We start from the raw sequence: 230,686 nt of genomic DNA, 5'->3' as shown, positions 1-230,686 counted from the left end.
CCTATTCTTAGATAGTGATGTTTTATTGGATATGTTTTTAAAAAGGGAGTCGTTTTTCTTTTACACTCAAATTTTGTTAATTGAGAGTGAAAAAAGAAAACTCGAATTGAAAACATCGTCGTTGGTAATTGCAAACATAAATTATATATTAAGAAAGCAGATAGGCATATCTACAACTAAAGAAAGCATAAAGAAATTAGCCGGATCAATCGATATATTGCCATTTGAAAAAGATGCTATAGATTTTGCTTTAGCAAGTAACATTGTCGATTTTGAAGACGCGATTCAATGTTTTATTGCTAAGAAGAGTAACTGTGATTTAATTATCACCCGTAATATAAAAGACTATAAGAACTCCTTGATCCCGGTTTTAACAGCCGACCAATTTTTAAGAACACTATAATGCAAAATAAAATAGACCAATACGCCGCCGAAATTAAAGCCTTTGCTTCTGCCAAGGCCGATGAACTGGAGGCGTTCCGCATAAAATTTTTAGGTACCAAGGGAATTATCAAAGATCTTTTTGAAGAATTTAAAACCGTTGGCCCCGAAGAGAAACGCACTTTTGGTAAAGTACTTAACCAGTTTAAGCAACTGGCCGAATCAAAATACGCGGAGTTAAAAGAGAGTATTGAAGCAGGGCCACAAGCTAAAGATTCAGATATCGATTTAACGTTGCCTGGCGATGGCTTTACCGTCGGCTCACGTCATCCGTTGTCGTTAGTACGTAACGAGATCATTGATATTTTTAAACGCCTTGGCTTTGTTGTTGCCGAGGGACCCGAGATTGAAGATGACTGGCATAACTTTTCAGCGTTAAACTTTCCCGAAGAACACCCGGCCCGCGATATGCAGGACACCTTTTTTATTAAAAAGAACAGTGGCAAAGATGATATCGCTTTGCGTACCCATACATCATCGGTACAGGTTAGGATGATGGAGCACGGCAAGCCGCCGTTCCGCGCTATAATGCCGGGTCGCGTTTACCGTAACGAAGCAATATCTGCCCGTGCGCATTGCTTTTTTCACCAGGTAGAGGGGTTATATGTTGATGAAAACGTATCATTTGCCGATTTAAAGCAAACACTTTATCACTTTGTACAGGAGCTTTACGGCGAGGGTACCCAGGTAAGGTTCCGGCCATCATACTTCCCGTTCACCGAGCCATCTGCCGAAATGGATATATCCTGTACCATATGCAAAGGATCTGGCTGTAATATGTGTAAATACAGTGGTTGGGTAGAGATTTTGGGCTGCGGTATGGTTGACCCTAATGTTTTGGAAAATTGCGGTATTGATAGTAAGAAATTTACCGGTTTTGCGTTTGGTATGGGCATGGAACGAATTGCCAACCTCAAATATGTTATCCGCGATCTGCGTTTATTTTCTGAAAATGATGTGCGCTTTCTGAAACAGTTCACTACCGAGATGCTATGAGGAAACTGCTGGCGATAATGCTTATTGGTTTGTGCTGTTTTTCATGTGGCAAAGCAACAGACAATATACCCAGTGTACCGGTAAACTTTTCGGCACCCATAAATGATCCGCGCCTGGCGCCGCTTACCAGTGGCGGCGGTGTGGTTTTTATAAATGGTTATGGTGTTGCCGGGCTTATCATATACCGTACCGGGACTGGCCAATATGTAGCTTATGACCGTTGCAGCAGCTATCAGCCCGAAAAAAAATGCGCGGTTACTTTGGATGCTTCGGGCTTTTCGGTAACCGATCCCTGTAGTGGTTCCAAGTTTTCTTTGGCCGATGGTACGCCGGTAAAAGCGCCTGCCACCAAATCATTAAGAGCATATAGTGTGAGTGTCTATAATTTTCAGATATTTGTATCCAATTGATACATGGAAGCCGATAAAATTAAAGACAGCATAAAGCGGGCAGCGCAAGATTTATTCCGCAAATTCGGTTACCATAAAACCAGCGTTAACGAAATAGCCAAAAAAGCAAGGATCGCAAAAGCCACTATCTACAAGTATTTTGATAGTAAGGAGGCGGTATTGCATATTTTGCTGATGGACTATATTAAAGCCAGCGTTGATGACCTGGTACAGAGCAATACCCCTGATATGGACGAGGAGGCCCACCTCAATAACCTTATCATGAAAACCTGCCGCCTGTCATACACCGTTTGCAACGAATTTATCGGCTGGGATTTTATCCGCGAATCAACCAACTCCCAGGACTTTTTAAAAAACCTGAGCAACGAGCTGGAAGAAATGCTGATGGCATCATTTATTCAACTGCCCGGCATCCGCAAACACGAAACCTATCACCAGCGTTTACGCTTCCTGATCAAATGCAGCAAAAGCATCGTGTTCAGTTTTGCGTTTACCTCGGTAAGCGATTCGGATGTGCGCAAAAACTTTGTTTCTTTTCAAAAAGAGATATTACCTTATTTGGTAAAGGCCGCTATTACGGTGTAGGTTAGCCTATTTCAAATTGAACGTTATCGATCCGCTTTCTTCAACATCCCAGATGGTTGATTCATCAACGTTGATGGCATTTAAATTTAAAAAACTATCTGCTTGCTGTAAATAATCTTCGTCAGTATCGCCAAGCCGGGGTATTGCTATGATCTGTGGATCAATGTTAATCCTGCGGATTCTGTCGGTCAGCAGTACCAACGTGGCTTCCGAATAGGTTGATGATGCATCCTTGTTTAATTCACCATTCCCGTCAAAAAGAAAGTAGTCTGTCATTAAAATCGAAAAGAATTGCTTGTCGCGTTTATCATAATAAAACACTTCTGAGAATTTTACCGGTGATTGCTGCAGACCGGTTATTAGCCAATTATATATTTGTTCCTGGGTGGTCATCGCTTAAAGATACGGACTTAAAAATAATTGAAGTATTTTAATAATATACTTTGAAATACAAAGTTCTTTTATTTAATTTGCTTGCAGAAATAAAGGCCGTGGAAAAGGCCTATCTTTTTACGCTTTTACTTTGAAATACAAAGTGCTTCCATTAAATAAAATGATACAACAAGAACCAAAAACGCGCGGAATAATGGACTGGCTCAAGGAGTCGGTTACAGTTAAATTACTTTTTATCGGAGTGCTGATTATAGTATTGCTCATCCCCTCATCGCTGATTAATAACCTGATAAGCGAGCGCGCGCAGCGGCAGGACGAGATGATAAATGATGTATCAGACAAATGGTCGGGAGGGCAGTTGGTAGCGGGGCCGGTATTGGTGATTCCTTACAGAAAACATATCCAGAAAACAGATACAGCCAACAAAGTAACCAGGCAGGACGCTATGGAAAACCTTTATATCCTGCCCGATAATTTAAATATTAAGGCAGGCCTTAATACACAGATATTGCATAGGGGTATTTTTGATGTAGCGGTTTACAACTCGCTGGTTAAAGTATCCGGAAACTTTTCAAAGGCCAGCCTTGCCGGTCTTTCTTTAACCGCCGATCAGCTTGTATTGGATAAGGCGCGCCTGATTTTTAGTATTACCGATTTAAAAGGTTTAAAAAACAATCCGGTGATAAAAGCAGCCGGCCAAACCTTAACTGCCGAGCCTGTATTTAATAGCACATTGTTACCGGGCGATGGACTACAGGCGGCCATCGATTTATCAGGAACAAAGGATGGCGAATTTACCTTTGATTATAACCTGGATATGAAGGGCAGCCAGGAACTTAGCTTTTTACACCTGGGCAAAACTACTGATGTACAAGCCGGCGGCAGTTGGGCCAGCCCAAGTTTTGACGGCCGTTATTTGCCAGACGAACGCACGGTAGATAGCGGTGGTTTTAAATCGCACTGGAAAATATTGTATTATAACCGGCCCTTCCCGCAGCAATGGGTTGACGATAACGGCTTGCTAAACAACGAGAAAAAGCAAGCCGACGCTACGTTTGGAATTAAACTTCGTTTACCGGTTGATCAGTATCAAAAAACAACGCGCACCAGCAAGTATGCCATTTTAATTGTGCTGCTTACTTTTATCTCCCTGTTTTTAACCGAGGTTATCCGCAAGCAAAGCATCCACATTTTCAATTATGTTCTGATAGCCGCTGCCATGATCATTTACTACCTGCTATTGCTATCCTTCTCTGAACAAATTGGTTTTAACTTTGCTTACCTTGTGGCCTCCGTTGCAACCATTGGCCTCATAGCAACCTTCATAGCCTCCATATTAAAAAACAGGATGGCGGCGGTGTTATTTGCTTTTATCCTATCGGTATTTTACACATTTATTTTCGTGATCATCCAACTGGAAGACCTGGCGTTGATGGTAGGGAGTATAGCCCTGTTCATTATTGTAGGTGTGCTGATGTATTTCTCGCGGAAGATTAACTGGGATAAGCAGGAAACAATAAAAGCGGATGCGGCCCATAGCTAAACATCTTATTTCATAACAACCTAAACCTTATATTTATATACCATATACCGTTTTGGTATATGGTATAATATTTATTATGTTTGCATAGTAAATTTAAATACTATGAGCCGTGAACTAACAGATTTTTCAAAACAGGTAGACGAGCAGTTCGATATTGAGTTTAATCCATTAACAGATATTGTAAGCTATTTAATGGGTTTATTCCTCTAAGGCTGCTATGGCTTTTTTCGTCTTTTATTCTTGATTCTAACTTCTTGATTCTGATTGTTACCTTTGCAGCCTGATGAATAAAGTTGCAAAACAGAAGTTTTTTGAAGACGTTCGGATAATAGATATTGCCGAAGAAGGAAAAGGCGTGGGCAAAACCGACGACTTTGTGCTTTTTGTTGATAAAGCCATACCCGGCGATGTTGTAGATGTACAGGTTTACAAAAGCAAAAAGAATTTTGGCGAAGGCAAAATTTTTAACCTGAAACAAGCATCGGAATACCGTACCACACCATTCTGTGAGCACTTTGGTACCTGCGGCGGCTGCAAATGGCAGCACATGACCTATGAGGCGCAGCTTAAATTCAAACAAAAATCTGTTGCCGATGCCCTTGGCCGGATAGCCAAAATTGACGTAGATGGCATCATGGACATCATCCCATCACCGGCCGACCGTTACTACCGCAACAAGCTGGAATATACCTTTAGCGATAAACGCTGGTTATATGATGGCGAGAACAAAGAAGATGAAGCGCTGAACATGAACGCCCTTGGCTTTCATATCCCCGGCCGCTTTGATAAAATTTTGGATGTAAAGCACTGCTACCTGCAGGCCGAACCCTCAAATGATCTGCGAAATAGTATCCGCGATTTTGTGATTGAGCAGGGGTATTCATTTTATAACCTGCGTAACCACGAAGGAGCATTACGAAACCTGATTGTGCGTACATCGTCAACCGGCGAGATCATGGTTATAGTAGTGTTTGCCTATGTTGAGCAGGAGGATATTGATAAGCTGATGAACTTTATTGATGCCGGTTTCCCCGAAATAACGTCATTGTTATATATCATCAACCAAAAAAAGAACGACACCATTTTTGACCAGGATGTAATAGCCTTTAAAGGCCCAGAATACATTCATGAGGAAATGAACGGCATTAAATTCCGCATCGGCCCAAAATCGTTTTACCAAACTAACAGCATCCAGGCCCTACGCCTTTACGAGATAACCCGCGATTTTGCAGGCTTTAGCGGTAACGAGCTGGTTTATGACTTGTATACCGGCGCCGGTACCATAGCCAATTTTATAGCGGGCAGCGTAAAAGAAGTGGTAGGGGTAGAATATGTGCCCACTGCCATTGAGGATGCCAAAGTAAACTCAGCAATTAATGATATCACCAACACTAAATTTTATGCGGGTGATATGAAGGATGTACTGGTGGCTGATTTTGTGGCCGAACATGGCAAACCTGACGTGATCATCACCGACCCGCCGCGTGCAGGTATGCACCCCGATGTGGTTGCCCGTTTGATGGAAATTGAGGCACCTAAAATTGTTTATGTAAGCTGTAATGCCGCTACCCAGGCCCGCGATTTGCTGGTATTAAAAGAAAAGTACGATACCGTAAAGATACAACCTGTAGATATGTTTCCTCATACCCAGCACGTAGAAAATGTGGTGTTATTGGTGTTAAAAAGTTCATAGTTGATGGATCATGGCAGAACAACGAAACATTATTGAAATTAACGAAACGAAAACAGCAATTCAGAAAATATGCAACCCGAAGATCTGCTAAATCCGGATAATGAAAACCAGCCACAGCCGGCCAAAAATAGTCCGTTGCTGAGTTTGGAGCGCGATCTTAAATTTTTTAAAGATTCGATACATGAGGTAGCCATCGAAATTATGGTGGAGGGGCTATCATCATATCCAATTTTTATAGCTCATCAACACGAGCTAAAATTGGGCGAATTGATACTGGACAGGCACGATTTGAATTCGGACTGGAGCATTCACGCTTCAACCCTTGAAGAATTTACTGAACGCGGCGTAATTAAACCGGAATTGAAAGAGCGCTTTATCGGCAGCTACAAAAATCCCAATGAATATATGTGCGTGTTTGTAGTAGTACCCGAAGGAGCGAACTTTGTTTATGTGCCGTATAAAAAATAGATTGTGCGGCGTTTAAACTTGAAACCTTAAAACGGACTTGTATATTTACCGCGTATAAAACCAACATTATAACGGTTCTCCGTTAAAACTTACAAAGCTTTCTTCCCATGCCCGAAAAGAAACTCCTGATATTAAACCGGCAGCAGATACAGCAAAAGCTGGACCGTATGGCTTACCAGATACTGGAAGATAATTTTGACGAGGAAGAGATACTGATAGCCGGCATACTGCCCCGTGGCAACCACATAGCCGGGCGCCTGAAAGCCATTTTGGATAACATCGCTCCATTTAGCAGCAAACTATTATCTATTGAATTGGATAAGCAAAGCAGCAGCCTGCAGGCTAATATCGATTTTGACGTAAATGCCTGTAGCAACAAAGTAGTGATACTGGTTGATGATGTATTAAACAGCGGCAAAACCCTTGCTTATGGCTTCGGGGTTTTCCTTGATGTACCCTTGAAAAAACTACGCACGGCTGTTTTAATAGATCGTAACCACAAAAGCTTCCCGATAACTACTGATTTTGCCGGCATGGCTTTGTCAACTGTTATAAAAGAACATGTAGATGTTGTGATGGACGAAGAGGGTGAAGAGGACGCGGTTTATTTGAGATAGGAAGGCAAAATTAAGTTAGTGCCTCGCTGCCCGTTTATTAGTTGCTGCTCAGTTCTTCCTGGGGCACTACAACCTCGCCGCGATCTGAAATATGGAGACCTCCCCCTGCAAAGTCGCTGTCGCTCAATATCCTGATCCTGGTGGCTGCGCTATTTAGGGTATCGCGTTTAAGGCCGCCGTCATGCGTCTGCCTGAATGAAATGATATTACCTTTTAAAAACTCGCCCTTTTTATTAACGTATACTTTCAATAGCGGAGCAAAGCCGCAAACACCGGCAACGCTCACGCTGCGGTAAGTGCAAAAATTGCCCAGGCTGTAAGCGATAAGCCTGTTTTTATACAACTCCATGGCGCGGTTAACATGCGGGCCGTTCCCAAAAATGAGGTCGGCGCCGGCATCAATAGCATTATGGGCAAAGGCATATACATCGCCACGCTTTTCATTAATATAGCTTTCCATTTTACGGGGCACATGCTCATAATCAACACCCTCGCCGCCACCATGAAAAGATACAATCACCACATCACATCGTTGCTTTAATTCGCTGATGATGCTGGCAGCGCCCTTCAAATCAAGTATAGGAACTGTGTTGGCGTTGGGTGCAAATGAGCAAAAGCCATATTTGATGCCATTTACTTCAAAAACGGTTGATGGCTTTATCAGCAGCCCTGCATAATGAATACCGAGGCTATCCAATGTTTGTGTGGTGCTGTTGCGACCTTTAATATCAAAATCGCCGATATGGTTATTGGCAAGGCTAAGCACGTTAAATCCGGCACTCTTTAAAACTGAAGCATATTTTGTAGGCATCCTGAACAGGAAGGCTTTGCTTTTTTGATGCAATTTGTAATGCGCCGGATCGCCGGAATCTAACAGAGATCCTTCAAGGTTACCGAATATCACGTTTGCACCTTTCAGATCGGGCTTTACTGCATTAAAACTGTTTATGGCGCTATCTGGCGGCAGGGTAGCATTATTAGGATAGGAAGTGCCCAGCATAATATCGCCCATGGCGGCAATGCAAAGCGAATCGGGTACAATGGGTTGGGTTTTTGGAGGTGTCCGTTTGGGAACTGCAGCCTTTTGTTGTTTTACCACAACGTGTTTTGGCGGCGGTGTTTGGCAAGCCTGCAAAAGTATAACCAGGCACGTTACAACAGGCAGCAGGTAAGGTTTGGTATAAAAAAAAAGTCCCTTCATGTTTATGATGGGACTAAATTAAGTATTTTGTTGAATTTCTTTAGTTGCTATTATCGTCGTCGGTATTTGTTGCAACGTTGCTGTTGGTTAGCTGATCTTTAAATGAGGCTAACAAGCGGCCGCCTTTATAAAAGTAACGACTGTAATAATTATCGTCGAGGCTGCTGATAGCTACGCCTCTTGATGAGGCATGGGCAAACTTTCCATCGCCCAGGTAAATGCCTACATGGGAAATGCGGCGGCTGTGAATTTTAAAGAAAACAAGATCGCCCTCTTTTAATTCATCTTTACCAACAGGGTTAACCATGCTGAAAATATCGCGTGAGCTTCTTTTAATATCCAAGTTAAAAACCTCGCTATATAACTCTTTGGTGAATGCCGAGCAATCGATGCCTTTTCTTGATTCTCCGCCAAAATGGTAAGGGGTACCAATCCAATCATAAACAAAGTGAAAAAGTTTCATGTTTGAGGTTGCGGATAAGGCAACACCCATAATTTGGGATAAGTACGTTTTCGCTAAACCTTCCTGCTCGTCGGTTTTATCCTCAGTTACAGTTGGAGTGGTTTTTGTTTGAGCTTGCGAAGCTAAAACAGTGAACATTAGGGCAATAGCCAGGGCAAATTTCTTCATTTAATCCGTTAAAATTGTTGTTAGGGCCAACAAATTGTTTATTAAATCAGACACTTTGTCTATCGTTGAATACAAAACTATCCATATTTTTTAAATTTGCAAATAAAACGTGCTTTTTTTTCAAAAAATATAAATATAAGGGCCTTACTAAAAATGTTATTAATATAAAGCTAATCCTATTACGAAGGATGAATATTTATGGTTACCCTTTTTGACCATGAATCATAATTTATTTCAAAACTGAGCAAAAAAAGAATCTAAAAAACAGGACAATTGCTGTTTTTTAACAGTTCAAAAACAGAAAGTTAGCAGAAATCCTTTGGCGAAAATTAAAATCGGCCTTATAAAGTTTGGCAAATCAAACAAAATGCTGCTGGAATTGCCTACCAAACGCACAGAGTGAGAAATAAAAAATAAAACTGCATAACATTTGGCTCCGGTTTCGGTAATTTAAAGGATATAATTAGATTTGCGCTTTACTCCAAGAAATTGACTGTTTAAATACATGAGTTCAATCGAAATAACTAAGGACACTTACCTGATGTGGTACGAACAAATGCTGTTGATGCGTAAGTTCGAAGAAAAGACAGGACAACTATACGGACAACAAAAAATCAGGGGCTTTTGTCACCTGTACATTGGGCAGGAGGCCGTATTGGCCGGTGCCATGTCTGTAATGAAACAGGAAGACAGCATGATAACCGCTTACCGCGATCACGCCCATGCTTTGGCCAAAGGCGTTGAGCCTAAAGCTATCATGGCCGAAATGTATGGTAAAGCAACCGGATGCTCAAAAGGTAAAGGGGGATCAATGCACATGTTTGATAAAAGCAAGCACTTTTACGGCGGTCACGGTATAGTAGGCGGCCAGGTACCTCTTGGTGCCGGCGTTGCTTTTGCCGAAAAATATAAAGGTACCGAGTTTGTGAACATCACCTACATGGGCGACGGTGCTGTACGCCAGGGCGCACTTACCGAAACCTTTAATATGGCCGCGCTTTGGAAGTTACCTGTAATTTTTATTTGCGAAAATAACGGTTACGCCATGGGTACTTCTGTTGAGCGTACAACTATCCAAACTGATATTTATAAATTAGGCTTACCTTATGGTATCCCTTCATCGGCTGTTGATGGTATGGACCCTGCCGCAGTACACGTTGCTATGGACGAAGCTATTTCGCGTGCCCGTGCAGGTGAAGGCCCAACCTTTTTAGAGATGCGTACTTACCGCTTTAAAGGTCACTCCATGTCAGATCCGCAGAAATATCGTACCAAAGAAGAATTGGAAAGCTACAAGGCAAAAGATCCGATTGAAATGACTAAACAAACGATTGTTGAAAAGCAGTATGCCGACGATAAATGGTTTGAGGAAATTGACGCAAAAATTAAAGCTATTGTTGATGAAGCGGTTCAATTTGCCGAAGAATCGCCATGGCCAGAGGCTTCTGAACTATATACCGACGTATACGTTCAGGAAGATTATCCATACATTAGAGATTAATTAAGTCGAAAGTCTTAAGCTCTAAGTCTTAAGTTTTTTGACTTAGAACTTAAGACTCCAGACTTAGGACCTAAAAAGTTATTACTAAAATTATAACACATATAAAAAGTATATGGCCGAAGTAGTTAAGATGCCTAAAATGAGCGATACCATGACCGAAGGGGTATTGGCTAAATGGCATAAAAAAGTTGGCGATAAAGTAAAATCAGGCGATGTATTGGCCGAGGTTGAAACTGATAAAGCTACCATGGATTTTGAATCGTACCAGGATGGCACCTTGTTATTTATAGGTGTTGAAGAAGGTGCAGCTGTTCCGGTTGATGCGGTTATTGCCGTAATTGGTAAGGAAGGCGAAGATTACAAAACCGCGCTGGCAGATAGTGGTAGCGAGCCTGCCGCGAAGAAAGAAGAAAAAGCGGCTGAACCAGCACCTGTTGCTGATAAAAAACCTGTAGCTACAGCTGCACCAAAGGTTGATTTATCAAGCATACCGGCTACGGTTATACGCATGCCGCTTTTAAGCGATACCATGACCGAGGGTACCATTGAAAAATGGAACTTTAAAGTAGGTGATAAGGTAAAGGCCGATGATTCATTGGCCGATGTGGCAACTGATAAGGCTACTATGGAAGTTGTTGGTTACGAAGCCGGCACTTTATTGTACATTGGTGTAAAAGAAGGCGAATCGGTACCAGTTAACGGCATTATTGCCATTGTGGGTAAAGAGGGAACCGATATTACGCCTTTGTTACAAGACGCTGGTTCGGAATCTGCCGCGCCTGCTGCTGAACAAGCCGCTCCGGAAGCAAAAACCGAAAGTGCTGATGCAGCTCCTGCCGCTTCATCAGCTGCTGATGACAGCCGCGTTAAAGCATCGCCGCTTGCACGTAAAATAGCAAAAGATAAAGGCATCAACCTTAATGATGTAAAAGGCAGTGCCGAAGGCGGCCGCATTATTAAAAAAGATGTTGAAGAATATACACCAGCTGCCAAACCGGCTGCTGAGCCAACACCAGCTGCTGCTCCTGCATCGGCACCTGCCGCTCCTGCGAAAGCGCCTGTTGTATTGCCAACCTATACCGGCGAAGAGAAATTTACCGAAAGGGCAGTTACGCAAATGCGTAAGGCTATTAGCCGTCGCTTAAGCGAAAGCTTATTTACCGCTCCGCATTTCTACGTAACCATGAGCATTGATATGGATCAGGCTATTGCAGCCCGTACCCGCATTAATGATGTGGCCCCGGTTAAAATATCGTTTAATGATTTTGTGTTAAAAGCCTGCGCGGTTGCCTTAAAACAACACCCTGCTATTAATTCATCATTCCTGGGCGATAAAATACGCACTAACGAGCATATTCATATTGGTGTTGCCGTTGCTGTTGATGAAGGCCTGCTGGTACCGGTAATTAAATTTGCCGATGGTAAATCGTTAAGCCATATCTCGGTTGAGGTAAAAGAGTTTGCCGGTAAAGCAAAATCTAAAAAATTACAACCTGCCGAAATGGAAGGCTCAACCTTCACCATATCAAACCTTGGTATGTTTGGTGTTGATGAATTTACCGCTATTATTAACACACCAAACGCGTGCATACTTGCAGTAAGCGGCATCCAGGCTGTTCCGGTTGTTAAAAACGGCGCTGTGGTGCCAGGTAATATCATGAAAGTTACCCTGAGCGCAGATCACCGCGTGGTTGACGGCGCTACTGCCGCAGCCTTCCTGCAAACGCTAAAATCGTTACTGGAAGAACCGGTTAGATTGTTGATATAATTTCGATTTCGGATTTCGGAATTTCGATTTCGGATTTTTAAATATAAAAGAGCGATGGGGATACCTCGTCGCTCTTTTATATTTAAAAATAACGCTGTTGCGGGCTATAGCTGCCGCGGGCTTACAGCCCGTTGCAACTATGGTGTCAGCTTCCAGCTAACGTCGTAAAGTCTTGTACAAGGGCATTCAGCTTATGCACATGCCTGTAAGCATGGTAAATAGCAACGGCTGCCCATTCCAACCGGGTAAGTAAGCCTATTCCGGTAAATTCGGGTGCAAGGCAAGTCCCTGTCAGGTCCTGGTTTAGTACAATTTCTTTAAGCTTCTCAGAAACGGACGAAAGTTCATCGTTCAGCAGGGTTTTATCATAATCCTTATCATCGGGTATTAATGTAGGGGCTGCAGGGTATTTGGCATCAAAATCTAAAAATATGCCTTTTATTACATCAACATATTGATCGGGGCTGCGTGGCGTAACTTTTACCGGGCCGTTTAAAGTTGAAACTGCGCCCTGCAATGAAAGTCGCAGATGCTCCAGGTGCTGCGCCGGTGTCCATGATCCTGGTTGTGGTAAACGATTGAAATCGGCGGGTTTAATTGATGCTATAACCTGCAGCAATTCATTAATAGTCGAATCAAGCGAAATAGTTAAAGGCTCTGGTAAATTGTTGCCGGGTGCGTTTATTGTCTGCTTCTCCATAATACTTTGTTGATTGATAATCAAATATCGGCAGGCATAATGTTATTTGGCCGGGGTAATATGGACATTTAAAGGGCGATTTGCGACATGTTTTACTCCTTACTGTCGGCAGAAACAGAGTCGTTCCTTACAATTCTTTTCGCATCACATAATCGTTCATCCAGTAAGGGCCTATGGCGATGTCTTCTTCATAAGCAATTACAAAGCCCATTTTTTCATAAAATGATTTGGCCTGGTTATACCGGTTTACGTTAAGTTCGAGAACTTTTTTTCCTGCCTCCCCGGTCTTTTCCGCTACTTCGTTTATCAATATTTTGCCGTAGCCTTTACCTTGCGTTTGGGGCAGGCAGTATAATTTATGCAGCTTGTAGATGTCGGGGTTTTCATCGCGCGGCGAGTATGCAGCAAAAGCTACAGGTGTGCCCTCTTCTTCCAGTAGCAAGTAGGTTTGCAGGTTATCGCTTACCTGCTTTTCTATTTTTTCTGCCGAATAAATCTCGGCCAGCATAAATTCAATTTGCTCTCGCTCCAATATAGCCGAGTAGGTTGCCCACCAGGTGGTATCAGCTATTTGCAGTATGGTATCAATATCGTTAACTGTTGCCTTTCTTATAATATACATAATCTGTAGTCGGTTTTCTGTTGTCTGTGGACGGTTTTCTGTAGTCGGTTTTCTGCGGTCTGTCCTCAGGCCACCGGCCTCCGTCTCCGGTTCACGCTTTTTCTTCCCATATCATACAAAGGTGCAAAATGGTTTCTACCGCCTTTTGCATATCCTGTACAGATACCCACTCCTGCTTGCTGTGAAACGCGTGTTCGCCGGCAAAAATATTGGGGCAGGGCAGGCCCATGAACGATAGCCTGGAACCATCGGTGCCGCCCCGTATACTGCATAATTTGGCGGTTAAGCCCGTACGGTTTATGGCTTCCATGGCGTTGGCAACAATTTCGGGATGCTGCTCCAGCACATTTTTCATATTACGGTACTGCTGGCTGATGGTTAAGGTATAGGCAGAATTTGGGTATCGCTTTAAAACTTTATCGGCCGTTTTTCGAATTACCTCCGCATGGCTTTTCAAATTATCCTCGTCAAAATCGCGGATAATGAAATCAATGCCGGCTGTTTCTACATGGCCTTCTATGCTTACGGGGTGCACAAAGCCCTGCATGGCTTCCGTATGCTCGGGCGATAGTTCATCCGGCAAAGCCGCTATAATTTCGCCGGCTATCTTTATAGCGCTTTCCATTTTACCCTTCGCAAAGCCGGGGTGGGCGCTTACACCTTGTATGATCAGCCGGGCGCCATCGGCGCTAAAGGTTTCATTTTCCATATTGCCGGCACTTTCGCCATCAATGGTATAGGCGGCATAAGCGCCAAGTTTGGCAATGTCAACATGTTCTACCCCATGTCCAACTTCTTCGTCGGGGGTAAATAGTATCCTGATATCGCCGTGCTTTATTTCGGGATGATTGATTAGCTGATAACAGGCATCCATAATTTCGGCAACACCGGCCTTGTTATCAGCGCCCAACAGGGTTGTGCCGCTGGCCGTTATTACATCATGTCCAAATTGATTTTTAAGATCGGGATGCTCTGCCAGTTTAATAACTTGTGTGTTATCGTCAGGAAGTATAATATCCTGGCCCTTGTAGTTTTTATGTACAATGGGTTTTACATTGGCGCCGCTGCAATCGGGCGCTGTATCCACGTGCGAGCAAAAGCAAATTACAGGCACCCGTTTACTGGTATTTGATGGAATAGTGGCGTATACATAACCAAATTCGTCGAGGTGGGCATCCAGAACACCCATAGTCAGCAGCTCATCAACCAATAGTCGGCTTAAGTTTTTTTGCTTTTCTGTTGATGGAAACGTAACCGAAGTGGGGTCTGATTGCGTATCAATGGCAACGTACCGTAAAAAGCGGTCAGTCACTGTAAAACTTAGCGGGGAATTAAAACTCATAAGCTATATTAGTAAAATTTTAAAGCCGTTTGTAAAAAACGGCATGTGCTTTTGTAAATATTGATAAAAATTAACATTGAAAAAATATATTCTGTTTTTTGTTTTAGGCTTCACGGTTGCAACAGTTAAAGCGCAAAGTGGGTTTAACTATTACGAGTTTGGTGCAGGTTTTAGCGCAAGCTACGGCAAAGCCGAAGCAGATTTAAAAAAGCAGGACTACCACCCGGCATTTAGTTTAAATTTTGTTTACAATTTTAGCCCCTATTTTCCCATTACGGCCGAATTGCAAAAAGGCACTTTCTCTGGCGGAGGTACAACTCCCGCTGTAGATGCCTCTGGCCGGTATTTTACGAATTCATACCTTTCTTTTAATATCCATGGCGACGTGCAGGCAGGCGAGATAATGGATTATGATGGTAGCTGGATTTTAGACCGTATTAAGGGCTTCTATTTAGGGACCGGTTTGGGTGTTATTCATAACAACATGACCAGGATTCAACGTTATAACCAATATCCGCTAAACGCGGCCATAGGCGATACTGAAGGTTTTAGGGGCGCTGATAACAGCGTGAATATTATTATTCCGATCAGGTTTGGTTACGAATTTAAAATTTATGATGATTATGATCAGCCGCGGTACGGCATTGATTTAGGGATTCAACATTATTTTGCTCCCGGAGAAGGACTTGATGGCTATAATGACCCAACGGCGAAATACAAAAATAACGCCACGGATCAGTACACTTTTGTAACCATTGGTTTTAAATATAACTTTGGTAATACTACTTCTTACACCAAACTTGTTAGAAAATTCCAGTAAATTGAACGTAGAGGAATTGCGCGATTATTGCCTGCAAAAGCCAGGTACCACCGAAGGCCTGCCCTTTGGCGAGGAAACCCTTGTGTTTAAAGTTGCCGAAAAGATATTCCTGTTGATTGGCCTTACAGAAGGCAACCGCTTTAACGTGAAATGCGACCCCGAACTTGCCATTGAACTGCGCGAGCGTTATCCGGAGGTAATCCCCGGCTATCATATGAATAAAAAATTATGGAACACGGTTTATATGGATGGCTCTTTAACCCGCAGGCAGCTTTGCGAAATGATTGACCACTCTTATGAGCAGGTGGTAAAAAGTTTATCAAAAAAACTGCAGGCAGAGCTCTCGGATTTAACATAGCAGCGAATGTTTTGCAGCTGTCTTTGAATCTCGATTCTTTTCTTCCCCATTTGTAACGGAATTATTCCACATCTTAAACCTTGAATCTTCACGCTTGATTCTATCTTTGGCCAAAAGTAATTTCATGAGATCATTTTTATCGGCTATACTTCTTTTTTTTGTTTGTATCAGTGCTAATGCCCAGTTAACGCCGTTTGAGCTCAGCAAGGATAAAAACTATACGGCTACCTATGCCGAGGTAATTAGTTACTATCAAAAGGTAAATAAACTGTATCCGCAGCAAATGAAAATGATTAATTACGGTACAACCGATGTGGGTAAACCGTTAACATTGATTGTGCTATCAAAAAATGGTGTTTTCGATCCCGCGCTGATAAAAAAACAGGATAAACGCGTATTGCTTATCAACAACGGTATTCACCCCGGCGAGCCGGAAGGAATTGATGCCAGCATGATGTTGGTGCGCGATCTGCTTAAAAAGAACCAGTTGCCAATGGATGTTGTGATTTGTTTAATTGCGCTTTATAACATCGATGGCAACCTTAACCGCGGCCAAAGTCGTGTAAGCCAAAACGGACCGGTAGCCTATGGCTTCCGTGGCAACTACCGCAACCTTGATTTAAACCGTGACTTTATTAAAGCTGATAGCCGCAACGCGCTTGCTTTTACACAGATATTAATCGCCTGGAAACCGGAAGTGTTTTTAGATAACCACACCAGCGATGGGGCCGACTATCAGTATGTGATGACACTGATAGAAACCCAGAAAGACAAGCAAAACCCGATACTGGCCGATTATACCTCGAAAACATTAACACCCTACCTTTATAGCCACATGAAAAAAAGCGGCTATGAGATGATTCCTTATGGCGCAGGTGAAGAAGGCCTGCCAGACTCGGGTATCGTGAGCTTTTTGGAAACGCCCCGGTTTGCAACCGGCTTTACTGCCCAGCATAACATCATCAGCTATATTACCGAAACCCATATGTTAAAAGCCTTTGACAAACGGGTTTATGCAACGTATGATTTTATGCAGCATTTGATTGACATAAATCAGCGTGATGCTAAACTGATTGGCGACCTGAAGAAAAAAGCCGATGCGGCCGTTATCAGCCAAAAAACATTCCCCTTAAAATGGGAGGTGGATATGAAAACTGTGGATACCATCACCTTTAAAGGGTACGGAGCCGGCTACAAAACCAGCGATGTAAGCGGGCTAAAACGCTTGTATTATGACAGGAGTAAGCCTTACACCAAAGTTATTAAATTTTACAATACCTATAAAACAACCGCGACAGCTGATAAGCCCCTGGCTTACATAATACCACAGGCATGGGGTAAAGTGATAGACCTTTTTAAGCTGAATGGTGTAAAAATGCAGCAACTGGCACATGATACCACGTTAAACTTGCAGATGTATTACTTTGGCGATATTAAAACACCAACACGCCCGTTTGAAGGCCATTACCTGCATAGCAGTGTGCAATTAAACCCCGTTGATATGGCCGTGAAATTTTATGCAGGCGATTACGTTGTATATACCAACCAGGCCATTAACCGGTATATTGTAGAAACATTGGAACCACAGGGTGTTGATTCATTTTTTGCCTGGAACTTTTTTGATTCGATGTTGGGCGAAAAGGAATACTTTTCGGACTATGTTTTTGAAGATAAAGCCGCCGACCTGCTAAAGAAAGATCCCGCCCTGAAACAAAAGCTGGATGATGCCAAAACAAAAGACCCGCAACTGGCCAACAGCGCGCAGGCGCAGCTGTTTTTTGTATATAAAAATTCGCCTTACTTTGAAAAAACATACATGCGCTACCCGGTAGGCCGCATTTTAAACGATACTAAACTCGACCTTAAATAAATGGAATACCTTATCGCAACACCTGTAGCATCTTTAATATTTGCAATAACGCTTATTGTTTCCGTAATGGCGTTTTACAATCAAAGCCTGTATGGTAAACTGATGTTGCATCCGTATAATGTATCGCGCGGACATTATGTTTATACCATTATTACCAGTGGTTTTATCCATAAGGATATAATGCACCTGGCATTTAATATGATATCGTTTTATTATTTTGCTTTCGCACTTGAAGCACAAATAGGACATTGGCAATTTGCGCTCCTATATATGGTAAGCCTTATTTTAAGCGATATGCCATCGGTACTAAAACACCGGGAAAATTATAGCTACTATAGTCTTGGGGCATCCGGCGCAATCAGCGCTGTAGTATTTGGAGCAATACTGTACTACCCCACAGCCAGGATGGGAATAATATTATTACCGGTTCAAATCCCCGCATATATATTTGGCATTTTATACCTGGTTTATTGCAGCTATGCGTCCAAATACAGTAGGGATAATATCAATCATGATGCACACCTTTATGGTGCATTAAGTGGTTTGCTGATTACAATTTTGCTAAACCCGCCTGTTCTTCCGTCGTTTATTCAACAAATCAGCGCGGCAATTCAATCAATTGGGCATTAACAAAATCGCCATTGGCATCAAACAAAAAGCTCATGGGGGCATTGGGGTTTTTGATGATCTCTAACAATAAAAAGCCCCAGTTTTTCCAGAAGTTTTCCAGCACCTGGCCGTAGGTTTTGTTCATCCAATCATCAAACAAGGGTTTGCTGCTGGTGCCGCGTAAGGGGGCGGCTTCTATGTAAATGGTATCGCCAACGGGCATTACCTCATACTCTGGCAGGCGGTTAAACAGGTAGGCCGAGTAAAAGAAACGCGCGTTTACCTCCTCAAACTGAATGGGGTGTAAGGGCTGATCGGCAATTTTATCCAGCCTTTCCTGGTGATAGCGGCCATTTGAGCCATTATCCTGCAGGCATATTACCAGGCCAAAATCATTTATCCGTAGCGAGAATGTAAGCGTATTGATCTCATCGCGATAGCCAAAAACGCTGTCGGCATTGTCAACCTTAAACAAAGCGATGCTGTAAGGTTTAAAGCCATCCAACTCGATAGGCAGGTTAAGGGTTTGCAGCATCAGGTGCAGGTTGCTAAACCGGTGAATAATGGCCTGCGAAATATTAAACTCCTCCCCCTGCGCATGCTGCTGGCGGATACCGGCCTGTATTTCGTTAAAAATTATACCGTATAATAATTTGCCGGCCCATTGAAATAGCTTCAACTCATCAAGTTCTTTTACAGCTTCATAGCCCGTTTCAAACGCGGCGGCTATTTCGGCCTCCAGCGGTTCCAGATATTGTTCGTTTACGGCTGCGCTACAAGGTAGTTTCAGGTCCTTATACGTGGCCATACTTTCGTCGAGCAATTTAAAGGGTTGGTCTTCCAGGTTATAACGGCTCATGAGCCATTGCGGAAAAACCTGTATCTTTTCTTCTTCAGAATTTAAAGTCTCGCCCGTAAGGAAACATTTGCTGTTGCTGAAATTAAAACGCTGAAACGGTGAATAAATTTGTGCCGGCATGGCCGCAAAGATAAGCACGAAATTCATTCTAAACTTTTAGCTTTGGTTTTTAACATGGAACTGACATATCAACCTTTCGAATTACAACTTAAACACACTTTTACCATAGCCAAATTTTCGCGCACCACCACGCCGGTTATGCTGGTGCAGGTAAAACATGAGGGCTTTACCGGTTACGGGGAAGCATCAATGGTGCCTTACATGGGCGAAAGCCACCAAAGCGCCACCGAGTTTTTAAGTAAAGTTGATATAGGCCGGTTTAGTTATCCATTTGATTTTGGGTCGATAATAGGTTATTTAGATAGTATAGCGCCTGGTAATCCTGCAGTAAAGGCGGCCATTGACATCGCCCTGCATGACCTGGATGGCAAAATTAAAGGGCAGCCCTGCTGGCAGCTTTTTGGCAGCAACCCGGCCCTAATGCCCGTAACCAGTTTCACTATCGGCATTGATACGCCCGAGATGATCATCAAAAAGGTAAAAGAGGCCGAAGGTTTTAAAGTGATTAAGGTAAAGCTTGGCCGCGATACCGATAAAGAACTCATAAGCACCATTCGTTCGGTTACAAACGTGCCATTATACGTAGATGCCAATCAGGGCTGGACAGATTTGCAGCAAAGCCTGGATATGACTTACTGGCTGCAGGAGCAGGGTGTACAACTGATAGAGCAACCCATGCTTAAAACCGACCCGGATAGCAATGCCTGGCTCACAGAGCGCAGCCCTATTCCCATTATTGGTGATGAGGCCGTGCAACGCTTTGAGGACGTAGAGAAAGCCAAAGGCGTATACACGGGCATCAACATCAAACTCATGAAATCGGCCGGGATGTATGAAGCCAAACGAATGATGAACAAAGCACGCGAACTGGGCCTACAAATTATGATTGGTTGCATGACCGAAACCAGTTGCGCCGCATTGGCCGGTTTAGCCCTCGCCCCCCAATGCGATTGGGTTGACCTGGACGGCCCCTTCCTGGTAAGCAACAACCCCTACCAGATGCCCGGTTTTGCCGATGGCAAGTATATCTTAAATAACGACCCCGGATTGGGGATTCACACCAATTTTAATTAACACGAATTTCACGAAGTAAAGCGAATTTTCTCAAATCTGCCTGGTAAGATAAATTCAAATAATTTGCCCGATATATAACATTCGTGGAATTCGATTCAATTGGTGAAATTCGTGTCTGTTTAAGATTCGTGTAATTCGCCTAAATTCGTGACATTCGTGTGAAATGAAAGCATTAATCATCGGTTCGGGCATAGCGGGCATCGCGACAGCGATAAGGCTTGCGGTGCAAGGGCACCAGGTTGAGGTTTTTGAGGCGAACAGCTATCCTGGCGGTAAACTATCTGAATTTGAACAGGATGGTTTTCGCTTTGATGCCGGGCCAAGCCTGTTTACCATGCCGCAGTACGTGGATGAGCTTTTTACCCTTGCAGGTAAAAACCCTAAAGATTTTTTTTGCTACCAGAAGCTGGATAAAGTTTGCCGGTACTTTTATGAAGACGGCACCCAATTAAACGCTTATGCTGATACTGAGCAATTTGCCGCCGAGGTAAGTAATGTTACCGGCGAACCTGTTGCATCAGTAAAAAAATACCTGGCCAACAGTGCAACTATCTACAATATAACCAATCACGTTTTCCTGGAACAATCGCTGCACAGGCTTAAAACATTTTTGAGACGGGATACTGCAAAGTCGGTTTTGGGGCTACCGGGAATAGATGCCTTCCGGACAATGCACAAGGCCAACGCGGGCTATTTTAAAGATGACCGCCTGGTGCAGTTTTATGACAGGTATGCCACTTACAATGGATCAAACCCGTATGCAGCCCCGGCTACCCTGAACGTGATACCGCATTTAGAGCAGCACTATGGGGCTTATTTCCCCGTCGGGGGTATGTATAGTATCACGGGCAGTTTAGTTAAGCTGGCCGGATTATTAGGGGTTGTATTCCACTACAACTCAAAGGTTGATGAGATTGTGTTAGATGACCGCAAAGCTATCGGCCTTAAGGTAGGAGGTAACATCATCAACGGAGATGTCATCATATCCAACATGGATGTTTGGTTCACCTATCAAAGGCTGCTTAAGTCGTATCCCGGGTTGTTTCCTAAGAGAATCCTTGGCCAGGAGCGTAGCAGCTCGGCGCTGATATTTTACTGGGGTATCAGCAGGCGGTTTCCAGAACTTGATTTGCATAACATCTTTTTCAGCACCGATTACAAAGCCGAGTTTGACCATATCTGGAAGGATAAAAACATCTTTCATGATCCTACTATCTATCTCAATATCAGCTGTAAATACAAGCCGGATGATGCCCCCGGCCGCTGCGAAAACTGGTTTACCATGATCAACGTACCGGCCAATGTGGGGCAGGAATGGGATACACTGATTGCCACCGCCCGCGAAAACATCCTCAAGAAACTCACCCGTATTTTGGGCGACGATATCGAAAGCCTCATTGTTTCCGAAACCATGCTCGACCCGCGGCGTATCCAAACCAAAACTTCATCGTACCAGGGCTCGTTGTATGGCGCCAGCAGCAACAGCCGGTTTGCGGCATTTTTGCGGCATGCCAATAAATCGTCCAAAATTGAAAACCTGTATTTTTGCGGCGGGAGTGTCCATCCGGGCGGCGGGATTCCGCTCTGTTTACTCTCGGCAAAAATCGTAAGCGGGTGGATTGCCGATGATTTTTCTCCAACTTCTTAAAGTACGTTTTTGAGCAAAAAAGCATCAATTTTATAGCTGAAAACAGCAAAAAATACATACAAACCTGCTATTATTCCGATAAAAAAACTACAAAAATCAACACTTTTTATCACTTTAAAAAGTACGCCTACTTTTGTTAAAAATTTTCCCGCCAAAGTTCCCCCTTCAGGGGGTTAGGGGGCTTATATTTGCGGCATGGATCTTCAACTATTCGATAAGCAGGTTTATGCCGATAGGCGGCAAGTGTTAACCCAAAGCATGGTCAACGATGGCCTTATTGTGCTGCTGGGCAACGAGGAAAGCAGCATGAACTATAAGGATAACCATTTTAGCTATCGCCAGGATAGCAGTTTCCTGTATTACTTCGGGCTGGACCTTGCGGGGCTGGCCGCAGTGATTGATACCGACACCGGAGAAGCCGTAATCTTCGGCAACGAGCTGAGCATCGACGACATTATCTGGACAGGCGTACTGCCCACCGTGAGCGAAATGGCCGCCCTGGTTGGCGTTACCCAAACCCGCCCGTACAACGATATTACCCACTACATCCACAAAGCGCAAACCACCGGGCGCAAGGTGCATATACTGCCGCCTTACCGCCCCGAAAATAAAATTAAACTGGCCGCATGGCTCAACGTGAGCCTGCAGGATGTGGCCGATCATGTATCGGTAAAACTCATCAAAGCCGTAATTGCCCAGCGGGTGATTAAAACCCCGCTGGAGATTGCCGAAATGGAAAAAGCGGTATCCATTAGCGTAGATATGCAGCTGGCCGTTATCAAAAACACCCGCCCCGGCATTAAGGGCTACGAGTTGGTGGCCAAAGCCAACGAGGTAGCCATAGCGGCCAACTCGCGCCTGGGTTACCCCGCCATTATTACCCCCCGCGGCGAAACCCTGCACACCCATTACTACGGCCATACCCTACAGGACGGCCAGATGCTGCTATGCGACATCGGCGCCGAAAATGCCATGCACTACGGCGGCGACCTTACCCGCACCGTGCCCGTGGGCCAGAAGTTTACCACCCGCCAGGCCGAACTATACGAGGTGGTGCTTAACTCCATGGACCACGCCATCAGCATGCTGAAACCGGGCGTACGATACAAAGATATTCACCTGGCCGCCTGCCAGAAACTGGTAGAGGGACTTAGCCAGGCCGGCATCATGAAAGGCGACCCTGCTGAAGCCGTTGCCGCCGGTGCGCATACCATGTTTTTTCAATGCGGACTGGGCCACATGCTTGGCATGGATACCCACGATATGGAAGACCTGGGCGAACCTTACGTTGGCTACACCGACACCCTTAAAAAAGAAACTACCGTGTTCGGCCTCAAATCCCTGCGCCTGGGCCGCGAGCTGGAAGCCGGCTACGTGCTCACCATCGAACCCGGCATCTACATCATCCCCGAACTCATCGACCGCTGGCAGGCCGAACACAAATACGTCGATTTTATCAACTACGACGTGCTAAACACCTACCGAGATTTCGGCGGGATAAGGATCGAGGATAATTTTCTGATAACCGACACCGGCAGCCACCTGCTGGGTAAGTACTTGCCAAAGAGCTTGAAGGAGATTGAGGGGTTGAAGGGGTAGATGTGCAGATTTCAGATGTGCAGATGGTTTTTTGATTTAGCAATATAAAAACTACCGTCATTGAGAGGCACGAAGCAATTGCCGGTAGTGCAAACGCCTCCTGAAGCTCTGAGCCCCGGCCCATGTGCGATTCCCCTCTCGAGAGGGGCGGAGGGGTGTGTTATATGCGCGCGACTTAACGCTGAAAACACACCCCGGCTAATGCGCTTCCCATCGCGCCCCCTCTCTAGAGGGGAACAAAAAGTAAGGGGTTTTAAAAAGACAAAAGCTCCCCTATGCAATTCCCTTTTGAGAGTGGACGTAGAACGACGCTCCCCCTTTTTTAATTTCACTCCCCAACATATTCCTAAATTATTACCTTTAAACAAATTGACTGTTTATGAATAAAGTGTTTTACCTGTGTGTAGCGTTAGTTGTTTTGGGTGCCTGGAAATACCAGGACGATCACAAAAAAGGGTTTGTTGATGTTGCCGGCATCGACTCCCTGACAAAACCAGGCGATAATTTTTTTCGCTTTGTTAACGGGCGCTGGTACGATACCGCCAAAATTGCCGCCGATCAATCAGGCGTGGGTTCGTACAGCTTCATGAACATTCCGCAAAAGCTGCTGCTGCAAAACATCCTGGATAGTGTTTCAAAAGCCCGGAACCCCATGGGCAGCATCGACCAAAAGGTGGGCGATTTTTACGCCTCGGGCATGGATATCGCCACCATTAACCAACGCGGGTACCAGCCTATTAAACCCATACTGGCACAAATTGATGCTATTACGGGTGTGCCGTCACTCATGCAATTTGTAGCGGCGCAGCTCAAAACCGGGAACGGACTCATTATTGGCTTCGATATTTACCCCGATAACAAAAACAGCAGCATCAATATTGCCCATGTATCGCAAACCGGTATTGGCTTGCCAGAGAGGGATTATTATTTTAAAACAGATTCAGCCACGCTTGGCATTCAGCAGGCCTATAAAAAATACCTGGCCACCCTGTTCCAATTAACCGGGAGCAGCCCTGCCACCGCCGCAAAAAACGCGGCCATTGCCTACGGCATCGAGCAGCAAAACGCGGCAGCGCATAAAACCAATATCCAATTAAGGGATGTTAATGCCAATTACCATAAGGTAGCGGTTGCCGCCATCAGCAAAACACAAACTAATATAGGCTGGCCAACATTGCTTGCCGAACTGGGTGCAACAACCGACTCGCTTGATATGGGCCAGCCCGCTTATTACGATAAGTTGAACGGCATGTTGAAATCGGTACCCATAGCCGACTGGAAAATTTATTTAAAAGCCGCTACCCTCCAAAACTACGCCGAAATATTGAGCAAACCTTTTGCAGATGCCACGTTTGAATTTAACAAAGTATTAAACGGGCAAGCCGTACAAAAAACCCGCAGGCAGATCATGACGCAAAACGTCGACGGCTATTTGGGGCAGGCTTTGGGGCAGTTGTATGTAAAACGGTATTTTAACGAGGACGCCAAAAAACGGGTGCTGGTATTGGTAAACAACCTGCAAAAATCCTTCGAAAACAGGATCAATCACCTGGATTGGATGAGCGACAGCACCAAACAAAAAGCCAAAGAAAAATTATACGCCATCACCAAAAAATTAGGCTACCCCGATAAATGGCGCAATTACGATAAGGTGCAGATCAACCGGACCAAATACTTTGAAAACATCCTGTGGCTTAAACAAAACGATTATCAGTTTCAATTAGCCAAACTGAACAAGCCGGTTGATAAAACAGAATGGGGCACCACGCCATCTACAGTTACCGCTTATTACAACCCCTCGTTTAACGAGGTTGTTTTCCCGGCGGGCATCCTGCAATTTCCGTATTTCGATTTTTCGGCAGACGACGCCATCAACTACGGCGGCATCGGCATGGTAATTGGCCACGAAATGACCCACGCCTTTGACGACCAGGGTGCGCAGTTTGATAAAGACGGCAACGTAAAAAACTGGTGGACAAAAGAAGATTATGAAAAGTTTAGGGCCAAAACAAAACAGCTGGCCAATTTATATGGCTCGTTTACCGTGTTAGATACCGTACACATCAAAGGCGCACTCACCCTGGGCGAAAACACCGCCGACAATGGCGGCATAGCCATAGCCTACGACGCCTTTAAAATGACCGAACAAGGCAAAGGCAACACCAAAATTGACGGCTTCACGCCCGACCAGCGCTTCTTCCTGTCCATAGCCCGCATCTGGAGGGTAAAAACCAGGGACGAGTTTCTGCGCACCTACGTAAACACCAACCCCCACTCGCCCGCCATGTGGCGTGTAAATGGGCCATTAATGAATTTCGCCCCGTTTTACAAAGCATTCAACGTGCAGCCTGGTGATAAAAATTACAAAGCGGAAGGGGAGAGGGTTAAGATTTGGTAGGGAGGGCAGCCCCAACGGATGCAATTAGACTTATATATTCAATACCAAGCAAGAGGCCCATAGGGCATAGCCTTGTGGTAGCTGAATTTATTTCATATGTAATACAATAGAACTCCCCTAAATAAAAAAGACCGGCAAAACCAGTCTTTTTTATTTAGGGGAGAGTTTGGGTTTTTATTTGATGACGATCGTAATGCTTCGTCTGAGGGTGTCACCCCGAGCGCCGAGGACTTTGGCTTCGGCTTTGAAGGCGCCCCTGGCGATGAAGGGGTTGCTGATGACGAATGTGCCCTGGTGTGAGGCTGAATTTACGAAGGCTGGGTAGACCAGGGAATTGCTGCCGAGGTCGGGTTTGACGCTGAGCCAGATCCTGACGGGGTCGCTGGGGAGGCCATGACCGGGGTTCCGGAACAGGTTTACGGTGAGGGTTACGGTTTGGGAGGTATCGGGTTTGTAGTTGTCAGCCGTTACCAGGAGGTCTTCAGGCGGCGCGGCCACAAAGTTGATAATTGTGTTGATGCTGGCGGCCTTTACTTTGGCTGTCACCGTGGCGCTGCCGGGAGTGGAGGAACGTAATTTAGCCAGGGCCTTTCCGCCAGCATCGGCAGTTAGGGTGATGGTGCTGGTGCCGCCTATGAATGTGCCAAGGCTGCTGCTGAGGGTTACGATGCGGTTTGCGGAGTCACTTGCGGGATTGATGCTGACTTCAATGAGACTGATGTCGGTGGTGTCGGCGAGCGGCGTGGCGTTACTAACTTTACTGATCGATATAACTTCGGAAATCTTTACGGATTTGTCGCTGCCGAGAGTGTATACGTCGTCGTCTTTTTTTCCGCAGGCACTTGCCAGCAGGCAAAGGCAGAGGATCCATGTGTGTCTTTTCATACGGTGTCTTTTTAAGAATAAATGAAAGTGAAGGGCGCGTCGTCTGTACTGTTGTCGTTGGCTTTGGCATGCAGGTTACCGGCGGTGATCTTGGGTGCCGGCGGGGCTACTTTGACTTCTATATTGATGGTTTTGCTGAATGAGGACGATGTTGTTTTGAAGGTTGCTGTCCAGGAAGGGGAACTTCCTGCGGCAACTTTGACGTCAGGGTTTGTCGGGTCCAGGGTGATGCTGAGGTCTACGTCGTTATCACTCAGGGCGGTTACAAAGCCGTCAAAGGTAAAGGTTACGGCGGTAATGCCTTTTTTTAATGATTTGGGACTTACTTTTAAGTTATTGATTACTACGCTCATGATATGTCGGGTTTGAGTTTATTTGAAAATAGAGTCGCCTATGCCTGAGAACAGGGTTTTTGCATCAAGGTCAATGGAAAAGGATACGAAGGGGCTCAGCGAGGTATGGTAGTGATTGGTGCCGAGGGACGGATTTTCACCGTACCTGTAATGTACGAGCACGCCGCCGTTGAGTTTGAAGAAGGGCACGAGTTTAAACCCGGCTCCTACAACAAGGGCTTTATCCCCGATGAGGCCTTTGCGCACATTATCCTGGGCGATGGAGTTTAGGGTGATGCCGATCAAAAGGGATGTCCTTACCGCAAACCAGTCACCGATGGTGGAATATTGGCTGAGTGGTATGGATTTGTCGACCGGTCTGAAATAGAGGTTGAAGCCTGAATAGGCTAAGCCGCGGTCGATGCGGAATACCTGGGCGTAACCGAGATCGAGGGTGACGTAGAGTTTGGAGGCTTTCAGAAAATCGTCAACGTAAGTGTCGTCAAGGGTTTCAAAAACGGTTATGTTTGGTATAATCACGACGTCGATGATCTGTTTGACCAAGGCATCTTTTAAGGGCTCCACCTGGTTGAGGTATTTTTTGGTGTCGGTTATTCCACTGCTTACAACGGCATGTACGCCTGCATTTTTTACTATCGCGGTGTCTTTATCGATTCCGTCAAGAACAGCCAGAAAGGCGGTATGGTCAAGTCCATTTGTACTGAAGATTCCCCAGTCGGTGGTGTTGAGCATAGTTTGTTCGAGGTTCGCGATGGCCTGTGTTTTGGAACTGAACTTGTTATCAGATTTTAGTTTTTGAGTAACTTTGGCTAATGATGCGCGGATGTTCCTGTAGTTATCGAGCATGCCTTGGAAAGCTTCGAGTGCTTTGATGGGTTCAAGTTTGGATACATGGTATTTTGGATCGATGTCGGTTACGGCTGTTGTCAGGGATTGCTGAAGGTCTGTATTTTCCTGGTTGATGATAGCGTCTGCAGGCAGAAGTGTTCCGAGGGATGTCCGGGCTAATTTGTTTACAGCTTCTGAAACAGCGCGGCTTACAGCAAGGCCAGTCTTAAGCTGTGTTTGCTGTGTAGCGTTTAAGGGGACTTCGCCGGAAGTTTCGATCCTGATGGAATAAGATGCGTTTGGAGCAAGGCCTTTTGCGCAATGTGCATAGCCTATCGTTGCGGCGGCGGCTTCGGAGCCTGATCCGCGTTGCCAGCCATCGAGGACAATGACTTCCTCGGGGGGGGCCGAACTGTGTTTTCCACCACTCGCCTGCCCTTTCCTGTTGGGATACTCCCTGGTAATGGTTACCTTAATGGAGCTGACGGAAGTTGGGATACCGGTGAACCGGATGCTGAATGTCTTGTCAAAGGGCAAGACGCGGTTAAACCGGAGGTAATATGGGTCGGTTGGGATGAAGCTGTAAACGATGGGTTGTTTGTCGTTGGCAAAGTCATCAGTTGCCGGGGCCGGGGCCGTTGTTGCGGCGGGAGTTGTGGCGGCAGCGGTTCCGGCTGCTGCGTTGGGTGTCTGCGCTAAGGCGCGGGTCGCGCCGGATAGCAGGAGACACCAGAGTAGGTACTTTATTTTCATATGATCAGGGTTTTAGAAACACGGTTTGACTGGCAAGGCTGTCCTTGGCTGTTTTATAGATGGCGGTGAGGTAATAATGCTTATCGTCGAGCTTGATTGACCTGGCCAGGGAGTAGTGGAGGTCGTACCTGGGATGGCTAAGTACGTGGCTGAAGGTGTCGAGCATACTGGAGGTTGTAAAGGTGCTGCCGGCAGAGAGTCTGAATTTGATGGTGCTGCTGTCCGGTGAATAGCCTGATATGTCCAGCGCGGAGATTTGCTTTGTTCCTTTTAGCGTTGTTGTCAGGTATTGGGCGCTGAGCTTTGGTGCCAGGTCGGGTTTGTCCTGCGGTTTTTGAAAGGCAAGGACGATGGCGAGCGGGAGGATGCCCATGCCGGTGACCATGGCTATGGAAGAGGTGACGATGAGCCACCTGGAGGTGAGGTTGGATTTGCTGAAGGTATCCCTGATAGATGCAGAGCTGTCGGGGTTGGGCATGCTGCGGGATACGAGGGTTATAGCAAGGCTTGATACTGCATAGGCGATGAGTAACAGGAACAATCCTGCTCCAAAGATCCATAGGCTTAATGATCCGGGTTTGGGGTCTTTAACGATGACGCCAAAGATGGTTGTTCCTGTTCCGACGGTAAAGAACCATTTGATGGTATTCTGGATGTTATCGACCTGGTTTTTGAAGCGTTCTTCTGTTCCGTTTACCCAGGTTCTGGATAATTTGAACCAGTCCCATTTGTTGATGGGTTGTGAATCGAGGGGAATGTTGGTTCCGGCGATGGTACCGATGACCGGCTGCTGAGGTGTTGCTGGGGTATTGGCCATTTGGTTCGGGATTTAGTTGTTATAATCGCAGCAGATGCCGCATACACTGCAGCATAGGGTAATGGATTGCTGGGCTGCGAGGTTGAGGGACCTTTTTGGTACGCCGATTTCTATGTGTCCAATGTTGAATCCTCCGAGAGAGCCTGAAATTTTTTGATCGGAGCTGATGGTGATGCTTTTGTGCTTTTCGGGATTATCGAATAAGTTGTTGATAGCTTCGAGTGTGGATTTCGCAAGAAATCCGTCTTCCAAAAAAAGTACCGGGTGTTCGATGGCGCTGGTTTGATGATTGACAAGGGCCACTATTGGTCCTTGTGGTGTGAGGATGTTTCCGCAATTGGGGTTACAACATTGATAAGTTTGCATATTCGATAAGGTTATTCGGGTTCAACAAGACGAATATAATAATAACGAAATGAATATCAATGCGTTAATTACGCATATTGATACCGTATTTTTACGGTAAAAAGTTCCCTTTTCATTAATTTTTACGAAATACCGGGCTGTTATTGTCTTATTTCAGGAAAAACTTTCCAATGTGTTAAAAAGGTTTCTTTTTTTACTTTTTTTTATTTGTTTAACAACGCATAGAGATGCGTTTGCCGTGTGATAAATGGTGGCGATTATGTATAAATTCGTGCAGGAATTTTCTGATGAGGGTAGGTACAACAAGGAAACAACTGGTGATCAGGCCATCGTGATCTTTTCTTGCCCCTTTTAGCGCAGTGTTGTGCGGCTCTGCCCTTGTTGGTGTTCCCCGCCGCACTTTGTTGTCTCCAACAAACTCGTTACCCGTTATAATGTCGTAATAGTCAAAGCCATCTGCCCTCGCTCCCGCAAGAACTTTTTGCGCTGCCGCAAGCCCGATGTCATTAAGTTAAGGTATTAAATTACTGACTATCAATTAATTAACTTGTTTTATTGCGCTATTATTTGTGCATTTAATTCATAATCAATTAGTTAAAGTGCAAAAAAAACCTCATTTTTAATCGTAGAAAAATTGAGGGAGACAATTTTCAGTAAGGAACTTGTTCTGAAGTTTAAGATGAATAAGCAAGACTTTACCAGGAATAGAAAGCAACCATTTAGCGCCACTTTATTATTTATGTTCAATTTGTTAAGGCGAAGCCTTACAATTGAAATAGATGGTTTTGTACGTTATTTGAACGAACGTTTTTCTTCGGGCACCCGTCATTTTACAACGAGTGCATTTATTCAAAACCGGAAAAAGATCGATCCGGCCGTTTTTAGTCATCTTTCAGGAGTGATTATTGATAACTTTTATACTCCTGAAAATGATACGTTAAACTATTTGAACGGCATTAGAGTGCTGGCTGTTGACAGCTCCAAGCTTACTCTGCCCCCGCTCCCGCAAGAACTTTTTGTGCCGCCGCTTCCAGGCTTGTGTGCCCGCTGACAGGTAAACGCCATGCTAAGTATACGCCACGCAAATCCCGGATGTTGTTTTATATTCGGGATTTGTATTTTAAGCGGGGCGAAAGGGTAATATTAAAAGATTGAGGTTAACAAGTTGTGTAGTTGATTGTCCTAAAGGCGTGGCGTATATTTAGCATGCGGGCGCACAAGCCAGGAGGCTTGCGGCAGCGAAAGGGCTTAAAAATTCAGGTAGTCCATAACATTTGATTATTGGCCGGCAGTTTTAGTATAATCCAGTTCCCTTACCTTAACAAAATCATTACCATGCATTTCATAGAACTCTTCTTTATAGTGATTAGCATCTATGATGGTTAAAACCCGGCGGTTTTTTTGAGCCTGTCCAGGAATCAGTTCGTCCTCCCAATCGTAAGTAAAGGCCTGCTTAGCCGCATCAAAAGTTCCCGTTTGCATTTGAATGTCGCTGCCGATATGGTTGTTGATAGAGGTGGTGATATATTTCTTTTTTGGATTATCAAAACCTTCAATTTGCATGCTTTGATAAAAATCTTCCTTCATTTTGCCATCTGCAACTGGTAGCGGCAATTTTCCGCCCGTCATTTCAACGCTGTAAAATCGGCCGTAGTAAATAACTTTGCGCACAAGGGTACCTTTTACAAAAGCCAGCTTGGCGTCCTGGAACAACCAGGTGCCTGCCAGTTTTTCTAATTGCGCATGGGCATTTCCCGGCCGCGAATAATCAAGCAATTGGGTCATGGTGTCCGGCTGTTTCGGCGCCTGGGCATAAGTCGCGAAATTAACAGTTGTATAAATAAGAGTGGCCAGGCATATCCTGATGGCGGCGCTTAGCCGAATTGTTTTTTTCATAGGATTTTATATGTTTATAAGTACACCCCAAAAAAGGCAATTATTAACCGGTTTGCCTTACGCATGCGTTGCAAATACTTTAGTATTTGTTGCATTAGCAAACCTGAAGCCGGATGTTGAACCAGCCCCTGGCGCAAATGCTGTGCGGCTGGCCGCGGGAAGATCACTTGTGATTTTTGTAAACAGATCACATCTTAAGCACAGGTAGGCTACCGCTCCTGTCCTGGCATATATGCGCTAAAAACGGGTTTTACTCCGCCGGTTAAATGCAGCATGTGCGCCGGGCGGAGTAATCATATTTATTAGTCTTTTATGCACCTAACCGAGTAGCCGTAATATTTAAGGTTTTCGTGACGTTCAAAGTAGCCTTTTACATACAGGGCCATATATACCGCGTTGGCGGTGGTAGTGGGGGTTGTGCTCCACCATTTTCCGTAGTAGCCTATACTTGTAAAAACACCCTGAAATGCATCAAAATCACGGGCGCCACCGGGCAGGCCGGTAAACAGGGTGCTGTTGGTGGCGCCGGTATTGGCTATCCAGTGGGTTGTGCCTTGTTCCTGTATTTTGCTGCCATCTTCGCGGGTTCCGCCAATATAAGTGTATAGGGTGTTCCACTCCGCATCGGTAGGGATGTGCCAGCCGGCAGGGGCAAGCTTATGCAGGTTGGTTACGGCATGCCAGTTATATAGCTTACCGTAAATTTTACCGATGGCTGCGTCGTTTTTATAATTGCAATATGCCCCGGTTGATAGTCCTTTCCAGGTGTTGTCGTCGGTTACATTTGGTATCGGGGTACCATCGCTGTAATGTGTTACTTTAAGGTTTTCTATCATCCAGGTTTGTGTGCCAATTTTTATGGTGCTATAAACGTTGCCGTCAACATCGGTAACGGTACCCGTAGCGGGGCGGTCGGTAACGGTTAATACTGCGCTGATGCTTCCTGCCGTGTAATTACCATTGGCTGCCTGCATGGCGGTTATGGTAGTTTGCCCTTTAGCCTTAATAGTAACCGTATTGCCCGATACGGTAGCTACGGCTGTATTACTGCTGGTATAAGTAAATGTACCGGCACTGTTGCTATTGGGCTTTATTAGCGTAAAAGCTGCTTCGCCAAGGTACTTACCCGGCACAGTAAAGTTTGAAAGTGTTGGAGCCATTGCTTTGGCAAGCACAATCAGCGTTGCCTGTACCGAATCGGCTTTGTAAGTGCCCGTTGCCGCCTGCACGGCAGTTATATAGCTGTATCCTGCTCCTTTTATAGTTACCGTATTACCCGAGATTGTTGCTACCGCCGGATTGCTGCTTTTATAAGTAAACGCTCCCGTACTGTTGCTTGTGGGTTTAACAAGAGTGAAAGCCGGATCGCCCATTTTTTTGTTTGGTACTGTAAAGCCGGTGATAGTTGGCTTAATTAAGCCGGTTACCGTAAAAGTTGTTTGTATCGAGTCGGCCCTGAAGTTGGCGGTTGCAGCTTGTATAGCTACAATGGTACAGGTGCCCGGCCCCTTAAGCACTATTTTATAGCTACTTATGGTAATAGCCACATTGGGGTTAAGGCTTTTGAAAGTGAATGCCCCCGTACTGTTGCTTTTTGGATAAGGAGGTAAAAAAGGTACGTCGGTTTCTTTTTTATTGGGAATAGTGAACGTTGTTAAAGTTGGCGCGGCAAGGCCTACCGTAAAATTGGCTTTCACCGAATCGGCGGTAAAGTTTTTGGTGGCGGCCTGTTTGGCTGTAATTACCGATAATCCGGTGCCCGTAATGGTAATAGTTTGACCGCTTATGGTAGCTACTTTTTTATTACTGCTGGTATAGGTTATAGCGCCATCGCTGGTGCTTTTTGGGGCGGTTATAGTAAAAGGCTTATCGGTAAACTCCTTTGCCGGCAGGGTAAAATTGCCAAAGGTTGGTGCTACCGGTTGGGTAATGTTTGCATTTTGGGCGCTTTTGGAGCAGCCGGCCAGTACAGCAATTAATAAGATAAGGCAGGTTTTTAATAAAAGTTTCATTAACAATATTTTGCACGAAGATAAAGATATTGCTTGTGTATGTAATTTTTTTCTTTGAACTATTGTTAGCCCCCGCCGCAAGAACTTTTTGTGCTGCTGCAAGCCTCCAGGCTTGTGTGCCCGCTGGCAGGTAAACGCTATGCTAAGTATACGCCACGCAAATCCCGGATGTTATAATATATCCGTGATTTTTATTTTAAAGCGGGGCGAAAGAGTAATATTAAAAGATTGAGGTTGACAAGTTGTGTAGTTGATTGTCCTAAAGGCATGGCGTATACTTAGCAGGCGGGCGCACAAGCCAGGAGGCTTGCAACAGCGAAGGCTTTAATTTATAGTGTTGGGATTGATATACTTCAACGCGGTAACCTTTAAAAAATCTTTATCATTATCGGCTATCAAGGTTAAATCACGGGTAATTGCGGTGGCGGCTATGATAGCATCGGGCAATTTAAGTTGATGGTACTTTCTAATCCGTATGGCTTCGGCAATTATCTCGGCATCAATACCTACAATATCGGCCTGGGTAACAAAAAGGCTATAAATTTCCAGATCTTCCTCATTGGACGGATTCCAAACCTGTAGCTCAATTTCAGAAATGAAGGATAATTGTGATTCGTCGTCAATAACCTCATCTATAAATTTTAAACCGCCGGCAGGCAATGATTCGTTAAGGTATTTGATTACAGCCGATGTGTCAATCAGATAGGTCTTTGCCGTTCGTCGCGCAGATTATGGAGTTGCTTATCAATATCCTCATTGCTCATTTTGGTTTGTATTTTTTGACGCAAGGACGATAGCCGGGCAGGCTTCTTTATTACCTTGATAAGGTTAAGCTCTTCCAGGTCTTTCAGAATTTTGTAAGCCTTTTGATTCGTAAGTTCTATAGTAACCGTTTCCATATACACGTTTTAGGTAACAGTAAAATTCTATCTGCATTATAAAGTTAGTGATAATTATTTTGTTGAAGGGCATTAATTTGAGGAAAACCGCTCATTGTAAGTATAGCCCTTTCAATACACCCCGGTATTCGCAGTTATTTGAAAACACACCAGGGGCAAAGAACGAGTGTGTAAAAACCTTAAATTTTAGTCGGCATAACGTTTTGTGAATAAATACAATATGTTAATATTTGTATATTAAATTGAGCACCTTCAGTTAAATAAACCAATTATGAAATTAAGGCTAATTTTATCATTCCTGCTTTTAACCATTTCTTTTACCGTGTTTAGCCAGGAAAAGCAGAACGTAACTATTGTTGAAAAAGGCTTAATTAAAGTATCTGTGATGTACCCTTATGCCGAAGGTAAAACCTTTAATATGGAGTACTATGAAACTAAGCACATGCCAATGGTAGCGCGGTTTTTAGGATCGAATTTGGTTAAATACACTATCGAAAAAGGGATGGCCAGTGGTATCCCAAACCAACCGCTGCCCTTTATGGCTATTGGCACATTTTATATAAAAAGCCTGAGCGACTATCAAGCCGCTGTCGCGCCAAACAGAGATGCCATTCGTGCTGATTTTCCAAATTATACCAATATCACTCCCGTTATTTTGGTAAGTGAGGTGATAAAGTAAACATAACATTTAGCTTCCGGCCGGTGTTATCACCACAACAGCCAAAGCTTGAGTTTTACATATGCTTTATTTGCAAATTTATATAATACCCGGCTTCCGCGAGGGCCAACCGGAGGGCGTGCGGTGATAATGCCGGCCCGGCTCAATCCGAAATTTTGCCCGGGTTAAAAAAATTAGCCATGGGTAGTGTACCACCCTGTACCAGGGTGTTTCAGGGTGTACCAGGGTGTTTCACCCCGTTTCATGGTGTGTCAGGGTGTTTCATTGCCAGGTGGTACACACAGTTTGTTGGTTATACATACTACCTAAATATCAAGTACAACAACGTCAACCAGCAACGCCTTACCGATATGCAAACAAACGTTCAAAAGGTACTTGATAAATTACAAAGTAGTTTTAAAGTCAATTCAGGTGCTTTTGCGCTGCTGTTATTGGTCCCTATTTAAATATTACTGCTAATTTTGTTTTTGGTAACCAGGAGCAACCCTGTTTTACATCTATCCAAATCAAAACAACAATGGCTACACTCATTGATTTAATAGGCAATACGCCTATGGTTGAAATTAAAAAGCTAAACCCAAACCCCAACGTACAGATATTTGCCAAGCTGGAAGGTAACAATCCCGGCGGGAGCGTTAAAGACCGCGCATCGCTCAACATGATCCGTAGTGCCATTGAGCGGGGCGATATTAAACCCGGCACTAAACTAATTGAGGCAACAAGCGGCAATACAGGTATAGCACTGGCTATGATTGCGCGGTTATTTGATTTGGAAATTGAATTGGTAATGCCCTCAAACTCCACCCGCGAACGTACCCTTACCATGGAAGCTTTCGGGGCCAAAGTAACTTTATTAGAAGGCATTGAACTTTGTCGCGATTATGCCGAAGAAAAGGCCGCCACCGGTGAGTTTTACCTGGTAAACCAGTTTGCCAACCCGGATAATTTTGGCGCACATATTAAAACCACCGGCCCCGAAATCTGGCGCGATACGGAAGGCAAAATAACCCATTTTGTAAGCGCCATGGGCACAACCGGCACTATAATGGGTTGCTCCATGTACCTTAAGCAGCAAAATAATGATATCCAGATAGTGGGCTGCCAGCCTACCGAAGGTTCATCCATCCCCGGCATCCGCAGGTGGCCAGCCGCTTATCTGCCTAAAATATTCGACGCATCAAGGGTAGATAGGGTGATGGATATTTCAGAAGAAGAAGCTACCCAAAGGGCACGCGAACTGGCCAAAGTTGAAGGCGTATTTGCGGGCATGAGCAGTGGCGGCGCATTATCGGCAGCTATAAAATTAGCCTCCGAATTAAAAGAAGGCGTAATCGTATTTATTTGCTGCGATCGTGGCGACAGGTATTTAAGCAGCGAATTGTTTGGGTAGCTTTTGATTTTTTACTGCCCCAACTGATAGCTAATAACCACCGTTGGCAATAAGGTAGCGTTATCAAGCGGAATTTGATTGTCTGTAATTATCGGCTTACGCTGAGCATAAAAATCAAACATGTGCTTCTCTAAACTCTTACCCGGTACAGCCGGCGGAATGAAGCCGACAGAGAAAGGCAGCACAAAATCATGAACCTTTTCATGATCGGGGATAATCCATTTATGGTTTGATTTTTTTAACGCTTCAATAATAGGCACCGTTAAAACATAGTCATCAGCGTAATAAATCACTATTCGTGTTATTGTTCCCTTTGTATCAGCAGTAAATTTAAAAACGGCTGTTCCTGCAGCCCTTTTCTTAATTATCTCGGGCGATACAACAACACTATCTTTAAAAAAGGAACTCATTACCGGGGCGCCTCCCTGGAAAGGGAAAGCAAGTTGTGTTTGTGCCGTAGCGCAAACTGATGATAAAACTACTATGGCTAATAATATGGTCTTTTTCATTAATTGTATTCTTATGTTAACTGCTTACTTTGGCTGGGGGCGTTCACTTGGGTCGCGTTTGCTGCCGTCATATAACTCATACTCAAATAAACGGCAATCCAGCTTGCCATTATAAAACTCTATTCTGCGCGATGGGCGTAAGCCAATCTTTTTTGCCAGGTCGGGGTTTCCTGTAAAAACATATCCCCTGTATCCAAGGCATTTCTTTTTCAAAAAGTCGCCCATTCTTTTATAGGTAATCTCCAGTTTGCTGTGTACACCTAAGCGTTCACCATATTCCGGGTTAAACATCACCACACCCGGTTCTTCAGGTACTTCGGTATCTTCAAAGTCACAAACAGCAAAATCAATTAAATGTTCTACTCCCGCGGTTTTCGCATTTTTTTGAGCGATATCGATAGCGTCTTCAGATATATCAGTAGCTATAATTTTAAAGCCGGTTTCTTTCTTAGCTTTATCTTTCAACTTACGGCGCTCTACAAAAAATACATTTTCATCGTACCCCATGATGTGCATAAAGCCATAATTCATCCTGAATAATCCGGGATGCTTATCAGTAGCCAACAGAGCTGCCTCAATAGCCAAAGTACCCGATCCGCACATCGGGTTAATAAATGTGCTCTTCCTGTCCCAGTTGGTAGCCATAATGGTTGATGTGGCCAAAGCTTCCAGCATGGGCGCTTTACCGGGTATTTTGCGATAGCTATGTTTGGCCAATGTCTCGCCCGAAGTATCCATAAATATATCGGCCTCATCATCCTGCCAGTACAAGTGCACCAGGGTTTTATTTGCGTCGGCACCTGAGTTAGGGCGAATGCCTTTAACTTCCTTGATTCTGTCAACAATAGCATCTTTCACCTTTACATTGGCAAACAACGGTGTAAGTATATGTTCGTTGTTAACGTTCGAGGTTACAGAAAAGTACCCGCTAAAGTCTATAAGTTTCTCCCATTCAATGGTAACTAATTCGTCGTACAGCTCTTTCGGGTCGGCGGCTTTAAAACTCTTTATTAAATAAAGCACCTGGCTTGCGCAGCGCAGGTTTAAGTTTAACGCTATGGTATCTGTAACTGTGCCTTTAAGCTCCACCCCGGTTTGAAAAACGCGGACCGGTGTGTAGCCCAAAGCCTCTACCTCCTGTTGAAGATAGCCTGACAATCTTTTATTGCAGGTAATTATTATTTTACTTTCGTTGTGGAAAACTTGCATGATATTTTGCGAAATTAAGCATTAAAAACGCCCTATTTTAATTTCTTATCTATTAACTTTACATTTTAAATTATTTGAAGATTATGGAAGTTAAAGGTAAAGTACATGAAGTGTCGCCAACACAACAGGTAACCGACTCACTAAAGAAGCGCGAATTGATATTAGAATATATTGAAAACCCTCAATATCCTGAATATTTGAAGTTCGAAGCTATACAAGATCGCTGTGCTTTGATTGATAATGTAAAGATAGGCGATGACGTTGAAGTTTTCTTTAACCTGCGTGGCCGTCCATGGACTGATAAAACAGGCAAAAAAAGCTATTTCAACTCGTTACAGCTATGGAAAATTAACGTTCTTGCAGGTGCAGGCTCCGCATCTGCGCCAGAATATGCAGCACCGGCCGCAGACATCAGCTCATCAAGCGATGACGACGATTTGCCATTTTAATTGGTATGTCATTTGCATAAAATATAAGAAAAGGCCTCAAATGGGGCCTTTTTTTATTACCTGTCCATACCTCGTTTAAACGCCGGCAATAGGTTATATTTCAAAGCGTTATTATTAATTGACAATTGTTAAATTTTGTTAAATAGCCCCTTTGTTGGGTTATTTAAAATATTTTTGTTTGTTAACAAATGAAGAAACGTAGTATCGGTTTGATTATTGGCTTAATGGGGCTTGCACTTTTGGGTGTAATGGGTATGCAATTGTATTTTTTAAGACAATCGTACCAAATGCAATCCGAACTTTTTGACCGCTCTGTTAACGAGGCACTTAACAACGTGGTATCAAAAGTAACCAAACAGGATGCCAACAACTTTTTAAATTCGAAAGCCCAGGTTAGAGCGGCCGAAATAGATGATGCGGGAATAAAAGTGGTAAAAAGCACCGATAATAAACCCTTTATTCCTAAAACAGGCAAGCGGCAAACCCTGAGGCAAAAAAAAGTAGCCCTGCTGCGTGATAGCCTGGAACGTATGATCAAACATCAAAAACTTGATGATGAACTAAGCGATTTACTACAGCAGGAGGGTACCGTGGATATTAAAGTTACCATGGCACAATATACCGACGATGCGGGTATTGTGCATGCCAGCTACAAACAACAGGTAATTGGTACACACATTACCCACACTGTAAAAACACCTCATAAACTGCGCAAATATGATACGCTACGTTACGAATACCCCGACCCGCAGTTTGGCAAGCAATTAATTCTGATACCGCGCATTAACCCCCTTTGGCAGCGCGAACAAGTGCGCAAGCAAAAGGAAAGGCAGGTTGCACAGATCAAAAGAATGCTTGAAACCGATTCGATTCAAAACGTAAGCGTAAACACAAACCCTGGCAAGGCAAATGTTATAGCCAACCTGGCCGAAGAATACAGCAGATCGGACCAGCCGCTCACTAAACGATTAAACCTACTTTGGATAGATACACTTTTGCGTTTTGAACTGCATAACAAGGGCATATCGTTGCCATTTAGCTACGAAGTAAGTACAGCCAACAGTGATTCACTCATATTTTCGAATGCCAGTGACCTGGAGGGTAACAAGCCGGTGTTTATCCCGGCCAATACCTATCAAACTGCTATTTTTAGCCGCGATGTGATCAACGATCCGGGTAAGATCAAACTATCTTTTCCGCAAAAAAACTCACTCATCTTAAGTAAGATGACTGCCACCATGGGTACTACCGGCGGTTTGCTTATCGTTTTGATATTTTGTTTTGGATATACCATTTTCTCTATTCTGAAGCAAAAAAAGGTATCGGAAATGAAAATAGACTTCATCAACAACATGACCCACGAGTTTAAAACCCCAGTATCAACTATCATGATAGCAAGCGAGGCTTTAAAGGACAGGGAAATTACTAACGACCAAAACAGGGTATCGCGACTGGCCAATATAATTTTTGAGGAAAACGAACGTTTAGGTAGCCATATAGAGCGGGTATTAAATATTGCCCGCATTGAAAAAAATGACTTTAAGCTTGATAAAAAACCGCTTGATGTAAACGACATGATAACGGTTGTTTTAGATAGCATGGCGCTTAAGCTGCATAAATGCAATGCTAAAACCACTCTTGAACTGGGCGCGGAAAACGCGGTAATTGTGGCCGACGAGCTTCATTTTTCAAATGTGTTGTATAACCTTATCGATAACGCAATAAAGTACAGTAATGAAAACCCCGAGATAACGATCAGCACTTTTAACAAAAACGGGCAGGTGGTTATTAAGGTGGCCGATAAAGGCATAGGCATGAGCCGCGATCAGCAAACAAAAATATTTGAACAGTTTTACCGTATCCCTACAGGTAACCTGCATGATGTTAAAGGTTTTGGACTGGGATTAAGCTATGTAAATACTATTGTAAAACGATTGAACGGCAGCATTAGCGTAAAATCTGAAAAAGAAAAAGGATCGGAGTTTGAGCTGAAATTCGCGGTGGCGTAGTTAGTCGGGGAGTCCGGAAGTCCGGAAGATGTTGTGTTGTGAACGATGCTAACTATTTAAATAAAAAAACTGTCGGACTTGCTGACATCCAAACTTAAAAATAAAATCTTCCGGACTTTCGGACTTTTCCGACTTCCGGACTAAAAAACAAAAAAACTTTCGGACTTATCGGACTTTCCGACTTCCGAACTAAACATAACATGAAGAAAATACTACTGGTTGAGGATGATGCCAATTTGGGTTTATTGCTACAGGATTATCTGCAGCTGAAAGGAAAATTTGATGTTATTTTATGTAAAGATGGCGAAGAAGGACTGCGTACCTTTACCAAACATGTATTTGACTTGCTGATACTGGATGTAATGATGCCCAAAAAAGACGGCTTTACCCTGGGCAAAGACATCAGGAAAATAAACCCCAACGTGCCCATCATTTTTGCCACCGCCAAGGGCATGATCGAAGATAAAACACAAGCCTTTAACCTCGGCGGTGATGATTATATTACCAAGCCCTTCCGGATAGAAGAGTTGCTGCTGCGCATAAACGCCTTGCTAAAACGATCCAGTGGCACCGAAAAAACCGAAGAGGAAAAGCAAACCAGCTTTAAAATTGGCCGCTATACCTTTGACTATACCTCGCAAATCATCACCATAGGTGAGGCTCTTCAAAAGCTATCTACCAAAGAGGCCGAACTTTTACGCCTGCTATGTATGCGCAAAAACGAAGTACTTACCCGCGAAGAAGCACTGCTGAATATTTGGCACGATGACAATTACTTTAACGGCCGCAGCATGGATGTATTTTTAAGCAAAATCCGTAAGTATTTAAAAGATGACCCCAATGTCGAGATAATTAATGTACATGGCCGGGGGTACAAATTACTAATCAATTAACGGGGTTTTGGGTGTGTTTATTAAGATGCTATAAAATCTCAGTAACATCGCCGCCGCTCTGTCTGTATTTTTAATTAAAATTTTAATTCGCAAAGAAAATTTTATTCTGCCTTATTATCAACCGATTAGCAGAAGCATTATTAATTGGACATAACATTATAGCTCCGCGCTCCGTTAAATCCTCTTATCAAACAAACAAGGCTGGTATTTCTACATTTTAGGGTATTGATTAACTGGACTTTATAATTATATTTGTTTACTGATTAATTTATTAAACTCAGACAAAAGACTCAATGAGATATCTTTTACTAATTATCTTATGCTCTGTAAGTATATCCGCATCGGCACAATGGTGGGTAAAACCGGCTAAAAGCATTGGTAATGTATTTAAAAAACACGAACGCTTTCCGCTGATTGCTGATGTAAAAGATCACTCCATTGGCAGGTTGCCCGCAGCCCAGTTAGCTAAACATAAAATTACGGCTGTTAGCCTGGAGCTTGCATCTTATTCCCTTTATCTGCATGAAATGGCGGTAATGAAAACGGCCCAGCATAACATGAGGTTCAGGGTTTACAATGCTGCAAGCTACAATTTTAGCGATCTGGCGCAAATGTACCTGAAGCAAAATCGCTTATCGGAAGCTAAATGGTATTGGCTGCAAAGTCTGCAGATATCGCGCCAGCAAAACGACGACAAGCATACCATTACCAGCTTAATGGGATTGGCAACCTGTAAAGCTGGCTATGGCGATTTTACGCAGGCTATGCAGGATTTGAGCGAGGCCCGCGATATGGCCAATAGCCATGGGTTTACAGCCGATGTTGCCAACATTAACAAACAGATGCGCTACCTGCAAGACAATAAAGATAACCCGAAAGCCGAGATCCGTTATGCGGAAACCGCAGAACAAGAGCCTAAAAAGGTAATTAAATAATTTTTTTATGTAACAATAGCGTAAAATGCTATTGCGTGTATACTACAAGTAAAACATTATCGTATAATTGTTATTGTTATTAGGAGACAGCATTTTGACTGTCTCTTTTTTTTACATTAGCAATAATTTATTATTAGGCACAAGTATTGATGTTTTACACCACTCCCGATTTAACTACAGTAAAAAATATGTTTAAGAAAGTATATTTATTAGTATTACTGGCTGCTGCACTTGCATGTAAGGCATCGCCATCAAAACCAATTAAAGTTGCAGCATCAGACCTGGAGCCAGATGAGCAACAGAGTATTGTCTGCAAAAAAATTGCCGAACTGATTACCAATTACAACTATAAAAAAGTTGAACTAAACGATTCAATATCAGCAATTGTATACGATCGGTATATCAAATCATTAGATGAAAACCATAGTTACTTTTTAGCCTCGGATATTAAGGACTTTGAAAAGTACAAAACAGTGCTTGATGATGACATTAAAGCAGGTAACCTTAATGATGCTTTTTATATTTTCAACGTGTTTCAGAAAAGATACATCGAGCATGTAAACTACTCGTTAGCCAGATTAAACAAAAGCTTTGATTTTGATAAAAAAGAATCGTTTGTGTATGATCGGGATAAACTGCCATGGCCTGCCAATCAAACCGAAATGGATGACATGTGGGGGCAGCGCGTTAAATACGACCTGCTGAACCTGAAAATAGCCAACCCGGACATGGCAAAAAATAAAGAAGTACTGAAAAAACGTTACGAAAACTTATTGTCGCAAGCAAATAAGCTATCCAACCAGGACGTTTTTCAATATTTCATGGATGCCTTTACCGAGGCTATCGATCCGCATACTAACTATTTTAACCCTTCAAACGCAGCTAATTTCAATATCGAAATGTCTCGCCAGTTAGAAGGTATCGGTGCCTCACTGTTAGTTGAAAACGAATACGTAACCATCAAATCGATAGTACCGGGTGGTCCTGCTGATAAAAGCAAGCAGATATCCATCGACGATCGCATTGTTGGTGTTGCACAAGGCAAAGAAGGCGAATTTCAGAACGTAGTTGGCTGGAGGGTTGAAAATGCTATCGCCATAATTCGTGGAACCAAAGGTACTACGGTAAAGCTTGAGATTTTACCTGCAGGGGCAAGCGCAGGCAGCAAGCCCAAAGTTGTAGAAATGGTACGCGAAAAAATCATTTTAAAAGACCAATCGGCCAAAAAAGAGATCCGTAATTATAACAGTAATGGTAAAGCTGTTAAAATAGGCGTAATATCTATTCCCGCATTTTACATCGATTATAACGATTACAAGGCAGGTAATCCAAACTATAAGAGTACTACCCACGATGTTAAATTATTGCTCGATAGCCTGAAACAGGAAAATGTTGATGGCGTAGTTATCGACTTACGCGAAAATGGAGGCGGCTCGTTAATGGAGGCTATTGAACTTACTGGCTTATTCATCAAATCGGGCCCGGTAGTACAGGTTCGTGATACTAAAGATCAGGTGGATGTAGAGAAAGATGAAGACCCATCGGTTACTTATTCAGGTCCGTTGGGAGTACTTGTTGATCGTTTTAGCGCTTCAGCATCAGAAATTTTCTCCGGTGCTATACAGGACTATGGCCGCGGATTAATTTTGGGCACACAAACCTATGGTAAAGGCTCGGTACAAAACGCCATTGACCTCGATAGGATACTGGGTTCGCCAATACGTGATAAGATAAAAGATTTAGCTGGAAATGTTGCCGGAACAAAAAAGATGAAAGTATCAACCGGCAGCCAGAGTACTTATGGCCAGTTAAATTTAACTATAGCTAAATTTTACCGTATTAGTGGCAATTCAACCCAGCATAAAGGTGTTATGCCCGATATCCAGTTTCCATCATTAATTCCTTTGGATAAATATGGCGAGGATACCGAGCCATCGGCTATGCCTTTTGATGTGATAGAAAAAAGCGATTTTACCAAAGCAGGCGATTTTACGGCGGTATTGCCACAGCTTAAAAAAATGCATGAGCAACGTATGGCAACAAGCGATAGCTACAAGTATATGCTTGAAGATATCGCCGACTTTAAAAAACACAATACCGAAGGCAGTGTAACCTTAAATGAAGCCGACCTTAAGAAAGAACGTGATGCCGACGAGCAAAAAGCGTTGGAACGTAATAACCTACGCCGCGTAGCCTTGGGCCTGCCTGCGCTTAAAAAGGGGGATAAAAGGCCTAAAGATGAAGACCTTGACTTTGTAAAACGTGAAGTAGGCCAGATCATGACTGATTACATCAGTTTAGGGTCGAAGTTCACAAGCGTGAAACCTTAGTCAGATGTGCAAATTTCAGATATGCAAATGTGCAGATGATGAAAAAGAAAATGGCCTTTCAACAATTGAGAGGCTATTTTTTTATGCTTTATCCGAATCAAATAATCTGAAGTATACACATCCAAAATTTTCCATCTGCACATCTAAAATTTGCACACCTGCACATCTGGGGTTCCTACCCCAATATCTCCTTTATATCATCCGCAGTAAGCGATTTAATAAAACTTTCCTCGGTGGTAATTAAAGCGCGGCTGAGGCTTAATTTGCGCTGCTGCAGGGCAAGTATCTTCTCTTCAACAGAATCCTTGGTGATGAATTTATAGATGAACACATTTTTGGTTTGCCCGATGCGGTGGGTACGATCAATGGCCTGTTGTTCAACAGCAGGGTTCCACCAGGGGTCAAGAATAAACACATAGTCGGCCTCCGTTAGGTTAAGGCCTACCCCGCCTGCCTTTATCGAGATCAGGAAAACCCTTGTCTTTTTATCCTCCTGGAATTGTTTAACCACATCACCGCGGTTTTGAGTACCGCCATCAAGGTAAACATATGATATTCCTTCGCGTTCCAGGTGTTCGCGATAAATGGCAAGCTGCTTTACAAACTGCGAGAATATCAACACCTTGTGCCCGCCATCCAACACGCTGGCCAGGGTGTGTACTACGTTTTCAAATTTTCCGCTATCGCCCTCGTAATCCTTATCAATCATGATGGGGTGGTTGGCTATCTGCCTCAGCTTAATCAGCCCCTGCAATACCTGTATCTGGGTTTTGGCAAAGGTGCCATCCTCCAGGCTTTTCAGCAATTCGTTGCGGTATTCTGATTTTATTTTTTCATATACCGATCCCTGCTCCTCGCTCATCTCGCAGTAAAGCAAGGTTTCCGTTTTGGGTGGAAGCTCGGTTGCTACCTGTTCTTTGGTACGGCGCAACACAAAAGGTTTAATAAGCGCCTGCAGCTTGCGCGCCTTATCCTCATCCTTTTTCTTTTCTATAGGCGTTACAAACTCATTTTGGAAAAACTGCTGGCTGCCCAACAAGCCGGGGTTTATAAACGACATCTGCGTCCATAAGTCATTTACCGAATTTTCAACCGGGGTACCGCTTAATATCAGTTTAAATCGCGATTTGAGTTGCTTAACTGCCTGGAATGACTTTGACGACGGATTTTTGATGTTCTGGCTTTCATCAAGTATCACATAATCAAAAAAGTAATCCTTAAACATTTCAATATCTATCCGGCTGATGCCATAGGTGGTGATAACCACATCATAGTTGGCAAACACATCTGCCGACCGATACCTTAATGTACCTGTATGTACCATCAACCTCAATTGCGGTGTAAATTTTTTCGCCTCGTTAAGCCAGTTGTATATCAACGATGTTGGCATAATAACCAGCGATGTGCTCTTGCTGCCTTCTGCTTCGGTAAACTCTTTATGTTTTTGCAGCAGGGCCAGGGTTTGTATTGTTTTACCAAGGCCCATATCATCGGCAAGGCAGCCGCCAAAATGGTATTGCTTTAAAAAGTGAAACCAGTTATAACCTGCCTGTTGGTAAGGCCGCAGGTTACCTTGAAAGTTTACAGGCATATTTATTTCTTCCAATTCTTCAAAATTGGTCAACTTCTGTAGCTTGCGGGTCATGGTAACGTTGGCCATCTCGCCTTCGGCCAGGTCATTAACCAGGCCTATATGGTGGCGGCGCAGCCTCAAGTCATTGCCTCCTTCGGTAAAATGCAACAGGTTACCATATTGCGAAAACCATTTTTCGGGGATAACAGCAATCTCGCCCGATGGCAAAATAAATTCCTTTTTATGGTTGAGGATATGATTCCTTAGCTGGATAAACGGAATGCGGTATGGCCCAAACCAAACAATGGCGTTAATATCAAACCAATCGTTATTTTCAGATACTTCAAGGTCTATTTTACTGTTTCCAAAAACGTACCGCTTTTGACCGTCAGGTTGCTCTATTTCAAAACCCTGCTCTATTAGCTGGTTATGATGCTGATTAAGCCATTCAAATACCGAGAAGGAATGATCGGCATCCTCATCATGCTTATTATCAACCTCGAGGTTTTGAAACAGGCTGGATACCGTTTTAAGGCCTAATTGCTCCAACTGAGCCATTTTACCCTTTTCCCAGGTAGCCGAGCGCTTAATACGATGAAACAGGTAATCGTCGCCATTTTTCTCCATCCTTACAGATACCGTACGTCCATCGCCGTAAGGAAAAATATAGCCCGCATATTTAAAATACAATTGCAGCTGCGATGTGCCCCCCTCTACATAAATAGGTTTTATAATTGGCTGCGCATCATATTTTTCGGTATTTATCGTAAACCCTTCGGCATATACATTGTGCTTCTCAATCAGCGGAGCAACAAATTTTTCAAAGTAGGATTGCTCTGACGACCTTGGGATTGCGATAAAGCGCTTATTCAGGAACGGCACCAGTTTTTTACCTTCTATCTCTTTATCAAAATAATACAGGGTATCGTCAAGCAGCATCCAGGCCGGGTGGTTACAAATGATTTCGGCATTTTTAAACATGAATTCGATTCGCATTCCCTGGTATTTAATCGTAGGGAAATATCGTATCTCCTCCTCATTTCGCCTGAAATGGAACAGTACGCTGGCCGGCTCAGTTGCTATCTGCAGCTTTCGTTCTCCGGGATAGCCCTCTTTACTCATCTGGTAAACCTTTTTGCCGGTTTGCATCAGCAGGTTCAGCGCTTCGGCCATCCGCTTCTCCAGCTTGGGGCGAATGGTATCATACAAGGTTTCGTTAAATATTTTGGCAAAAAACTCAAACGGGCGGATGGGCTTTTTATAAAAGCGCTTTATTACATTGCCCTGCTCCATCTCCTCCAAAATCTTGATAAGCTTAATATCAACCTCATCAATATATTGCATAAACTCCTTTGCCGTATTGGAAAACAAGCGCTGGTAGGTTAATGAAAATTCGCCGTTGGGGTTAAGCTGAACGATATGTGGCTCAATTACATAGCCAAGGTAATCATGCTTTGCAATGGCATAAATAATCTGGCATGGTTTTGTACTGTCGACTCGTAGCATTAACTTTTGATAAAAAATTAATAGAAGCTACATCAACAAAAAATTCAAACGTAATCAGAATTTGGGGGAATTGAAAGGATTTTTTGTTTTTTAATTCAGAAAACGAATTTGGGGGCCAATGCTGTGTCGTTGTTAACGGCCTGCGTAGCGATAAAAACTCAGGCACGAATATCTGCTGGCAGAATTACAATTTAATGGAATCTCACGAATTTTAGGATTGATCGGCCAGGGCAAACGCAAGTAAAGAGGGTTAACATAACTTAACACATTTCAGCCGCATAAGCCAATAAACAATTGATTATAAGTGTTTTAAATTTCAAGATGGTTAACACCAACTTAATACTTTCCACCTATTAAACGCAGCGCAATGTCTCCGAACCAAAAATAAAGAGTACGACCAGGGCTACGAGTAGCCCTCAATCCCCGTCGCCTGACGAACTCCCGCTGCTTTTTTCTTATTACAATTTGTAAGGAATGCATTATGCAGTGCCTGCATTTATGCTTAGCTTCGGCTTATTATAATCCTGCTATTTAAACCGCAATATCCTTTGTGATGAAGACTAAACTTTTACTCCTGCTTTGCCTATGCCTTCCTGTTAGCACACTACTTGCCCAATCGGCAAAAAGCTACCATATAAAATCGCCGAATGGAAAAATCGATTTAGCTATAACCACCGGCACCACTGTCAGCTGGTCGGTAAAACATGAGGATACCGAAGTTATTAGCCCTTCAACTATATCGATGACTTTAGCCGGCGGCGAGGTATTGGGCAAAAACGCGGTTGTAAAATCGGCCAAAACATCATCGGCAGATACCTGGTTTAACACGCCTATTTATAAAAAGGACAAGGTTCATGACCAATACAACCAACTAATCATCAATTTTAAAGGCGATTACGCGGTTGTATTCCGTGCCTATGACGATGGGGTGGCCTACCGCTTCACCACGCAAAAAAAGGGTGAAATTACCGTTGTTGACGAGGAAGCCAACTTCAATTTTAAGGATGATGATAAAGCTTATCTGCCTTTTGTGAATGATTTTAGGAACAAGGATAAATGGACAACCTCTTTTGAGGCACTTTATGATAACATCAACATCTCTGCCGTAAAAAAAGATACACTGGCATTTTTGCCCGTGTTGGTTGATGTTGGCACTCCGAAAAAAGCAGCCATTTTAGAGGCAGACCTCAACAACTACCCCGGCATGTACTTAACCGGCGATGGCTCGGGAAGCAAAAACCTGAAAGGGGCATTTGCCCAATATCCTACAGTGGAACATACCGGCGGCTATGCCAATATGAACTACGTGGTGAACGGCCGGGCTGATTATATTGCCAAAACTACGGGTGCCCGCAGCTTCCCGTGGCGGGTGGTGATTATCAGCACCGATGACAAGCAGCTGGCCAATAGCGACATGGTGCAAAAGCTTGCAGAGCCATCAAGGCTAACCGATCTTTCCTGGATAAAACCGGGCAAAGTAGCCTGGGATTGGTGGAACGACTGGAACATCAGCCACGTTGATTTTAAGGCCGGCATTAATAACCCAACCTATAAATACTATATCGATTTTGCATCGGCCAATAAAATAGAATATGTGGTGCTGGATGAGGGCTGGTCGAGCATTGTAGACCTCACCCAGATCTCGCCCGAGATTAACCTGCAGGAACTGCTTGATTATGCTAAACAAAAAAACGTGGGCCTCATTTTGTGGACCAGCTGGTATGCCCTTACCCGCCAAACCGATTTAGCTTTTGACAAATTCACCAAAATGGGCGTTAAAGGCTTCAAGATAGATTTTATTGACCGCGACGACCAGAAGATGGTATCATCGCTATATGACATAGCCCAAAAGGCTGCCGACCATCACCTGATTGTTGATTACCACGGCATGTACAAACCCGGCGGCATCCAGCGCACTTTTCCTAATATTGTGAATTTTGAGGGGGTAAAAGGGCTGGAGAATGTAAAATGGGGTGTAACCAATCACCCGGGTTATGATGTAAGTATCCCGTTCATCCGCATGCTATCCGGCCCGATGGATTATACCCCAGGGGCTATGCGCAATGCCACAAAAGCAAACTTTCGCCCGGTAAACGGCAACCCCATGAGCCAGGGAACACGCTGCCACCAACTGGCCATGTATACCATATTTGAAGCCCCGCTGCAAATGATGGCTGATAACCCAACCATTTATACCAAAGAGCAGGAAAGTACCGATTTTATAGCTGCGGTGCCTACCACCTTTAACGAAACCGTTGCCCTTGATGGCAAGGTGGGCGAATATGTAGCTATTGCACGCCGCAAAGGCACCACCTGGTATGCCGGCGCCATGAGCAACTGGGATGCGAGGGATTTAAATATCGATTTAGCATTTTTGGGCGATGGCAACTATAAGGCCATTGTATTTGAGGATGGCGTAAATGCCGATAAGGACGCTACCGATTATAAACACACCGTTATTAACGTAACCGCGAAAGACAAGCTATCTGTAAAACTGGCACCTGGCGGTGGCTGGGCTGCGCGGTTTGAGCGGGTAAATTAATATAACCACGTGCTTTTAGATATGGCCTCCGGATTAAAAGCCTGGGGCTTTTTAATTTTCAGTAAATATTTTATCTCCTCGGTTGCTGATTTTAATTTATCCATTGCGCCATAATTTAAAGTGCCTATTTTTGTCCCGACCAATTATTATGATCAGAAGGATACATCGCCACGCTCGCACCGCCCGTTACATTGTTTATAAAGAGACGCTGGTTGATTATAAAGAGCATTTCTGGACGTTTATAGGCTCGTTCCTGGGCATAGGCTTAATTGGGTTTTTTAGCAACCGATACTTTAGCCCCTCAGATAATTTATTCCTTATTGGTTCTTTTGGTGCTTCATCGGTATTAATTTATGGCATCGTAAACAGCCCTCTCGCCCAGCCCCGAAACTTAATTGGCGGCCATGTAATCTGCGCTATCGTAGGGGTAACAATGCATAAGCTTATCCCGCACGAGGTTTGGCTGTCATCTGCCCTGGCTGTATCAGTTGCCATTGTATTGATGCAAATTACCAAAACGCTGCATCCGCCGGGTGGAGCCACAGCGCTGATTGCTAACATTGGCTCGGCCAAAATACAGGCATTGGGATATTTATACGTATTAAGCCCGGTATTATCCGGCGCAATAGTATTGCTGCTGGTAGCTTTGCTGGTAAACAATGTAAGCGGCCATCGCAAATATCCCAACAATAAAAAGTGGTTTATGGTATGGCGCAGGTATCAGCGTTAAGTTACCGCCTACACGCCTGTTTCTTCTGTCAGTTTAAGCAATAAGCCCTCGTTTTTAATAAATATGCTTTTGCCGGCTATTTCAATGATCTTTTCCTCAACCAGATCATTAATGGTGCGAAACAGTGATTCGTATGCGGCACCGGTAAATGCGGCCAGGTCCTGCCGACTCAGGTCGATGTCAATAAACCCATCGGCATTGATACCGAATTTATTTTTGAGGGAGATGAGCGCCTGCGCAACCCGCCCTTTAACGGGCATATGCGCAAGGTTCCGCATTCGCTTTTCAGATTCCTGCAACTCATTAGCAAAAAAGCGCATAAGCTTTATTACAAAGCTATTGTTAACGTTCAGCGTCGATTCCAGGAAATCCATGCTGATATAACAAATTATGCCGGCCTCAATAGCCGTAGCCGATACAGGATAATAACCTGTATCGCCAAGCCCCAGGTGGCCAACAATATCGCCTTTTTTGGCAAAACGCAATATCAACTCTTTTTCGGCATCCCATTTCTTGTGCACTTTTACTTTGCCCTCGTAAACAAAATAAATTCCTGTAACCGGGTCGCCTTCTTTAAATATTGCTTCGCCTTTTTTTACAACATAGTTTTTTCGCTGGGCCGCAATAGCCGGAATCCAATCTTTTAAGCAGTGCATGCACAAAAAGCAGCTTTTTAAATCACAAACGTTTTTACTTTTTGCCATGTATGAATGCCCCTTTTATATTGGCAAATTGCCTGTGCGAAATTATTAAAAGTACCGGCCTTTTGGCTGCTCCCAGGTAGCCATGTTAAAAATAATTCCTAATATGGCAATTACCGAGCCGCCAAACACAGGCCATGGGAATGATTTTGCGCCATTAATGTAAATTGTCCAGTTGTGTGAATCAACCGCGTTAACTGTTTTTAAATTGGTAAAGGTTAAAAAACCAATAATAATGATGATAACCCCTATCGCCATTAATGCATAACTGAATTTTTTCATGTTACTATCCTTGTAATGTTTTTAATAAATTCCGCCACAAACTTTACAATAAAACATTGCATGTGCAATGTTTTATTGTAAAGTTTTTTCATAAAAAATCTATTTTATATTACTTTTGCAATAAAATAGACGCCCATTTATAATTATGCGGGCTGTAATATTCATTATGAAACAGAAAGAAACAGGCATTCCCATCTCGCCTTCCTTAAACGCCATTAATAGCCATCAGGATAAATTAACCTTAAGCCGTACTACAAAAAACAGGCTCTTATATATTTCGGCATTATCTGTTACGGTGGCAATAGCCATCAGCATTATAGCCAAGGGCCTTATATACCTCATTAATATTGTAACCAACATATCTTTTTACGGTTTGCTGGATGTGCATTTCCACAGCCCTGCCGCTAACCACCTGGGCTTGTGGGTTATTACTGTGCCGGCCATTGGCGGGATAATTGTGGGGCTAATGGCCTTATATGGTTCAAAAGCCATCAGGGGGCATGGTATCCCCGAAGCCATGGAACAAATACTAACTAACCAAAGCAAAATAAAACCTTCTATTACTTTTCTAAAGCCCATATCATCGGCAATTGCCATTGGTACCGGTGGGCCCTTCGGTGCCGAAGGGCCAATAATTGCAACCGGTGGGGCATTAGGATCAACCCTTGGCCAGCTATTAAAAATTACCGCCAATGAGCGTAAAGTTATCCTTGCTGCCGGTGCAACCGCAGGCATGTCGGCCATATTCGGCACCCCTATAGCGGCGGTGTTATTGGCTATCGAGTTGCTTTTATTTGAGTTTTCGCCCAAATCTATTTTACCGGTCGCCCTGGCTTGTATAACGGGGGCTGCAGGTCACCACCTGTTATTTGAACCGGGCCCGGTTTTTCCTATGCCCAATTTAGCGGTGCCATCTAATGGGGCATTAGCCATTTATAGTGGTATCGGCCTGTTTACCGGATTTTTATCATTAGGGATTACCAAAATCGTTTATTTAATTGAAGATTGGTTTGATAAACTCCCCATACACTGGATGTGGTGGCCTGCCTTAGGCGGCCTTGGTGTTGGTTTAATTGGATATTTTGCCCCTCATACATTGGGTGTGGGTTATGATAATATCATTAGCATTTTATCGGGCACCATTCCGTTACTGCTTATTTTGCGTTTATGCTTTTTTAAATTTCTGTCGTGGGCAATTGCACTGGGTAGCGGCACATCCGGCGGCACGCTTGCTCCCTTGTTAACCATTGGCGGCGCGGCGGGGGCTATCACCGGCGCGGTTATTTTAATGTTTTTTCCCAATTCGGGCATAACCATACCAATGGCTGCGTTGCTGGGCATGTCATCTATGTTTGCCGGTGCCTCACGGGCATATTTAACCAGCATTACCTTCGCGCTCGAATCTACCATGCAGTCAAACGCCTTACTCCCTTTGCTTGGCGCTTGCACAGCATCGTACCTGGTATCGTTCTTTTTAATGGAGAATACCATTATGACCGAAAAAATTGCCCGCAGAGGGGTAGTCACTCCTGTTTCATTTGAGCCCGATGTGCTGAGTAAATTATCTGTAGTTGATGTTATGAACAAAAGCTTTGTTATACTAAACGCCCAAAACACGGTTAGTGAAGTAAAAGCCACGCTGCTGGCCGACAGCACAAACACCCATGATTTTATTGTGGTTGATAAAAAAGGCAATTACACAGGTACAGCCAATTTAGCCGATATTTATAATGATACACTGGCCGACAAACTAACCCTCGCTAATATAGTTCATCCATCAACATTAACGATAAACAGCAACACATCATTACGCCAGGCGGCCGAATTAATGGCAAAGCATAGCGCAGAACTGGTAGCAGTTACATCGGCAGAAAACACAATCATCGGCAGCCTATCCTGCAAAGAAATCATAGCTGCATATGGACTCCATAATAATGAGGCCGATGAAACAGCACAGCCGATATCCCTAAAAAGGCAACGGTTAAAAGTGTTGAGCAAAGGGCGAAAGCTGATGAACAGCAAGACAAAAGAGCCGGGCAATTAAATTAATGGGATTTTGGCGGGGTGCGAGTGTGCCCCCCTTGCTAACCCTTACATTAACTCCTTGATGTCTTAAATCCATCCCGCGAAATAGACCAATCAACAAACCTCGCCCTGTTATTAAGCGGGTTGGTATTAAGAGCGCCGCGCACCTTTGCCGCTGCGGCCACATCCTTTGCAAATATTAGCATGTATCCACCGCCACCCGCGCCCAGTAATTTACAGCTAATGATATAATCGCTGATACGATCAATAATAGCCTGAGTTTCCGGAGTATTGGTACCGCCATCCAACCGCTGGTTAAGCTCCCAGCTAATGCCCGTAGCCTCGGCCACTTGCTGCAGGTTGCCGTATTGGAAAGCTTCGTAGGTTTTAAGGGCGTGCTGGTTCATTTCTTCAAGAATGCTTAAATAGCCATTGCCGTTAAGGAACATCCCTTTCACAATTTCGGCCAGGATATTTTTAGCTACCCGGGTAATTCCGGTATAATATAACAACACAGATGCTGCAGAAGCATCGGTAAAAATAAACTCGGGCGCCCACCGTACTGTGGGCTTTTGAAAAATACCCGGGTTGCTTTCCAATAACTTAATTCCACCAAAAACACCGCCATACTGATCCTGCCAGCCGCCGCCGGTTGTTAACATTTGCTCCAAAACCAGTGTTCGCGAGCAGATGGCATATTTATCCCATTTCAAATCGCAAAAATCGCTTAAGGTGCCCAATACCGTACTTGCCAGGATTGAACTTGTGCCTAAGCCCGATCCCTTGGGTATAGCAGCCAACAACGTTACCTCGATACCCATACCAAAGTCTTTCAATTGCTCTATCAGCGAACCGTACCTGTTTGCCGAAAATTCCGGAACAAAACCAGCCAGGCAAAGCGCCGCTTTGGGAATACAAAATGCCGAACCGACTGAATTATTATAATCATTTAATTGCTGATAAGTGGTTATATCCTCCCTTACACCCAAATCAATAGATCGCAGCGTGATAACATATTCGGCAGACGGTTTTATGAATACCTGCAGCGGGGGCTGGCCATTAAGCTCAACAGCCAGGTTTAGTACCTTACCGCCGTTTATGAGGCAGTTTGGAGGCGTGTCTGTCCAACCACCAGCCAGGTCGAGCCTGATTGGGCTGCGGCCCCAAACTATCTGGTCGGACATTACATCCAACCGCGGCGCCGCAAGTTCAGCTTTGGCCGTATCAACAATAGTTTCGGCAAGCAATCCAAATGCTTTTGCCTCGTAGGCGGCAGCGGATGGATCGTTTGAACCTAACACCTCGCTCCTGAACATCTGGTCGTGCAGGCGCGTTAACAGCGGGGCGTCATCCGGTAAAGCAGGCGGTAATGTTAGCTTTGCATTTTTAAATATCCCGGCAGCATTCTTCAAATCAAGCTGATAAAAAACAGATTGTTTCCAGTTAGCTGCCATACTTTGCAGGTTACTTTCTAAAAAAGTTTCACGCTGGGCGTACTGGCGGTAAAGGTTTATTTCATCGGCAACATCAGCGGCGGCAATTAACCGTTTTCCCTTTGCCTGGTAATTACATGGGTTATCAATCAGGTCCTGTATCACCTCACTGTTCAAATCTGCCGCATCAAATACAGGGTAAACAGGCTCGTTAAACCAGTCGGCAGCCGAATAACCGTTATTTGCATTTATTCCCCGTTTGGGTAATTGGGGGTTGTAAAAACCATAAACCCTTACACACAATTCATCGTTATTACCAATGGGTATAAAATCAAGACATGTTTCTTCGGGCAGGTTAAGCGTCCAATCATTTGCAGGTGCTCCTGTAATAACATGTTTACTACTCAATTTCCAGGTGCGGGCAATATCACTATTCTCAATCCAAATAGAATTGTTTGCGCGGGTAAAGTCAATCCCGGTGATCGCGTTTTGAGTAAACAGGTCGGCACTGGGTTTTATTTTATTATGCCATATCTCTTCCTGGTTTTTCACCAGGTTTTGCAGCTTATCGGTCGATTCTATCAGCTCGGCGCTGGTTCCAAAATGGTAAAATTCGCCTTTAGGGAGCGGCACAATTGCTACTTTTAACTGATTGATGGCATCGTCCTTCAACGTTGGTTTTTTGCCCAGGGCCTGCCCAAACTCTGTGTACATATCATAAAACGAGGGAATGCCGCCAGCAAACGAGTTACTATCTTTATCCCACCCGCTACGCTCAAACATCAATTCCATGGCTTTAGGGCTAAACAGCCAAACGCCGATATCGATAAAAAACAGGTAGTTAGGTTGCAACTCCTGCAATTTTTGAGCTGTGGGTTTTTGCAACGCAAAGGCCAACTCTTTGGGCGAGCTTTTATGTGCAAAAAAAACACCAAAATTAGATGCTTTCTCGGGCCGCTCCCACAGGCCGAAGCAAACAATATCCGCATCCGGAATTTCGGGCAATACGCCCCCTGCACGAATAAGCACATCGCCACTGGCTACCAGGTGATTGAGGCTTTTGGGGGCTTTGTTCAATATTTCTTCATACAGCGGTAATTGCAGGTCAATCAGCGTTTGGCCTATGCGCTGTCCTCTTTTCCAGCGAAAGATGGGCATGGGTGTAAACACTTTGCCTACGGCCGCATAGGCCGGCAAACGCCGGCTTTGGCCCCCTGCATGGATAATCAGCCGCTTCTCTTTGCGTAACCAATTATTTATCGGGCCTATAGCATTCTCCTCTTTACTGGCTTCATACAATAAATTAACTGTTCCGCCACCCGAGCCAACTTTGCCCTCTTTAGGGTCCGAGCTGAAGTAATAGTTTTCTTTGGCAAAATGGTGGTCGCCAAATTGTTTAAAGGCCGGAGGAATGCTTATCAGTTTTCTCATTTATGCTGGTTGAAGTCGGGGCGTATGAAGATACACCTAATCAGTAAAAATCGTAACTAATAGCTTAAATGGATTCAACTATTTGAGCATATTATTCATTGTTTATTGCTTCAATATCCCTGAATCCTTAAGCCACAAGTATTTGTTTTAAAAGTAAAAACCCTATCTCAACAACCTAAAAAAATAGCATTTAAATACCTAACCATCAATACCATACACAGCAATCATCTACCATATAAAGCAACACAATTGCTCATGCATTTTTTTTGAAAACCGGAGTAAAGCTGTTATTTTTCACTAAACACAAAAAGCCCCTGATCTTCCGACCCGGAGCTTCCTGTATATGGTTGATTGGTTTGTTTACTTAGTTAAACCTTACGCTTACGTTACCGCTCGACGCTTCGGCTGTCACCGGCGCACCTCCTCCGTTCACCGTGCCTTTAATATGTTCATTGTCCCACTGCCCGGTAAAGCCACTTATTTTTGATGGGTGCTGGTTAATACCGTCGCCACGAATATCGAGGTTTAGGCCCTGGTTTGCCGGCAGCTGTAAATCAATATTACCCGAGCTTACGTCCAGTTTCAGGAACTTACCCACTTTAACCATTTGCGCACGCAGGCTTCCGGCGCTTGTTGATGCGTCGAGGCTGCAGTTCATGCCTTTAAGGTCGATGCCACCACCGGAGGTGCTGGTAACCAGTTCGCCTTCAATACTGCTGCCCTCAACACCGCCCCCGCTGGTATGGGCGTTAACGGTGCCTTTTAAATTTTCAAGGCGTAACCCACCACCCGATGTTTCCAGGCTGATTTTACCTGTCAGATTTTTGGCCTCGATACCACCGCCGCTGGTTTGCAGGTTAATGTTATCGCCGCTGTTGGTAACCCTGATACCACCACCCGATGTGATACCTTTAATTGTGCCGTAAAGCCTGTCGACTTCCAATCCTCCGCCGCTGGTAGTAAATGTTTCATTACCTTTTAAGTTATCTAAACGGATACCTCCGCCACTGGTTTTCAGATTGGTAGCAACCTGTTGCGGAACAAATATTTTAAACGAGATACTGATTGATTTTTTCCAGTTGAAGCTTTGGTTTTCGTGCTTGTTTTTGGCAATGGCCCGTACTTCGTGGCCGGTTACGGTTACGCTCAGGTCGTAATCCTTATCAAGGCGTTTTTTGATTTCCTCTTTCGACAGATCACGGCCGTTATTGCCCCTGATGTATACCTCAACCCTTGGCGCCTGCCCTGCGCGCCCGCTTACTTCAATGCCACCGGCCGATGTATTTACCACAACGCTGCTGATGGCATCGCTTGCCAGCGATTTAGTTAGATATGGCGTTTTGCCATCGTTATCCTGCGCTATAGCCGCTATGGTTTGGCAGGCTAGCAAGGCCGATAAAATATATGCTTTCATGTTGTTTTGATTTGGTTTGCATGGATAAGACAGCGGCTGGGCGGGAATCGTTGCAGGGAAAGATAATTATTTTGTGGACGCCGCCTTGACACCGACCTGTTTTTACTCAGTCTCACTTTATCTCGAAAACAGCCTGCACCTGGAAGCTTACTTTTATCTTTTTATAGTTGATGTCAGACTCTGCCGGTGCCGCTTTGTTAAACATGATGGTGTTGGAGTACTGCGGGACTGATAAACCGAAATAGCTGACTGCAGGGTCGGCTTCATTAATGGTGATGGGGCGGCCTAATTTTTCGCCCAGGGCATCAAGCATATAAGTTGCTTTATCGCGGGCAGCAAGAAGGGCCTTAATCTTAAGCTCCCGCTTTAGTTCGATTATTTTAGAGTATTCGGAGCTTTGTACCTCGGTAGCAGAAATGCCTTTGGGGTTTATAGCGGCCAATATCTTGTTGTATTTATCAAGGTTGTGCACCAGGATATGATATTGCTTGCCGGCCATAAAATCGGGAGCTCTTTTCTTTTGATAATAATTGTTCCAGGCCGAAACATCATCGATAGTGAAATCCTCTTTAGGGATACCGGCATCTTTAACCGCTTTTTCAAGCTGAGCCTCCAACTCATAAATAGGCACACGTTTTTTGCCATCCATAAATTCCTGTAGTGCGATAGACACGGTGATATTATCGGGTGTAACTTCGGCTTCAGCTGTACCGGTAACAACAATAGTGCGGCGCGAATCGGTTGATTGTGCAAATACGGGAGCAACAAGCGCGAACAGGATGACAAGGGTAAGTAGTTTTTTCATGTTGTGTAAAGTTTGATGGTTAGTTTTAATTACTACGATAACGTAAGGTAGGAACATTTTGTGCAGAGACGGAGAAATATTTTGCTTTCGATGATAAAGCAGCGGAAGACTTAAAAAAATTTTAAACAGTGTAGCCATCAACAATTTGTTGAAAAAAAACAGCATTAATTAAACTTCTCAAATCTGGAATTATTAAACCAGGAAAGCCCCGGACTATCACATCCAGGGCTTCCGTTATTAGTTATAATATGCTTGTTACTTTGCACCAACGGCCGCCGTCGCCTTAAACAATGGGTCAACTTTAAAGTAGGTGCCATCAGCAAAACTGATCACGTAATCTGATTTAAAATGAGTGCTTTTTTTGTAGTAGTCGGTACTGATAATTTGAGCTCCCGATTTTTGCGCGGCGGCAAATGAGCTTTTGTCATTATTGCGGGCTTCTTCGGTGTCCGAATCAGCACGGGTACGGATGATATATCCTTTTTTTACCAGTGCTTTTATTGCAACAAGGTCTTTTTTTGCGTTGTTCATGATATGGATGGCAGCTTCGGGCGTGCCGGGCATAGCATCGGCAAACAACACCCTGCCTTTTAACGATGGGTGGCCGGCTATATAAGCGGCCCTTTTTTTGCCTTTTTCATCAAGGATAAATATAAACTTCCCTTTAGCTGCTTTTAGCGTTGGCCAGTTGTTATGTAATACTGCTGTTTCAAGGGTTTTATATTTGCCCCGTACATCGTCGGGGGTTATTACGTATTGTTTGCCCAGGTTATCCAAAATCTCTTTATCCAAAGCGTTAAATGTGGCCGAAGTAAATTTTTCGGGGATGGTAAAGCCCGGCTTCTTCATCGGCTCGTCCTTGGCATTCATAGTAATAAAAACAGGGTTATGGCCTGGATGCGCGTCGCTCCATTTTTTTAGCTCCTGCAGGCAAAGTTTAAAGGTTTGACAATTGCTGCGGTAGTCGATATCCTGTATATGAAAAACCTTAAAGCCGGGCGCTTTCATTACGCCATCGGTATCAAAAGCGGGTTGGCCGGGTGCCCAGTCCAATCCTTTTGGGTGGGCATATTTACCGCCTTTGGCATCAGCGTAAACATCTATTTCCAGGGCGCCCAAACCTAAATTAAGCTGATCTGACAGATCGACGTGTTCGTAATCAATTTTGCTCATGCCCACAGAATCGCGCTGCTGCAAAAATTTAAACAATTTGGGGTCGATGGCCCGCTTATAGCTATTGTGCGATCCGATTACCTGGATCTTGTTGATGGTAATATCATCGGTATCGTTTTTTAAAACCGTGAGTGGGAATAAAAGGCTGATGAGTAAGCCGCTAATGAGTTTCATGGTATTATATTATTTAGCTATCAAATTAAAACGAAATAAGCGCAAGAGACGTGTCCTTTGCGCTTATTATCTGTCAAAAAAATATTAATAACCAGGGTTTTGCACCAGGTTAGGATTTGTTTTTAATTCGGTTGATGGAATTGGATATAACCTACGGGTAGGATCGGTATTCATTTTCAAATCGTCTGTTTTACCACCGGCAACGGGCAGCGGATACTCTTTTTCAAACAACCCATAACGGATCAAATCGTTACGGCGCCATGCTTCCCATGACAGTTCACGTGCACGCTCATCCAGCAAGCCATCCAAATCAATGGATGAGGCCAGTTGCGCGTGAGCGCGGGTACGAAGTTTGTTTACCAATATAAGCGGGATTTGCACTTCGCCGTTTATGGCTGTTGGTGTTGCCCCGCGCAATATAGCTTCTGCTTTCATCAGGTACACATCGGCCAAACGGAATACCGGTACATCATTACTGTTTAACCGGGTTGCCTGGATGATGTTAACATCCGGATAGTATTTTAGTGAACGCACGCCTTCTGATTGTGAAGTAAGCACATCGTTGCCCAAATCCATTGGCTTTAACCCGGTTAAGGTTAACGTAGGAATAATGTTTATTTGTGTGTTTGGCGGAACACCTGCGGCTCCCACAGGATAGTAAACCGGCTGATTAGTAAAGCCGCCATTCCCATCTGGATAATATTGCGGTCCAGCCAGCCATGTTTTGGTACGGTCGTCGCCCGGAATATTAAAACGGTTGTAAAACTCGGGCGTAGTACTCATAGCAATACTTAAACCCACGTTAAAGCCGTATGCATTAGCCAGGTAGTAAAAGAAACCGAAACGGGTAAACTGGTTGCCCGGTATTTGCTGATCGTAAGGTACTGCAAAAATGGTTTCATTAATTGCCGGGCCATTGGTTGGCAAAAATATGTCCCTGTATCTGGCATCCAGGAAGTAGTTGGCGTTGGCCTGTACGCTATCGCACATGGTAACGGTTTCCTGGTAACGGGTGGTACCGGTATACACGCCGGAGTTGAGGTACATTTTTGCAAGCAAGGCAAACACCATACCTTTTGTTGGGCGGCCATACTGCGATACGTTTGTTGCTGCATTGGCGCTTTTAGCGGGCAATAAAGGTAAAACGGCTTTAAGCTCGCTTTCAATAAACGCGTATACCTTGGCACGCGGCTGGTTGGCGGGTTGTACAGTTACCGGAAAATCGGTAATGATAGGTACGTTGCCGTACAAATCCATCATGAAATAAAGGTACAGGGCGCGCATTGCTTTAACTTCGGCAATAGAGGCTGCCTTTTTTGTGGCCGATGATGATGAAGCGTTAATTACGCTGATGATACGGTTACAGGTGTTGATACCCCCAAAACCCCATTGCCAAACACCTATTACGTTAGGGTGGTCAAACGTCCAGGTGTGGTAGTGTAATTGCCTGTACTGGCCGCCGTCGTCAAAGTTGCCATCACGGGCGGGCAATATGGCCTCATCTGTAGACATGTCCTGCATGCGCCAGTAAGGCACCGCGTAGCTTGCCGATAGGTTTGAATAAATAGTGCCCAGCAATGCGGTATAATCGGCATCGGTAACCGGGAAATTTGTTTTTACGTATTGTGATTCAACAGGTACATCTAATTTTGTACATGAATATGTGCTCATGATCACGGCAATTGCGGCACATATTATAATTATCTTTTTCATCTTTTTATCTCCTTCTGATTTTTTAGAATTGTGCCGTTATGCCTAAGCTAAACGTGCGTGTTTTAGGATAGAAATCCTTATTATCGATACCCGGTGTCAGGCCGCCGATATTAATTTCGGGATCAACACCACGGTATTTGGTGATGATAAAAATGTTATTTCCGGATGCATAAAAACGAAGGCTTTTAAAGGCCTGGATATGTGGCTTGATGGTGTAACCCAGTGTAGCGTTATCTAAACGCAGGTATGAACCACTTTCAAGGAAACGATCAGATACGAGGTAAGCATTGATATCTTTAAATGATTCGCCTAAGGTAAACGTTGGGATATTCTGCAGCTTTGAATCGGCAGGGTTGTTCAGCGAGGCGAGGGTTGCGTTCAGTACTTTGTTGCCGTATACACCGCGTACCAGGAAATTAAGGTCGAAGTTTTTATAGAAGAAACTGTTGCTCCAGCCGTAAATCAGTTTCGGTTGGGCATCGTATTTAATAAACTGATCGGAGGTAAGCGGTTGGGTAGCCGTTGTTGATCCGTCGGCCTTTTGATAGGTACTTACGCCGTTGGCATTTTTACCTAAGTAATGCCACAGGTCAAACGTGCCGATAGCATAGCCTGGCTGAATGATCTGGCTGTAGTTGCCTGATTGACCTTTACCACCCAACTGTGCTGTTTGAATAAAGTTAAGGCCAAACTGGCTGTTTGACAGGCTTTGTACAACGTTTTTATTATGCGAAACATTGAATGAAGTACGCCAGGTAAAATCGCGTGTTTTTACAGGTACCGCGTTGATAACAACCTCGATACCGCTGTTTTTAATTTTACCTACGTTAGCAGTATAAAATGGATAAAAATACAATGTTGTTGACACCGGGTAAGTGTATATCAGATCGGACGTTTTCTTGATATAGTAATCTACCGAGCCGGTTAAACGGTTATTAAACAAACCAAAATCCAAACCAACGTTGGTGGTTGCGGTACTCTCCCATTTCAAATCGGGGTTATCGTTACGTACAGGGCCAATAGGGTTAACAATGTTGCCATTGCTTAAAAATTTACCGCCGCCCGGAGGAACGCCGTAAATTAACCTTGCGGTAAAGGCATCGAAGCCCAAACTGTTACCTGATACACCATAGCCTGCCCTTAATTTCAGGTCGCTGATAACCGGAATGGATTTCATAAACTCTTCGTTAGTGATCTTCCATCCTGCAGAAACAGCCGGGAAATAACCATGGCGCTGGTTAATACCAAATGCCGAAGAGCCGTCTTCCCTCAATGAAGCCTGTAATAGGTATTTGTCTGAAAACTCATACTGAGCACGTGCATAAAACGATACAAACCTTAATGTTGAAATATAGGCCGGGTTAAATACTATTTGCGAAAGCTGGGTAGGGTTTGAAAGGGCCAGGTAGTTGTAAGTTAAGGCATCGTTTGAGAAGTTTTGTGTTTGCACACCAAAACCGTCATTGTTACGATCCTGCTGATAAGAGTATCCACCCAATAATTTCAACGAGTGCTTTCCAAAAACACGGTCATAATTAAAATAAGCTTCAACAACATTGCTGGTATTAGTATAGGCACTGCGTACAGCAACGCCGTTTTGGTTAACATAGATACCCGACTGGCTTGTAGAGTATGTGTTTACGTTGTTCTGCTCTTTTTGGGTTGACCCAGATATAGTAAACTTTAAACCTTTTAATATGTCGACAGAAGCAAAACCATTGATGAGCGTTTTGTTATTTTCTGTTTTGGTGAAGTTGTTGTTAATTAAACTTAACGGGTTTAATGGGCCGCTACCTGTACGGGAGTAGTTTTCTTTATAGGTACCATCAGGGTTAAAGGGGCTAACCGTTGGCAGGTAGAATAAAATACCCGATAACACCTGGCTTTGAAATATATCGTTGTTTTTGGTAACGCTGTTGGTAAGGGTGATACCCAATTTTAAACGATCATTGAAAAACCGCTGGTTGATATAGCCTTTGTAAATGGTACGCTCAAGGCTGGTATTTCTTAGTATACCATTATTTTTCATATAGTTTACACTTGCACCATACTCCGAATTGGTACCGGCGCCGCCGTATGAAAGGTTATGGTTTTGAGAATAACCGGTTCTTTCGGCAAGCTTTTGCCAATTGGTATTGGAGCCGTCATCATCAGTTGGTTGGGCCAATGCTTTTACACCGTTGTCGGCCAGGTATTGGCGCAGCTGATCGCCGGTAAGTACGTCGATGTTTTTTGATACCTTCTCAACAGCACCATAAGCGCTGTAAGTTAGCCTTGTTTGCCCGGCTTTGGCCTTGCGGGTAGTAACTATAATTACACCGTTTGCAGCACGCGAACCGTAAATAGCTGTAGACGATGCATCTTTTAACACATCAATGCTTTCAATGTCAGCTGGCGCAAGCAGGTCGATAGAAGCGCCTGGAACACCGTCAATCACATAAAACGGCTGTTGTGCAGCACCCTCGCGCAGGGTTGATGGTCCCCTTAAAATAGTTGCAGGCTGTTTGTTAGGGTCGCCGCTTTTGGTAATGTTTAAGCCGGCTACCTTACCTTGTAAAAGTTCGGCGGGAGTGGTTAAAACACCTGCGTTAAAGTCTTCGGCCTTTACCGAGGTAATGGCTCCGGTTACATCCTTACGGCTTGCTGTACCATAACCAATAACCACAACATCCTTAAGCTGTTTGGTATCGGTTACCAAAGTAATATTTACAACGGTTTTGCCGCCTACGGTTACTTCTTTAGGTACCGAACCTAAAAATGTAAATTTCAAAACATCAGCAGCACCGCTAACCGTAACCTGGTAAACACCGTTACTGTTGGTTGTGGTAGCTTTGCCTGTGCTTTTAACCGTTACCACAACACCCGGCAGAGGGGAATTGGTTTCGTCGGTAACGGTACCGCGTATGGTGGTGCTTTGTTGCGCCTGTACACTTGCCGAGGCTATCAGCATAAAAAGCAGCAGCATGGCTGCTTGCCTTGCGTGGTAAAATAGCCTTAAAATGAATCTGTAGTTTTTTTTCATAGTTCTTGATTTAATTTATACCCTTTTTGATGTAAGATGATTGCCGACCCAAAGAATATTGGCCGACGATATTTTTGTGCAAAAAAACGCTAATGTTGTTAGCATGAGATAAAATAGATGTTAACTTATCGGCAAATGGGAGCCGGGCAGATAATTGGTTGTACAAACAAAATAAATCAATTTAGCGCTGATTTTTATATAAATCCAAAAAAATACAAGCATTTTGCAAATACCAGATATTAACTAATGATTAACAGTGCTTTAAGAGATTTTTAACAAGTGTAAATGTTACACTAAATTGAGCCGGGGAAGGCGGTGGGGAGAGTAATATAACGGGGCGGTAACTTCAAAGCCGGTCAGGCAACGTCGTTCGTCACATTTTTTGGATGGTTCATCACATTTTAATAATTCGGCAAAAATAGCTTTTGTACCATTGTACCGGAAAACACATACACCTTAAATCACAAACGCAATGTTTAAGCAAATAACCTTTAAGTTTAAAAACGACGTAACCCGGATTGAGTTTTGGGTAGTAACAGGCTGCATTATAGCGGCGTTGATACTTTCGATATTTGATATTGTACGCAATAATCAGATAGCAGCCAATAACATGATCCAGGCGGGCCAGCAAGCGGTTACCCCCGCACTATTGAGCGCAACGCTGATGCCCATTCTGTTTAGTTATCTGGTAACATTTATCATCTATCTTTTGCTTTGCTTTTACCTGACACCTGCTTTTGAAGGTGATGGCGGTACGGCATTAAACGGCTCGCTGCTAATATTTATTTTCATCGCACTCAGTTATTTAGTGGGCATTATCAGCATCTATTTCGCGGCATTGCTGGCGCTAAAAATTCTGTTCATTTACTTTAACCGTAACCGCCAAAACGGCGAAAGCGCTCTGTATTATGAAGCTTCTTTGCTTACTGCATCGTGGATACTAATTACCATTGGGTTGCTTTATGTATCCACCCCGGTTATGCTGCATTTTTATATTTTGTATGATGTAGCCGCAGCAATGGTTTTATACCTATACGCCGTACATGTGCTATTGCCAAACGAGAAATTAAAAAACAAGAATATCATTTATTATTTCTTCCGGATGTTCCTGCTTGCGGCACTATCGTCTCTTGCGGTGTATCTCATCTGCTTATCCTTTAAAGGCGGAAGCGGATTAAGCAGGCCTGCCGCCATATTTGTGCTGGTTATTGATATTGGCGACGCAGAAAACATCGCATGGTTGGTTTTTCTCAACTTTTTAACGCAATTGTTTATTGTAATGCCGCTGGCCCGCACTACCTACAAAAGGCGCAACGCTAAAAAAGACGAAGAAATTAAAACCCTTAAAACCGAGTTGGGCCAATCGGATGCTAACCTTAACTTTTTAAAATCGCAAATTAACCCGCACTTTTTATTCAACGCGCTAAATACGCTGTATGGCACCGCCCTGCAGGAAAATGCCGAGCGCACCGGCGAGGGCATTCAAAAACTGGGCGATATGATGCGTTTTATGCTGGAAGAAAACGTGCGCGACAGGATCCTGCTATCGCGGGATATTGATTATCTTAAAAATTATATCCTGTTGCAAAAGCTGCGTACATCCGCTTCATCATCTATCATTATTGAAACCCAGATTGAAGATTACCAGGGCGCGCTCATGATAACACCGATGCTGCTGATCCCTTTTGTAGAGAATGCCTTTAAACATGGCATAAGCCTGCAAAACCCATCGCATATAAAGGTTACCCTGCAAACCGATGGCAACACGCTTTACTTTGACGTGCACAACAGCATCCACATTCGCCATGATAACGACCCCGAAAAAGGGCAAAGCGGCATTGGGCTTGATAACGTAAAACAAAGGTTGGCATTACTTTACCCCAACCGGCACGATTTGGTTATCCGCGAAAACGCCAAAGAGTTTTTTATACACCTAACGGTGCAGCTGGATATTATATAGAATTTACTAATTAATCTTACTTTAATCCTTTTATCAAACAGAAAATCAATATGTTAGCTTTAGGCTTTGTGCATTCTGCTTTTAGCTTCCATATAATGATTTAATCCTTTTATCAAACAGAAAATCAATATGTTAGCTTTGTGCTTTGTGCATTCTGCTTTTAGCTTCCATATAATAATTAATTTTAAAGGATGATAGCCATTGCCATTGATGATGAACCCATAGCGCTCGACGTAGTAAAATCGCATGCAGCCAAAGTGCCGTTTATTGAGTTGGCAGAAACGTTTACCAACGCATTTGACGCGCTGACCTACCTGCAAAAAAATAAAACAGATTTAATATTCCTTGATATTAAAATGCCCGACATCAGCGGAATTGATTTTTTAAGCAGCATTGCCAACCCGCCGATGGTTATTTTCACAACAGCGTACTCTGAACATGCCGTAAAAAGCTTTGAACTGGATGCCATTGATTACCTGCTAAAACCTTTTTCGCTGCCGCGCTTTTTAAAGGCCTGCAATAAAGCCCATGAGCTGTATGTGTTACGCAACAAGCCCGGCAGCACCGACGAGGTGACGTCTGTATTTATAAAAGACGGTTATGAGCAAATTAAAGTTAAGCTGAATGAAATCCTGTTTATAGAGGCTGCCGGCAACTATACCAAAATATACCTGCAGGGCGATAGCACATTAAGCACCCGGATAACCATTACCGATATGTTGCTGATGCTCCCGGCCAAAAAGTTTATCCGCACGCATCGGGCTTTTATAGTTGCCCGCGATAAAATCAGCCGGTTTGACAGGGCCCAAATTAATATCAATGAGCACAGCATTCCCATTGGGGCTACTTACGCACAGTGCATGCAGGAGTTTTATTAACACGGGCACCTACCGAAATCCTGCCTTAAATTTTAATGAATATTTTTTTACGATACATCCAAAACAGGATAAGCCATTGTATTGCCAGCACAAGCGCGCCTTTAATGAGTGTACTGTAAGCATCGCCAAAAATCATATCATAGTTACGGCCCAGGTGGATGTATAAACTCTCGCGGATAAAGGAGCCAAAACCATCGGCCAGCACGTAGGCTGCTATGGAGTTTGTGCCTATCATTACCAGCAACAGCGGCCATTTTTTATGCCCCGCCGCATCAATAACACCGTAAAAAAAGGATAGCAATAAAAAGCAGCATCCGCCGCTAAACAATACCCAGCCGGGTGTCCAGATGCGCTTTACAATGGGCGCGATACCTGTAAAATGTAATAAGGTCGCAATGGCTATAAAACCAATCCCGGTTAACACAAAGCGGCGCACCAAAACAAACGGAGCGGTTCCTTTACGCAGTTGGTTGCCGGCCAGCAAGCCAATAATCATGGTGCCAAGGGTTGGTATAAAGCTTAGGGTGGCATAGCCCCCATTATTGTGAGTAAAGACGGACTCGCGAGGGAACAGGTTTAAAAACCAGCGATCAAAGGCCCAGGCTAGGTTGGTGTTTTTGTTCCAGTGGGCGGCAAAGCCTGTAAAATTATGTTCCCAGTTTGGGGGTACACCTGCCGCCGCGTAATCAAAACCACCGCCCGGCAAAGGGTATGCTGCAAAAGCCGCCCAATACCCTACAAGAATTACAACGAGCGCAATAATTTGTATCCGCTGCCTGCAAAATCCCAGTAAAAAAAGGAAGGTGTATCCCAGGCCTATCTGGGTCAGGGTATCTTCGAAAGTAAAATACGTTTGTTTAGACCACATGGAACGCAAAAAAATGCCCAGGGCAATAAGTATAACCGAGCGCAGCAAAGCATGCTTTAACAATTCGGAGAACTTATCGCCTTTAGCCATGCGGCCGGCTATTGAAAAAGGCAAAGCAAGGCCAACCAAAAATGAAAACGACGGCTGGATCATATCATGCAGCGAACAACCGGCCCAGGCAACGTGATCCTGGTTAAAGGCCAGAACACTCCAAAACGTACTTCCGGGCAGCTTGCTATAAACTTCCTTAAATGATAGCGCCTCGCCCATCATCAGCAACATCACAAAGCCACGGTAGGCATCAACCGAAATTAGCCGGCTGCCGCCGATTTTCGCAGTTTCTGTTGCCGCAGGAGAGTTTTTCATTTGCCCAGGGGTTTTATTTACATGCAATATCGATAATTGCTTGATTTTTAAGCGCCCGGCGCAAAAAAAATAATACCCCGAACGGGTTGTCTGCCCTAACAGGGTATGTATCAACAATAGTGTACCCTGTTAAGCCTCTTTGATGAGTGTTTTTATCTGCTCGGCCATTTCGGGTGTAACCTCGGTACCGTGAACAGTGCGGGCATGCTCGGCAGCAATGGTTAATACTTCTTCTTCCGTGTTTGCGGTTACAACAGCATCGCAGGTAAAGCCGGCATCGGCACAGTGTAGCGTTTTCATAATTTTGATTGTTTTAAAGAGTGATTATTTATTATAAACCAAAACTACAAGCGCCCGGCCCCTCAAAACGGTATCAAAAGATACACAGGCAAAAATTTATTTTTAAAGCATATCTATTCGGCCACGGTACAGTTTTATTTTTTGCTGCCGTTCAAACTCCTTTAATATCCGCGATATTACCACCCTGGTTGTACCCAGTTCATCAGCCAGTTGCCGGTGCGAAAAATGAACCGAATTGCTGCCTTCATTTCGCGCCCGGTTTTTTAAGTATTCCATCACCCGCACATCAATATGCTCAAACACGGTCACCTCAAAATTGCTGATCAATTCATCATACCGCTTCCTGAAAATATTCATCACGTACCTGTTCCATGACGGATATTTAAGCTGCCACTGATCTATCAAACCGGCCGGGAATATGAGCACCTCCGTTGGTTCGGTAACTACTCCGTGCGATGTGCTTTTGTTATTAAAATAGGCTGCGGCAAGCGACATGGTACAGGTTTCTTCGGCCTTCACATAATAAAGTAGAAATTCCCTATCCTCCTTTTGCTGAAATACCCTGATTGCGCCTTTAATAACAATAGGCAAAAACTTTACATACTGCCCGTCGCGCACAATAACATCGCCCTTATTAAAGCTTACCACTTTGGCATGCTCCATCAACTCCGCCTTAAATTCAGGCTCGTAAAAAAATGGGATTTTGGCAAGGAAATCGCTGGTGTTACTCATAAAAGTTTTAGGTTAAAACATGCCATCTAATTTACAATTATCGGCCTGTTTTACAGCCACATCACTTTTAAATTTCTACCACTATTTTTCCTTTAGCCTGGTTACTTTCCATATAGGTATGCGCTTCGGCAACCTGGTTAAGGTTAAACACCTTATCAATGTTGAGCTTAATTGTTCCGTCGGCCACGGCATCAATAAATTGCTGCAAATGGTCTTTATGCAGGTTGGCGGCATCGCCCATGTAAACCGTGAGGTGGCCCAATGACGGAATATCGCCCATGGGAGTAAATTCGTTCATCGTCCAGCTGCCGCCCAATATGCCGGTCATGCAAACTATACCCTTGGGCCTGATGCATTTAAGCGAGTCTTTAAGGCTTGCGACACCCACCAGTTCCAACACTTTATCAACACCCTGCGGGATTATTTGCCGAAGTTTTGAATTAACATCGCCATCGTCGATGATCATATAATCGGCGCCATTTTTTTTAAGGTGGACAACTTTAGCTTCATCCCTGGTAGTTGAAACCACCGTCAGTCCCATGCTTTTCGCCAGCTGGCAGGCCAGCATGCCAATTGAGGACGTGCCTCCCCGAATAAGCAGTGTTTCGCCTGTTTTTATTTCCAATGCTTCATTCAACGAACCCGATACGGTCTGGAACATTTCGGGGATTGCTCCAAGCACTGCCCAGGGCATATCGCTTTCAAACGGAAAAACGATGGTTTGGGGAACAAGGGTGTATTCGGCATATCCTCCATCAAATTCGCGGCCCATGCCGCCCATGATGGCTGCTACTTTCTGGCCTTTCTGGTATGTACCCGATGGATCATGCTCCACCTCGCCCACACATTCAATACCCTGTACGCGCGGGAACATAACACCCGGCGAGTGGCCCTGCCGTGTAAACAACTCCGACCGGTTTAAGCCGAAAGCTTTTATTTTAATTAATACCCAGCCTTCTTTTGCCGCCGGTATAGGTAAGTCCTGTATCTGGATAACTCCGGGCATGCCGGGTTGTGGGGTTACTGCTGCTTTCATGTTGCTGTTAGTTTTTAGGGGCGTTTAAATGCCAATACTTGTCCTGGTAACTTCGTTGCTTTTGTTGCACAAAGGTGGCGGTATACACGGTTAATTACCTATAAGGTAGCTTAAGAAACACCCTTAATGTAGTTTAAGCATGCCGTTATTTTTTGGCGATATCTTTACGCACCTTGCTCAAAAACTCGGGGGTAATGCCCAGGTACGATGCTATCTGCGTGCCTGGCAGGCGCTGGTATAAATGGGGGTATTGTTTAATGAACGACAGGTAGCGCTCTTCGGCTGTTGAGCTGATGGTTTGCAGGATGCGGTTTTCCTGCTCAACAAAACGATTCTCCATAATTACCCTGAAATTTCTGTCGAATTTGGGGTTGTTGGTGAACAGGTAAAACAGGTTGGCCTTGTTTAACTGGTAAATAACAGCCGGCTCAATGGCCTCAATATAAACGCGGCTTGGTTTTTCAAAATAAAAACTATCAATCTCCATTAGCCAATCGCCTTCAGCAGCAAACTGCAGGTTATGCTCAGTCCCTTTTTTATCAACCTGGAATTTTTTAAAACAGCCTTCGGCAACAAAGGTGTAATGTCTGCAAATGTCGTTTTCCTGCAGAATGAATTGGCGACGTTTAATTTTCCGTTCGGTTACCCGTTGGGCAAGGTCGGCCTTTTCTTCCGCATTAAGGGGCAGGTATTTATCGAAACAGGAAAGAAGTTTGTTGATAGACACTATATTGTATTACGAGGCACTAATATACAGAATGATATTAACAAGAAGCCATTCCGGGTGGTGAAGCGTATCATGATGTTTCCCCAGAATATCGAATATTTTCGGGCAAACACATGTGATGCGTGTCTACAAAAAACGGGGCTTCTGTTCCCCGGAATGCCCCGGGCTGCCTCCTTAAATCCCAGCCGATAAAATTACTTTGGGTACTCTTCTTCGGTAGTTAACACCACCCGGGTAGGCATATCTGATGATGTTGGGAAAAAACAGGCCGTTTCAACAACGTCCTTATCGCCCGGGTTTAATACCAAATCGGCTTCGCCTTTTGATTTGGCTACTACATGCCCCATGGCATTATAATAGGTAGCACATACATAAACATTTCTAAATACTTGTTTACCAGTTGTTTTTATAGTGGCGTGCACATAATACAGGCCCTCGGTAACATCATATTTATCACTGGTTTCTACAATTTCAACTCCGTTTAACCCGCCGGTTGTTTCAATATCTACAGGTGGGTTCCCGCTTTCGTTTTGGCAACCGCTTAACAGGGCGCTCAATGATATCATGGTTAAAAGAATTTTCATTTTGCTTATTATTAAGTATTCATAATATATGACACAAGCGTCGTGCCGAAAAAAATATAATTATATAATGCCGATTTTAGCTGTACATCATATATGTTTCTGAATATTAATCAGCGCGTATGTAGCGGGCTTATATGTTAATAAAAAGTTCCGGTTTCATTAATTTGAAAGTATTTAATTGGTTTGTCAGCATTAACACTAATTTTGTTATGTATAAAAATGTTGTGTTGAATTTATTATAGATCAGGGGCAATTAATGGAATTTGAGGGTATCAATAAACGGTTTGAAGAGTTGCGGGTATGTGTCATCATCCCTACGTATAATAACCACCTTACCCTGGCCAGTGTAATTACCGATGTGGCCGCCTACAGCAACCACATCGTCGTAGTTAACGATGGCTCTACAGATAATACCGAAGATATTGTAAAATCATTCCCGCAGGTTCAGCTCATCAGCTATCCACAAAATGTGGGTAAAGGCTGGGCATTACGCCAGGCATTTGCTTACGCGATGGAAAAGGGTTACCAATATGCCCTAACCATCGACTCGGACGGGCAGCACTTTGCCAAAGATATCCCCACCTTTTTAAATAAACTGGAAGATGTACGCGATGCCATTATCATAGGCTCCCGCAATATGGACCAGGCGGCCGTGCCGGGTAAAAGCAGCTTCGGCCACAAGTTCTCCAACTTTTGGTTTTGGGTAGAAACCGGCATTCATTGCCCCGATACGCAATCGGGTTTCAGGCTGTACCCCTTATATCTGCTGGAAGGCATGAAGTTTTACACCGTTAAATACGAGTTTGAGATAGAAGTGATTGTTCGGGCCGTTTGGCGGGGCGTTCATATGGATTCGGTACCGGTTACGGTTTACTATGCCCCTAAAGAAACCCGGGTATCACACTTCCGTCCCTTTACCGATTTTTCGCGGGTGGGCGTGTTGAATGCCTTTTTGGTAGTCATAGCCTTTGCCTGGATTAAGCCGCGCAACTTCTTCCGCGATTTATTTAAAAAAAAAGGCCGTAAAAAAATATTAGCCACCCTGTACAATCCCAACGATTCGGACGAAACCAAAGCCCTCTCTATCGGCTTTGGCATTTTTATGGGGATAGTGCCCATCTGGGGCTTTCAACTTGCAGTGGCCATATTCCTTTCTATTATATTTAAACTAAACAAGGCGCTGGTAGTGTTCTCGGCACATATCAGTATCCCGCCCATGATCCCGGTCGTCCTGTTTTTAAGCTATAAAGCGGGCGAGTATTGGATGGGCGACAAGGTTGCCAATATCGCCTTCAGTTCGGATATCTCTTTTAAATCTATCAGCGCGCATTTAGAGCAGTATATTTATGGCAGTTTAACGCTTGCCGTAGTAGCTTCGCTTACAGTGGGGCTGGTAACTTATGCCCTGTTAAAACTGCTAAAAAAATCACCTGCTGCATTATAGTCGCCCATTTAAATGGAAAAAGGCCTGATCCTGATATATCATTACTTTGCCAAACACAAGCTTGTTTTTTATACAGTATTTGCTGCCTGCTTTTTGGTGATGGGATATTTTGCGTCGCGGGTAAGGTTTGAAGAAGATATCAGTAAGGTTATCCCAAAAGATAAAAAGATTGCCAAGCTCAACGAGGTTTTTCAAAACTCCAAGTTCCTGGATAAGCTGGTGATCATGGTATCGCTTAAAGATAGCACTGCCACAGCCAACCCCGATAGCCTGGTTGCTTACGCCGATGAATTTGCCGCCGCAGTGGGGCCAAAATTTAAAGATTATATAGGCAAGGCCAATTTTAAGGTAGATGATGATGTGGTGATGAAATTGTTTGGTACCATCAGCCAGCGTTTACCTGTTTATTTAACGGAAAAGGACTATAAAACCATTGATACACTCATCACCCCGGCAAAAATTAAGCAAACACTGGCTTATGATTACCGCACGCTTACATCACCGGCGGGCATAGCGCTCAAAAGCATTATTAGTAACGACCCGGTAGGCATCTCCTTTATCGGCCTTAAAAAACTGCAGCAGCTACAGTACGATAAGAATTTTGAACTGTACGATAATTACGTGGTAACCAAGGATCATAAAAATCTGTTGATGTTTATCACCCCGGCTTACCCGCCAAATAATACAGCCAAAAACTCGGTACTGATAAAGGGCTTAGATAAACTAATTGACAGCCTGGGCAACAGGCCAAAACGCATCGCGACTGCAACCTACTTTGGATCGGCGGCGGTGTATTATGGTAACGCACAGCAGCTAAGGCGGGACACCGCGCTTACGCAAGGCGCTACCGTTGTTGTACTCATTTTGTTTTTAGGCTTGTACTTTCGCAAAAAAAGGGCGCCCATCATTATCCTCATCCCGGTACTATTTGGCTCGCTATTCTCCCTCACCGCTATTTACTTTTTAAAGGGAAGTATCTCTGTTATTGCATTGGGCACGGGTTCGGTGGTGCTGGGTATCGCCATCAATTATTCGCTACATGTGTTTAACCACTACCGCCATACCAAAAGTGTGGAGCAGGTAATTAAAGACCTGGTGATGCCGCTTACCGTTGGCAGTTTTACCACCATCGGCGGTTTCCTGTGCCTGGAGTTTGTAGAGTCGGAAATGTTGAAGGACCTGGGTTTATTCGCAGCCTTTAGTTTAATAGGCGCATCCATTTGTTCGCTGGTATTTTTGCCGCAATTTATATCCACAAAAAAAGAGCAGGAAAACCACACTTTTACTCAGCTATCGTGGATTGATAAGCTGGCCTCGTTTAATCCCGAGTATAACAAGTACATTGTTATCGGCATCATCCTGCTTACAGGCGTGTTTTTTTACAAAGCCAACGATGTAACCTTTGAGTTTGATGTAGCCAAAATGAACTACATGCCGCCCGCGTTGCAGCAATCGCAAAACAAGCTCAATAAAATTAACCAGTACGCGCTGCAATCGGTTTACCTGGTATCTGAAGGAAAAACATTGGATAGGGCGCTTATCAATAACGAAAAGCTGGCCGGGCAGATTGAAAAACTGAAGGCGCAGGGCATCGTCAAAAAATCGTCAGATGTATCCTCCTTCATCATTTCCGATTCGCTACAGAAAGAACGCGTTAACCGCTGGAATACTTACTGGACAACTGAAAAGAAACAACAACTCTTTGCTACCCTCGAAAGCGAAGGCAAGCTAAAAGGGTTTAGCGTATCGGCGTTTGAAAAGTTTAAAGCCTTGTTGAACAAAAATTTTTCGCATACTAACGATGAGGATGTAGCCGAGATCAGGAAAAGCTTCCTGGATAATTTCATCAATGAATATCCAAGCCACTCCACAGTAGTAACACTAATACAAACATCGCCCGATAAAAAAGCAGCCATATACAAAGCTTTTGAAAACGACCCGAATGTTACCGTTATTGATAAACAATACCTTACCAATAAACTGGTAGAGATCATCAATGCCGATTTTACCAAAATAGCGGTCATGTCGTCACTATTGGTATTTGTGGTGTTGCTGCTTACCTATGGCCGCATGGAGCTGGCGCTGGTTTCCTTTATCCCCATGGCTATCTCCTGGATCTGGATTTTGGGCTTGATGGGCATCTTCGGTATCGGATTTAATATCGTGAACATTATTATTTCGGCACTGATATTCGGTTTGGGCGATGACTATAGCCTGTACATTATGGATGGCTTGCTCCAGGAGTATAAAACCGGTAAAAAGGTATTATCATCCTACAAATCGTCTATCTTTTTATCGGCTATAACCACTATAACCGGGCTTGGGGTTTTGATTTTTGCCAGGCACCCGGCATTACGGTCAATAGCGGCCATATCTATTATCGGGATTGTTTGCGTGGTGATCATGTCGCAGATATTGATTCCCTTCCTGTTCAATATCCTCATTAAAAACCGTGCCGCTAAGAAACGTTTTCCCTGGACTATCAGCGGGTTCGTGATCAGTATTTTTGCATTCACCTATTTTGTTACCGGCTGTTTAATCTTATCAGCATTGGGCTTTATATTCCGGCTGAATCCATTTAGCAAAGAAAAAGGCAAATTAGTTTATCATGCTATACTGGCGAGGTTTTCCTGGTCGATGATTTACATTATGGGGAATGTAAAAAAGGAGATCATCAATAAGCAACTTGCCGATTTTAAAAACCCAGCGGTTATTATCGCCAACCACCAGTCGTTTTTAGATATTTTGATTTTGGTGATGCTGAACCCAAGGCTCATTTTATTTACCAATAACTGGGTATGGAACTCGCCGGTATTTGGCGCCGTGGTGCGTATGGCCGATTACTTCCCGGTAGCGCAAGGTACCGAAGAAAGTATTGATGTATTGGCCGACAGGGTTAAAAAAGGCTATTCCATCGTAATATTTCCCGAAGGCACCCGGTCGGTAGATGGCGAGATCAAGCGATTCCACAAAGGGGCTTTTTACCTGGCCGAAGCTTTAAAAATGGACATTCAGCCCATCCTTATCCACGGCACCGGCTACTGCATGACCAAAGGCGATTTCCTGTTGAAAAACGGCAAGATCACCCTGAAATACCTGCCCCGCATAAAACCCGCCGACACTAATTTTGGCACCGGATACGCCGAACGGACCAAAGCCATCAGTAAATATTTTAAGGCTGAGTTTAAGCAACTCGGCGCAGAGATACAACAGCCACGATACTATCGAGAGCAATTGATTTACAACTACCTGTACAAAGGGCCGGTACTGGAATGGTACATGCGGATAAAAATACGTTTAGAGAAAAACTACCAGCAGTTTCATGACCTGTTGCCGGCTAAAGGGAAAATGCTTGATATTGGGTGTGGTTATGGTTTTATGCCTTATATGCTGCACTTTGCCGCCCCGCAGCGCGAGTTTACCGGAATTGATTATGACGAGGATAAAATAGAAGCAGCCAACAACAACTTTAGTAAGGATACACAGATTAAATTTGAGCATGCCGACGTACTAAGCTTTGAATTTGAAAAATACGATGCCATTATTATAGCCGACATGTTGCATTACATGCAGCCTGACGAGCAAAAGCTGATCATTGAACGATGCATACACAGTTTAAATGAAGGGGGCAAACTGATCATCCGCGATGGCAATAAAGATTTGAAGGAAAAGCACCGTGGCACGGAGCTTACGGAGTTTTTCTCGACCAGGTTCATCAAATTTAATAAAGCCAGCCGGGGCTTGTCGTTTTTATCGGCGCAACTGGTAGAGGATATTGCAGCGGCTAACAGCATGAGTTGCAAAATAATAGATGAGACAAAGTTCACATCAAATATTATTTTTGTAATTGAATATAAAAACAGGGATTAGATAAATGGAGATTTTTGATGCCGTAATTATCGGCAGCGGTATGGGGGGATTAGTGAGCGCCGATTTATTAGGCAGAGAAGGATTTAAAGTTTGCGTCATCGAAAAAAACCAGCAGATAGGAGGTTCGTTGCAAACTTATGTGCGCGATAAAGTGATCTTCGACTCTGGCGTGCACTACCTTGGCGGGTTGGATGAGGGGCAAAACCTGTACCAGATATTCAAATACATCGACATTATAGATAAGCTTAAACTTCAAAAGCAGGATGTTGTTTTTGATAAGATAGGCATCCACGGCGAAAACATTGAGTATGAATACGCCCAGGGCTACGATAATTTCATCGCCCATATATTGAAACATTTCCCCGGCGAAGAGGCTGCGCTAAACGCCTACTGCGATAAGATCAAAGAAGTTTGCAGCAAATTTTCGTTGTACAACCTGAAAAGCGGTGATGATTTTAACGAGAAATCTGCCGTGCTTGAAATAGATACCAAAGGTTTTATTGAATCGATAACCGACAACCCACGTTTACAGGCGGTACTTGCAGGCAATAACGCCCTTTACGCCGGCCAGGCCGATAAAACCCCGTTTTACGTACACGCGCTCATCCTGAACAGCTACATTGAAAGCTCTTATAAATGCATAGATGGCGGTTCGCAGATTGCCAAGTACATAGCCAAAAATATCCGTGCGCGCGGTGGCGTCATTAAACGCAATTGCGAGGTGAAACGCATTATAGTAGAAGATGGCAGGATATCGCACGTGGAGATAGCCGGTGGTGGTAAAATTTACGGCAAGCAGTTTATAAGTAACATACACCCGGTGCAAACGCTGGAGATGACCGATAGTGATATCATCAAGCTGGCTTACCGTAACCGGCTGAAAGGGCTTGAAAACTCCGTATCGTCGTTTACCTTAAATGTGGTTTTTAAAAAGGATAGCTTCCCATATTTTAACACCAACTATTACGTGGGCAAAGAAGGCCACGTTTGGGATATTGCGGAGTATACCGAGGAGAACTGGCCCCTGGGTTTTGCTTACTTCATGGCACCATCATCTAAATCACCAGAATATGCCGATGGCGCATCTATCCTTACTTATATGCGCTTTGAGGAGATGAAGCCATGGGAGGATACATTTAACACGGTATCAAACGTTAATGAACGGGGTGAAACATATGAGGAGTTTAAGATCCGCAAAAGCGAGAAACTGCTGGATATGGTGGAAGAGAAATTCCCCGGTTTCAGGAGCCATGTTAAATCTTACTACTCGGCAACGCCGCTTAGCTACCGCGATTATATTGGTAATGGCGATGGTTCGCTTTACGGCATTGTAAAAGATTATAAGCACACCTTAAAAACATTTATATCGCCGCGCACCAAAATACCAAACCTGTACTTTACCGGGCAAAACCTTAACCTGCATGGTATTTTAGGCACGGCTATGAGCGCTATTGTTACCTGCACCACATTACTTGGCGACGATGCCATTATAGGAAAAATACGGAATGCGTAAAAAATTTAGCTGGAAAAAGTTTGGGAAAAGGACGTTATATGCATTCCTTGGCTTTGTGGGGCTTATTATTATCGGCATGGTGTACCTGTACATTGTTGCCATTGATTACCCGCCCGAGCCTAAAGACCAAAGCAGCCTTAACCTCAAACGGGAGCAGCCATCAAAAGGGTTTTATACCATTAATAACAGCTGGTTCCGCAAAAGTAAAAGCGGCCTGTTCGAGATGTATGTGGAAGGAAAACCCTTTGAGCGCGGCGTTATTAACGGCAAACTGAGCCAGGAATTAGTTGTAGCTCAAGAAGATCATTTTGTGGAGCAGATAAGCCGCATTGTACCATCCAACTTTTACCGTCACTTTTTGAAATACTTTATAGCCTGGTTTAACCGCAACCTGGATAAAAATGTTACCGAAGAATATAAAGAAGAGATTTATGGTATCTCAAAATCCGCGTCGGATAAATACCAACACATCGGCTCTAATTATCAGCGCATTTTAAACTATCACGCAGCCCATGATATTGGCCACGCCTTGCAAAGTATGGCTTTGGTGGGCTGCACCTCTTTTGGTACCTGGGGTGTAAAAAGCGAGGACAGCACCATGATCATCGGTCGTAATTTTGATTTTTACGTGGGCGATAAATTTGCGCAGGATAAAATAGTGGCCTTCTTCGCTCCATCCGATGGTTATAAATTCATGACGGTTACCTGGGGTGGTTTTATTGGTGCGGTAAGCGGTATGAATGAGAAAGGCGTAAGCGTTACCATTAATGCCGATAAAACCAATATCCCAACCAGCGCGGCAACCCCGGTATCGTTGGTAGCCCGCGAAATTTTGCAATATGCCAAAAATACGCAGGAGGCTTATGCCATTGCCAAAAAACGCAAAATGTTTGTATCCGAGGCTTTCCTGGTAGCATCGGCTGCCGATAACAAAGCCGTAGTGATTGAGAAAACACCAGATACGCTGGATATATACGACCCGCACCAGGATTACATTGTATGCGCCAACCACTTTCAAAGCAAAGGCCTAAGTCAATCTAAAGAAAATAAAGTTCAGATGGCCGAGAGCGCCTCGCCGTACCGTTATAACCGTTTGATGGAATTGTTAAATACCAATGGCAAAAATACTGTACAAAAAACCATAGCCATCCTGCGCGATCAGAAAGGCTTGCACGGCGAAAATATCGGCATGGGCAACGAGAAGGCCATTAACCAGCTGATGAGCCACCACAGCATTGTATTTGAGCCTAAAAAGCTATTGGTGTGGGTAAGTACCTCGCCATGGCAGCTTGGCGAGTATGTGTGCTACGACCTAAAAAAAGTATTCGGCCTGCGGGGCATGAAGCAGGACCAGGAAATAAACGAGCAAAACCTTACTGTACCCGCGGACACCTTCCTGTCTACCTCTCAATACAAAGATTTTGTGAATTTCCGCAGAATGCGCCAGCGCGTGCTTGATGGCGAATCCATCAATACTGACAGCCTTGTTGCCACCAATCCACAATACTATTTTGCTTACGTAATAGCCGGCGATTATACTTTTAAACTGAAGAATTATAAAAAAGCTCTGGGGTATTATCAAACCGCGCTAAGCAAAGTAATAGCTACAAAAAAGGAAGAGGAGCATATTAGGATACAGATTAAGAAGTGTAACGAGAAACTAAAAAACAGCTAACAGAATAATCGATCTGGTTTTACAAGATGGTGCCCAAAACAAAAACAGCGATGAGTATTCCCCCATCGCTGTCTTTGTTTTGAAAATTTTTACTACTTATTCGTTTTCAATAGCCGAAAAAACTTCAAGTAAAATATTCCACTTTTTGTTTTGGTCTATTTCCCAAATCCGTACATAGTTATAATTACCCACAACATTGCCTTTGGTTATCCTTGCATGGCCATAGCTATAAGCTAAATCGTTACTTACAGACCTGCCTGCGTCGGTGGTTTCGGCGGTTATGCTTATCGCTTCGTTGTTGATAAACTTCATGATAACATCAGGCCCTGTCATTGGCTCAAAGCCCGGGAAATAATAGCGGCCTTCGGAGCTTAAAAACTCCTTATAACTGGCCATGGTTGATATGGTAAGCGAGTGGTTAAATATTTTATCGGTATTTACAATAACGCTTTTGGCAGTAAAGGGGTCCTTGCTTGGGGCCGATTTTGTGCTGGCATCCGGTTCTTTAAAATCGGTAACTATTTCTCCTTCGGGTTCGGGGTGTTGTATGCCCAAATCTATCAGTAGTTTTAATTTATTGTTATCGTCAGCATCAGCACGCCAGATGGATACATAGTCACCAAAAACTTTGTCGTCATCAGTTTTGCCATTTTGGTAAACGTAGGGGCCGGCGGTGAAGGCAAGATCGCCATTGGCAGATATCCGTGCAAATTTTGGCTGCCAGCTTAATTTACCGGCCTGTTTATCAATATTGCTATAAAAATCAACAATTTTAACGGCATCAGGTTTAAACACAATGCCGTCGGGCGCTGCAACAGCCAAAAAGCCATCTTTTATTCCTTTACGTTCAACTAATTTATTAAATGCTTCTTCGGCACTTACAACTTTATTTACTTTAACCGGTGCTGACTGTGCTAAGGCCAAAATGCTATAGCCCATAAATGTGGCGGCTAATAATACTTTCTTCATGTTTTTGATGGAATGTTGGGTAGGCAATTTAGTAATAAATTTTAAGTCGGTTATGCAATTACAAATTGCTTTAAATAACCATAGCTGTATACTTTTTGCAATTTATCTGCCTAAAGTGAAACGAAAACCGCTATATTTAATTGTGGCCGAGACCTGTTTATATATATAAAAATTTATTACGGTCATATTAATTATTGTATCAGTTAACAAGCTTTAAAAATCAGCGCTATTGCATAAGCACAAAAACAAACAACCCAATAATATGCATAATGTTTCGTTAAAAAGCCATATTACGTCTTTAGCTTATAAATTTACGCAATTATGAAAATACGTTTTTTCACCTTGATTGTGGCCGGTTTGATGTGTTGCGGAACAATATGCAGCGCACAAAATCAAATCCTGAACGACAACCAGGGCAAGCCCGTTATGGAACAAAGCTACATAGATGTGGAGGGCAGCCCCTACCTGGCGGCAAACTGGTTGCCGGGCACCGTGGCTTTTGCAAATGGTAAAACAATAGCTGCAAAGTTGAAATATGATGTTGTAAAAGACGAGCCAATATTTCAAAGCCCGAGGGATTCTATGGCCCTTGCCTTTGTTGCACCAGTTAAAAGCTTCCGGTTTGATATTGGCTCAATAGATGAAAGTTCTCTCGCCCCACTCATCTTCAGCAATGGTTACCCGGCTATTGACGAACAATCAGAAAACTCCTTTTACCAGGTAATTGCCGATGGAAAAGCAAAGCTGCTAAAACGTTATAAAAAAGTGATTCATTCCAACCAGGCCTTCAATTCGGCAACCACTACCAAAACATTTGCTATGCGCGATGCTGTTTATTACTTGTTTGCAGATAATAAAATAAGCCGGGTTAAACTAAATCCAAAAACAATCGCAGTCGCCCTGGCCGATAAAGCAGACCAGGTACAAGCCTTCATAAAAATCAATAAAACTGATTTTAAAAGCGACCGCGACCTGGCCAAACTGTTCACGTATTATAACTCGCTTTAAGGATTGTATAGGAACAGGGACAAATGGAGGTTTTTGTTCCTGTTCCCCCGTTCCAAAGTCTTGATACCTGATACTAACTACTTGATACTCCCTCTTTAACTTTTACTCCAGAGCGTGCCTTCTTTGCTATCCTTTAGCTGAAACCCTACTTTTGACAGGCCTTCACGTATTTTATCACTGGTGGCATAATCTTTATTTGCCTTGGCTTCGTTGCGGAGTTCAACTATCAGGTTCAGTATTTTAGGCAAATCGTCGTTGTCCGCCTGTTCATCTTTAAGCCCTAAAACATCCTGCACAAATGTTTTCATGAGGTTTTTAAGCAAGCCAAGGTTAACTTCGTTAATCTTCATTTTGCCGTCATGTACCGAGTTGATGATACGCGATGCTTCAAACAGTTCGGCAATCAATACCGGGCTGTTAAAATCATCATTCATTGCAGCATAGCAGCGCTCCAGCAGGGGCTCTATTTCAATTTCGGTACTGCCTGATACCTTTAAACCATCCAGTAAGGCATAGGCGTTCATCAATCGCTTAAATCCTTTTTCAGAGGCCTCCATAGCATCATTGCCAAAATCAAGCGTACTACGGTAATGTGCCTGCAGCATAAAAAAACGTACAGTCATGGGGCTGTAACCCTTATTCAGGATAGAGTTTTCGCCGCTGAAAAGTTCATGGGGCAAAAAGCTGTTCCCTAATGATTTCGACATTTTTTGGCCGTTCACGGTAAGCATATTGGTATGCACCCAGTAATTGGCCGGGTTTTTACCGCAGCAGGCAACATGCTGGGCTATCTCATTGGTATGGTGGGTTGGCACAAGATCCAGTCCGCCTCCATGAATATCAAACTGGTCGCCCAAATATTTCTGACTCATGGCCGAGCATTCCAGGTGCCAGCCCGGGAAGCCCACACCCCAGGGAGATGGCCATTTCATCAGGTGCTCGGGCTTGGCTTTTATCCACAGGGCAAAATCAAGCTTGCCGTGTTTTTCCTGCTGACCGCCCAGCGTGCGGGTGTTATTCAGTAAATCTTCCAGGTTGCGGCCGCTCAGCACGCCGTAATCTTTGGTTTTGTTATATTTTTCAACATCAAAATAAACCGATCCGTCTACTTCGTAAGCATATCCTTTTTCAAGAATAACTTTTACCATTTCTATCTGCTCAATAATATGGCCGGTAGCCGTTGGTTCAATACTTGGCGGCAGCGTGTTCAGTATCTGCATTACATCATGAAAACCTACGGTATACTTTTGTACAATTTCCATGGGCTCCAGTTGGGCCAGTTTTGCTTTTTTTGAAATTTTATCTTCGCCTTCGTCGCCGGCATCGCCTTCCAGGTGGCCGGCATCAGTTACGTTACGTACATAGCGCACCTTGTACCCTAAATGGTTAAGGTAACGAAACATCAGATCGAAAGATATATAGGTACGGCAGTTACCCAAATGCACATCGCTGTAAACAGTTGGGCCACACACGTACATGCCCACATGCGGGGCATTAAGGGCCTTAAATTCTTCTTTTTTGCGGGATAAAGTATTGTAAACAAACAATTTTTGTTTCATGAGGGCAAACTTACGATTTTTTCAATTTTTAGCTAATGCAGGCAGCCCGATTATTAAAGCTTACACCCAAGTGATACTATCTTTATTGATGCAGTAAATATTCGAAATCAAATTGAGGCTGATAGCCCAAAATCTGTTTTGCTTTATTGCAAACATAAACACGATCAATACTTTCTGGGAAAAACCAGTTTTTACGCCGATAGATATCTTTGGCTTCCGGGAAAAATTTAAGGATAACTCCTTCAGGGTTGTATTTAAGCTGCACCAGATCATCCTTACCAAATGGCGACCCACTTGAAATATTGAAAATTTCAAAATCAGCAAATGTTATACCCAATGCCAACCGTAATGCTTCGGCGCCGTCACGCTCATCCAGCCCCCTATAAATCCGGTGGTTTATTTTTAGGTTATCCTCCTCGGGCAAAAAACGCCCAACCCGGTATACTGATGTTTGCAGGCCTTCTTTATAAAAAAAATCTTTGCAAAGCTGCTCGGTAGTTTGCTTGGTAATATCATAAATATCGCGTGGTTTTTCGGGCAGGTTTTCATCCACCCAAACTGCCTTTTCATGGTCAATTAAGGCGCTGCCATAAATGGATGTTGTGCTGGTATACAAAAACCTGTTTACACCATGTTTAACACAGGCATTAAGTAAATTAAGCGTACCTATAATATTTGTTTGTATAAAAGCTTCCCTTGGGTAATTAAGCTCATAGTGCTTGCCATGTACGGCTGCAGTATGAATAATGGCATCAAACCCACGGCAAAGGTTTTCGGTCTCGCTTTTGTTTTTTATGTCGATGATATCATCCGTGGTAGCTGCGGGTATTACATCGACGCCGGTAATATGGTGGCCAAACGCCTTTAAATGTTTTACGGTGGCCGAACCTAACTGACCGGATGAACCTGTGACCAGAATTTTCATGCCCGATATTTAATTCAACATCAAATCGCTCCGCAGCGGAAAGTGATCAGAAAGCTTTTTTTCGATGATTAGGTACGATGCCACATCAAACTGCGGGCTCACCATAATGTAATCTATCTGGTAATTGGGGAAGTCGCCATTATAGGTGCGCCCAAAACCGGCCCCTTTTTCGCGGAATGCATTTTTAAGCCCTTTTGCCATTTGGTTAACTGCAAAGGATGTAGGTGTATCGTTAAAATCGCCGGATATGACATAGGGGTATGGACATTGCGCGGCATGTGCCTTTATTTTGAAAACCTGTTCGCTCCGCTTTATAAATGCTGTTTTTAGTTTGCCGCCAAGTCTTTTAGTTGCTTGCATATCCGTTTTCCCTTTTTTTGATACGCTATCCAGGTATTTATAATCCTCGGGGTTAAATCTTATCGATTGCAAATGAAGACTGTAAACCCTGAATGTTTTTTCGCCTTTTTTTACATCGATGTACAAACACTGGTTTGCCGATGACCTGTCGGCAGCCAGCTGGATTAAGCCCTTGGCTACAATGGGATACTTGGAGAAAATGGCCATCCCTATTGCTTCTGAGCTATTGAAGTTAAGCGGCTCGAAATAATAGTTTTTGGCTCCCATTATTTTTACGATGGAGTCGCGCATATCATACTCGCCTTTGTAGCGGGTATAAAACTCCTGGAAACCGATAATATCGGGCTTTTGATCATTAATAAGTTCCAGGATCTCGTGCTTGGTGGATACATCGTTTTTTGACCCAAAGCGTTTAAAGTTATGTACGTTGTAGGTAATCAACCGTATCGAATTTATACCCGGTGCCGGCGAAAATGTTGATGCCGCGCGCAACCCAATATTGTTATTGAGCACTCCCCAGCCAATCAAAATAGTGATCATTGAAAGCGCCGCCGGCCAGCGCCAGCGCAATAGCCAAACCAGCATCATGATTACATTTAGCAATAGTATTGGCGGGTAGGCCAGGCCAAAAAAGGCAATCAGCCAAAAAGTTTTGGGGTTAACCGAGGGGGCAAGATAACTAAGCAATAAAGCAACGCAAAGCAGCAGGTTTATCCATAAAAATACTTTATCAATAAAACCTAATCCACTTTTTTTATTTTTCATTCTTGCTTGCGCGGGCTAATGTCTCTTTCTCCTGTCTGCTCAGGCTATCAACACCCGTTTGTGATATTTTATCTAATATACGATCAATTTCGTCCTGGCGCGGATACTCCGTGCTGTTTTTACCGGTATTGCTGTATACAACCTTCAATTTTGACTTTGATTTGAAGATGTTGGCGATGCCTGTTATCCAATCATGACCACGCTGTAGCTGTTTAATATATATAAAGCCAAACAGCGCACCTCCCAAATGTGCTATTTCGCCACCGGCGTTGGGGCCAACGATACTCAAAAAGTCAATTACCAGGATCACAAAAACAAGCCATTTTAGCTTAACCGGGCCAATCAATATTAATGAAATAGTATAATTTGGCAGTAGCGTAGCGGTAGCAACAACAATAGCCATAACACTTGCCGATGCTCCGACAACCGGCACAGCCAACAGGGCCGGATTTTGAGAAAAGGCCGGGAAAAGATTAAAACAAGCTATAAACAACAAAGCGCCGGAAAGCCCCCCCATAATGTAAAGGCCAATGGTACGTTTGTTGCCCAGGTACTCCTCAAATATCTGGCCCATCCAGTACAGCCAAAGCATGTTGAACAGGATATGAAATATGCCGTCATGCATAAACATGTAGGTGAATGGGGTCCAAAAACGGGTAAGTAATTTGGGCAGGTGAGCAGTAGTTGCTAAATAATCAAACGCGTAAAACTCAATTGTACTTGGCCTGCTAAAACTTGTAATCATATGTTCAAGCACAGCCGGGACGTTTATCGCCAAAAAAACAATCACATTAATACCAATAAGCAGGTTGAGCTTATTGCCCGACCGCAGCATTTTGTATTGGATATTTTGCCAAAGGGTGCTCATAATAAAACCGTTATTAATTTGATAACTCCTGTTTATTGTTAAAAATTGTTAGTTATGCTGCAATCGCCAAATTTTTACCATCAGATAACCAATTAATGCACCGCCAAGATGGGCAAAGTGTGCTACCGGATCCCATGAAAATTTTTCATATCCCATAAATAGCTCTATAACAATATATATTGGTATAATATATTTTGCCTTGATGGGCACGGGTATAAACATGATCATTAATTCAAGGTTCGGATACAACATGCCAAAGGCTACCAGCAAGCCAAATATTGCACCGGATGCTCCTACCGTTGGTACATAGTAAATTGCAGCAAGCTTTTCGCCTCCTCCAAGATATTGATCAAATGTTGACTGAAGCTCTGGATGCGATAAGGTAAATGCGCCGGTAATGGCATGTACTTCATAGGCCTGAACTGCAAAATTACAAAGAACTCCACCTATTCCGCATAAAAAATACAGATTGAAAAACTTTTTTGATCCCATGGCATATTCCAGGATAGGACCAAAAGAAAACAGCGCGAACATATTGAAAAAGATGTGCGTAAAACCGCCGTGCATAAACATGTAGGTGATTATTTCCCAAGGCCTAAAAAATGGAGAATTAAAATAATAAACAGGTAAAACCTGCATTATCTTAGGAATATATTTCCCGATGGTAAGATCTCCTATAAAAAACAAAACATTTATAATCAGCAGGTTTTTTACTACCGGTGTGATATTGGCAAAAGGCGATTGATTGTATCCGTTCATAGTATAATTAAAGCCCCGGGGCTATTTTTCAAAGCGTTCCATTAATTCGGCCAGCGTAAATGTACTGATTACGGGCTTACCGTTCAATGCCTGGTTAGGCGATTGGCAGGCAAAAAGCTGGTCGATAAGCTGGTTCATTTCTTCCAATGATAATTTGGTGCCGGTTTTAAGCGCAGCATTACGGGCTAATGACCGTGCCAGGTTATCCCGCTTATCTACTTTTAAAATGGCCATATTGTTTTTAAACCCTTCCAATAAATGTTCTAAAAGTTCGTGTTCGTCAACATTGCTCAAATCGGCCGGTATGCCGTCAACAACCACGGTGTTTTTACCAAACTCACGGATATCAAAGCCGAGGGCCTTAATATCGGGCAAAAGCTCCCTCAATAACTCAAAATCGCTGCCGTTTAGTGTTACCGATTGTGGAAATAAACTTTGCTGGCTTACGCCCGAGTGATGCTGCAGTTGTTGTAAAAAGCGTTCGTACAAAATGCGCTCATGCGCGGCCTGCTGCCCTATCAGCATAAAGCCCGATTTAATTTGCGATAAAATAAACCGGTTATGAATCTGGAACAATTGCCGCTCGCTGGGTTTGCTTACCTCCTGCTCATCAACAGCAATGCTTTTTTCGTTGTGCATCTGCTGCTGCAGGTTGGTTTCTTTTTTGCTTATCTCGTACAGCGTATCCCAGTTATTGGGTATAGGGGTGTTGCGGTAATCGTTGTTATCCCTCAAAAAAGGATGCTGCTCGCGTGTTCCTGATGATTTTTTCTCGGCAGCAAAGGGGTTAAAGTCAGGGTTAAAGGAAATTGTCGGGGCAATAATCTCCTCAAAAGGTTTTGGGGTTATCAGGTGTTCGATGCTGTTTTCCTGGTCAAAATCCAAACTTGGAGTAATGTTATACCTGCCTAAAGACCGTTTTACCGCCGACCGGATAATGGCATAAATCGCCTTCTCATCCTGGTACTTAATCTCGGTTTTGGTAGGATGCACGTTAATATCAATTTTTGACGGATCGATATCTATAAACAGCACATAAAACGGGTAGCAATCATCGGGCAACAATTCCTCAAAGGCTGTAAGTACAGCGTGGTTCAAATAGGCATCGCGGATAAAGCGGTAGTTTACAAAAAAGAATTGCTCGCCCCGTGTTTTACGGGCAAACTCGGGTTTGCCAACAAAACCACGCAGGTTAATAATGGTAGTATCTTCCTCAACCGGCACCAGGCGCTGATTATAGTTATTGCCAAACAGGTGCACTATGCGTTGCTTTAAGGCAGCGCCGGGCAAATGGTAAACTTCCTGACCATCATGGTGCAGGGTAAAAAATATTTGTGGGTTGGCCAGCGCTACCCGTTGAAATTCGTCGATAATATGGCGCATTTCTACCGGGTTACTTTTTAAAAAGTTACGCCGGGCGGGTGTGTTATAAAACAGGTTTTTGATGGATATAGAGGTACCGGTATTGGCCGAACACGCCTCCTGGCTAATCACTTCCGATCCTTCAATAAAAATACAGGTACCCAGCTCATCTTCATGTCGGCGGGTTTTTAATTCCACCTGCGCAATAGCGGCTATCGATGCCATGGCCTCGCCCCTGAAGCCCATGGTGCGGATGGCGAACAGATCTTCGGCCTTGCGAATTTTGGAGGTAGCATGCCGCTCAAAGCACATACGGGCATCGGTAAGGCTCATGCCGCAGCCATCGTCAATAACCTGTATCAATGATTTTCCGGCATCTTTAATAATGAGCTGTATTTTACCCGCCCCGGCATCAATCGCGTTCTCCACCAATTCTTTTACCGCCGATGCCGGTCGTTGTACCACCTCGCCTGCAGCAATCTGGTTGGCAACGGCATCTGGTAAAAGCTGAATTATATCTGACATTTAAAAAAATTCCCTTCAATTTCGTTTTCGATGCTAAATTAAATATTTGAAGGCATAACTTTATGATTTTGTAGTATCAAGTAGTAAGTAGCAAGTATCCAGATTTGACTGAGAATACATTAGTTTTGTAATTGATCAGTATCTACAAGTAATTTGCAAACTATTCAACATTGCGAGCGTTCTTGATACTTACTACTTGATACTTTTAAAAGCTTATGAAGAAATTATTGCCGGCGCTGCTGCTCCTGGCTGCAGCCTGCAAACAAAAAGAGTATAATGCCGATTTGCTAATAAAAAACGCGGTTGTTTATACCGTTGATAGCGCTTTTACTACAGCCAACGCATTTGTGGTAAGCAAAGGTAAAATTGTAGCTGTTGGCAACGCCGATACGTTAGAGCAAAAATACCTGGCCCATGAAGTAGTTGATGCCAAAGGCGCTGCCGTTTATCCAGGTTTTATTGACGCCCACGCCCATTTTTATGAATATGGATTAGGCCTGCAGGAAGTAAACCTGGATGGAACCAAAAGCTGGGGCGAGGTGGTTGATTCAGTTCAGGCTTACTCGACACGCAACCCCGATGGCTGGATTATTGGCCGGGGTTGGGACCAAAACGACTGGGCTAAAAAACAGTTTCCGGACAAGGCCAAACTGGATAGCCTGTTCCCGGTACGCCCGGTAATATTGAGCCGGGTTGACGGGCATGCTATTATTGCCAACCAGGCTGCTTTAAACATTGCAGGCGTAAAACCCGGGCAAACTATAACCGGTGGTGAGATAGAAACCATTAGCGGGAAGCTCACCGGCATCATGGTTGATAACGCCGTAGGCATTGTTACCCGCAAAGTGCCCGAGCCAACGGCTCCTGTTGTGGAGAATGCCCTGCTATCGGCACAAAGAAACTGTTTCGCCGTTGGCTTAACTACGGTTGATGATTGCGGGCTGCCTTATACCATGATTAATACCATTGCCGATTTGCAGCATAAAGGATCATTAAAAATGCGCATGTATGTCATGCTATCAGACAGGCCTGAGAATTACGATTACCTGTTTAAACGTGGCGCGTTTAAAACGCCGGGCCTAAATGTTCGCGCGTTTAAGGTTTATGCCGATGGTGCTTTGGGCTCCCGCGGGGCCTGTTTACTAAAGCCTTATGCCGACCAGCCGAAATGGAGTGGCTTCTTATTGAGCAGCCAGGCCCATTTTGAGGAGGTAGCAAAGAAAATTGCAGCCAAAGGCTTCCAGATGTGCACCCATGCCATCGGCGATTCGGCCAACCGGGTAATGTTAAAAATATATGCATCTGTTTTAAAAGGTAAAAACGATCTCCGCTGGAGGATAGAGCATTCACAAATTGTGGCGCCCGAAGATGTTGCCCTTTTTGGCGATAACAGCATCATCCCATCGGTACAGCCTACACATGCTACATCAGATATGTACTGGGCGGGCAAGCGCCTGGGTGATAAAAGACTGAAATCATCAGCATACATTTATAAAACGCTGTTAAATCAAAACGGATGGATTCCGTTGGGAACAGATTTCCCGGTAGAAAACATTAACCCGATGTATACGTTTTATGCAGCGGTAGAGCGGCAGGACCTGAAGGGTTTTCCTGAACACGGTTTCCAAAAGGAAAATGCTTTAAGCCGTACCGAAGCGTTAAGAGGAATAACCATATGGGCCGCAAAAGCCAACTTTGAAGAAAAAGAAAAAGGCAGTATTGAACCGGGCAAGTATGCCGATTTTGTAATACTGGATAAGGATATCATGAAAGTAAAAGGCGCCGAATTACCAACTACCAAAGTAACCCAAACCTATATAAACGGAGTTAAAGTATATGATAAAAAATAAATGGGGCTGTGTCTCTGTAGTATTGTTAGGGTTTGCATTATTTAATACCGCCTGCGCTCAAAATCCACCTTTTACCGGGCGCGCCTATGTTGCCGAAGAACGATTGGTTCAAAACTCAACCGTTTTGCTCAACAACGCTCAATATACTATCCCGCTGCAAAAGCTGGAAGATTTAAAAATTGCCAGCGTACATTTTACCAGCCAGTACGCCAGCGTTTTTGATAGCCTGCTTAATAAATACTGCAAAGTGCAGGTGTTTGATGGCAATGGTAAAAATCTGAATACGCTTGCTGCCGATTTAAAGTGGTACAACACTATTATTTTACAGGTAAATGACGCCGATCTGGGTAACCCGCTGTTGACAGATTTTATTACCACCAATCAAAAAATAAAGCGGGTTATCATCGCCGCCTTTGGAAATGGCGCGCTGTTAAACAAGCTAAATAATACAACAGTGCCGGTAATCTGGTCCGAAAGGGTGTCGCCGGTATCGGCTTCGTATGCGGCCCAGGCCATATTTGGCGGGGTGGCCATTACGCAAAAATTAGCCAAAACCTACTCGGCTCTTTATAGCAGCGGAATGGGGTTTGTTACCCAGCAAAGCAGGCTACAATACAGCGTGCCCGAAGATGTAGGTATTAACTCCAACAACCTGCAGGAGATTGACCAGATAGCCCGCGAGGCCATTACCCAACATGCCACTCCGGGCTGCGTGGTACTGGTTGCCAAAGATGGCAAGGTGATATTTAATAAAGCCTATGGCTACCACACCTACGATAATGTAATGCCCGATAAACTGACTGATATCTTCGACCTTGCATCCATGACCAAAATATCGGCTACCACGGTAGAGGCCATGCAACTGGTTGACCAGGGCAAGCTAAGTGTTGAAAACACCTTAGGCGATTATCTGCCCCTGGCCCGCACCAGCAATAAAAACGATGTAAAGCTGCGCGAGGTATTGTTGCACCAGGCCGGATTTATTCCTGATATCCAATCATTTGAAAAGGTAAAACCATCAGATCATAGTACCGATTCCTCGGCGACCTACCCAACCAGGGTATCTGACCATTATTTTTTGCGGAAGGATTATTTTAAAGATGTGATGCTGCCTGATATGCTCAATTCACCACTGAAAACCCGGGGGCAGTACGTTTACAGCGACGTAAGCATGCTGTTTATGCAGGAGGTAGTAGAAAGCATTACCTCTATCCCCGAGAATGTGTATGTACAGCAGCAGTTTTATACTCCGCTGGGTATGCAAACAGCTGGTTTTTTACCCTTGCACAGGTTTAGCCCGGCACAGATCATCCCGACCGAAAATGACCAGGAATACCGCATGAGTTTATTGGATGGCTACGTGCATGATCCTACTGCCGCGCTTAAAGGCGGAGTTGCGGGCCATGCCGGCCTGTTTGCCAGCGCCAATGATGTTGCCATACTATACCAGATGCTGCTGAACAAGGGCACCTACGGCGGCGTACAATTCTTTAAGCCCGAGGTGGTAGACCTGTTTACCTCCAAACAATCGCCTGTAAGCAGGCGAGGCTTAGGTTTTGACCGCTGGGACCCAATTACCGACAGGCACTACCCATCCAAACTGGCTTCCGACCAAACTTTTGGCCACACCGGTTTTACAGGCACCTGCGTATGGGTTGATCCTAAATACAACCTGGTATACATCTTCCTATCCAACCGGGTAAACCCCAATGTGGGCAGTAAGCTGGGCAGCCTTAACATCAGGCCGAGGATACAGGATGTGGTGTATGAAGCCATCAACAAAGGTATGTAGTAACCACATGTTCGGTTTTGACACCCCTTTAGTGTTTATTGAAATACCATAACGCTTAATTGATTGATATTCAGAATGTTAAATATTAGGCTTGGTTTTGAATCTAAATAAACACCTGTTGATAATCAGCCACTTAGTTATTTAAAGGTGTACGGGCCATAGGTTACCCGAACAGCATTTTTTTTGAAAAATCCGAACATTGCCATGCCCATTTTTAGGTCCTTTAGCGCGGGTGAAATAAGCCCATTTTTATCGGCGATGAAAACACCAACAAAGTGATGGAATAAAACTTTTTTTACTTCTTAAGGGAATATTTGCTACATTGGTACAACTTAAAACTCTTATCGTTATGGCATCCAACTACATTCCTAAAGAGATTGATATCACGATAGCTATTGATTCCAATTATTACCTGCACGTATTGATAGGTAACGGGCAGGCAGGCGCAACAACATTTAAAAATTTTGAAGGCCAGATTTATAAACCCGAGGTATTTAACGCTGTTATCGGCAAAGGCAGCGATATTAAAGATAAAAGCGTCGATGTCATTTCAAACGTACTGGAAATTAACCCCGATACCGATTCTGTGATAATCACCTATTATGTTACCGATAAAACACTTGGTACAACGGATGACCTTACAGACGATATGAAAGCAGGCGATTCTGTAGCTGTGCCGGGTGCCAATGAAAGCCTGATTTTTGATACAACCCTTACATTTTCAGAAGCATGAAACGAAAAATTTTAGTACTTTTTGTTTTAATATTTGTCTTCGGCCGGTTGTTTGCCCAGGAGCAGGATGTTTCGTCTATAGTACCCTCGTCGGCACCGGCATTTACCATTTTGGGTACAAACCCCACCGAAATTTCAAAACCTAATACCTGGAGCGCGCTCCAGGCTGCTGCCTACCAAAGTTTAAGTTCTGGTGATGGCTCCACTGGTTTGCTCAAAAATTTTGCATTGGAATTTAAGCCATACTGGCTTTCCAATCACCCTAAATTTACCTATAAAGATTATCTTAATCAGAGCGGATTCAGCCTTCGTAACCTTTCGGTGTCCTTCGCCTCGGCAAAAGCGCCTTACGGTAAGGATTCGGCACAAAGCATGGGGTTTGGTTTTCGGATACCCATACTCACAGGACTAAAAAAGAGGAATAAGGTACAGGCAGAATTGAAAGCTTACCTTTCTGCCATTCAAAATAACTTGCTGGCATTTCAAAATGATTTCACTTTCTATATCCTTACAAATAAGGCCGCAACGGTTGATGACCTGCTGAACAACATCCTGGACAGCTTAAAAACACCACCGCCGGGAATATGGAAAACCCAAGCGCCGCAAATACTGAAAATCATGTCAGACACTTTGCAACAATCACTCAAGGGCATGAGCGGCCAAAGCCTGGCATCAAAAAAAGCGGATATTGGTAAAGTACTGGCAGCTTATTTTACCATAGTGAACAAACCCATAGGCAAAGCAGCTACAGACTCCATAACATCTGCCCTGCGGCAATCCAGCAACTGGGAGGTAAGCGGCGCTTTGTCAATTGCATTCCCTACCAATAAATTCAATTATTCAAGATACTCAAACGTGGCTATATGGTCAGATTATTCTTTCGATATTGTTAAAAGCTGGCACCTTGACGGTACGGCAGCCTTGCGTTACGTCCGCACGTTTAAAACCGATTCTGTAAGTGCAGCCAATAATTTCGATGGGATTTTCAGGGTCAACTATGCGACAGATGCCCTGCAAAAATTTACCGTCTCATTATGGGGAGTGTTGCGGCGAAGTTCAAACAACCTGCCCCAACTGGTGGTGAATGGGGTAACGTATACCGCGGCCAAAAAAGCATGGGACAATAAATATGGGTTTGAACTTACCTACAAAATCACAGATCAAATTGCAGCATCTTATTCGGTAGGTAAAAACTTTAAAAACGACCAATTGTTCAACATAAAAAACGGCAATCAACTTATTAACGTTTTGAGTTTGTTTTATTCATTGAATACCAAGCAGGATGCCAAAACCAATAGTTTTAAAACGTTTTAGGCGCTTGTACCTTTAAGGCGCAAAGTATTTCTACAATGATCTATATGAAATACAGAAGTAACATCGGCCCGGCAATATCAATATCCCGAACACCTGCTTTACAAAACGCGGGTGCTCCCCCATCAACTATGAGTATACCTGCTCTTTAATATAACTTATTAGCTTATTAGGTATAAAATATCGCGACTTCTCGGAGTTTTTAATCACCATTTTTAAATAGTCTGCTGTGTAATGCTTTGAAATCAGCTGATACAATTCAGGGAAGTAGCCTGTATCTTTTTCGCTCTTTTTGCCCCAGCCAGAATCGTCATGTTTACGGATTATAGCCTCCATGAGCCGGTTTTTGTCGGTAAGCGCCATTGGTTCAAAGTATTCTAATATGAAGTTGTATGGCGTGTCGTGCTCAATATAGTCAATCATTTTACGGTATGCTTTATCGGCATCAGCCAGCTTAAAATAAAATACCATCGCGTTTTTTTTATAGGGAGCCGATATGCTCCGCGCCCTGGTTAACATTTTGGTGCGCCATTTTTTTCGTTCTTCTTCGGGCAGCCTTTTCGAAATGAACAAATAATCATCAAAGTTGAACGAAAAAGGGAAAAGCAATGCCAATATTTTAGCCAAATTTTCCTCGTCATTTTCAATTAAATACAACTCTCTTAAAAAAGTCCAGTATAGTACGTTGTATTCGTCCCTGAAATTGTATTTAATTTGTTCAAGGCAGTATTCTTTTGCCAGTGTTAACTCCTTGTGTTCAATTAACAACTCCAGAAGCTCCCGGTTATATTCATTATCAAAACGGATTGGTTTAAACATACGGCCATACCTGGCAAACAGGTCATGCTCATTTACCATCGCAAAAATAAACTTGCTATACAAGGTGCCATTCATCAGTGTATCCGGGGTGCATTTTTCAAATTGCCGGGCCAGCCAATCAATTATCTTTAATTGCCGCTCCCGGCTGCTTAGTTTCATGATATTTTGCAGGTGCACCAGGTAATGCATCCTGACCCTATTTACGCCATCCGGGACGTGATTTATGAAAAAGCCAACCGCTTTATCCCAGGTTTCTTCAACCTGTAGCATGGTAACAGGCTCCACAGACCTTAGTAAACATTCCTCAATAAATTTGGAGATTTTATTACTGCCCGACTCAACCTTAAACCCGAAATCGATACAGCCCTCCAATAAGGCGTGAAAGTTCAGGAACGATTTTTCATCAGTAACGTTGTCCTGGTAGTGCTCCACTACCGGGGTTAGCATGTCAGCCCAAAGCTCAACAAGCTTTTTTAATTGTGTCGCATCTATCGTTCTTTTGCCACCGACAACAGCCTTCACCGCGTCGTTAACTATTTTCTGTACCTCGGCTTGCGTTGGCTGCTCTTTAACCGAAAAATAATGCACAAACGAAAGTTCCAGGTCCTTGTTTTTGGCAATAACACTCCTTACCCAGTCTTTCAGCCTATCGGGTTCGGCGTTAATCAGCAGCTCTTCTGCCTTGCTTTGCTTTTTACCAACCTTAACAACAACCTCTTTTGCTTTTTTTCCGTTGGCAATGTGCGTTATTAAAGCCGCCTTGTGCCTGCAAAAACCCGCCGTGCTTTTGCATTCGCAGGTGTGCCGGGTAATTTCGTTGCCTGCCTTTAATGTTACCGAAACATCAAAACTGTCGCCCCCGTCATCCACATAGGCTACAAAGTGACCTTTTTCTGTTTCATCACATTCGCGTACTGTATTTTTCTTCGCCTGCTGTAGTAGCTCTGCCGGTACCGTGGTTGCGTAGTTTTTAAGCGTTAATGCCATGTGTTGTTATTAGTGCAATAAAATTAACAGGTATTATTTAAACATACGGCAAAAAATATGCAGGAGAGGGAATCGCTTTTGAAATTCCCCGGCCCGCCCAGGCGTTTTTCTGCTGCCCCAATAATTTTCGCCGTCATCGACATGCAAAGTAATATATGTGCGAGCCTCCTGTGCTTACCAAAATTTTAATGAAAGTTGGTTGCACTATTTCATAATCTTTGTTAAACTTGAAACACATTATACGAAAAAAAACATCTACTCATGTAAAAATCATTCTAAGAATATATAACTGAGTTTAAAAACCTGCCCGAATTAACTGATATAATTCCCCCTTTCGCTGCCGCAAGGCTCCAGCCTTGTGGCCCGCTGATAGGTAAATGCCATGCTAAGTAATGAATATGCAAATCCCGGAAGAAACGAGCATCCGGGATTTTGTATTTTTAAACAGAGCAAAAGAGTAATATAAGAACTTAAGGTTAACAACAAACATTGTTGATTTTCCTAAAGGCATGGCGTAAACTTAGCATGTGGGCCACAAGGCTGAAGTCTTGCGGCAGCGGGCATTCCCACATTGCCCATCGAGTATGACCAGATCCAGACGAACCGACAAGCTATTTTTGAGTGTCCTCAAATTCCTCATCCACACTCTCGCGAAGATCATAAAGCAGCCATTGTTTGTTAGCAATGGCACGACTTTTTAATTGCAGCAACTTTATAAAATCATTTACCCCGGTTGGTTCATTGCCGTTACCATGTATAAGTACAATACTGCCGGCCTGCGGTTGCTGTCCTTTGGCCAGCCAGGCATCCGTACCAACAGGAATCAACCCAAAACCGGTTATTTTGTATACCAATTGCTGATCAGACACCAGGCCAGGGAACCGGAAAAACGCTGATGGCAGCAGTCCATTTTTGAGCATGTCCTTTTCTGTTTCCAGCACTTCGTAGCTGATATCGGTGCCGGGTTCCAATAAAAAATTTTCTTTAAGGGGCGCTTTCAGGCTTACACGATGGTTAAAGGAGTGGTTTATCCAGGTGATATAAATTTCATGTTTGGCCTGCATTTGCTTAAGCCATTCCAAATCCTGCGGATGCTGGCGCATCCAGATACCGGTTATTGATAAAGCAACCGGTACCGGCCGCTCCACCTTGTTGAACCCGTTAAAAATATCTGTAAAAATGCGCTTATCCAATGCCCGGTGAGAGGGGCAAAGATCAGCCGTTAAACTAATTCCTTTCTCTTTGGGAATGCCGCTTTCAATTCCTGCGTCCTGAATGGTTACCGATTGTTTTTCGGCCTTGCGCAAAGCCTTTATATATGGCGTGTTATTAAAAAATGAGCGCGCGTCATGTATGCTCATTGGCTTTACCTGGTAAAAATTGGGTTCTTCAATTTTAGTCTCCAACGTTTGTGGATTTACCAACAGGTAATAGTTTTTTCCCTCGTTTTCAAATGACCGGATAATCATCCAATCCTGTGGAAAGCGGTGCGCCCAGCCGTAAAAAACTTTATAGTTTGCTATGGTGCGATAATTGGCCTGCGCAAATAAGGTTAATGGTACCGTTACTGATAATAAAACAAACAGCAGTGACCGGATAAATAGTTTCATAATTATTGCAAATAAATCAATCCCAAAATTGTTTCGGATGTTTTAAGTAATGATAGTATTTTGGTTGTAAAAATGTAAACAGAGCCAATGGCAGTTTTATCTATCAATATAGCCTTTGTAAGTTGTCGTGCCTTAGCCTATCTCTGCGGGCGTCGCATTTACAGATAATAACGGGCGAAGTTATCAATAAGAAAGTTTTATTATTCAAAGCGCGGATAAACCAATAGATTAATCTTTTTTACACCTTGCTTTAACGCCTTAATGTATATCAAAATAAACTGTTGCTAAAATTCAATTAATCACCTATTTTTGTGGGGTTATATCAAAGCAAATATGAAACACCAAGAAGAAGTTAAAGACAATCTGGATTATATATACTACCTGGTAGCGCTGGTATCGGGCGCGTTTGTTGGGGCAATAATTGAAAAAGGTTTTACCTGGATTGTTGTAGGTGGGGTATTGGGTTTATTAACTGCTGCTTTCTTCCTGAATGTTTTGGTTAGGGGCCGTGGCGAAAAAATCTGATCCGGATTTACCATCGTTTATAAGTAATTGGAACCAGTTTTACGGCATCGTAGCCGCATGGCTGGTTTTTTTAGTTTTTGTATTTTGGCTCATTACAAAATATTTTGAATGAGCTTACCCGACTGGATTGTTTTAGCCCTTACTCTTTTTGGCATAGTTGCCTACGGCATCTGGAAAAGCGGTAATAATAAAAATATCGACCAGTTTTTAATGGGCAACCGCTCGTTGCCCTGGTATCATGTTGGTTTTTCGGTTATGGCCACGCAGGCCAGCGCCATCACCTTTCTTTCGGCTCCCGGCCAGGCCTACTCTGATGGAATGCGCTTTGTACAGTTCTATTTTGGGCTACCGCTGGCCATGATCGTGCTCTGCGTTACGTTTGTGCCCATGTTTAGCCGGCTGAAGGTTTATACGGCTTATGAATTCCTGGAACAGCGTTTTGATTTGAAGACAAGGGCGCTAACATCGTTCTTGTTTTTGGTATTGAGGAGTTTATCAACCGGGGTGGCTATTTACGCGCCGGCTATTATATTATCAACCATATTAAACATCAATACCGTTTATACCACACTGTTTATAGGTGGCCTGGTGATATTTTACACGGTTTACGGCGGCAGTAAAGCGGTATCATATACCCAGCTACTGCAGATGAGTATCATTTTCGCGGGCATGTTTTTAGCCGGAATCTTGGTAGTTAGCCTGCTGCCACAAGGCGTTGGCTTTACGCACGCCCTGAAAATGGCGGGCAAACTTGGCCGCATGAACGTTATTGACTGGAAGTTTGATTGGGATAACCGCTACAACGTTTGGAGCGGACTTATAGGGGGCTTCTTTTTACAACTATCATACTTTGGTACCGACCAAAGCCAGGTTGGCCGCTACCTTACAGGTAGTTCTATTGGGCAAAGCCGCCTGGGGTTGATTATGAACGGGTTGATCAAAATCCCGATGCAGTTTTTGATCCTGCTGATTGGCGTGCTGGTTTTTGCTTTTTACCAGTTTAACCGGCCGCCCATGTTTTTTAACAATTACGAGGTGGATAATGTGCGTAAAGGCAGCTACGCGGCGGCATACAACCAGCTCGATCAGCAATATACCGAGGCCTTTGAACAGCGAAAAGCCAAAACCAACGACCTGATTAAGGCTTTTGACAGTAAAGATGCCAACCGGGTAAACCAGGCCCAGGCGGCCCTTAAAAATGCCGACAAACAAGCCAAAGACATCAGGAAGCAAGCCATTGACGTGATGAAGAAAAGCAACGCCGGCGCCGACGATAATGATACCAACTACGTGTTTCTTACCTTTGTAAAGCAATACCTGCCGCGCGGATTGGTGGGTTTGTTAATAGCCATTATATTCCTGGCTTCTATGGGCTCTACCGCCAGCGCATTAAACTCGCTGGCATCTACCACGGTGGTTGACATTTATAAACGCACAATAAACAAGGACGCATCTGACCGAAACTACCTGAACGCTTCGCGCCTGGCAACGGTATTTTGGGGCGTAGTTTGTGTAATTATGGCTTTATATGCCAGCAAGCTGGGCAACCTGCTCGAAGCGGTAAACCAGTTGGGATCATACATATATGGTACCGTGCTGGGCGTATTTGTTGTAGCCTTTTATATGAAACGCATAAACGGCAATGCTGTATTTATTGCCGCTATCATCAGCGAAGCTACCATTATATATTTAGGCCTAACCAAAACTGTGGCTTACCTGTGGCTTAACCCGATTGGTTGTTTCCTGGTAATGATTTTAGGACTTGTGTTGAATAGGGCGGTTGGGGAAAAAAGGGTTGTTGCTGAGACTACCTAAATCTGCTACCTGGAACGCGGAACACACCCCTGCAGCCGCACAATTCCGGCGCGCCCCCTCTCGAGAGGGGAATAGAAAAAGGCTCTTTGCATCAAGCAAAAAGCCTTTTATATGTGCTATTTAAAGCCGTCCTTTGGAGAGGGTTGGGTGAGGCTCTTAATCCTTCGCGTGATCCAGAGCTTCTTTATTTAAACGTTCGTATTCATCATCTTTACTGGCTTTAGATAGGGCTATACCCGCTTCGGCGGCGGCAATAGCGCCTGCTTTATCGCCTTTGCGTAATAGCAATCGCGATTCCCATAGTTTATACCAGGGGCCTTTAGGCTCAATTTTTTCGGCCTCGTAAACCCAGCCTAAAGCTTTATCAACATCTTTGTTGTTTTCGTAGTAATATTGGATGGCGTTAAAATAGTAAGGCTTCCGGTCGCCTTTCATCAGCTCGTCAATATTGGCGGTTATTTTGGCGTCATCATCTGTTTGTAAATGAATCATAACCGAAGTGTGGTCCCAAACCAGGTACAGGTCAGATGATTTGGTGGTCGAATTGGCAAAGGCCATAGTAAAGGTTTCGCGTTTTTCGCTTACCCGCATGGGTTTCACGGTAAAGCGTAAAAAATCTTCTGATTGTTTATAGCTATAAGCGCCCCACTGTTTAACCACCTTGTTTAATATAATAGTCCACTCATTTTTTTCGGGGATACTGAAAAGCGAATAACTGCCTGCGGGCACACTATTGCCCTCAATCAAAACCTTTTCAGAAAAAGTAATTACAGTGGCGGCATTGGCACCGGTTCGCCAAACTTCGCCCCAGGGGATGATGCCACCAAAAATTTTACGGTCTTTAACATTTGGGCGCGAGTAGGTAATAGTTATTTTGCCCAGGCCAAAATCCTGGATAATGGTTTGCGTAGAACTGGCCTCAGGAATGCGGGGCACCTGGGCATAGCTTTTATAACTACAACATGCCAATAGCACGGTAGCTACCAATAGGTAAATTTTTCTCATGTTTATGTTTCGGATACTAAGATACCAAATGTTTTTAATTGGAAAATATTGTATTGGAGTAATAAAAAAGGGAATGGTTTAATGGAGTGAGTGGTTGATTGAGTTTGATTAGGTTGGATTAAGTTGATTGGGTTGGATTGAGTTGGATTGAGTTGATTAGGTTAGCTTGAATTGATTGGGTTGGATAGATAGGCAGGAGGTTTATTTTTGGAGAACCGATAGACCTGGCAACTACTTCTCTTACTCAACTTAATCCAACCTAATCAACCACTCACTAATTTACTACCTTTGCACCCATGATTGACGTTGTTTTAAGTAAAGGCAAAGAGAAAGCTGTTGTGCAAAGGCATCCCTGGGTATTTTCGGGGGCTATTGATAAAGTAAAGGGTAAGCCGGCCAACGGCGATGTTGTACGCCTGCTTAATGCCAAAGGCGAATTTATGGCCTATGGTTTTTATAACGATCAATCGCGCGTTGCGCTGCGCCTGTTGGAATGGGACGAGGCAGCGGAAATTAATGACGACTGGTTTCGCAACAAATTGTCAATGGCTGTTAAAAGCCGCGCCAACGTATTGGAAAATGGCACCAATACCTGCCGCCTGGTTTTTAGCGAATCGGATTACCTGCCGGGCCTTATAGTTGATAAATACGCCGGGCATTTGGCAGTGCAGGTGCTTACATCAGGTATGGAACGTATGATGCCGGTAATTATTGACCAATTGCAAAAGCTGCTGAACCCCGAAAGCATCTCGGATAAAAGCGATGCAGCATCCCGGGCGCATGAGGGCATGGGCGAAACCGAGAATAAAGTTTTAGCAGGCAACCCGCCACCCGAAATTGTGGAGGTGCTGGAAAACAATGTGGTTTACGGCATCAATATCACCGAAGGGCAGAAATCCGGGTTTTATTGCGATCAGCGGGATAACCGCCACGTAGTTGCCACTTATGCCAAAGACAAAAAAGTGTTGGATTGTTTTTGCTATACCGGTGGCTTTACCCTAAACAGCCTTAAAAATGGCGCTGCATCCGTAACCAGCGTAGATAGCTCGGCCCTGGCCATTGAAACCTTAAAAGAAAACATCCTGCTTAACAAGCTGGATGCAGAAAAACATAACGCCATCAAATCAGATGTAAACACCCAATTGCGCAAATTCCGGGATGATGGCGAAAAGTTTGACCTTATCGTGCTCGATCCGCCTAAATACGCGCCATCCCGCTCGGCGCTAACCAGAGCTTCACGCGCTTACAAAGACCTGAACCGATTGGGCATGCTGTTACTGAACGAAGGCGGCCTGCTGGCCACTTATTCCTGCTCGGGGGCTATGGATATGGAAACGTTTAAACAGGTAATAGCCTGGGCCGCCTTAGATGCCGGCAAACAGGTGCAATTCATTTACCAGTTCCATCAGCCGGAAGATCATCCGGTAAGAGCTTCTTTCCCTGAAGGCGAGTATTTGAAAGGGCTGCTTTGCCGGGTATTTTGAGAGAGAATCAAGAGTTAAGAGTCTGGCATCAAGACAGAAGAAAAACTTGTTTTGTATGCCTGAAGATGAACCCTGTCTATTTCTTGATTCTTGACTCTTGGTTTTTGACTCTATTCCCCTTCATTTTTAAATTCAATAACTCCACCAAAACTGAGAACGCCATCGCGAAGTAAATGTACCCTTTGGGGATATGCTGCTCGAAGGCTTCGGCTAACAGCGATACGCCTATCAGCAGTAAAAAAGATAGTGCCAGCATTTTAACCGTAGGGTGTTTGTTTACAAAGCCCGATACACTGTTTGATGCCCACATCATGATGCCTACGGCTATGATAACCGCCAGGATCATGATCTCGACGTGGCTGGCCATACCTACGGCGGTTATTACAGAATCTAAAGAGAAAACGATATCAAGCAACATGATCTGGATAATGGTAGCCACAAAGCCCTGGGGTTTTACTGTCTCGCTGTTTTCTTCTTCACCTTCAATTTTATGGTGAATTTCGGCAGTACTTTTATATATCAGGAACAGGCCGCCTATGATCAAGATCAGATCGCGGCCGGATATGGCCAGTTTTTCGGCCCAATCAGGGTCGGTAATATTAAACAAATGGCTCAGGTTAAACAGGGGCGCGGTAAGCGTCATCACCCAGCTAATAGATAGCAACAACAAAACCCGGGTAATCATGGCCATGCCTAAACCAACCCGGCGGCCTTTGCTTTGCTGTTTTGCAGGCAGTTTATCTGATAATATCGAGATGAAAACAATGTTATCTATACCTAAAACAATCTCTAAAACGGTAAGTGTAAGCAGGGAGATCCAGGTTTCGGCCTGGGCAAATATTGATAAATCCATAGGTGCGCGATGTGGTTAAGCCCAAAAATAACAAAACCCCTGCTTTTTAGGGCAAGGGCTTGCGTAAAAGGATGAATTTATCGCTTAATCAAAGTTTACACTTCCAAAGGTTGAATTAATGGTGATGGTTTTATCCGAGCCGCCTTTTCCAAAATGACCTTTATAGTTTTTGGTGGGGTTAAAGCCGCGCTCACCATCGGCAGGGCTTTTGCTGGTAAGGCTTACATCGTGGTTGCCATAGTTAAAGCTGCCGTAACGTACGGTTACATCAAAATCGGCGCTTTGGCTGTCGCCCAGGCCAAGTTTTATGCTGGAGTATGACGACCGTACCGAAAGATCTTTCAGATTTTTGTCTACATCTTCAATACTGATACCGCCGCCAAACTTAACATTGATGTTACCAGATGTTTTGATGCGGCCAATTTTTGCCGAACTGTAGCTTAGGTTGGCATTAAGCTTATCGCAATCGCCCAGGCTTAAGCTGCCGTAAGCAACGTCGAGGTCGCTGCCGGTTAAGTTGCCAATGGTGGCGTTGCCGTATTTTACCCTTATTTGGTTACCGTTGTTGCTTAATGCCTTAGCCACCAGGCTGCCATATGAGTTGCTGATGATGAGTTTGCCGCCAAGATCGGGCAAATCGGTAGCGCCGTACTTATTACTGATGGTGAGTGGGTTTTTGGCAGGCATGTAAACCGTATAGTTTATTTCCATTGACCGTACCGAATTACCACTTCTGAATATGCCACCCCACGAGCTGTTGTTATCGTTATTGGAGTTTATCGAGGTTTTAAAGTAAACCCCGTTGCCATCCTTACTATCCTGTATATTTACGTTATCCAGCATTTTTTGCGCTTTTTCGGCATCATTGGTGGTCACTTTTATCTGTACGTCAACCTTTACCTCGTTTTTTGCCCAGGTGTTTACGGTTATTTTGCCAAATTTATTGTCGATGTTAATTATATCGTTGGCATCAACACTGTAGCTTTTGCTGTAGCTTTTTGTTTTTACAACTTCGTCGCCGGTCTGTACTTTGATATCATCGTCAGCATCTATGTTGTAGTTAAAATTGAAGTTTTTATCAAAATCCTTAAAGCCATAGGCTATCATGGGGGCTATATGCGTATCAAATTTATAAGCAAAGTTTAGCATGCTGTCGTTAAACTTATAGGCAAAACCTTTTAAGCTGTCAAACTTGAAAGTTTTATCATACCCCTTAAAGCTTTTGCTAAAATGCTTCATGTTCTGCTTCATGGTTTTGTTGAACTTTTGCCTGCTAAGCGCGTTCATTTTTGCCTGCAGATCATGCATTTTTGCCTGCAGGTCTTTCATTTTTTGCTGATAATCCTTCGAATCCATATCCGAATCGTCGTCGTCATCATCAGCCGTTTGGGCTGGCTTGGTTGCCGCGGCCGGTTTGGCAGGCTTAGCGGGTTTAGCTGGCTTTTGTTGCGCAAAACCGATGTTGCCTATGGTCAATAAAACCATCAGCATAAACAGGAAAGGTTTAAATATTTTTGATTTCATCTTTTTGATCTTTATTAGTCTCGTTATACTGCTCTATTACATTTAATTGCTGACTAAGCACATCGGTTTGTATTTGCAAGTTCCGGATCATTGCACGTAAAACACGTTCCTGGTTAGGGCTTGTGGCTAAGTCGCTATTTAGTTTTTTATAGGTCGAATCCATTTTGGCAATCTCAGCAGTAAACTCTTTAAACAACTGCGGGTCGCCTTTTGATGCTGTTTTAAGCTGGCTAAGTTGTGTTTTAACCAATGATGCATAATGCACCTGTTGTTTGGCATATTCGGGGTTAATAGCAGCCAGGTCAACGCTTTTTGCGCCTTTCTGGCTTTGGAGATATGCCCCGAAACCTATACCCATCACCACGATGATGGATGCGGCCATTTTTAGCACGAACGTGAGCGAGAAAGTTTTGGCTTCGCGCTTTTTTGGCGCATCCAGCGTATCTAAACGTGCCTCTATTTTACTCCACAGATCTGCCGATGGCTCAATCTCGTCAAATTCATCGTGATTATTTTTCATGAAATCTTCAAATCGCTTGCTCATGACACTTTTCCTCTTCCTTTTAAAATTTCCATTAATTTTCTTTTAGCTCTCAAAAACTGCGTTCTTGATGTGTTTTCAGATATATTCAATATTTGTCCTATTTCTTCGTGATCGTAACCTTCCAGCAGGTAAAGGGATAACACAAGCCGGTAACCATCCGGTAATTGTTTCATAGTCTCTTTAACCAGTGCTACCTGGTATTGTACGTCGTCTTCATCCTCAGGCTCTTCATCGGGGATGTTTTCCAGATGATCTCCCTCTATTTCAATAAGCTCCAGCTTTCGTTTGCGGAGCAAATTTATAGACCGGTTTACCACTATTTGTTTGAGCCAAAGCCCAAAGGTGGTTTCCTGCCTAAAATCCTTCAGCTTGTTAAAAGCATCCAGGAAGGCTTCCTGCAAAACATCCTCGGCCTCGCCAATATTGCCCACTATCCTAAAGGCGACGTTCAACATCGCTTTGGCATACAGGCGATAGAGCTCATAGGAAGCTTTTTTGCTTCCCTGCTTGCACTCCAGTACCAGGCTGTAATGTTTATCTACAAATATTGCTTCCAATTGCGTTAAGCTTCAGGTTAATAGACGCAGGCCATTTTACAACGTTGCACCGGGGCACAAAATAATTTATTGATGTGCAAATTGGTAACATTAATTGTCTTGAAATAAAAAACGAAGGACAATTCACAAATGGCGGGCAGCTGAGGATATATTTGTTCATATGCTTTTGCCGTAAAAGACATTAATAGCTATGATTATTCGGATTAGTATGTTGGTAAAAATCAATGTATAATCTCAAAGCCGGTTCCTTACCCTCCTTGTTGAAAAAGTACCAACCTTAACGGTGCACATTGAAAGATGGAAGCATTAACGGTCTTATAATGTATGACCGGCTATTTAGTCATAAATAGATAAATACCGGAATCTGATGTGTTTCCTTTCGAATCCCTGGTAATTATCTTCCAGTAATATGTTTTTCCGGCAGAAACGGAAACGTCCTTTAACGTATTTTCCGAAACATTGCTTTGTAATAAGGCCGGTGATGCCGAATCGCTTAGGTAAACATCGTAAGTAACTATATCGTTGTCTACATCGCTGCCGTTCCATGATAATGTAATTTTTCCGTTTAACGCTTCTATTGTTTGTCCCATTGCCGGGGCCACAATTTGGGCGGGGAACGGCGCATAATTAACGATAGCGGGACCCGAATTATAAAATTTCCAGGTATCGCTTTGGGTTGTTGTTGCACTATTGGTTGCTTTTGCCGTAACAGACCAGGAATATGGAGTATTCCTTTTTAAGGTGACATCAAGCTGTATGCTACTTGTTGTTTGAGTTATAATTGTACCATCCTCAAGGTTCTTTACATTTACCTCATAATTTACAGCATTCGCAGCAGCAGTCCACTTTAGGGTAACAGTGCTTTGAGTAGATGAAACAACCGTTCCTTGTGTACAAACCTGGTCCTGGGCGGGAGCCAACAGAACCGTTTTGCCAGGGGCGGGTGCCGGCGTATTATCTTTATGGCTACCACATCCGGTTAAAAAAACGATACCTAATAAAATGAATATAGCATGCCTCATTGTTTTATAATTTTATAAACCGACTCTTTACCGTCGATAGTTAAGTTAAGAGAATAAACGCCCCTGGTTAAAATGGAAACATCCAGGCTAATCACTCCCGATTGATTGGTAAAATCCTTTGATAATTTAAACACTCCTGTATTTAAGCTGTAGATTTTAACAGTAGCTTTTTTAACCACATCCTCTCCTATATTAATATTTAATACATTCTGAAAAGGGTTAGGATACGGAATTGTAATGCCCGAAATATCGATGATCTGTTGCACCATTCCCTGGCAAAGCTTATCTGTACTTACCGTTAAACGGTTACTCCCCTTGCTTAACGGCAGTGTAATTGTATTATCGCTTGTTTTATAACTTACTCCGTTGAGCTTAATTTCATAAGATAAACCACCATCTAAGGTTACGTTTACCATATTGGTAGTTTTGTTTACCGTGGTATATACCGCAAGATCTTTTGGCTCAGTAATAACGAGATCAAAACACTGCTTGTTGTTTATTAGCGCCGCATCGGTAACGCATACATTATAGGTACCCGGACTTAAGTTATCGATACTTGTATTGTTGCTGAAGTTATAGCTTTTGTTTAAACTATTGCCTGTAACTACAGCGGTATAGCTTGCAGGTTGCGCGGCAGTAATGCTTATTGAACCGTTATTTTGTCCTTTGCAGGTTACACTGTTGGCAGCTAATTTTAAATTGGTTATAGCCGGAGTTATGGTTAGCTTGCCATTAATATAAGTGAAGGCATAATTATCAGAAGTGGCCCCCGCAACCGTAATGTCATAAATACCGGCGGGCGATTGCTTGGTGGCCAGCGTATTAATTACAGGTAATGTTGTAAGTGAGCTTTTATTCTCGCCATCTATAAAGCCGTCATAATCAATTGTCAAAGTAGGGTTAGATGTTCCGAATATGCGGCTTTGATCAACGGCTTTTACTTGTAATGGTTTTTTATTGATGATCAGTTGCCGTTTAACATCAACAGCGGCATTATTGAGTGCATCGCCGGCTTGTGAGGCTGTAATAGTAACTGTGCCGGCTTTAAGAATATGCAATTTGCCATTTGTTATAGTAACAACATCGGGCTTATCCACACCAAAAGTAACAGGAATTGTATTGTTATTACTCACGGCAGATAAAAGGAAGTCTGCATCGCCGTAAATATGGTTTGCAGGCATTGGAAAATTGATGTTCAGGTTTGTTTTAATAGTTACCGCAGCCAGCGTTGCAACACCCCCGGGTGTAGTTATGGTTAGGTCGCCACTGATGCCCGGAAAAGTGGCTGTAATTTTAGTAGCGGAATTTACGGTGAAAGACGAAGCAGGAATACCTGCAATGGTTACGTTTGTAGCGTTTGTAAAATAGCTTCCGTTAATTATTAGTGTGCCACTACCATCGGTAGCAGCTACGGCCGAGGTTATTGTGGGCGCCGCCACAAAAACAAATCCGGGAAACGAAGCGGTACCATTTGGGGTTTGAATAGAAATAGCACCGGTTTCGCCTTCGCCAACTATTGCAATAATACTTTCAGATGAATCGACTGTAAATGATTTTGCCGCCTTGCCGCCAAAATTCACTACGGTTGTTCCATCAAAATGCTTTCCCGTAATGGTTATTTTTGTACCAGCCTTTGCCGTTAACGGAGTAACTGCTGTAATTTGTGGCACCACAGCAGGGCCATTGTGATATATAGAAAGGGTGCTGTTTTCAATGTTAACCAACATTATATCCATTCTACCGTCCCCATCCATGTCATTTATTTTGACGTTATTCACTGAGTTATTTGATGTGCCAGCTATAAGCGGCACAGGGCCCGCCAAAGATATATTGCCCGTTACAGATTGGTTCTTTTCGTAATAAACTCCTATGTTTGATGAGCCTAACAGGTCAATTTTTCCATCGCCATTCATGTCGGCAACATTCAGGTTATAGGTCATGGATGAATTGGAAAACGCTTTAGGTTCAGCAAGCGACGAAGCATTTATTATCCCCTTTGTAGCGGTATTCCTGGAAATAAGGAGTTGGTTACCAGAAAAGTCGTCCTCAACGATATCGGGTTTACTATCGCCGTCAAAATCAGCAGTGATCATATTCCATGCTGTGTAATAATATCCCTGGTGTAAAAAATAAGTGGTCGGGAAATCTGAAGTTGAAAGATCACCAGGGACAGAATTATTTTCAAATATTGTTATACCTGTGTAAGAGCTTCCTCCAATAGGATCGGGCTTATTATCGCCGTCAATGTCTGCAAGCGCTGTAGAGATGGTACCGCTCGAATAAACATTTGGAAGCCCCATCATGGGGCCAAATGAAATATTTAATCCGGTGGTAGTATTGGCGTAGCAATAACTGGCATACGGGCCGTAAAGCACCAGGTCAGGCCGCCCGTCATTATTCATATCCCTAAGCACCATGCTACCGGTTGTGCCTTCTAAATTCTCCAATGCTTTTTCCTCAAAAGAAACATTTCCGTTTGACGATGTATTATGCAAAAGAATTATACTGGGCGTGGTACTGTATAAAATATCAATTTTACCGTCTCCGTCTACATCACCAATGGCAACAGATAGGGCCTGCCTTTCACTTTGAAGCACAATTTTTTGTAAAAAAGACGACTTGGATAGCATGGGATCAGAACCGTGTTTAAGTATATATATAGAATCTGCCTTTGTTATTAATAAATCAGGGTTACCATCTCCATCAAAATCATTACAGGCTAAAACCGAGAAACCCGAGTTAAACTTGAGATCGAGCCTATTTGAAAAGCTGGTTGCCCCCAGGCTGCTTGTAACTACAAAAGGCAAATTTGAACTTGCAGATAATCTTTTATCAGTATTAACTACCGTTATTAAGTCATTTGCCCCTGCTGGTACAGTAACCTCCAGGTGCGTTTTAGTGGCGCTTTTAACCTTTGCTTTAACCGGCCCGAAGAACACGATGTTTTTTTCGGGTGTTGTGTTAAAATTATCACCTTCGATAGCCAATGTTGTTCCGATAGGGCCAAAAGCCGGTGCAAAAGATGATATTGAAGGCGGGCTATCATATAAATAGCCAAGTTTGGTGCCGCTTCCGCCAGCTGCTTTTATGGTGATTGCTCCTGTAGCTCCCGAACCAGGTTTAGCCGAAATGCTGGTTGATGACAGTACGGTGAACGATGCCGCGGAAATTCCACCGAATTTAACTTCAGTAACGCCGGTAAAATTACTGCCCGTGATTGTTACAACAGCATTTGCTCCCTCGCCGCTTTTTGTAAACGAATCAATTACCGGCGCCGGAATAAAGGTAAAGCCAGGTAATACCGCCGTACCGCCAGGGCCTGTAAGCGTAATATCGCCCGATTCGCCGTTAGATGGCTGCGCAGTAATTTGAGTTGGCGAAACTATCGTAAAATTGGTATACATGGAGCCAAATTTAAGCTCCGTTATATCTGTAAAATTTGTACCATTGATAGTAACTGTTGTTTGTGCATTGGCTTTTAGTGGACTGGCCGATGTGATAGTTGGCGCCGGGTACCAGGTAAAGCCATCAGACTCCACTGTGCCCGCTATAGTTTTTAGCCAAACTTTACCCGTAGCGCCGGCACCTACTTTTGCGGTAACAACATTATTATCAACCTTAATAATGGTTGCCGGTATTTCGCCAACTTTTATTTCAGATGTGCTGGTCAGGTTTGCACCATTGATAGTTATAACTGTACCAGCACCGCCCATTGTTGGTGTAAACGAGTAAATAACGGGAGGCCCCAGGTAAGTAAAGCCATCAATTGAAGCTGCTCCGGCTGTGCCCGAAACACTTATAGTTCCGCTTGCCCCGGAGCCTACTACTGCATCAATTTCTTTGGAAGAAACAATAGTAAAAGATGCCGCGTTGGTATATCCGAATTTTACAGATTGCACGCCATCCAAATTTGTACCCGTTATAACAACCGTTTGCCCGGCTGCCGCAATTACCGGTGCTATGGATGTAATTACAGGCGAAGTATAAGTAAAACCGGGTTTAGTAACTGTGCCACCTGCGGTAGCAACAAAAATATCGCCACTTGCACCGCTATTAACAGTTGCTATTATAGTTGTAGGCGAAGATGCATAATAATAAGAGGGTACACCGCCAAATTTAACGGAGGTTACGCCGGTAAAATTTGTTCCGGTAATAGTTACCGTACCACCGCTTTTTTGTGAAGAAGGCGAAAACGAGGTAATGGCAGGCGCTTGCACCCATGTAAAACCTGCTGCTTTGTCGGTACCTAACGGAGTTGTTACCATTACATTGCCCGATGTTGTGGCCGCGGGCGTTGCAGTAATAGTTGTTGCCGAAACAACAGTAAAGGATGCCGCCGGTAGCCCTCCAAAACTAACGGCTGTAGCGCCCGTAAAATTGCTGCCGGTTATTGTTATAGGCGATGTAGTAAGCGCTCCGGCATAGGTAGGATTAAAGTATGAAATAGATGGGCCCGGGTGGCTGAAACCGGCAAGAAATGCACTGCCCAATGGTGTTATCACCGTTACATTACCCGATCTTCCGTTCCCTACAACCGCGCTTATTTGTGTAGGCGAAATAACTGTAAAAGAAGTTGCCTTTACACCGCCAAAATCAACTTCGGTGGTATTTGTAAAGTTACTTCCGGTTATAGTTACGGTTTCGCCAACTCCGGCATGAGCGGGCGAAAAGGATGTAATTACCGGACCTGTATGAGTGAAGCCCGCTATGCTTGCAAAACCGCCTTCGGATCTGACAGCTACAGCACCTGATGCTCCATACCCCACTTTTGCTTCGATAGTGGTAGGAGATATAACGGTGAATGTGCAGTTTATATCGCCAAATGTTACATTGTCCACTTCTGTCAAATCGGTTCCTGTGATGGTAACCTTATCGCCCATACCTGCTGTCTGTGGCGAAAATGAAGTAATATGCGGAGCTGGTACCCAAACAAAACCCGGATATGTGGCGTTGCCGCCGGTAGTTGCAACGGTAATATCACCAGATGAAGCCCCGGCGCCTACATTAGCAGTTAGCATATAACCGTAATTATAAGCAACTGAAGCCGGCACACCGCCTATAGTTACCTGTGCCCCGCTAAGGTTAGAACCATAAATTGTTATGGAAGAGTTATTGCCCCCTTTTATAGGAGATACTTGTGTTATAGCAGGTGGAAGAATAAAGGTAAAGTTATAGTAATTTGAATAACCCGCGGGCGTATTTACAGTAATTCCATCTGATGATCCGGATGCAACAACAGCGGTAATTTTTGTTGGCGAAACAACAGTATATGAAGCAGCAGCAGCGCTGCCAAACTTTACCGAAGTTGCATTGCTAAAGTCACTTCCGTTAATAGTTACAGTAGTGCCTGCACCTGCACTGGAAGGTGATATTGAAGCAATAACCGGCGCATTAATATAAGTAAAACCCGAAAATCTGGCATCGCCGCTGGGGGCGGATACGTAAACGTCGCCGGATGCTCCGTCGGTTAGCACTGCTTCTATTTGCGTAGGCGAAATAACCTTGAATAATGAATAATAACCGCCGAATGTAACCTGGCTGGCATCTGAAAAGCCAGTTCCTGTAATGGTTATTTTATTGCCTTTCCAGCCAGATGTTGGCGAAACAGCTGTTATTACAGGCGGGGGGATAAGGGTAAATCCGGTAAGGTGTGCCGTCCCCCTTGGGGTGGTAACACTAATCTCGCCCGAAGAGGCGCCTGTAGGCACATAAGCGGTAATACTGGTAGGCGACACTTCGTAAAAATCGGCTGGCTTACCACCAATTGTAACGCCAGTTGTGCCGGTAAAAAAATTACCTGTAATACTTATGACCGTGCCCGGATAACCCGTGGCGGGGCTAAACGAATTAACGACCGGCGGATCTGATGATAATATTACAGCCAGGCTTATAACCGTGGAGGCCATTCCGGTTGCGTTGGAAGCTGTAATTTTATATTTACCGGTGGTATAAAGTGCAGTTGGTGTGCCGCTGATGGTTCCGTCGCCGCCTAACACCAGGCCGGCAGGTAAAATCGGCGAAACATTATAGCCTGTTGTGCTTACCTTGTAAAAGCCATTTCCACTAAAACCATTGCCCGAGTAAATTATAATATTATCGTTTTCATCAATTGCAACTTTATTAAAAAATGTTTGATAAGAAACCTGGCCATTATCTTCATAGTAAGGCGCGGGAATTGAGTTAACCTCGCCTGCCGGGCTTATTTTACGCAGCAAACCGTCAAGGTCTCCAACAATAATATAGCCTTTGGAGTCGATTTTTATTGATTCGGGATAGTTAAATGTGGCGGCGGCGCCAATCCCATCATCGCTGCCATTTTTTGTTGAGCCGGCAATAGTTGTAACAAGCCCCGCCGGCGTAACCTTCCTGATCATATTGTTGGCATAATCGGCCACGTATAAATTGCCTGCTTTGTCCATATCAATTCCGGCAGGATTGTTGAACGACGCAGCGGAGCCTAAACCATCTTTTGCGCCGTTGCCAATAGCCCCGGCCAATAATGATAGCGTGCCATCTTTGGCCACTTTCATGATCCTTCCGGCACTTTCGGCTACGTAAATTATCCCATTGGCATCAATTACTATTCCGCGCGGAGCCCGGAGCCCCTGTGCATAAGTGGTAACCAAACCATCCGGAGTTATTTTCCTGACCCTGGAGTTTAGCCCGTCGCGATAATTATCTTCAGTTACAAATATATTTCCGGCTGCATCGTGGGTAATACCGCCAATTTCTCCAAAAGCTGCCGCAGCACCCATTCCGTCGGCATAGCCATAAGTGCCACTTCCGGCAAGCGTTGAAAATGTACCATCTGGTTTTACATGAACAACAGAGCCATATAGTACACCGTATATATCCCCCGTTGGTAATCTTACAAAGTTTGTAACCGTGGCAGATGATTGGAGAATACTGCTCACCTTGGGAAATATGGCGTTGGGAACAGCGCCACCGGTATTACTCACCTTAATAGGAGTTATACTTTTACCAAGGTAAACCGATGGAATAACCGGATAAGTAATGTTGGGTTTCTGGGCACTAAGTTTCGCAGAAAAAAACAACGCAACAATAAATGCAGGTAAAAAAAATTTATACATGGAATTGTGAAAAAGTTAAGGCGTGGAATTAAGGTATATCTATTTTATAGAAAACACAGGTTTGGGTATTATAGCTTAAATGGTGATAAGAATTAAATTAATTAAAGTAAATATACATTTAACTTATGAAAAAATAAAACAAAAGTAGGTGGTTACCGTCAACGGCTATTAATAAAGCGATATTTAGTATTAGGGAGGTTTACCATTGATATTCCCCCTAAAATAAAAGTCCCCTTGCACTCGCTGCTTGGGGACTTTAAACCTAAACCTTATCACTATTTGCAGGCAAGAACGCCCGCAAAGTAGATTAACGTTTAAATTATCAAAAATCGTATGCAGGCAGTAGCCTAATTGACATAAAAATGATAATTTTCATTAATTTATTTTACAATAAATTAAATATCAGTTATTTACGTTTCGCTGTTTTTTGAAGCCAATTTTGGGGATGATTATAGCCACCAGGCAGGAGTTTTGCGCAGCGGGAAGATCAAAGCTCCTGTAAAATATTCAATAATGGCTTATATTATCCTTGTGTAAAGTATAGGCGATTCGCATAGGCAATTAATGCAATTTTTTACAGATAAAATGTGCCATTTTAAATGCTATTTATTCATTGTATATTGGTACTTGTTTCTGTTGTTTTGCATGCCAGTTATAACACCATGAAAATAAAAATAGCTATCGTTTTCGCCGGCTTGATATGTCTTACCTTATCCTCATTTGCGTTTCCGGCCGGGCAAAAGGGCGACGATGACGAAATCATTTATCACATTTTTGAGCGCAGTTTTTTCGACAGCAATGGCGATAATCATGGCGACCTGAATGGCATTCGTCAAAAACTGGATTATTTGCAGGAGTTGGGTGTAACATCCATTTTATGTACGCCGCTTTATGAATCCATTTATTATCACAATTACTTCGCTATCGATTTTAAAAAGATCGACCCCAGGTACGGTACACTACAGGACTACCTGGCCCTGATAAGGGAGTTGCACAAACGGGGCATGAAATTTTATATGGATATGGAAACCCAGTATGTTACCGAAGATTCTGAGTGGTGGAAAGGCGCTTTTGGCAACCCCAAATCGCCGTTTTCTGATTATATTTTGTGGGATGATAAGGAAAATAAAAAACCATCAACCATAGTGTACAGCCTTACCGAACTAAAGGGCTATGATGGCGTAACCCATAAAATTACCACGGCCAATTTAAACAGCCCAAAATCAAAGGAGTATAATTACCAGCTGTTTAGCTACTGGCTTGATCCGGATAAGGATGGCAAGTTTGATGATGGTGTTGATGGTTTCCGGTTAGATCATATGATGGATAACCTGGATAATAAAGGAACCTTGCCCCACTTGTTCGATACTTTTTGGAACCCGCTGTTAACCAAACTGCGGGCTATTAACCCTAAAATAAAAATTGTGGCCGAGCAGGCCAACTGGTTTAGCTTAGGATTGGAATACCTGCAAAAAGGAGGGGTTGACCGCCTGTTTGGCTTACGGCTGGCTTTTGCCATCCGCCTGTTCAGGAAAGATTTACTGATGGCCAACGCCGATTCGACACTGGCCATGCTGCCACCGGGCAAAGAACAGGTAGTTTTTGTAGAGAACCACGATGTGCCGCGCTTTGCATCCGAAGTAAAAGGCAACCTGGCCAAGCTAAAAGTGGGCTGCGCCCTTAACCTGCTGATGGGCGGCGTACCGGCCATCTATTACGGGCAGGAGTTGGGCATGACCGGCACCAGCGCCAAATTTGGCGCCACCGATGCCAACGAAATTCCCGAGCGGCAGGCCTTTGAATGGTATGCATCCGGCCAGGGTAAAGGGATGGCCTATTGGTACAAACAAACCGGCCCTTATAAAGACGAGTTTAATGATGATAAACCTAACGATGGCATCTCGCTGGAAGAAGAACGGAAAGATCCCAACTCATTGTTCAACTACTACAAAGCGATGATCCGCTTGCGTAAATCAAACAGGGCAATTACCAGGGGCAGCTATAAAACATTAATAAACAATAACGACCAGGTATTTTCATTTATCAGGCAGGATGGCGATAAGGCGGCAATTGTGGTGGTCAACTTGTCTGATAAAAATCAGGCGGCAACAGTAGATGTGCCTTACGCCCAGGGTAAAAAGATAGGCCAATTTATAGGGAAAGACGTTCCGAGAGTTGATGAGGGAAAGATGCCGGTAAGTCTCCCGGCATATGGTATCGCTGCCTGGACAATAGAATAGCATGAGCCGTACGCCGGCAGCCATTCATCAAGCTTGCCGGTGACAAACTTATTTTGGCCACAACGGTTTACTATGTACCATGGCGAAAAAGCAACTCCTTGAATTTACAGATAGCGGCATTTACTGCACACAGGGCCGTTTTTATATTGACCCATGGAAACCGGTTGACGATGCTGTAATAACCCACGCCCATGCCGACCATGCTTACGTGGGCCATAAGCATTACCTGGCCCACCATTTATCCCGCGAGGTGTTGTTTTACAGGCTTGGCGAAATTCAACTACAAACGGTGGAGTATGGCGAAACGGTTATGAAAAACGGTGTTGCCATATCGCTATACCCGGCCGGACACGTCATCGGTTCGGCGCAGATCAGGGTAGAGTATAAAGGCGAGGTCTGGGTGGTTTCGGGCGATTACAAGGTTGAAGACGATTGCATCTCTACACCCTTTGAGCCGGTGCAGTGCCACCACTTTATATCCGAATGCACATTTGGCATGCCTGTATACACCTGGAAACCGCAGGCGCAGATTTTTGACGACATTAACAATTGGTGGCGAGGCAACCTGCATAATGGCGTGGCTACAGTTTTGGTAGGATACTCCCTTGGCAAAGCTCAGCGCATACTGCAAAACCTCGATTTATTTAACGGCCCGGTTTATACCCACGGCGTAATTGAAAACACCAACGAAGCCCTTCGGCGTAATGGTGTAATTTTAAACCCCACAGAACGCATCACCGCCGATTCGGTGAAAGAGGAGGTACGCAAAGGTATCATCATCGCCCCGCCATCATCGGTAGGTACGCCGTGGATGCGTAAGTTCCAGCCTTATAGTTTTGGGTATTGCTCGGGATGGATGGCCATCCGCGGTGCCAAACGCCGCCGCGCTGCCGACCGCGGATTTGTTCTGTCGGACCATGCCGATTGGAATGGCCTCATCAGTGCCATCGATGCCACAGGCTGCGAAAGCGTTTATTTAACCCACGGCTACACCGCCACCTTTGCAAGGTATTTAAACGGGATAGGATTTGATGCGCATGAGGTACATACCTTATATGGAGGGGAAGAAGAAGCCTCAGCCCAGCCCTCGCTAAAGGAGAGGGAGCTTGAAAATCAAGACGAGGGAAATAATATTGAACCTGCAAATAAAGTCCTCTCCTTTGGAGAGGATTTAGGTGAGGCTTTTGGGGGGCTTAACCCATGAAAGCATTTGCCCAACTCTTCCTCTCGTTGGATGAAACCAATAAAACCGGCGAAAAGGTTAAGGTTTTAAAAGAATATTTTACTGCTGTGCCCGATACCGATAAAATGCACATGCTGGCGCTTTTTACAGGCCGGAAACCTAAACGGCAAATTAACTCCACCCTGGTGCGCAACTGGGCTATTGAAGCCTCAAACATCCCGGCCTGGTTATTTGAAGAAAGCTACCACGTAGTAGGCGACCTTGCGGAAACCATGGCCCTGTTGATGCCCCAAAGTAACGAGAGCAGCAACAAGACGCTTACAGAATGGATAGCCGAGATAAACGCGCTTGGCAATAAAACCGAAGAACAGAAAAAGGAGTGGCTGCTAAATTCCTGGGCTATGCTGGATAGCCAGGAGCGTTTTGTGTTTAACAAGTTGCTAACCGGCAGTTTTAGGGTTGGCGTATCGCAAAATTTGGTTATCAAAGCACTGGCCGATATCTCGGGGCTGGAAGCCCCCGTACTTACCCACCGTATTATGGGTAGCTGGATGCCCGAAACCTTACAGTTTGCCCAGTTGATGGAAGAACAGGACGCAGCGGCCAACATTTCCAGGCCGTACCCTTTTTTCCTGGCCTACCCCATACAGGAGACCTCCGAAAAGCAAAAAACGCCTGATGAGGTGGGTGCCTCGCTTGGCCAGGCCGATGACTGGCAGGCCGAGTGGAAATGGGATGGCATACGTGCACAAATGATAAAACGGGGCGGCGAAATTTTTATCTGGAGCCGCGGCGAAGACCTGGCGACCGAAAAATTTCCCGAGCTGCATCCCTTTTTAAATGCTCTGCCCGATGGCACGGTGATAGACGGCGAAATCCTGAGCTTTCAGAACGGTTTGCCCATGCCATTTAACGTGTTGCAAACCCGCATAGGCCGAAAAAACCTGAGCAAAAAAATATTAGAAGAGAGCCCGGTGGCGGTTATAGCTTATGACTGCCTGGAATATAACGGTGAGGACATCCGCCCGAAAACGCAAAGCGAAAGGCGGGCGATATTGGAAACATTGCAGGCTGCAACGCCCTTTGCCGAATTGTTCCGGATTTCGGAGTTGATCAAATTTGATAGCTGGGAGCAGCTGGGAGCTATAAGACAACAGTCGCGCGCCATGATAGCCGAGGGTGTAATGCTGAAACGCAAAAGCGCCGCTTACCAGGTTGGGCGTCGCCGCGGCGATTGGTGGAAATGGAAAATTGATCCGCTGTCGGTAGATGCCGTGATGATTTATGCCCAAAAAGGACATGGCAGGCGGGCCGATTTATATACCGATTATACCTTCGCCGTTTGGGATGGCGATAAGCTGGTACCCTTTGCCAAAGCCTATTCGGGCCTTACCGATGCCGAGATTAATAAGGTAGATTATTTTATCAAACGCAACACCATTGAAAAATTTGGCCCTGTGCGTACGGTAAAGCCCGAGCTGGTTTTCGAAATAGGATTTGAAGGGATCAACAAATCAACCCGTCATAAATCAGGGATCGCACTGCGTTTTCCGCGGATACTGCGCTGGCGGCATGATAAGCCGAAAGAAGAAGCCGATACGCTGGAAAGTTTGAAAGCATTGCTGGGCGACTGAGGCCCCTGTGACGCGCTTACACCCGGAACAAACGCATCTAAATAGCTATGGAATGGACAATATAAGCACCAAGCAACATCTTGTTTTTATTGGCTGATCGTGGTTAAATGATCCGGCTACCGAAGGGACTTTTTATTGGCCAACAACAGGCACAACTATTTGGATGCACCTATATTGCGCGATAAGTTCAGTGTTAACCATGATAAAATATAAAATATTGATTGTCAAATGTTTGCAAATATTTTATCTGAAATGTGTTAAGTTATGTTAACCCAATTAGATGCATTTGTCCTGTTTTACTCCCGAGATATAGAAATCGAGATTGTTAAATTTTTGTAACTTCGCCAACTTTTAATCAATAAACTGATCATCAATGTTAACCATCAATAACTTCGCTGAATTTGAAGCGCAAATAGGGAACGAGCTTGGCGTTTCGTCATGGTACAAAATTACCCAGGAACAGATCAACAAATTTGCCGATGCCACATTAGACCACCAATGGATCCACACCGATCCGGAACGGGCTAAAACCGAAAGCCAGTTTGGTGCAACTATTGCGCATGGCTACCTTACCCTATCGCTTGTGCCTTATTTATGGAAAGAGATTGTGAAAGTTGAGAACCTGAAGATGGAGATTAACTACGGCATTGAAAACTTCCGTTTTGGACAGGCTGTACTGGTTGATTCGGAAGTGCGCTTAAAAGTAAAGCTTGGCGGCCTGGTAAACCTGCGCGGACCAATTAAAGCCACCATGATAACCACCCTGGAAATTAAAGATCAAAAGAAACCGGCCTTTACCGGCGAGATAGTTTTTGTGTACCACTTTAACGCGTAAATCAAGTTGATTTGTATAGGCACGTTTAGGCTATCCAAATAAATGAATTGTTACCCTGAGTGGTAAAATTTGGAATGTTTCTAAAGGCCGGAGTGACGTTCAAAAATCAAACACTGTCATCATGAATGCCATGAAGAATCTATTTGCAAACTTTTCAGTAGGTAATGTGTGCCGGTTGATAGAATTTTTCACTTCGTTCAAGAATGACTAAGAGAGGCCGGTGTGTAATTTATTGCTGCAAATTTCTAAATTCGGGTTCTTGCCGATTCCAGATAATATATGAAAAAAATCCTTTCCTTAACCTTACTGTTATTTATCACTGCCATTGCCTTTGCAAAACCTCCCAAAAACCAGTACGTACGCATCAGTACTACCTACGGGAACGTGATCATCAGACTATATAACGAGACCCCTTTACACCGCGATAATTTTATCAAGCTGGCCAAAAAAGGTTTTTACAACGGCGTGTTGTTTCACCGGGTGATACAGAATTTTATGATCCAGGGAGGTGACCCGGATTCTAAAAACCCGGCCAAAGCCAAACCCGGTGCCGAATTGGGTAATGGCGATGTGGGCTACACTATCCCGGCCGAATTCAGGGATAGCCTGTTTCACAAACGCGGGGTACTGGCTGCCGCCCGCGATGATAACCCCCAAAAAGCATCAAGCGGGTGCCAGTTTTATATTGTGGAGGGCAAACGCCTTAGCGATGCCAAAATGGATTCGCTGGAAAACGGACGGCTAAAAGGTCATAAAATACCTGCCTGGCAACGCGAATATTATAAAACAGTTGGCGGTACAGCCCAACTTGATCATAGTTACACCGTTTACGGCGAGGTTGTGACCGGCTTTGATATGGTTGACCATATTGCCGCAGTAAAAAAAGACGACAGGGACCGGCCGCTTACCGATATCCCGATGAAGGTAGACGTACTAAGTAAAAAAGAGTGTAAGCAACTGGATAAGTTACTGAGCCAAGGGTCTTGATTTCGGATTTGGAATGTTCGATTTCGGATTTTTATTTTTTGAATTATCATTTGATGTGAACGATTGATAAAATAAAAAATCTAAAATTGTACACTTTACTAATCTTAATTTTAAATCCGAAATCGAACATCACAAATCCGACATGAAAATAATCACTTATAACGTTAACGGTATCCGGTCGGCAATAAGCAAAAACTGGCTGGCCTGGCTACAGGCTACTGATGCCGATGTAGTTTGCCTTCAGGAAATTAAGGCTACGCCTGATGTACTTACAGACTTGGGGCTGGTTGACCAGATGGGCTACCAGCACTACTGGTTTCCGGCCGAAAAAAAAGGATACAGTGGTACCGCTATATTTACAAAACAACTGCCAAAGCATGTTGAATACGGATGTGGCATCCCCGATTTTGACCGCGAGGGGCGCTGTATCCGCGTTGATTTTGACGAGGTATCGGTCATGAGCGCTTACTTCCCATCCGGCTCAAGCGGCGATGAACGGCAGGTTTTTAAATACCGTTTCCTGGATGAATTTGGCCGGTATTTAACGCTCTTAAAATCAGAGATCCCTAACCTGGTGGTTTGCGGCGATTATAACATTTGCCATCGACCTATTGATATCCACAATCCAAAATCAAATGCCAACTCATCAGGCTTTTTGCCCGAAGAGCGCGAATGGATGGAGAAATTTATCGAAGGTGGTTTTATAGATACCTTCCGCCACGTGAATAAAGAGCCCCATAACTATACCTGGTGGAGTTTCAGAGCAGGGGCACGCGGCAAAAACTTGGGCTGGCGCATTGACTACGCCATGGCCAGTACAGAACTGGAAGCCAATATCAAACGGGCCGCCATTTTACCCGAAGCCAAACACTCCGATCATTGCCCGGTTTTGTTGGAGCTGGAGTTTTAGGATCTGTGCTTTCATCCTTTTGTTAAGTTGTAAAGTCCGCTGATTCGGAATAGGGAATATGCTTCGTTCATCATAAATACAGGCTTATGAACGACAGCGTTTTCGCCAATTTATATCATTTTCCGCTTCAAATTGCCGTAATACTTTAATAGTTGAGCTTTCTCCGCAATGCGCTCTTACATGGTATGCTTACCCATTTTTTCCTTTCGCCCAATAACCGTATTTTTGCAGCCTATGCCATCCCGTAATAAACTTTATTTTGCTTCCGATTTCCATCTGGGTGCCGGGGCTCTTGGCAGCAGCCGCGCTCGTGAAGACAGGATAATACGCTGGCTGGATAGTATTAAAGCCGATGCGGCCGAACTTTTTTTAATGGGCGATGTGTTTGACTTTTGGTTTGAATACAAAACCGTTGTCCCTAAAGGATATATCCGCTTTATGGGCAAACTGGCCGAACTTGCCGATGCAGGTGTAAAGCTTTACCTGTTTAAAGGCAACCACGATATGTGGATGTTTGATTACTTTGAAAAGGAACTTGGAGCCACCATCGTTAGCAATGAATTGAAAATAGAGCGCGGCGGCAAAAAATTCTTCCTGCATCATGGCGATGGACTTGGGCCTGGCGATAGGTTTTATAAGCTGCTAAAAAACTTTTTCCGCAGCGGGTTTTGCCAGTGGCTGTTTGCCCGCTTGCACCCCAACTTTGGTGTTGGCATAGCCAATTATTGGTCGACTAAAAGCCGCATCAGCAACGACAAAAAGGACAGTAAACCCGGTGAGCAGGAATGGCTGGTTGTATTTTGTCGTGAAGAATTGAAAACCAACTTTTACGATTATCTTATTTTTGGCCACCGCCATAAACCCTTAGATATACAGATAACACCCGACAGCCGCTACATTAACCTTGGCGAGTGGGTTAACTACAATACGTACGCTGTATTTGACGGATTGGAGCTTAAGCTGGAGTATTTTGAGAAGCTGTGATGGGAAACCGATGATTAAACTGTCAAATCCTGAGTGGTAAAATCCGCAGATTCTGAAGAGGAAATGACATTCAAATTAAAGACTGTCATGCTGAGTGGGAATATCCGTGGATTCTGAAGGGGGGATGACACTCAAAAATACAAGACTGTCATCCTGAGTAAGTTTTATTTGCGCACAAATAATGTCATTGCAGATGACAAGCTATTCCCGAATTTTGTAAAAAAGCAACTTATGGCAGTGTAGCAGTTTAGCTCCTGGTGTTTTTTACCCGCCCCTGAGTTTTGCTTCAGGAAATAGCGTAAGCATTTTGGTGATACTGTTAGCAGCAGCATTCCCGTATGGCAGCGTGCCTTTTTTATCTATCGCTCTCCTGAGCCATAAGTTGCTTAATTATTAGATCTTAAAAGCAAAGTTATGGCAAAAGAAACAACTTTTGAAACAGTTCATGAAAACGTTGCGGGTATTGATATCGGCGCGGAACAAATTTTTGTATCCCCGGACGGACAAGAAGTGGTCACCTTTGAAACCTTTACATCGAGCTATTATGCCTGTGCAATATATCTGCGGGAAAAGGGGATAAAAAAGGTTGCGATGGAAGCGACAGGGGTATACTGGATCGCTTTGTACTTTCTATTAGAAGAACTTGGCATGCTGGTATGCCTGGTCAACCCTAAAGAAACAAAACAAGCAAAAGGGAGAAAAACAGACGTAAGGGACTGTCAGTGGATCCAAAAGCTATTTGCAGCCGGCATCCTGCGTCATAGTTTCATTCCACAAGGCAAATTCATGGAACTTCGTCACTTAGTCCGTGAGCGGCTGGATATCATAAGCATGGGCAGTACCTATGTTAATAAAATGCAAAAATGCCTGGAACTGATGAACATCAAGCTTCCGGAAGTCCTTAGCCAGATCCATGGCACCAGCGGGATCAATATGATCAAGGCCATATTATCGGGTAGCCGTGATGCTGCTTATTTGCTTAGTCTTTGTGATGACCGTATCCAAAAGTATAAAGGCGAAAAAGTAATAAAAGCTTTGGAGGGGCGATATAATGATACTTACTTGTTTATGCTTGAGCAGAACCTAAAGCTTTGGGAAATTCATCAGCAACAAATAAAAATGATCGATAAGGAAATAGCTCACTTGCTGGATGAACTAAGTGAAGACAAAGAAGAAGTGGCAGCAGGCAAAGCTAAACCAATACGTCACCATGCACCCAAAATAAAAGGGCTTCATGCTACCATGGCCCGTTTATACGGCGTAGATCTTACCAGTATTCCGGGAATAAATGACTACACAGCATTGCGTTTAATTGGCGAAACAGGAACGGATATGAGTCGTTTTGCTACCGCTAAAAACTTTGTAAACTGGGCGAGCCTATCGCCAAAAAGTCACCGGAGCGGAAAAATGAAAAAAAACGTGAGAGGTATGCCTTGCAATGTTGCCGGACAAATCTTTAAACAGTGTGCTCAATCACTATTGAAAAGTAAAGATAGTGCCATCGGAAGTTTTATGAGAAAGCTTCGCGGCCGGAAAGACTCGGGAATAGCCATAAAAGCAGGTGCCAGAAAGCTGGCTATAGCCTACTACAATACATTAACCAAAGGAACCGCGTACGTAGAAGAGGGAACTAGGCGTTATGAAGAGCAACTAAAGAAGAGAGAAATGGCATCATTGAAAAGATTAGCTAAAAAACACAATTTACAACTGATTGAAAATCAAAATGCTGCCTAATGTGTCAATGGCAGGAACGAAGTATCTATTCGCGGACTTTTCTATCGGTCTGCACAACTGGTAGATCCTTCGTACCTAAGAATGACAGGAAAATTGGATATGTAATGGTACAAGGCATATGCTCGCAAACCTTGCAAGCTGTCATACATAGCGTAGAATAGATTTTGAACGTAACCGACCGGTTGTGCACCATGTCCGTTGCAGACCTTGCAGGTAAATGAAGCAATTACTTCACCTTCTCCACCCGTATCCCAACATCGCTCACCTCATGCAGGGGGTTATCGCGCATGTTTTGCTCAATCTCAAAATGGTATGTGCCCTTAACCGGGAATTTGAACCCGCTTTGAAAAGGAACCTGGTAGCTATATAAATTACCCGATCCTTTGCCCAGCCACTGGCCATCTTTACTGGCCAGCTTCAACTCGTAACGGGTGGTTTTGATGTAGCCGTTTGGATTTTTTTGATGGATAAGTACAAACAGGTTGGAGTATTTGTAGGCATCGGTTACCCGCAGGTTAAAGTACAGGTTGTAGGCCGCTTTTTCGTCATCTATCTTACAATCAAACTTAGCCCGGTTTACGTACGACCAGTTATGATCGGCAATTTGTGTGTTGGTGTCAACAATTGCCCCGGGATCTGTACAGCTACCTAACAGCATGGTGATTAGTACACATGCTGCCGGGTAAAGTATTTTGATAAACCGTTTCATTTTATTGGGGCGTATTATCCTGTGGCGGGTTATTGTTATTCCGGTTTTGATTATTAGGGCGGTTTGGCCTGTGGCGCCTGTTGTTGCCGCCACCTTCGGGCCTGCTGCCGCCTTCCTGCGGCGGGCGGTTACCTTGTTGCTGTGGCTTTGGGCCTTGCTGCGGACCGTGTTGCTGCTGTGGCCTGGGGCCTTGTTGCGGGCCATGCTGTTGTTGGGGTTTTTGCCCCTGTTGCTGTGGTGTACGGTTGCCCTGGTTTTGAGGCGGTTTGTTGCCTTGCTGCAGAGGCCGGTTGCCCTTTGGCGGGCGGTTACCTTCAGGAGCGCCGGCCGGGCGCTCGGCTACCGGGGCTGCGCCTTGCGGGCGGGGCTGGTTTGCGGGCCGGCCTTCGACGCCAGGTTTTTGCTGCTGGTTACGGTTTTTATTGTTGTTGTTTTTCTTTTGGTTTTTAGCGCGGTTACGGTCGTCTAAACGGGTAAGGCTGTCTTGCCCAACTACGTTTTCGTAGTCAAGGGCTTTTATTACCTCCGTTTCTTCCATCTCCAGCTCGCCCAGGTCGGCAGGAATAATACCTTCACGGTTTTGTTGCTGAATTTCTTTAACCTTGGCTATGGGCATCGGTATCCACGCCTCTTCGCGCGGGTAGCTAAACCACATGATCTTTTTAAATATGTCGGTTTTTTGCAAACGGGCATCGCCTTTTTCGGTTTTAAGCACGTTTACATTATCGGGGATGTGCTTTAGCGCATCCATATAGGTATCCAGCTCGTAATTTAAACAGCACTTAAGCTTACCGCACTGGCCTGCCAGTTTCAGGGTATTTAACGACAGGTTTTGGTAACGGGCTGCCGAGGTTGATACCGTTTTAAAATCGGTTAACCAGGTTGAGCAGCAAAGTTCGCGGCCGCAGGAGCCAATACCGCCTAAACGGCTTGCTTCCTGGCGCATACCTATCTGGCGCATCTCGATACGGATGCGAAAGGTTTCGGCCATTTTCTTGATCAGCTCCCTGAAATCCACACGACCTTCGGCAGTGTAATAAAAAGTAGCTTTGGTTTTATCGCCCTGGTAATCCACGTCGCTCAGCTTCATGTTCAGGTTTAAATCAAGGGCCAGCTTGCGCGATTTGTGCATGGTTTCCCACTCCAGGTCCTTGGCCATTTTCCATTTATCCACATCCGCAACGGTAGCACGGCGATAGATTTTTTTAACCACATCAGCCTCTTTTACATGGCGCTTGGTCATTTGCATGCGCACCAGTTCGCCGGTGATAGATACGTGGCCAATATCATAGCCGCCGGTGGTAGCTTCCACGGCAACCAAATCACCTGCTTCCAGGTAAATATTATCGTTATTGAGGTAAAATTCCTTGCGCGAACCTTTAAATTTTACTTCGATAACAGGAAAAGGTTTATAATTTGTTGGCATATCCATGTGGGATAGCCAATCGTAAACATCTAATTTGCTGCAACCGTTGGTAAGGCATGAGCCATTACTTTTGCAGCCCGCAGGTGAGCATCCGCCCCCTGTTGAGCAACTTCCACATCCCATAATTAACTTGGTATATATTGACTCCCCGAGGGGATGGTTTTTAAATTTAATATTTTTATAATCTGTAAAGATACATCTAAAAATAAAATTTTAGGGTTTGCATTTCTCTCTACGTGGTAGTGTGCTTTTTCAAGCTCGGTACTTATATATTGAGCCTTGTTAATATCAAGGACGTTGGTCATTTTTTGGGCGGTTTCCAGCTCTTTTGCCGGCAGGTGCACCAGGTTGCCGGCACCGGCCATCAACAGGCAGCACTCGCGGATAAAACTTATGCCGTAGCGTAAAAAATTCTTCTGGTTTTCGCGCCCCATCTTGGCAAAGCTATCTACAAAAGTTAAAACCTCCAGCCCCTTGTTGCTGAAACACAGGCGCAGCCATTGTACAAAAAGTTCGTGATAGCTCTTGGTATCCTGCTGCAGCATGGTAAGCGCCTCGGTTAAGTTGCCATTAGTTAGGTATGCAATTTCGCCGGCGGCATCTTCGGTTTGGTGGTGCTCGGCTATAAGGTATTCTTTTACTTCTGCCGAATGCAGGCAGGGTATTTTGATGAGCTGCGTGCGGCTCAGGATGGTATTCAATATCTGGTCCTGGTTTTGGGCCACCAATATAAACAGCGTATTGGGCTGCGGCTCTTCGATGATTTTAAGCAAGGCGTTGCCCTCTTTATCCAGATATTCGGGCAGCCAAAGAATCAGAATCTTATAGGCCGACTCAAAAGGTTTAAAACTGAGTTTTTTAATAATCTGGTGGCACTCGGCTATATTAATATTAGCCTGTTTGTTTTCGGCATCCAGGTAGCCGCGCCAGGCATCCAGGTTTAAATAGGGGTTAGCACCAAAAGCCTCACGCCACTGCTCAATAAACGTAAGGGCAGTATCGTCTTTATGTTTAGCGAAGAATGGGTACGAAAAATGGAGGTCGGGGTGCATCAGTTTATTGTACTTGCGGCATGACGAGCATATGCCGCAGGAATCGTCGGGCTGCTTATCTTCGCAACTCAGGTACTGGGCATAGGCCACGGCAAGCGCCAGGCTGCCCGAGCCTTCGGGGCCTAAAAACAATTGTGCATGACTTACCCGGTTCTCTGCCACCGAGTTAAGCAACCTTTGCTTTGTTGCCGCTTGTCCAACTATTTCCTTAAACTGCATTTGGTGCAAAATAGTAAATAGATTTGAGATGTGAGATGTGAGATTTTGAGACAGGTTCGTTTTTTGACAATGTGAGGGCAGAGTCAAGAATCAAGAGTCAGGAATCAAAGACCGAATGAACCCCAATATTTCACAATAACCCATATATTTACATCCAATGCATATCTCATATCTCACATCTCATATCTCACATCTATAATGAGAGTAATGGCTTTCGATTATGGTACCAAGCGCATTGGTATAGCGGTTACTGATCCTTTGCAGATTATAGCCACCGGGCTGGATACCGTGCACCCGATGTATATTGTTGATTACCTGAAAACGTATTTAAAAACCGAGCAGGTGGAGCGTTTTATTGTGGGTGAGCCCAAGCAGATGGATAATACACCATCGCAGTCGGCCATACATGTTAAAGGTTTTGTGGGGTTGCTTAAAAAAACTTTTCCCGACATCCCTATCGAAATGCTGGATGAGCGTTTTACCTCCAAAATGGCATCGGCTACCATCGCCCAAAGCGGTATGAATAAAAAAGGCCGCCAAAATAAGGAGCTGGTAGATACCATATCGGCCGTAATATTATTACAAAGCTGGATGTCAAAGGCTTATTAGAAACAGTATCAAGTAGTAAGTATTTAGTATCAAGACCGCTGCACCTTTTTTGGCAAACATAGTGTTACAGACACATTGTTAGTAAGCGTAAGTTTTTTCGCCACGGGCAATCAGGCTTAAAACATCATCCTCGGTGCCGGTAAACGGACCGGATGATTCAATTTTAAAACTTGCCATTGCTGCGGCAAACTCACCGGCTTGTTGAAAAGATGCGCCTTTTATGCGCTGGTATAGGTAACCGGCCATATAGGTATCACCACAGCCTGTAGCATCTACAACGGCAGATGGTTTGTAGGCAGGGATATTGTAAAAAACGCCACCCGTGTAAATTACAGATCCCATACTGCCCAGGGTAAGTACAACTTCTTTAACACCCCAGTCGGCCAAAATGCGGGCACCCTCGTGAATGTCTTTACTCCCGGTGAGCACTTCAGTCTCGTGTTCGTTGGCTTTCAGTATATCGATGTATTGCAAGGCTTCGCGCTTATCGGCCCAATCTATTGGCACAACGTTTTTATCTTCAACCTTACGCAGGTAGCCCTGCACATCCAGCGATACTTTGCCGCGGCTATTTAGCTCCTTAATCAGCTCAACCGGCATGTCATCGGCAAGCAGCGGACCTAAATGGAAAATTTGAGCATCAATTTCCTGTAATTGCTCAACAGTAAAAGGATTGGCTTTTTGCAATACACGCTGGGTACGGTGGTCCTGGTTTTCGGAGTATATATTTTCAAAATAAACAGAGAGGCCACAGGCGCAGGCATTTACGTTAATACCCTTGGCGCGCAGTTTTTCAACAACAACCATTTCGCTTTCGGCAAGTGTTGTTACCAAGGTGTAGCTAACATCCATATTGCGGATGGCATTTGAAAAGTAAAAAGAAGTGCCACCGGCCATGTGGGCGGTTACACGCGGTGTTACCACCTTATCCAACGTTATATGCCCAACGCAACAAATATCGTACATGCTGTTAATTTATTATTGTCAATACCCCACCAGTCAGGATCGAGCCGCAAAGGTATGTAATATCAATGTTTAATTAATGTAAGGTTTTCATTACCCTTGGATATAAAGCCTGTAATTGTCCATTTGTTTGTGTGCTATGAATGGTTTTGACAGAAATAACTACATTATATTAGTCAGGTAATGACGGATAGTCGTTAGTCAGAGGTCTAAGTCAAAATGAATTCAACTTTTGACTCAAGACTTAGAACTTTCGACTTAATACGGCATCAGCGGTTCCCAACTGGCCATGTTAATCTTTAAACGATATGATAAAGGTAGCCCCTTCGTTAGGTTTGCTTTCGATGGTAATTTGTCCGCCAAGGCTGGTAATATGGTTATAAACCAAATATAGCCCTATACCCTTGCTATCATGATGGTGATGAAACGTTTGGTGAAATCCAAATATTTTATCCTTAACGCGATCCATGTCGAATCCTAAACCATTATCGGCAAATATTATTTGCTTTAAACCCTTATAAATTCTAAAGCTGATATCGATAACCGGGGCAACTTCAGGGCGCGCGTATTTAATGGAATTGGTAATCAGGTTTAAAAAAACACTTTCGAGGTAAGCCTTGTTGAAATTGATAGTACAATCGCCGGCAATGCTATAGTTGATGGTAACGCCTGAATCTTGTATCAACGAACTAACCGAACGCAGAACGGTATTTAACGAGTTGTTAACATTGATATTCTCCAGGTGAACATTCAGGCTGTCTTTCTGGCTCAAAACGTCTACATAATTATTAAGCGTCTCTTTCAGGCTTTCTGAAGCCGATCTGAGCATGCCAATAAGCTCAACGGTCTCTGCATCCTGTATTTTTGAAATATCAATAAAATTAAAAACGGATAACAGGTTACTTACCGGTGACCGGAGATCATGCGATGTAGTGTAGGTAAGCTGTTTAAGGTCATCGTTTATTTGAGTCAGGCTGGTTATCAAATTGTTGCGTTCAGCCTCCTGCCTTTTTTTTTCGGTAATGTTTTTGGCTATAGCAAAAACAAGTTGTTCGCGGTCAACAGGCATCGACGTCCAGGCGAGCCAGACAACCTCTCCGCTTTTGGTTATGTAGCGGTTTTCGAAATTTAAAAGCGGGATCTCATGCCTGATGTTATCGCGCTTTTTTTCAGTTATAGTTTGATCGTCAGGATGAACAAAAAAGTTTATAGGTCTTGAAAAAAGCTCCTCATTGGTATACCCCAATGTTTTTGAAACCGCCGCATTAATTCTTTTAAAGTAGCCATCATAACCGGCAATGCAGAAAAGATCAGCCGACAACTCGAAAAAACGTTCAAAATTAAAATCGGCCCCGGTATTTATCTCAAAACGATTTATCATGTAGTATACAATTGGCATAGCTGTCAAGGGGGGCAGCTATTATTGTGTTTTGGTTATACGGTAAGGAGAATGAAATAGTTTGTTTTGGAATATGAAGAATTTTCAGTTGGTTTTCAGGCTGATATTTCAAGATTGAGAAATCTCTTAAAAAAATAAAAGCCGCCCAGACCTTGCGTCGGGCGACTTTCAACCTAAACCTTATCACAATTAAACCGGTAAGGATTACCAGTTCATATATACCTGTACAATTACTATACCAAAAATTAAAACTTCGTAAATTTTTTTAGCAAGTTGGCATTATATGCCTATACGAGTTAAAAACGGTGGTTAAAAAATAAATATCAATTAAAAAAAAGCTGGTATTAGTTAATTGTAAACTTTTGCGTACTACATGGTAAACACTTTAGGCCTGTTTTGTCGGTTTTTTTCTACGCAAATAACTGTCTGATAAAAATAAGGCCAATACAACGTCAAACATGATAAACCATTTAAATACCGGGCTGGTAAAAATATTGGCGGCATTTGGCAGTTTTATAGCAGCCGGCAGTTTAACTTTAACATCAAAAGCCGAAAGCTGCGAATGAGTGTTGGCAAAAGCGAACACCAGCAAAGCCAATATGGTAAAAATAAAGAAAACAGCTATGCCTATAATAATACGTTTATCAATAGCCGCTTTAAGTGGCTGGCGCGCGTTTTCGGTACGGATGGTTTCCATCACGTTATACGTAAATGCCATTGATGGTTCGTCAAGCTCCATGGCTGCAAATTCCAGGTTTAGCTGCATCAGTTCCTGGTATTTTTTGTTATAGGCCTCATCCTGCTCAATAAGGCGGGCAATGGCATCCTGCCCGGCCGGCGTGCAGTTGCCGTCAATGTAGTTCCAGAGTTCTTCTTCTATGGTATTCATATCAGTTCTTTAACCTCATGTTTTAAATTACGCTCCAGCTTATCTTTCAAACGCTGGCGCGCCCTGAATAGTTTTACCTTAACCGTATTGGCCTCCATCCCCAAAGTTTGGGCAATTTCTTCCAGTGATTGCTCGCCTTTATAAAACAAGGTTATAATGGTAGCATCATCGGGCAGTAACTGCGCTATGGCCTGATTAAGGTAAAACGATCTCGATTTATTCTCTACGTTGTATACATCATAAGCCGACTCGTTGTTTTCAACCTGTATAAAGGTAGCTTCGTCATCTATCGAATCGGTTGCTACTCTTTTCTTTCGTAAAAATGTCATAGCTGTATTATACACAATAGTGTACAGCCATGTACTGAATTTTGATTGCCCGCCGTATGTTGCCAGCGCGCGGTACGCCTTTATAAAACAGTCCTGCGCAATCTCTTCAGCATCCTCGCGGTTTTTTGAAAAACGCAAAGCAAGTGTAAAAACAAACCGCTGGTGCCGCTTCACCAGGTCGGCATATGCCGATTGGTTACCCGCCAGTGTTTGTTCAATAAGATCGATATCTGAAAGCTTGCTTTGCATGTGTTACAACCTCTCTGACAACAAGACTTTTACTTAGGTTACAGTAAGGTAGGAAAAAATGTGCAGATTCCAGATGTGCAGATTTCAGATTCGCTAAAAAGGGCGCCAAGCAAAAGGCCCTCCATGTATGGAAGGCCTCTTTTGCTTTCATCATCTGCATATCTGAAATCTGCATATCTGCACATCAAGGCCCTTCGGGCCTTTAATTCCGCCTGTTAAACAAAAACGAAGCGTAATAAAGCAATGTTGCCAGCGAGCTAAGCGCGGCTACAACGTAGGTCATGGCCGCCCACCAAAGGGCGTCTTTAGCCTGTTCATGCTCCTCTGTAGTTTGTACAATACTATAGTTATTGTTAAGCCAGGCCAGTGCGCGGCGGCTGGCATCAAACTCTACCGGCAGGGTTATAAAGCTAAAAAAAGTAACCAATGCCAGTGCGGCCACACCTATGGCCAATACAAATGGATTGTGCGAAAAAATGAGCAGCATTACACCAATAAGCAGTGTCCATTGTGTTAGCGTTGATGCAATGTTAATAACCGGTACCATAGCCGACCGGAAACTAAGCCACGCATAAGCCTGGGCATGTTGTACGGCGTGGCCACACTCGTGGGCGGCAACGGCAGCCGCGGCAACGCTGCGGCTGTAAAAAACATCCTGGCTCAGGTTAACGGTTTTGGTTTCGGGGTTATAATGATCGGTAAGCTGGCCTTCAACACATATTACCTGTACATCAAATATGCCGTGGGCGCGCAGCATTTTAACCGCTACCTCCTGGCCCGACAGGCCGGATAGCAAACCAACTTCTGAGTAGTGTTTGAATTTACTCTTAAAACGCCACTGTACTATAAAGCTAACAATGGCAACCAGGATCATCAGGAACCAGGCAGAGTTATATCCAATATAGGCTGTTATAAACGATAAGTGATTCATTTGTTAAGTCAAAATTAAAAAGTCAAAATTCAAAAATGATTGGCATGCGGTAGGCCGCTTAAGCTTAGTGTGTATACGTACTTTCACATGCATTTATAACTTATCACATTCAAAAACCATTCCGTACCAAATACGCATGTTAAAAAGTAATGCCTACAGAGATAGGTTTTGATTTTTGAATTTTTCACAATGTGTTTATTTTTTTTATGGTGTTCAAGAGTGCTGCGCAATTTTTACTTTTGAATTAAAAAAAATGTTTTCCTACTGGGAGCGAACTTCTTTTATTGATAACGCCGATATAATTATTATCGGCAGCGGCCTGGTGGGTTTAAGTGCCGCCCTGCATTTAAAAAAGCAACAGCCATTGCTTAAAGTACTGGTGCTTGAGCGCGGCTTTTTACCAAGCGGGGCCAGTACTAAAAACGCTGGCTTTGCCTGTTTTGGTACAGTTAGCGAGCAAATTGAGGTAATAAACCGCTCGTCAGAAGCAGAAGCTATGCATTTGGTTGATTACAAATGGCGAGGCCTGCAGCGCCTGCGGCAAAACCTTGGCGATAAGAATATCGACTACCATCAACACGGCGGGCACGAGCTGTTTATGGTTGATGAACCCCAGGCCGCAAACATAGCTTTGGATAAGGTTGATCATCTCAATAAATTATTGCAGCCAATTATCGGAACAACTGACATTTATGCAGTTGCGAATGAAAAAATTGCAGATTTTGGCTTCAATAATGTGGCCAACATAATTTATAACCACTTTGAAGGCCAGATTGACACCGGTAAAATGATGCGGACTTTATTGTATAAAGTGTATGAGTTGGGAGTGCTGGTTTTAAATAACGTACAGGTATTGGCAATTGAGCACGAGGCCGCTTGCGTTAGGCTGCAAACTACACAGGGTAGCTTTAAAGCAGGCAAGGTAATACTGGCAACAAATGCATTTGCCGGCCAGCTGTACCCGGAATTGGATGTAGTGCCCGGCAGGGGCCAGGTATTGGTTACAAAACCTGTAGATGGTTTAAAACTGAAGGGTACCTATCATTTTAATGAAGGGTACTATTATTTCAGGAACATTGATAACCGTGTGCTGTTTGGCGGCGGCCGCAACCTGAATTATAAGGCCGAAGAAACCTGGGAGTTTGGGCATACAGATGAGGTTAAGGAAAAACTCTTTTCCTATTTGGCCGAAGTTATCCTCCCCGATCAAAAAACCGAGGTTGATTACTGGTGGAGCGGCATCATGGGCTTCGGCGAACAACTAAGCCCGATAGTGAAAGCTATACAGCCCAATGTTTTTTGCGCGGTACGCTGTAACGGCATGGGCGTAGCCATGGGAAGTCTGGTTGGCGAAGAGGTAGCCGAACTGGTATTTCGCGATATTTAACAATAGTAAATGCAAATCCAATTACATTGGGAGCGGCACACCAATGACGCGCAGCAAATGACCACGCAGCGAATGACTAACTAATTAGCCAGAAAAGCGTACCTGTCATCGGCAAACGTGTTGCCTTGTTTTACATCGCCGGTTTCATAGCCTTTTTTAAACCAGTATACGCGTTGCGCGCTGGTACCGTGGGTAAAGCTGTCTGGTTCCACATGTCCCTGGCTTTGTTTTTGCAAACGGTCGTCGCCAATGGCGTTAGCGGCGTTCAGGGCATCTTCTATATCTTTTTCGTTAATTACTTTGTTGATGCTTTGCTCATAATGGGCCCAAACACCCGCATAAAAATCGGCCTGCAGCTCCAGCTTTACCGACAGTTTATTGTATTCGCGTTCGCTCATCCGGCTGCGGGCCTGGTCCATTTTTGCACTTACACCCAGCAGGTTTTGCACATGGTGCCCCACTTCGTGCGCTATCACGTAGGCATTGGCAAAGTCGCCACCCGCGTCAAAACGCGTTTTAAGCTCGTCGTAAAAACTCAAATCTATATAAACTTTGGCATCGCCGGGACAATAAAACGGCCCGGTGGCCGAGCTGGCATTCCCACAAGCCGATTGTACATAATCGGTAAATAAAACCAATTTAGGGTCCCGGTACTGCCGGCCCATATCTGCAAAGAGTTTGCCCCAGATATCTTCAGTATCCTTAAGTACCACGCGTACAAATTTTTTACCGTTGTCTTCAGGTGCATTTGGGTTTTGCGATTGTTCGGTTTGCTGTTGCTGGTCGCCGCCGCTCTGGTTAAGCAGCTGCGATGGGTTAATCCCGGTAAACATATAAATTACAGCCCCTATCAGGCCCAGGATCCCGCCGCCAATTGCTATACCGCGACCACCGCCGCTGCCACGCTGATCTTCTACATTATCGCTTTCGCCCCTGCCAAACCATTGCATAATTTTGTGATTTTTTTTAGGGGTAACATTTTATTGCGGGATAATGTTTGCGTGCGTTGTATTTACAACAAATCATTAATCTTCTGACCCCATCCCTTTAATGGCTTCATTTTCGTGAAACCAGTTTCAAAATAAAAGGCCATCCTTAAAACTTAGGACGACCTTTTTATTTGTTCAAAAAACTCCCTTTCAGGGGCACCGGGGGCTTACTTTATCTCAAACACCGCATTTATCTGCAGGCTGATCTTGATCTTTTTAAAGTCGATGTCGGATTGGGGGGCATCGGCAACGGCAGCTTTATACATCATAGTGTTGTATTGGCGTGGCTGAGGGAAACTGCTGTTATCGGTTTCGATAATATTGAGCACGTCGCCCAGTTTGTTGCCGAGTCCGCTGAGTAAAAAGGACGCCTTATCCCGGGCGGAGAGCAGGGCTTTAAGCTTCAGCTCGTTTTTCAGCTCGTTTATTTTTGAATAATCGTAGCTATCGATGTTGGTTGATTGAATTCCTTTGGGATCTATTTTAGATACAATCTGGTTAAACTTGTTCAGGTCTTTTATCCGCAGTCCATATTGTTTGCCGGCTAAAAAATCTGGCTGTCTCTTTTTTTGGACGGCGTTATTCCAGGCCGAAACATTGTTGACAGTAAAATCGGCCGCCGGTATGCCCGCATCCTTAACCGCTTTTTCAAGCTGATCTTCAAGGTCCGAGATCTGGATGTGTTTTTTACCATCCATATATTCCTGCAGCGATATCGTAACGTTGATAATATCAGGGGTAACTTCCTGCTCGGCCAGGCCGGTAACTTCAATTTTTCGGCGCAAATCAACAGCCTGCGCAAAGGCTCCGTAAGTAAATGTTAGCAGGGTAGCAATGATGAATAGCTTCTTCATGGTGTAATGTGTATATGGTTATTTTTGTTTGTATGACTGTAATGACGGGCAAATAGTTTAATATGTAACAGCCCGGGCTATTTAAATGTTGGCACGCCCGGTTAAAAAACAACAAAGCCCGGTCTTTCGATGCGGGCTTTGTTGTTAAAAATATATTTTATAATAAGATACAAAATAGAAAGATCCCATTCATGGGACGGGTGGGCTACGCTTTCACGCGCTCCACATACGTTCCGGTAGCGGTATCAACTTTTACCTTATCGCCAATGTTAATGAAAAGAGGCACACGAATCTCGGCACCGGTTTCTACCGTGGCATTCTTTTGGGCACCACTCGAGGTATCACCTTTAACGGCAGGCTCGGTATAGGTAATTTCCAACTCGGCTGATCCCGGGATTGAACCCATGATTGGCTCATCGCTTTCAAAGGCAACAATAACGTTCATTCCCTCTTTTAAGAACTTAACCGCCGGGCCAAATAAAGCTTTGGGCACGTTATGCTGATCGTAAGTGGCGTTATCCATTACTACTAATGAATCGCCATCCTCATATAAATATTGATAATCGTTGGTTTCAACACGGGCTATATCAACCTCCTCGTCGGTACGAAAACGGTATTCAACTAATTTTCCGGATTTTACGTTACGCATACGGGCCTGGTAAAATGCGCGCAAGTTACCTGGTGTACGGTGCAAAAACTCTTCTACCTGCACTAACTCGCCGTTAAAGCGAAGCACATTTCCATTTTTAACATCTGATGCTTTGGCCATAAAATAATATTGAGGAGCAAAATTAGAAATTTGATTTGAGATGTGGAAAAGTAGATTTGAGATATTAGACGTGAGATTTGAGATTTTTGGAGCATGCGAAAAATTTAGGCACTTTTTGGACGAAGGTCCCACCTTGCAATCCTAAAAAATGAGATTTGAAATAACTGCCAAACCCGCAGCTGTCTCAAATCTCACATCTAATAGCTCAAATCTTACAACGTAGCTATATCAATCACGAAACGATACCTCACATCACCCTTTTCCATGCGGGCGTACGCAGTATCAATATCTTTGATGTCTATCATTTCAATATCTGAAACAATTCCGTGTTCGGCACAAAAATCAAGCATTTCCTGGGTTTCGGCAATTCCGCCAATGCCCGATCCGGCAAGGCTTTTACGGCCACCCAACAGGCTAAACGCCTGCACACTGGCAGGCTCTGGTGGTACACCTACGCAAATATGTACGCCATTGGTGCGCAGCAACGACAGGTACATGTTAAAATCATGCGGTGCCGATACGGTATCCAAAATAAAATCAAAAGAGTTTTTGGCAGCTTCAATTTGTTTTGGGTCGCTGGTTACCACAAAATGATGCGCACCTAATGCTTTTGCATCAGCCTCTTTGCCTGGTGATGTGCTCAAAACAGTAACTTCGGCACCAAAAGCAACACCAAATTTAACGCCCATATGGCCCAAGCCGCCCAAACCTAAAACAGCAAGTTTATGGCCTTTACCAACTTTCCAATGCCTTAACGGCGAGTAAGTAGTTATGCCGGCGCACAGTAGCGGCGCTGTGGCGGCAAGGTCAAGTTTGTCAGAAATATGCAGTACAAAATCTTCGTTAACCACAATACTGTTGGAGTAACCGCCGTACGTTGGTGTTTTATGGTCCTGCTCCAGACCGTTATATGTTTGCGAGCTGCCGTTTAAGCAGTATTGCTCCAAATCCTGTTTACAGTTTTCGCAAACCCGGCATGAGTCAACCATGCAACCTGTTCCGGCTAAATCGCCAACTTTGAATTTTTTTACATGGTCGCCAACTTTGACAACCCTGCCAACAATTTCATGACCTGGTACCATCGGGAAAATACCCGGGAACCAATCGTTCTTAATCTGGTGCAGGTCGCTGTGGCAAACACCGCAAAATAAAATATCAAATTGCACATCATGAGGCCCAACTTCCCGGCGCTCAAAATCCCATGGGGCAAGATTGGTAGTTGGCGATTGCGCCGCGTATCCTTTAACTGGTATCATAAGTAGTTGTTATTTTTGATTACCTAAAGGTACGGGAATAGAATTGAGATGTTTGATATGAGATTTGAGATTTATTAAAGTAGTTATAGCATTATGACAAAAATATGTTTAGGGCTATCCCCTTTCCCCCTGAATAACCCGTGCAATAAATTGACCGTCATTGCGAGGAACGAAGCAATCCCCTACATGCCAAGCGGCCTTGCAAGTTCTCCACTAACATGGTTCGGGATTGCTTCGTTCCTCGCAATGACGCTACTTTTGGGTATTGGGTTTATCTAATTTTTATAATCCGATATACTCAGCCTATGCTTGCAAAAGCCATACTCGTGCTCCTGGTTGGAGCAAATGATGGTGAGCCGGCCAGTTGCAAAACGCTCAACCAGGCTTAAATACCAGTCAACGCCCTGGGCATCCAGATTTGATGTGGGTTCATCAAGCATCAGCATGGGCGTATCGGAGCAAAAGGCAAGGATCAGTTTAAGGCGTTGTTTCATGCCCGATGAAAAGTAACGAATAAGCTTATGCTCGCTTTTGGGGAGATTTAATAGTTCGATTAGTTGCTTTTTATCAAGCCCCAGTTTGTAGTTTTTAAATTTGAAATGAAAATCGACCATTTCGCTTAGCGTAAATTCTTCAATCACTTCCAGGTATGGCGCAGCAAGGCTCAGGTAGTTAAACACCTGCGAAATCTCGATAGGTTTATCCTGGAGGGCATAATTTATTGTGCCGATAGATGGCGACAGGCTCCCGTTTAAAACCTGTAGCAAGGTAGATTTGCCCGACCCATTAGGACCAAGAATAGCGTATGATTCGCCGGGAGTGAACGTATGATCAACCCCCCTGAAAATCCAGTCGCGGTTAAAGCGGCGGCCGATGTTGTTGAGGGTGATGGTCATTTGGAAGATTTAGTCCATAGACCATAGTCGATGGTCGATAGTTGAATTATGATATGTAAAAAAAGAAAAAAGAACCATGGACTATCGACTATAGACCATGGACTTTCTTAAGAATTCCCAAACCCCTTCATGATACCTCTTTGCGAGTTTTGCAGGAAGTTGATGATCTCGTCGCGTTCAACACTTGGTGTAAACTCTGCTTCAATGATGTCAAGGGCTTTGCTGACGTTATATTTTTTAAGGAACAGGATACGATAAATCTCCTGGATTTCGGCTATGGTAGCAGCCGAAAATCCCCTGCGGCGTAAGCCTACGGAGTTAATACCCACATAAGATAATGGCTCGCGGCCGGCCTTGGTGAATGGGGGTACATCCTTACGTACCAACGATCCGCCCGAGATCATACTATGTGCGCCAATTTCTACAAACTGGTGTACGGCCGATGACCCGCCGATGAAAGCATAATCGTACACATTAATGTGGCCTGCCAACTGTACTGCGTTGGCAATAATTACGTTATCGCCAATAACACAATCATGCGCTACGTGTACATAAGCCATCAGCAGGCAATTGCTGCCTATGGTGGTGGTGTTTTTATCTAAAGCGGTACCACGATTAAGGGTTACGCATTCGCGGATAGTGGTATTATCACCAATAGATACCGTACTTTGCTCGCCCTTGTACTTTAAATCCTGTGGCGGTGCAGAGACTACGGCACCGGGAAAAATACGGCAGTTTTTGCCTATCCGGGCTCCATCCATGATTACGGAGTTGGAACCGATCCAGGTACCCTCGCCAATTTCAACATCCTTGTGAATGGTAACAAAAGGTTCAATCACCACGTTATCGGCAATTTTTGCCTGTGGGTGTATATATGCTAAAGGCTGGATCATGCTTCGTTTCCTTTTACTTTTACAATTTGTGCCATTAACTCGGCCTCAACAACAACCCGGTTACCTACCATACCAACACCCTTCATGGTTGCAATACCACGGCGGATTGGCGCCAGCAGATCGCAAATGTAAATAATGGTATCGCCCGGCACTACTTTACTTTTAAAGCGCGCGTTCTCGATCTTTAAAAACAGGGTCAGGTAATTTTCCGGGTCGGGTACGGTGTTTAACACCAATATACCGCCCGTTTGTACCATACCTTCAATTTGCAATACGCCTGGAAATATTGGTGCGCCCGGGAAGTGACCTTTAAAAAACTCCTCGTTAATGGTTACGTTTTTAGCCCCTACCACATGGTTTTTGGTCAGTTCCAATATTTTATCAATCATTAAAAAAGGCTGCCTATGCGGCAACAAGCCCATAATCTCAACGGTATCATACACCGGTTTAGCATTGGCATCGTAAACTTTAACCTGTTTACGGCTTTTTTCTTTTTTAATCAGGGTCTTAATTTTTTTAGCAAAGGCTACGTTAGCAGCATGACCGGGGCGGGCAGCCATAATATGGCCTTTAAGCGGCACGCCAACCAAGGCCAAATCGCCAATCATATCCAGCAGTTTGTGCCTGGCGGGCTCGTTTTGGTGGCGTAGTTCGGCATTGTTTAAAATACCTTGCGGCGCAACACTAATGTCCTTGCGGTTAAACAACTTGGCCAGGTGGGCAAGCTCTTCTTCGTCAACTTCTTTATCAACAACCACGATAGCGTTGTTTAAATCGCCGCCTTTTATCAGGTCGTGCTTTAACAGCATTTCAAGCTCGTGCAAAAAGCAAAAGGTACGGCACGATGCAATTTCTTTTTTAAACTCGGTAATGCTCGAGATACTGGCATGCTGGCTACCCAATACCTGTGAGTTGTAATCAACCATACAGGTAAAGCGGTAATCGTCTAAAGGCATGGCAACCATTTCTACCTTACGATCAGGCTCGGAGTAATGGATATTGTAAGGTATGTGGTAATATTCGCGGTCTGCTTCCTGCTCGGTAAAACCTGTTTCGGTTATGATGTCGACAAACTGGATAGAACTGCCATCCATTATAGGCGTTTCCGGGCCATCCATATCAATCAGCACATTATCTATCTCCATACCTACCAAAGCAGCCAATACGTGCTCGACAGTATTCACGGTAGCCCCATTTTGAGAAATGGTAGTGCCACGCGATGTGTCAGTTACATTATCAACGTCGGCATCAATTATTGGCGAGCCTGGTATATCAATCCTCCTGAATTTATAGCCGTGGTTCTCTGGTGCCGGGTTAAAGGTCATGGTTACCCTTTGACCGGTATGCAGGCCGGTACCCGAAACCGATACAGGTGATTTAATGGTTCTTTGTTTTACATTCATATTATTGGTCATTGGGCATTAGTCATTGGTGAACAGTTCAGATAGTCATCAAGCAAAAACCCAATGACTAATGACCAATGACTAATGACTGTCCCTCTTTAATTCTGCTATTATTTTTTCTAATTCGTTTATTCTTTTCTCCAATTCGGGAAGGCGGCTTATGACCACGTTTGAACGCATGTTTGCGCTGTATAGCGTAGCCGGCGTACCGGCCCATTTTTTTCCTTCCTCGGCAATAGTTCTGCTAACACCCGACTGTGCCTGGAACTGCGAACGGTTTGCAATGCTGATGTGACCAACCAAACCAACCTGGCCGCCCATAATCACATTCTCGCCAATTTTAGTGCTTCCCGAAATGCCCGCTTGCGCGGCAATTACGGTATTTGCACCTATCTCTACATTATGGGCTATCTGTATCAGGTTATCCAATTTTACGCCTTTGCGTATCACTGTCGATCCCATGGTTGCTCTGTCGATAGTGGTATTTGAACCAACCTCAACATCGTCTTCCAGGATAACGTTACCTATCTGGGCTACTTTAGTGTAAGTGCCATCAGGATTAGGGGCAAAACCAAAACCATCGCTTCCAATAACGGCACCGGAGTGTACAATAACATTATCGCCTATCACACAATCAAAATAAACCGTAACGCCCGAAAATAAGGTAACGTTGTTACCAATGGTTACATTATCAGATATGTTAACATTGGGATAAATTTTGCAGTTATCGCCAATTTTTGCGTTAAGGCCGATGTAGGCAAATGCCCCTATGTAAGGCTCGGCGCCAATCTGGGCTGTTGGATGTATAAAGCAAGGTTGCTCGATACCTTTTTTGTTAAGCTTAAACGTGTTGTACTTCTCCAACAATACCGAAAACGCGCTGTAGGCATTCTCAACCCGGATAAGCGTGGCCGTTACCGGGCCGGTAAGTTGTAAATCATTATTGACAATAACTACAGAAGCATTGGTAGTATATAAATACTGCTCATATTTGGGGTTGGCCAAAAAAGAAAGGCTGCCGGCGGCCCCTTCTTCTATTTTAGCTAACTGACTAACGGTAACCGAAGGGTCACCTTCCACCGTTCCGTTAAGCAGAAAACTTATATCCTGGGCAGTAAATTGCATCGACAAATTTAAATGTTATAATTAAAGCAGCAAATATTAATTGTGAGTGGTGAGCGGTGAGTAGTGAATGGTTAGGAAAATCATTGTCAACCATTCACTACTCACCGCTCTCCACTCACTAAATCAGTTCCTTACTATAGCAAAGTATGTATTTTTTTACGGTTTTTGCTAATGCCTCTAAATTAGAGTTGTCGCTGGCCGTTGTAATGTCATGTACATGGCCATCTTTCATCAATATGCCTATGTTGCCATCGCCGGCGGTATAGGCATTATTACGTATAGATGTAGTAAAAACAAAGTATCCGGCATCCTGCTCGCTTATGCTGTATTTTTTCATCGCCTTTTTTATAAGGGAGTTTACAAACTCCTTATCGGGGCGCTTATTGCTGATATCTACATGATACAACTTACGCTGCACCAGGTTTTGCGCCAGGGTTGATAGTATAAAATCGTTATGCCCCGCCCAAACTTTTACGGCTGCCATAATATCGGTATCATCCAAACTGGCAAAAGTTTCCAGGTGATGGTCCTGGTTCATAAAGGCTTCTTTGCTGATGCCTCCTTTTATAAAATGCTTTAACGCAGGTGTAGCAAAAAGGTCTTCGCCTTTCAGGGTAAGCTCGCGGCAGCGTTTAAATATCTTCACCAACAACTCTTCGCCGGCAATTACGGTTTTGTGCAGGTAAACCTGCCAGTACATGAGCCTGCGGGCAATTAAAAATTTTTCTATCGAGTAAATGCCCTTCGCATCAACTACAATATGATCGTCCTTAACATTCAACATTTTGATGATCCGTTCGGAGCTGATCACCCCTTCGGATACACCGGTAAAAAAGCTATCGCGGTTAAGATAATCCAACCTGTCCATATCCAACTGGCTTGATACCAGCTGATGCAGAAATTTACGGGGGAAAGTATTGTTAAATATACTTATAGCCATGGTTAAACGGCCATTAAACTGCTGGTTGAGTTTGTTCATCAGCATAGATGAGATATCCTCATGATCAATCCCCTCAATAATGGTACGCTCCAGGGCGTGCGAGAATGGACCATGGCCAATATCGTGCAGCAATATAGCAATGGTAACCGCCTCTTCTTCTTCGTCGCTTATGTTGTGGCCTTTGTTGCGCAGGGTTTCTATAGCGGTGTCCATTAGGTACATAGCACCTATGGCATGATGAAAACGGGTGTGCAGCGCGCCGGGATAAACCAGGTGCGTCATCCCCAATTGCTTAATGTACCTTAACCGCTGAAAGTAAGGGTGTTCAATCAGGTCGAATATCAGTTCGGTTGGAATGCTGATAAAACCGTAAACCGGATCGTTTATTATTTTCTTTTTGTTCAATGGATTAAGTAAAGTGCAAAAATGTAAAACAAAGGTAAAATAAGCCGGTGATGTTTGTTAAATTTTGTTAATACCTTTACTAATCAACAACAAAAGCGTCTCTTTGGGGTTTACTGTCTGAATCAGAATTGCCAGAATTTAAGAATTAACAGAATATAACTGATTAAAAACAGGATATTTGACTTAACTTAATCTTATTCGCCAAATTCAATAATTCTGAAAATTCTCAAATCCTGAAAATTCTGATTCAGAATATTTTTAATCCAGATACTATGCAAGATACCACCATTTTATGGGCTGATGACGAAATTGACCTGTTACGACCACACATATTGTTCTTAAGCGAAAAAGGCTATAAAGTTACCACCGTAACCAATGGCAACGATGCTGTTGATACTTTCAAAAGCGGCTATTTCGACCTTGTTTTTTTAGACGAGAATATGCCGGGCCTTACCGGGCTGGAAACACTGCAGCAAATAAAAAACATCAATAATGATGTGCCTATTGTGCTGATAACCAAAAACGAAGAAGAATATTTGATGGAAGATGCCATCGGCTCAAAAATAGATGATTACTTGATTAAGCCGGTTCACCCCAAACAAATACTGCTTACCATTAAAAAGCTAACGGAAAATAAACGCCTGGTAACCGAAAAAACTACTATGGCCTATCAAATGGACTTCCGCACGCTGGGCATGACGCTGAACGATAACCTGAGCCATCAGGAATGGGTTGACGTTTATAAAAAACTCATTTATTGGGAGCTGGAACTGGAAAAACTGGAAGATGCAGGCATGCACGAGATTTTGACCATGCAAAAGGCCGAAGCCAACATGCAGTTTTGCAAATTTATTGAGCGCAATTATTTAAACTGGATAAAAAATCCCGATTCGGCGCCTACAAGCTCCCCGCAGTTGTTTAAAAAGAAGGTGTTCCCTAAAATGGATGGCAAAGGGCCGCTGTTTTTTATATTGATAGATAACCTTCGTTACGATCAGTTTAAGATCATCAACCCTATCATCTCCGAATATTTCAGGATGGAGGAGGAGGATACTTACTACAGTATTTTACCTACAGCAACGCAATACGCCCGTAATTCTATTTTTAGCGGCCTTATGCCTTTAGATATGGAAAAACGCTACCCGCAAATGTGGCAAAATGATGAGGATGAAGGTGGTAAAAACCTTTACGAATCGGAATTTGTTGCCGATCATTTAAAGCGCGTTTTACGCCGCGACTGCAAGTACTCGTATCACAAAATTCTAAATATCGATGAAGGCCGTGCGCTGAATGAGTCGGTTAGCAACCTGATGAACAATGAGCTGAATGTAGTTGTTTACAACTTTGTTGATATGCTATCGCACGCCCGTACCGATATGCAGATGATACGCGAGCTGGCAAGTGATGATGCGGCTTACCGGTCATTAACACTCTCGTGGTTTGAGCATTCGCCCCTGTTTGATCTGTTGAAGTTTTTGGCCCAGAAACAGGTGCGTGTAATTATTACAACCGACCATGGCACCATCCGCGTAAAAAACCCAAGCAAAATTGTTGGCGACAGGAATACCAATACCAATTTACGTTACAAACAAGGCAAAAACCTGAACTATAACGCTAAAGAAGTGTTCCACATCCGCAATCCGCACGATGCTATGTTGCCCAAGCTGCACTTAAGCTCGAGCTTTGTATTTGCCAAGGAGGATAGTTATTTTGTGTACCCGAACAACTACAATCATTTTGTTAACTTTTATAACGAAACCTTCCAGCACGGGGGAATTTCGTTGGAAGAGATGATCATTCCGATAGTAACTTACGGGCCGAAGTAGGAAGTCAGCTACTCCCCCCAGTGCCTTTGGTTAACCCTTGCATTGGAGGTATTCACCCTATAGTTTGCGCCCGTGCCGGGCGTACAAAAAAAGAAAAACCTGGTCGCAAAGGCCAGGTTTTTCTTTTTAAATCTATCTTAACTATTATATTATTGAGCCGATTGTTTAGCTTGGTTTTTCATTGTTGAGTTGGCAACAATTACAATTTCCACCCTGCGGTTTTTTGAACGTCCATCAACTGTTGTGTTATCGGCAATTGGCTCTGTTTCACCTTTGCCCGAAGTTTGCAGGCGTGATGCAGGAACATTTTGGGCCGCGATGTACGATTTTACAGCTTGAGCCCTTTGAATGGATAAATCCATATTATGCGCGTCGCTTCCTGTATTATCTGTATGGCCAACAATTAAAATATTAGTTTCGGGGTTATTTTGAAGCGATACAGCCAGTTTTTGCAAATTGCTTTGCGCTTCGGCTTTTAAAGCCGATTTGTCGGTATCAAATAAAATGCCCGAGTCAAATTTCACCAGGATACCTTCGCCTTCGCGGGTTACCGTAGCACCGGGAACTGTTTGTTTAATTTCCGCAGCCTGCCTGTCCATATTTCGGCCAATAAATGCGCCTGCGGTACCACCAACGGCGCCACCAATAATAGCACCTAAAGCAGTGTTACCCGCAGCCTTACCAATAAAAGCGCCTACAGTACCACCGGCACCAGCGCCAATAGCAGCCCCTTTTTGTGTTTTGGTTAATGAATTACAGCCCGAGCCTAATATTCCAACCGTAGCTAATGCCAAACTGAAAGTTGCTACCTTAATTTTTAGAGATTTCATAATAATAATATGTATATATATACTTCCGTTTGCAAAGCAGGTGCCAAACGCAAAACTGGCATAAATTGACTGCCAATAAAGACAAATACACACTTCTGCTTTATTTTATTAACAATTACGAAAGTGGCGATTTGAAAAATGATTATTGTTTAGCCTTAATCTAATAGGCTGACTAATTTTTAGTACATAAATGTAAAATTCCCGATACAACAAGAGGAATACGAAGGGTTGATCAACTAACAATTATCAATGTAGCCGGAAAAATGAGCTTAAAAGTACTACCTACATCTTTTTCGGATACTACATCAACTTCGATATTGTGGAAGCCGGCTATAGATTTTACTATAGGCAGCCCCAGGCCGAAGCTATCCTGTTGCAGCGACTGGCGGAATTTTTTAAAGCGGTTAAATATCAAAGGCAGCGCTTCGGCATCTATTCCTATCCCGGTATCGGTTATGCTTATTATAAATTTATCATGTACGGCCACTGCCGCAACCCTGATGCTGCCATCCTCGCGGTTATATTTTATAGCATTGTTAATCAGGTTAAAAAACAGGTTAAAAAGCAGGAACTTATTAATGTTTACCATATACCAGTTATCGGGCACCGAAACTTCATAGCTTATGTTTTTATCCTGAAGGCGAATGGAGATTTCGTCATAAACATCCTGCAACAACTCACTTACCGAAACTTTATCTTCTTTTAAAAATTGCTCATTCTCAATTTGCGATATCAGGAGCAGGGTTTTAGTGATGCTTTTGAGCCGGTTAAGAATTTTTTGCATCTCCAGCAAACGTACTTTTAACTCGTCATTTATATCTTCCTCCTCAAACATGTTTTCAATTTTCGACTGAAGGATAGATATCGGGGTCATCAGCTCATGCGATGCGTTGGAGATAAATTCGCGTTCCTTATGAAATTTATCGGCAATAGTCTCAATCATATTGTGGATGCTCAGGTCAAGATGCTCAAAATCTGATGTAGTGGTGCGCACCTTTCGGTATGACTGGAAATTTGGGAACCTTTGGCCTACAAGCTTGGTTTTAATAATGATGCGTAATGGTTTAAGCACATAATTGGAGTAAACCTGGTCGGCAAGTACGGTGAGCAATATCATGCCTAATAATACCTGGAAAGCCAGGTTTTGCAGGGGGATGCTGGTTTCATCAAGGGTATCAACGCTTTTGCCAATTTCCAGGAGGTAATTTTTGTTTTTTACCTTAAAAGTATGGCTCAATATCCGGTACTCAAGCGTGTCGCCCTCGCTAAAAAGACGTTTACCACGTTGAATGGTATCTAAAAAATACTTTGGGTCAACCTCATCAAGGCTTATGTATTCATCTTTAAGCGGGAGGTAACTTCCATAGCCTTCGCCGTTTACTATATAAGTTTCAATGCCCTGGCTTTTAACAATTTGCAGCAGTTTGTTTTTTTGTTTTATCAGCTTACTATCAACGTAACTGCTACTTATGTTTTTAATCAATACAGGTACAAGCAATACAAAAAGTATCACAATCACCAGTTTTGATATGGCGTTAAACAGTGTAAGTTTTGTTCTTAATTTCAAATAATTAAGCGTTTATCTTTATTTTATATCCAAGCCCCCGCACTGTTTCCAACCAGTCGGGCGATGCAAATGCATTTAATTTTTTCCTGATGTTTTTAATGTGTGCATCTATATAATTGGAGTCGTAATCGTTGTTAACCACACTGCCCCAAATATGTTCACTTAACTGCATCCTGGTAAGCGTGCGGTTTTTATGCAGGATGAGGTAAGCAATCAGGTCGAATTCTTTTTTGGTGATGGTATTAACCATGCTTGTACCGTATGATATGGTGCGGTTGGTTAAATCAATCAGGAAACCATCCAGGTCTATAATATTATTTTTAACCCCAAACTTGCGGCGAATAATAGCTTGCATCCGGCTTTGCAGCTCAAGCAATGAAAATGGTTTGGGCAGGTAATCATCGGCACCCAGGTCAAGCCCTTTAATGCGGTCGTTGATTTCGGCGCGGGCGGTTAATATGATACAGGCCGCATCCAAACCCTGTTTTTTTACCTCTTTTAACAAATCGAGCCCATCGTAATCAGGCAAACCCAAATCTATCAGTATAAAATCATATAAATTGGTGGCAATTTTTTCTGACGCCGAAGCTCCATTATAACAAACCTCGCAGATGTAGTTATAATTGGTCAGAAATATCTCCAGTTCCTGTGCAAGCGCTTTTTCGTCTTCAATAATTAAAACATTCATGCGCTGGTATTAATAAAACAAGTAGAAGAATGTAAAGTTAAAAAACGATTCTTTATGGTTTTCGAGCATCCCCTCTACGTTAACCGGAATAGAATAACGCCATGAAGCCTCAAGGGTGTAATGGGGCCTGTTATAAGCAATGGGCACCTTAAAGCTGTAGTTAAGCATTTTAAACTTGCGGTTATACCGTGCGGAGTTTGCATCATCGTACACATATATGTTGTCAATATCCTGTTTAAAACGATGGTCTACAGAGTATCGCTGCACAAAATTTTGGGTTCCCGTTATAAAATTGAATGATGGATTAAATGAAAGGTAATCCTGATCATCAAAAATGCTCCAACTTGTTTCAATGTATTTGGAGTTTGTAACGGTAACAAAAAAATCGTTTGATTTGCCAAAAAGGTAGTCCGCAATAACGCTGGTTTTCAAAAACTTCCAATCATATGAGTTTTTCAGGTTAATATCATTTGACGAAGCCGATTTGATTACGTTGGCTTGCTTATTAAAAATAAACCGGGTATAGCTTACCGTGCCCGAAAACTTTTTAGACAGTTTGTAAAAGTATCCGCCGCCAACATCAACTTCATCAACCGGCGCATACCCCAAAACCTTTAATACCGAACCATACGCAAAAAAACCTTGTTTGCTGTTATAAATAACATCGCCGGTAACAAAGGGATATTTAACAGGGCTGGTACGTCCGAAAAAGAGGGCGTCGCTGCCATAATTCACCCCCACCGAAACAGATTTTTTCCTGATGATGGTATCTGTATCGGCCACAATATGGATGTTGCCACCGGTCAAAAACCGGGTGTTAATACCTGTGGCATATAAGGCATTACTGCCGGCAATAAAAAAAAATAAGCAAAGGTACTTCATCAAAAATTGGTAAATTGTTTGTTAACCACCTGTTTAATCGCCATTTCGTCGAGGTATTTCCGGCGGACGCTCCAGCCCTTCGGGCCGGCGCTGTCTTTTCGGCTTAGGTTTGGGCGCCACAGGTAGAGTGTTTTCATTCACCTTTGCGGGCTTGGCCTGCCGTTTTGCTTTAGCTACCTCTTTAATTTTATTTTTTTCTTCCTGCTCTTTTTTACTTTTTGATAACGTAGTATCGGCCGGTAAATTATGATGCTGCAACGTAACCGTATGATGGTATTCAACAGGATTTGATGGGCTGTTTGTAGTACCGGCATCAGATAAATGTGGCGTAAATATCAATAACAGTACAATATACGCAAACCACTTTACCATTGAGAGGAAGAAAAACTTAAAATTATATTCAAATATCGGTCAATATAAACAGTAATACCCAAATTGGGGGTACTGTTGATAACAATTATCACCTGTTTATTTAAGCAAGGGAAAATGCTTATACAAACAAGTGATTACACGCTTGCCGGAATAATTATGATTGGTTTAAAATAAATAAGATTAAAGGTTTTATATGCTGATGCCTTTTGACATATAAACGCGGTCCTGGTCGTCAATAATAACACAGGCAATTTGATTTAGCTGGTTAATTAAATACATGCCGGCGTTAATGCCAATGCTAATCATAGGAGATGCCATGGCATCGGCCAATTCGGCGGTTGGGCTAAGCACGCTTACGCTTTTAATTTCGCTTACCGGGAAACCTTTATTGGCACTGGCAATACTTTGAAATTTTTTCTTGCTGATGCTTGCATATTTTTCGGCATTTACCGATGTGGCAAACGCCATATTGCTAATGTTAAGGTGGGCAAATGGTTGTTTCCGCTGTTCCGGATCAGCAGTGCCTACCGTCCATGGTTTGTTATTAGGCTGTGTGCCCCAGGTTAGCAAATCGCCACCTGAATTAATAACGCCGCTGCTTACGCCATTCATTTGCAAAATAAATTTTGCCCTGTCGGCGGCGTATCCCTTACTGTTGGCTCCAAAGCCAATGCGCATACCTTTTTCCTTTAAAAAAATAGTTTGTTTGCCGGCATCAAGTACAACATTTTGATAGTTGGTTTGCATTACCGAGTATGGGGCCGTTTTAACAGTCACGTTTTCAACCGAAGTTGTATCGTTGCCGGTATTACCGGTGAAATAGGTAATATCAAAAGCACCGTGTGTAAGTTCAGATATCTGTAAAGCACGGCTAATTAACCTGAAAATTTCGCCATTGGCTTTTACCGGGGCCACACCGGCTTCGCGGTTAATTTGTTTAATATTGCTGTGGTCGCCAAAAGCCGAAAGCAGTTTTTCGACCCGGTTGATCTCGTCGATAGCGATTTCTATTTGTTCATTGGCCAATAAAGGATCACTTCCAACCACACTAATCTCAAATTTATCACCCATAGCGTGTACATTACGTTTGTAGGTGGTTAAATTGTTACCTAAAGTTTTTACTGCCAGCATAAAATAAATTTTTTATCGTCAAAAATCAAACTACTCTAATCCCGCTGTAGGATGATTTTGTTTATAACAAAAATGTTACCTCTCACCTCTACAACAACTAAGGTAGATTGCTTATATGAAAATAAGATGAAAACAAGATTGCGAATAACGTAAATCAGGGATTTGGCTATAAATTGGAGCAAATAGCAAGGAATAAAGACAAAAAAATGACACTTTTTTCAAATAGTCAGAAGGGCTATTTATTTCGCGCAAATACGCAAAGAAGTCAAGGCGCAAAGTATTTGTTTGTCTTTCTTTGCTCCTTAGGGCCTTCGCTTGAAAAAAATCCGCCTCTCAATCAATCAAAATATTCTCGCCAAATTTTTGCGACACGGTAGTGTTTTCCTTACCATTGATACTGATTACCAGCGAGTCGTCAAAAGGTATTTTTTCAATTAGCAGGATGTGGGTACCTATACCAATATTAAGCTTGATAAGGTATTGCAAAAACGAATTGCTGGTATCGCGCACGGCAGCCACGCGACATGCCGCACCAGGTTTAAGATCGGTTAACGTTACCGAAAATGATTTAGGCACCTTTCCGTTGGCTTTTGGAATGGGATCGCCGTGAGGATCATATTCAGGGAAGCCCAGGAACTTGTCAAGCCTATCGGCCAAAGTTGCATCGCTTATGTGCTCAAGTTCTTCGGCAATATCGTGGATCTCGTCCCAATGATAGCCCAGTTTTTCTAACAGAAACACCTCCCAAAGGCGGTGCCTGCGCACAATTAGTATGGCATCTTTTAAACCCTGCGGGGTAAGTTTTACGCCAACTTTTTTATCATAGGCAATCAGCTCCTTTTCGGTAAGCTTCCTGATCATATCAACTACCGAGGCGGGGTTATTACCCAGCGCTTCGGCTATAGCAGTTGGCGTTATTTTAACATCCTTTTGCTGTGCGATACGGTAAATGGCCTTTAGATAATTTTCTTCTGATAATGTATACATCCGTTATTGAACTGGGAACGTACAAACATAAATAAAAACCAGCCGGTTTGTAATAGTTAGGGATGCCTAAATATTGCCAACCCGTTTTAAACAAAACAGGCCTCCATGTTACCGGAGGCCTGTTTTGCTGTTTTTATTTGGTTATTAGTGATGACCATGACCACCGCCATGTTCTCCACCTCCACCATGATTGCCACGACCACCGCCGCCACCATGGTTGCCATGATCGCCACCAAAATGACCGCCGCCGTTGCCATGAAACTGTGGCCCGCGGCCACCATGGTTTCCATTATCGAAGTGGCCATTACCACGGGTGTACGCTACCCTACGGTCATGATTGCCTCTCCAGTAATTGGCATACCTGACATCGCGGCTGTTGCGTATAACAACCTGGTCATGACGGCCCCTGTAGCTGGCATACCTTGTTCTGTAAACATCGTTTCTTACCCATGGGGAGCGCTCATTAATTACCACTTTATAGCTGTGGTATAAGTCATAGTTACGATAACGTACCGGTAAATAGGCGCGGTGTACCCACACATTATTATCAAAGTATACATATTGATGTGTTGGCACATCATAGTAAGTATCAATATCGGGCATGTAATAATAATTGGCGTAATCATATCCAACAGGCCCCCAGGCCGGTTGGCTGCCTATGTTTACCCCTAAACTTACGCTTACCTGGGCACTGGCTGTTTTAATAACGAAGCAGCTTAATAATATAGCTGCCGACAGGATGATCTTTTTCATTTGTTTTGCTTTTTAAGTAGTGCCCCTTGTTAACCATCAATAGATTGCCAACAGGTAGCATTGTTTGGATGTATGACAATATTAAATCAAAAAAGTTTAATATAAATCAAACCTCCATGCGAGACGCATGGTCAATACACAAAAAACAGGCCCCCATTTTATCGGAAGCCTGTTTTGATTAAAAAAATTAGCAATCAAAAATTAATCTTTGTGGCCATGCCCTTTATTGCCATGGCTGGTTTTGCGTACTTCTTTATGTATAATTACCTTGCGCGAGTTGCCCCGGCCATTACCTGTCCAATGGTTTTTGTATTTAACCTCGCGGCTGTCGCGGATAATAGTTTGGTCATGTCTACCCCTATAGTTTGCGTATTTGGTACGGTAAACCGTGTTATGTACCCATGGCGTACGCTCATTAACTACCATTTTGTAGCTATGGTAAACATCGTAATTGCTGTAACGGGGCGGTAACGCAACCGAGTGCACCCATACATTATTGTTAAAATAAACATACTGATGCGCGTTTACATCATAATATGAATCAATGTCGGGCATATAGTAATAATCGGCCCTGTCATAACCGGTTGGCCCCCATTCGGGTTGGCTGCCAATATTAATATTTAAACTAATCTGGGCGCTTGCGGGCTTTATTGCTAAACAGCCTAAAAATATCGCGGCTGTTAAAATTATCTTTTTCATAGTGCTATCGTTTTTGTTTGGATGTATGACAATAGCCAACAGAAAAAGTTTAGTTTAAAGCATAGGCCGGGGGAGTAACTAATCAGTTACAATAATTTCAGAGGGGCTGAGTGTCAGTTGCGGAGTTTAGTTATTGTCGTCGTCGGTGTCTTTCTCGGCCGCAACCTTTTTACCTGCCATGGCCAGCATCGGTTTACCAATTACTTTGTAATTGCCTTCGCCTTTAAGGATGGATGCCAGCTGGGTTTTGTCCTGCATGGTTTTTACGGCCTGGGCCAGTTCTTTATCGTATTTAAAGTTTACTTCGTAGCGGCCCTTTTCGTAGTAATAGCGGGAGGCTATTTCGTTTTCAAGTATCTGCTTAATCTCGTCCTTATGTAGCTGAAGGTCGTTCTTTTTAGTAGCCATCAGCTTGGCTTTCAACACATCGTACTCCGCCTGTATGTCGGTAAACTGTTTTTCTTTGGTGGCTTCGGTCTTCAGGCTGTTCAGTACCTTTTCTGATGAGGTGGTGTAGTTGTAGTTTTTATCGGCCAGGTATTTCACAAAATCACCGTATTCGCCATCAGATAACACGAACGATTTTGTATCGGCTATTTTAGCATGCTTATCGCGGTAAACGGTGGCGTAATCAAATATCAGCAGCTTACCCACCAGCGCCTGGGTTACATTGGCAAATTTTTCCTGTTTAATAAAAATATCCGGGTAAATGGCGCTGCCGTCATAAACCGAGCGCCCATTTTTAGTTTTAAACTCGTGGATTAATGAATCGGCAACTTTAACCACGCTGCCATCGTCCTTACGATGTGTATAGTCCAGCTCCTGGATGCAACGGCCCGATGGGATATAATATTTGGCAATGGTAATTTTAACCAGGCTGTTATACGGCAGGTTAAAAGTTTGCTGTACCAGGCCTTTGCCATAGCTGCGTTGCCCAATAATAATAGCCCGGTCAAGGTCTTGTAACGAGCCGGCAACAATTTCTGACGCTGATGCCGAATGGCTGTTAACCAATACTACTAACGGCAGGTTTGGCTCAAGCGGCGTGCTTACGGTGCTGTAAGTAAAATTCTTTTCTTTTATTTTTCCTTTTTGCGATACCACTTCTACATCCTTCTGTACAAAAAGGTTTACGATTTTTACAGCCTCCTGCAAAATACCGCCACCGTTTGAACGCAGATCGAGGATGATGCCATTAGGGTTATTCTTTTTTAGGGTTACCAGGGCGTTGGTTACTTCTGCTGCCGAGTTTTCTAAAAACTTATCCAGCTTAATATAGCCCATATTACCCTGCACCATACCAAAGTAGGATACGTTTGGCTGTTTTATTTCATCGCGCAGCAGGTTTTTTTCAAAAGGCTGAGGAACATTATCGCGTTTAATAAAGAGCTTGATGGCCGCCCCTTTTGATCCTTTGAGCAAAAGGCTTACCTGGTCGTTGTTTTTTCCGTTAAGATCAATGTCGTTTATTTTTAGCACCTGGTCACCAGGGTGTATATCGCCCTTTTGCGCCGGGAAACCTTCAAATACATCAGATACGTATACTTTGCCGTTGCGGGTAAAAATGCTTGCGCCAATGCCGCCGTATTGGGTACTTACATAGTGCAGCTTATAATCTTCAATTTCCGACTCGGGTACAAATTCGGTATAGGGATCCAAACCATCCAGCATAGCATCTACGCCGGTTTTTACCAGTTTGGCCGAGTTAACGTTATCAACGTAGTTAATATTAACTTCTTTATAAACTGATGCAAAAACATCCAGGTTTTTCGAGATCTGGAAAAGGTCATCGTCAAAAGCCGCAACACCAACAGCCAGCGTTACAATGCCGGCAAACAAGCCTATCTTTTTGTATTTTTTTGAGATCACCATACCCGGTACAACATTAAAGCATATAAAAATACGAAAAGCTTATCGATTTTTACAATTGAACGCTTATTTACAGCCTGTTATTGTCAATATTCACCAAAGCTTTTTTCAGGGTGAACACCACATATTCCCTGTTACGGTTTACAAGCTCCATAAGTTTGGTTATCAGGGCTTCTTCCTGTCCTTCGGTATATTTTAATTGCTCATCGCTCAGGTTGTTGTATTTGCGTTGAACTTTAATTTTTACACGTTCCCAATCTTTATTGGAGATACTGATTTCGGCCATTGTTAAATTATTTTAAGCAAAAATATAAAAAATACACGTTGGCTGAATTAAAAATGAGGTTGCACGCCCTTTTTAACATTAAATTACAGCAAGATGAGGTGGCACTGGCAATCCCTCACTCAGTTTATCGGGAATGGGCGTCAGTCGTTTGGTTTGCAGGGGGATAAGGCCCGACCAAATGGGCAGTTCCAGGTCGTCGTCGTCATCAACCGGCATGCCTGTGCGCAACTTAGCCGAAGCCTCGTCAATTTTAAATGCAAGGGCGGTGGTTTTAAGCACTTCCCTGTCGGTTATTGGGCGCAGATAATCCCAGCTGCCGGGTACAATTTTTTCGGTAAGCCATTTAAAAGCATCGGTTTTATCGGCTAAGCTTTCAATTTTTTCTGCCTGCGCAAATATCACTACCGACCGGTAATTTACCGAGTGGTGAAATGCCGATTTGGCTACCACCAATTCATCCATCAGGGTAACGGTAATGCAAACCGGGATGCCTTTTTCCAGTTCGCGCATCAAATGGCTACCTACCGAGCCATGTACATAAATGCGGTTGCCGTACCGCACAAACGCGGTGGGGATAGCGTAAGGTTTGTTATCTGCCGAATAGCTGATGGTGCAATATAACGCTTCATCCAGGATACTGTTGATAGTTTCGGGCTCGTAATTTGCCCTTTTTGCTGCCCTGCTGGGGATAAGATGTGCCGGTGTATTTGCCATGATTTTGTTTTTTAGTAAAATTATGCGTTTATTGGATGGCGATAATGATCCAGATACTACAAAATGAGTAGTCCAATTTCATGCAAATATATTCATCAAGCTTAATAATTGATAAAAAGGTACCGTTGCCGGTTTATATTCAGCTGGCCAACCAACTTATGGCGATGGTAAAAGGGGGTACGTTACAGCCCGGCCACCGGTTGCCCAGTACCCGGCAGCTGGCCACTTTACTAAACCTGCACCGTAAAACAGTGATAAGGGCTTATGACGAATTGCTGGCCCAGGGCTGGCTGCAAAGCCATGCGGGCAGCGGAACTTTTGTGGCCGGCCATTTACCTGTAACAAAGCCCCGGCAGTTGTTAAATAATAGTCCCGATGTAGCTAAAGTAGCCGGCTTTAGCATAAAGGAAGCGCCGCACCTGCAGCGCGGGATCGTCGATTTAAACATTGATCTGCACCTTGACGATGGTTTCCCAGACACCCGCATGGCACCGGTAACCGAACTTTCAAGAGCTTACCGCACACAGCTTTTAACAGGCAACCCTTATACCCGTTTGGGTTACGCCGACCCGAAAGGGTCAGCGTGGTTGCGTACGGAGTTGGCTACTTATTTAAATATTACCCGCGGCCTGCGGGTTACGCCGGCCAATATCCTGATAGTACGGGGCACTGTTATGGGGCTTTATTTAGCCTGCACCGGACTGCTGCAAGCCGGCGACACCGTAGTTACCGCCGAACCGGGCTGGGCGGGTGCCGAAGCCAATTTTTTACAGGCCGGGGCAAACCTGTTAAAAGTGCCGGTTGATGAATACGGGTTGGATGTAGATAGGCTTGATGAACTTTGCAGCAGGCAAACCGTGCGCATGGTGTACGTAACGTCGCACCATCATTACCCCACAACGGTAGCCTTGCGGCCCGATAGGAGGGTGCGCTTGCTTGAGTTGGCCCGAAAGCATGGCTTTATTATTTTTGAGGACGATTATGATTACGATTTTCATTACCAAAACAAACCGCTGATGCCATTGGCCAGCGCCGATGATGCGGGGATGGTGCTGTATTGTGGCGCTTTTTCCAAAAGTATTTCGCCGGCCATAAGGGTGGGGTATTTGGTTGGTCCCGAAAACGTGATTGAACATTTGGCCAAATTACGGCGCACTATTGACCGCCAGGGCGATACTATGCTGGAGAATGCCATGGCCGAGCTATTGCAAAATGGTGTAATACAACGCCATCTCCGTAAATCATTACGGGTATATCAGCAGCGCCGTGATTTTTTTTGCGGATTATTGAATGATCGCCTAAAAAATCACGTACAATTTAAAGTGCCCGAAGGGGGGATGGCCGTGTGGACTTATTTTGATTCGGCGATAGATTTGAACAGGCTTGCCCAACATGCCTTAAAAAAAGGACTATATTTCCAGGGCGGGAATAGCCTGCTGACACCAAATTTTACCAGGCTGGGCTTTGCCTCCTCGACCCCGGCAGAGCTGGAGCAATGTATAGATATACTGGAAAAATTACTGGCAAAATAGCCTCGAGCGTTAGCCCTGTTAAAATTATTTTGGCCGGATTATAAAAAACGGGCGAAAGCAACGTTTAAAACTTTGGCGCGTCAATTGATAGGCAATAAAACAGGCTATCAACACAGCCAGTTTGTAAACTAACTATGTAAACAAGGGGTTTGGTTATAATTATTCGAAAAAATTATAGCTTCGCCCCGCTAAAAATTAAAATTTATGAAAAAGTATTTATTAAGTGCCGCATTACTGATAGCAGTGAGCATCAGCGCGCAGGCACAGTTTTCTTTGGGTGTTAAAGGTGGTGTCAATTTTTCTAAAATAAACGCCGACAATGTAAAAGAGTCGACCTTAACTGGATATCAAGCAGGTTTATTTGCCCGCATAGGCAGCGGCCTTTATTTACAGCCCGAATTGTATTTAAGCGGAACAGGTGGAAAATTTGATTCAGGCGACAATTCTCAATCATTTAGCGGAAAAGTAAGGTTCACCAATTTGAACGTTCCATTATTGCTTGGTAAATCATTTGGAGGAAAAGATTTAAATTTTCGTGTAATGGCCGGGCCAATTTATACCTACCAGCTGGATAAAAGCGAAAGTCTGACAGCTAACGGATCGGGCGCAATTGCAGATTTTGGTAACTACAACAAAAGCACATTAGGTTTTCAGGCTGGTGCCGGCGTTGATATCGGCGCAATAACTGCCGATCTGCGTTATGAGGGTGGCTTATCCAAAGTAAACTCTAACTATGGTCAGCGCCAAAACCTTTGGGCTTTAAGCGTTGGTTTTAAGATTTTATAGGCCGACAGCCAGCCAACAATAACAAATAATAAACAAACCCCGATATGCTGAACCAATGGCATATCGGGGTTTGTTATGTTATAGCGGTTACAAGTTAGCAAATGCCTCTTGATTCTAATCCACATGTTTTTACCTTTGCCACTATGGAAACCATTACCTGGCAAAATTTTGAACAAGTAGAACTGCGGGCAGGAACCATATTAGAGACCCTTGATTTCCCGGAGGCACGCAAGCCAGCCTATAAGGTGAAGGTTGATTTTGGCGAATTTGGCATCAAATGGTCGAGCGCACAAATTACTAAACACTATACAAAAGACACCCTTATTGGCAGACAGATTTTGGGGGTGATCAATTTCCCTAAAAAGCAAATTGGCAAATTCATGTCGGAGTTTTTGGTGACCGGTTTTGCCGATGAAAATGGCGACATTGTGCTGGCAGCCGTTGATAAACCCGTGCCCAACGGCAGTAAACTGATTTAAATGAGGTATATAAATTTCGAAGACGAACCCGCCATATCTCCCGACGATTTTTTTATGGGCGAGGCTTTAAAAGAGGCACGCTACGCACTTGAGGAAGATGAGATACCGATTGGCGCTATAGTAACATATGGCGGCAAAATTATTGGCCGCGGCCATAACCTTACCGAACGCCTTAACGATGTATCGGCCCATGCCGAAATGCAGGCGCTTACCGCAGCTGCAAATTCTATGGGGGGTAAATATTTACAAGGATGCACCTTGTATGTTACTATGGAGCCTTGTGTAATGTGTGCCGGGGCATCATACTGGTTCCAGGTGGCGCGGATAGTTTTTGGGGCCTACGATGTTAAACTGGGTTTTGGCAGGCTTAACCAAAAAATAACGCACCCTAAAACCGTAATCACCGGCGGCATCCGCGAAAACGAATGCTCGGAGCTGGTGAAGAATTTTTTCAAGGGGAAGAGGAAGTAGGATTTGTTCATAGACGATGGATCATGGTTCATAGATCATGGCCTGCTGCGATTAGCAGACAGTGAAGCTACCATGAACTATGATCTATGAACCATGAACTTTCTTACGACACAACCTTGACAATATTTTTAGAACAAAAAGTAAAATCTACTCTTATATTTGTTACACAACAATCATTAAACTTTAAAATTGTAATTATGGCATTTACACTACCGGCGTTATCCTACGCTACCGATGCATTGGAACCGCACATTGATAAACTTACTATGGAAATTCACCATGGTAAACATCACCAGGCTTACGTTACTAATTTAAATAAAGCCCTTGAAGGTAAGCCAGAAGCTGATAGCAGCATTGAGGATATCATCAAAAACATTTCAAAATTCGCGCCTGCTGTACGCAACAATGGTGGTGGTCATTACAACCACACCCTGTTCTGGACTTTGCTTTCACCAAATGGTGGCGGCGAACCTACAGGTGCTTTAGCTGCCGCAATTACCAGCACTTTTGGTTCAATTGCCGATTTAAAAACTAAAGTTAACGAAGCCGGTGCAACCCGTTTTGGCTCGGGCTGGGCATGGTTAATTGTTACTGCTGATAAAAAACTGGCCGTTTGCTCAACTCCAAATCAAGATAACCCTTTAATGGATATTGCCGAAGTACAAGGCACCCCGATTTTAGGTATCGATGTTTGGGAACATGCTTATTACCTTAAATATCAAAATCGCCGTCCTGATTATCTGGCGGGCATCTGGAGCGTAATCAACTGGGCACATGTTGCCGAGCTTTATGCAAAAGCAATAGCTTAATTTTAAGCAGGTATTTAAAAACAGAAACGGCCCCGTACAACGCAACGGGGCCGTTTTTTTAACATATGACCATCGATATACTAAAACTTAAAGTTGAGCAAATTAAGTGGGAAACTCCGGATACGGCCACCTTTTACCTGTCCAATTCGTCGGGCCCGCCTTTGCGTTATAAAGCCGGGCAATTTCTGACACTGATATTTAACCACCGGAGCGAGGAAATCCGCAGGTCGTATTCCCTAAGTTCATCGCCAGACGAGCCACTGCTTTCCATCACCGTAAAGCGTATCAGCAACGGCGAAATTTCGCGCTTTATGCTTACTAAAATAAAGGTTGGCGATATGCTCAATGCCCTGGCGCCGGCGGGCAGGTTTATAGTGAGTGGTTATGAACAAGATAAATCTATATTATTTTTTGCAGGCGGCAGTGGCATTGCCCCTATATTTTCGCAGGTAAAATATATCCTGAACCGGGCAGGCAAAAGCCGGCTTACAATTATTTACAGCAGTCAGGATGCCAGCGCCATACTGTTTAAAAACGAGCTTAATCAACTGGCCATACAGCATGCCAATAGGTTTGCTGTTATCCACCTTCTAAGCAGCGAAGCCAATCGGCTAAATGCCGATAGGGTTGAAACCTTAACCCGGCAAATAGTACCCGCAAAACTTAAAAATACCGAATTTTACCTCTGCGGCCCATTCCCGTACATGCGGATGATCCGCTTTGCGTTGATATATATGGGGATTGAACCCAGCCAGATCCGGAAGGAAAATTTTGTTTTAGAGACTGTAGCGGTAACCGGCTCCACCACCAATTTCCCTCCCCGTAACATCAGGATCAGATTCAAAGGCGAGTTGCACGATTTGCCCGTGGGCGAAAACCAATCTATTTTACAGGCCGCCCTGCAAAACAATTTGCCCCTGCCCTATAGCTGCCGCAATGGTGTATGCTCTACTTGCCTCGCCAAACGTGTTAGCGGCGAGGTGGAGATGGCCAAAAACGATGTGCTCACCGATACCGATATAGCCGCTGGCCTGGTACTCACCTGCACTGGCCACCCGGTAAGCAACAATGTGGAGATATCCTTTGATGGGTAGTTTATTGAAGGCCAAACAAAAGAGTGGAGATAATAAAGCTCATTCTCCGGATTGACCTCCCAGGCCTGTCTTTCTTTTAATATTTCCTGTACACATTATATAATACATTCAAATCAAGCTGACTCATAACCGGGCTGTCCTCTACCTGTACAAAGTGGCGTTTAAAGGCGGTTATGGCAGCCGGCAGGTTACTGATATCGTAACCAATCAGGCGCAGCGCGGTAGCATAGTCAAAGTTGTCGGGCGGAAGCTCCAGCAGCTCATCGCTCCAAAATCCGAAGCCTTTGGTGGCCAGCAACTTCCAGGGGAACAGCGGCCCAGGATCGGGCTTGCGGGCCGGGGCAATATCCTGGTGCCCGATAAAGTTGGCTGTTGGAATATTATAAGCTTTTTTAAGCTGTGCCAGCAGCGCCAGCAGACTTTTTACCTGTACTTCATTAAAAGGCTCGTGCCCGTTGTTATCAATTTCGATACCTATAGAGCAGCTGTTCATATCGGTAATGCTGCCCCACTTGCTGATGCCGGCCTGCCAGGCGCGCAGGTAATCATTTAGCATGTGGTATACCTTGCCATCCTTGGCTACCACGTAATGGGCGCTCACCTGCGGCTTTACCAGTGTAAAAGTTTTGAGCGTTTGTTTGGCCGAATCCTGGGCCGTAAAATGGATGATCACATAGTTAGGCTTCCTGGCGTTAAAGTTCACGGTACCAACCCATTCGCTGGGTATCTGAACGCCCAGGCTATCCTGTAGCATGGCCGGCTGTTCACGGGATATCACTTCAAGTACTGAGTCTGTTTGGTGTTTGTACACTTTGTTGGTAAGGGCGTAGGGACCCTTAGGCGAGCAGGATGCCAGGCTGGCTGCTATAGCCAGGGCCAGTAAAAAGTATGCGGTATTTTTCATGTACGGTAAGCTTAATGCTAAAGTAAGCAAATAACGCTTAAACCCCTAAGATGTTCAGTTGTGGCCCACAACGGCCAATCATGTTTCAACAATGTTTCTTATGTGGAGCGCCATATAGCTATTAAAGTACCTGGTTAAACTCCAGCCGCTCGCCGTCTGGCCCGGTAATATTAAAATATTTACACCCATTTTTCCAAAACTGAAGAAACACCGGTTCGGGCTCTATCACATTAAACCTGGCTTCAGATATTACGTTGAAAGCTTCATCGATATCGGACACGTCAAAGGCCACATGGTCGATATGGCCGTTACCTCTTGCCCGGATTTCTGACAAGCCTGCCCCGGGTAGCTGGTACAGTTCCATTATCATATTGCCTCGTTGCATCATTACGCAGGTACCGGTGCCGCCATTGTCGGTAAAAGGTGCCTCCATTACCTTGTTAAACCCAAGCCGGCTATAAAATAATTGGGAGGCAGTTACATCGGTAACAGGAATACCAATGTGTTGTATAGCGTTGATTGTTATATTGATGGCGTTGTTCATAGCAATAAGTATTTTGCTTTCAGGGTTTATAACGGTGCTAAGCTAAATTAAAAAGATTTAACCGGTAAATAACTCTAACCAGTGCAATTCAAATTGCCGGGGGCATTAAACCAAAATATTGCCAGGTATTAGTCGATGATAGTGTTTTTTGAATAGTATAACCTGCGCGTATAATGCAACCATCAGCATACTTGAAACTTGCACATTCATAACCATCCACACCTATTTCTTGGTTTTTACCACCACAACGCCATTTTTTCCCTTGTCGCCCCAGAGGGTTATCGCGCTTTTGTCTTTCAAAACGGTTATTGATTCTATTTTATCAACGTCAAGCAGGTTAACTGCTGTTGCAGAGGATATTTCTCCATTCAGTACATAAAGCGGTTGATATTTATAATCGGCCTTCCCGGTTAAGCGTAATTGGTGCGATGCATTATCTTTAATTGTATCGCCTGGAGTTTCAACGCCTGTGTAAAACGGCGTGTTATCGTTTACTGATATTACTTTGCCTGTTTTAGTTCCGATAGATTTAATAGGGTGCTTATCATCGTTCAGTTTAAAGCTGATAGGTATGCTATATTGTACGCGCACCGTTTTACCGGCTTGCTTGCCTGGTATCCAATTGGGCGATAGTTTAAGTACCCTCATTGCTTCCTCATCCACATCAGGACTAACGCTTCTGGAAACCTTGATGTTTGATAATGTACCATCGGTTTCTATCACAAACGTACATATTACCCGCCCTTCTATTCCTTTTTCCCGGGCATCTTTTGGATACTTTATATTGGTGGCCAAAAATTTGCTTAATGCCTCAAAGCCGCCCGGAAAAGCAGGCAAATCAGATACCGTATTGTAAACGTCGGCAGGGGCGGCTACTGGTTGATCTTCTGCTTTATTAACTTGGTTATCAAGTTCCAGTGCAAAACTTATGGGAACGGAGTATTGAGTTCGTACAGGTTTTCCGTTTTGCATCCCCGGCTTCCACCTGGGCGAGAGTGTAAGCACCCGGATAGACTCGGCATCTAACGAAGGATCAATTCCACGTAACGTTTTTATGTGCGATAGTGATCCATCTTCTTCGATAATAAATGAACAAAACTCTCTGCCCTGTATTTTTTTCTCCCTTGCATCTTGCGGATACCTGATATTCATACTTATGAATTTCATAAATCCGGGAACGCCGCCCGGAAACTCGGGCAATTGCTCAACCGACGAAAATACTTTACTTGTATCCTTTTTACTTGTATTTGCTTCGGTGCTTTTTCGGGCGTTTGCAAACGGCTGCCTGTCATCAGGCATCATGGAGGCCAGCCCTACCTGCGATGCCGGCATTATAAATATTTCCCTGGCCTTATTGTTGATAGCAGTAACTGTTTTGCTGTTATTAATGGTGGCCGAAGATAAAACCAGCATTAATATAAACAGGGGCGCCGAAAGGCCATATTTTATGAGCGAAATGCGTTGCGATTTGTTTTTTTGCAGCATCATAATGCGTTGTTTCAACAAACTATGATTAAAAAAAGGATTTACCAGCCGGTGTACCGGGCTGTTAAATGTTTGGCTCAACAGTAGCAATGCATAGTCGGCTTTGCTGGCGCCGGCTTGTACGGCCTGCCTGTCGGCAATATACTCGTGAATATGTTTAATAGCAATACGGTACAGGTAAACTACCGGGTTAAACCAGTTAATGATCATCACCATTTCTACCAGCAGCACATCGGCCGAATGCCATTGCTGCGCATGCACTTGCTCATGCGCTTCAATAACGGCATTATCCGGGCTATCTTCACTTAGTTTTACCGTTTTAAAAAAAGAATAAGGCACTTCGGCTTTGGGCATCCGCATAACGCGGCGTAGTTTAAACAACTGCCAGGTAAGCCTGGCCGATAAAATTAAAATGCCCGTTAAATACAAAAATGCCAAAATTTCGCCCATTTTAAGATGGCTGTTTTCTGTTGCACTAAACTGGTATTGAATTACGGGAATGCTATATATAGTATATTTTACCTGTTGGGTTATAAAAAGGTTTTGCACCCAATCGGCCTGTATAACGGGTATAAAAAATGACAGCAATGCCGCCGTGACAAGATAAATTCTGTTTAACTGAAAAAAGGTTTCCTTACGCAGCAACAAAACATAAAACACGTAAAACAAAACCAGGTAAATGTTTACTAGTAATAAATATTGCCACCAGCTCATCGCTATTTGTCTTTAAGTTTTTCAATCAGTTTCATGATCTCGTCAGCCTCTTTAAGGTCAATCTTCTCTTTTTTTACAAAAAAGGAAAGCATGCGGTTAACCGAATTATCAAAATATCCGCTCAATAATTTATCAGATGCAAAATCCTGGTATTGATCTTTACTTACTATCGGGTGGTATTGGTGGCTTTTGCCAAACGCCGTATGCCCTACAAAGCCCTTTGTTTCCAGTATCCTGATAATGGTTGATACCGTGTTATATGCAGGCTTAGGTTCGGGCAACATGTCAATCACATCTTTTACATATGCTTTTTCCAGTTGCCATAATACCTGCATTAATTGTTCTTCGGCGCGGGTTAACTCTTTAATTTCCATGTGCTTTGTGTAAAAATGCCAATGCTTATTTAAAATCGCAGTGGCTTGTCCAATTGGTTAATCTAAGTTATAAACTATAAACCAAAATAACAACTAAAAACTTAGTTTTGTTTTATTAAACATTAAATCGCCATCTTCGTTATGTATACTTTATACCCTATTATAAATGAATATAACCTTTCATGGCGCTGCACGTAACGTTACCGGCAGCAAACACCTTATCCGCTTAAAAGACGAAACCGCAATTTTATTAGATTGCGGCATGTTCCAGGGTATGGGCGATCAGTCTGACAACCTGAACGAGCATTTCGGTTTCAATCCTGAAAAGGTTGATTATATGGTACTGTCGCACGCGCATATAGATCATTGCGGATTGATACCCCGGTTGGTTGCCGAGGGTTATAATGGCCCGATCTATTGCACACCGGCCACTATGGATCTTACCCGCATCCTCCTGATGGATTCGGCACATATCCAGATGCAGGACGCGGAGTATAGCAACAAACACCGCGCACGCAAAGGGTTACCCTTGATTGAGCCACTTTACACGGATAAAGAGGCCATGGATGCGCTAAGGTTATTTAAGATTGTGGAATACAATGAAGAATTTGAAATAACCCCCCAGGTGAAGTTAAAGTTCACAGATGCCGGCCATATTTTAGGCAGTGCATCGGTACATCTGGCAATTACCGAGGATGCCAAACTTACCAACATCACTTTTAGCGGCGATGTTGGCCGTTATGACGACATGCTGCTGAACGACCCGCAACCGTTTGCCCAGGCCGACTATATTTTGCTGGAATCTACCTATGGCGATTCATTGCACAAAGACCAGGGCCCGATAGAGGAAGCTTTACTGGAAATTATTAAACAAACCTGCGAGGTAAAAGGGGGCAAGGTAATTATTCCGGCTTTTAGTGTCGGGCGTACACAGGAACTGCTATACGCATTAAATGCTTTGGAGCTGAAAGGGACACTTCCTGATTTGCGTTATTACGTAGATAGCCCGTTATCTGAAAAAGCCACCGAAGTTTTAATGAACCACCCGGAGGTTTATAATAAACAGGTAAAGCAAGTATTAAAAACCGATGCCAATCCTTTTGGTTTTAAAGGATTGCGTTTTATCCAATCAACCGAGGAATCAAAGGCGCTGAATAACGATCCGCGGCCATGTGTTATCATCTCCTCATCGGGCATGGCCGAGGCTGGACGGGTGAAACATCATATTAAGAACAACATTAACAATAATAAAAATACCATTTTAATGGTAGGTTATTGCGAACCCAATTCCCTTGGCGGCCACTTGCTTGCCGGCGACAGTGAAGTACATATTTTTGGCGAAACGTACCAGGTTAATGCCGAAGTGCGCTCGATAAGATCAATGAGCGCCCATGGCGACTATGAAGACCTGCTACATTTTTTGGCTTGTCAGGATCCGGCAAAGGTAAAGGAGATTTTTTTGGTTCACGGCGAATATGATGTTCAGCAACATTTTAGCGTGAAGTTAAAGGAAAAAGGTTTTGACCGGGTTGAAATTCCTTATCAGCATCAGCGGATAGATTTAAGGTAAGTTCATGCATTAAAATCATGCAACCACTTGCAATTGTGCAAGATGGTTGCTTTTTTATTTTTTTTTCCTTAATTTAGTTTTTAAAGTCGCCTACAAACCAATGACTTAAACAAACAAAGTACCAGCTTTGAATGTTTAAATCATCAATCACTTATATCTATGAAAAAATTCGACATACAGTACGCCGTAAAAGACAAACATTTTAATTTAAATATCCGTGCCAAAACCGATGCTGCGATTAAAGGGGTTTATTATTCGCTTTATATGCATGGAGTTTGGGTGGCCAATATTTATAAAACAAGCATGAAGCAATATAAAACGCTTTCATATACCAGAGCCTTCTGCCAACACGAACTGGAAGCCATAGGGCAACAGATTGACATGGCCAATTGATAGCATTTTTACACTGCGTTAAAAACAAAAGCGGGTAATGCAAAAACATTACCCGCCGTTAATATAGGTTAACTTTTATTATTATTCAATAACGCTTACTTTAAGCATATTGGTTTTGCCCTGTTTAATGATTGGCACAGCCGCAGTGTTTATCACTACATCGCCTGACTGTATAAGGTCGGCTGCTTTAAGTATATTATTTACATCGCTAATGGTATCATCTGTACTTTCCAATTTATCGTAGTAAAAAGAGCGTACGCCCCAAACCAGGCTAAGCGCATTAAGCAATTGCTTGTTCGACGTAAATATGTAGGTGCTTGCCTTAGGCCGGTGGCTTGATATTTCAAACGCGGTATAGCCAGATGTTGTCATGGATACAATACCTACAGCATCGGTACGTTGCGCCAGGTGCACTGCCGATTCGCAAAGCGCGTTACTTAAGTAATTTACAGCTGTAGGATCAACTTTCCCTTGTTTTGATGTATTATATGGATAGCCCAGCTCTTCTACATTGCGTACAATTTTGGCCATGGTTTCAATAACAATAATCGGGAACTCGCCAACAGATGTTTCGCCGCTTAGCATTACCGCGTCGGCACCATCAAGTACCGAGTTGGCTACGTCATTAACTTCGGCGCGTGTTGGGCGCGGGGTGGTAATCATTGATTCCAGCATCTGGGTAGCAACAATTACCGGTTTTGAAGCCGCGCGGCATTTGCGGGCAATCATTTTTTGCAGCAGTGGCACTTCTTCTAAAGGCATTTCAACACCTAAATCGCCACGGGCAACCATTACGCCATCGGTAGCGGCAATAATTTCGTCTATATTATCAATTGCTTCCGGTTTCTCAACTTTAGCAATAACCTTAGCGGCTTTACCGCTTTTGGCTATAATTTCTTTAAGCTCAATAATATCCTGTCCGGTGCGTACAAATGATAAGCCAATCCACTCTACATCATATTTTAACGCGAATTGCAGGTTAATTAAATCCTCTTCGGTTAAGCTGGGGATAGATACTTTGGTATTTGGCAGGTTAACGCCTTTACGTGATGTTAATATACCACCGTGTACTACCTCGCACATAACAGTATCAAGCCTGTTTGTTTCAATTACCCTTAACTGCAGCTTACCATCGTCTAATAAAATAATCTCATCAGCCTGTACATCCTGAGGGAAGGTATCGTAAGTGATATAAATCTGCTCATCATTACCAATACATTCCTGCGTAGTAATTTTTATTTGGGTACCGTTTACTAAGTGGATACCGCCATCTTTTACCAAACCAATTCGGATTTTTGGGCCTTGCAAATCGGCAAGGATGCCAACATTGGTTTTGTATTCGGCATTAATTTCTCTAATGGTATCAATAACGCCTTTATGATCTTCCGGGCGTCCATGCGAAAAGTTAAGGCGGCAAACGTTTACACCAGCCTTTATCATCGCTAATAAAACTTCTTTTTTAGCTGATGCCGGGCCCATGGTGGCAACAATCTTAGTACGGTTATAGTATAATTTCATATTAATCGGGTTAAACTGGCACTGTATTCACATTAGGTGTGATACCAACACTTTTAAAATTTTGCGCTAAAATAACAGATTTTCCCGTGATTTTATTTTTTTCGGATCAATCTTTACTGCGGCAACAATTTCAGGTATTTTATTTAGGGTTGATATCAGGTTATCAAGGTCGGTATCATCAATGTAATTACGCACCATTAAAAAATAATCGGCGCTCTTCATTTCGGGCACTAAATAGCCTTCAGAGCCTTTATTGCCAATAAAATAAAAATCTGTTTCGGTGGTTTCCCAGCTATAATAGTACTTCGAGAATAAAACGGGTTCGCTCCCGGGGTGGATATCAACAGACAAATCCTCAGTTTTAATAAAATTAAAATTTAAAAATTTGTTGATAAGATAACATACACGGTAATCTTTTAAAGAAGAAGTTACCGCAATAAGCACAAAATCAAAATCGATCTCAAACTTTAAAAATTTCCTGTTCAAAATCATTACTTTTACCGCATCAAAAATACAAATACAAACCGCTCCAATAAAATTTTGTTATCGAAATATATTGTAAAAGTTTTAGATTTGATTATTGACAGAATTTATTTTTCTTTGCACTGAATTTTTATTAATCATTAAACTATAAAGACTATGTCTGATATCGCTTCAAGAGTAAAAGCTATTATCGTAGAAAAACTGGGTGTTGACGAAAGTGAAGTTACACCAGAAGCGAGTTTCACCAATGACCTTGGTGCCGACTCGTTAGACACCGTGGAATTAATCATGGAGTTTGAAAAAGAATTTAACGTGGCTATTCCTGACGATCAGGCTGAAACTATCGGTACTGTAGGTCAGGCTGTTGCTTACCTTGAAAAAAACGTTAAATAAGACTCCCTAACTGGATTAAATGGAGTTCAAAAGAGTTGTAGTAACCGGGCTTGGAGCACTTACTCCAATTGGTAATACCGTTTCTGAGTATTGGAATGGCTTAATCAATGGGGTAAGTGGCGCTGCCTTTATTAAAAGTTTTGATACCACACATTTCAAAACTAAGTTCGCATGTGAAGTAAAGGGCTTTGATGCGGATGGTTTTTTGGGTCGTAAAGATGCCCGTAAATTAGATCCGTTTGTTCAATACGCGCTTTTCTCAACAGAAGAGGCAGTGAAGGATGCGGGTTTAGATTTCTCGAAACTGGATACCAGCCGTATAGGCGTTATCTGGGGTTCGGGCATTGGCGGTTTAAAAACGTTTTTGGATGAAGTTGTAAACTTTGCCAAAGGCGATGGCACCCCACGCTTTAACCCATTTTTTATTCCTAAAATGATAGCGGATATAGCCCCCGGCCATATCTCGATCAAATATGGTTTGCGCGGTCCAAACTTTTCAACAGTTTCCGCCTGCGCTTCATCAAACAATTCGCTTATTGATTCTTTTAACTATATCCGTTTGGGTAAAGCTAATATGTTCATCAGCGGCGGTTCTGAAGCAATCATTAACGAAGCTGGTATCGGTGGCTTTAACGCTATGCACGCATTATCAACCCGTAACGATGATCCGGCAACGGCATCGCGCCCGTTTGATTTGGACAGGGATGGTTTTGTGGCCGGCGAAGGCGCAGGTACTATAATTTTAGAAGAGCTGGAGCATGCAAAGGCCCGCGGCGCTAAAATTTATGCCGAAATGATGGGCGGCGGCATGAGCGCCGATGCTTATCACATGACGGCCCCACACCCTGATGGGCTTGGAGCCGCACTGGTAATGCGGTCGGCATTGGAAGACGCGAACTTAACCCCTGCAGATATCGACTATGTGAATGTTCACGGAACATCCACCCCAATAGGCGATCCGCAGGAAATTAAAGCGATACAGGATGTGTTTGGCGATGATATTTACCGTATAAATATCAGCTCAACCAAATCAATGACAGGTCACCTTTTAGGTGCTGCCGGCGCGGTTGAAGCTATTGCCTCTATATTGGCTTTACAGAATGGTATAATACCCCCTACTATTAACCATTTTACCGATGATCCTTCTTTTGACCCTAAAATTAATTTCACCTTTAATGCCGCGCAAAAAAGAGATATTAATATAGTTCAAAGCAATGGGTTTGGTTTCGGCGGCCATAATGCTTCTGTGATATTTAAAAAATACGTAGACTAATTGTGGTTTAATGCCTATCAGCCGGTTATACAAGCTTTATATATCGCCCAATAGAAAATATGTTAAGGTTTTAAATAATTTGCTCGGTTTCGTGCCGGGCAATTTGTCTTTATACCGGTTAGCATTCAGGCATAAGTCTGTTGCCCAAAACGTAAAAAAGGGGGTAAAGAACAGTAATGAACGCCTGGAGTTCCTGGGCGATGCTGTTTTAGGCAGTGTTGTAGCCGAAGTGCTTTTTAAACTATATCCCTATGAGGACGAAGGTTTCTTAACTGAGTTGCGGTCAAAAATTGTAAGCCGTAACAACCTTAATGCCCTTGGCCGTAAGCTTGGCTTCGATAAGTTGATTGAATACGATAGCCGCATGCTAAACTCCAGCAGGCAAGGCTCATTACTTGGCGATGCCTTTGAAGCGCTCATTGGCGCCGTTTATTTGGATAAGGGATATGATTTTACCAAAAGCTTTTTGATAAACCACATCATCAAATCGCACATAGATATTCATAAACTGGAGCAAACCGAAACCAACTTTAAAAGTAAATTAATTGAGTGGTGCCAGCGTCACGGCCGCGATATTACTTTTGAACTGGTAACCAACCAGGATGGCGAAAACACAAAACTGTTTACTGTACAGGCACTGGTTGATGGCGAAATAACAGGCTCGGGCAAGGAATTCAGCAAAAAAAATGCCGAGAAGCTTGCCGCCGAAAAAGCCTGCGAAACGTTGGGCATTTAACAATACTGTCGTGTCAACGATAAATTGACGGATTGTCGTTAGCCCAAAGTCTTAGGTTCTAAGTCGAAAAAGAAAAAATTTAACTTTAGGCTTGCGACTTAATACTGTTGACTTAACAATACATCTTTCTTTAGTGTTGCCCCGGTTTTGATAGCTTGGTAGAATCTGGCTTAATAAACGTTGGCGAATTCAGCAATTCCAGTTTCTCTTTTTCCCCGCTGTTTTTGTAATAATCATACGATTTTTGGATGTGGCTTATCAGGTCGTAATCATTCCAGCCTTTCAATTCGTCGAATGTCGGCGTATAATAATTCATGAAACGCTGCGCCTCGGTATCTGATTTTACTTTGGTAACTTGTTTTACAAAATTGATATTATATCGCCTGTTTACCTCGGCCTGCTCAATTTCGCCTTTAGAGAACTGCGCAAAGCGTTTGGCCCTGTTTGGCGTCTGGCCAAAAAGCTCATAAATTCCTGTTAACGGATTGGTTATAAATGATGTTACAGGTGGTTTGCCGGCGTAAAAAGTGCCTTGTTTGCGGTAATCGCCCATAATTTCGTTAACCTCCTGCCGCTTGGTTTGGCCGGTAATTTTTACTTCGGCCAATACAATTTGGGGCTGCAGGTAAACAGGCATATCGCTGTTATTTAGTACCTCTATTTTTTGCGGTGTAAATTTTTCTTTCGAGAAAAGCAGCGTATCTCCAACAGAAACCTTGATAGAAAACCAGCCCAGGTCGTCGCTCATGATAGTGACGTTGGATTTTAAATCCTTGATCATTACCTGGCCAACACGCTCGGGTGTGCTTTTTTTAGATATCACCCCTTTTAGGGTAAATTCCTGTGCTGATGCATTTAAAACAAAGCAAAAGCAAACGAGTAACTGCAGGGTAAAACGAATGCGCATTAGTACAAATAAGAACGTAAATATATACAGAGTATTTTACACCAAGTGTGAAAAAGTGTTAAAGGTTGTGGGGAAGTCGGAAAGTCCGAAAGTCGGGAAAGTCTGAAAGAAGGAGCCTTGTGAGGCATTTTTACCTTTTGGCCTTCCTGACTTTCCCGACTTTCGGACTTTCCGACTAAAACCCTATCTTTGCACATGATAAAATCCATGACAGGGTATGGAATTGCCAGTTTTGATTCGGGTAATACTAAATACACCGTTGAAATTAAATCCCTGAACAGTAAATTTCTTGAACTTTCGCTTCGTTTGCCTAAAATTTTCTCTGAAAAGGAATTTCAGCTGCGTAACGATTGCAGTAAACTGATTGAACGTGGTAAGGTAAACTTATCTATCAATGTAGAGCAGGTTAATGCCTCTGTAAAAGCAGCTGGTATTGATAAAGTTTTGCTTAAACACTATTATCAGCAGCTTAAGGATGTAAGCGACGAGCTTAACGAACCTGCCGCCAACCTGATGCAACTTGCCTTGGGCTTGCCCGAAGTTGTTAAATACGACGAGGAGACGGTATCTGAAGATGAGTGGAAGCAGGTTGAAAAAACTTTTCAGCAGGCTATGGCTGCTTTTCAGCAATTCAGGGCCGATGAAGGCAATGTACTCGAGAATGATGTAAAATACCGCATTGGCATCATCCTCAAAAACCTTGAACTGGTTGAATTGGAAGACCCTAAACGGATACCGCTGATTCGTGAAAGGTTGAATACTTTCCTGGCCGAAGCCACCAATCGTGAAGCCATTGATCAAAATCGGTTTGAGCAGGAGCTTATTTATTACATAGATAAGCTGGATATCACCGAAGAAAAGATTCGCCTTAAAACCCACTGCGAATACTTTATCGAAACCCTTAAAAATGCTGATGCCAATGGCAAAAAGCTTGGTTTTATTTCGCAGGAGATAGGCCGGGAAATCAACACCCTTGGCTCAAAAGCCAACGATGCTAACATCCAAAAACTGGTTGTAGGTATGAAAGAAGAATTGGAAAAAATTAAAGAACAACTTTTAAATGTATTATAGTTCATAGTTGATGGTTCATAGTTCATGGTAACATAGGTATCATAACTATAACCAACCTTGCTATGAACCATGAACCATGAACTATGAACCAAAACGGTAAACTCATCATATTTTCGGCCCCATCCGGCGCTGGTAAAACCACCATAGTACATCACCTGTTGAGTGTAATGCCCGAGCTGGAGTTTTCCATTTCGGCAACTACCCGCCAGGCGCGCGGCGATGAGCAAGACGGCAAAGACTATTACTTTATTAGCCTGGCCGAGTTTACGCACCGTATTGCCAAAAAGCAATTTGTTGAGTTTGAAGAAGTTTACACCGGAACATTTTACGGCACATTACGAGCTGAAATTGAGCGCATCTGGGCAAAAGGCAAAACTGTAATTTTTGATATCGATGTAGAAGGCGGCCTACACCTGAAGCGTAAATATGATGGCCAGGCGTTGGCTATCTTCGTTCAGCCCCCATCATTAGAGGTTTTAATTGAGCGATTAACCGGCCGCGGCACCGATAGTGAAGAGAAATTGAAAGAACGCTTTGCCAAAGCAGAAAAAGAACTAAAATACGCGCCCCAGTTTGATATTATCCTTAAAAATTACGATCTTGAAACGGCTTGCAAAGAAGCGCAGGAATTGGTGAGGAACTTTATTGGGGCCTGAGTTCATAGTTGATGGTTCATTGTTCATAGTGAACCATCTGTTATAATGCTATGATCGCTACAACTATGATCCATGAACTATTAACTATGAACAAAGAATGAAAATAGGCTTACTGTTCGGTTCATTTAATCCAATACATATAGGGCACCTTATTATTGCCAACTACATGGCCAACCATACCACATTAGATAAGGTTTGGCTGGTAGTATCGCCCCAAAATCCGCTCAAAAAATACGGCGACCTGATTAATACCTATGACAGGTTGGAGATGGCCCGCCTGGCAACCGACAATGCTACCAATATTGCTGTAAGCGATGTTGAGTTGAGGCTACCGCAACCATCCTATACTATAGATACGCTAACCCACCTTAAAGAAAAATATCCTGAGCATGAATTTGCCCTTATCATGGGCTCAGATAACCTGGGCACCTTGCATAAGTGGAAGAATTATAAACTTATCCTGCGCGATTACCGCATTTACGTGTACCCCCGCCCAGGCTATGAGAACGCCGAATTGGCCGACCATCCATCCGTAACCATTACCATGACACCGCAGATGGAATTATCGGCAACCTTCATCCGCAAATCCATCTCCGAGAAAAAAAACGTACAATATTTTGTGCCCGATCCTGTTTTGAAATTTATCGAAAGTAAGAGTTTGTATAAGTAAAACCGTATATTTATAAAAAGGAGGGCTCAATATGCTTACTAAAGATAAAGTAAAGGAATTGATAGATCACATGCCAGAAACCTTTTCGGTTGATGATCTGGTGGATAAAGTGATCTTACTGCAGAAAATTGAAAATGGCGAGAAGGAAATTGAAGATGGTGAGGGGATAGACTGGGAGGACATGAAAAAAGAGATGGACCTGTGGTTAAAATAATACTATCCAACAGCCAGATTAGACTTAAAAGACATTATAGATTACATAAAGCGCGATTCTATAAAATATGCGCGGCTGGAAAGAATAAAAATTGAGGGCACCATAAACAGATTGGTTTTGCACCCATTAATTGGCCGGGTTGTTCCTGAATTGGAAGATCCGAATTACAGAGAGCTAATTTTTCAAAATTACAGGATAATTTATAAGATAGTATCTTCCGAAAAAATTTATATTCTTTCCATCCACCATCATTCCCGGTTAATATCTAATAATCCGGCATTCGGGCCAGGAGAATAACTTTTCACCTACTTCAACTATATTTGTCCTCGTGAGCGAGAAAACCATACTTAAATTACAACTACCTACTGATCCGCTTTGGGTTAAAAATGTGGTGGAAAGCAATATTGAAGAATTGTTGACCGACCACGCTTTTTGCGAACAAAAGGCGGCCAGTAATGCCATTACCCTCATTGTACAAAACCCAAACTTATCCGACCTGGTGCAGGAAATGGCCCTGTTGGTACAGGAAGAAATGGACCACTTTAAACGGGTACATGATATAATTGTAGCACGTGGTTTTTTATTGGGCCGCGAACGTAAAGACAATTATGTGAATGAGCTGCGTAAGTTTATTATCATTGGCGGCGGCCGCGAGGCACAATTGATAGATCGCTTATTGTTTTCGGCCATGATTGAGGCACGCAGTTGCGAACGTTTTAAGGTACTATCTGAAAACATTAACGATGCGGAACTATCTGAATTTTACCATGAATTGATGATAAGCGAGGCCACACACTATTCGATGTTTATACGTCTGGCCAAAAAATATGCGGTGGAGATAGATGTGGAAATGCGCTGGAAGGAGTTTTTGGCTTATGAAGCTAAAGTGATTCAGAACTACGGTAAAAGCGAGACAATACACGGTTAACCCCTCTTTATAAATAAAAACTATGCTGCTTAAATGTATCGCAATTGACGACGAACCCCTGGCATTAAAACTCATTGCCGGCTATGTTGCACGTTTTCCGTTTTTGCAGTTGCTGAATACTTTTGAGGATGCCATTACGGGCGCGGAGTTTTTAAAAAACACACCTATCGACCTGCTTTTTATCGACATCAATATGCCCGATATTACAGGGATTGACCTGGTGCGCGCGCTCAAGGTTAAGCCCATGGTGATATTTACCACCGCCTATAAAAACTTTGCATTTGAAGGCTTTGAACTGGAGGCCATTGATTATATCCTGAAACCTATCGATTTTAAACGTTTTGAAAAGGCCGTTGAAAAAGCGGTTGATTATCACCAGTACAAAACCAGGCCTGCCACCGAACAGGCCGACGAAAGCCTTTACGTATACTCGGAATACCGGATGGTGAAGGTTGACTTAAACACCATCGAATATATTGAAAGCATGGAAGATTATATCAAAATTCATGTTACCAACGCCAAAACGGTGCTTACACTGATGCCATTAAAAAAAGTACTGGAAAAGCTGCCCGCAGATAAATTTCAGCGGATTCACCGCAGTTATATTGTTCCGGTGAACAAGATCAGGTCTATCCAAAACCGTAAAGTTAAACTCACCGATATTGAACTGCCTGTGAGCGAGAGTTATCTTGATTTTGTCAGAAACTGGATGAAATCACGTTAAGAGATCCCGCTAAGGATACTTGTAGTCCGTTTTTTCGCTTCAATAATCCGGATTTTATTTATTCATCTATACAAAATGCCCATTCGCCGATACACGGTTGGTTAAGGAGCAATTCCTTCGCATCTTTACATCGTTATCCCAACGGCGTTGCAGGGCAAAGTTGGGTTTAACATACCCTTTTTTCATAATAGTTTCGATAAGGCGTCTGTGTTTATGACACACAGGCGCTTTCTTTTTTACACGACTTTAGGACAAGGCCGGACCCACAGGGTTTATTCTCGTGTTTCCAATTAGTGCAAACTACCCGCTACAAACCGCTTACTGCCCACCAACAAACCCCACTACATTCTGTAAATAATTATCCATCATATCTATATCCACCACATCATTTAAAAAGCCAATGTGCATATCCGGACGAACAATGATGGCCTTTTTTTGACTTTCTTTGATCTCGAAAGCATCAAATACAGGCTGGTTTTTGGCTGATGGGGGCAGATAAAAAAAGTTGAGGTTGGCCGGGTATTTCTGGGTTATCCATTTGGCAAGGGTAAACAGGTCTATTTCCTGTAGCTTGCCAAGCGCTATGATGGTAAAGCCTGGCTTGCTGCACCATTCGTGCAGGTCGGTTTCTTGTTGTTTCTTCTCATCGAAAACTTTGAGATAGGGTAATCTGTCGCCGGCCTTTATTTGAGTAGCATGGCTCAGGTTCAGGCTAATCTGGCTATCGCGATAACTGATGCCCGTTTGAGATACCCGCTTAAAAAACGCCTGCCGTGATGCGGGCTTGCTCCATGTCCTTTTCAGCAATACCGGCAGCAGCCATTTTTTAAATAGCCCAACAAACCAGTTACGCAACAGGATCATTTTAAAAATCCGGTCGGTAGTGTTTAGCAGTTCACGCGCCACGGGCATGCGCTCGGCGGCATAACTATCTAAAATGGATTCTTTTAATTGGTTATTAACCACACCTGCTAATTTCCAGGCCAGGTTATAGGCATCCTGCAAACCGGTATTCATACCCTGCCCGCCAACCGGGGAATGAATGTGCGCGGCATCACCTATTAAAAAACAACGCTGTTCCCTGAATTTACCAGCCATGCGGTGGTGTAGTTTATAGGTAGTAAACCAGTTGGTATGGGCTATTTTAACGCCAGCTCCGGTTACGGTATCCAGGTAAGGTAATACGTCGTCCATTTGCAGCCCTTCGCGGTTGTCAAACTCATTGGGCAGGTTGCCAACAATACGGCAATAATGCTCCTCGGGCATCAGGAAAAAAGCAGCGAATCCCTTTTTCGATAGATATAGGCTCACTTTATCGCCCAAAACATCCTCTATTTTAACATCGGCTACATAAAACTGGTGTTGGTAAGTATCGCCGTTGAAAGTTAGCTGTAAGTGTTTTCGTATGGGGCTGCGTGCACCATCTGCGGCTATCAACCAATCGCAGGCAAGGGTTTGTGTATCCGCGCCGGTTTGCAGTTGCACAATGGCCTTTGAGGCATCCTGCTCCGCGCTTAGTAAAGTAGTATTCCAGTAAACCGGGCAGCAGTTAAGTGTTAAATAATCAAGCAGCAGGCGTTCGGTTTTGCTTTGCTGGTACATATAAATGTAGGGGAAGGCTGTTTGCCCAGCGCCAATGCCTTCAAGGGCTAAGCATGCTACTTCAAGGCCCTCCTGGTTAATAACTGCCCCGGCAACTGCTCTGCTGCCGGCAATCACCCGGTCAATAACGCCCATCTGCCTGAAAATCTCCATCAATCGCGCCTGTACAGCCAGCGCTTTCGACTTATCGGTAGGCCCTTGCTTACTATCAATAATTACGGGCTGCACACCATAACGTAATAGCTGGGCGGCCATCATTAATCCCGATGGACCGGCGCCTACTATCAACACCTGGGTATGTTGCTGCGTAATCTGCATGCTTTATCCGTGGAAGAGTAAAAATATGGTTGGGCGTTTATGCAGTTCAGGCACTTTCTTTTGCCAATCCATAATGGTTTTTGTTTGCACAAATTCGGTGGCTGCGGTAAGGTCTGTAGCTATACAAAGTTTTGTTTTTGGCGATGCCGTTTTCAGTACCTCTTCCAATAAAGAGTTATTGCGGAAAGGGGTTTCAATAAAAATCTGTGTTTGGTCAAGCCGGGTTGCCAGGCCTTCCAGCTCTTTTATTTTTTTACTCCGCAGTATTTTATCAATAGGCAGGTAACCGTTAAAGGTAAAGCTTTGGCCGTTAAAGCCGGATGCCATCAGCGCTAATAAAATAGAGCTTGGGCCAACCAGGGGCACCACTTTAATACCCATCCGATGGGCTTTGTCCACTATTTCGGCGCCAGGATCGGCTATGCCGGGGCAACCGGCTTCGCTCATCAGGCCAACATCGTTACCTGCTTGTAAGCCTTTAAAAAAATCGGCTTTACCCATGTCGCGGTTATGCTTGCTGTAATCGTGAATGGTAAGCTCGCTTTGCGGGGTTTTTAAACCGGCTTCTTTTAAAAACTTGCGGGCAGTTTTTTCATTCTCAACAATATATTCCTTAATACTATTAATTGTATTAACCAGGTAGGGGGTGAATGATTTTGCGGCCGCTTCCTCTGCAAGGGGCACGGGTATTAAATAAAGGGTTCCATAGGGCATATTGCAAAGTTGGTGTTTTTTGTTTAATTTAAGCTATTGAAAGGAGCCCGAAAAAGATGAAACCACTTAGTGTTAACTGGTTTATTGAAGGATACATTGACTTTGAACAAAAAAAGTACGTATTATTAAGTTATCTGCAGGAAATTAACCGGCACTTTGATAAAAGCCGGCTATATCCCAACCTTGCCGATTTGATATTCCATTATAATAACCTGGTAGAATTTAAGAAAAATAAATCGCTTATGCAGCAGGCCTTTCCGCTGCGACTTACCCAGGCCGATATTGATGCCGTAAAGCTCACCTACCAGAAAATCATCCAGGACGATCAAAGTATGCAGGAGATAGAGCAGATTATCGCCTACGCCATGGCCCAAATGAATCCCGCGATACAAATAGGCAAGGAGATTTATGACTTTGTAGAGAGCCGATTGAATATAAACCCTATTGGTATTATACCCCTGATGCCGTACCATGGTTATTTCTCGTTACGTAACGGCAAAGAACATACCTGCTTTATTTACGAGTACCAGATCACCATTTTTGAGGGCAAGGATGATAAATACCGGGGCATCAACATTAATTTTCTTGAAAACTACGAATACAGCATCGTGAACACTCCCGAGGCCATGAAGCTAAAACTTATCAACCGCAATAAATTTATGCCCAATCCGGCGGTATATTATGTACACAGCGACATCACGTTCCCATTGGAGCAAACGCTGTTGCCGGTGGCAAAAAGGAGTTTGGTGAAGTATATATCGAATGCGGCGTAATCTGAATCATAATTTACAGAATTTTAGAATGTTCAGAATGCCAGTTAATGTACATTTTTTATTCTGTTAATTCTTAAATCCTGCAAATTCTGATCATAAAAAAGACCGTTACCCCCGGGCCAAAGCCCAGATAACAGCCTCTTTTAAAAAAATCGCGAATCGTTTGGTAATAGTTATTCTAAGGTAATCTGCCTTCTTATGCTTTCTTCAAGCGAAATGAAGGTTTCGGTACGTTGAATGCCTTTTACGCCCTGTATCTGCTCGTTTAAAACCTCGCGCAGGTGGGTGGTATCGTGGCATACAATTTTGGCAAAAATACTCCATTCGCCGGTAGTATAATGCAGCTCAACTATCTCTTTTATAGTTTTTAACTGTTTTACAGCTTCGTTATATTGCGATCCCTTTTCCAGGTAAATGCCCAAAAAAGCGGTAATATCATACCCTAATTTTTGCGGATCTACCTCCAGACTGGCACCCTTAATTACACCCATCTCCTCCAGCTTTTTCATCCGCACGTGTATGGTTCCGCCAGAAACTATTAACTCTTTAGCTATCTCGGTGTATGGCGTGGTAGCATTTTTCATTAATATTGATAAAATCTGGATATCGAGATTATCAATTTCTAAATTTTGAGCTTTTCTGTGGGACATAAATTTGAATATCTATATTGAAATACAAGTTTAATTAAAATTTGAATAAAAATAAAATATTTTTGTTGAAATATTTGCAAGGAATTGACAGGTCTCTTAAATTTGTATCAAGCAAATGACAATTGCCTATCGTTCTTTAAACAAAAAACAATGTTGGGTGGTGAAATTTTTGGCAGACACACCTCCTTGTCCCGGTGGCGGAGATCATAGAAAACCCGAAGCGGGCTAACTACTCTGTGGAGGTTCGAATCCTTCCCCAACAGCAAATCCATGAAAGACGGGATTTATATACTGTAGGATGGTGAAATTTTTGGCAGACACACCTCCTTGTCGCGGTGGCGGAGAAATTGGGAAACTTTTAGCAATAAAAATAACCACTCCGTGGAGGTTCGACTCCTTCTCCTACAGCTCTTCTCATAATTTAGGTTTATAATTGGTTAGTAAAGGCCCCTGCCCATCAGGGGCTTTGCTGTTTTTATAGGTTTTTTCGGCGTTCGGATTTTGGATAAAAAAGATTGGGATGACAAGAGCGTGCGTATTTGACTTGCTAATACAAATCAATCCCTTTTATTGCCCCACGAGATTTTTGCCTGATCCAAATATTCTGTTGGCTATTTTAGTTTTTTATTCTCAATGCGTTTTCGGATCCTGCTCAGCGAAGGGTTGGTAATACCCAGGTACGACGAGATATGATAGGCCGGGATGCGTTCAATAATTGCCGGATGCGCCTTTAGTAACCTGGTATAGCGCTCTTCGGGCGAAAAAAAGAGCAGTTCTTCAGTGCGCGTTTGCGCAATGGTAAAAAACAATTCGGCAAGCAGCCTGCCGAATTTCCCCCAGTTTGGATGGCTTTCATATAAACCATGAAGATCCTTATGGGAGATAAAAAAAATTTCCGAATCCTCCATCGCTTCAATAAAGTACCAGCAAGGGTTGCGGGTGACGAAACTTCGGAAGGAAACGACGAACTGACCCTCCGAAAAAAAGAAAATGTTCTTATCTTCCGAGGTATCCGGGTGACGAAAATAGATGCGGAAGATACCTTTGGCGATCAAACCGAGGTCATTGCACACCATCTGTTGCATATTAAAAAAATCCCCTTTGCGCATTTTTCGCGCTTTCCAAAACAGCTGACTGTCGGTAATATCTTTGTCGCTCAGCTGCGCGAAATTCCTTAGCTGTTCAGATAGTTTATCGTTTTTATCTGTCATTTTATAAATTCTTGTAAAGCGGCATTAAACGCCGCTGGTTTTTCCATCATGGGGGCATGCCCGCATTCCGGTAGCATCACTAACGCTGCATCTGGCAGGTTCTCCCGGAATTGCCGTGCAACTGCGGGAGGGGTGATGCGATCTTCCTCACCCCATATCAATAATACCGGTTTGCTGATTTCCGGAAGCAGCGTGAGCACCTGGTCTCTTTGGGTAGATTTAGCGCATTTAATAATGCTTAAGCATTTATAAGCATTAGTGGTAACCTCCAGCACTTCAGCAACCAGATCATCGGTAGCAACCGCCGGATCATAAAATGTTGCCGCCACCCGTTCCCGGATGTAGCCGTAATTACCGCGCTTAAAGTAACTGCCCACCTGGGTGTTTTCATACAGGCCGGAACTGCCGGTCAGGACTAATCTATCAACCTTATGCGGATATTGGTAGCTGTAACGTATCGCGATATGGCCGCCCAGCGAATTGCCAACTAATATCACTTTAGTTAATTTCGCAGCATCGATCATAGTAGCCAAAAAATCAACCAGGTATCTTACAGTATCCCCCTCATGTTTTTCGTATAAAGGCAGTTCGGGAATATACATATCATAACGGTTCTCAAAATATTTGACCACACCGGCCCAGTTGCTTAAGCCGCCGAATAGGCCATGCAGCAGGATCATGCTTTGCTTCATCGTTTTTTGACAAAGCTATCTTTCCAGCATTTCCGATTTTGTGATCTCGGTCACAAAACACGCCAGGCTATTTGGAAATCAATAACCTGGCCCGGCTCAGTGCCTCCCGGCTGACGTACAAGTAACGCGCAATATTGGTCAGCGTAATTTTTTGAATGATCACCGGCCGGCGCTCCAGCAAATAGCGGTAACGTCCCAGCGGGCTTTTCAGCGAAAGGATATGCTGGTGTTCTGATTGCTGTTCTGATATTTCCCGATATAGATCCAGGTTAACATGCAGCAGGTTCATGTGCAGGTCGTAAAGCGGCTGCAGTTTTTTGATGTTCAGTTTTAAAATTACAGCATCCTCCAGCGCGGTAATACTCACCGCCGAAGGTGCTTTCTTGTTATAACTCTCACAGTTGGCCAGAAAATCCGTCGGGAAGCCGAACCTGATGATCTTTTCATCGCTCTCTTCATCCTGGATTGAAAATTTAAACAAACCCGAGATGACAAAAGCCGAGTAACGGGCTACTTTGCCGTATTTTAAAAAAGGATCGCCTTTCCGGATGTGTTTAACGGAGGCGATGCGATTAAGCAAAGCCCACTCCGCATCGGTTACTACCGGGTATTTCTTTTTAAGCGGCTCGTACCAATATGGTAGATCATGTTTCATCTCGAACAGTTTTGCTGATCAAATATAAGTGAAAATTTAACCCATGATTTTAACTTAAGTTAAAATCCGGCAATGTAATAACAGCGTCAGTTTTAAATGCATTTTCACTTAAGTGAAAAATTATCCAAATGATGCAGGGCAATTTTGCGACAACAAATATTTAAAAATCAAAACCATGAAAACAGCTCCTTCAATTGCCCGCTCCTTGTGTAAGCTTTATTTTATCCGGGCCGGCTTTTCTATTACCTGGGTGATCATAGTCGCTCTTTTTGCTAAAACATCACCAATATTCGCTACCATTTTGCTGCTCATTTACCCTGCCTGGGACGTAATCGGCACCATCTTAGATATTCGTGCCAATAGGGCAGTTCCGTCAAAAATACCGCAATATATAAATCTGGTGATCAGTGGTATCACCACTTTTGCAGTAGCTGTTGCTATTCAAAAAGGAGTTCCGGAAGCGTTAGTTGTGTTTGGTGCCTGGGCGATCTGTACCGGCCTGATCCAGTTGATCTTAGGCCTACGCCGCAGGAAACTGCTGGGCGGTCAGTGGCCGATGATTATCAGCGGCGGACAGTCCATGATCGGTGGCGTCTCGTTTATCCTATTGGCGCACGACACGTCAAAAGGAATCGGTAGCCTGGCTGGCTATGCCGCCTTTGGCGCTTTTTATTATCTGCTGGCGGCATATCGGCTGTCAAGGACGGCCAATCCTACTGCGAACTAAATAATTAATTTACTAAACCGGTATCGGGATGAGTAATTCGACGGAATCTATCGAACCTGCATAAGGCTTATATGGGTACAAAAACAATAACGCAACGAAAAAAAAGAGTTTTTCCGGAAAAGTTGGCCTTTGACGGTTCGAAAGTTCGAACCGCCGGAGCCAATGAAATTGCGTTGAATATCGCCCTGATTAACAGAAAGTTAAAGACAACAAAAGCCTCTTAGAGAATACCTAAGAGGCTTTTGTTTTGGTGGTCCCTCCTGTACATATATCGAACCATTTCCTTTCTGATTTGTGTTTAATCGCGGATTTGAACCAATAAATTTTCAGGTTCAAAAAGTAGAGGTTATACAGGGACAAGGATTATTACGTCAGAATAATTTATCGAACTATCAAACATTAGTTTGCCCACCCAGGCCCAATTTTTTTTATAATGTCATTATTCGTTACGATGTATTCTGCGTCTTCCTCAAAAATTTCAATATTATCAGGGATTGTCAGATGCATTTTCATTAGGTCGGTTATCACAATTGGATTTAAATCAGAATAGACATTCCCCAACCTTAACAGTTTTTCCTCTCCATTTTCAAGTGCCGTCCAAAAAAGTCGCCTATTGGCTGTTGTTAATCCCCTCACATCAATAATTCTCGATATCATTTCGCCATTTTCTTTGTAAAAGGGGGCGGAATTTCTGTCCTCTTCATTCTCATTGGGAACTTGCGCATCCAGCCATACCGACAGTTCATTACTATTGTCTAAAAGCGACAGTTCTTTTATCGCAATTCTAATAATTTCGTCATAGCCGGTCCATCTGATGGAAAAGTTCCCGCCATTTTCTAACGTGATGAAACCGTTCATATAAATGAAAAATACTAAATATAACTAAAATGCAAAAAGCCTCCAGGGAACAATCTGAAGGCTTTTTGCATTTTAATTAATTCTTACACTATTATAACACAGTGTGATTTCTATGTGGGAGTTACTGGGTTCGAACCAGTGACCCTCTGCTTGTAAGGCAGATGCTCTGAACCAGCTGAGCTAAACTCCCTTTTTGTATTAATCTTTCGATTAACCCCCTTGCGTTTGGGTCTGCAAATATAGAAGCTTTGATCTATTCTTCAAAAAATATTTTACATTTTATTTTAAGACACTATACTTTAGGGGGTTATATTTTAAGAAATGCTTAATTTGACTTTGCATCGCTGTATGTTGCCCCGGGCCTGGGGTCTTCTGGCAAGATTTCCATATCTGGGTATTCTATATATCCGGCATACCATTGTATGGCATCCATCAGGTCAAGGGCGTCCTCTGCTGCTATATTTATGGTTTCAAAAGCATATAGTTTATTGTTGGCATACCCGTACAATTGAATTTCATTATCATCCGGACTAAAGCTTTCTTCATCAAGGCAAAATACCCTCACTTTCAAACGGGTATCCCGCGAATGAATGATATCCCGGCAAGGGTTTTTAGGGTCGGTTGCCAATAAGTAAACGTTATGATCCATAAAAAGGTTAACAATGTTTAAGGTTTATGGTTTCTGGAATGTTCATTTATATTAAAAAGCGGTATGCCGGCTTTTATATTTTTAACTTACGGTACCGGCTTATTTACCAGTTGGTTGAGTAAAAAGTCTACATAGTTGGGGGAAGTATTTCTACAATGCGCGAAAGTGGTCAAACAAAAAGCGATATCCTATTGGTTTTGGGGCCGTTTTTGTTTTGGCATTGCATTTGAATTCAATATAATACCCTTCTCAAAGGGTTGTTTTTCATAGGTAGATGTAGGGCCGAAAAAACTGCGAGAGTTCTTTCGGTCTTTTTTATTTAAAACAAACTTATTACTGTTATTTTAATCGCAATTGATTATACCACCCTACAAATTTTAACGTCTTTTTTCTACAAATATGCTGTTGCAACCGCATCATTCGATGAGCTATTAAGCGTGGGCCTGGTGCTGTTGGCGGGCTTGTTTATTGTAAAATAACGTTGATAAATATGGATTGTAAAAAAGCCAGGCAGCGTCCTTGATTGTCCGGCTTTTTTATCTCCCGTTATTTATTGAGGCCTTGTACACCAAATTTAATCAGGTCATCGGGTTTTATGAAACCTACTGTACCATAAACGGCTTTCCCTTTTGAATTGAGTATAATAAGGGTGGGATAAGCCCTCAACCCCCAGGCTGCGGCGAGTTGCGGGCCATCGCCTTTTTCCATATCAATGGCTACATTAATAAAATTATTGTTATAAAACTCAGCTACTTTGTTGTTTTTAAAAGTGGTTGCCTTCAACATTTTGCAGGGGCCACACCAGCTGGCGTAGGCATCAACAAAAATATATTTATTTTTAGCGGAGGCCTGTTTAATAGCCTCGCCCAGGGAGTTTTCGATAAAATTTATCTGGCTGGAGTTGCTGGAGTTTTTGGAGCCCTGTGCTTTGGCATCTGAAAAGCCCAAAAAGGCAAGTACGAGTAAAGAGGCGATAAAACGGGGCAGATTGGATAGGTGTTTCATAATTTATAACGGGTTATTGCTGCAATAAAAATAGCACATATATAACCAAAACAGGTGTTTATATGTGCTATTAAAAATATGGTTAAAGCCGATGTTTAATTTGCCGGCTTTTTGTCGCGTTGCTGTTGCTGACGTTGCTGCTGTTGTTGCTGACGCTGCTGTGCCGCTTGCTGCTGGCGTTGTTGTTGCTGAGCCTGCTGTTGCTGCTGACGTTCCTGTGCCGCCTGCTGCTGGCGTTGCTGTTGCTGGGCCTGTTGTTGTTGCTGACGCTCTTGTGCCGCCTGCTGCTGGCGTTGCTGTTGCTGGGCCTGCTGTTGTTGCTGACGTTCCTGTGCCGCCTGCTGCTGGCGTTGCTGTTGCTGGGCCTGTTGTTGTTGCTGACGTTCCTGTGCCGCCTGCTGCTGGCGTTGCTGTTGCTGGGCCTGTTGTTGTTGCTGACGTTCCTGTGCCGCCTGCTGCTGGCGTTGCTGTTGCAGGGCCTGTTGTTGTTGCTGACGCTCTTGTGCCGCTTGCTGCTGGCGTTGCTGCTGCTGGGCCTGTTGTTGTTGTTGACGTTCCTGTGCCGCCTGCTGCTGGCGTTGCTGTTGCTGGGCCTGTTGTTGTTGCTGACGTTCCTGTGCCGCCTGCTGCTGGCGTTGCTGTTGCTGGGCCTGTTGTTGTTGCTGACGTTCCTGTGCCGCTTGCTGCTGGCGTTGCTGTTGCTGGGCCTGTTGTTGTTGCTGACGTTCCTGTGCCGCTTGCTGCTGGCGTTGCTGTTGCTGGGCCTGTTGTTGCTGACGCTCCTGTGCCGCTTGCTGTTGCTTAGCTTGCTGCTCTCGTTGCTGAACCGCCCGGTCTCGTTGTTGTTGCTGAACCTGTGGCTGTTGTTGACGCCCCTGCTCTGCCCGCTGCTGGCGTTGTTGCTGTTGTACCTGCTGCTGCTTAGCTTGCTGCTCCCGTTGCTGAACTGCCTCGTCACGTTGCTGACCAGCTTGGCTTTGCTGCCGTGTGCGTTGCTGTTTTGCCTGTTCGGCTGCCTGCTGTTTATTTTGCTGGTCGTTTGGTCTTGCATTTGGTTGTTGTGTAGGCCTGTTGTTTGGTTGTTGGCCTGGTTGTGCAGCAGGGCGACTGTTATTAACCCTAACAAACTTGGCATCATTGCTTTTTGCAACCTGAGCCAATCTTGCGGCGTTGTTGCGATTTACCGTTGCCTGGCCGCCGGCACGGTTGGCAATGCCCTGGTTGGGGTTTGCTCTGCGGTATTCGGCTGCGTTTACAACCCTTGCCGGCCTGGCATCAGGTGCTTTTTTTATCTGGGGCCTGTAAATGTTCACCGTATTGTTTACAATCCGGCCGCCGCCATTTGGCCTGCTATCATTGCCCACCCTGTATACCGGCACATTGTTATTGTGCGTAACACGCCTTATCTCGGTAACCCTTGGGCCAGTTACATACGTACGGTTGTTATATACGTAGGTATTGTTAATAACCGTGGTACGGTTTATAATATTTACTACCCGGGTATGTGGCGCATAATAATTATAAACGTTAGGGCTGTTAATATATTCCTGTGGCGCGCATACCCAATACGAATCCGGCACTCTGTAGCTATTTCCAAATGAGAGGCTAATGCTTATGCCCGGCGTTAGCGGAGCCCAGCCATAATAGCCACCACCCCTGCGCCAACTTACCCATGCCGGTGCCCATTCATGGCCCGGAATCCATTCCCAGCCATAATAATCATCATAGCGCCAGCGGCCGTAGTGAAACGTTGCCCAACCCCATGGGTAATCGGATACCCAGGTATTTCCATAATCGGTAACTACCCAGTGCCCGCGTGTTGCGTAGGGCCTAAAACCATCTTCGGCGTCTGGTATCCAAACGTTGCCGTATTGCGGGTCATCAACCCAGGTGCCGTAAGGATCAAGATTGTCGTAAAACTCCTGGTCAGATACATAGCCTCCCTCCTGGGCCTTGCTTATATTTGGTGCGGCAAGCATCATCAAAAATGCTATTAAGCTTATTCCGCATATTCTATTGATATATTTCATTTTCATCAGGTTTTGATAGTCAATTTATCATTGATGTACACATGTATGACAATGCAGAGTATAAAACGTTTAAAATAAAAATTGTTTTAAGCAGTTTAGATTGTTTAGCACTACGTGTTTGGGGTTACACAAATATTCGGTTGAACGCCGGCTAAGACTCACCCGGCCAACGCTGCGCTGGGCCACCCTCTCTTCACCTGCGGTGGAAAGAGAGGGTTGAACGTTGAATATCAAAATCTTATAAAAAAACCAATAATGAATTTCCAAGCCCCTCTTTCCGGCGAAGCCAAAGAGAGAGGGTGGCGGGCGTAGCCTCGCCGGGTGAGTCTTCGCCACCATGCGATATACGTCACCCCCCCCTTGAAAATTTCACAAATTTTACGACTATGCATAGCTGCCGCCGGACACACAACTTTTTATCAACACTTTGCAAATGCTCTCTTAAAAATTAAATAGTTTTACCTTTTATTACCATTATGCTATAGCTATGAGCAAAGTAAACATTCCACGACTTGATCTTAACGATTATATAAACGGCACGGCTGCCGACCGCAAGCAATTTTCGGACAATATTGGCAAGGCTTTTAACCAAACGGGCTTTGTTACCATTACCAACCATGGCCTGAGCAAGCAGTTGATAGATGAACTTTATACCCAGGTTAAGGCTCTTTTTGCGCTACCTGATGATGTAAAACAAAAGTACGAGATACCAGGCCTGGCAGGCCAGCGTGGCTATACCGGCAAAGGTAAAGAAACCGCCAAAGGCTTTAAAACTCCCGATTTAAAGGAGTTTTGGCAGATAGGCCAAACCGTAACAGACGGCGATCCAATCAAAGATATTTACCCGGACAACGTAGCGGTTGATGAGCTACCCTCATTTAACGTTACCACCCTGGAGGTATATAAAAAGCTGGAAGATGCCGGCAAGCACTTGCTGCAGGCTATTGCGGTGTATTTAAACCTGCCCGAAAATTATTTTGACGATAAGGTACACAACGGTAATTCGATATTGCGTACCCTGCATTATTTCCCGATAACTGACCCCGATTCTGTTCCTGACGACGCGGTACGCGCCGGCGCCCATGAGGATATTAACCTGATTACCCTTTTAATAGGCGCCAGTGCCGATGGCCTTGAACTGCTTACCCGCGAAGGTACCTGGTTCCCGGTTAAGGCTCATGGCGAGGATTTGGTGGTAAACGTAGGCGATATGCTGCAGCGCCTGACCAATAACAAATTGAAATCGACCACGCATAGGGTAGTAAACCCGCCGCGCGAACTGATGAAGTATTCCCGGTTTTCGGTACCCTTTTTCCTGCACCCAAAATCGGGTATGGATTTAACCAGCCTGGAATCATGTATTGATGCCGATCACCCCAAGTTATATACCGATATCACTGCCGGCGAATACCTGGACGAGCGGTTGAGAGAGATTGGATTGAAGATGTAAAATATGAGAGCCCTTTCCGCCCCGGAAAGGGTTTCAACAACCTAAGCTGTTTTTCACAATCGAATACATTAGATAGTTTTTATCGGAAGCACTTAGCAGGCTTCCCCTTTTGTTTTAATTATCAATTCTACATATATTTACAGCACACTAAATCGAATCACAATTATTGTATGAAGAAAAAGTTACTATTAGCACTGGTAGTTACGGGAATGTTTCTGTTGCAGGCATGCGTAACTGCAAAGATAGCATCGAACAAACAGGCGGACTACACCAAAAAGCCTAAGAAAATATTTATTCTGCTGAATGGAGCAAAAGCCTCTAAATATTTTTTTGTAGAATTTACCCGCAGTTTACAGCTTAAGCTTACCGAAAAGAAAATAGAATCTACAATGTACATCCGGGACGAACTTTCATTGGATAGCGAAGGCGATATCAACAAAAAAATAACTGAATTTAATCCGGAAGCTTTATTGGTAATGAAGCAAACGGTATCGCACACCACCAACAACTACGTTGACGGTGGAACTTTTGAAATTAGCCTCATCGATGGCGAAACAAAAAAGACTGTCTGGAAAAGCGTATTTGAAATATATTCGCAATTTGGATTATCAGAAGCTGTTGATACCGGCGTAAAGAAATTATATGATAAAATGGTGGAAGACCAAATTTTTTAAGCAACCCTTTATCATTCATTTAATTCATCAACAAAGCCTCTCCAAAAATTGAGAGACTTTAATAATTAAAACAGGCGTTATCACAATGAGTACGCGTAAAAGCTCCGGTGGGGAATCTTTTAATGATGATTTTTGCCTATGGCTCGAATATCATCTGAGCCGTATGTTTAACAATTCTGGTGATAGTAAACTACGTTGGTTTTGGTGTGATGGTGTCGGGCAACCATCGAACGAAGGGGAACTCACCTGGGAACTTATCAATCAAAGCAGAAAAATTGAAACAAAGGCTTGGATAGGAGCTACGGGCCAGGACGTTTATAATATGACGATAAAGCTTGACCTCGAGTCACTTTCCAGGTGCGCCGAAGGCCAAAGCTTAAAAGGATGCTTGCCCGATGAGCATTCTTTTGAATGGGTTACCATCGATGTTGATTTGATGACCATCCTGCTGCAATTGAAATAGTTACTTCGCTAACATAGCCTTTCCGCCAATATTCCCTTCAATTCCCTGCCTTCTTTTATACAAAACAAAAACGCCGGTTGCCAGCAGGCCAATTGAGCCTTCAATGAAAACGGCTTGCCTTGGGCCAAGTTCATTGGCCAGCCAGCCCACCATCAGGCTGCCTACGGGTATCATTCCCTGGTATGCCATTACATAGTAGCTGATGGCCCTGGCACGCATGGCTGGTATAGCATGCGTTTGAATGTAAGTGTTAATGGCCGATGTTTGTGCCATCATCCCCAAACCGGTAAAGCTCATGAATATTAATGCAAAGGGCAATTTGCCGGCATAGGCCACCATCAGCACACTTGCGCCAAAAATAAGGCCGGCTACTATGATTATCCTGACCAGGTTTTTATCTGTTTTTAAATTGGCCAGGTAAACAGCGCTGATAACCGACCCTATGCCCGCGGCACTCTCAAACCAGCTAAACGTTTTAGCATCGCCGTTAAAAATGTCTTTAGCAAAAATAGGCATCAAGGTGTTGAAGGGTATCACAAACAGGCTGCTTACGGTAAGCATCAATATTAGGCTGCTCAGGTCGCGATCTCCGGATACGTATTTGAACCCATCCTGCAACTCCTGCCAGATACCTTTTTGTGGCTTGCCAATTACGGCGGTGTTCAGCTTCATCATAAACAAACAGGCCAGCACCGGTATATAACTTAAAAAGTTACCGAAGAAACAAACATCTTCGCCAAAGGTGCTTAAAATAATACCCGCCACGGCCGGTCCCGCTATACGGGCAAAATTGGTCATGGTGGAGTTTAAGGCGATGGCGTTGGGCAGGTCGGCCTTATTGTCAACCATCTCAACCATGATAGATTGACGGCAGGTTACATCAAAGGCATTAATAATACCCTGCACCAGGCTTAAGCCGATGATGGCCGGGATATTATAAAACTTAAATAATATTAAAAATGCCAGTGCGCCAGCCTGCAGCATGGATACAACCTGCGTAATAACCAATATGCGGTAGCGGTTATGCCTATCTACAATACTGCCGGCATAAGGTGCCAATATTAATGAGGGGATAAGGCTAACAAAACTAACTATCCCGAGTAACAATGCCGACCCGGTGAGCCTGTAAACCAGCCAGCTAACAGCTGTTTTTTGCATCCAGGTACCAATGAGCGAGACGGACTGACCGTAAAAAAACAACTTGAAATTACGGTATTTTAAGGAGCGGAAAATGTTCATTTATTCAATCATAAAACAAAGCAAGTTCAGGGGAGATCTTAATGCAAGACTATTGAAATTGTTTCTGATGCAAATATCGGCCTTAATGATATATTTGTAAAATAGATTGTTTTAATGAATTTGATAGATAAAAACGATTGATTATGGAGATTAGGCAATTACAGTATTTTGTTAAAGCGGCCGAGACGATGAACTTTACCGAAGCTGCCGCCGCCGTATTTATTACCCAGAGCACGCTGTCGCAACAAATAAAGCAACTGGAAGATGAGTTGGGCATGCTGCTATTTGACAGGATTGGCCGCCACGTGCGCATTACCGAAGCCGGCCATATATTTTTAACCCACGCCAGCAAAATATTAAACGAGGTACAAAAAGGCAAGCAAGCCATTACCGAGCTCAATAACGCCGCCACCGGCGAACTTAACCTGGGCGTTTCTTACGCCTTTACATCGTTGCTGCTGCCCGCCCTGGCCCCATTTTCCAATAAATATCCCGGCATCAAAATATTTATAACCTATGGAAGCCCAGAGGAACTGGAAAAAAAGCTGCGGCTGGCCGAGCTGGATATGATCCTGGCATTCCACAATCAATCCGACGATGAAGACCTGGAGATGCAGGTACTTTTTAGCAGCAGTATTGTGATGGTGGTGGCCAAAAACAACCCGCTGGCTAAGTTGGAACAAATAAGCCTGGAAGAACTGGCCCGGCAGGAACTGATATTACCTGGCAAAGGCTTTAGCTCGCGCGACTTTATTAACGCCCTGTTTTATAAAAATAAGATAGTACCCAATATCAGGATCGAGCTGAACGATGTGCACTCGCTGCTATCGCTGATACAGGACGGCCACTGGGCAACGGTACTTAACGAAAAAGCTTTAATAGGCTGGCATAAAGTGGCCGCAGTACCTATCATCGCCAAAGGCATCAAAAGGCAATCATACATCCTGTGGCAAAAAGGCGTTTACCGCAAAAAAGCCGCTATACTATTCATTGAGCAATTGGTTGAGGTTATGGGGAATGAGGGGTAGCCGTACATTGATTGATGTTAACCATGCAAAAATACAAATAACTCATTATCAAATAATTATAAATAAAATACCTGAAATGTGTTAAGTTATGTTAACCCAGTTTAGATGCGTTTGCCCTGATCTTAAGCCCATTCCGCCCCCCAATTATCAATTATTTTTAGTATAATTGGTACAACAAGCCTAACGCCCCAAATGACACAGCCCGCCACGAAAAATCCGCGTTTTACCATAATTTATGGTCTTATATTAACATCTGTTTTATTCCTGTGCTTCTCGGTAGGGTCAAAAGCTTTTTCAATTTTAGCCGGGCCTGGTTTGTCGTTAGATACCCGGTTTGTTATATCCCGCTTATTTTTTTGGCTGTGTTTTGTAATTATCCTGGTATATGTTAGCAAAGCCGAGCGGCAGCGGCTCCTGTTATGGAACGATGAATCCTATCCAGTCGGTTATTACATTTTATCTGTAATTGTAATACTACTAATTATCGTATTTGGATCGGCCATTATAGGCCTCACGCTAAAACGACTCGACCTGTTGAAACTCAGCCCGGCTATTACATTGATGCGAAATATGAGCGCTCCGGTAAAGTTGTTGGGCATTATTACCGCGGGGGTTTTAGAAGAATTGATATTCAGGGGATATATGATACCCCGGTTAAAACTGTTTTTTAAAAGCGGGCACTGGCCGGTAATTTTATCTTCGATAATATTTGCCGCGGGGCATTGGGGGTATGGCACTGCAATAAATATATTGGTGCCCCTGTTTATAGGTTTGGTTTTTGGCTATCACTATTACAAATACCGCAACATTAACATCCTTATTATTTGCCATTTGCTGATAGATTTAAACGCCATGTTTACACCCGATTTTATCAAACATTAGCACAGGCAGAAAACAATCCTGAATCATTCGTGAAAAAAATTCGTGAAATTCGATACAATCAGTGTCAATTCGTGTGACTAAAATTCGTGGAATTCGAATAAATTCGTTCCTGTTCGTGTGCCTATTTTTTCATCTCTTCCCTTATAGCCCGCAAAAATTCATTTACATGCTGCGATCCTATGATGTATACCATACCATCCCTATCGGTTAAATGCACCGCATCATTGCCGGCGGCGTAAAAGCGAATAGTACCCTTGGTGTGCAGGTTGTACACCGGGTTATTAAACAGGTAGCGGCTGTATGAACCCTTTTCGGCCTTTACAATGCTGTTAAGGTCAATTTTTACCACTCGGGCGGTCCACAAACCAGCCAGCCTGATGCTTTTATTTTCAACGGTTGTGCTGTAGTGGAGTAAAAAACCCATAATAATAGAGATGATAATGATAGCAAAACCTACCAGCACCAGCAGGTTACCGTTATGTTCGCTTTCGTCGGTAAAAAAGTATGCGGCAAAGCAAAACATGGCCAAAACAAGGCGTATAGTAATGGGGATAAACTCCCTGCCCAGGTATTGCTTTTCTACAAATACAGTTTTCTCGTTCATGATAGTTTGTACAATTCGAAGATAGTAACTTTTTTAGTGTTATTGTTCACTTTATACCTTTCATCTAAGCGGTATCCGCCCACCCAAATAATGTCGCCATTGCCGTTCACCAATAGGGGTATATCCTGTTTTTGATGCAGCGATAATTTCTGGTTAATGAAATAATCGCTCAGCTTTTTACGGCCTTTCATCCCCATCGGAAAAAAGTAATCTCCCTGGTGCCAGTTACGTATCGTAAGCGGATACACCAGCAAGCCAGCATCAACCGATGCAGCCATGGCATTATCCTTCACAATCAGCGGGCTGTCGTCATGCAATAAATTCAGCTTGTACGCGCCAAAATGGGCTTCATGATCGTTTATGTCGATGATTACCTCCTCCGGCCCGCCTGCTTTTTTTTGTTTGATAATCAGCCTATCGCGATCAAGCACCAGTAAATACCCGGCCGATTCAAACACCCGGCCGGGATGTTTATCCAAAACCGACAGCACATCATCAACGGTAGTTTCATTAAATCCGTATTCCTGTAATAACTTAAACAATAGCAGGCGGGCAGGATTTAATTTTTTAACGTCGGCAACGGGCAAAAAGGTTTCACCGGCGCCCTCGTGTACAATGGTTTTCTTTAACACGGCCACCTGGTTTTCCAATAGCAGTTCCAGGTCGCGAAAATGTTTCAGGTTATTTTCAAACGTCTTTTCGAGCGATGGGTTAAGTTCTTTTAACCGTGGTATTACCTCGAGCCTGATTTTATTACGCGCATATTTTGCCGATGCGTTTGAACTGTCTTCAACAAAATCAAGTTTATCATCGCTTACTGTTTTATTTATTTCATCGCGGGTTAAAAACAACAGCGGGCGTGCCAGCATGCCGTTTTTGGGCAGTATACCATGCAAGCCGGCAATGCCGGTGCCGCGGGTAAGGTTTAACAATATAGTTTCGATAGTATCGTTTTGGTGATGTGCCAACGCAATGGACTGGTAACCATGCTGCCGGCTTAAGGTATCAAACCATTGGTAACGTAAATCGCGGGCGGCCATCTGGATAGATATTTTGTTGGCGGCGGCATAGGCCGTGGTATCAAAATTGATGGTATGAAATGGTACCCTTAATTTTAGTGCCAGGCTTTGGCAAAACTCCTGGTCGCGCATGGCTTCATCGCCCCGTAACTGGAAATTACAATGGGCTATGCCGAAATTTATGCCGGCAGCCTTTAACAGGTGGCTCATTAAAACAGAATCGGTGCCACCGCTTACAGCAGCCAAAACCTTATTGCCGGGCGCAAACAGGGCATTTTGTTCAATAAAATTAACAAACCGGGCAACTGGAAGCATTCATCAAAATTATTAATTTAATAACCCCAACAAAAAACTAATTTTGCCCCAGTGAGAAAATACGTTTTAAGCTTTTTGTTATTGATGATGGCGGCTACCGTTATGGGCCAAAAAAAATCAATTGTAAACCTGATACAATCAGAAAGCAGCACGTTTACAAAAATAAACGGGCGCGATGTTATCCGGGTTTATAAAGGAGTTTTTAAACAAGATTACTCTATCTTAAAATCAGATAGCGCCTATTTTTACCCGCAGGATAACGCCTTTGACGCCTTTAATAATGTTAACATAAACCAGGGCGATACACTCAACATATTTTCAGATAAGTTAAATTATAATGGTAACACCAAACTGGCCATCCTAACCAATAATGTTAAAATGGTTGATAAGGACGCTACCCTTACCACCAATTATTTAACATACAATACAGCAACCCGAATTGGTACCTACACCAATGGAGGCAAGCTGATTAATAAAGATAACGTGCTTACCAGTAAAAACGGGTATTACTTTGCGCTCTCGCGCGATTCGTACTTCAGGTATGATGTGGTTTTAACTACGGTTGATGCCATTATTAAAACCGATACCATGAAATATAATACGGGCACCCGTACAGCTTTTTTTTACGGGCCAACCAATATTTACGGTAAAAAAGATAAAGATACTTTGTACACCGAAAACGGCTTGTATAATACCGTTACCGAGCAGGCTTTTTTTGGCAAAAAAAATCATTATAAACAGGGTACCAAATCATTAAAGGGCGATAGTTTATTTTATGATAAGCTAAAAGGATATGGTCGCGCGGTTAAAAACATCACCTTTACCGATAGGGAGCAAAAAATAACCATGAAGGGCGATTTGGCTACTTATTTTAAGGCCGATGAACGCACCATTGTTACCCAAAATGCTTACATGGTATTGGTTACCGAGCAAAAGGATACCACCAAAACAGATTCGGTGCCGCCACCGGCGCCTGTTGCCAAAAACAAAGGCAAAGCAATGAAGGCCCCGCCAAACACCATGAAGATAACCAACATGGAAAACCTGGCCAGCAATATTAAACCCAATGGTTTGGTTTCAAAAAAAGATTCGGCCCGGTTAGATTCCGTGGTACGTAAAATGGCGGTGCCCAATAAAACGGTTACGCCAGATCAGATAAAGAATGTTAGCGACCTGGTAAACATGGCAGGGCAAATAAAACCCAACCTGACAAAAAAAGATTCGGCTAAAGCAGATTCGGTGATAAAGAAAGCCTCGGCACAGGTTAAAAATGTTAATCCCGGCGATGCCAAAAAACAGCTGAACAACCTTGCGCAGGTAGCTGCTGCCATTAAACCCGGCAGTAAAGCCGTAAAGGGCTTACCGTTGCCTAAAGACACTGCAAAAGCCGGTAAGGTGAAGGTAGATTCGGTTTTCATGACTGCGGATACGCTGGAAACCCAGATATTGACCTATAAAGACATGAAGATATACCAGGAAAAGCAACGCCTGGCTTATTCCTATGTTCGGGATACATCAGCGGCTGCCCGTAAACAGATCATTGAAAATAAAAAAAATGATAAAAAACTGGTTGCCCGCCGGCTATCCATTCCGCGCGATACTACCTATCGTCATAGCGATTTCTTCGGCCATCCTAAAATAAAGGTCGATTCGGCACAGATAAAAAAAGATAAGCTATCGGCCATTCGCAAAGCCAGACAGGATAGTGTGCGCCGGGAGGAATTGAAGAGAGACCCCGTGTTTGCCCAGCGCGAAATTAATTTGAAGGATACCGCCCGCGTGAGGATGGTTATTGCCCACCACCACGCCAAATTGTTTAAATCGGATTTACAGGGCAAGGCCGATTCGATTTTTTATAGCAATGCCGATTCAACCATCCGTTGTTATGTACAGCCTATGTTTTGGACGCAAGGCTCGCAGCTATCGGGCGATACCATTTACGTGCAGATGCGGAACAAAAAGATGGATAATATGGAACTGTTCCCTTCGGCATTTGTGGTAAACCTGGAAAAAGACGATTCGTTACATTTTAACCAGATGGGCGGCAAAAAAATGCGTGGTTTCTTTAAAAACGACAAGCTGGATAGATTATACACGGTTGGAAATGCCGAAAGTATTTACTTTAAACGCGACAGCGCCACCAATACCGTTGAAGGGATAGAACGATCATTAAGCAGCCGCATGGTGGTATCATTTAAAAACAGCAAGGTTGCCAATATACGCCTGCTTACCAAGCCAGAAAACAAATACCTGCCACTGAAAAAGGTGGTTGATGATGATAAGATATTGAAGGGCTTTATTTGGAAGCCGAAGGACAGGCCCGTATCTAAAGAGTCCATCATTCAATCGCACCGTAAAACACCGGCGAAGGCGGCCGGAAATAAGGCTAATGTAAAGAGCAAGCCGGCTAATGTAAAAGGCCCGGTGCCGCTCAAAGGGGCGCCTCTAGATAGTTTGAAAAAGCAATTGACAACCGGGAAGGATAGCTTGCTAAAGACGGATACCTCCAGGGCTAAAGGCATTAAAGCAGGTAAGGATAGCATTAAAACCCCTGCGGTAGCAAAACCTGCTACACCAGTTAAGGATATTAAGGATACGGTTAAAACACCCGCAGCGAATTAGTTTGACATTAATCTAGCGATAATATCGTGAAACCGATTGTCATTATTCAGCATGATAGCTTCCGGCGTCGTTAAAAATTCTTATTAGCTTTTGGTGAAGCCAGATTATTTTCATTTAATGTTTGTACTTGAATACATTAATCGTAACATTGCAATATAAATTATGGGCTTAACAAAAACCGAAATATTTACTGATGAGCAAAACAAGCTGGCTGTTATGTTAAAGGCAATGGCGCATCCGGCACGTATAGCTATTTTACAGCAAATCATCAAAACGAATGCCTGTATCTGCGGCGACCTGGCCGACGAGTTGGGCCTGGCCCAGCCTACCATTTCGCAGCATTTAAAGGAATTAAAAACGGCTGGGTTGATACAAGGTACTATTGAAGGTGTTAGCGTTTGCTATTGCATTAATCCTGTAGTGTGGGATATGCTGAGCAAGGAACTAAGCGGCTTTTTTGCAGCTTACGAAGCGCCGAAGTGCTGTTAAAAAAATTTGGCTGAATCAATCGCAATATTGCAATAATAAAATTAAAAGTTATGAACAAGACAGAAGCTATAACCTGGAAAACATTCAAAGACACATTGGAACAACACCCTGGTTTAACGTTGCAGTTTCAATATGCAGAAAACCAATGGGTAGATGCTGCCTACCATATTACCGAAATAAAACAAGCGCCCATTACATCAGTAGATTGTGGCGGCGTAATGAATTCCTGGACGGAAATTATTGTACAACTATGGGAACCCGAAGGCAGGCAACAGGACAGGGCCATGATAGTTGGCAAAGCACTATCAATTATTACCCTTGTTGAAAAGGCGCTGCCTTTAAATCCCGACGGAACGGTGAAAATTGAATTTGGCAATTCGGAATTTGATACCCGCCAAATGCTGCCAAAAGAAATATTGATAGATGGCGATAACCTGGTTGTTGACTTAAGGCCCGATGCGGTGCAATGCAAAGCGATAGAAAGAGGCGGCGGTTGCGGCACCAACGATAAAGGCGAAGAGTGCTGCGAGCCTGTTGTTACAGTAAAGCCAAAAATTCAATTAAAAAACCTTGTTGCTGACGCTGCAGCATGCTGTACACCAGGCTCCGGCTGTTGCTAATTGAACTAAAGGCATGAAGGCATAAAGCGCAAAGCAAAAACGCTGTTTGGATATAATTACTTATTTAATAAGCCATGCAAATAGAAAAAGCAGAAACCTACAGGGCAAAAGTAATTGCCTTGCTGGCAGCTGAAAAACTCCCTACGGATGATTTGCCGCAAACCCTCGAAAATTTTGTAATTGCTTTACAGGATGAAGATGTAATAGGTGTAGCGGGTCTCGAAATTTATGACAGCTATTGTTTGCTCCGTTCTGTAGCTGTATCGGCTGCTTATCGCGGCAAGGGTATAGCAAGCCGGCTGCTTGATAAAATAGAAAAGCTTGCTGCCGCCAGGCAGCTTCGGGAAATTTATTTGCTTACAGAAACAGCCCCGGAATATTTCAGTAAAAAAGAATATCAAAAGATCACCCGGGCCCAGGTTCCGGCCGAGGTTCAGCAATCAACGGAGTTTAGCCATGTTTGTCCGCAATCGGCCATAGTAATGAAGAAAACACTAAAAACAGCATGAAAAATATTTTAGTACTATGTACCGGCAACAGCTGCCGCAGCCAGTTGGCCGAAGGTTACCTGCGCTTTTTCGCAAGCGATAAAGCCAACATTTACAGCGCCGGGATAGAAACCCACGGCGTTAACCCGAAAGCCATACAGGTAATGGCCGAAGACCATATCGACATTTCAAAACACACATCAAACCATGTGGATGAGTACGTCAATATTCCGTTTGATTACGTAATAACCGTTTGCGATAATGCCAATGAGGCCTGTCCGTTTTTCCCGGGCGATGTGCAGCGTTTTCACCATAACTTTCCCGATCCGGCAAAAGCAAAGGGAACGCCCGAAGAAATTTTGAATGAGTTTAGGAACGTAAGGGATATCATCAAAGTTTACGCAGCCAATTTTGTAAAACAGCATATTGGATAAACCCTTTACACAACTTCGTTTAACGCCGTCATCCCATAAAATCAATATGTCAGCAAATAACTGCGCCCCTGTGGCCGAACGTAAAAAATTAGGTTTCCTTGACCGTTACCTTACCCTGTGGATCTTCCTGGCGATGGCCGTTGGAGTTGGGGTTGGTTATTTTATTCCCTCCTCCTCTGGCTTTATCAATTCATTTTCCAGCGGCACTACTAATATTCCGTTGGCGATAGGTTTGATACTGATGATGTACCCACCCCTTGCCAAAGTAAAGTACGAAAACATGGGCGAAGTATTTAAAGATGCTAAAGTGTTAAGCGCGTCGCTAATTTTAAACTGGATAATTGGGCCAATACTGATGTTTGTTTTGGCTATAACCTTGCTGCGTGACCATCCGGCTTATATGGTTGGGCTGATACTGATAGGCCTGGCCCGTTGCATTGCCATGGTAGTGGTTTGGAACGAACTGGCTGAAGGCAACCGCGAATACGCGGCCGGACTCATAGCACTGAACAGTATTTTCCAGGTATTGCTCTATAGCGTATATGCTTATATTTTTATTACCATACTGCCGCCGTTATTTGGCTTAAAAGGATTGGCTGTAAATATTACTATTCCCGAAATTGCTAAAAGCGTGGGTATTTATCTCGGTATTCCCTTTGCAGCGGGCATCATCAGCCGTTATACGCTTATCAAAATTAAAGGCGAGGCCTGGTTTCAAACCAAATATGTACCTTTCATATCGCCAATAACACTGGTAGCCTTGTTGTTTACTATCGTTGTAATGTTTAGCCTTAAAGGGAATCTTATCGTTCAAATCCCTTTTGATGTTATCCGCATTGCCATACCATTGGTTATTTACTTTACCATCATGTTTGTGTTGAGTTTTTTTATTGGCAAATCATTTGGCGCCGATTACTCGCGCAGCACCTCTATAGCCTTTACCGCTACAGGCAATAATTTTGAATTGGCCATAGCTGTTGCCATTGGTGTTTTCGGCATCAATTCGGGCGAAGCGTTTGCGGGGGTTATAGGCCCGCTGGTTGAAGTGCCGGCACTCATTGCCCTGGTTAACCTGGCCTTTTATTTCCGCAAAAAGTATTATGCCGCAAAAACAATAGCACCGGTACGGTAATGAGGATTGCTCTTTTTTCAGATATACACGCCAACCTGCCTGCGTTTGAAGCCCTGCTGGCCGATTTAGACAAACGCCAGGCCGATGCGGTTTACTGCCTGGGCGATTTGGTTGGCTACAACGTTTGGCCAAATGAAGTAATTGCGCAAATACGCAAACGGGGTATTGCAACGCTTGCAGGCAACCACGACCTGAAACCTAAAAAAATAATTACTACTCCCCAAAGCCTAACCGAACCGGGAAAAAGCCACGCCTACCATTTGATTGATGATGAAAACCGCAAATACCTTGCAGCACTTCCGGCACGCATCCGCCTTGAATTTAACCCGCCCGGCGGACCGTTAAATATGGTACTGGCCCATGGCAGCACCCGCAGCGTTGACGAATATGTTTTAGAAGATTTGGATGAAGACTATGTGTTGGAAATGATGGAAGAAGCCAATGCAGATATACTCTGCGTAGGCCATTCGCATAAGCCGTATCATCGCGTTATAACAACCAGTAAGCAAAAATTCAAACACGTCATTAACATTGGCTCGGCAGGTAAACCAAAAGACGGAAACCCTGATGCCTGCTATGTGATATTAACCCTGAATGATGCAAGCACCGTGTTGGATAAAAACAGCATACAGGCTGCATTTATCCGCGTTCCGCATGATGTTGAAAAAGCGGCTGCCGCAATAGAAAAGAGCCCCCTGCCGGATGAATTTGCTGATAGGTTGAGAAGAGCCTATTAAAGCAATCAACCGCTGGACTATGACCGGAGAGCGTTCAGGACCTGCCTTATAGAAGCAGGCGAGTTCTCACATGGAAGGAACCGGAAGACCGGCGAATTTTACCGGCTATGCGTGGCGGATAAATTGGTCATTACATTCAGCGACAACAATTTACTCATTTTCGCCCTTAATTTTTCCCATAAAAAAGGCCTTTCCCGACGAATCAGAAAAGGCCTTTTTTGAAAGCTTTTGTGTATGCCTCTTAAAAAAGAGGTTGGGTAATTAAACTCTTTTTGATTTGATACGAGCTGCTTTACCGGTAAGGGCACGCAGATAGTATAATTTAGAGCGACGCACTTTACCAACGCTGTTCACCTCTATTTTATCAATGTTTGGAGAGTTAATAGGGAAGATACGCTCAACACCTATACCGTTAGAAACTTTACGAACAGTGAATGTTTCCGAGTTACCTGCGCTGTTACGTTGTATAACAACACCTTGGTAAAGCTGGATACGTTCTTTGTTTCCTTCTCTGATTTTATAATGCACACTTACAGTATCACCGGCCTTGAAGGAAGGAAACTGTCTTTTTTCTATTGATTGCTCTTCAACAAATTTTACTAAATCCATGATTTTTAGCTCTTAAAGCGATTTTTAGCCCGTAAAAATCGGATTGCAATTATAGGGCTTTTTTTTGATAAATAAAAACCTATTTTAAAAATTTCCACAATTTGTAATTTGTTAACAATCCGGGGGTGGCGAATGGTTGATTTGGTTGATTATGTGAGTGGTTGCTATCTTTTTTGTAAATCTTTAAGTACCCCGAAATTAATCGTCTGTTGCTGCCGGCCTTTTTTCGGTAAAATAGGCTATCACGGTATAAAACAGGCCGATGATAAGCAGGTTAAAAACAAAATTGATGAGCGTATCGCTCACCGAGTGCGAGCGTTTGTCAATATCGATAAATGTGTAAACGGCATAGGCAAATGCCAGGGCGAATATCAGCCACCCGGCTATGGCTACCGGGTAATAAATAATTCCTTTGCGGATAAACCAGTTTAATTTCATGAGCTTAACTTTTAATGGAGATACTTTCGGTCATTACATAACTTATAAAAACAAACACGATAGCCAGGCTGATTAGGATGAGCACAATGTTCCAAAATTTTATTTTAATGGTGATGCTCACCTCCTTCACCTTACGCCTGTCGGGATCGATGTTTTTTACCCCTACGTGCAAGATGGAAAGCACATTGATGACGATACATACAATAGGCAGCACAAACAACACTATCGGCCCCAGGAAATCAATAAAGGGAACTTTTGCTAAACCCGATAGCAGGCTAAACATAGCGGCGAACCAGCCCATACGGGCATGGAAGAAATAAAACATAAATACACATAATAAAAAATAGCAGGGCACTGCTATAAGCCAAACCCCAAGAGCGGCCGAGCGGCTGGCATTCATGATGGCCATTTTTACCGTATCCTGATGCTGCGAAGGGTTTATATCCGGTACTTTTAAATTTTCCATTTGCTTTAAAAATTCATCGTTATTTTTCATGTTACTTACCCTTATAATGCGTTAACTCATTTTGGTTGCACTGCTACAACATGTTTCTTAATTTCTCCAATCCGCGCGATAGCAGCGACTTAATCGTTCCTTCGTTTTTACCCAATATCTCGCTAATCTCGGCATTGCTTTTTTGCTCAAAATAGCGCAACGAGATTACCTCCTGGTATTTTATGTCCAGTTTCAGCAGGTTCTGGCGTATCCGGTTATAATCGTCATAAGCTTTAAGTTCCTGCTCCATCACCTCCCGTTCGTCGTCGGCGTTTTCATGCAGCAGCTTCTCCATCTGTGGGTTTTCCATCAGTTGCTGTAACGATTGTGGCTTGTACTTACTGCTGCGGTAATATTGGTTAAGCTCGTTGGTAGCTATGCGGTACAGCCATGACGATAGGCGGATGCCCCGCCATTGAAAGCCGCCAATTTTTAAAAAAGCTTTTAAAAAAGTCTCGGCTGCAATATCCTTCGATAAATCATAGTCGCCTGTGCGGCGCATAATATAGCCAAATACAGGTTTGTACCACGCGTCAAACACCTGCCCAAAAGCAGCCGCATCCGTTCGGCATTGTTCAATAAGCTGGGCTTCCTGGCTGGGGTTCATGATTACAACATACCTGTAATGCAAAAGGCATGGTTTGGTTGCAATCTAATTTAGGGAAAATTGGTGAGTGGTTGATTGGGTTGATTAGGTGAATGGTTGATTAAGTGAGTTGTTGAATTGGTAGCAAAGAAAACAAACTTCAGGGAGTAGATAAGCCGATTGATTTGTAATCTAACCACTCTCCTAATCAACCCAATCAACTACTCACCACCCATCACTCCAACAAATCCGGCCTCCGCTGCTTTGTGCGTTCAAGCGCCTGCTCAAAGCGCCATTTTTCAATTTCGGGAGTGTTGCCACTTAAAAGGATATCAGGCACTTTGTGGCCATTCCAGTCGGCGGGGCGGGTGTATACAGGGGCATCCAGCATATCGTCCTGGAACGAGTCGCTTAGGGCCGAGGTTTCGTCACTGAGTACGCCAGGGATAAGGCGCACAATGGCATCAACCAAAACTGCTGCAGGTAACTCGCCGCCTGATAGTACATAATCGCCTATGCTAATTTCGCGGGTAACATAAATATCGCGGATGCGCTGATCAATTCCTTTATAATGTCCGCATAAAATAATGATGTTGCCCTTAATAGATAGCTGGTTGGCGATAGCCTGGTTAAGCCGCTCGCCATCGGGCGACATGAATATTACTTCATCATATTCTCTTTCGGCTTTCAGCTTTTCGATACAGGCCGCGAAGGGCGCGATGGTCATTACCATACCGCTTCCACCGCCGTAGGGATAGTCATCGACACTTTTTTGTTTTTGGGTGGAGTAGTCGCGCAGGTTATGCACATGAATTTCGGCAATGCCCTTTTTTTGGGCACGCTGTAAAATAGAATGTGCAAAAGGGCTTTCCAGTAAACCGGGCAAAACAGAAATAATATCAAAACGCATGTGTTGTCAGAGTCAAGAAGTTAGAATCAAGATGCAAGATTAAGCAAAATTGTTATCACCCAAAAAAATGTCTTGATTCCTGGCTCTAATCTCTTGCCTCTTTTCTATCCCCTATGCTGATAAATGCTCCATAAATTACCGCCCGGATCTGTAAATAGGGCCGTTATCTCCGGAAAGTCTTTACCTATTGGTTGTACTATATTGCCACCATTGGCTGCAATCGTTGCCACCGTAGCTTCAGCATCATCAACCATAATAGATATAATCAGGCCTGGTTCTGCCTGGGGCTTGCGGCCGGTTACCCACATGCCGCTTACCTGGCCAACACCGTCATCAAAAGAGACATTCCCCTGGTTGTCCTGCCGGATGTGCCAGCCAAATGTCTTTTGAAAAAAAGCCGCTGATACCGCGATATCATCCGCAGGGATCTCGATGTAACAGATTTTGCCATTACCAAAAGTTGGGTGGTTTGCCATGGTTATTTAATTTTAAGATCCTGATTATGTTTTTCGCCTTAACTCTTGATTTTAGCTTCCAAACGCTATATCGACTTCTGTATCTGCCACCGGTGCCCAAATGGATCTTCAATACTGCCCTGCCTGTAACCATACTCATAATCCTGCACTGGCGAGGTAATTTTTGCGCCGGCAGTAACGGCCTGCTCAATAACGGCATGCACATCCTCAACAAATAATCCAACAACCACAGAATGCCTGCCACCATTCAGGCTGTGCAAACCTGAGTGTGGCGTTTGTTCGTGGAGATGAAACATGGCTCCGTTAATGGATAATTCGGACACATGTATAGTTCCATCATCGTTGCTGAAACGCCGGAGTTCTTCTGCACCAAAAGCTTCAATATAAAAGCTAATGTCTTTTACGCCATTGGGTATGGCCAGTTCGGGGGCGAAAGTGGGTTTATCTTTCATAATTATGTGATTTAATTAATCTTCTTCATCCAAGGTAAAAACCTCTTCAACCGGTTTGCCAAATACGCGGGCTATTTTTAAGGCCAGCACCGTTGATGGCACGTAGCGGTTGCTCTCGATGGTATTAATAGTTTGGCGCGATACCCCGATAGCCTGGGCCAAATCGGCCTGGGTTATGTTTTTGATAGCGCGCTCCACCCGTATGTTGTTTTTCATAGCTATTCCTTAATTAAACGGTTATTCTGGAAAATTTTCCACCTGAAACGGATAATAAAGAATACAAGGGGCACCAGTAAATTTAAAAACAAAATATGCTCGGTATCTGTAGAAAAAACAAGGCTGACGATCAAAAACAAAAAGTTAACATAAACCGACCATTGTAACGAATCGAGCCGGAGCCGCACTATCTGCTCGTCCTCAATTTTCTCTTTAGAGAAAGCCGCGATAAATAAGCCAATGGCCATCAGTAAAGTTGTCGACATAAAAAACAGGTGCCGGCCGTTAAAAATACCATCAGCCATGCCATCCCCATGCATTCCCATTAATTGTTTTTTATATAACACAATAGGAACATGTACAACCACCAGGAAATAGCCAAGGTAGCGCCCCCAATAAGGAAATAAGAATAAAGGTTTCATTGTAGTAAAGCTTGATTTACCAAATGTAAAACAAACTTTACAAATGTCAAATAAATTTGACTTTTTTTTAAGAATGCGGAACATACATGAGAAAAGTTATGCCGCAAAAATTCGCGAAATGCTGAAAAGAGGAGTGACAGGTTGTTCGAAAAACTTTTTAAGTCTGCGTTTTTACATATTGTTATCGAATAATTGTGGAAAACGTCCGGGGATTCAAGAATTTGGGAGACAATGTTTTTGTATATTAGTGTCATAAACCGCTCACAATGAACAAATCAAAATGGATTTTACTATTATTAAGTATACTCTTTACATCAATAGCTTTATATTTAGACTTCATTGTGAAGACTGTACACTTTAGGGCTTTCTTTTATAGTATGGGCGGCTTTGCTTTTGGAGCTTCAGTTGTGAAATTCATTAAAAATGACAAATAAATGTACCTCACCCGAAATAGGCACTAATAAAACTGGTATTTTATTTCAATAAAAAAGCCGCATAAAGCAGGCTTAACGTTATATTCCTTAGTTTGATACTTAAAACCTATCCCTCCAGATAAACATCAAGCAATCCCTCGGGCAAATCGATATAAATTTCGCTGGCATCTATATCAATACCTTTAATAATCTCCACATTCAGCGGGAAAAGCACCTCTTTACCTTTAAACATAACGGTGGCTATCAGTTGCTGCGGATACTCTTGTACCTGGATTATTTCGCCAAGCTCGCCGTGGGTTTCGTCGATGGCCATAAAACCTTCTACATCGTTCAGAGTAAATTCGGCTTTTTTCTTTTTAGGCTTCAGTTTGTTGGGTAGGTACAGGTCGCGTTTTACAAGTAGGCTTGCTTTTTCAATGGTATCCACATCCTCCAAAAACAAATAGGCATTGCTTTTTTGCAGGTACTTGATAGATTGTACGAAATAAGGGATCATTTTGCCAGCCATATCAATAAAAAGGGCGTCGAATTTAATACCATCCAGGCTATCAAAATCTACATATATCTGCATTTCGCCCTTAAGGCCTTTGGTTTTCAGTATACTGCCAACCCTGAAACAATCTTCGGTTTTCATAAAAACGGTGTTAAATAACAATGGCGAAGTTTTCGCTTCGCCATTGTTGATCATCGGGTCAAAATCATTATCGAAGCTTTTGCAGCTGTCTTGATTCCTGACTCTTAATTCTTGATTCTCGCTTAAAAATTATTCTGCGTCTTCAGCCGGAGCTTCTTCAGCAGCAACTTCTTCGGCAACAGGAGCATTTTTAGCAGCTATTGCAGCAGCTTTTTCTTCCTTCTTTTTAGCCTCTGCAGCCAAAGCCAATTTACGGGCTTCGTCTTTTGCAACTACTAAGCTGGTTTTTTTACCGGTGATTTTGCCTTCTTTAGCATCAGTCCAGGCCGCAAATTTTTCTGCAGCTTGTTCTTCAGTTAAAGCGCCTTTTTTAACGCCACCTTCTAAGTGTTTTTTGTACAGCACACCTTTGTATGAAAGGATAGCACGACAAGTATCGGTAGGCTGGGCACCTGTGTTAACCCATTCTAAAGTTTTGTCGAAATTAATTTCTATAGTTGCAGGGTTGGTGTTTGGGTTGTATGAACCTAAACGCTCAATAAAACGACCGTCGCGTGGTGCGCGGGCATCTGCTACTACGATGTAGTAAAAAGGTTTTCCTTTTTTACCGTGTCTTTGCAGTCTGATTTTAGTTGCCATTTCTTTATTTTATGTATTCAACATGTCCCCGGAGTACTTTCTGCGGGGATGCAAAGGTATAAATTATTATGAAGAAAAAAACACGAATTGCACGAATTATTTCGAATGACACGAATGAGGGCAAATTACTGCCAATCAGCAACATGCAGGCAGCGGCATTAGGCTGCTGAATATTATTATTGCACAATTGATTTTACACTTTAAAATTTGCAAATTACCGGCATGAGCATCACCCGGAAACCACGCATCGCCATTGATATGGACGAGGTATTGGCAGATACCATTGATAAATTTATTGAACTTTATAAACAACGCCACCAGCATGAAGTAATATTGGCCGATATGCACGGCATGGAAATTGGGCAGGCTTTACCTCAGCACCTGAGCAGTACGGTAAGGGCATATGTTAACGAGCGCGGATTTTTCAGGGACATTAAAGTAATGCCCGGCAGCCAGCAGGTAGTAAAAGCACTTATGGAACATTACGATGTATACATAGCATCGGCGGCTATGGAGTTTAAGTATTCGCTGGAGGATAAACAGGCCTGGCTTGAGGAGCACTTCCCTTTTATATCATGGACGAACATTATTTTTTGCGGACACAAAATACTGGATGTTGATATTATGATTGACGACCGCATTAAAAACTTTGTAACTTTTAAAGGGCGCAAACTGTTGTATACATCGCCGCATAATGTATTGGTTGATGGTTTTGAAAGGGTAAACAACTGGCAGGATGTTGCCGATAAATTATTGAATGGATAGTTAATTACTTTAATATAAATGTTTTAACTTTATACAATAAGCCGGGACCAAATCAAGCATGCCAATTAACATCACCGCTCCCACAACCGATTGTATAATTATTTTTGATACCGATGAAGAGAGATACCTTTTCATTAGCCCCGCTATAATTAATATTTTAGGAATTACCGCTTCCCAACTGCTTGGCAACAACAGGGTATGGCCGGACATGATAAGCGAAACGCAGCGAGAAGACATGGAAACTGCGGTTGCCAGCCTGGGTATAAATGAATATGTTGAACTAAATTACCTTATAAACACACCGCAAAACACAACCAGGGCCATTATTGATAAAAAGAGCCTGGTAGTTGACGAGGCTACCAATCATAAATTTTTAGTAAGCACAATTAGCGTAAAAACGCAGCTTACCACCAGCGATGCCACAGAAGATAGCCTTTTTAGCGATTTGTTTTACAAAAACTCCAACCCGGTGTGGATTGTTGATATACAAACACTACGCTTTGTAAAAGTTAACCATGCTGCTACGGTGCATTACGGCTACACCGAAGATGAGTTTTTATTATTGACACTAAGTGATATCCGCCCGGCGGACGAAATCGGGAGCTTAAAAACATATTTAAGTAACAATGAGAATTTTGAGATAAGCGCCGGGGATTTCAACCCCGCAGGTATATGGAAGCATTCAAATAAACAAGGCGAAATTATTTATGCCGACGTTAACTGGTTTGGTATAAAATATAATGGGCGCAATTGTATTTTATCAATTGCTACCGATGTTACCGCCAAGCTGCAATACCAGGATGAAGCCAGGCGCCGCGAGCAGTTTTTAAGCTCGCTAATTGATTCGCAAACTAATTTTTTGATACGGATAGATATTAAAGGGCGTTTTAGTTTTGTTAACAAACAGTTTTTAAAAACCTTTGGCTACAAAGCAAACGAACTGATAGGGCAGCATTTTGCAATTACCACTATACCCCAGGAACTGCACTTGTGCGAAGAGGCCTTTGTTACCTGTGTGAGCAACCCCGGCAAAATTGTAAAATTACTGCACAAAAAACCTGATGTATGGGGCGGTGTTCATGATACCGATTGGGAGTTTATATCTATTACTGACGATAGCGGCCAGGTGTGCGAAGTGCAGGGAATAGGCCAGGATATTACCTCCAAACTTAAAATTGAACAGGAAATAAAGGAAGCCGCTGAAAAGCTGGATGCTTTTATTGAAAGTATAACCGATTCTTTTTTTATTATTGATAATGAATGGCGGTTTGTTAAGGTAAACTCGGCATTTGAAAAAATGACCAATACCCCGCGGGAGGAAATGTTGGGCAATGTAATTTGGGATGTATATCCCGAAATTATGGATTCGGGCTTTGGTAAGGCATATTATGAGATGATTGAAAAGCGCGAGAGCGTAAAGTTTACCGAATATTTTGAACCGATTGACAGATGGCTAAGCACATCGGCCTACCCATCTGCTGAAGGCATTACCATATACATTAAAGATATTAGTGATGAGCGCCGGGCCCAGGAAGAAGCTCATTGGACAAAAACAAGCCTGGAGGCCCTGATAAACAACACGCATGACCACATTTGGTCGGTTGATAGGGAGATGCGCTATGTATATATGAATGATGCCTACATCAGGGAGACAACACATTTAACCGGCGTTGAACCTATGGCAGGGGAGCATTCATACCTCAATAAAGGATATAGCGAAGAGATACACAAGAAGTGGATTGATTATTACTCGCGGGCCTTACTTGGCGAACAATACACCATCACTAATGAAAGCATAGACCGGGAAACTACAACGCCGCTATATTTTGAGGTAAGCTTTAACCCCATTTATACGCAGCAGGGCGATATCATTGGCGTTGGTTGTTTTGCCCGCGATATTACCCGGCGCCTTAAAATTGAACAGGAACTGATTGATCAAAACGAACGCTTACGGAATATCGCCTCGCTCAGCTCGCATGAAATAAGGCGGCCCGTGGCCAGCATGATGGGCCTGATCAGCATTATGGATAAAGAAAACTTTTTTAACCCCGAAAACGAACAGATTATCCAGCACCTGTTCACTGTTAGTGCCGAAATTGATGACGTTATACGCTTAATTGTGGATAACACATTTACCAGCCATCGCTAAGTTCTTGAACTGAAGTGCCATAGACCGGTTAGTTCAAACACGGCAAACTCGCTGATGGCTACTCGTAGCAGCTCCCTCTACTGTTTTTTGCCTTACAAGCCCTTTTTGCCATCGCGAAACGGCAAAAAGGAGGACTGCTTTACATAAATTTATTTTTTAATGCCGCCAGTTTTATGGCGATGTCTGTCTCGGGCGCTTCCTGTGGTTTCCTGTTGAAATTGGGTTTGTTGTTTCCGCCGGCAGGCCTTCTGTCATCATTCCGTCTTGCGGTTGGCTCGCTTTTATCGTTTTCTTTCATCGATAAGGCAATCCGCTTGCGGTTAACATCAACCTCGGTTACGGTTACCTCTACTTTCTGGTGAACTTTCAATACTTCGTTAGGATCTTTAATAAATCGGTTAGTAATCTGGCTCAGGTGTACCAACCCATCCTGGTGCACGCCGATATCAACAAAGGCGCCAAAGTTGGTTATGTTAGTGACAATGCCGGGCAGCTTCATGCCCACTTTAAGGTCGCCAATTGCATTTACACCATCGGTAAAGCTAAAGGCTTCAAACTGTTCACGCGGGTCGCGGCCTGGTTTGGCCAGTTCGGCCATGATATCGTTCAGCGTGGGTAGGCCTACCGTTTCCGACGTGTACTTTTGCAGCGGAATACTTCTGCGGATGGCGGCATCGCCCATCAAATCTTTCACGGTGCACTTCATGTCCTTAGCAATTTGCTCCAGCAAGCTATATCGCTCGGGGTGTACCGCGCTCGAATCCAGCGGGTTTTCGGCATGGTGGATGCGCAGGAAACCTGCCGCTTGTTCAAATGCTTTTTCGCCCAGGCGGGGCACTTTTTTAAGCTGATCGCGGCGTTTAAAAGCCCCGTGCTGATCGCGGTAATCCACAATGTTTTGCGCCAGCTGCGGACCCAGGCCCGACACGTAGGCTAAAATTTGTTTTGATGCCGTGTTCAGCTCTACGCCAACCGCATTTACGCAACTCATTACGGTATCATCCAGCGAGGTTTGCAGCTTGTTCTGGTCCACATCGTGCTGGTATTGGCCTACACCAATTGATTTTGGGTCGATTTTTACCAACTCGGCCAACGGATCCATCAAACGGCGGCCTATAGATACGGCGCCCCTTACGGTAATATCTTTATCCGGAAACTCTTCCCTGGCTACATCGGATGCGGAGTAGATAGAAGCACCACTTTCGTTCACCATTACAATAGCAACGCCGGGCAGGTTAAGGTTACGAACAAATAATTCGGTTTCACGACCGGCAGTACCGTTGCCTATGGCAATGGCTTCAATCTTATACCTATCAAATAAATGCTGAATGGTCTTCTCTGCCTCGCGCGCCTGTCCGGCCCCGGTGTGTGGGTAAATGGCGGTATTCTCCAATAATTTACCCTGTTCATCCAAACAAACCAGCTTACAGCCGGTGCGGAAACCAGGGTCGATAGCCATAACCCGCTTTTGGCCAAGCGGAGCGCTTAAAAGCAACTGACGGGCATTTTCGGCAAATACGCGGATAGCTTCTTCATCGGCTTTCTTTTTGGTAAACAGGCGTACCTCTGTTTCCATTGATGGCTTCAGCAGGCGTTTGTAGCCATCGGCAATGGCTTGTCTCACCTGGTCGGCAGACGGATTGTTAGCCTTCACAAAGCTGTCTTCCAGCGCAGCAATAGCTTCTTCTTCGGCCGGTTTTATATCCAGCCAAAGAATTTCCTCTTTTTCGCCGCGGCGCATGGCCAATATGCGATGCGATGGGGCCGACTTTACCGGTTCAGTCCAGTCAAAATAATCTTTATACTTAATGCCTTCCAACTCTTTACCATCAATCACTTTTGATTGAAAAGTGCCTTTCTCTATAAAAAGCTCGCGGATGCGGGTACGTACTTCAGCATTTTCGCTAATGGTTTCGGCAATAATGTCCCTTGCGCCCGCCAATGCTTCCTCAATGCTGCTAACGCCTCTTTCGGCATCAATAAAAATAGCGGCCTCTGTTTGCACATCGGCTTTGCGTTGTTCCAGCAGCAAATCGGCCAGGGGTTGTAAACCTTTCTCGCGGGCCGCGGTAGCGCGGGTTTTGCGTTTGGGGCGGTAGGGCAGGTAGATATCCTCCAGCGAAACCATGGTTTCGGCTTCGTTTATTTGTTTTTCCAGTTCGGGCGTTAGTTTGCCCATATCGGTAAGCGATTTCAGGATAGCTTCCCGGCGTTTATCCAGGTCGCGCAGTTGTTGGGCGCGGTCGCGTATCTCGGCCACCTGAACTTCATCCAGCGTGCCGGTAACCTCTTTACGGTAACGGGAAATAAATGGTACTGTTGCTCCTTCATCAAGTAATGCCATTGTTGCACTTACCTGTTTTTCGGATATGGAAAGCTCTGAAGCTATTTTTTTAGAATGCGATATCATACATCAAATTTCGGACTGCGAAGTTGAGAGAATAGCCTTACAATTCAAAAAAAGATTGTTAACAAATAGGGGAAAGGTTAAGGGTGAAAGGTAAAAGGCAGCCGGTAAAGAGAGACTTCCGCGAAACCTTTTTTATCATACCTATTCCTCAAAGTTTTTCCGTACTACTTTTTCAATCGCCTTGCCCCAAAATTCGCCCAGAACGATGGCTCCCGCTTTATTGGGATGCAGGTAAAATATACCTTGCCTGCCATTTTCGGGTATCAGCAGCGTAAGGTGATGTTTCTTAAAATATTTGAATGCTTTTTTATCGCCGGTAAAAACGTGTTTAGGGTTAATGGTGGCGTAGCTTTGGGTAAGGCTATCTAATTTAGGCGCATAACTTTGCAATCTCGATAGCCCCTCCTGCAGGTATTTTGCCCCGTTTTGGGTGTTAGGGCTGTACCAGATGGGGTGCTGCAATATAACGACAGCCGCCGGGAAATCTGCAAGCAATTTATCGATAATGGTTTTTACATTCTGGATGTAATCGCCCGCAGATACAGGCGCACCATGCGGCCCCTGGATGGCGCTATCATTAGTACCCAGCTTAACCGAAAATATCAGTAACGCGTTTTTATCAGTAAATGCACCGGCTGCTTCTTCCACTTTGGTGAAGGTGTTGGTACCAGGTAAAAAATCAAGGGTGGTGTAGCCGCTATGGCCCTGGTTGCTAAACTCAACGGTGCCAAAGTTTTTTTGTTGGCGCAGATACGCAATAGTTGTTGCCGGCGGGGCATCTTCAGGCGTAGCCAGCTGAACGCCCTGTGTTATACTGTTACCAATAAATATAATGTTAAGGTTGGGCTTTTTATCCTGCGCAAACGCGCATGTAATGCCTGTTAAAATTAATACAAAAGCTAAACCAAATCTATTCATGTTACCCAACAACTAAAATGCTTTTCATATCAAACTCTTCACCAATAAACCAATGAACAAGTGAACTAATGAACCCCCATATTCCAAAACATAAAGGCCCATTTATCAACCTGGCCGCTTATTACCTGGGCGGTGGATTGGCCTGCGCCATGACCGGCGTTGGTTTCAATGCGAATAAGTACCGGCTCGGCGCCTTTTTGGTACTCCTGTAGCCGCGAACCAAACTTAAAGGAATGAGCAGGTACAACGCGGTCGTCATGGTCGGCTGTGGTAACCATTGTTGCCGGGTATTCACGCGGTGTAAGGGCATGGTATGGCGAGTATTTGTACAGGTATTCAAACATTTCCTTCGAATCTTCTGCTGTGCCATAATCATAGCTCCAGCCCGCTCCGGCTGTAAACTTATTGTAACGCAGCATATCCATAACGCCTACGGCCGGGAATGCTACCTTAAACAAATCAGGCCGCTGGGTAAGCATTGCGCCGATGAGCAGGCCTCCATTTGAACCGCCGGATACCGCCAGGTGCTCTTTAGACGTGTATTTGTTTTTTATAAGGTATTCGGCAGCGGCAATAAAATCGTCAAAAACGTTTTGTTTTTTCATTTTGATACCCTTTTTATGCCAGGTTTCGCCGTACTCGCCGCCGCCGCGCAAATTTGGCACAGCGTAAATGCCGCCATGTTCTAAAAGTATAATGTTCGATGTGCTGAATGCCGGTGTTAAACTCACTCCGAAACCGCCGTAGGCATATAACATTAAAGGGTTCTGGCCATTTAGCACCATACCTTTTTTATAGGTGATAATCATCGGGATTTTGGTTTTATCCTTCGACGCGTAAAACACCTGTTTCGATTCGTACTGTTCGGGATCAAACTGCACGCCCGATTTTTTGTAAATACTTGATTGCCCGGTGGCTATATCCAGCTTAAAAATAGTTGGCGGGTATATGTAGCTGGTAAAAGTATAATAGGTTTCCTTTTCTTCTTTTTTGGCGGCAAAGCCACCCGCAGTTCCAACTGATGGGAGGGTGATGGTTCGTTCCAGCTTGCCATCCATGCTGTACTGTTGCACAAAAGAGGTGGCATCTTTAAGGTATTCGGCAAAAATTTTGCCCCCGGCGGTACTGGCTGATAACACATTTTTGGTTTCGGGTATCAAATCTTTCCAATGGGTTATGCCGGGCGTTGCGGCATCAACGGTAACTATTTTAAAATTTGGCGAATAAATGTTGGTTAGGATATACAGCTTGCTGCCCACATTGTCCAATACACTGTGCTGGTTGTCAAAATTATCAACAACGGTAACTATAGGGCTACCGGCCTTACTCAAATCCTGGATGTACAACTCATTGCCGGTGGTTGATGTGGCTGCGGTTATCACCAAAAAGCGTTCGTCTTCGGTAAGGTAAGCGCCAATGTAACGGCGTTTGGTTTTTTCGCCTCCAAATATCAGCTTATCGGTACTTTGCGGCGTGCCCAGTTTGTGGTAAAATAATTTATGGTACTGCGTTAAGCCCGACAGCTGGCTGCCGGCTTTAGGCTTATCATAGCTGCTGTAATAAAAGCCATCGGTACCTTTCCAGGCAAGGCCGCTAAATTTTACATCGATAAGGGTATCGCCAACCACACTTTTGTCGCTGGTTTTTATCACAATAACCTTGCGCCAGTCTGATCCGCCTTCCGAGATCTGGTAGGCCGCCAGGTCGCCGTCTTTGGTAAAATCGATACCCTGTAAAGATGTAGTTCCATCGGCCGAAAATTTATTGGGATCTAAAAACACCTCGGGCTTGCCGCTATCGCCAATTTGCCTGTATAAAACCGCCTGGCTTTGCAGGCCGTCGTTTTTATAAAAATAAGTGTACTGTCCCTCTTTAAATGGAGCGCTGTATTTCTCGTAATTCCACAATGTTTCAAGGCGTTTGCGGATGTCTTCACGATAGGGTATCTGTTTCAGGTAATCCTGTGTAACTTTATTTTCTTCTTTTACCCAGGCCTTTGTATCCGGAGCCTGGTCGTTTTCCAGCCAGCGGTAGGGGTCGGGCACCGGGGTACCAAAGTATGTATCAACGGTATCAACCTTTTTTGTTTTGGGGTATGGTAGTGTTTTAATAGTCATTTGTTGCGCGTGGGAATAGCTGTAAAATAAAACAGCTAATGCAAGTAAGCAGGGTGTTCTTTTCATCTCCATTTAAATTACAGGGAACTAAAGATAGTAATTTGCACAACACGGGCACAAATGATTTAGGCCATTAAAGGTTAAAAGTTGTTAATTTTGCCCTTTGCTGCTGTTTAATTGACCGGGGCAAGCTATATTAGCGCCCTGTAACTAAAAGCGACTGTAGCCGTTGCCTTAACCGCGTTTGCGCAGATATGGCATGTATATTATCTGCTGAGGCCTGTTTTTTTAACATAAGCGCCGTTAGCGATAATAATGCATTTTTTTAGGCGTTTGCTAAACCAAATAAGCAAGGTTTTGGCAAACCAGATTTATTTTATTAGGACTATTACAACATGAAACAAACTTTTACATTATTGGCTGCAGCTTTTTTTATGCTGATGGCATTTAAATCAAAGGCGCAGGATGTGCAGGATGACGAAACGGTTTCCGAAAAATCTAAAAGTTATTTAAGCCTGGGATTTGGCCAGTCGAGGCCTTATGGCGATTTTAAATCAACTGATTACAGCAACAACAAATCGGGTTTTGCAAAAAAGGGTTTAGTATATTCTTTAGATGGTGCACATTACTTTTTCAAGCGCGCAGCATTGGGATATACCGTAACTTACCAGGACCAGGGTAACCTTGTTTATGATGACGATCAAAAGATTTCGCAGGGTTATACAGATAGCTACGTAGCCGATGGATCGATAGTTACTGCCAACAAACGCTACCGCAGCCTTAACATATTATTAGGCCCACAATACACCGTTGTATGGCATGCATTTTCGTTCGACTTCAGGGCATCAGCCGGTGCCATCAAAAGCATTGCCACACCTACCGTTGCTGTGCAGATACAGGGTGTTGACGCGCAAAGCGGCGAGTTTTTGCAACACAGTTCAACAAAATTTGCTTTTGCCTACGGAGGCAGCGCGGCTATCCGCTTAAATACCGGCGCAGGATGGGGCCTGTTCCTGAAAGCTAATTATGTTAACTCCGCCGGGCCAAAAATCACTTATACCGACCGTACGCTGGTACTTGGCCGTACGGTTACTAACCAGGCTATGACCGAGGGACAGGCCATTTTTGGTTTATATAAAGAGTTTTAAAAATAGATTCAAGAGGTTAGAGTCAAGAATCAAGACAGAATATTAAGAAGAGCCAAGAATCAACACAGAATAAAAAATAAAAAAGGGATGTTTCATTAGTTTGAGACATCCCTTTTTTATTTAAAACTCAAATGTGGCTGGCGGCCTGGCGCGGATAATATGGCGATTTAATAGAAAAACGTTTCGGTTATTATCTTATCGTCTTTTACACCAAAAACGGCTATCTCTGCTAATTGTAGCCTTTGGCCATTTTTCAGCGTCATATCCCGGCCCATGGCCGTGCTAAAAAAGTTGCCGCCCACCACCGGCCGGCTGCAAAAAAAGCTGTGTACTTCGGCTATAAGTTCCTGCCTGGCTTTTGATTTTGCCAAAACAGCCTCAATACCCATAGTAATGGTGGGCACGCCCATTGCCAAAGCGTGTTCCGGTTCGGTACAAACAATGTCGGCACTATACAACTGTTGGTAAATTTCTGTTACTTTCCGTTGTTGAAAAAGTTCATTGTAGCAATCCGCTAATTCCTGTGTTGTCATTTTTTTCTGATTTTGATAATACAAAATTAACCCGCCGAATAATACTAAAAGTATTAAATAGTGCTATATATTTGCTTAATCGTATCAATTTACAATGGACGCTTTAAGTACAATATTAGATGCAACCAGCCTGCGGAGTGTTGTTTACAGCAAAATCCCGCTTTCGGCCCCATGGGGGCTGGATATTATTAAAGACGATAATTCGCAATTCTGGCGGTTGGTGAGCGGCAGTTGCAGCATTGGCACACCCGACGGCCGTATCATAGAAATGGACGAAGGCGACCTTGTATTTGTGCCTCATGGCAGCGCCCATTGGATAGCCGATAAACCTACAAGTTTGCGTATCCCGTCGCCGGAATTTGTGAAGGCCCGCAGAGCGGGTATACCTGTTTTTAATACAGGGGGCGATGTAACCACCCTAATAGCGGGCCATTTTGAATTTGATTACCGGGCCCTACATCCCTTTTTAAAAGATTTGCCGGCGGTTATCCATATCAGGCAATATGTAACCGAAAATCAACTGCTGGTAAAGCAGGTTGCACAGTTAATGCTGAACGAACTCAATAACGAAAAACCGGGGAGCAGGGTAATGCTAAAGTGCTTATCCGAAATTATGTTCGTGAATATCATCAGGGCGTATTTAGAACAGGACGCGCCCCAAAGTGGTTTTCTTTCGGCATTAAACAACCCGAGGATCAGCAAGGCGCTGACACTAATGCAGGACTCGCCTCAAAACAATTGGACGCTGGATTCTCTTGCACAGGAGGTGGGGATGTCGCGGTCCGTTTTCTTTAACCAATTTAAAAAATTAGTGTACGAAACGCCGCTAAGCTACCTTACCAACTGGCGCATAAGGCAAGCTCAAAAGTTGTTACTGATGGATAAGAACAATGTGGCCCAAATAGCGGCAAACGTGGGTTATCAATCAGAAGCGGCCTTTAACCGTATATTTAAATTAAAAACCGGGCAAACGCCTGCAGCCTACCGAAGAAATAAGCTTAACCGGTAATTTTTTCCGCATGCTTTTTTTTAACTCTTGATTCTTGCACTAATGCACTTCAAATTGTTCCGCGCGGCTAACTACTACTTCGGGTTGATCTTTAAACATTTCGAAAACGCCGGTAACACAAATCGCTTTGCGTTTAATATTAGGGAGGTCTAAGGTCACCTTATTCCCCTTTATGGCGATGGTGTATTTTTGATGCGGATAGATACCGCCCATGTTAATCAGGGTAAGTGTATCGCTTACTATTTTGAGCGAGTAAACGGTATCGCATAACGTGCCGGTTTTGCCCAGACCTGCCTTAAAATCGGCAGCGTTGAATTTATTTTGCGCTTTTACCGTGCCTGCTAACGCAGTTGCCATCAAAGCGGTTAATATCAGTTTTTTCATATAAACACTAATTTCACGAATGTTTCGAAATAGCACGAATACCAACCTGGCGATTTAAAATTAAGGACACTAATTTCACAAACAGGGGCCAAATCAAAATTTGTGAAATTCGATACAATTGCTAAACACCCTGCAAGTATTCGTTCTTATTTAAATTCGATCTTATTGGTGAAGCACCTGCAGTAATTCGAATGCTTATTCTTCTTCGTCCTCATCAACGTCGGGCGTTAAGCCGTCTTCTACATTTAAGGTAAATGCCGATTCGGATGCACGGGTGGCAGCTTCTAAAGCAGCAATATCTGCAACGTCTTTATCTAAACGTTCGTTACCGGTGTCCTGGCCTTCGTTTTGTTCGTATTCGTTGCCTGGATCTTTTTCGTCCTGGTTATCATCAAGGTTGGGGTTTTCTGGAAGTGGCATAATGTGGTTGTTTTTTATTGAGTAACAGCTTTAACCCTTATTAGGTTTTAAATTAAAGTTACATAAATAGCGGCCAAAACAACTTACAATCCGCTGAAATAATATATCCCCGAAAATACGTATTTTTGTGCGTTTTTTGAAGCAAGCCTGTAAACCGACCGAAACGTAACGCCTTTTGTAGCCGGACCATCATCAAGCAAAGCTGCTTTGATTAGCTTTTGAATACACCGAATATGTTAGAGAAATTAGAACTGATATTTCAACGCTGGAAAACCGTTGAAGGCGAATTAAGCAATCCTGAAGTAATGCAGGATATGAAACGCTATGCCCAGCTGAATAAAGAATATAAAGACCTTGCTAAAATTGTTGACGAGTATAACATATACCGTAACATTATGAGCAATATTGATAGCAATAAAGAGATTTTGGCTACCGAAAAAGACGAAGAGTTTCGTGAAATGGCCAAAATGGAACTGGATGAGTTATTGGGCAAACAGGAAGAGATGGAAGAATCCATCCGCCTGATGCTGATCCCTAAAGATCCTGAAGATAGCAAAAACGCAATGGTAGAAATTCGTGGCGGTACCGGTGGCGACGAAGCTGCTTTATTTGCCGGCGACCTTTACCGCATGTACATGCGCTATTGCGAAAAACGCGGCTGGAAAACCGAACTGGTTGATTATACCGAAGGCACCAGCGGCGGCTACAAGGAAATTGTATTTAACGTAATAGCCGAAGACGCCTACGGTACCCTAAAATATGAATCGGGCGTACATCGGGTTCAACGCGTTCCTGATACTGAAACCCAGGGCAGGGTACACACTTCGGCCGCATCGGTTGTGGTATTGCCCGAGGTTGATGAGTTTGATATCGACCTGCAGGTTAGCGATATCCGCAAGGATTTGTTCTGCGCATCGGGCCCGGGCGGTCAATCGGTAAATACTACCTACTCGGCCGTAAGGTTAACCCACTTGCCTACCGGTATTGTGGCGCAGTGCCAGGACCAAAAATCGCAATTAAAAAACTACGATAAAGCATTACAGGTATTACGCTCACGCGTGTACGAAATGGAGCTGCAAAAGCACCTGGAAGAAACATCCAAAAAGCGCAAAACCATGGTATCAACCGGCGACAGGTCGGCCAAGGTACGTACCTACAACTACCCGCAGGGCCGCTTAACAGAGCACCGCATCGGGCTTACCATATACAACCTGCCCGGCGTATTAAACGGCGACTTACAGGAGATAATGGAAGCTTTACAGTTTGCAGAAAATGCCGAGAAACTGAAAGAAGGAACCGTAGTTTAAGGTTAAAGGAGAAAGGTCAAAGGCAAAAGGTTTGCCTTACATCATATCAAAAGGCTTTTAGCAATATGCTAAAGGCCTTTCTTTTTTTGTTGAACCTTTTGGGCTTTTCGCTATCTTTAGTAAACACTACAACTATGGACGAACCAGAAAAACTCGATCGTATTATTGAGGCCCGCATGAAGCTTAAAGCCCGGTTTGAGGAAAAGATGAAGCTTACCCCATCGGTAGCCGACGACAAACCCCGCGGTACCGGCGCACCAAACAGGCATGGCATGCCGGCTATCCCCATAGGTCAAACGGTTACTGTTAAATGGCCTGTGCTTGATTTGGGGTACCAACCCAATATACCAACCGAAAAATGGAGGCTGACTATTGATGGCGCAGTTGACAACCCGGTTAAGCTTACCTGGAAACAGTTTTTAGATTTACCCCAAACCAAAGACACCTCCGATTTTCATTGTGTAACCACCTGGTCAAAATTAAATATGCCATGGAAGGGTGTAAGCCTGCTTGATATTGCAGCATTGGTGCACCCTAAAGAAAATGCCACGCATATTATGTGCTACGGATACGATACGTATAGCACAAATATATCTTTGGAAGAAGCCCTTAAACCTGATGTTTTATTGGTGCATACTTTTGAGGGCCAGCCCTTGCCGATAGAACACGGAGGCCCGGTACGCATGATTACACCCCAGCTTTATGCCTGGAAGGGCTCAAAGTGGATAAAACGAATTGAGTTTTTAACCGAAAACAAATTAGGTTTCTGGGAAGATCGCGGCTATTCAAACACGGCCTATCCCTGGCGAAACGACAGGTATAGCGATTAGCAAAAAGCTAACATTTTGCCAAATCGCTTTCGGCCTTGTGCTTTTTGCTTTAAGCTTCTACGGTTTAGCTGTAATTTTTGCCGATTGCTCCAACTCACTGCTTACCGAATCGTCAAAATACAGGCGATAAATTACCCATTCGTTTTTAGGCTTGTAAAACATAAATGTAAACCGCAGCGGTTGGTTTTGATGTTTTACCAGGTAGCTGTATAATATAAGGCTATTGGATGCTTTGCGCTGAACGATCAGATCTTTGCCAGTATAAGCGCCGATAAGGCTTCGGGTAGTATCTATTTTTGAAATAAGCTTAACCAGGCTGTTGGAGTCAATAAGCGGATTGGTTTTAAATATATCAATCATCGCTTTTGTGGTGCTCTCTTTATCGTAACTCCTGAAAAACTTTTCTATAAGAGTTGTGGGCGCTATAATTCCTGCTGCTGTTGGTGTTTTCGCGGCAGCTTCAGGTTTTGCTGTTGTAGCTGCAGGTTTGGTTTGTGCTGATAAATTGCTGCCGATAGCGCCTGCAAACACAATTAAAACTATAAGCCTTATGGCTTTAAAACGGGAGTTGAGCATACTGTTGGTATTTGTGTGCCTAAAATAGGTATTTTATGTATAAAGGCGTCAATTGGCAAGTATAAAGTTTCCTGTGAATTGATCGCAATACCATTTACTCAACTTTTTAACTTATTGCTTTACTATTTTATTTAACAATAAGCTCTTAATAGTTATATTGGAGGGCCATTACTTATTACAATTGAATATAAATGAAAAAGTACCTATTTGTTTTATCGTTGCTGGCTTTAACATTTGCTACCGGTGATGTTTTTGCACAGAAAACAACAGACTATCAGGCAATAGCCGATTCGCTTTATGATAGTAAAGACTATAGAAAAGCGCTGGAGAATTACACCAGAGCCATTAATATGAACCCTAAAAGCAAGCAGAAGCTCGTTGCCTTGCTTGATAAAAAGGCCCAAGCAGAAAACGATTTAAAATTGTATGCCGAAGCCATCAAAGATGAGACTGCGGCAATTTTAGCCGATCCCAATTTTGGCGATGCGTATTGGAACAGGGCGATTGCCTATGGAAGCACAGGAGAGTATCAGAAAGCCATCGCCGATTATAACAAAGCCGTCCCTTTTAACGCTGGCAATAACGAAAACCTGTCTACACTATATGACAATATCGCACTTAACGAGCGAAAAATAAAGCAATATAAACAGGCCATAGAGCACGGCACTAAGGCAATATCCCTTAACAGCCAAAACGGAGACGCATATTGGAACAGGGCCGCCGCACACGGCCAGAATGGAGATTACCAACAGGCTGTTGATGATTATACAACCGCCATGTACTTCAATCAAGAAGACCTGAAAGAGCTTTCCAATCTGTACCAGTTTAGGGGACGCAATAAAAGAAACCTAAAGCAATATAAAGACGCAATTAATGATTACAATACATCAGTAAAGTTAAATCCTGATAATGGCGATGCGTATTGGGACAGGGGACTTGTTTATCAACGCAACGGCGATTATCTGTTATCGGCTAATGATTTTACAAAAGCTATGGAATTTTACCAGGAAGACAAGCAGAACCTGGCTATACTTTATGATAACAGGGCAGGTGATGAAATAGCGCTGAGACTACCCGAGAAAGCAATTGCCGACATTACCCGCGCCATTAGCCTTGACCCTGAACGAGGGCACCTATATTGGAGCCGCGCAAACTTTTACACCCAAAACGGTGAATGCAAACAGGCAATTGCAGATTATACAAAAACAATCGACTATTACAAGGATGATAACAAAGCACAGGCTATCCTGCATTATGATATTGCAACTAATCTTTATATTTTAAAAGACGATCCAAAGGTGATAGACGAATGCGCCAAAGCGATTTCTTTAGACCCTAATTTTGGCGAGTCTTATTTTTTGAGAGGCAAGGTTTACCTAAAAAGACTTGTCAATAAAGACCTGGCTATGAAGGATTTTAACCGGGCAATCGCGCTGGATACCACAAAAGCATCCGTTGGTTACATTTTTTCGCAGTTTTATATTGGCCAAACCGACCTGGCCCTTAGTCTTTTACAGCAATTGGTATTACAAACGCCCAATCCTGATGATGTACTTACTCACTATTACAATATTGCCTGCATGTTTTCGATTATGAACAAACCCGACGAAGCTAATATCTACCTGAAAAAAGCGATTGACTCGGGCTACCCCAAAAAGTTTGCTGCAAACGACGAAGATTTTGATAACATCCGTAAAACGGCTGATTACCTGGCCATCATGGCCGATACAAAGTAAGTATGCTACTCAATAGTATGGCTGTTTTATAGTGAGTGAGGCTGAATTGGGGTACAATAGTTGTAAAAAGCACAATTCATTGTCATCAAAAAGCTAAAATGCTAACAATCAAGCCAAAAAATTCAAAATAAATTCATTTTACATGCAATAAAATACAAAATCATTTGAAAAAAGAATAATTATGTGCTAAATTCGCAATGATGGCACTCACAAAAAAAATATTCTTTGTATTATTTTTTTTCCAGCTTTCTATAGCTGCGGCTGCCAATGCGGATACAATTTTAAAACATTATAACCGCTGGGGTTCAACAGCCGACGATATCTCCAGGCTGCACCACAACCTCATTAACATTGCCCAACAACAGGAACTAAGCGACGACTCGCCCGAATCGGGCAACAACCCGGGTAACCATGCCGGTGTTTACGTAAGGTTTGTCCATGTCCGTACAAACAATTCGGCAATTTTGCAGCCGGCCAATCAATCGTTGCCCGGCATAATTACAAACTTTATAAAGCAGGAACCCAAGCAAAACATTGTCAGGGAAGCCTTTCTTCCGGCATATTATAGCTTCCTGTTCCGGCTAAGTCCCTTCTGATCTTTTTTCTGATGCAATGCCCCACCGCGGTGCATGATAACCTCTATTTAAAAGAATTAATAACATAGCCATTTTGGTACGTGAACGTTACCACTATGCTTAACGCTATCAGAAAAATGAAAACAGTTAAAGCAATACTGCCCTTACTGGCAATAATAACAGCTATATACGTCACGGGTTGCTCCTCCAAAGCACAAACCACCCAAGACGAAGCCACCGATACCCTACAACTACCTGTACTTACATTAGCCACGCGTGATACGGTTATCCAAAAGCCTTATGTTGCCGATATCCAGGCATTAAAAAACATTGATATCCGTTCGCGCGTTCGTGGTTTTTTGGAAAAAATTTTTATCGACGAAGGCGCATCGGTGCAAAAAGGCCAGCTGCTTTTTAAACTCAACGACCAGGAGTTTAAGGTAAACCTCACCAAGGCCAAAGCAGCCCTAAGTAATGCTGTTGCCGCCGCCAAGGCGACCGCCCTGGAGGTTGACCGTGTTAAAATGCTGGTTGATAAAAAAGTGATCTCCAAATCGGAACTGGACGTGGCCGAATCAAAGCTTAGCGCGGATAAGGCAACCATTGAAGAGGCCCGTTCCATGGTGCAAAGCGCCGAAGACCAGCTGGCCTATACCTACATCCACGCACCGTTTGATGGCATTGTGGATAGGATTCCTCTTAAATCGGGCAGTTTGATTGATGAGGGCACGCTGCTCACCAGCTTGTCTGATATCAGTTCGATGTACGCGTACTTCAGTTTCCCCGAAAATGAATACCTGCAATACGTTCGTAAACGCAAAACCGCGCCGGGCAAAACAAGCGACAAGGTGCGGCTGGTACTGGCCGATGGCCTCGACTTTCCGTACGAGGGCGATATTGAAACTGTTGAAGCAGAAATTGAACAAAAAACCGGTTCTATTAATTTCAGGGCTCGCTTTCCCAACCCGCAAAAGCTTCTGAAGCATGGCGCCACCGGCAAGCTATTTATATCAACCAAGGCCGATAACGTGGTTATGGTGCCACAACAATCGGTATTTGATATCCAGGATAAAAGCTATGTTTATTTAGTTGATAAAAACAACCAGCTGCATATGCGTGCTTTTGTACCGCAAACCCGTTTTTCTAACTACTATATCGTAAAAGATGGCTTAAAGCCCGGCGACAAAATACTGCTGGAGGGCACCCAGAATGTACGCGACGGAATGATCATTAAACCAAGAAAACTCAGCAGGGATTCGCTGCTTGCTATGAAGTAGTTTTTCAAGTCTTTAGTCTTAAGTAGCGGGCCT

211 protein-coding genes and 2 tRNA genes (1 of these 213 only partly in view) are annotated in these 230,686 nt (G+C 43.6%); 96 read left to right on the top strand and 117 right to left on the bottom strand.

The window, feature by feature from the left end; genetic code table 11:
* The 4 genes in view from PQ469_RS30900 to PQ469_RS30885 are tightly spaced (at most 3 nt apart) and all read left to right on the top strand, a layout consistent with a single transcriptional unit that may run on beyond the window.
* Positions 1–403 carry the 3' portion of a type II toxin-antitoxin system VapC family toxin gene (locus tag PQ469_RS30900; RefSeq protein WP_274211084.1) on the top strand. 14 nt of this gene lie to the left of the window's left edge, so only the last 403 of its 417 coding nucleotides appear in the window; the start codon falls outside the window, past its left edge; the stop codon is at positions 401–403.
* Entirely contained in the window at positions 403–1,437 is a 1,035-nt protein-coding gene (gene pheS, locus PQ469_RS30895) for a phenylalanine--tRNA ligase subunit alpha (protein WP_274211083.1), read from the top strand. Before PQ469_RS30900 ends, pheS begins: the two co-directional genes overlap by 1 nt.
* The gene (locus PQ469_RS30890; protein WP_274211082.1) at positions 1,434–1,847 is read left to right on the top strand and encodes a Rieske (2Fe-2S) protein; all 414 of its coding nucleotides are present in this window, start codon (positions 1,434–1,436) and stop codon (positions 1,845–1,847) included. The genes pheS and PQ469_RS30890 overlap by 4 nt, the downstream gene beginning before the upstream one ends.
* Positions 1,848–1,850: 3 nt before the next feature.
* Positions 1,851–2,432, top strand: a complete 582-nt coding sequence (locus PQ469_RS30885) for a TetR/AcrR family transcriptional regulator (protein ID WP_090652075.1) — start codon at positions 1,851–1,853, stop codon at positions 2,430–2,432.
* A gap of 6 nt (positions 2,433–2,438) precedes the next feature.
* On the opposite strand, the gene PQ469_RS30880 is transcribed toward PQ469_RS30885, so the two are convergent.
* Positions 2,439–2,825 carry a hypothetical protein gene (locus PQ469_RS30880; protein ID WP_274211081.1) on the bottom strand — a complete coding sequence of 129 codons (387 nt, stop codon included), beginning with the start codon at positions 2,823–2,825 and terminating at the stop codon, positions 2,439–2,441.
* 193 nt (positions 2,826–3,018) lie between these two features.
* On the opposite strand from PQ469_RS30880, the gene creD reads away from it, so the two are divergent.
* From creD to PQ469_RS30860, 4 genes are all read left to right on the top strand, one after another.
* Positions 3,019–4,368, top strand: a complete 1,350-nt coding sequence (gene creD, locus PQ469_RS30875; protein ID WP_274211080.1) for a cell envelope integrity protein CreD — start codon at positions 3,019–3,021, stop codon at positions 4,366–4,368.
* A 283-nt stretch (positions 4,369–4,651) separates the two neighbouring features.
* Positions 4,652–6,061 (top strand): 23S rRNA (uracil(1939)-C(5))-methyltransferase RlmD, encoded by a 1,410-nt coding sequence (gene rlmD, locus PQ469_RS30870; protein ID WP_274211079.1) that lies wholly within the window; start codon positions 4,652–4,654, stop codon positions 6,059–6,061.
* A gap of 69 nt (positions 6,062–6,130) precedes the next feature.
* On the top strand, positions 6,131–6,529 hold the full coding sequence (locus PQ469_RS30865; protein ID WP_274211078.1) for a hypothetical protein: 399 nt from the start codon (positions 6,131–6,133) through the stop codon (positions 6,527–6,529).
* Positions 6,530–6,636: 107 nt separating this feature from the next.
* The gene (locus PQ469_RS30860; RefSeq protein ID WP_090652071.1) at positions 6,637–7,146 is read left to right on the top strand and encodes a phosphoribosyltransferase family protein; all 510 of its coding nucleotides are present in this window, start codon (positions 6,637–6,639) and stop codon (positions 7,144–7,146) included.
* Between the two features lie 37 nt (positions 7,147–7,183).
* Here the strand turns inward: PQ469_RS30860 and PQ469_RS30855 are convergent, their stop codons facing one another.
* Together PQ469_RS30855 and PQ469_RS30850 are read right to left on the bottom strand one after the other, a co-directional pair.
* Positions 7,184–8,347, bottom strand: a complete 1,164-nt coding sequence (locus tag PQ469_RS30855; protein ID WP_274211077.1) for a CapA family protein — start codon at positions 8,345–8,347, stop codon at positions 7,184–7,186.
* A gap of 40 nt (positions 8,348–8,387) precedes the next feature.
* A complete protein-coding gene (locus tag PQ469_RS30850; protein ID WP_090652069.1) occupies positions 8,388–8,978 on the bottom strand; it encodes a C40 family peptidase in 591 nt (196 codons plus the stop codon).
* A 505-nt stretch (positions 8,979–9,483) separates the two neighbouring features.
* Between PQ469_RS30850 and pdhA the strand changes: the two genes are divergently transcribed.
* Together pdhA and PQ469_RS30840 are read left to right on the top strand one after the other, a co-directional pair.
* On the top strand, positions 9,484–10,479 hold the full coding sequence (gene pdhA / locus PQ469_RS30845) for a pyruvate dehydrogenase (acetyl-transferring) E1 component subunit alpha (RefSeq protein ID WP_090652067.1): 996 nt from the start codon (positions 9,484–9,486) through the stop codon (positions 10,477–10,479).
* A 112-nt stretch (positions 10,480–10,591) separates the two neighbouring features.
* Positions 10,592–12,247, top strand: a complete 1,656-nt coding sequence (locus PQ469_RS30840) for a dihydrolipoyl dehydrogenase family protein (RefSeq protein WP_274211076.1) — start codon at positions 10,592–10,594, stop codon at positions 12,245–12,247.
* A 145-nt stretch (positions 12,248–12,392) separates the two neighbouring features.
* Here PQ469_RS30840 and PQ469_RS30835 read toward each other — a convergent pair whose 3' ends face one another.
* From PQ469_RS30835 to pepT, 3 genes are all read right to left on the bottom strand, one after another.
* Positions 12,393–12,947, bottom strand: coding sequence for a DinB family protein (locus tag PQ469_RS30835; protein WP_274211075.1), 555 nt, complete (start codon positions 12,945–12,947; stop codon positions 12,393–12,395).
* Positions 12,948–13,074: 127 nt separating this feature from the next.
* The gene (locus PQ469_RS30830) at positions 13,075–13,569 is read right to left on the bottom strand and encodes a GNAT family N-acetyltransferase (RefSeq protein WP_274211074.1); all 495 of its coding nucleotides are present in this window, start codon (positions 13,567–13,569) and stop codon (positions 13,075–13,077) included.
* Between the two features lie 91 nt (positions 13,570–13,660).
* Complete coding sequence (gene pepT, locus PQ469_RS30825; protein WP_274211073.1) at positions 13,661–14,911, bottom strand: peptidase T; 1,251 nt, start codon at positions 14,909–14,911, stop codon at positions 13,661–13,663.
* Between the two features lie 76 nt (positions 14,912–14,987).
* Here pepT and PQ469_RS30820 point away from each other — a divergent pair, with 76 nt between their 5' ends.
* The 4 genes from PQ469_RS30820 to PQ469_RS30805 all read left to right on the top strand — a co-directional run bounded on the left by PQ469_RS30820 (position 14,988) and on the right by PQ469_RS30805 (position 18,589).
* Complete coding sequence (locus PQ469_RS30820; RefSeq protein WP_274211072.1) at positions 14,988–15,731, top strand: hypothetical protein; 744 nt, start codon at positions 14,988–14,990, stop codon at positions 15,729–15,731.
* Between the two features lies 1 nt (position 15,732).
* Positions 15,733–16,089 (top strand): MmcQ/YjbR family DNA-binding protein, encoded by a 357-nt coding sequence (locus tag PQ469_RS30815; protein ID WP_274211071.1) that lies wholly within the window; start codon positions 15,733–15,735, stop codon positions 16,087–16,089.
* A gap of 124 nt (positions 16,090–16,213) precedes the next feature.
* Complete coding sequence (locus tag PQ469_RS30810; RefSeq protein WP_274211070.1) at positions 16,214–17,959, top strand: M14 family zinc carboxypeptidase; 1,746 nt, start codon at positions 16,214–16,216, stop codon at positions 17,957–17,959.
* A complete protein-coding gene (locus PQ469_RS30805) occupies positions 17,960–18,589 on the top strand; it encodes a rhomboid family intramembrane serine protease (RefSeq protein WP_274211069.1) in 630 nt (209 codons plus the stop codon).
* On the opposite strand, the gene PQ469_RS30800 is transcribed toward PQ469_RS30805, so the two are convergent.
* Positions 18,558–19,574 carry a hypothetical protein gene (locus tag PQ469_RS30800; RefSeq protein ID WP_337993748.1) on the bottom strand — a complete coding sequence of 339 codons (1,017 nt, stop codon included), beginning with the start codon at positions 19,572–19,574 and terminating at the stop codon, positions 18,558–18,560. The genes PQ469_RS30805 and PQ469_RS30800 overlap by 32 nt on opposite strands.
* A gap of 27 nt (positions 19,575–19,601) precedes the next feature.
* Between PQ469_RS30800 and PQ469_RS30795 the strand changes: the two genes are divergently transcribed.
* The 4 genes from PQ469_RS30795 (at position 19,602) to PQ469_RS30780 (ending at position 26,266) form a co-directional block, all read left to right on the top strand.
* Complete coding sequence (locus tag PQ469_RS30795; RefSeq protein ID WP_274211068.1) at positions 19,602–20,621, top strand: dipeptide epimerase; 1,020 nt, start codon at positions 19,602–19,604, stop codon at positions 20,619–20,621.
* Positions 20,622–20,784: 163 nt separating this feature from the next.
* Positions 20,785–22,269 (top strand): 1-hydroxycarotenoid 3,4-desaturase CrtD, encoded by a 1,485-nt coding sequence (gene crtD, locus PQ469_RS30790; protein ID WP_274211067.1) that lies wholly within the window; start codon positions 20,785–20,787, stop codon positions 22,267–22,269.
* A gap of 195 nt (positions 22,270–22,464) precedes the next feature.
* Positions 22,465–23,868 (top strand): aminopeptidase P family protein, encoded by a 1,404-nt coding sequence (locus PQ469_RS30785; protein ID WP_274211066.1) that lies wholly within the window; start codon positions 22,465–22,467, stop codon positions 23,866–23,868.
* Between the two features lie 379 nt (positions 23,869–24,247).
* A complete protein-coding gene (locus PQ469_RS30780) occupies positions 24,248–26,266 on the top strand; it encodes a M13 family metallopeptidase (RefSeq protein WP_274211065.1) in 2,019 nt (672 codons plus the stop codon).
* Positions 26,267–26,440: 174 nt separating this feature from the next.
* On the opposite strand, the gene PQ469_RS30775 is transcribed toward PQ469_RS30780, so the two are convergent.
* The 5 genes from PQ469_RS30775 to PQ469_RS30755 are packed head-to-tail and all read right to left on the bottom strand — an operon-like array spanning position 26,441 to position 30,268.
* Positions 26,441–27,151, bottom strand: a complete 711-nt coding sequence (locus PQ469_RS30775; RefSeq protein ID WP_274211064.1) for an Ig-like domain-containing protein — start codon at positions 27,149–27,151, stop codon at positions 26,441–26,443.
* An 11-nt stretch (positions 27,152–27,162) separates the two neighbouring features.
* Positions 27,163–27,504 carry a hypothetical protein gene (locus tag PQ469_RS30770; protein WP_274211063.1) on the bottom strand — a complete coding sequence of 114 codons (342 nt, stop codon included), beginning with the start codon at positions 27,502–27,504 and terminating at the stop codon, positions 27,163–27,165.
* A gap of 18 nt (positions 27,505–27,522) precedes the next feature.
* Entirely contained in the window at positions 27,523–29,085 is a 1,563-nt protein-coding gene (locus PQ469_RS30765; protein ID WP_274211062.1) for a hypothetical protein, read from the bottom strand.
* Between the two features lie 4 nt (positions 29,086–29,089).
* Positions 29,090–29,902 carry a hypothetical protein gene (locus PQ469_RS30760; protein WP_274211061.1) on the bottom strand — a complete coding sequence of 271 codons (813 nt, stop codon included), beginning with the start codon at positions 29,900–29,902 and terminating at the stop codon, positions 29,090–29,092.
* A 12-nt stretch (positions 29,903–29,914) separates the two neighbouring features.
* Entirely contained in the window at positions 29,915–30,268 is a 354-nt protein-coding gene (locus PQ469_RS30755) for a hypothetical protein (protein ID WP_274211060.1), read from the bottom strand.
* 679 nt (positions 30,269–30,947) lie between these two features.
* Between PQ469_RS30755 and PQ469_RS30750 the strand changes: the two genes are divergently transcribed.
* Positions 30,948–31,319 (top strand): hypothetical protein, encoded by a 372-nt coding sequence (locus tag PQ469_RS30750; protein ID WP_274211059.1) that lies wholly within the window; start codon positions 30,948–30,950, stop codon positions 31,317–31,319.
* Between the two features lie 227 nt (positions 31,320–31,546).
* Here PQ469_RS30750 and PQ469_RS30745 read toward each other — a convergent pair whose 3' ends face one another.
* The 4 genes from PQ469_RS30745 to PQ469_RS30730 form a co-directional block, all read right to left on the bottom strand.
* Positions 31,547–32,164, bottom strand: a complete 618-nt coding sequence (locus PQ469_RS30745) for a DUF1579 family protein (RefSeq protein ID WP_274211058.1) — start codon at positions 32,162–32,164, stop codon at positions 31,547–31,549.
* A 302-nt stretch (positions 32,165–32,466) separates the two neighbouring features.
* Entirely contained in the window at positions 32,467–34,176 is a 1,710-nt protein-coding gene (locus PQ469_RS30740; RefSeq protein WP_274211057.1) for an FISUMP domain-containing protein, read from the bottom strand.
* Between the two features lie 324 nt (positions 34,177–34,500).
* Positions 34,501–34,836, bottom strand: coding sequence for a type II toxin-antitoxin system VapC family toxin (locus PQ469_RS30735; protein WP_274211056.1), 336 nt, complete (start codon positions 34,834–34,836; stop codon positions 34,501–34,503).
* A 38-nt stretch (positions 34,837–34,874) separates the two neighbouring features.
* Positions 34,875–35,075 carry a hypothetical protein gene (locus PQ469_RS30730; protein WP_274211055.1) on the bottom strand — a complete coding sequence of 67 codons (201 nt, stop codon included), beginning with the start codon at positions 35,073–35,075 and terminating at the stop codon, positions 34,875–34,877.
* Positions 35,076–35,346: 271 nt separating this feature from the next.
* Between PQ469_RS30730 and PQ469_RS30725 the strand changes: the two genes are divergently transcribed.
* The gene (locus PQ469_RS30725; protein WP_274211054.1) at positions 35,347–35,754 is read left to right on the top strand and encodes an EthD family reductase; all 408 of its coding nucleotides are present in this window, start codon (positions 35,347–35,349) and stop codon (positions 35,752–35,754) included.
* A 517-nt stretch (positions 35,755–36,271) separates the two neighbouring features.
* A complete protein-coding gene (gene cysM, locus PQ469_RS30720; RefSeq protein WP_090638993.1) occupies positions 36,272–37,144 on the top strand; it encodes a cysteine synthase CysM in 873 nt (290 codons plus the stop codon).
* A gap of 11 nt (positions 37,145–37,155) precedes the next feature.
* On the opposite strand, the gene PQ469_RS30715 is transcribed toward cysM, so the two are convergent.
* Both PQ469_RS30715 and PQ469_RS30710 read right to left on the bottom strand, forming a co-directional pair.
* Entirely contained in the window at positions 37,156–37,653 is a 498-nt protein-coding gene (locus PQ469_RS30715) for a hypothetical protein (protein WP_274211053.1), read from the bottom strand.
* Between the two features lie 24 nt (positions 37,654–37,677).
* Complete coding sequence (locus PQ469_RS30710; RefSeq protein ID WP_274211052.1) at positions 37,678–38,862, bottom strand: THUMP domain-containing class I SAM-dependent RNA methyltransferase; 1,185 nt, start codon at positions 38,860–38,862, stop codon at positions 37,678–37,680.
* Between the two features lie 83 nt (positions 38,863–38,945).
* Between PQ469_RS30710 and PQ469_RS30705 the strand changes: the two genes are divergently transcribed.
* From PQ469_RS30705 to PQ469_RS30685, 5 genes are all read left to right on the top strand, one after another.
* Positions 38,946–39,311, top strand: a complete 366-nt coding sequence (locus tag PQ469_RS30705) for a DUF3127 domain-containing protein (protein ID WP_274211051.1) — start codon at positions 38,946–38,948, stop codon at positions 39,309–39,311.
* A 188-nt stretch (positions 39,312–39,499) separates the two neighbouring features.
* Positions 39,500–41,320: a sensor histidine kinase gene (locus tag PQ469_RS30700; protein WP_274211050.1), complete on the top strand. Its 1,821-nt coding sequence runs from the start codon at positions 39,500–39,502 to the stop codon at positions 41,318–41,320.
* A gap of 200 nt (positions 41,321–41,520) precedes the next feature.
* Positions 41,521–42,213: a response regulator transcription factor gene (locus tag PQ469_RS30695; protein WP_090638958.1), complete on the top strand. Its 693-nt coding sequence runs from the start codon at positions 41,521–41,523 to the stop codon at positions 42,211–42,213.
* 293 nt (positions 42,214–42,506) lie between these two features.
* A complete protein-coding gene (locus tag PQ469_RS30690; protein ID WP_274211049.1) occupies positions 42,507–43,148 on the top strand; it encodes a tetratricopeptide repeat protein in 642 nt (213 codons plus the stop codon).
* Positions 43,149–43,336: 188 nt separating this feature from the next.
* Positions 43,337–45,478: a carboxy terminal-processing peptidase gene (locus tag PQ469_RS30685; RefSeq protein WP_090641594.1), complete on the top strand. Its 2,142-nt coding sequence runs from the start codon at positions 43,337–43,339 to the stop codon at positions 45,476–45,478.
* 175 nt (positions 45,479–45,653) lie between these two features.
* Here PQ469_RS30685 and PQ469_RS30680 read toward each other — a convergent pair whose 3' ends face one another.
* Positions 45,654–48,557: a DEAD/DEAH box helicase gene (locus tag PQ469_RS30680; RefSeq protein ID WP_274211048.1), complete on the bottom strand. Its 2,904-nt coding sequence runs from the start codon at positions 48,555–48,557 to the stop codon at positions 45,654–45,656.
* A gap of 553 nt (positions 48,558–49,110) precedes the next feature.
* On the opposite strand from PQ469_RS30680, the gene PQ469_RS30675 reads away from it, so the two are divergent.
* Entirely contained in the window at positions 49,111–51,099 is a 1,989-nt protein-coding gene (locus PQ469_RS30675) for a retaining alpha-galactosidase (RefSeq protein WP_274211047.1), read from the top strand.
* 148 nt (positions 51,100–51,247) lie between these two features.
* Positions 51,248–51,829, top strand: coding sequence for an HPP family protein (locus PQ469_RS30670; protein ID WP_274211046.1), 582 nt, complete (start codon positions 51,248–51,250; stop codon positions 51,827–51,829).
* Positions 51,830–51,837: 8 nt separating this feature from the next.
* Here the strand turns inward: PQ469_RS30670 and PQ469_RS30665 are convergent, their stop codons facing one another.
* Together PQ469_RS30665 and PQ469_RS30660 are read right to left on the bottom strand one after the other, a co-directional pair.
* Entirely contained in the window at positions 51,838–52,485 is a 648-nt protein-coding gene (locus tag PQ469_RS30665; protein WP_274211045.1) for a Crp/Fnr family transcriptional regulator, read from the bottom strand.
* Positions 52,486–52,578: 93 nt separating this feature from the next.
* On the bottom strand, positions 52,579–52,812 hold the full coding sequence (locus PQ469_RS30660) for a hypothetical protein (protein WP_090638907.1): 234 nt from the start codon (positions 52,810–52,812) through the stop codon (positions 52,579–52,581).
* Positions 52,813–52,978: 166 nt separating this feature from the next.
* Between PQ469_RS30660 and PQ469_RS30655 the strand changes: the two genes are divergently transcribed.
* Positions 52,979–54,856, top strand: a complete 1,878-nt coding sequence (locus PQ469_RS30655) for a chloride channel protein (protein WP_274211044.1) — start codon at positions 52,979–52,981, stop codon at positions 54,854–54,856.
* Positions 54,857–54,908: 52 nt separating this feature from the next.
* Here PQ469_RS30655 and PQ469_RS30650 read toward each other — a convergent pair whose 3' ends face one another.
* The 6 genes from PQ469_RS30650 to PQ469_RS30625 all read right to left on the bottom strand — a co-directional run bounded on the left by PQ469_RS30650 (position 54,909) and on the right by PQ469_RS30625 (position 66,002).
* Positions 54,909–57,701: a bifunctional fucokinase/fucose-1-phosphate guanylyltransferase gene (locus PQ469_RS30650; protein WP_274211043.1), complete on the bottom strand. Its 2,793-nt coding sequence runs from the start codon at positions 57,699–57,701 to the stop codon at positions 54,909–54,911.
* A gap of 364 nt (positions 57,702–58,065) precedes the next feature.
* On the bottom strand, positions 58,066–59,115 hold the full coding sequence (locus PQ469_RS30645) for a DUF4097 family beta strand repeat-containing protein (protein ID WP_274211042.1): 1,050 nt from the start codon (positions 59,113–59,115) through the stop codon (positions 58,066–58,068).
* A gap of 112 nt (positions 59,116–59,227) precedes the next feature.
* Complete coding sequence (locus PQ469_RS30640) at positions 59,228–59,920, bottom strand: SIMPL domain-containing protein (protein ID WP_274211041.1); 693 nt, start codon at positions 59,918–59,920, stop codon at positions 59,228–59,230.
* 255 nt (positions 59,921–60,175) lie between these two features.
* Complete coding sequence (locus PQ469_RS30635) at positions 60,176–61,267, bottom strand: phosphatidylinositol-specific phospholipase C1-like protein (RefSeq protein ID WP_274211040.1); 1,092 nt, start codon at positions 61,265–61,267, stop codon at positions 60,176–60,178.
* A gap of 84 nt (positions 61,268–61,351) precedes the next feature.
* Positions 61,352–62,980 (bottom strand): RagB/SusD family nutrient uptake outer membrane protein, encoded by a 1,629-nt coding sequence (locus tag PQ469_RS30630; RefSeq protein ID WP_274211039.1) that lies wholly within the window; start codon positions 62,978–62,980, stop codon positions 61,352–61,354.
* A gap of 22 nt (positions 62,981–63,002) precedes the next feature.
* Entirely contained in the window at positions 63,003–66,002 is a 3,000-nt protein-coding gene (locus PQ469_RS30625; RefSeq protein WP_090639066.1) for a SusC/RagA family TonB-linked outer membrane protein, read from the bottom strand.
* Between the two features lie 472 nt (positions 66,003–66,474).
* Here PQ469_RS30625 and PQ469_RS30620 point away from each other — a divergent pair, with 472 nt between their 5' ends.
* Both PQ469_RS30620 and PQ469_RS30615 read left to right on the top strand, forming a co-directional pair.
* Positions 66,475–67,962: a sensor histidine kinase gene (locus PQ469_RS30620; RefSeq protein WP_274211038.1), complete on the top strand. Its 1,488-nt coding sequence runs from the start codon at positions 66,475–66,477 to the stop codon at positions 67,960–67,962.
* Between the two features lie 191 nt (positions 67,963–68,153).
* Positions 68,154–68,840 carry a LytR/AlgR family response regulator transcription factor gene (locus PQ469_RS30615; protein ID WP_274211037.1) on the top strand — a complete coding sequence of 229 codons (687 nt, stop codon included), beginning with the start codon at positions 68,154–68,156 and terminating at the stop codon, positions 68,838–68,840.
* A 25-nt stretch (positions 68,841–68,865) separates the two neighbouring features.
* Here the strand turns inward: PQ469_RS30615 and PQ469_RS30610 are convergent, their stop codons facing one another.
* The 6 genes from PQ469_RS30610 to PQ469_RS30585 all read right to left on the bottom strand — a co-directional run bounded on the left by PQ469_RS30610 (position 68,866) and on the right by PQ469_RS30585 (position 73,453).
* A complete protein-coding gene (locus PQ469_RS30610; RefSeq protein WP_274211036.1) occupies positions 68,866–70,074 on the bottom strand; it encodes an acyltransferase family protein in 1,209 nt (402 codons plus the stop codon).
* 129 nt (positions 70,075–70,203) lie between these two features.
* Positions 70,204–70,374 carry a DUF1059 domain-containing protein gene (locus PQ469_RS30605; RefSeq protein WP_274211035.1) on the bottom strand — a complete coding sequence of 57 codons (171 nt, stop codon included), beginning with the start codon at positions 70,372–70,374 and terminating at the stop codon, positions 70,204–70,206.
* Between the two features lie 102 nt (positions 70,375–70,476).
* Positions 70,477–71,106: a Crp/Fnr family transcriptional regulator gene (locus PQ469_RS30600; RefSeq protein ID WP_274211034.1), complete on the bottom strand. Its 630-nt coding sequence runs from the start codon at positions 71,104–71,106 to the stop codon at positions 70,477–70,479.
* Between the two features lie 67 nt (positions 71,107–71,173).
* Positions 71,174–72,142: a zinc-binding alcohol dehydrogenase family protein gene (locus PQ469_RS30595; protein WP_274211033.1), complete on the bottom strand. Its 969-nt coding sequence runs from the start codon at positions 72,140–72,142 to the stop codon at positions 71,174–71,176.
* A gap of 145 nt (positions 72,143–72,287) precedes the next feature.
* Complete coding sequence (locus tag PQ469_RS30590; RefSeq protein ID WP_274211032.1) at positions 72,288–72,869, bottom strand: Crp/Fnr family transcriptional regulator; 582 nt, start codon at positions 72,867–72,869, stop codon at positions 72,288–72,290.
* Between the two features lie 194 nt (positions 72,870–73,063).
* Positions 73,064–73,453 carry a hypothetical protein gene (locus PQ469_RS30585; RefSeq protein ID WP_274211031.1) on the bottom strand — a complete coding sequence of 130 codons (390 nt, stop codon included), beginning with the start codon at positions 73,451–73,453 and terminating at the stop codon, positions 73,064–73,066.
* A 256-nt stretch (positions 73,454–73,709) separates the two neighbouring features.
* Between PQ469_RS30585 and PQ469_RS30580 the strand changes: the two genes are divergently transcribed.
* From PQ469_RS30580 to PQ469_RS30565, 4 genes are read left to right on the top strand one after another with little or no spacing between them, the layout of a single operon-like run.
* Positions 73,710–74,897, top strand: a complete 1,188-nt coding sequence (locus PQ469_RS30580; RefSeq protein ID WP_274211030.1) for a DUF2062 domain-containing protein — start codon at positions 73,710–73,712, stop codon at positions 74,895–74,897.
* Positions 74,898–74,909: 12 nt separating this feature from the next.
* Complete coding sequence (locus PQ469_RS30575; RefSeq protein ID WP_274211029.1) at positions 74,910–78,767, top strand: 1-acyl-sn-glycerol-3-phosphate acyltransferase; 3,858 nt, start codon at positions 74,910–74,912, stop codon at positions 78,765–78,767.
* A 4-nt stretch (positions 78,768–78,771) separates the two neighbouring features.
* Positions 78,772–80,280: a phytoene desaturase family protein gene (locus PQ469_RS30570; RefSeq protein ID WP_274211028.1), complete on the top strand. Its 1,509-nt coding sequence runs from the start codon at positions 78,772–78,774 to the stop codon at positions 80,278–80,280.
* Positions 80,273–81,955, top strand: a complete 1,683-nt coding sequence (locus PQ469_RS30565) for a C45 family autoproteolytic acyltransferase/hydrolase (protein ID WP_274211027.1) — start codon at positions 80,273–80,275, stop codon at positions 81,953–81,955. The genes PQ469_RS30570 and PQ469_RS30565 overlap by 8 nt, the downstream gene beginning before the upstream one ends.
* 96 nt (positions 81,956–82,051) lie before the next feature.
* On the opposite strand, the gene PQ469_RS30560 is transcribed toward PQ469_RS30565, so the two are convergent.
* Positions 82,052–82,924, bottom strand: coding sequence for a Cif family virulence factor (locus PQ469_RS30560; RefSeq protein ID WP_274211026.1), 873 nt, complete (start codon positions 82,922–82,924; stop codon positions 82,052–82,054).
* A 321-nt stretch (positions 82,925–83,245) separates the two neighbouring features.
* Here PQ469_RS30560 and PQ469_RS30555 point away from each other — a divergent pair, with 321 nt between their 5' ends.
* On the top strand, positions 83,246–83,932 hold the full coding sequence (locus PQ469_RS30555) for a hypothetical protein (RefSeq protein WP_274211025.1): 687 nt from the start codon (positions 83,246–83,248) through the stop codon (positions 83,930–83,932).
* Positions 83,933–84,027: 95 nt separating this feature from the next.
* On the opposite strand, the gene cysS is transcribed toward PQ469_RS30555, so the two are convergent.
* The 6 genes from cysS to mutL all read right to left on the bottom strand — a co-directional run bounded on the left by cysS (position 84,028) and on the right by mutL (position 91,055).
* Positions 84,028–85,491, bottom strand: a complete 1,464-nt coding sequence (cysS, locus tag PQ469_RS30550) for a cysteine--tRNA ligase (protein WP_274211024.1) — start codon at positions 85,489–85,491, stop codon at positions 84,028–84,030.
* A gap of 82 nt (positions 85,492–85,573) precedes the next feature.
* Positions 85,574–86,416, bottom strand: a complete 843-nt coding sequence (locus PQ469_RS30545; protein ID WP_274211023.1) for an NAD-dependent epimerase/dehydratase family protein — start codon at positions 86,414–86,416, stop codon at positions 85,574–85,576.
* A 9-nt stretch (positions 86,417–86,425) separates the two neighbouring features.
* Positions 86,426–87,541, bottom strand: a complete 1,116-nt coding sequence (locus PQ469_RS30540; RefSeq protein WP_274211022.1) for an endonuclease/exonuclease/phosphatase family protein — start codon at positions 87,539–87,541, stop codon at positions 86,426–86,428.
* Positions 87,531–88,409: a rhomboid family protein gene (locus PQ469_RS30535; RefSeq protein ID WP_274211021.1), complete on the bottom strand. Its 879-nt coding sequence runs from the start codon at positions 88,407–88,409 to the stop codon at positions 87,531–87,533. Before PQ469_RS30535 ends, PQ469_RS30540 begins: the two co-directional genes overlap by 11 nt.
* A gap of 48 nt (positions 88,410–88,457) precedes the next feature.
* Positions 88,458–89,048, bottom strand: a complete 591-nt coding sequence (locus tag PQ469_RS30530; RefSeq protein WP_274211020.1) for a rhomboid family intramembrane serine protease — start codon at positions 89,046–89,048, stop codon at positions 88,458–88,460.
* A 141-nt stretch (positions 89,049–89,189) separates the two neighbouring features.
* The gene (gene mutL / locus PQ469_RS30525) at positions 89,190–91,055 is read right to left on the bottom strand and encodes a DNA mismatch repair endonuclease MutL (protein WP_090652159.1); all 1,866 of its coding nucleotides are present in this window, start codon (positions 91,053–91,055) and stop codon (positions 89,190–89,192) included.
* 215 nt (positions 91,056–91,270) lie between these two features.
* On the opposite strand from mutL, the gene PQ469_RS30520 reads away from it, so the two are divergent.
* The 4 genes from PQ469_RS30520 to PQ469_RS30505 all read left to right on the top strand — a co-directional run bounded on the left by PQ469_RS30520 (position 91,271) and on the right by PQ469_RS30505 (position 96,743).
* The gene (locus PQ469_RS30520) at positions 91,271–92,905 is read left to right on the top strand and encodes an amidohydrolase (protein WP_274211019.1); all 1,635 of its coding nucleotides are present in this window, start codon (positions 91,271–91,273) and stop codon (positions 92,903–92,905) included.
* Complete coding sequence (locus tag PQ469_RS30515; protein WP_274211018.1) at positions 92,892–94,697, top strand: serine hydrolase domain-containing protein; 1,806 nt, start codon at positions 92,892–92,894, stop codon at positions 94,695–94,697. The genes PQ469_RS30520 and PQ469_RS30515 overlap by 14 nt, the downstream gene beginning before the upstream one ends.
* 349 nt (positions 94,698–95,046) lie before the next feature.
* Entirely contained in the window at positions 95,047–95,430 is a 384-nt protein-coding gene (locus tag PQ469_RS30510; protein ID WP_274211017.1) for a hypothetical protein, read from the top strand.
* Positions 95,427–96,743 carry a hypothetical protein gene (locus tag PQ469_RS30505; protein WP_274211016.1) on the top strand — a complete coding sequence of 439 codons (1,317 nt, stop codon included), beginning with the start codon at positions 95,427–95,429 and terminating at the stop codon, positions 96,741–96,743. Before PQ469_RS30510 ends, PQ469_RS30505 begins: the two co-directional genes overlap by 4 nt.
* 126 nt (positions 96,744–96,869) lie before the next feature.
* On the opposite strand, the gene PQ469_RS30500 is transcribed toward PQ469_RS30505, so the two are convergent.
* Both PQ469_RS30500 and PQ469_RS30495 read right to left on the bottom strand, forming a co-directional pair.
* Entirely contained in the window at positions 96,870–98,546 is a 1,677-nt protein-coding gene (locus PQ469_RS30500) for a protein kinase family protein (protein WP_274211015.1), read from the bottom strand.
* Between the two features lie 611 nt (positions 98,547–99,157).
* Positions 99,158–100,156, bottom strand: coding sequence for a polysaccharide deacetylase family protein (locus PQ469_RS30495; RefSeq protein WP_274211014.1), 999 nt, complete (start codon positions 100,154–100,156; stop codon positions 99,158–99,160).
* 333 nt (positions 100,157–100,489) lie between these two features.
* On the opposite strand from PQ469_RS30495, the gene PQ469_RS30490 reads away from it, so the two are divergent.
* Complete coding sequence (locus PQ469_RS30490) at positions 100,490–100,681, top strand: hypothetical protein (protein WP_090652163.1); 192 nt, start codon at positions 100,490–100,492, stop codon at positions 100,679–100,681.
* Positions 100,682–100,789: 108 nt separating this feature from the next.
* Positions 100,790–102,496 (top strand): sodium:solute symporter family protein, encoded by a 1,707-nt coding sequence (locus PQ469_RS30485; RefSeq protein ID WP_274211013.1) that lies wholly within the window; start codon positions 100,790–100,792, stop codon positions 102,494–102,496.
* A gap of 156 nt (positions 102,497–102,652) precedes the next feature.
* On the opposite strand, the gene PQ469_RS30480 is transcribed toward PQ469_RS30485, so the two are convergent.
* Entirely contained in the window at positions 102,653–103,501 is an 849-nt protein-coding gene (locus PQ469_RS30480; protein ID WP_090652165.1) for a DUF2911 domain-containing protein, read from the bottom strand.
* Positions 103,502–103,797: 296 nt separating this feature from the next.
* On the opposite strand from PQ469_RS30480, the gene PQ469_RS30475 reads away from it, so the two are divergent.
* On the top strand, positions 103,798–104,985 hold the full coding sequence (locus PQ469_RS30475) for a class I SAM-dependent rRNA methyltransferase (RefSeq protein ID WP_274211012.1): 1,188 nt from the start codon (positions 103,798–103,800) through the stop codon (positions 104,983–104,985).
* 76 nt (positions 104,986–105,061) lie between these two features.
* Here PQ469_RS30475 and PQ469_RS30470 read toward each other — a convergent pair whose 3' ends face one another.
* The 6 genes from PQ469_RS30470 to PQ469_RS30445 form a co-directional block, all read right to left on the bottom strand.
* The gene (locus PQ469_RS30470) at positions 105,062–105,838 is read right to left on the bottom strand and encodes a TerC family protein (protein ID WP_090652167.1); all 777 of its coding nucleotides are present in this window, start codon (positions 105,836–105,838) and stop codon (positions 105,062–105,064) included.
* A gap of 84 nt (positions 105,839–105,922) precedes the next feature.
* Positions 105,923–107,362 (bottom strand): DUF4097 family beta strand repeat-containing protein, encoded by a 1,440-nt coding sequence (locus PQ469_RS30465; protein WP_274211011.1) that lies wholly within the window; start codon positions 107,360–107,362, stop codon positions 105,923–105,925.
* The gene (locus PQ469_RS30460) at positions 107,343–107,906 is read right to left on the bottom strand and encodes a hypothetical protein (protein ID WP_274211010.1); all 564 of its coding nucleotides are present in this window, start codon (positions 107,904–107,906) and stop codon (positions 107,343–107,345) included. The genes PQ469_RS30465 and PQ469_RS30460 overlap by 20 nt, the downstream gene beginning before the upstream one ends.
* The gene (locus PQ469_RS30455; protein ID WP_090652170.1) at positions 107,903–108,463 is read right to left on the bottom strand and encodes an RNA polymerase sigma factor; all 561 of its coding nucleotides are present in this window, start codon (positions 108,461–108,463) and stop codon (positions 107,903–107,905) included. Before PQ469_RS30455 ends, PQ469_RS30460 begins: the two co-directional genes overlap by 4 nt.
* A 332-nt stretch (positions 108,464–108,795) precedes the next feature.
* Positions 108,796–109,485 (bottom strand): fibronectin type III domain-containing protein, encoded by a 690-nt coding sequence (locus PQ469_RS30450; protein WP_274211009.1) that lies wholly within the window; start codon positions 109,483–109,485, stop codon positions 108,796–108,798.
* Positions 109,482–116,576, bottom strand: a complete 7,095-nt coding sequence (locus PQ469_RS30445) for an IPT/TIG domain-containing protein (RefSeq protein WP_274211008.1) — start codon at positions 116,574–116,576, stop codon at positions 109,482–109,484. Before PQ469_RS30445 ends, PQ469_RS30450 begins: the two co-directional genes overlap by 4 nt.
* 662 nt (positions 116,577–117,238) lie before the next feature.
* On the opposite strand from PQ469_RS30445, the gene PQ469_RS30440 reads away from it, so the two are divergent.
* The 8 genes from PQ469_RS30440 (at position 117,239) to PQ469_RS30405 (ending at position 127,083) form a co-directional block, all read left to right on the top strand.
* Complete coding sequence (locus PQ469_RS30440) at positions 117,239–118,816, top strand: alpha-amylase family glycosyl hydrolase (RefSeq protein ID WP_274211007.1); 1,578 nt, start codon at positions 117,239–117,241, stop codon at positions 118,814–118,816.
* 79 nt (positions 118,817–118,895) lie between these two features.
* Positions 118,896–120,020, top strand: a complete 1,125-nt coding sequence (locus PQ469_RS30435; RefSeq protein WP_274211006.1) for a ligase-associated DNA damage response exonuclease — start codon at positions 118,896–118,898, stop codon at positions 120,018–120,020.
* Positions 120,017–121,633: an ATP-dependent DNA ligase gene (locus tag PQ469_RS30430; protein WP_274211005.1), complete on the top strand. Its 1,617-nt coding sequence runs from the start codon at positions 120,017–120,019 to the stop codon at positions 121,631–121,633. The genes PQ469_RS30435 and PQ469_RS30430 overlap by 4 nt, the downstream gene beginning before the upstream one ends.
* A gap of 373 nt (positions 121,634–122,006) precedes the next feature.
* On the top strand, positions 122,007–122,468 hold the full coding sequence (locus tag PQ469_RS30425; protein ID WP_147055302.1) for a MaoC family dehydratase: 462 nt from the start codon (positions 122,007–122,009) through the stop codon (positions 122,466–122,468).
* Between the two features lie 279 nt (positions 122,469–122,747).
* The gene (locus PQ469_RS30420) at positions 122,748–123,455 is read left to right on the top strand and encodes a peptidylprolyl isomerase (RefSeq protein ID WP_274211004.1); all 708 of its coding nucleotides are present in this window, start codon (positions 122,748–122,750) and stop codon (positions 123,453–123,455) included.
* Between the two features lie 142 nt (positions 123,456–123,597).
* Positions 123,598–124,365, top strand: coding sequence for an exodeoxyribonuclease III (locus PQ469_RS30415; protein ID WP_090638585.1), 768 nt, complete (start codon positions 123,598–123,600; stop codon positions 124,363–124,365).
* A gap of 234 nt (positions 124,366–124,599) precedes the next feature.
* Entirely contained in the window at positions 124,600–125,349 is a 750-nt protein-coding gene (locus PQ469_RS30410) for a UDP-2,3-diacylglucosamine diphosphatase (protein WP_274211003.1), read from the top strand.
* 414 nt (positions 125,350–125,763) lie between these two features.
* The gene (locus tag PQ469_RS30405) at positions 125,764–127,083 is read left to right on the top strand and encodes an IS110 family RNA-guided transposase (RefSeq protein ID WP_274211002.1); all 1,320 of its coding nucleotides are present in this window, start codon (positions 125,764–125,766) and stop codon (positions 127,081–127,083) included.
* A 226-nt stretch (positions 127,084–127,309) separates the two neighbouring features.
* Here the strand turns inward: PQ469_RS30405 and PQ469_RS30400 are convergent, their stop codons facing one another.
* The 3 genes from PQ469_RS30400 to PQ469_RS30390 are packed head-to-tail and all read right to left on the bottom strand — an operon-like array spanning position 127,310 to position 130,489.
* Positions 127,310–127,792: a gliding motility lipoprotein GldH gene (locus tag PQ469_RS30400; protein WP_274211001.1), complete on the bottom strand. Its 483-nt coding sequence runs from the start codon at positions 127,790–127,792 to the stop codon at positions 127,310–127,312.
* 1 nt (position 127,793) lies between these two features.
* Positions 127,794–129,341 carry a PSP1 domain-containing protein gene (locus tag PQ469_RS30395; protein WP_274211000.1) on the bottom strand — a complete coding sequence of 516 codons (1,548 nt, stop codon included), beginning with the start codon at positions 129,339–129,341 and terminating at the stop codon, positions 127,794–127,796.
* A gap of 2 nt (positions 129,342–129,343) precedes the next feature.
* Complete coding sequence (locus PQ469_RS30390) at positions 129,344–130,489, bottom strand: DNA polymerase III subunit (RefSeq protein WP_274210999.1); 1,146 nt, start codon at positions 130,487–130,489, stop codon at positions 129,344–129,346.
* 198 nt (positions 130,490–130,687) lie between these two features.
* Between PQ469_RS30390 and ruvX the strand changes: the two genes are divergently transcribed.
* Positions 130,688–131,098 carry a Holliday junction resolvase RuvX gene (ruvX, locus tag PQ469_RS30385; RefSeq protein WP_090638562.1) on the top strand — a complete coding sequence of 137 codons (411 nt, stop codon included), beginning with the start codon at positions 130,688–130,690 and terminating at the stop codon, positions 131,096–131,098.
* Between the two features lie 78 nt (positions 131,099–131,176).
* On the opposite strand, the gene PQ469_RS30380 is transcribed toward ruvX, so the two are convergent.
* The 5 genes from PQ469_RS30380 to PQ469_RS30360 form a co-directional block, all read right to left on the bottom strand.
* Positions 131,177–132,064 (bottom strand): PfkB family carbohydrate kinase, encoded by an 888-nt coding sequence (locus PQ469_RS30380; protein WP_090638557.1) that lies wholly within the window; start codon positions 132,062–132,064, stop codon positions 131,177–131,179.
* Between the two features lie 289 nt (positions 132,065–132,353).
* Positions 132,354–133,442 (bottom strand): PAS domain-containing sensor histidine kinase, encoded by a 1,089-nt coding sequence (locus tag PQ469_RS30375; RefSeq protein WP_274210998.1) that lies wholly within the window; start codon positions 133,440–133,442, stop codon positions 132,354–132,356.
* 403 nt (positions 133,443–133,845) lie between these two features.
* Positions 133,846–134,349 (bottom strand): hypothetical protein, encoded by a 504-nt coding sequence (locus PQ469_RS30370; RefSeq protein WP_274210997.1) that lies wholly within the window; start codon positions 134,347–134,349, stop codon positions 133,846–133,848.
* Entirely contained in the window at positions 134,346–134,927 is a 582-nt protein-coding gene (locus PQ469_RS30365) for an RNA polymerase sigma factor (protein WP_090638544.1), read from the bottom strand. Before PQ469_RS30365 ends, PQ469_RS30370 begins: the two co-directional genes overlap by 4 nt.
* Before the next feature lie 202 nt (positions 134,928–135,129).
* A complete protein-coding gene (locus tag PQ469_RS30360; RefSeq protein WP_090638537.1) occupies positions 135,130–135,858 on the bottom strand; it encodes a zinc metallopeptidase in 729 nt (242 codons plus the stop codon).
* Positions 135,859–136,111: 253 nt separating this feature from the next.
* Here PQ469_RS30360 and PQ469_RS30355 point away from each other — a divergent pair, with 253 nt between their 5' ends.
* Positions 136,112–137,245, top strand: a complete 1,134-nt coding sequence (locus tag PQ469_RS30355; RefSeq protein ID WP_274210996.1) for an NAD(P)/FAD-dependent oxidoreductase — start codon at positions 136,112–136,114, stop codon at positions 137,243–137,245.
* Positions 137,246–137,325: 80 nt separating this feature from the next.
* On the opposite strand, the gene ypfJ is transcribed toward PQ469_RS30355, so the two are convergent.
* The 9 genes from ypfJ to PQ469_RS30310 form a co-directional block, all read right to left on the bottom strand.
* Positions 137,326–138,195, bottom strand: coding sequence for a KPN_02809 family neutral zinc metallopeptidase (gene ypfJ, locus PQ469_RS30350; protein ID WP_274210995.1), 870 nt, complete (start codon positions 138,193–138,195; stop codon positions 137,326–137,328).
* 206 nt (positions 138,196–138,401) lie between these two features.
* A complete protein-coding gene (locus tag PQ469_RS30345; RefSeq protein ID WP_090638520.1) occupies positions 138,402–139,088 on the bottom strand; it encodes an SIMPL domain-containing protein in 687 nt (228 codons plus the stop codon).
* 205 nt (positions 139,089–139,293) lie between these two features.
* A complete protein-coding gene (gene efp, locus PQ469_RS30340) occupies positions 139,294–139,857 on the bottom strand; it encodes an elongation factor P (RefSeq protein WP_090638517.1) in 564 nt (187 codons plus the stop codon).
* 212 nt (positions 139,858–140,069) lie between these two features.
* The gene (locus tag PQ469_RS30335) at positions 140,070–141,113 is read right to left on the bottom strand and encodes an NAD(P)-dependent alcohol dehydrogenase (RefSeq protein ID WP_090638514.1); all 1,044 of its coding nucleotides are present in this window, start codon (positions 141,111–141,113) and stop codon (positions 140,070–140,072) included.
* A gap of 275 nt (positions 141,114–141,388) precedes the next feature.
* Positions 141,389–142,009: an ABC transporter ATP-binding protein gene (locus PQ469_RS30330; RefSeq protein WP_274210994.1), complete on the bottom strand. Its 621-nt coding sequence runs from the start codon at positions 142,007–142,009 to the stop codon at positions 141,389–141,391.
* Between the two features lie 107 nt (positions 142,010–142,116).
* The gene (gene lpxA / locus PQ469_RS30325) at positions 142,117–142,902 is read right to left on the bottom strand and encodes an acyl-ACP--UDP-N-acetylglucosamine O-acyltransferase (RefSeq protein ID WP_090638506.1); all 786 of its coding nucleotides are present in this window, start codon (positions 142,900–142,902) and stop codon (positions 142,117–142,119) included.
* Positions 142,899–144,305 carry a bifunctional UDP-3-O-[3-hydroxymyristoyl] N-acetylglucosamine deacetylase/3-hydroxyacyl-ACP dehydratase gene (locus PQ469_RS30320; protein WP_090641564.1) on the bottom strand — a complete coding sequence of 469 codons (1,407 nt, stop codon included), beginning with the start codon at positions 144,303–144,305 and terminating at the stop codon, positions 142,899–142,901. Before PQ469_RS30320 ends, lpxA begins: the two co-directional genes overlap by 4 nt.
* Before the next feature lie 81 nt (positions 144,306–144,386).
* Complete coding sequence (gene lpxD, locus PQ469_RS30315) at positions 144,387–145,430, bottom strand: UDP-3-O-(3-hydroxymyristoyl)glucosamine N-acyltransferase (RefSeq protein ID WP_274210993.1); 1,044 nt, start codon at positions 145,428–145,430, stop codon at positions 144,387–144,389.
* Positions 145,431–145,548: 118 nt separating this feature from the next.
* Positions 145,549–146,775: an HD domain-containing protein gene (locus PQ469_RS30310; protein WP_274210992.1), complete on the bottom strand. Its 1,227-nt coding sequence runs from the start codon at positions 146,773–146,775 to the stop codon at positions 145,549–145,551.
* Positions 146,776–147,047: 272 nt separating this feature from the next.
* Here PQ469_RS30310 and porX point away from each other — a divergent pair, with 272 nt between their 5' ends.
* On the top strand, positions 147,048–148,601 hold the full coding sequence (gene porX / locus PQ469_RS30305; RefSeq protein WP_147054524.1) for a T9SS response regulator signal transducer PorX: 1,554 nt from the start codon (positions 147,048–147,050) through the stop codon (positions 148,599–148,601).
* Between the two features lie 149 nt (positions 148,602–148,750).
* Here the strand turns inward: porX and PQ469_RS30300 are convergent, their stop codons facing one another.
* From PQ469_RS30300 to PQ469_RS30245, 12 genes are all read right to left on the bottom strand, one after another.
* Positions 148,751–149,431 (bottom strand): YiaD family glycine zipper/OmpA-like lipoprotein, encoded by a 681-nt coding sequence (locus tag PQ469_RS30300; RefSeq protein ID WP_090638488.1) that lies wholly within the window; start codon positions 149,429–149,431, stop codon positions 148,751–148,753.
* 232 nt (positions 149,432–149,663) lie between these two features.
* Entirely contained in the window at positions 149,664–150,998 is a 1,335-nt protein-coding gene (locus PQ469_RS30295) for a sensor histidine kinase (RefSeq protein WP_274210991.1), read from the bottom strand.
* 4 nt (positions 150,999–151,002) lie between these two features.
* Positions 151,003–151,686, bottom strand: coding sequence for a response regulator transcription factor (locus tag PQ469_RS30290; protein ID WP_090638478.1), 684 nt, complete (start codon positions 151,684–151,686; stop codon positions 151,003–151,005).
* Between the two features lie 9 nt (positions 151,687–151,695).
* Positions 151,696–152,568, bottom strand: coding sequence for a hypothetical protein (locus tag PQ469_RS30285; RefSeq protein ID WP_274210990.1), 873 nt, complete (start codon positions 152,566–152,568; stop codon positions 151,696–151,698).
* A gap of 33 nt (positions 152,569–152,601) precedes the next feature.
* Positions 152,602–152,940 (bottom strand): hypothetical protein, encoded by a 339-nt coding sequence (locus PQ469_RS30280; RefSeq protein WP_274210989.1) that lies wholly within the window; start codon positions 152,938–152,940, stop codon positions 152,602–152,604.
* A 189-nt stretch (positions 152,941–153,129) separates the two neighbouring features.
* Positions 153,130–154,071: an FAD:protein FMN transferase gene (locus tag PQ469_RS30275; protein WP_090638462.1), complete on the bottom strand. Its 942-nt coding sequence runs from the start codon at positions 154,069–154,071 to the stop codon at positions 153,130–153,132.
* Between the two features lie 333 nt (positions 154,072–154,404).
* Complete coding sequence (locus PQ469_RS30270) at positions 154,405–155,058, bottom strand: metal-dependent transcriptional regulator (RefSeq protein ID WP_274210987.1); 654 nt, start codon at positions 155,056–155,058, stop codon at positions 154,405–154,407.
* A gap of 144 nt (positions 155,059–155,202) precedes the next feature.
* Positions 155,203–155,811 (bottom strand): hypothetical protein, encoded by a 609-nt coding sequence (locus PQ469_RS30265; RefSeq protein WP_090638453.1) that lies wholly within the window; start codon positions 155,809–155,811, stop codon positions 155,203–155,205.
* Between the two features lie 201 nt (positions 155,812–156,012).
* The gene (locus PQ469_RS30260) at positions 156,013–156,510 is read right to left on the bottom strand and encodes a hypothetical protein (protein WP_274210986.1); all 498 of its coding nucleotides are present in this window, start codon (positions 156,508–156,510) and stop codon (positions 156,013–156,015) included.
* Between the two features lie 126 nt (positions 156,511–156,636).
* Positions 156,637–158,382 (bottom strand): S41 family peptidase, encoded by a 1,746-nt coding sequence (locus PQ469_RS30255; protein WP_274210985.1) that lies wholly within the window; start codon positions 158,380–158,382, stop codon positions 156,637–156,639.
* 67 nt (positions 158,383–158,449) lie between these two features.
* Positions 158,450–158,665, bottom strand: coding sequence for a hypothetical protein (locus PQ469_RS30250; RefSeq protein WP_090638442.1), 216 nt, complete (start codon positions 158,663–158,665; stop codon positions 158,450–158,452).
* Between the two features lie 78 nt (positions 158,666–158,743).
* The gene (locus PQ469_RS30245; protein WP_274210984.1) at positions 158,744–159,379 is read right to left on the bottom strand and encodes a pyridoxamine 5'-phosphate oxidase family protein; all 636 of its coding nucleotides are present in this window, start codon (positions 159,377–159,379) and stop codon (positions 158,744–158,746) included.
* An 80-nt stretch (positions 159,380–159,459) separates the two neighbouring features.
* Between PQ469_RS30245 and pdxR the strand changes: the two genes are divergently transcribed.
* From pdxR to PQ469_RS30215, 6 genes are all read left to right on the top strand, one after another.
* Complete coding sequence (pdxR, locus tag PQ469_RS30240; protein WP_274210983.1) at positions 159,460–160,911, top strand: MocR-like pyridoxine biosynthesis transcription factor PdxR; 1,452 nt, start codon at positions 159,460–159,462, stop codon at positions 160,909–160,911.
* A 204-nt stretch (positions 160,912–161,115) separates the two neighbouring features.
* Positions 161,116–161,697: a porin family protein gene (locus PQ469_RS30235; protein ID WP_274210982.1), complete on the top strand. Its 582-nt coding sequence runs from the start codon at positions 161,116–161,118 to the stop codon at positions 161,695–161,697.
* A 143-nt stretch (positions 161,698–161,840) separates the two neighbouring features.
* A complete protein-coding gene (locus PQ469_RS30230) occupies positions 161,841–162,176 on the top strand; it encodes a tRNA-binding protein (RefSeq protein ID WP_090641557.1) in 336 nt (111 codons plus the stop codon).
* Entirely contained in the window at positions 162,177–162,647 is a 471-nt protein-coding gene (locus PQ469_RS30225) for a nucleoside deaminase (RefSeq protein ID WP_274210981.1), read from the top strand.
* A 197-nt stretch (positions 162,648–162,844) separates the two neighbouring features.
* On the top strand, positions 162,845–163,456 hold the full coding sequence (locus tag PQ469_RS30220) for a superoxide dismutase (RefSeq protein WP_274210980.1): 612 nt from the start codon (positions 162,845–162,847) through the stop codon (positions 163,454–163,456).
* A 65-nt stretch (positions 163,457–163,521) separates the two neighbouring features.
* Positions 163,522–164,550: a ferredoxin--NADP reductase gene (locus PQ469_RS30215; protein WP_274210979.1), complete on the top strand. Its 1,029-nt coding sequence runs from the start codon at positions 163,522–163,524 to the stop codon at positions 164,548–164,550.
* A gap of 76 nt (positions 164,551–164,626) precedes the next feature.
* On the opposite strand, the gene PQ469_RS30210 is transcribed toward PQ469_RS30215, so the two are convergent.
* From PQ469_RS30210 to PQ469_RS30195, 4 genes are all read right to left on the bottom strand, one after another.
* A complete protein-coding gene (locus PQ469_RS30210; protein ID WP_274210978.1) occupies positions 164,627–165,454 on the bottom strand; it encodes an N-acetylmuramoyl-L-alanine amidase in 828 nt (275 codons plus the stop codon).
* A 121-nt stretch (positions 165,455–165,575) separates the two neighbouring features.
* Positions 165,576–165,998, bottom strand: coding sequence for a VOC family protein (locus tag PQ469_RS30205; RefSeq protein WP_274210977.1), 423 nt, complete (start codon positions 165,996–165,998; stop codon positions 165,576–165,578).
* Between the two features lie 222 nt (positions 165,999–166,220).
* Positions 166,221–168,197: a M56 family metallopeptidase gene (locus PQ469_RS30200; protein ID WP_274210976.1), complete on the bottom strand. Its 1,977-nt coding sequence runs from the start codon at positions 168,195–168,197 to the stop codon at positions 166,221–166,223.
* 2 nt (positions 168,198–168,199) lie between these two features.
* Positions 168,200–168,571, bottom strand: a complete 372-nt coding sequence (locus tag PQ469_RS30195; RefSeq protein WP_090638409.1) for a BlaI/MecI/CopY family transcriptional regulator — start codon at positions 168,569–168,571, stop codon at positions 168,200–168,202.
* 166 nt (positions 168,572–168,737) lie between these two features.
* Between PQ469_RS30195 and PQ469_RS30190 the strand changes: the two genes are divergently transcribed.
* Complete coding sequence (locus PQ469_RS30190) at positions 168,738–170,141, top strand: MBL fold metallo-hydrolase (protein WP_274210974.1); 1,404 nt, start codon at positions 168,738–168,740, stop codon at positions 170,139–170,141.
* 159 nt (positions 170,142–170,300) lie between these two features.
* Positions 170,301–170,534: a hypothetical protein gene (locus PQ469_RS30185; protein ID WP_274210973.1), complete on the top strand. Its 234-nt coding sequence runs from the start codon at positions 170,301–170,303 to the stop codon at positions 170,532–170,534.
* Between the two features lie 81 nt (positions 170,535–170,615).
* Here the strand turns inward: PQ469_RS30185 and pyk are convergent, their stop codons facing one another.
* Together pyk and PQ469_RS30175 are read right to left on the bottom strand one after the other, a co-directional pair.
* Positions 170,616–172,052, bottom strand: a complete 1,437-nt coding sequence (gene pyk, locus PQ469_RS30180) for a pyruvate kinase (protein WP_274210972.1) — start codon at positions 172,050–172,052, stop codon at positions 170,616–170,618.
* Between the two features lie 66 nt (positions 172,053–172,118).
* Positions 172,119–172,544, bottom strand: coding sequence for an IPExxxVDY family protein (locus PQ469_RS30175; RefSeq protein ID WP_255369740.1), 426 nt, complete (start codon positions 172,542–172,544; stop codon positions 172,119–172,121).
* 147 nt (positions 172,545–172,691) lie between these two features.
* On the opposite strand from PQ469_RS30175, the gene PQ469_RS30170 reads away from it, so the two are divergent.
* From PQ469_RS30170 to rnc, 3 genes are read left to right on the top strand one after another with little or no spacing between them, the layout of a single operon-like run.
* Entirely contained in the window at positions 172,692–172,928 is a 237-nt protein-coding gene (locus PQ469_RS30170) for an acyl carrier protein (protein WP_031266521.1), read from the top strand.
* Positions 172,929–172,947: 19 nt separating this feature from the next.
* Positions 172,948–174,201, top strand: coding sequence for a beta-ketoacyl-ACP synthase II (gene fabF, locus PQ469_RS30165; RefSeq protein WP_090638389.1), 1,254 nt, complete (start codon positions 172,948–172,950; stop codon positions 174,199–174,201).
* A 10-nt stretch (positions 174,202–174,211) separates the two neighbouring features.
* Positions 174,212–174,937, top strand: a complete 726-nt coding sequence (rnc, locus tag PQ469_RS30160; RefSeq protein WP_090638385.1) for a ribonuclease III — start codon at positions 174,212–174,214, stop codon at positions 174,935–174,937.
* 130 nt (positions 174,938–175,067) lie between these two features.
* On the opposite strand, the gene PQ469_RS30155 is transcribed toward rnc, so the two are convergent.
* Entirely contained in the window at positions 175,068–175,844 is a 777-nt protein-coding gene (locus PQ469_RS30155) for a hypothetical protein (RefSeq protein WP_090638381.1), read from the bottom strand.
* Positions 175,845–176,039: 195 nt separating this feature from the next.
* Between PQ469_RS30155 and PQ469_RS30150 the strand changes: the two genes are divergently transcribed.
* The 7 genes from PQ469_RS30150 (at position 176,040) to PQ469_RS30125 (ending at position 180,107) form a co-directional block, all read left to right on the top strand.
* Positions 176,040–176,915 (top strand): YicC/YloC family endoribonuclease, encoded by an 876-nt coding sequence (locus PQ469_RS30150; RefSeq protein WP_255369739.1) that lies wholly within the window; start codon positions 176,040–176,042, stop codon positions 176,913–176,915.
* 83 nt (positions 176,916–176,998) lie between these two features.
* Positions 176,999–177,571: a guanylate kinase gene (gmk, locus tag PQ469_RS30145; protein WP_274210969.1), complete on the top strand. Its 573-nt coding sequence runs from the start codon at positions 176,999–177,001 to the stop codon at positions 177,569–177,571.
* Positions 177,572–177,668: 97 nt separating this feature from the next.
* Entirely contained in the window at positions 177,669–178,241 is a 573-nt protein-coding gene (gene nadD / locus PQ469_RS30140; protein ID WP_090638367.1) for a nicotinate (nicotinamide) nucleotide adenylyltransferase, read from the top strand.
* Between the two features lie 31 nt (positions 178,242–178,272).
* Complete coding sequence (locus PQ469_RS30135; protein WP_090638363.1) at positions 178,273–178,455, top strand: hypothetical protein; 183 nt, start codon at positions 178,273–178,275, stop codon at positions 178,453–178,455.
* A 33-nt stretch (positions 178,456–178,488) separates the two neighbouring features.
* The gene (locus PQ469_RS31435; RefSeq protein WP_443192815.1) at positions 178,489–178,752 is read left to right on the top strand and encodes a type II toxin-antitoxin system RelE/ParE family toxin; all 264 of its coding nucleotides are present in this window, start codon (positions 178,489–178,491) and stop codon (positions 178,750–178,752) included.
* A 31-nt stretch (positions 178,753–178,783) separates the two neighbouring features.
* Positions 178,784–179,383: a MiaE family protein gene (locus PQ469_RS30130; protein ID WP_274210968.1), complete on the top strand. Its 600-nt coding sequence runs from the start codon at positions 178,784–178,786 to the stop codon at positions 179,381–179,383.
* A gap of 22 nt (positions 179,384–179,405) precedes the next feature.
* Entirely contained in the window at positions 179,406–180,107 is a 702-nt protein-coding gene (locus PQ469_RS30125) for a LytR/AlgR family response regulator transcription factor (protein ID WP_274210967.1), read from the top strand.
* A 318-nt stretch (positions 180,108–180,425) separates the two neighbouring features.
* Here the strand turns inward: PQ469_RS30125 and PQ469_RS30120 are convergent, their stop codons facing one another.
* The gene (locus PQ469_RS30120; RefSeq protein WP_274210966.1) at positions 180,426–182,027 is read right to left on the bottom strand and encodes an FAD-dependent oxidoreductase; all 1,602 of its coding nucleotides are present in this window, start codon (positions 182,025–182,027) and stop codon (positions 180,426–180,428) included.
* 3 nt (positions 182,028–182,030) lie between these two features.
* A complete protein-coding gene (locus PQ469_RS30115) occupies positions 182,031–182,741 on the bottom strand; it encodes an SAM-dependent methyltransferase (RefSeq protein ID WP_274210965.1) in 711 nt (236 codons plus the stop codon).
* A gap of 56 nt (positions 182,742–182,797) precedes the next feature.
* Here PQ469_RS30115 and PQ469_RS30110 point away from each other — a divergent pair, with 56 nt between their 5' ends.
* On the top strand, positions 182,798–183,514 hold the full coding sequence (locus PQ469_RS30110) for a hypothetical protein (protein ID WP_090638341.1): 717 nt from the start codon (positions 182,798–182,800) through the stop codon (positions 183,512–183,514).
* A gap of 173 nt (positions 183,515–183,687) precedes the next feature.
* Here PQ469_RS30110 and PQ469_RS30105 read toward each other — a convergent pair whose 3' ends face one another.
* Entirely contained in the window at positions 183,688–184,164 is a 477-nt protein-coding gene (locus PQ469_RS30105; RefSeq protein ID WP_076373882.1) for an Lrp/AsnC ligand binding domain-containing protein, read from the bottom strand.
* 151 nt (positions 184,165–184,315) lie between these two features.
* Here PQ469_RS30105 and PQ469_RS30100 point away from each other — a divergent pair.
* Positions 184,316–184,427: transfer RNA gene (locus tag PQ469_RS30100), tRNA-Asp, on the top strand.
* A gap of 348 nt (positions 184,428–184,775) precedes the next feature.
* On the opposite strand, the gene PQ469_RS30095 is transcribed toward PQ469_RS30100, so the two are convergent.
* The 3 genes from PQ469_RS30095 to PQ469_RS30085 form a co-directional block, all read right to left on the bottom strand.
* On the bottom strand, positions 184,776–185,375 hold the full coding sequence (locus PQ469_RS30095) for a Crp/Fnr family transcriptional regulator (RefSeq protein ID WP_090638337.1): 600 nt from the start codon (positions 185,373–185,375) through the stop codon (positions 184,776–184,778).
* Complete coding sequence (locus PQ469_RS30090) at positions 185,372–186,067, bottom strand: alpha/beta fold hydrolase (RefSeq protein WP_274210964.1); 696 nt, start codon at positions 186,065–186,067, stop codon at positions 185,372–185,374. Before PQ469_RS30090 ends, PQ469_RS30095 begins: the two co-directional genes overlap by 4 nt.
* A 67-nt stretch (positions 186,068–186,134) precedes the next feature.
* Positions 186,135–186,722, bottom strand: a complete 588-nt coding sequence (locus tag PQ469_RS30085) for a Crp/Fnr family transcriptional regulator (RefSeq protein WP_090638334.1) — start codon at positions 186,720–186,722, stop codon at positions 186,135–186,137.
* A gap of 112 nt (positions 186,723–186,834) precedes the next feature.
* On the opposite strand from PQ469_RS30085, the gene PQ469_RS30080 reads away from it, so the two are divergent.
* Complete coding sequence (locus PQ469_RS30080; protein ID WP_274210963.1) at positions 186,835–187,449, top strand: hypothetical protein; 615 nt, start codon at positions 186,835–186,837, stop codon at positions 187,447–187,449.
* A 399-nt stretch (positions 187,450–187,848) separates the two neighbouring features.
* Here PQ469_RS30080 and PQ469_RS30075 read toward each other — a convergent pair whose 3' ends face one another.
* The 5 genes from PQ469_RS30075 to PQ469_RS30055 form a co-directional block, all read right to left on the bottom strand.
* Positions 187,849–188,307 carry a hypothetical protein gene (locus tag PQ469_RS30075; RefSeq protein ID WP_274210962.1) on the bottom strand — a complete coding sequence of 153 codons (459 nt, stop codon included), beginning with the start codon at positions 188,305–188,307 and terminating at the stop codon, positions 187,849–187,851.
* Positions 188,308–188,422: 115 nt separating this feature from the next.
* Positions 188,423–188,497, bottom strand: a tRNA-Val gene (locus PQ469_RS30070).
* 135 nt (positions 188,498–188,632) lie between these two features.
* On the bottom strand, positions 188,633–188,956 hold the full coding sequence (locus tag PQ469_RS30065; protein ID WP_090638326.1) for a hypothetical protein: 324 nt from the start codon (positions 188,954–188,956) through the stop codon (positions 188,633–188,635).
* A 546-nt stretch (positions 188,957–189,502) separates the two neighbouring features.
* On the bottom strand, positions 189,503–189,961 hold the full coding sequence (locus PQ469_RS30060) for a thioredoxin family protein (RefSeq protein WP_090638322.1): 459 nt from the start codon (positions 189,959–189,961) through the stop codon (positions 189,503–189,505).
* Positions 189,962–190,056: 95 nt separating this feature from the next.
* On the bottom strand, positions 190,057–191,991 hold the full coding sequence (locus PQ469_RS30055; protein WP_274210961.1) for a DUF6600 domain-containing protein: 1,935 nt from the start codon (positions 191,989–191,991) through the stop codon (positions 190,057–190,059).
* Positions 191,992–192,478: 487 nt separating this feature from the next.
* Between PQ469_RS30055 and PQ469_RS30050 the strand changes: the two genes are divergently transcribed.
* The 3 genes from PQ469_RS30050 (at position 192,479) to PQ469_RS30040 (ending at position 194,578) form a co-directional block, all read left to right on the top strand.
* A complete protein-coding gene (locus PQ469_RS30050) occupies positions 192,479–193,441 on the top strand; it encodes an isopenicillin N synthase family dioxygenase (RefSeq protein ID WP_274210960.1) in 963 nt (320 codons plus the stop codon).
* 170 nt (positions 193,442–193,611) lie between these two features.
* Positions 193,612–194,115 (top strand): hypothetical protein, encoded by a 504-nt coding sequence (locus PQ469_RS30045; protein WP_274210959.1) that lies wholly within the window; start codon positions 193,612–193,614, stop codon positions 194,113–194,115.
* An 85-nt stretch (positions 194,116–194,200) separates the two neighbouring features.
* Positions 194,201–194,578, top strand: a complete 378-nt coding sequence (locus tag PQ469_RS30040; RefSeq protein ID WP_274210958.1) for a hypothetical protein — start codon at positions 194,201–194,203, stop codon at positions 194,576–194,578.
* On the opposite strand, the gene PQ469_RS30035 is transcribed toward PQ469_RS30040, so the two are convergent.
* Positions 194,579–195,817 carry an MFS transporter gene (locus PQ469_RS30035; RefSeq protein ID WP_177183871.1) on the bottom strand — a complete coding sequence of 413 codons (1,239 nt, stop codon included), beginning with the start codon at positions 195,815–195,817 and terminating at the stop codon, positions 194,579–194,581.
* 143 nt (positions 195,818–195,960) lie between these two features.
* Between PQ469_RS30035 and PQ469_RS30030 the strand changes: the two genes are divergently transcribed.
* Both PQ469_RS30030 and PQ469_RS30025 read left to right on the top strand, forming a co-directional pair.
* Positions 195,961–196,845: a LysR substrate-binding domain-containing protein gene (locus PQ469_RS30030; RefSeq protein WP_090651484.1), complete on the top strand. Its 885-nt coding sequence runs from the start codon at positions 195,961–195,963 to the stop codon at positions 196,843–196,845.
* Positions 196,846–197,037: 192 nt separating this feature from the next.
* Positions 197,038–197,727, top strand: a complete 690-nt coding sequence (locus PQ469_RS30025; RefSeq protein WP_274210957.1) for a CPBP family intramembrane glutamic endopeptidase — start codon at positions 197,038–197,040, stop codon at positions 197,725–197,727.
* Between the two features lie 121 nt (positions 197,728–197,848).
* On the opposite strand, the gene PQ469_RS30020 is transcribed toward PQ469_RS30025, so the two are convergent.
* Complete coding sequence (locus tag PQ469_RS30020; RefSeq protein ID WP_090651482.1) at positions 197,849–198,331, bottom strand: hypothetical protein; 483 nt, start codon at positions 198,329–198,331, stop codon at positions 197,849–197,851.
* Positions 198,328–199,665, bottom strand: a complete 1,338-nt coding sequence (tilS, locus tag PQ469_RS30015) for a tRNA lysidine(34) synthetase TilS (protein ID WP_274210956.1) — start codon at positions 199,663–199,665, stop codon at positions 198,328–198,330. The genes PQ469_RS30020 and tilS overlap by 4 nt, the downstream gene beginning before the upstream one ends.
* A gap of 51 nt (positions 199,666–199,716) precedes the next feature.
* Here tilS and PQ469_RS30010 point away from each other — a divergent pair, with 51 nt between their 5' ends.
* From PQ469_RS30010 to PQ469_RS29980, 7 genes are all read left to right on the top strand, one after another.
* Positions 199,717–202,287 (top strand): OstA-like protein, encoded by a 2,571-nt coding sequence (locus PQ469_RS30010; RefSeq protein WP_274210954.1) that lies wholly within the window; start codon positions 199,717–199,719, stop codon positions 202,285–202,287.
* Between the two features lie 162 nt (positions 202,288–202,449).
* Positions 202,450–202,776: an ArsR/SmtB family transcription factor gene (locus PQ469_RS30005; RefSeq protein ID WP_274210953.1), complete on the top strand. Its 327-nt coding sequence runs from the start codon at positions 202,450–202,452 to the stop codon at positions 202,774–202,776.
* Between the two features lie 50 nt (positions 202,777–202,826).
* Positions 202,827–203,396: a DUF6428 family protein gene (locus tag PQ469_RS30000; protein WP_274210952.1), complete on the top strand. Its 570-nt coding sequence runs from the start codon at positions 202,827–202,829 to the stop codon at positions 203,394–203,396.
* A gap of 74 nt (positions 203,397–203,470) precedes the next feature.
* Positions 203,471–203,905 carry an arsenic resistance N-acetyltransferase ArsN2 gene (arsN2, locus tag PQ469_RS29995; protein WP_274210951.1) on the top strand — a complete coding sequence of 145 codons (435 nt, stop codon included), beginning with the start codon at positions 203,471–203,473 and terminating at the stop codon, positions 203,903–203,905.
* On the top strand, positions 203,902–204,318 hold the full coding sequence (locus tag PQ469_RS29990; RefSeq protein ID WP_274210949.1) for an arsenate reductase ArsC: 417 nt from the start codon (positions 203,902–203,904) through the stop codon (positions 204,316–204,318). The genes arsN2 and PQ469_RS29990 overlap by 4 nt, the downstream gene beginning before the upstream one ends.
* Before the next feature lie 46 nt (positions 204,319–204,364).
* The gene (arsB, locus tag PQ469_RS29985; RefSeq protein ID WP_274210948.1) at positions 204,365–205,450 is read left to right on the top strand and encodes an ACR3 family arsenite efflux transporter; all 1,086 of its coding nucleotides are present in this window, start codon (positions 204,365–204,367) and stop codon (positions 205,448–205,450) included.
* Positions 205,450–206,187, top strand: a complete 738-nt coding sequence (locus PQ469_RS29980; RefSeq protein WP_274210947.1) for a metallophosphoesterase family protein — start codon at positions 205,450–205,452, stop codon at positions 206,185–206,187. The genes arsB and PQ469_RS29980 overlap by 1 nt, the downstream gene beginning before the upstream one ends.
* Before the next feature lie 261 nt (positions 206,188–206,448).
* Here the strand turns inward: PQ469_RS29980 and rplS are convergent, their stop codons facing one another.
* From rplS to PQ469_RS29925, 11 genes are all read right to left on the bottom strand, one after another.
* The gene (rplS, locus tag PQ469_RS29975) at positions 206,449–206,796 is read right to left on the bottom strand and encodes a 50S ribosomal protein L19 (RefSeq protein WP_090651474.1); all 348 of its coding nucleotides are present in this window, start codon (positions 206,794–206,796) and stop codon (positions 206,449–206,451) included.
* A gap of 198 nt (positions 206,797–206,994) precedes the next feature.
* Positions 206,995–207,234, bottom strand: a complete 240-nt coding sequence (locus tag PQ469_RS29970) for a hypothetical protein (protein ID WP_090651473.1) — start codon at positions 207,232–207,234, stop codon at positions 206,995–206,997.
* A gap of 4 nt (positions 207,235–207,238) precedes the next feature.
* Positions 207,239–207,730 (bottom strand): hypothetical protein, encoded by a 492-nt coding sequence (locus PQ469_RS29965; protein WP_274210945.1) that lies wholly within the window; start codon positions 207,728–207,730, stop codon positions 207,239–207,241.
* A gap of 43 nt (positions 207,731–207,773) precedes the next feature.
* The gene (locus PQ469_RS29960; RefSeq protein WP_274210944.1) at positions 207,774–208,337 is read right to left on the bottom strand and encodes an RNA polymerase sigma factor; all 564 of its coding nucleotides are present in this window, start codon (positions 208,335–208,337) and stop codon (positions 207,774–207,776) included.
* Positions 208,338–208,551: 214 nt separating this feature from the next.
* Positions 208,552–209,226 carry a tRNA (guanosine(37)-N1)-methyltransferase TrmD gene (trmD, locus tag PQ469_RS29955; RefSeq protein WP_274210943.1) on the bottom strand — a complete coding sequence of 225 codons (675 nt, stop codon included), beginning with the start codon at positions 209,224–209,226 and terminating at the stop codon, positions 208,552–208,554.
* Positions 209,227–209,330: 104 nt separating this feature from the next.
* Entirely contained in the window at positions 209,331–209,702 is a 372-nt protein-coding gene (locus PQ469_RS29950) for a VOC family protein (protein WP_274210942.1), read from the bottom strand.
* Positions 209,703–209,767: 65 nt separating this feature from the next.
* Complete coding sequence (locus tag PQ469_RS29945) at positions 209,768–210,154, bottom strand: VOC family protein (protein ID WP_274210941.1); 387 nt, start codon at positions 210,152–210,154, stop codon at positions 209,768–209,770.
* A gap of 15 nt (positions 210,155–210,169) precedes the next feature.
* On the bottom strand, positions 210,170–210,370 hold the full coding sequence (locus tag PQ469_RS29940) for a helix-turn-helix transcriptional regulator (protein WP_090651466.1): 201 nt from the start codon (positions 210,368–210,370) through the stop codon (positions 210,170–210,172).
* Between the two features lie 2 nt (positions 210,371–210,372).
* Positions 210,373–210,792 (bottom strand): hypothetical protein, encoded by a 420-nt coding sequence (locus PQ469_RS29935; RefSeq protein ID WP_090651465.1) that lies wholly within the window; start codon positions 210,790–210,792, stop codon positions 210,373–210,375.
* Positions 210,793–211,332: 540 nt separating this feature from the next.
* On the bottom strand, positions 211,333–211,860 hold the full coding sequence (gene rimM, locus PQ469_RS29930) for a ribosome maturation factor RimM (protein WP_274210938.1): 528 nt from the start codon (positions 211,858–211,860) through the stop codon (positions 211,333–211,335).
* Positions 211,861–211,989: 129 nt separating this feature from the next.
* On the bottom strand, positions 211,990–212,499 hold the full coding sequence (locus PQ469_RS29925; RefSeq protein WP_090651464.1) for a 30S ribosomal protein S16: 510 nt from the start codon (positions 212,497–212,499) through the stop codon (positions 211,990–211,992).
* Between the two features lie 222 nt (positions 212,500–212,721).
* On the opposite strand from PQ469_RS29925, the gene PQ469_RS29920 reads away from it, so the two are divergent.
* Complete coding sequence (locus PQ469_RS29920) at positions 212,722–213,264, top strand: 5' nucleotidase, NT5C type (protein WP_274210936.1); 543 nt, start codon at positions 212,722–212,724, stop codon at positions 213,262–213,264.
* 58 nt (positions 213,265–213,322) lie between these two features.
* The gene (locus PQ469_RS29915) at positions 213,323–215,413 is read left to right on the top strand and encodes a PAS domain S-box protein (RefSeq protein WP_274210935.1); all 2,091 of its coding nucleotides are present in this window, start codon (positions 213,323–213,325) and stop codon (positions 215,411–215,413) included.
* Between the two features lie 139 nt (positions 215,414–215,552).
* On the opposite strand, the gene PQ469_RS29910 is transcribed toward PQ469_RS29915, so the two are convergent.
* The 3 genes from PQ469_RS29910 to PQ469_RS29900 all read right to left on the bottom strand — a co-directional run bounded on the left by PQ469_RS29910 (position 215,553) and on the right by PQ469_RS29900 (position 220,924).
* A complete protein-coding gene (locus tag PQ469_RS29910) occupies positions 215,553–217,823 on the bottom strand; it encodes a Tex family protein (RefSeq protein ID WP_274210934.1) in 2,271 nt (756 codons plus the stop codon).
* A 141-nt stretch (positions 217,824–217,964) separates the two neighbouring features.
* On the bottom strand, positions 217,965–218,741 hold the full coding sequence (locus tag PQ469_RS29905; RefSeq protein WP_274210932.1) for a GDSL-type esterase/lipase family protein: 777 nt from the start codon (positions 218,739–218,741) through the stop codon (positions 217,965–217,967).
* 65 nt (positions 218,742–218,806) lie between these two features.
* Positions 218,807–220,924 (bottom strand): prolyl oligopeptidase family serine peptidase, encoded by a 2,118-nt coding sequence (locus PQ469_RS29900; protein ID WP_274210931.1) that lies wholly within the window; start codon positions 220,922–220,924, stop codon positions 218,807–218,809.
* A gap of 329 nt (positions 220,925–221,253) precedes the next feature.
* On the opposite strand from PQ469_RS29900, the gene PQ469_RS29895 reads away from it, so the two are divergent.
* Positions 221,254–222,006 (top strand): hypothetical protein, encoded by a 753-nt coding sequence (locus PQ469_RS29895; protein ID WP_274210930.1) that lies wholly within the window; start codon positions 221,254–221,256, stop codon positions 222,004–222,006.
* A 167-nt stretch (positions 222,007–222,173) separates the two neighbouring features.
* On the opposite strand, the gene PQ469_RS29890 is transcribed toward PQ469_RS29895, so the two are convergent.
* Positions 222,174–222,539, bottom strand: a complete 366-nt coding sequence (locus PQ469_RS29890; protein WP_274210929.1) for a SnoaL-like domain-containing protein — start codon at positions 222,537–222,539, stop codon at positions 222,174–222,176.
* A gap of 94 nt (positions 222,540–222,633) precedes the next feature.
* Here PQ469_RS29890 and PQ469_RS29885 point away from each other — a divergent pair, with 94 nt between their 5' ends.
* Positions 222,634–223,548, top strand: a complete 915-nt coding sequence (locus PQ469_RS29885) for an AraC family transcriptional regulator (RefSeq protein ID WP_274210928.1) — start codon at positions 222,634–222,636, stop codon at positions 223,546–223,548.
* A gap of 39 nt (positions 223,549–223,587) precedes the next feature.
* Here PQ469_RS29885 and PQ469_RS29880 read toward each other — a convergent pair whose 3' ends face one another.
* Both PQ469_RS29880 and PQ469_RS29875 read right to left on the bottom strand, forming a co-directional pair.
* Complete coding sequence (locus PQ469_RS29880; RefSeq protein ID WP_274210927.1) at positions 223,588–223,932, bottom strand: hypothetical protein; 345 nt, start codon at positions 223,930–223,932, stop codon at positions 223,588–223,590.
* Between the two features lie 195 nt (positions 223,933–224,127).
* On the bottom strand, positions 224,128–224,352 hold the full coding sequence (locus PQ469_RS29875; protein ID WP_274210926.1) for a hypothetical protein: 225 nt from the start codon (positions 224,350–224,352) through the stop codon (positions 224,128–224,130).
* Positions 224,353–224,585: 233 nt separating this feature from the next.
* On the opposite strand from PQ469_RS29875, the gene prfA reads away from it, so the two are divergent.
* Both prfA and PQ469_RS29865 read left to right on the top strand, forming a co-directional pair.
* Positions 224,586–225,659 (top strand): peptide chain release factor 1, encoded by a 1,074-nt coding sequence (prfA, locus tag PQ469_RS29870; RefSeq protein ID WP_090651454.1) that lies wholly within the window; start codon positions 224,586–224,588, stop codon positions 225,657–225,659.
* 134 nt (positions 225,660–225,793) lie between these two features.
* Positions 225,794–226,489: a molybdopterin-dependent oxidoreductase gene (locus PQ469_RS29865; RefSeq protein WP_274210924.1), complete on the top strand. Its 696-nt coding sequence runs from the start codon at positions 225,794–225,796 to the stop codon at positions 226,487–226,489.
* A 57-nt stretch (positions 226,490–226,546) separates the two neighbouring features.
* On the opposite strand, the gene PQ469_RS29860 is transcribed toward PQ469_RS29865, so the two are convergent.
* Positions 226,547–227,065 (bottom strand): hypothetical protein, encoded by a 519-nt coding sequence (locus PQ469_RS29860; RefSeq protein ID WP_274210923.1) that lies wholly within the window; start codon positions 227,063–227,065, stop codon positions 226,547–226,549.
* A 191-nt stretch (positions 227,066–227,256) separates the two neighbouring features.
* Here PQ469_RS29860 and PQ469_RS29855 point away from each other — a divergent pair, with 191 nt between their 5' ends.
* The 3 genes from PQ469_RS29855 (at position 227,257) to PQ469_RS29845 (ending at position 230,653) form a co-directional block, all read left to right on the top strand.
* Positions 227,257–228,801: a tetratricopeptide repeat protein gene (locus PQ469_RS29855; protein WP_274210922.1), complete on the top strand. Its 1,545-nt coding sequence runs from the start codon at positions 227,257–227,259 to the stop codon at positions 228,799–228,801.
* 197 nt (positions 228,802–228,998) lie between these two features.
* The gene (locus PQ469_RS29850; RefSeq protein ID WP_274210921.1) at positions 228,999–229,397 is read left to right on the top strand and encodes a hypothetical protein; all 399 of its coding nucleotides are present in this window, start codon (positions 228,999–229,001) and stop codon (positions 229,395–229,397) included.
* A gap of 116 nt (positions 229,398–229,513) precedes the next feature.
* Complete coding sequence (locus PQ469_RS29845; RefSeq protein WP_274210920.1) at positions 229,514–230,653, top strand: efflux RND transporter periplasmic adaptor subunit; 1,140 nt, start codon at positions 229,514–229,516, stop codon at positions 230,651–230,653.
* Positions 230,654–230,686: the final 33 nt, after the last annotated feature.

Source organism: Mucilaginibacter sp. KACC 22773 (assembly GCF_028736215.1).
Lineage (GTDB): Bacteria > Bacteroidota > Bacteroidia > Sphingobacteriales > Sphingobacteriaceae > Mucilaginibacter.
Note: the sequence above shows the minus strand (reverse complement) of the source record. Positions and strands in the feature narration are given on the sequence as shown.

What these genes read in the sequence shown, in the direction of transcription:
- pheS (WP_274211083.1), top strand. Translation starts at nt 403, where the DNA reads ATGCAAAATAAAATAGACCAATACGCCGCCGAAATTAAAGCCTTTGCT.
- PQ469_RS30890 (WP_274211082.1), top strand. Translation starts at nt 1,434, where the DNA reads ATGAGGAAACTGCTGGCGATAATGCTTATTGGTTTGTGCTGTTTTTCA.
- PQ469_RS30885 (WP_090652075.1), top strand. Translation starts at nt 1,851, where the DNA reads ATGGAAGCCGATAAAATTAAAGACAGCATAAAGCGGGCAGCGCAAGAT.
- PQ469_RS30880 (WP_274211081.1), bottom strand. Translation starts at nt 2,825, where the DNA reads ATGACCACCCAGGAACAAATATATAATTGGCTAATAACCGGTCTGCAG.
- creD (WP_274211080.1), top strand. Translation starts at nt 3,019, where the DNA reads ATGGACTGGCTCAAGGAGTCGGTTACAGTTAAATTACTTTTTATCGGA.
- rlmD (WP_274211079.1), top strand. Translation starts at nt 4,652, where the DNA reads ATGAATAAAGTTGCAAAACAGAAGTTTTTTGAAGACGTTCGGATAATA.
- PQ469_RS30865 (WP_274211078.1), top strand. Translation starts at nt 6,131, where the DNA reads ATGCAACCCGAAGATCTGCTAAATCCGGATAATGAAAACCAGCCACAG.
- PQ469_RS30860 (WP_090652071.1), top strand. Translation starts at nt 6,637, where the DNA reads ATGCCCGAAAAGAAACTCCTGATATTAAACCGGCAGCAGATACAGCAA.
- PQ469_RS30855 (WP_274211077.1), bottom strand. Translation starts at nt 8,347, where the DNA reads ATGAAGGGACTTTTTTTTTATACCAAACCTTACCTGCTGCCTGTTGTA.
- PQ469_RS30850 (WP_090652069.1), bottom strand. Translation starts at nt 8,978, where the DNA reads ATGAAGAAATTTGCCCTGGCTATTGCCCTAATGTTCACTGTTTTAGCT.
- pdhA (WP_090652067.1), top strand. Translation starts at nt 9,484, where the DNA reads ATGAGTTCAATCGAAATAACTAAGGACACTTACCTGATGTGGTACGAA.
- PQ469_RS30840 (WP_274211076.1), top strand. Translation starts at nt 10,592, where the DNA reads ATGGCCGAAGTAGTTAAGATGCCTAAAATGAGCGATACCATGACCGAA.
- PQ469_RS30835 (WP_274211075.1), bottom strand. Translation starts at nt 12,947, where the DNA reads ATGGAGAAGCAGACAATAAACGCACCCGGCAACAATTTACCAGAGCCT.
- PQ469_RS30830 (WP_274211074.1), bottom strand. Translation starts at nt 13,569, where the DNA reads ATGTATATTATAAGAAAGGCAACAGTTAACGATATTGATACCATACTG.
- pepT (WP_274211073.1), bottom strand. Translation starts at nt 14,911, where the DNA reads ATGAGTTTTAATTCCCCGCTAAGTTTTACAGTGACTGACCGCTTTTTA.
- PQ469_RS30810 (WP_274211070.1), top strand. Translation starts at nt 16,214, where the DNA reads ATGAGATCATTTTTATCGGCTATACTTCTTTTTTTTGTTTGTATCAGT.
- PQ469_RS30805 (WP_274211069.1), top strand. Translation starts at nt 17,960, where the DNA reads ATGGAATACCTTATCGCAACACCTGTAGCATCTTTAATATTTGCAATA.
- PQ469_RS30800 (WP_337993748.1), bottom strand. Translation starts at nt 19,574, where the DNA reads ATGAATTTCGTGCTTATCTTTGCGGCCATGCCGGCACAAATTTATTCA.
- PQ469_RS30795 (WP_274211068.1), top strand. Translation starts at nt 19,602, where the DNA reads ATGGAACTGACATATCAACCTTTCGAATTACAACTTAAACACACTTTT.
- crtD (WP_274211067.1), top strand. Translation starts at nt 20,785, where the DNA reads ATGAAAGCATTAATCATCGGTTCGGGCATAGCGGGCATCGCGACAGCG.
- PQ469_RS30785 (WP_274211066.1), top strand. Translation starts at nt 22,465, where the DNA reads ATGGATCTTCAACTATTCGATAAGCAGGTTTATGCCGATAGGCGGCAA.
- PQ469_RS30780 (WP_274211065.1), top strand. Translation starts at nt 24,248, where the DNA reads ATGAATAAAGTGTTTTACCTGTGTGTAGCGTTAGTTGTTTTGGGTGCC.
- PQ469_RS30775 (WP_274211064.1), bottom strand. Translation starts at nt 27,151, where the DNA reads ATGAAAAGACACACATGGATCCTCTGCCTTTGCCTGCTGGCAAGTGCC.
- PQ469_RS30770 (WP_274211063.1), bottom strand. Translation starts at nt 27,504, where the DNA reads ATGAGCGTAGTAATCAATAACTTAAAAGTAAGTCCCAAATCATTAAAA.
- PQ469_RS30765 (WP_274211062.1), bottom strand. Translation starts at nt 29,085, where the DNA reads ATGAAAATAAAGTACCTACTCTGGTGTCTCCTGCTATCCGGCGCGACC.
- PQ469_RS30760 (WP_274211061.1), bottom strand. Translation starts at nt 29,902, where the DNA reads ATGGCCAATACCCCAGCAACACCTCAGCAGCCGGTCATCGGTACCATC.
- PQ469_RS30755 (WP_274211060.1), bottom strand. Translation starts at nt 30,268, where the DNA reads ATGCAAACTTATCAATGTTGTAACCCCAATTGCGGAAACATCCTCACA.
- PQ469_RS30750 (WP_274211059.1), top strand. Translation starts at nt 30,948, where the DNA reads ATGAATAAGCAAGACTTTACCAGGAATAGAAAGCAACCATTTAGCGCC.
- PQ469_RS30745 (WP_274211058.1), bottom strand. Translation starts at nt 32,164, where the DNA reads ATGAAAAAAACAATTCGGCTAAGCGCCGCCATCAGGATATGCCTGGCC.
- PQ469_RS30740 (WP_274211057.1), bottom strand. Translation starts at nt 34,176, where the DNA reads ATGAAACTTTTATTAAAAACCTGCCTTATCTTATTAATTGCTGTACTG.
- PQ469_RS30730 (WP_274211055.1), bottom strand. Translation starts at nt 35,075, where the DNA reads ATGGAAACGGTTACTATAGAACTTACGAATCAAAAGGCTTACAAAATT.
- PQ469_RS30725 (WP_274211054.1), top strand. Translation starts at nt 35,347, where the DNA reads ATGAAATTAAGGCTAATTTTATCATTCCTGCTTTTAACCATTTCTTTT.
- cysM (WP_090638993.1), top strand. Translation starts at nt 36,272, where the DNA reads ATGGCTACACTCATTGATTTAATAGGCAATACGCCTATGGTTGAAATT.
- PQ469_RS30715 (WP_274211053.1), bottom strand. Translation starts at nt 37,653, where the DNA reads ATGAAAAAGACCATATTATTAGCCATAGTAGTTTTATCATCAGTTTGC.
- PQ469_RS30710 (WP_274211052.1), bottom strand. Translation starts at nt 38,862, where the DNA reads ATGCAAGTTTTCCACAACGAAAGTAAAATAATAATTACCTGCAATAAA.
- PQ469_RS30705 (WP_274211051.1), top strand. Translation starts at nt 38,946, where the DNA reads ATGGAAGTTAAAGGTAAAGTACATGAAGTGTCGCCAACACAACAGGTA.
- PQ469_RS30700 (WP_274211050.1), top strand. Translation starts at nt 39,500, where the DNA reads ATGAAGAAACGTAGTATCGGTTTGATTATTGGCTTAATGGGGCTTGCA.
- PQ469_RS30695 (WP_090638958.1), top strand. Translation starts at nt 41,521, where the DNA reads ATGAAGAAAATACTACTGGTTGAGGATGATGCCAATTTGGGTTTATTG.
- PQ469_RS30690 (WP_274211049.1), top strand. Translation starts at nt 42,507, where the DNA reads ATGAGATATCTTTTACTAATTATCTTATGCTCTGTAAGTATATCCGCA.
- PQ469_RS30685 (WP_090641594.1), top strand. Translation starts at nt 43,337, where the DNA reads ATGTTTAAGAAAGTATATTTATTAGTATTACTGGCTGCTGCACTTGCA.
- PQ469_RS30680 (WP_274211048.1), bottom strand. Translation starts at nt 48,557, where the DNA reads ATGCTACGAGTCGACAGTACAAAACCATGCCAGATTATTTATGCCATT.
- PQ469_RS30675 (WP_274211047.1), top strand. Translation starts at nt 49,111, where the DNA reads ATGAAGACTAAACTTTTACTCCTGCTTTGCCTATGCCTTCCTGTTAGC.
- PQ469_RS30670 (WP_274211046.1), top strand. Translation starts at nt 51,248, where the DNA reads ATGATCAGAAGGATACATCGCCACGCTCGCACCGCCCGTTACATTGTT.
- PQ469_RS30665 (WP_274211045.1), bottom strand. Translation starts at nt 52,485, where the DNA reads ATGCACTGCTTAAAAGATTGGATTCCGGCTATTGCGGCCCAGCGAAAA.
- PQ469_RS30660 (WP_090638907.1), bottom strand. Translation starts at nt 52,812, where the DNA reads ATGAAAAAATTCAGTTATGCATTAATGGCGATAGGGGTTATCATCATT.
- PQ469_RS30655 (WP_274211044.1), top strand. Translation starts at nt 52,979, where the DNA reads ATGAAACAGAAAGAAACAGGCATTCCCATCTCGCCTTCCTTAAACGCC.
- PQ469_RS30650 (WP_274211043.1), bottom strand. Translation starts at nt 57,701, where the DNA reads ATGAGAAAACTGATAAGCATTCCTCCGGCCTTTAAACAATTTGGCGAC.
- PQ469_RS30645 (WP_274211042.1), bottom strand. Translation starts at nt 59,115, where the DNA reads ATGAAAGCATATATTTTATCGGCCTTGCTAGCCTGCCAAACCATAGCG.
- PQ469_RS30640 (WP_274211041.1), bottom strand. Translation starts at nt 59,920, where the DNA reads ATGAAAAAACTACTTACCCTTGTCATCCTGTTCGCGCTTGTTGCTCCC.
- PQ469_RS30635 (WP_274211040.1), bottom strand. Translation starts at nt 61,267, where the DNA reads ATGAAACTCATTAGCGGCTTACTCATCAGCCTTTTATTCCCACTCACG.
- PQ469_RS30630 (WP_274211039.1), bottom strand. Translation starts at nt 62,980, where the DNA reads ATGAAAAAGATAATTATAATATGTGCCGCAATTGCCGTGATCATGAGC.
- PQ469_RS30625 (WP_090639066.1), bottom strand. Translation starts at nt 66,002, where the DNA reads ATGAAAAAAAACTACAGATTCATTTTAAGGCTATTTTACCACGCAAGG.
- PQ469_RS30620 (WP_274211038.1), top strand. Translation starts at nt 66,475, where the DNA reads ATGTTTAAGCAAATAACCTTTAAGTTTAAAAACGACGTAACCCGGATT.
- PQ469_RS30615 (WP_274211037.1), top strand. Translation starts at nt 68,154, where the DNA reads ATGATAGCCATTGCCATTGATGATGAACCCATAGCGCTCGACGTAGTA.
- PQ469_RS30610 (WP_274211036.1), bottom strand. Translation starts at nt 70,074, where the DNA reads ATGAAAAACTCTCCTGCGGCAACAGAAACTGCGAAAATCGGCGGCAGC.
- PQ469_RS30605 (WP_274211035.1), bottom strand. Translation starts at nt 70,374, where the DNA reads ATGAAAACGCTACACTGTGCCGATGCCGGCTTTACCTGCGATGCTGTT.
- PQ469_RS30600 (WP_274211034.1), bottom strand. Translation starts at nt 71,106, where the DNA reads ATGAGTAACACCAGCGATTTCCTTGCCAAAATCCCATTTTTTTACGAG.
- PQ469_RS30595 (WP_274211033.1), bottom strand. Translation starts at nt 72,142, where the DNA reads ATGAAAGCAGCAGTAACCCCACAACCCGGCATGCCCGGAGTTATCCAG.
- PQ469_RS30585 (WP_274211031.1), bottom strand. Translation starts at nt 73,453, where the DNA reads ATGAAAATTCTTTTAACCATGATATCATTGAGCGCCCTGTTAAGCGGT.
- PQ469_RS30580 (WP_274211030.1), top strand. Translation starts at nt 73,710, where the DNA reads ATGGAATTTGAGGGTATCAATAAACGGTTTGAAGAGTTGCGGGTATGT.
- PQ469_RS30575 (WP_274211029.1), top strand. Translation starts at nt 74,910, where the DNA reads ATGGAAAAAGGCCTGATCCTGATATATCATTACTTTGCCAAACACAAG.
- PQ469_RS30570 (WP_274211028.1), top strand. Translation starts at nt 78,772, where the DNA reads ATGGAGATTTTTGATGCCGTAATTATCGGCAGCGGTATGGGGGGATTA.
- PQ469_RS30565 (WP_274211027.1), top strand. Translation starts at nt 80,273, where the DNA reads ATGCGTAAAAAATTTAGCTGGAAAAAGTTTGGGAAAAGGACGTTATAT.
- PQ469_RS30560 (WP_274211026.1), bottom strand. Translation starts at nt 82,924, where the DNA reads ATGAAGAAAGTATTATTAGCCGCCACATTTATGGGCTATAGCATTTTG.
- PQ469_RS30555 (WP_274211025.1), top strand. Translation starts at nt 83,246, where the DNA reads ATGAAAATACGTTTTTTCACCTTGATTGTGGCCGGTTTGATGTGTTGC.
- cysS (WP_274211024.1), bottom strand. Translation starts at nt 85,491, where the DNA reads ATGAAACAAAAATTGTTTGTTTACAATACTTTATCCCGCAAAAAAGAA.
- PQ469_RS30545 (WP_274211023.1), bottom strand. Translation starts at nt 86,416, where the DNA reads ATGAAAATTCTGGTCACAGGTTCATCCGGTCAGTTAGGTTCGGCCACC.
- PQ469_RS30540 (WP_274211022.1), bottom strand. Translation starts at nt 87,541, where the DNA reads ATGAAAAATAAAAAAAGTGGATTAGGTTTTATTGATAAAGTATTTTTA.
- PQ469_RS30535 (WP_274211021.1), bottom strand. Translation starts at nt 88,409, where the DNA reads ATGAGCACCCTTTGGCAAAATATCCAATACAAAATGCTGCGGTCGGGC.
- PQ469_RS30530 (WP_274211020.1), bottom strand. Translation starts at nt 89,048, where the DNA reads ATGCAGGTTTTACCTGTTTATTATTTTAATTCTCCATTTTTTAGGCCT.
- mutL (WP_090652159.1), bottom strand. Translation starts at nt 91,055, where the DNA reads ATGTCAGATATAATTCAGCTTTTACCAGATGCCGTTGCCAACCAGATT.
- PQ469_RS30520 (WP_274211019.1), top strand. Translation starts at nt 91,271, where the DNA reads ATGAAGAAATTATTGCCGGCGCTGCTGCTCCTGGCTGCAGCCTGCAAA.
- PQ469_RS30515 (WP_274211018.1), top strand. Translation starts at nt 92,892, where the DNA reads ATGATAAAAAATAAATGGGGCTGTGTCTCTGTAGTATTGTTAGGGTTT.
- PQ469_RS30510 (WP_274211017.1), top strand. Translation starts at nt 95,047, where the DNA reads ATGGCATCCAACTACATTCCTAAAGAGATTGATATCACGATAGCTATT.
- PQ469_RS30505 (WP_274211016.1), top strand. Translation starts at nt 95,427, where the DNA reads ATGAAACGAAAAATTTTAGTACTTTTTGTTTTAATATTTGTCTTCGGC.
- PQ469_RS30500 (WP_274211015.1), bottom strand. Translation starts at nt 98,546, where the DNA reads ATGGCATTAACGCTTAAAAACTACGCAACCACGGTACCGGCAGAGCTA.
- PQ469_RS30495 (WP_274211014.1), bottom strand. Translation starts at nt 100,156, where the DNA reads ATGAAACTATTTATCCGGTCACTGCTGTTTGTTTTATTATCAGTAACG.
- PQ469_RS30490 (WP_090652163.1), top strand. Translation starts at nt 100,490, where the DNA reads ATGAAACACCAAGAAGAAGTTAAAGACAATCTGGATTATATATACTAC.
- PQ469_RS30485 (WP_274211013.1), top strand. Translation starts at nt 100,790, where the DNA reads ATGAGCTTACCCGACTGGATTGTTTTAGCCCTTACTCTTTTTGGCATA.
- PQ469_RS30480 (WP_090652165.1), bottom strand. Translation starts at nt 103,501, where the DNA reads ATGAGAAAAATTTACCTATTGGTAGCTACCGTGCTATTGGCATGTTGT.
- PQ469_RS30475 (WP_274211012.1), top strand. Translation starts at nt 103,798, where the DNA reads ATGATTGACGTTGTTTTAAGTAAAGGCAAAGAGAAAGCTGTTGTGCAA.
- PQ469_RS30470 (WP_090652167.1), bottom strand. Translation starts at nt 105,838, where the DNA reads ATGGATTTATCAATATTTGCCCAGGCCGAAACCTGGATCTCCCTGCTT.
- PQ469_RS30465 (WP_274211011.1), bottom strand. Translation starts at nt 107,362, where the DNA reads ATGAAATCAAAAATATTTAAACCTTTCCTGTTTATGCTGATGGTTTTA.
- PQ469_RS30460 (WP_274211010.1), bottom strand. Translation starts at nt 107,906, where the DNA reads ATGAGCAAGCGATTTGAAGATTTCATGAAAAATAATCACGATGAATTT.
- PQ469_RS30450 (WP_274211009.1), bottom strand. Translation starts at nt 109,485, where the DNA reads ATGAGGCATGCTATATTCATTTTATTAGGTATCGTTTTTTTAACCGGA.
- PQ469_RS30445 (WP_274211008.1), bottom strand. Translation starts at nt 116,576, where the DNA reads ATGTATAAATTTTTTTTACCTGCATTTATTGTTGCGTTGTTTTTTTCT.
- PQ469_RS30440 (WP_274211007.1), top strand. Translation starts at nt 117,239, where the DNA reads ATGAAAATAAAAATAGCTATCGTTTTCGCCGGCTTGATATGTCTTACC.
- PQ469_RS30435 (WP_274211006.1), top strand. Translation starts at nt 118,896, where the DNA reads ATGGCGAAAAAGCAACTCCTTGAATTTACAGATAGCGGCATTTACTGC.
- PQ469_RS30430 (WP_274211005.1), top strand. Translation starts at nt 120,017, where the DNA reads ATGAAAGCATTTGCCCAACTCTTCCTCTCGTTGGATGAAACCAATAAA.
- PQ469_RS30425 (WP_147055302.1), top strand. Translation starts at nt 122,007, where the DNA reads ATGTTAACCATCAATAACTTCGCTGAATTTGAAGCGCAAATAGGGAAC.
- PQ469_RS30420 (WP_274211004.1), top strand. Translation starts at nt 122,748, where the DNA reads ATGAAAAAAATCCTTTCCTTAACCTTACTGTTATTTATCACTGCCATT.
- PQ469_RS30415 (WP_090638585.1), top strand. Translation starts at nt 123,598, where the DNA reads ATGAAAATAATCACTTATAACGTTAACGGTATCCGGTCGGCAATAAGC.
- PQ469_RS30410 (WP_274211003.1), top strand. Translation starts at nt 124,600, where the DNA reads ATGCCATCCCGTAATAAACTTTATTTTGCTTCCGATTTCCATCTGGGT.
- PQ469_RS30405 (WP_274211002.1), top strand. Translation starts at nt 125,764, where the DNA reads ATGGCAAAAGAAACAACTTTTGAAACAGTTCATGAAAACGTTGCGGGT.
- PQ469_RS30400 (WP_274211001.1), bottom strand. Translation starts at nt 127,792, where the DNA reads ATGAAACGGTTTATCAAAATACTTTACCCGGCAGCATGTGTACTAATC.
- PQ469_RS30395 (WP_274211000.1), bottom strand. Translation starts at nt 129,341, where the DNA reads ATGGGATGTGGAAGTTGCTCAACAGGGGGCGGATGCTCACCTGCGGGC.
- PQ469_RS30390 (WP_274210999.1), bottom strand. Translation starts at nt 130,489, where the DNA reads ATGCAGTTTAAGGAAATAGTTGGACAAGCGGCAACAAAGCAAAGGTTG.
- ruvX (WP_090638562.1), top strand. Translation starts at nt 130,688, where the DNA reads ATGAGAGTAATGGCTTTCGATTATGGTACCAAGCGCATTGGTATAGCG.
- PQ469_RS30380 (WP_090638557.1), bottom strand. Translation starts at nt 132,064, where the DNA reads ATGTACGATATTTGTTGCGTTGGGCATATAACGTTGGATAAGGTGGTA.
- PQ469_RS30375 (WP_274210998.1), bottom strand. Translation starts at nt 133,442, where the DNA reads ATGATAAATCGTTTTGAGATAAATACCGGGGCCGATTTTAATTTTGAA.
- PQ469_RS30370 (WP_274210997.1), bottom strand. Translation starts at nt 134,349, where the DNA reads ATGAATACCATAGAAGAAGAACTCTGGAACTACATTGACGGCAACTGC.
- PQ469_RS30365 (WP_090638544.1), bottom strand. Translation starts at nt 134,927, where the DNA reads ATGCAAAGCAAGCTTTCAGATATCGATCTTATTGAACAAACACTGGCG.
- PQ469_RS30360 (WP_090638537.1), bottom strand. Translation starts at nt 135,858, where the DNA reads ATGAATCACTTATCGTTTATAACAGCCTATATTGGATATAACTCTGCC.
- PQ469_RS30355 (WP_274210996.1), top strand. Translation starts at nt 136,112, where the DNA reads ATGTTTTCCTACTGGGAGCGAACTTCTTTTATTGATAACGCCGATATA.
- ypfJ (WP_274210995.1), bottom strand. Translation starts at nt 138,195, where the DNA reads ATGCAATGGTTTGGCAGGGGCGAAAGCGATAATGTAGAAGATCAGCGT.
- PQ469_RS30345 (WP_090638520.1), bottom strand. Translation starts at nt 139,088, where the DNA reads ATGAAGAAGCTATTCATCATTGCTACCCTGCTAACATTTACTTACGGA.
- efp (WP_090638517.1), bottom strand. Translation starts at nt 139,857, where the DNA reads ATGGCCAAAGCATCAGATGTTAAAAATGGAAATGTGCTTCGCTTTAAC.
- PQ469_RS30335 (WP_090638514.1), bottom strand. Translation starts at nt 141,113, where the DNA reads ATGATACCAGTTAAAGGATACGCGGCGCAATCGCCAACTACCAATCTT.
- PQ469_RS30330 (WP_274210994.1), bottom strand. Translation starts at nt 142,009, where the DNA reads ATGACCATCACCCTCAACAACATCGGCCGCCGCTTTAACCGCGACTGG.
- lpxA (WP_090638506.1), bottom strand. Translation starts at nt 142,902, where the DNA reads ATGATCCAGCCTTTAGCATATATACACCCACAGGCAAAAATTGCCGAT.
- PQ469_RS30320 (WP_090641564.1), bottom strand. Translation starts at nt 144,305, where the DNA reads ATGAATGTAAAACAAAGAACCATTAAATCACCTGTATCGGTTTCGGGT.
- lpxD (WP_274210993.1), bottom strand. Translation starts at nt 145,430, where the DNA reads ATGCAATTTACTGCCCAGGATATAAGTTTTCTGCTTAACGGAACGGTG.
- porX (WP_147054524.1), top strand. Translation starts at nt 147,048, where the DNA reads ATGCAAGATACCACCATTTTATGGGCTGATGACGAAATTGACCTGTTA.
- PQ469_RS30300 (WP_090638488.1), bottom strand. Translation starts at nt 149,431, where the DNA reads ATGAAATCTCTAAAAATTAAGGTAGCAACTTTCAGTTTGGCATTAGCT.
- PQ469_RS30290 (WP_090638478.1), bottom strand. Translation starts at nt 151,686, where the DNA reads ATGAATGTTTTAATTATTGAAGACGAAAAAGCGCTTGCACAGGAACTG.
- PQ469_RS30285 (WP_274210990.1), bottom strand. Translation starts at nt 152,568, where the DNA reads ATGAAGTACCTTTGCTTATTTTTTTTTATTGCCGGCAGTAATGCCTTA.
- PQ469_RS30280 (WP_274210989.1), bottom strand. Translation starts at nt 152,940, where the DNA reads ATGGTAAAGTGGTTTGCGTATATTGTACTGTTATTGATATTTACGCCA.
- PQ469_RS30275 (WP_090638462.1), bottom strand. Translation starts at nt 154,071, where the DNA reads ATGCTGGCAGTAAAAACTTTAGGTAACAATTTAACCACCTACAAACGT.
- PQ469_RS30270 (WP_274210987.1), bottom strand. Translation starts at nt 155,058, where the DNA reads ATGTATACATTATCAGAAGAAAATTATCTAAAGGCCATTTACCGTATC.
- PQ469_RS30265 (WP_090638453.1), bottom strand. Translation starts at nt 155,811, where the DNA reads ATGAAAAAGATCATCCTGTCGGCAGCTATATTATTAAGCTGCTTCGTT.
- PQ469_RS30260 (WP_274210986.1), bottom strand. Translation starts at nt 156,510, where the DNA reads ATGAAAAAGATAATTTTAACAGCCGCGATATTTTTAGGCTGTTTAGCA.
- PQ469_RS30255 (WP_274210985.1), bottom strand. Translation starts at nt 158,382, where the DNA reads ATGGTGATCTCAAAAAAATACAAAAAGATAGGCTTGTTTGCCGGCATT.
- PQ469_RS30250 (WP_090638442.1), bottom strand. Translation starts at nt 158,665, where the DNA reads ATGGCCGAAATCAGTATCTCCAATAAAGATTGGGAACGTGTAAAAATT.
- PQ469_RS30245 (WP_274210984.1), bottom strand. Translation starts at nt 159,379, where the DNA reads ATGGCAAATACACCGGCACATCTTATCCCCAGCAGGGCAGCAAAAAGG.
- pdxR (WP_274210983.1), top strand. Translation starts at nt 159,460, where the DNA reads ATGCAAATATATTCATCAAGCTTAATAATTGATAAAAAGGTACCGTTG.
- PQ469_RS30235 (WP_274210982.1), top strand. Translation starts at nt 161,116, where the DNA reads ATGAAAAAGTATTTATTAAGTGCCGCATTACTGATAGCAGTGAGCATC.
- PQ469_RS30230 (WP_090641557.1), top strand. Translation starts at nt 161,841, where the DNA reads ATGGAAACCATTACCTGGCAAAATTTTGAACAAGTAGAACTGCGGGCA.
- PQ469_RS30225 (WP_274210981.1), top strand. Translation starts at nt 162,177, where the DNA reads ATGAGGTATATAAATTTCGAAGACGAACCCGCCATATCTCCCGACGAT.
- PQ469_RS30220 (WP_274210980.1), top strand. Translation starts at nt 162,845, where the DNA reads ATGGCATTTACACTACCGGCGTTATCCTACGCTACCGATGCATTGGAA.
- PQ469_RS30215 (WP_274210979.1), top strand. Translation starts at nt 163,522, where the DNA reads ATGACCATCGATATACTAAAACTTAAAGTTGAGCAAATTAAGTGGGAA.
- PQ469_RS30210 (WP_274210978.1), bottom strand. Translation starts at nt 165,454, where the DNA reads ATGAAAAATACCGCATACTTTTTACTGGCCCTGGCTATAGCAGCCAGC.
- PQ469_RS30205 (WP_274210977.1), bottom strand. Translation starts at nt 165,998, where the DNA reads ATGAACAACGCCATCAATATAACAATCAACGCTATACAACACATTGGT.
- PQ469_RS30200 (WP_274210976.1), bottom strand. Translation starts at nt 168,197, where the DNA reads ATGAGCTGGTGGCAATATTTATTACTAGTAAACATTTACCTGGTTTTG.
- PQ469_RS30195 (WP_090638409.1), bottom strand. Translation starts at nt 168,571, where the DNA reads ATGGAAATTAAAGAGTTAACCCGCGCCGAAGAACAATTAATGCAGGTA.
- PQ469_RS30190 (WP_274210974.1), top strand. Translation starts at nt 168,738, where the DNA reads ATGAATATAACCTTTCATGGCGCTGCACGTAACGTTACCGGCAGCAAA.
- PQ469_RS30185 (WP_274210973.1), top strand. Translation starts at nt 170,301, where the DNA reads ATGAAAAAATTCGACATACAGTACGCCGTAAAAGACAAACATTTTAAT.
- pyk (WP_274210972.1), bottom strand. Translation starts at nt 172,052, where the DNA reads ATGAAATTATACTATAACCGTACTAAGATTGTTGCCACCATGGGCCCG.
- PQ469_RS30175 (WP_255369740.1), bottom strand. Translation starts at nt 172,544, where the DNA reads ATGATTTTGAACAGGAAATTTTTAAAGTTTGAGATCGATTTTGATTTT.
- PQ469_RS30170 (WP_031266521.1), top strand. Translation starts at nt 172,692, where the DNA reads ATGTCTGATATCGCTTCAAGAGTAAAAGCTATTATCGTAGAAAAACTG.
- fabF (WP_090638389.1), top strand. Translation starts at nt 172,948, where the DNA reads ATGGAGTTCAAAAGAGTTGTAGTAACCGGGCTTGGAGCACTTACTCCA.
- rnc (WP_090638385.1), top strand. Translation starts at nt 174,212, where the DNA reads ATGCCTATCAGCCGGTTATACAAGCTTTATATATCGCCCAATAGAAAA.
- PQ469_RS30155 (WP_090638381.1), bottom strand. Translation starts at nt 175,844, where the DNA reads ATGCGCATTCGTTTTACCCTGCAGTTACTCGTTTGCTTTTGCTTTGTT.
- PQ469_RS30150 (WP_255369739.1), top strand. Translation starts at nt 176,040, where the DNA reads ATGATAAAATCCATGACAGGGTATGGAATTGCCAGTTTTGATTCGGGT.
- gmk (WP_274210969.1), top strand. Translation starts at nt 176,999, where the DNA reads ATGAACCAAAACGGTAAACTCATCATATTTTCGGCCCCATCCGGCGCT.
- nadD (WP_090638367.1), top strand. Translation starts at nt 177,669, where the DNA reads ATGAAAATAGGCTTACTGTTCGGTTCATTTAATCCAATACATATAGGG.
- PQ469_RS30135 (WP_090638363.1), top strand. Translation starts at nt 178,273, where the DNA reads ATGCTTACTAAAGATAAAGTAAAGGAATTGATAGATCACATGCCAGAA.
- PQ469_RS30125 (WP_274210967.1), top strand. Translation starts at nt 179,406, where the DNA reads ATGCTGCTTAAATGTATCGCAATTGACGACGAACCCCTGGCATTAAAA.
- PQ469_RS30120 (WP_274210966.1), bottom strand. Translation starts at nt 182,027, where the DNA reads ATGCAGATTACGCAGCAACATACCCAGGTGTTGATAGTAGGCGCCGGT.
- PQ469_RS30115 (WP_274210965.1), bottom strand. Translation starts at nt 182,741, where the DNA reads ATGCCCTATGGAACCCTTTATTTAATACCCGTGCCCCTTGCAGAGGAA.
- PQ469_RS30110 (WP_090638341.1), top strand. Translation starts at nt 182,798, where the DNA reads ATGAAACCACTTAGTGTTAACTGGTTTATTGAAGGATACATTGACTTT.
- PQ469_RS30105 (WP_076373882.1), bottom strand. Translation starts at nt 184,164, where the DNA reads ATGTCCCACAGAAAAGCTCAAAATTTAGAAATTGATAATCTCGATATC.
- PQ469_RS30095 (WP_090638337.1), bottom strand. Translation starts at nt 185,375, where the DNA reads ATGACAGATAAAAACGATAAACTATCTGAACAGCTAAGGAATTTCGCG.
- PQ469_RS30090 (WP_274210964.1), bottom strand. Translation starts at nt 186,067, where the DNA reads ATGAAGCAAAGCATGATCCTGCTGCATGGCCTATTCGGCGGCTTAAGC.
- PQ469_RS30085 (WP_090638334.1), bottom strand. Translation starts at nt 186,722, where the DNA reads ATGAAACATGATCTACCATATTGGTACGAGCCGCTTAAAAAGAAATAC.
- PQ469_RS30075 (WP_274210962.1), bottom strand. Translation starts at nt 188,307, where the DNA reads ATGAACGGTTTCATCACGTTAGAAAATGGCGGGAACTTTTCCATCAGA.
- PQ469_RS30065 (WP_090638326.1), bottom strand. Translation starts at nt 188,956, where the DNA reads ATGGATCATAACGTTTACTTATTGGCAACCGACCCTAAAAACCCTTGC.
- PQ469_RS30060 (WP_090638322.1), bottom strand. Translation starts at nt 189,961, where the DNA reads ATGAAACACCTATCCAATCTGCCCCGTTTTATCGCCTCTTTACTCGTA.
- PQ469_RS30055 (WP_274210961.1), bottom strand. Translation starts at nt 191,991, where the DNA reads ATGAAATATATCAATAGAATATGCGGAATAAGCTTAATAGCATTTTTG.
- PQ469_RS30050 (WP_274210960.1), top strand. Translation starts at nt 192,479, where the DNA reads ATGAGCAAAGTAAACATTCCACGACTTGATCTTAACGATTATATAAAC.
- PQ469_RS30045 (WP_274210959.1), top strand. Translation starts at nt 193,612, where the DNA reads ATGAAGAAAAAGTTACTATTAGCACTGGTAGTTACGGGAATGTTTCTG.
- PQ469_RS30040 (WP_274210958.1), top strand. Translation starts at nt 194,201, where the DNA reads ATGAGTACGCGTAAAAGCTCCGGTGGGGAATCTTTTAATGATGATTTT.
- PQ469_RS30035 (WP_177183871.1), bottom strand. Translation starts at nt 195,817, where the DNA reads ATGAACATTTTCCGCTCCTTAAAATACCGTAATTTCAAGTTGTTTTTT.
- PQ469_RS30030 (WP_090651484.1), top strand. Translation starts at nt 195,961, where the DNA reads ATGGAGATTAGGCAATTACAGTATTTTGTTAAAGCGGCCGAGACGATG.
- PQ469_RS30025 (WP_274210957.1), top strand. Translation starts at nt 197,038, where the DNA reads ATGACACAGCCCGCCACGAAAAATCCGCGTTTTACCATAATTTATGGT.
- PQ469_RS30020 (WP_090651482.1), bottom strand. Translation starts at nt 198,331, where the DNA reads ATGAACGAGAAAACTGTATTTGTAGAAAAGCAATACCTGGGCAGGGAG.
- tilS (WP_274210956.1), bottom strand. Translation starts at nt 199,665, where the DNA reads ATGCTTCCAGTTGCCCGGTTTGTTAATTTTATTGAACAAAATGCCCTG.
- PQ469_RS30005 (WP_274210953.1), top strand. Translation starts at nt 202,450, where the DNA reads ATGGGCTTAACAAAAACCGAAATATTTACTGATGAGCAAAACAAGCTG.
- PQ469_RS30000 (WP_274210952.1), top strand. Translation starts at nt 202,827, where the DNA reads ATGAACAAGACAGAAGCTATAACCTGGAAAACATTCAAAGACACATTG.
- arsN2 (WP_274210951.1), top strand. Translation starts at nt 203,471, where the DNA reads ATGCAAATAGAAAAAGCAGAAACCTACAGGGCAAAAGTAATTGCCTTG.
- PQ469_RS29990 (WP_274210949.1), top strand. Translation starts at nt 203,902, where the DNA reads ATGAAAAATATTTTAGTACTATGTACCGGCAACAGCTGCCGCAGCCAG.
- arsB (WP_274210948.1), top strand. Translation starts at nt 204,365, where the DNA reads ATGTCAGCAAATAACTGCGCCCCTGTGGCCGAACGTAAAAAATTAGGT.
- PQ469_RS29980 (WP_274210947.1), top strand. Translation starts at nt 205,450, where the DNA reads ATGAGGATTGCTCTTTTTTCAGATATACACGCCAACCTGCCTGCGTTT.
- rplS (WP_090651474.1), bottom strand. Translation starts at nt 206,796, where the DNA reads ATGGATTTAGTAAAATTTGTTGAAGAGCAATCAATAGAAAAAAGACAG.
- PQ469_RS29970 (WP_090651473.1), bottom strand. Translation starts at nt 207,234, where the DNA reads ATGAAATTAAACTGGTTTATCCGCAAAGGAATTATTTATTACCCGGTA.
- PQ469_RS29965 (WP_274210945.1), bottom strand. Translation starts at nt 207,730, where the DNA reads ATGAAAAATAACGATGAATTTTTAAAGCAAATGGAAAATTTAAAAGTA.
- PQ469_RS29960 (WP_274210944.1), bottom strand. Translation starts at nt 208,337, where the DNA reads ATGAACCCCAGCCAGGAAGCCCAGCTTATTGAACAATGCCGAACGGAT.
- trmD (WP_274210943.1), bottom strand. Translation starts at nt 209,226, where the DNA reads ATGCGTTTTGATATTATTTCTGTTTTGCCCGGTTTACTGGAAAGCCCT.
- PQ469_RS29950 (WP_274210942.1), bottom strand. Translation starts at nt 209,702, where the DNA reads ATGGCAAACCACCCAACTTTTGGTAATGGCAAAATCTGTTACATCGAG.
- PQ469_RS29945 (WP_274210941.1), bottom strand. Translation starts at nt 210,154, where the DNA reads ATGAAAGATAAACCCACTTTCGCCCCCGAACTGGCCATACCCAATGGC.
- PQ469_RS29940 (WP_090651466.1), bottom strand. Translation starts at nt 210,370, where the DNA reads ATGAAAAACAACATACGGGTGGAGCGCGCTATCAAAAACATAACCCAG.
- PQ469_RS29935 (WP_090651465.1), bottom strand. Translation starts at nt 210,792, where the DNA reads ATGAAACCTTTATTCTTATTTCCTTATTGGGGGCGCTACCTTGGCTAT.
- rimM (WP_274210938.1), bottom strand. Translation starts at nt 211,860, where the DNA reads ATGAAAACCGAAGATTGTTTCAGGGTTGGCAGTATACTGAAAACCAAA.
- PQ469_RS29925 (WP_090651464.1), bottom strand. Translation starts at nt 212,499, where the DNA reads ATGGCAACTAAAATCAGACTGCAAAGACACGGTAAAAAAGGAAAACCT.
- PQ469_RS29920 (WP_274210936.1), top strand. Translation starts at nt 212,722, where the DNA reads ATGAGCATCACCCGGAAACCACGCATCGCCATTGATATGGACGAGGTA.
- PQ469_RS29915 (WP_274210935.1), top strand. Translation starts at nt 213,323, where the DNA reads ATGCCAATTAACATCACCGCTCCCACAACCGATTGTATAATTATTTTT.
- PQ469_RS29910 (WP_274210934.1), bottom strand. Translation starts at nt 217,823, where the DNA reads ATGATATCGCATTCTAAAAAAATAGCTTCAGAGCTTTCCATATCCGAA.
- PQ469_RS29905 (WP_274210932.1), bottom strand. Translation starts at nt 218,741, where the DNA reads ATGAATAGATTTGGTTTAGCTTTTGTATTAATTTTAACAGGCATTACA.
- PQ469_RS29900 (WP_274210931.1), bottom strand. Translation starts at nt 220,924, where the DNA reads ATGAAAAGAACACCCTGCTTACTTGCATTAGCTGTTTTATTTTACAGC.
- PQ469_RS29895 (WP_274210930.1), top strand. Translation starts at nt 221,254, where the DNA reads ATGAAACAAACTTTTACATTATTGGCTGCAGCTTTTTTTATGCTGATG.
- PQ469_RS29890 (WP_274210929.1), bottom strand. Translation starts at nt 222,539, where the DNA reads ATGACAACACAGGAATTAGCGGATTGCTACAATGAACTTTTTCAACAA.
- PQ469_RS29885 (WP_274210928.1), top strand. Translation starts at nt 222,634, where the DNA reads ATGGACGCTTTAAGTACAATATTAGATGCAACCAGCCTGCGGAGTGTT.
- PQ469_RS29880 (WP_274210927.1), bottom strand. Translation starts at nt 223,932, where the DNA reads ATGAAAAAACTGATATTAACCGCTTTGATGGCAACTGCGTTAGCAGGC.
- PQ469_RS29875 (WP_274210926.1), bottom strand. Translation starts at nt 224,352, where the DNA reads ATGCCACTTCCAGAAAACCCCAACCTTGATGATAACCAGGACGAAAAA.
- prfA (WP_090651454.1), top strand. Translation starts at nt 224,586, where the DNA reads ATGTTAGAGAAATTAGAACTGATATTTCAACGCTGGAAAACCGTTGAA.
- PQ469_RS29865 (WP_274210924.1), top strand. Translation starts at nt 225,794, where the DNA reads ATGGACGAACCAGAAAAACTCGATCGTATTATTGAGGCCCGCATGAAG.
- PQ469_RS29860 (WP_274210923.1), bottom strand. Translation starts at nt 227,065, where the DNA reads ATGCTCAACTCCCGTTTTAAAGCCATAAGGCTTATAGTTTTAATTGTG.
- PQ469_RS29855 (WP_274210922.1), top strand. Translation starts at nt 227,257, where the DNA reads ATGAAAAAGTACCTATTTGTTTTATCGTTGCTGGCTTTAACATTTGCT.
- PQ469_RS29850 (WP_274210921.1), top strand. Translation starts at nt 228,999, where the DNA reads ATGATGGCACTCACAAAAAAAATATTCTTTGTATTATTTTTTTTCCAG.
- PQ469_RS29845 (WP_274210920.1), top strand. Translation starts at nt 229,514, where the DNA reads ATGAAAACAGTTAAAGCAATACTGCCCTTACTGGCAATAATAACAGCT.